This window comes from Streptomyces sp. NPDC096193 (assembly GCF_040302905.1).
Taxonomy (GTDB): Bacteria; Actinomycetota; Actinomycetes; order Streptomycetales; family Streptomycetaceae; genus Streptomyces.
Genome location: NZ_JBEOSJ010000005.1, coordinates 110,973 through 341,658, shown reverse-complemented (window position 1 = coordinate 341,658; position 230,686 = coordinate 110,973). Strand labels below are relative to the sequence as shown.

At 68.9% G+C, this 230,686-nt stretch carries 199 protein-coding genes, 3 tRNA genes and 8 pseudogenes (2 of these 210 only partly in view); 107 read left to right on the top strand and 103 right to left on the bottom strand.

From position 1 onward, the window contains the following. Positions 1-141, bottom strand: partial view of an ABC transporter permease gene (locus ABTX78_RS11540; protein WP_352206581.1) — the 5' portion only. The gene continues 762 nt to the left of window position 1, outside the view; 141 of the gene's 903 nt are visible here — the first part of the coding sequence; its start codon is at positions 139-141; the stop codon falls past the left edge of the window. Beyond that, entirely contained in the window at positions 138-1,103 is a 966-nt protein-coding gene (locus tag ABTX78_RS11535) for an ABC transporter ATP-binding protein (protein ID WP_313948946.1), read from the bottom strand. The genes ABTX78_RS11540 and ABTX78_RS11535 overlap by 4 nt, the downstream gene beginning before the upstream one ends. A 280-nt stretch (positions 1,104-1,383) precedes the next feature. Between ABTX78_RS11535 and ABTX78_RS11530 the strand changes: the two genes are divergently transcribed. The 5 genes from ABTX78_RS11530 (at position 1,384) to ABTX78_RS11510 (ending at position 6,725) form a co-directional block, all read left to right on the top strand. Further along, complete coding sequence (locus ABTX78_RS11530; RefSeq protein WP_352206580.1) at positions 1,384-2,226, top strand: M24 family metallopeptidase; 843 nt, start codon at positions 1,384-1,386, stop codon at positions 2,224-2,226. Further along, positions 2,223-3,992 (top strand): SDR family oxidoreductase, encoded by a 1,770-nt coding sequence (locus tag ABTX78_RS11525; protein WP_352206579.1) that lies wholly within the window; start codon positions 2,223-2,225, stop codon positions 3,990-3,992. The genes ABTX78_RS11530 and ABTX78_RS11525 overlap by 4 nt, the downstream gene beginning before the upstream one ends. Continuing rightward, positions 3,989-4,906, top strand: a complete 918-nt coding sequence (locus ABTX78_RS11520) for a metal-dependent hydrolase (protein WP_352206578.1) — start codon at positions 3,989-3,991, stop codon at positions 4,904-4,906. Before ABTX78_RS11525 ends, ABTX78_RS11520 begins: the two co-directional genes overlap by 4 nt. A gap of 10 nt (positions 4,907-4,916) precedes the next feature. Then, positions 4,917-5,873 (top strand): MerR family transcriptional regulator, encoded by a 957-nt coding sequence (locus ABTX78_RS11515; RefSeq protein ID WP_502993851.1) that lies wholly within the window; start codon positions 4,917-4,919, stop codon positions 5,871-5,873. 300 nt (positions 5,874-6,173) lie between these two features. Then, the gene (locus ABTX78_RS11510) at positions 6,174-6,725 is read left to right on the top strand and encodes an RNA 2'-phosphotransferase (RefSeq protein ID WP_352206617.1); all 552 of its coding nucleotides are present in this window, start codon (positions 6,174-6,176) and stop codon (positions 6,723-6,725) included. 77 nt (positions 6,726-6,802) lie between these two features. Here the strand turns inward: ABTX78_RS11510 and ABTX78_RS11505 are convergent, their stop codons facing one another. Further along, the gene (locus ABTX78_RS11505; protein ID WP_352206576.1) at positions 6,803-7,702 is read right to left on the bottom strand and encodes an LLM class flavin-dependent oxidoreductase; all 900 of its coding nucleotides are present in this window, start codon (positions 7,700-7,702) and stop codon (positions 6,803-6,805) included. Between the two features lie 235 nt (positions 7,703-7,937). On the opposite strand from ABTX78_RS11505, the gene ABTX78_RS11500 reads away from it, so the two are divergent. Further along, positions 7,938-8,801 carry a Cof-type HAD-IIB family hydrolase gene (locus ABTX78_RS11500; RefSeq protein WP_352206575.1) on the top strand — a complete coding sequence of 288 codons (864 nt, stop codon included), beginning with the start codon at positions 7,938-7,940 and terminating at the stop codon, positions 8,799-8,801. Between the two features lie 52 nt (positions 8,802-8,853). On the opposite strand, the gene ABTX78_RS11495 is transcribed toward ABTX78_RS11500, so the two are convergent. The 6 genes from ABTX78_RS11495 to hisC form a co-directional block, all read right to left on the bottom strand. Then, a complete protein-coding gene (locus ABTX78_RS11495; protein WP_352206574.1) occupies positions 8,854-10,044 on the bottom strand; it encodes a M23 family metallopeptidase in 1,191 nt (396 codons plus the stop codon). Between the two features lie 317 nt (positions 10,045-10,361). Further along, entirely contained in the window at positions 10,362-12,077 is a 1,716-nt protein-coding gene (locus ABTX78_RS11490; RefSeq protein WP_352206573.1) for a sensor histidine kinase, read from the bottom strand. 52 nt (positions 12,078-12,129) lie between these two features. Further along, complete coding sequence (gene cydD / locus ABTX78_RS11485) at positions 12,130-15,660, bottom strand: thiol reductant ABC exporter subunit CydD (protein WP_352206572.1); 3,531 nt, start codon at positions 15,658-15,660, stop codon at positions 12,130-12,132. 15 nt (positions 15,661-15,675) lie between these two features. Continuing rightward, complete coding sequence (gene cydB, locus ABTX78_RS11480; RefSeq protein ID WP_352206571.1) at positions 15,676-16,677, bottom strand: cytochrome d ubiquinol oxidase subunit II; 1,002 nt, start codon at positions 16,675-16,677, stop codon at positions 15,676-15,678. Positions 16,678-16,698: 21 nt separating this feature from the next. Further along, complete coding sequence (locus tag ABTX78_RS11475; RefSeq protein ID WP_352206570.1) at positions 16,699-18,207, bottom strand: cytochrome ubiquinol oxidase subunit I; 1,509 nt, start codon at positions 18,205-18,207, stop codon at positions 16,699-16,701. Positions 18,208-18,444: 237 nt separating this feature from the next. Further along, a complete protein-coding gene (gene hisC, locus ABTX78_RS11470) occupies positions 18,445-19,524 on the bottom strand; it encodes a histidinol-phosphate transaminase (protein ID WP_352206569.1) in 1,080 nt (359 codons plus the stop codon). A gap of 355 nt (positions 19,525-19,879) precedes the next feature. On the opposite strand from hisC, the gene ABTX78_RS11465 reads away from it, so the two are divergent. The 3 genes from ABTX78_RS11465 to ABTX78_RS11455 all read left to right on the top strand — a co-directional run bounded on the left by ABTX78_RS11465 (position 19,880) and on the right by ABTX78_RS11455 (position 23,359). Further along, positions 19,880-20,992 (top strand): LacI family DNA-binding transcriptional regulator, encoded by a 1,113-nt coding sequence (locus ABTX78_RS11465; protein ID WP_352206568.1) that lies wholly within the window; start codon positions 19,880-19,882, stop codon positions 20,990-20,992. 174 nt (positions 20,993-21,166) lie between these two features. Beyond that, positions 21,167-22,381, top strand: a complete 1,215-nt coding sequence (locus tag ABTX78_RS11460) for a metallophosphoesterase (RefSeq protein ID WP_352206567.1) — start codon at positions 21,167-21,169, stop codon at positions 22,379-22,381. A 147-nt stretch (positions 22,382-22,528) separates the two neighbouring features. Next, positions 22,529-23,359, top strand: a complete 831-nt coding sequence (locus ABTX78_RS11455) for a hypothetical protein (protein WP_352206566.1) — start codon at positions 22,529-22,531, stop codon at positions 23,357-23,359. A gap of 99 nt (positions 23,360-23,458) precedes the next feature. Here the strand turns inward: ABTX78_RS11455 and thiC are convergent, their stop codons facing one another. Next, positions 23,459-25,225, bottom strand: coding sequence for a phosphomethylpyrimidine synthase ThiC (gene thiC / locus ABTX78_RS11450; protein ID WP_352206565.1), 1,767 nt, complete (start codon positions 25,223-25,225; stop codon positions 23,459-23,461). Positions 25,226-25,445: 220 nt separating this feature from the next. Here thiC and ABTX78_RS11445 point away from each other — a divergent pair, with 220 nt between their 5' ends. After that, on the top strand, positions 25,446-26,792 hold the full coding sequence (locus ABTX78_RS11445) for a YibE/F family protein (protein ID WP_352206564.1): 1,347 nt from the start codon (positions 25,446-25,448) through the stop codon (positions 26,790-26,792). Between the two features lie 15 nt (positions 26,793-26,807). Here ABTX78_RS11445 and ABTX78_RS11440 read toward each other — a convergent pair whose 3' ends face one another. The 4 genes from ABTX78_RS11440 to ABTX78_RS11425 all read right to left on the bottom strand — a co-directional run bounded on the left by ABTX78_RS11440 (position 26,808) and on the right by ABTX78_RS11425 (position 28,888). Then, complete coding sequence (locus ABTX78_RS11440; RefSeq protein ID WP_352206563.1) at positions 26,808-27,242, bottom strand: SsgA family sporulation/cell division regulator; 435 nt, start codon at positions 27,240-27,242, stop codon at positions 26,808-26,810. Between the two features lie 107 nt (positions 27,243-27,349). Continuing rightward, positions 27,350-28,120 (bottom strand): IclR family transcriptional regulator, encoded by a 771-nt coding sequence (locus ABTX78_RS11435; RefSeq protein ID WP_352206562.1) that lies wholly within the window; start codon positions 28,118-28,120, stop codon positions 27,350-27,352. A gap of 109 nt (positions 28,121-28,229) precedes the next feature. After that, a complete protein-coding gene (locus tag ABTX78_RS11430; RefSeq protein ID WP_352206616.1) occupies positions 28,230-28,442 on the bottom strand; it encodes a DUF5326 family protein in 213 nt (70 codons plus the stop codon). A 128-nt stretch (positions 28,443-28,570) separates the two neighbouring features. Continuing rightward, complete coding sequence (locus tag ABTX78_RS11425) at positions 28,571-28,888, bottom strand: cupin domain-containing protein (RefSeq protein ID WP_352206561.1); 318 nt, start codon at positions 28,886-28,888, stop codon at positions 28,571-28,573. Positions 28,889-28,939: 51 nt separating this feature from the next. Between ABTX78_RS11425 and ABTX78_RS11420 the strand changes: the two genes are divergently transcribed. The 4 genes from ABTX78_RS11420 to ABTX78_RS11405 all read left to right on the top strand — a co-directional run bounded on the left by ABTX78_RS11420 (position 28,940) and on the right by ABTX78_RS11405 (position 32,457). Next, positions 28,940-29,317 (top strand): phage holin family protein, encoded by a 378-nt coding sequence (locus tag ABTX78_RS11420; protein ID WP_352206560.1) that lies wholly within the window; start codon positions 28,940-28,942, stop codon positions 29,315-29,317. Between the two features lie 241 nt (positions 29,318-29,558). Further along, the gene (locus ABTX78_RS11415; protein WP_352206559.1) at positions 29,559-30,686 is read left to right on the top strand and encodes a cystathionine gamma-lyase; all 1,128 of its coding nucleotides are present in this window, start codon (positions 29,559-29,561) and stop codon (positions 30,684-30,686) included. A gap of 348 nt (positions 30,687-31,034) precedes the next feature. Beyond that, positions 31,035-31,925, top strand: a complete 891-nt coding sequence (locus tag ABTX78_RS11410; protein WP_352206558.1) for a LysR family transcriptional regulator — start codon at positions 31,035-31,037, stop codon at positions 31,923-31,925. Between the two features lie 52 nt (positions 31,926-31,977). After that, complete coding sequence (locus tag ABTX78_RS11405; protein WP_352206557.1) at positions 31,978-32,457, top strand: NUDIX domain-containing protein; 480 nt, start codon at positions 31,978-31,980, stop codon at positions 32,455-32,457. 121 nt (positions 32,458-32,578) lie between these two features. Here ABTX78_RS11405 and ABTX78_RS11400 read toward each other — a convergent pair whose 3' ends face one another. Continuing rightward, a complete protein-coding gene (locus ABTX78_RS11400; protein ID WP_352206556.1) occupies positions 32,579-34,306 on the bottom strand; it encodes a globin domain-containing protein in 1,728 nt (575 codons plus the stop codon). A 759-nt stretch (positions 34,307-35,065) separates the two neighbouring features. On the opposite strand from ABTX78_RS11400, the gene ABTX78_RS11395 reads away from it, so the two are divergent. The 5 genes from ABTX78_RS11395 (at position 35,066) to ABTX78_RS11375 (ending at position 38,682) form a co-directional block, all read left to right on the top strand. Continuing rightward, positions 35,066-35,611: a DUF2269 domain-containing protein gene (locus ABTX78_RS11395; RefSeq protein ID WP_352206555.1), complete on the top strand. Its 546-nt coding sequence runs from the start codon at positions 35,066-35,068 to the stop codon at positions 35,609-35,611. Between the two features lie 5 nt (positions 35,612-35,616). Further along, the gene (locus tag ABTX78_RS11390; RefSeq protein ID WP_352206554.1) at positions 35,617-36,474 is read left to right on the top strand and encodes a GNAT family N-acetyltransferase; all 858 of its coding nucleotides are present in this window, start codon (positions 35,617-35,619) and stop codon (positions 36,472-36,474) included. 98 nt (positions 36,475-36,572) lie between these two features. Then, positions 36,573-37,031: a MarR family winged helix-turn-helix transcriptional regulator gene (locus tag ABTX78_RS11385; RefSeq protein ID WP_352206553.1), complete on the top strand. Its 459-nt coding sequence runs from the start codon at positions 36,573-36,575 to the stop codon at positions 37,029-37,031. A 10-nt stretch (positions 37,032-37,041) separates the two neighbouring features. Then, positions 37,042-37,494: a GNAT family N-acetyltransferase gene (locus ABTX78_RS11380; RefSeq protein ID WP_352206552.1), complete on the top strand. Its 453-nt coding sequence runs from the start codon at positions 37,042-37,044 to the stop codon at positions 37,492-37,494. A gap of 24 nt (positions 37,495-37,518) precedes the next feature. Then, positions 37,519-38,682 (top strand): winged helix DNA-binding domain-containing protein, encoded by a 1,164-nt coding sequence (locus ABTX78_RS11375; RefSeq protein ID WP_352206551.1) that lies wholly within the window; start codon positions 37,519-37,521, stop codon positions 38,680-38,682. Positions 38,683-38,761: 79 nt separating this feature from the next. Here ABTX78_RS11375 and ABTX78_RS11370 read toward each other — a convergent pair whose 3' ends face one another. After that, positions 38,762-40,144 (bottom strand): serine hydrolase domain-containing protein, encoded by a 1,383-nt coding sequence (locus tag ABTX78_RS11370; protein ID WP_352206550.1) that lies wholly within the window; start codon positions 40,142-40,144, stop codon positions 38,762-38,764. A 422-nt stretch (positions 40,145-40,566) separates the two neighbouring features. Between ABTX78_RS11370 and ABTX78_RS11365 the strand changes: the two genes are divergently transcribed. After that, positions 40,567-41,250: a hypothetical protein gene (locus tag ABTX78_RS11365; RefSeq protein ID WP_352206549.1), complete on the top strand. Its 684-nt coding sequence runs from the start codon at positions 40,567-40,569 to the stop codon at positions 41,248-41,250. Between the two features lie 154 nt (positions 41,251-41,404). On the opposite strand, the gene dnaB is transcribed toward ABTX78_RS11365, so the two are convergent. Continuing rightward, positions 41,405-42,889, bottom strand: coding sequence for a replicative DNA helicase (gene dnaB, locus ABTX78_RS11360; RefSeq protein ID WP_502993846.1), 1,485 nt, complete (start codon positions 42,887-42,889; stop codon positions 41,405-41,407). 424 nt (positions 42,890-43,313) lie between these two features. On the opposite strand from dnaB, the gene ABTX78_RS11355 reads away from it, so the two are divergent. Next, the gene (locus ABTX78_RS11355; protein ID WP_352206548.1) at positions 43,314-44,651 is read left to right on the top strand and encodes an MATE family efflux transporter; all 1,338 of its coding nucleotides are present in this window, start codon (positions 43,314-43,316) and stop codon (positions 44,649-44,651) included. A 104-nt stretch (positions 44,652-44,755) separates the two neighbouring features. On the opposite strand, the gene rplI is transcribed toward ABTX78_RS11355, so the two are convergent. The 4 genes from rplI to rpsF form a co-directional block, all read right to left on the bottom strand. After that, positions 44,756-45,202: a 50S ribosomal protein L9 gene (gene rplI, locus ABTX78_RS11350; RefSeq protein ID WP_352206547.1), complete on the bottom strand. Its 447-nt coding sequence runs from the start codon at positions 45,200-45,202 to the stop codon at positions 44,756-44,758. A 17-nt stretch (positions 45,203-45,219) separates the two neighbouring features. Continuing rightward, the gene (gene rpsR, locus ABTX78_RS11345; RefSeq protein ID WP_003956534.1) at positions 45,220-45,456 is read right to left on the bottom strand and encodes a 30S ribosomal protein S18; all 237 of its coding nucleotides are present in this window, start codon (positions 45,454-45,456) and stop codon (positions 45,220-45,222) included. A 53-nt stretch (positions 45,457-45,509) separates the two neighbouring features. Further along, complete coding sequence (locus ABTX78_RS11340; RefSeq protein ID WP_352206546.1) at positions 45,510-46,109, bottom strand: single-stranded DNA-binding protein; 600 nt, start codon at positions 46,107-46,109, stop codon at positions 45,510-45,512. 74 nt (positions 46,110-46,183) lie between these two features. Beyond that, a complete protein-coding gene (rpsF, locus tag ABTX78_RS11335; protein WP_159689873.1) occupies positions 46,184-46,474 on the bottom strand; it encodes a 30S ribosomal protein S6 in 291 nt (96 codons plus the stop codon). A 259-nt stretch (positions 46,475-46,733) separates the two neighbouring features. On the opposite strand from rpsF, the gene ABTX78_RS11330 reads away from it, so the two are divergent. The 3 genes from ABTX78_RS11330 (at position 46,734) to ABTX78_RS11320 (ending at position 49,525) form a co-directional block, all read left to right on the top strand. Continuing rightward, entirely contained in the window at positions 46,734-47,057 is a 324-nt protein-coding gene (locus ABTX78_RS11330) for a hypothetical protein (protein WP_352206545.1), read from the top strand. 232 nt (positions 47,058-47,289) lie between these two features. Then, on the top strand, positions 47,290-48,408 hold the full coding sequence (locus ABTX78_RS11325; RefSeq protein WP_313945333.1) for a lipid II:glycine glycyltransferase FemX: 1,119 nt from the start codon (positions 47,290-47,292) through the stop codon (positions 48,406-48,408). Positions 48,409-48,493: 85 nt separating this feature from the next. Next, entirely contained in the window at positions 48,494-49,525 is a 1,032-nt protein-coding gene (locus ABTX78_RS11320) for an alanine racemase (protein ID WP_352206544.1), read from the top strand. Between the two features lie 63 nt (positions 49,526-49,588). On the opposite strand, the gene ABTX78_RS11315 is transcribed toward ABTX78_RS11320, so the two are convergent. From ABTX78_RS11315 to ABTX78_RS11305, 3 genes are all read right to left on the bottom strand, one after another. Then, a complete protein-coding gene (locus ABTX78_RS11315; protein WP_352206543.1) occupies positions 49,589-51,094 on the bottom strand; it encodes a glycosyltransferase family 87 protein in 1,506 nt (501 codons plus the stop codon). 113 nt (positions 51,095-51,207) lie between these two features. Continuing rightward, entirely contained in the window at positions 51,208-53,496 is a 2,289-nt protein-coding gene (locus tag ABTX78_RS11310; RefSeq protein ID WP_352206542.1) for a transglycosylase domain-containing protein, read from the bottom strand. A 95-nt stretch (positions 53,497-53,591) separates the two neighbouring features. Beyond that, entirely contained in the window at positions 53,592-53,768 is a 177-nt protein-coding gene (locus ABTX78_RS11305) for a hypothetical protein (protein WP_352206541.1), read from the bottom strand. A 510-nt stretch (positions 53,769-54,278) separates the two neighbouring features. On the opposite strand from ABTX78_RS11305, the gene ABTX78_RS11300 reads away from it, so the two are divergent. The 3 genes from ABTX78_RS11300 (at position 54,279) to ABTX78_RS11290 (ending at position 57,506) form a co-directional block, all read left to right on the top strand. Next, the gene (locus ABTX78_RS11300; protein WP_352206540.1) at positions 54,279-54,995 is read left to right on the top strand and encodes a PadR family transcriptional regulator; all 717 of its coding nucleotides are present in this window, start codon (positions 54,279-54,281) and stop codon (positions 54,993-54,995) included. Between the two features lie 59 nt (positions 54,996-55,054). Beyond that, positions 55,055-56,137 (top strand): inositol-3-phosphate synthase, encoded by a 1,083-nt coding sequence (locus ABTX78_RS11295; protein ID WP_352206539.1) that lies wholly within the window; start codon positions 55,055-55,057, stop codon positions 56,135-56,137. A 76-nt stretch (positions 56,138-56,213) separates the two neighbouring features. Beyond that, positions 56,214-57,506: an MFS transporter gene (locus ABTX78_RS11290; protein WP_352206538.1), complete on the top strand. Its 1,293-nt coding sequence runs from the start codon at positions 56,214-56,216 to the stop codon at positions 57,504-57,506. A gap of 105 nt (positions 57,507-57,611) precedes the next feature. Here the strand turns inward: ABTX78_RS11290 and ABTX78_RS11285 are convergent, their stop codons facing one another. Beyond that, positions 57,612-59,054 (bottom strand): CCA tRNA nucleotidyltransferase, encoded by a 1,443-nt coding sequence (locus ABTX78_RS11285; protein ID WP_352206537.1) that lies wholly within the window; start codon positions 59,052-59,054, stop codon positions 57,612-57,614. Positions 59,055-59,303: 249 nt separating this feature from the next. Here ABTX78_RS11285 and ABTX78_RS11280 point away from each other — a divergent pair, with 249 nt between their 5' ends. The 7 genes from ABTX78_RS11280 (at position 59,304) to trxA (ending at position 69,020) form a co-directional block, all read left to right on the top strand. Next, a complete protein-coding gene (locus tag ABTX78_RS11280; RefSeq protein WP_352206536.1) occupies positions 59,304-61,694 on the top strand; it encodes a DUF6049 family protein in 2,391 nt (796 codons plus the stop codon). A 45-nt stretch (positions 61,695-61,739) separates the two neighbouring features. Beyond that, positions 61,740-63,893: a murein biosynthesis integral membrane protein MurJ gene (gene murJ, locus ABTX78_RS11275; protein ID WP_352206535.1), complete on the top strand. Its 2,154-nt coding sequence runs from the start codon at positions 61,740-61,742 to the stop codon at positions 63,891-63,893. A 119-nt stretch (positions 63,894-64,012) separates the two neighbouring features. Further along, a complete protein-coding gene (locus tag ABTX78_RS11270; protein WP_352206534.1) occupies positions 64,013-65,734 on the top strand; it encodes a protein kinase family protein in 1,722 nt (573 codons plus the stop codon). 190 nt (positions 65,735-65,924) lie between these two features. After that, entirely contained in the window at positions 65,925-66,641 is a 717-nt protein-coding gene (gene sigM, locus ABTX78_RS11265; RefSeq protein WP_502993845.1) for an RNA polymerase sigma factor SigM, read from the top strand. Beyond that, positions 66,638-67,543, top strand: coding sequence for an anti-sigma factor family protein (locus tag ABTX78_RS11260; RefSeq protein ID WP_352206532.1), 906 nt, complete (start codon positions 66,638-66,640; stop codon positions 67,541-67,543). Before sigM ends, ABTX78_RS11260 begins: the two co-directional genes overlap by 4 nt. 123 nt (positions 67,544-67,666) lie before the next feature. Next, a complete protein-coding gene (gene trxB, locus ABTX78_RS11255) occupies positions 67,667-68,641 on the top strand; it encodes a thioredoxin-disulfide reductase (RefSeq protein WP_352206531.1) in 975 nt (324 codons plus the stop codon). A gap of 46 nt (positions 68,642-68,687) precedes the next feature. Continuing rightward, complete coding sequence (gene trxA / locus ABTX78_RS11250; RefSeq protein ID WP_352206530.1) at positions 68,688-69,020, top strand: thioredoxin; 333 nt, start codon at positions 68,688-68,690, stop codon at positions 69,018-69,020. Positions 69,021-69,107: 87 nt separating this feature from the next. Here the strand turns inward: trxA and ABTX78_RS11245 are convergent, their stop codons facing one another. From ABTX78_RS11245 to rpmH, 9 genes are all read right to left on the bottom strand, one after another. Further along, positions 69,108-69,725, bottom strand: coding sequence for a GNAT family N-acetyltransferase (locus ABTX78_RS11245; protein ID WP_313945317.1), 618 nt, complete (start codon positions 69,723-69,725; stop codon positions 69,108-69,110). Between the two features lie 307 nt (positions 69,726-70,032). After that, positions 70,033-71,130 (bottom strand): ParB/RepB/Spo0J family partition protein, encoded by a 1,098-nt coding sequence (locus tag ABTX78_RS11240; RefSeq protein WP_352206529.1) that lies wholly within the window; start codon positions 71,128-71,130, stop codon positions 70,033-70,035. Then, positions 71,127-72,203 carry a ParA family protein gene (locus tag ABTX78_RS11235; RefSeq protein WP_352206614.1) on the bottom strand — a complete coding sequence of 359 codons (1,077 nt, stop codon included), beginning with the start codon at positions 72,201-72,203 and terminating at the stop codon, positions 71,127-71,129. The genes ABTX78_RS11240 and ABTX78_RS11235 overlap by 4 nt, the downstream gene beginning before the upstream one ends. A gap of 304 nt (positions 72,204-72,507) precedes the next feature. After that, on the bottom strand, positions 72,508-73,224 hold the full coding sequence (gene rsmG, locus ABTX78_RS11230; RefSeq protein WP_352206528.1) for a 16S rRNA (guanine(527)-N(7))-methyltransferase RsmG: 717 nt from the start codon (positions 73,222-73,224) through the stop codon (positions 72,508-72,510). Between the two features lie 114 nt (positions 73,225-73,338). Beyond that, positions 73,339-73,851 (bottom strand): Jag family protein, encoded by a 513-nt coding sequence (locus ABTX78_RS11225; protein WP_352206527.1) that lies wholly within the window; start codon positions 73,849-73,851, stop codon positions 73,339-73,341. A gap of 18 nt (positions 73,852-73,869) precedes the next feature. Then, positions 73,870-75,132, bottom strand: a complete 1,263-nt coding sequence (gene yidC / locus ABTX78_RS11220; RefSeq protein WP_352206526.1) for a membrane protein insertase YidC — start codon at positions 75,130-75,132, stop codon at positions 73,870-73,872. Positions 75,133-75,135: 3 nt separating this feature from the next. Then, positions 75,136-75,495 carry a membrane protein insertion efficiency factor YidD gene (gene yidD, locus ABTX78_RS11215; protein WP_352206525.1) on the bottom strand — a complete coding sequence of 120 codons (360 nt, stop codon included), beginning with the start codon at positions 75,493-75,495 and terminating at the stop codon, positions 75,136-75,138. Then, on the bottom strand, positions 75,492-75,863 hold the full coding sequence (gene rnpA, locus ABTX78_RS11210; protein WP_352206524.1) for a ribonuclease P protein component: 372 nt from the start codon (positions 75,861-75,863) through the stop codon (positions 75,492-75,494). The genes yidD and rnpA overlap by 4 nt, the downstream gene beginning before the upstream one ends. 18 nt (positions 75,864-75,881) lie before the next feature. Next, complete coding sequence (gene rpmH, locus ABTX78_RS11205; protein ID WP_010985740.1) at positions 75,882-76,019, bottom strand: 50S ribosomal protein L34; 138 nt, start codon at positions 76,017-76,019, stop codon at positions 75,882-75,884. A 359-nt stretch (positions 76,020-76,378) separates the two neighbouring features. On the opposite strand from rpmH, the gene dnaA reads away from it, so the two are divergent. The 9 genes from dnaA to ABTX78_RS11160 all read left to right on the top strand — a co-directional run bounded on the left by dnaA (position 76,379) and on the right by ABTX78_RS11160 (position 88,986). After that, on the top strand, positions 76,379-78,193 hold the full coding sequence (gene dnaA, locus ABTX78_RS11200; protein WP_352206523.1) for a chromosomal replication initiator protein DnaA: 1,815 nt from the start codon (positions 76,379-76,381) through the stop codon (positions 78,191-78,193). 839 nt (positions 78,194-79,032) lie between these two features. Continuing rightward, complete coding sequence (dnaN, locus tag ABTX78_RS11195; RefSeq protein WP_352206522.1) at positions 79,033-80,163, top strand: DNA polymerase III subunit beta; 1,131 nt, start codon at positions 79,033-79,035, stop codon at positions 80,161-80,163. Positions 80,164-80,282: 119 nt separating this feature from the next. After that, the gene (gnd, locus tag ABTX78_RS11190) at positions 80,283-81,161 is read left to right on the top strand and encodes a phosphogluconate dehydrogenase (NAD(+)-dependent, decarboxylating) (RefSeq protein ID WP_352206521.1); all 879 of its coding nucleotides are present in this window, start codon (positions 80,283-80,285) and stop codon (positions 81,159-81,161) included. A 30-nt stretch (positions 81,162-81,191) separates the two neighbouring features. Then, on the top strand, positions 81,192-82,355 hold the full coding sequence (gene recF / locus ABTX78_RS11185; RefSeq protein ID WP_352206520.1) for a DNA replication/repair protein RecF: 1,164 nt from the start codon (positions 81,192-81,194) through the stop codon (positions 82,353-82,355). Next, on the top strand, positions 82,352-82,897 hold the full coding sequence (locus ABTX78_RS11180; RefSeq protein WP_352206519.1) for a DciA family protein: 546 nt from the start codon (positions 82,352-82,354) through the stop codon (positions 82,895-82,897). The genes recF and ABTX78_RS11180 overlap by 4 nt, the downstream gene beginning before the upstream one ends. 576 nt (positions 82,898-83,473) lie before the next feature. Continuing rightward, positions 83,474-85,537, top strand: a complete 2,064-nt coding sequence (gyrB, locus tag ABTX78_RS11175) for a DNA topoisomerase (ATP-hydrolyzing) subunit B (protein ID WP_352206518.1) — start codon at positions 83,474-83,476, stop codon at positions 85,535-85,537. Between the two features lie 40 nt (positions 85,538-85,577). After that, complete coding sequence (gene gyrA / locus ABTX78_RS11170; RefSeq protein WP_352206517.1) at positions 85,578-88,181, top strand: DNA gyrase subunit A; 2,604 nt, start codon at positions 85,578-85,580, stop codon at positions 88,179-88,181. A gap of 3 nt (positions 88,182-88,184) precedes the next feature. Further along, complete coding sequence (locus ABTX78_RS11165; protein WP_502993844.1) at positions 88,185-88,850, top strand: DUF3566 domain-containing protein; 666 nt, start codon at positions 88,185-88,187, stop codon at positions 88,848-88,850. A gap of 59 nt (positions 88,851-88,909) precedes the next feature. Further along, positions 88,910-88,986, top strand: a tRNA-Ile gene (locus ABTX78_RS11160). A 55-nt stretch (positions 88,987-89,041) separates the two neighbouring features. On the opposite strand, the gene ABTX78_RS11155 is transcribed toward ABTX78_RS11160, so the two are convergent. The 5 genes from ABTX78_RS11155 to ABTX78_RS11135 all read right to left on the bottom strand — a co-directional run bounded on the left by ABTX78_RS11155 (position 89,042) and on the right by ABTX78_RS11135 (position 92,460). Then, positions 89,042-90,199, bottom strand: a complete 1,158-nt coding sequence (locus tag ABTX78_RS11155; protein ID WP_352206516.1) for a tyrosine-type recombinase/integrase — start codon at positions 90,197-90,199, stop codon at positions 89,042-89,044. Continuing rightward, entirely contained in the window at positions 90,199-90,378 is a 180-nt protein-coding gene (locus ABTX78_RS11150; RefSeq protein WP_352206515.1) for a helix-turn-helix domain-containing protein, read from the bottom strand. Before ABTX78_RS11150 ends, ABTX78_RS11155 begins: the two co-directional genes overlap by 1 nt. A 2-nt stretch (positions 90,379-90,380) precedes the next feature. After that, positions 90,381-91,775, bottom strand: a complete 1,395-nt coding sequence (gene repSA, locus ABTX78_RS11145; protein WP_352206514.1) for a replication initiator protein RepSA — start codon at positions 91,773-91,775, stop codon at positions 90,381-90,383. A 26-nt stretch (positions 91,776-91,801) separates the two neighbouring features. Then, positions 91,802-92,113, bottom strand: a complete 312-nt coding sequence (locus ABTX78_RS11140; RefSeq protein ID WP_352206513.1) for an XRE family transcriptional regulator — start codon at positions 92,111-92,113, stop codon at positions 91,802-91,804. Positions 92,114-92,208: 95 nt separating this feature from the next. Next, entirely contained in the window at positions 92,209-92,460 is a 252-nt protein-coding gene (locus ABTX78_RS11135) for a hypothetical protein (RefSeq protein WP_352206512.1), read from the bottom strand. Between the two features lie 174 nt (positions 92,461-92,634). Between ABTX78_RS11135 and ABTX78_RS11130 the strand changes: the two genes are divergently transcribed. The 5 genes from ABTX78_RS11130 to ABTX78_RS11110 all read left to right on the top strand — a co-directional run bounded on the left by ABTX78_RS11130 (position 92,635) and on the right by ABTX78_RS11110 (position 97,465). After that, positions 92,635-93,372, top strand: coding sequence for a GntR family transcriptional regulator (locus ABTX78_RS11130; RefSeq protein WP_352206511.1), 738 nt, complete (start codon positions 92,635-92,637; stop codon positions 93,370-93,372). Between the two features lie 549 nt (positions 93,373-93,921). Next, on the top strand, positions 93,922-94,464 hold the full coding sequence (locus tag ABTX78_RS11125; RefSeq protein WP_352206510.1) for a GNAT family N-acetyltransferase: 543 nt from the start codon (positions 93,922-93,924) through the stop codon (positions 94,462-94,464). A gap of 359 nt (positions 94,465-94,823) precedes the next feature. Further along, on the top strand, positions 94,824-95,189 hold the full coding sequence (locus ABTX78_RS11120; protein ID WP_352206509.1) for an amphi-Trp domain-containing protein: 366 nt from the start codon (positions 94,824-94,826) through the stop codon (positions 95,187-95,189). Positions 95,190-95,438: 249 nt separating this feature from the next. Then, positions 95,439-95,573, top strand: coding sequence for a DLW-39 family protein (locus ABTX78_RS11115; protein WP_003958712.1), 135 nt, complete (start codon positions 95,439-95,441; stop codon positions 95,571-95,573). A gap of 416 nt (positions 95,574-95,989) precedes the next feature. Beyond that, on the top strand, positions 95,990-97,465 hold the full coding sequence (locus tag ABTX78_RS11110; RefSeq protein ID WP_352206612.1) for a hypothetical protein: 1,476 nt from the start codon (positions 95,990-95,992) through the stop codon (positions 97,463-97,465). A gap of 50 nt (positions 97,466-97,515) precedes the next feature. On the opposite strand, the gene ABTX78_RS11105 is transcribed toward ABTX78_RS11110, so the two are convergent. Both ABTX78_RS11105 and ABTX78_RS11100 read right to left on the bottom strand, forming a co-directional pair. Then, complete coding sequence (locus tag ABTX78_RS11105) at positions 97,516-98,886, bottom strand: serine/threonine-protein kinase (protein WP_352206508.1); 1,371 nt, start codon at positions 98,884-98,886, stop codon at positions 97,516-97,518. Between the two features lie 45 nt (positions 98,887-98,931). Continuing rightward, positions 98,932-99,480 carry a helix-turn-helix domain-containing protein gene (locus ABTX78_RS11100; RefSeq protein ID WP_352206507.1) on the bottom strand — a complete coding sequence of 183 codons (549 nt, stop codon included), beginning with the start codon at positions 99,478-99,480 and terminating at the stop codon, positions 98,932-98,934. A gap of 142 nt (positions 99,481-99,622) precedes the next feature. Between ABTX78_RS11100 and ABTX78_RS11095 the strand changes: the two genes are divergently transcribed. Then, a tRNA-Ala gene (locus tag ABTX78_RS11095) sits at positions 99,623-99,695 on the top strand. Between the two features lie 367 nt (positions 99,696-100,062). On the opposite strand, the gene ABTX78_RS11090 is transcribed toward ABTX78_RS11095, so the two are convergent. The 4 genes and pseudogenes from ABTX78_RS11090 to ABTX78_RS11080 all read right to left on the bottom strand — a co-directional run. Then, entirely contained in the window at positions 100,063-100,248 is a 186-nt protein-coding gene (locus ABTX78_RS11090; protein WP_352206620.1) for a hypothetical protein, read from the bottom strand. Beyond that, a complete protein-coding gene (locus tag ABTX78_RS11085) occupies positions 100,245-100,598 on the bottom strand; it encodes a hypothetical protein (RefSeq protein WP_352206619.1) in 354 nt (117 codons plus the stop codon). Before ABTX78_RS11085 ends, ABTX78_RS11090 begins: the two co-directional genes overlap by 4 nt. A gap of 157 nt (positions 100,599-100,755) precedes the next feature. Next, a pseudogene (locus ABTX78_RS36135) lies at positions 100,756-100,881 on the bottom strand (phage tail protein); the annotation flags it as partial. A 37-nt stretch (positions 100,882-100,918) separates the two neighbouring features. Continuing rightward, positions 100,919-101,432: pseudogene (locus tag ABTX78_RS11080) on the bottom strand (putative baseplate assembly protein); the annotation flags it as partial. A gap of 554 nt (positions 101,433-101,986) precedes the next feature. Here ABTX78_RS11080 and ABTX78_RS11075 point away from each other — a divergent pair. After that, positions 101,987-102,355: a DUF6344 domain-containing protein gene (locus ABTX78_RS11075; protein ID WP_352206506.1), complete on the top strand. Its 369-nt coding sequence runs from the start codon at positions 101,987-101,989 to the stop codon at positions 102,353-102,355. Positions 102,356-102,569: 214 nt separating this feature from the next. On the opposite strand, the gene ABTX78_RS11070 is transcribed toward ABTX78_RS11075, so the two are convergent. Then, positions 102,570-103,247 carry a DUF5324 family protein gene (locus ABTX78_RS11070; RefSeq protein WP_352206505.1) on the bottom strand — a complete coding sequence of 226 codons (678 nt, stop codon included), beginning with the start codon at positions 103,245-103,247 and terminating at the stop codon, positions 102,570-102,572. A 275-nt stretch (positions 103,248-103,522) separates the two neighbouring features. Here ABTX78_RS11070 and ABTX78_RS11065 point away from each other — a divergent pair, with 275 nt between their 5' ends. Both ABTX78_RS11065 and ABTX78_RS11060 read left to right on the top strand, forming a co-directional pair. After that, positions 103,523-104,056: a peptidylprolyl isomerase gene (locus tag ABTX78_RS11065; RefSeq protein ID WP_352206504.1), complete on the top strand. Its 534-nt coding sequence runs from the start codon at positions 103,523-103,525 to the stop codon at positions 104,054-104,056. Positions 104,057-104,151: 95 nt separating this feature from the next. Beyond that, complete coding sequence (locus ABTX78_RS11060; protein ID WP_352206503.1) at positions 104,152-105,048, top strand: rhomboid family intramembrane serine protease; 897 nt, start codon at positions 104,152-104,154, stop codon at positions 105,046-105,048. A gap of 354 nt (positions 105,049-105,402) precedes the next feature. On the opposite strand, the gene crgA is transcribed toward ABTX78_RS11060, so the two are convergent. Beyond that, positions 105,403-105,660 carry a cell division protein CrgA gene (crgA, locus tag ABTX78_RS11055; RefSeq protein WP_352206502.1) on the bottom strand — a complete coding sequence of 86 codons (258 nt, stop codon included), beginning with the start codon at positions 105,658-105,660 and terminating at the stop codon, positions 105,403-105,405. A 141-nt stretch (positions 105,661-105,801) separates the two neighbouring features. Here crgA and ABTX78_RS11050 point away from each other — a divergent pair, with 141 nt between their 5' ends. The 6 genes from ABTX78_RS11050 (at position 105,802) to ABTX78_RS11025 (ending at position 110,185) form a co-directional block, all read left to right on the top strand. Continuing rightward, on the top strand, positions 105,802-106,569 hold the full coding sequence (locus ABTX78_RS11050) for a DUF881 domain-containing protein (RefSeq protein WP_352206501.1): 768 nt from the start codon (positions 105,802-105,804) through the stop codon (positions 106,567-106,569). Positions 106,570-106,584: 15 nt separating this feature from the next. Continuing rightward, positions 106,585-107,286: a class E sortase gene (locus ABTX78_RS11045; RefSeq protein ID WP_352206500.1), complete on the top strand. Its 702-nt coding sequence runs from the start codon at positions 106,585-106,587 to the stop codon at positions 107,284-107,286. A gap of 56 nt (positions 107,287-107,342) precedes the next feature. Beyond that, on the top strand, positions 107,343-107,516 hold the full coding sequence (locus ABTX78_RS11040; RefSeq protein WP_352206499.1) for a hypothetical protein: 174 nt from the start codon (positions 107,343-107,345) through the stop codon (positions 107,514-107,516). Then, a complete protein-coding gene (locus tag ABTX78_RS11035; RefSeq protein ID WP_352206498.1) occupies positions 107,513-108,151 on the top strand; it encodes an aminodeoxychorismate/anthranilate synthase component II in 639 nt (212 codons plus the stop codon). Before ABTX78_RS11040 ends, ABTX78_RS11035 begins: the two co-directional genes overlap by 4 nt. 110 nt (positions 108,152-108,261) lie before the next feature. Next, positions 108,262-109,488 (top strand): class E sortase, encoded by a 1,227-nt coding sequence (locus ABTX78_RS11030; protein ID WP_502993850.1) that lies wholly within the window; start codon positions 108,262-108,264, stop codon positions 109,486-109,488. Positions 109,489-109,513: 25 nt separating this feature from the next. Next, on the top strand, positions 109,514-110,185 hold the full coding sequence (locus ABTX78_RS11025; protein ID WP_352206496.1) for a class E sortase: 672 nt from the start codon (positions 109,514-109,516) through the stop codon (positions 110,183-110,185). 204 nt (positions 110,186-110,389) lie between these two features. Here ABTX78_RS11025 and pknB read toward each other — a convergent pair whose 3' ends face one another. The 6 genes from pknB to ABTX78_RS10995 form a co-directional block, all read right to left on the bottom strand. Then, positions 110,390-112,384 (bottom strand): Stk1 family PASTA domain-containing Ser/Thr kinase, encoded by a 1,995-nt coding sequence (gene pknB, locus ABTX78_RS11020; RefSeq protein WP_352206495.1) that lies wholly within the window; start codon positions 112,382-112,384, stop codon positions 110,390-110,392. Between the two features lie 168 nt (positions 112,385-112,552). After that, positions 112,553-114,013 (bottom strand): peptidoglycan D,D-transpeptidase FtsI family protein, encoded by a 1,461-nt coding sequence (locus ABTX78_RS11015; RefSeq protein ID WP_352206494.1) that lies wholly within the window; start codon positions 114,011-114,013, stop codon positions 112,553-112,555. Beyond that, the gene (locus tag ABTX78_RS11010; RefSeq protein WP_352206493.1) at positions 114,010-115,425 is read right to left on the bottom strand and encodes an FtsW/RodA/SpoVE family cell cycle protein; all 1,416 of its coding nucleotides are present in this window, start codon (positions 115,423-115,425) and stop codon (positions 114,010-114,012) included. Before ABTX78_RS11010 ends, ABTX78_RS11015 begins: the two co-directional genes overlap by 4 nt. A 23-nt stretch (positions 115,426-115,448) precedes the next feature. After that, complete coding sequence (locus ABTX78_RS11005; protein ID WP_352206492.1) at positions 115,449-116,945, bottom strand: Stp1/IreP family PP2C-type Ser/Thr phosphatase; 1,497 nt, start codon at positions 116,943-116,945, stop codon at positions 115,449-115,451. A gap of 135 nt (positions 116,946-117,080) precedes the next feature. Continuing rightward, positions 117,081-117,596 (bottom strand): FHA domain-containing protein FhaB/FipA, encoded by a 516-nt coding sequence (locus tag ABTX78_RS11000; RefSeq protein WP_352206491.1) that lies wholly within the window; start codon positions 117,594-117,596, stop codon positions 117,081-117,083. A gap of 10 nt (positions 117,597-117,606) precedes the next feature. Further along, on the bottom strand, positions 117,607-118,461 hold the full coding sequence (locus ABTX78_RS10995; protein ID WP_352206490.1) for an FHA domain-containing protein: 855 nt from the start codon (positions 118,459-118,461) through the stop codon (positions 117,607-117,609). 316 nt (positions 118,462-118,777) lie between these two features. Between ABTX78_RS10995 and ABTX78_RS10990 the strand changes: the two genes are divergently transcribed. Continuing rightward, positions 118,778-118,861, top strand: a tRNA-Leu gene (locus ABTX78_RS10990). Positions 118,862-119,061: 200 nt separating this feature from the next. Here ABTX78_RS10990 and ABTX78_RS10985 read toward each other — a convergent pair. From ABTX78_RS10985 to ABTX78_RS10975, 3 genes are read right to left on the bottom strand one after another with little or no spacing between them, the layout of a single operon-like run. Further along, a complete protein-coding gene (locus tag ABTX78_RS10985) occupies positions 119,062-120,387 on the bottom strand; it encodes a hypothetical protein (RefSeq protein ID WP_352206489.1) in 1,326 nt (441 codons plus the stop codon). 11 nt (positions 120,388-120,398) lie between these two features. Continuing rightward, a complete protein-coding gene (locus ABTX78_RS10980; RefSeq protein WP_352206488.1) occupies positions 120,399-120,872 on the bottom strand; it encodes a hypothetical protein in 474 nt (157 codons plus the stop codon). Next, on the bottom strand, positions 120,872-121,714 hold the full coding sequence (locus ABTX78_RS10975) for a hypothetical protein (RefSeq protein WP_352206487.1): 843 nt from the start codon (positions 121,712-121,714) through the stop codon (positions 120,872-120,874). Before ABTX78_RS10975 ends, ABTX78_RS10980 begins: the two co-directional genes overlap by 1 nt. Before the next feature lie 261 nt (positions 121,715-121,975). On the opposite strand from ABTX78_RS10975, the gene ABTX78_RS10970 reads away from it, so the two are divergent. Further along, positions 121,976-122,200, top strand: coding sequence for a helix-turn-helix domain-containing protein (locus ABTX78_RS10970; RefSeq protein ID WP_352206486.1), 225 nt, complete (start codon positions 121,976-121,978; stop codon positions 122,198-122,200). 268 nt (positions 122,201-122,468) lie between these two features. Here the strand turns inward: ABTX78_RS10970 and ABTX78_RS10965 are convergent, their stop codons facing one another. Further along, entirely contained in the window at positions 122,469-122,906 is a 438-nt protein-coding gene (locus ABTX78_RS10965) for a hypothetical protein (protein ID WP_352206485.1), read from the bottom strand. Between the two features lie 893 nt (positions 122,907-123,799). On the opposite strand from ABTX78_RS10965, the pseudogene ABTX78_RS10960 reads away from it, so the two are divergent. Next, positions 123,800-124,138: pseudogene (locus ABTX78_RS10960) on the top strand (permease); the annotation flags it as partial. 226 nt (positions 124,139-124,364) lie between these two features. Further along, positions 124,365-125,174 (top strand): annotated as a pseudogene (locus ABTX78_RS10955) (transposase); the annotation flags it as partial. Positions 125,175-125,225: 51 nt separating this feature from the next. Here ABTX78_RS10955 and ABTX78_RS10950 read toward each other — a convergent pair. Beyond that, on the bottom strand, positions 125,226-125,537 hold the full coding sequence (locus ABTX78_RS10950; RefSeq protein ID WP_352206484.1) for a hypothetical protein: 312 nt from the start codon (positions 125,535-125,537) through the stop codon (positions 125,226-125,228). Positions 125,538-125,593: 56 nt separating this feature from the next. Between ABTX78_RS10950 and ABTX78_RS10945 the strand changes: the two genes are divergently transcribed. Next, positions 125,594-125,764 carry a leucine zipper domain-containing protein gene (locus tag ABTX78_RS10945; protein WP_352206483.1) on the top strand — a complete coding sequence of 57 codons (171 nt, stop codon included), beginning with the start codon at positions 125,594-125,596 and terminating at the stop codon, positions 125,762-125,764. Positions 125,765-125,926: 162 nt separating this feature from the next. Here the strand turns inward: ABTX78_RS10945 and ABTX78_RS10940 are convergent, their stop codons facing one another. Together ABTX78_RS10940 and ABTX78_RS10935 are read right to left on the bottom strand one after the other, a co-directional pair. Further along, positions 125,927-126,457 carry a hypothetical protein gene (locus ABTX78_RS10940; RefSeq protein WP_352206618.1) on the bottom strand — a complete coding sequence of 177 codons (531 nt, stop codon included), beginning with the start codon at positions 126,455-126,457 and terminating at the stop codon, positions 125,927-125,929. 90 nt (positions 126,458-126,547) lie between these two features. Continuing rightward, a pseudogene (locus tag ABTX78_RS10935) lies at positions 126,548-127,014 on the bottom strand (TniQ family protein); the annotation flags it as partial. 382 nt (positions 127,015-127,396) lie between these two features. Between ABTX78_RS10935 and ABTX78_RS10930 the strand changes: the two are divergent. Beyond that, positions 127,397-127,636: a hypothetical protein gene (locus tag ABTX78_RS10930; protein ID WP_352206482.1), complete on the top strand. Its 240-nt coding sequence runs from the start codon at positions 127,397-127,399 to the stop codon at positions 127,634-127,636. A gap of 53 nt (positions 127,637-127,689) precedes the next feature. Here the strand turns inward: ABTX78_RS10930 and ABTX78_RS10925 are convergent, their stop codons facing one another. From ABTX78_RS10925 to ABTX78_RS10915, 3 genes are read right to left on the bottom strand one after another with little or no spacing between them, the layout of a single operon-like run. After that, entirely contained in the window at positions 127,690-128,733 is a 1,044-nt protein-coding gene (locus ABTX78_RS10925) for a hypothetical protein (protein WP_352206481.1), read from the bottom strand. Next, entirely contained in the window at positions 128,727-129,749 is a 1,023-nt protein-coding gene (locus ABTX78_RS10920; protein WP_352206480.1) for a glycosyltransferase, read from the bottom strand. The genes ABTX78_RS10925 and ABTX78_RS10920 overlap by 7 nt, the downstream gene beginning before the upstream one ends. Then, positions 129,750-130,223 (bottom strand): hypothetical protein, encoded by a 474-nt coding sequence (locus ABTX78_RS10915; RefSeq protein ID WP_502993849.1) that lies wholly within the window; start codon positions 130,221-130,223, stop codon positions 129,750-129,752. It lies immediately after the preceding gene. A gap of 499 nt (positions 130,224-130,722) precedes the next feature. Between ABTX78_RS10915 and ABTX78_RS10910 the strand changes: the two genes are divergently transcribed. The 5 genes from ABTX78_RS10910 (at position 130,723) to ABTX78_RS10890 (ending at position 137,509) form a co-directional block, all read left to right on the top strand. Further along, positions 130,723-132,582 carry a hypothetical protein gene (locus tag ABTX78_RS10910; RefSeq protein WP_352206478.1) on the top strand — a complete coding sequence of 620 codons (1,860 nt, stop codon included), beginning with the start codon at positions 130,723-130,725 and terminating at the stop codon, positions 132,580-132,582. Further along, positions 132,582-134,732, top strand: coding sequence for a DNA phosphorothioation system restriction enzyme (locus tag ABTX78_RS10905; RefSeq protein WP_352206477.1), 2,151 nt, complete (start codon positions 132,582-132,584; stop codon positions 134,730-134,732). Before ABTX78_RS10910 ends, ABTX78_RS10905 begins: the two co-directional genes overlap by 1 nt. Before the next feature lie 61 nt (positions 134,733-134,793). Further along, on the top strand, positions 134,794-134,979 hold the full coding sequence (locus tag ABTX78_RS10900; RefSeq protein WP_352206476.1) for a hypothetical protein: 186 nt from the start codon (positions 134,794-134,796) through the stop codon (positions 134,977-134,979). Beyond that, positions 134,976-137,036, top strand: a complete 2,061-nt coding sequence (locus tag ABTX78_RS10895; RefSeq protein ID WP_352206475.1) for an AAA family ATPase — start codon at positions 134,976-134,978, stop codon at positions 137,034-137,036. Before ABTX78_RS10900 ends, ABTX78_RS10895 begins: the two co-directional genes overlap by 4 nt. Then, a complete protein-coding gene (locus tag ABTX78_RS10890) occupies positions 137,036-137,509 on the top strand; it encodes a DNA phosphorothioation-associated protein 4 (RefSeq protein WP_352206474.1) in 474 nt (157 codons plus the stop codon). Before ABTX78_RS10895 ends, ABTX78_RS10890 begins: the two co-directional genes overlap by 1 nt. An 83-nt stretch (positions 137,510-137,592) precedes the next feature. Here ABTX78_RS10890 and ABTX78_RS10885 read toward each other — a convergent pair whose 3' ends face one another. The 5 genes from ABTX78_RS10885 to dndB all read right to left on the bottom strand — a co-directional run bounded on the left by ABTX78_RS10885 (position 137,593) and on the right by dndB (position 144,562). Continuing rightward, positions 137,593-139,308, bottom strand: a complete 1,716-nt coding sequence (locus ABTX78_RS10885; protein ID WP_352206473.1) for a DUF262 domain-containing protein — start codon at positions 139,306-139,308, stop codon at positions 137,593-137,595. 141 nt (positions 139,309-139,449) lie between these two features. After that, positions 139,450-139,830, bottom strand: coding sequence for a DNA sulfur modification protein DndE (gene dndE, locus ABTX78_RS10880; RefSeq protein ID WP_352206472.1), 381 nt, complete (start codon positions 139,828-139,830; stop codon positions 139,450-139,452). Continuing rightward, positions 139,820-141,850 carry a DNA sulfur modification protein DndD gene (gene dndD / locus ABTX78_RS10875; RefSeq protein WP_352206471.1) on the bottom strand — a complete coding sequence of 677 codons (2,031 nt, stop codon included), beginning with the start codon at positions 141,848-141,850 and terminating at the stop codon, positions 139,820-139,822. Before dndD ends, dndE begins: the two co-directional genes overlap by 11 nt. Next, a complete protein-coding gene (gene dndC, locus ABTX78_RS10870) occupies positions 141,837-143,423 on the bottom strand; it encodes a DNA phosphorothioation system sulfurtransferase DndC (protein ID WP_352206470.1) in 1,587 nt (528 codons plus the stop codon). Before dndC ends, dndD begins: the two co-directional genes overlap by 14 nt. Beyond that, positions 143,420-144,562, bottom strand: a complete 1,143-nt coding sequence (dndB, locus tag ABTX78_RS10865; protein WP_352206469.1) for a DNA sulfur modification protein DndB — start codon at positions 144,560-144,562, stop codon at positions 143,420-143,422. The genes dndC and dndB overlap by 4 nt, the downstream gene beginning before the upstream one ends. A 260-nt stretch (positions 144,563-144,822) precedes the next feature. On the opposite strand from dndB, the gene dndA reads away from it, so the two are divergent. Further along, positions 144,823-145,962 carry a cysteine desulfurase DndA gene (gene dndA / locus ABTX78_RS10860; protein ID WP_502993843.1) on the top strand — a complete coding sequence of 380 codons (1,140 nt, stop codon included), beginning with the start codon at positions 144,823-144,825 and terminating at the stop codon, positions 145,960-145,962. A 16-nt stretch (positions 145,963-145,978) separates the two neighbouring features. Here dndA and ABTX78_RS10855 read toward each other — a convergent pair whose 3' ends face one another. After that, positions 145,979-147,415, bottom strand: a complete 1,437-nt coding sequence (locus ABTX78_RS10855) for a DNA phosphorothioation-associated putative methyltransferase (protein ID WP_352206467.1) — start codon at positions 147,413-147,415, stop codon at positions 145,979-145,981. A 2,084-nt stretch (positions 147,416-149,499) separates the two neighbouring features. Here ABTX78_RS10855 and ABTX78_RS10850 point away from each other — a divergent pair. Next, positions 149,500-151,221, top strand: coding sequence for a sensor histidine kinase (locus ABTX78_RS10850; protein WP_352206611.1), 1,722 nt, complete (start codon positions 149,500-149,502; stop codon positions 151,219-151,221). A 247-nt stretch (positions 151,222-151,468) separates the two neighbouring features. Further along, on the top strand, positions 151,469-152,134 hold the full coding sequence (locus ABTX78_RS10845) for a response regulator transcription factor (RefSeq protein WP_352206466.1): 666 nt from the start codon (positions 151,469-151,471) through the stop codon (positions 152,132-152,134). 286 nt (positions 152,135-152,420) lie between these two features. Here ABTX78_RS10845 and ABTX78_RS10840 read toward each other — a convergent pair whose 3' ends face one another. Next, positions 152,421-153,035, bottom strand: coding sequence for an FMN-dependent NADH-azoreductase (locus ABTX78_RS10840; RefSeq protein ID WP_352206465.1), 615 nt, complete (start codon positions 153,033-153,035; stop codon positions 152,421-152,423). Between the two features lie 104 nt (positions 153,036-153,139). Between ABTX78_RS10840 and ABTX78_RS10835 the strand changes: the two genes are divergently transcribed. Beyond that, positions 153,140-153,493: a winged helix-turn-helix transcriptional regulator gene (locus ABTX78_RS10835; RefSeq protein ID WP_352206464.1), complete on the top strand. Its 354-nt coding sequence runs from the start codon at positions 153,140-153,142 to the stop codon at positions 153,491-153,493. Between the two features lie 50 nt (positions 153,494-153,543). Here the strand turns inward: ABTX78_RS10835 and ABTX78_RS10830 are convergent, their stop codons facing one another. Then, the gene (locus ABTX78_RS10830) at positions 153,544-153,987 is read right to left on the bottom strand and encodes a MarR family winged helix-turn-helix transcriptional regulator (protein WP_352206463.1); all 444 of its coding nucleotides are present in this window, start codon (positions 153,985-153,987) and stop codon (positions 153,544-153,546) included. Between the two features lie 247 nt (positions 153,988-154,234). Between ABTX78_RS10830 and ABTX78_RS10825 the strand changes: the two genes are divergently transcribed. From ABTX78_RS10825 to ABTX78_RS10815, 3 genes are all read left to right on the top strand, one after another. Then, positions 154,235-155,713, top strand: a complete 1,479-nt coding sequence (locus ABTX78_RS10825) for a DUF2252 domain-containing protein (protein WP_352206610.1) — start codon at positions 154,235-154,237, stop codon at positions 155,711-155,713. A 33-nt stretch (positions 155,714-155,746) separates the two neighbouring features. Next, the gene (locus ABTX78_RS10820; RefSeq protein ID WP_352206462.1) at positions 155,747-156,577 is read left to right on the top strand and encodes a hypothetical protein; all 831 of its coding nucleotides are present in this window, start codon (positions 155,747-155,749) and stop codon (positions 156,575-156,577) included. 74 nt (positions 156,578-156,651) lie between these two features. Then, a complete protein-coding gene (locus ABTX78_RS10815; RefSeq protein ID WP_352206461.1) occupies positions 156,652-156,996 on the top strand; it encodes a rhodanese-like domain-containing protein in 345 nt (114 codons plus the stop codon). A 65-nt stretch (positions 156,997-157,061) separates the two neighbouring features. Here the strand turns inward: ABTX78_RS10815 and ABTX78_RS10810 are convergent, their stop codons facing one another. The 6 genes from ABTX78_RS10810 to paaA all read right to left on the bottom strand — a co-directional run bounded on the left by ABTX78_RS10810 (position 157,062) and on the right by paaA (position 162,101). Then, a complete protein-coding gene (locus tag ABTX78_RS10810; protein WP_352206460.1) occupies positions 157,062-158,243 on the bottom strand; it encodes an acyl-CoA dehydrogenase family protein in 1,182 nt (393 codons plus the stop codon). A 243-nt stretch (positions 158,244-158,486) separates the two neighbouring features. Continuing rightward, positions 158,487-159,542, bottom strand: coding sequence for a 2Fe-2S iron-sulfur cluster-binding protein (locus tag ABTX78_RS10805; RefSeq protein WP_352206459.1), 1,056 nt, complete (start codon positions 159,540-159,542; stop codon positions 158,487-158,489). Beyond that, on the bottom strand, positions 159,543-160,142 hold the full coding sequence (paaD, locus tag ABTX78_RS10800; RefSeq protein ID WP_352206458.1) for a 1,2-phenylacetyl-CoA epoxidase subunit PaaD: 600 nt from the start codon (positions 160,140-160,142) through the stop codon (positions 159,543-159,545). Beyond that, complete coding sequence (paaC, locus tag ABTX78_RS10795) at positions 160,136-160,852, bottom strand: 1,2-phenylacetyl-CoA epoxidase subunit PaaC (protein ID WP_352206457.1); 717 nt, start codon at positions 160,850-160,852, stop codon at positions 160,136-160,138. Before paaC ends, paaD begins: the two co-directional genes overlap by 7 nt. Further along, complete coding sequence (paaB, locus tag ABTX78_RS10790) at positions 160,849-161,139, bottom strand: 1,2-phenylacetyl-CoA epoxidase subunit PaaB (protein WP_352206456.1); 291 nt, start codon at positions 161,137-161,139, stop codon at positions 160,849-160,851. The genes paaC and paaB overlap by 4 nt, the downstream gene beginning before the upstream one ends. Next, positions 161,136-162,101, bottom strand: coding sequence for a 1,2-phenylacetyl-CoA epoxidase subunit PaaA (gene paaA, locus ABTX78_RS10785; RefSeq protein ID WP_352206455.1), 966 nt, complete (start codon positions 162,099-162,101; stop codon positions 161,136-161,138). The genes paaB and paaA overlap by 4 nt, the downstream gene beginning before the upstream one ends. Before the next feature lie 113 nt (positions 162,102-162,214). Between paaA and ABTX78_RS10780 the strand changes: the two genes are divergently transcribed. Genes ABTX78_RS10780 through ABTX78_RS10770 form a run of 3 tightly spaced genes read left to right on the top strand, consistent with a single transcriptional unit; the run spans position 162,215 to position 165,212 of the window. Beyond that, the gene (locus ABTX78_RS10780; RefSeq protein ID WP_352206454.1) at positions 162,215-163,291 is read left to right on the top strand and encodes a DUF5819 family protein; all 1,077 of its coding nucleotides are present in this window, start codon (positions 162,215-162,217) and stop codon (positions 163,289-163,291) included. Next, entirely contained in the window at positions 163,288-164,541 is a 1,254-nt protein-coding gene (locus tag ABTX78_RS10775; protein ID WP_352206453.1) for an HTTM domain-containing protein, read from the top strand. Before ABTX78_RS10780 ends, ABTX78_RS10775 begins: the two co-directional genes overlap by 4 nt. Then, positions 164,538-165,212 carry a TrmH family RNA methyltransferase gene (locus ABTX78_RS10770; protein WP_352206452.1) on the top strand — a complete coding sequence of 225 codons (675 nt, stop codon included), beginning with the start codon at positions 164,538-164,540 and terminating at the stop codon, positions 165,210-165,212. The genes ABTX78_RS10775 and ABTX78_RS10770 overlap by 4 nt, the downstream gene beginning before the upstream one ends. A gap of 95 nt (positions 165,213-165,307) precedes the next feature. Here the strand turns inward: ABTX78_RS10770 and paaN are convergent, their stop codons facing one another. Beyond that, positions 165,308-166,969 (bottom strand): phenylacetic acid degradation protein PaaN, encoded by a 1,662-nt coding sequence (paaN, locus tag ABTX78_RS10765; protein ID WP_352206451.1) that lies wholly within the window; start codon positions 166,967-166,969, stop codon positions 165,308-165,310. A gap of 123 nt (positions 166,970-167,092) precedes the next feature. Between paaN and ABTX78_RS10760 the strand changes: the two genes are divergently transcribed. Then, complete coding sequence (locus ABTX78_RS10760) at positions 167,093-168,610, top strand: 3-hydroxyacyl-CoA dehydrogenase (RefSeq protein ID WP_352206450.1); 1,518 nt, start codon at positions 167,093-167,095, stop codon at positions 168,608-168,610. Continuing rightward, positions 168,607-169,209 carry a TetR/AcrR family transcriptional regulator gene (locus tag ABTX78_RS10755; RefSeq protein WP_352206449.1) on the top strand — a complete coding sequence of 201 codons (603 nt, stop codon included), beginning with the start codon at positions 168,607-168,609 and terminating at the stop codon, positions 169,207-169,209. The genes ABTX78_RS10760 and ABTX78_RS10755 overlap by 4 nt, the downstream gene beginning before the upstream one ends. Positions 169,210-169,384: 175 nt before the next feature. On the opposite strand, the gene ABTX78_RS10750 is transcribed toward ABTX78_RS10755, so the two are convergent. Continuing rightward, positions 169,385-169,903 carry an Lrp/AsnC family transcriptional regulator gene (locus ABTX78_RS10750; RefSeq protein WP_502993848.1) on the bottom strand — a complete coding sequence of 173 codons (519 nt, stop codon included), beginning with the start codon at positions 169,901-169,903 and terminating at the stop codon, positions 169,385-169,387. Between the two features lie 204 nt (positions 169,904-170,107). Between ABTX78_RS10750 and pdhA (ABTX78_RS10745) the strand changes: the two genes are divergently transcribed. The 7 genes from pdhA (ABTX78_RS10745) to ABTX78_RS10715 all read left to right on the top strand — a co-directional run bounded on the left by pdhA (ABTX78_RS10745) (position 170,108) and on the right by ABTX78_RS10715 (position 178,314). Beyond that, on the top strand, positions 170,108-171,244 hold the full coding sequence (pdhA, locus tag ABTX78_RS10745) for a pyruvate dehydrogenase (acetyl-transferring) E1 component subunit alpha (protein ID WP_352206609.1): 1,137 nt from the start codon (positions 170,108-170,110) through the stop codon (positions 171,242-171,244). Then, positions 171,241-172,245, top strand: coding sequence for an alpha-ketoacid dehydrogenase subunit beta (locus ABTX78_RS10740; RefSeq protein ID WP_352206447.1), 1,005 nt, complete (start codon positions 171,241-171,243; stop codon positions 172,243-172,245). Before pdhA (ABTX78_RS10745) ends, ABTX78_RS10740 begins: the two co-directional genes overlap by 4 nt. Next, complete coding sequence (locus tag ABTX78_RS10735; protein ID WP_352206446.1) at positions 172,245-173,792, top strand: dihydrolipoamide acetyltransferase family protein; 1,548 nt, start codon at positions 172,245-172,247, stop codon at positions 173,790-173,792. The genes ABTX78_RS10740 and ABTX78_RS10735 overlap by 1 nt, the downstream gene beginning before the upstream one ends. A 190-nt stretch (positions 173,793-173,982) precedes the next feature. Beyond that, positions 173,983-174,864, top strand: a complete 882-nt coding sequence (locus ABTX78_RS10730; protein WP_352206445.1) for an NTP transferase domain-containing protein — start codon at positions 173,983-173,985, stop codon at positions 174,862-174,864. Further along, positions 174,861-176,231 (top strand): molybdopterin molybdotransferase MoeA, encoded by a 1,371-nt coding sequence (locus ABTX78_RS10725; RefSeq protein WP_352206444.1) that lies wholly within the window; start codon positions 174,861-174,863, stop codon positions 176,229-176,231. Before ABTX78_RS10730 ends, ABTX78_RS10725 begins: the two co-directional genes overlap by 4 nt. Next, positions 176,183-177,307, top strand: coding sequence for a potassium channel family protein (locus ABTX78_RS10720; RefSeq protein WP_352206443.1), 1,125 nt, complete (start codon positions 176,183-176,185; stop codon positions 177,305-177,307). The genes ABTX78_RS10725 and ABTX78_RS10720 overlap by 49 nt, the downstream gene beginning before the upstream one ends. A 26-nt stretch (positions 177,308-177,333) precedes the next feature. Further along, the gene (locus ABTX78_RS10715) at positions 177,334-178,314 is read left to right on the top strand and encodes an NAD(P)H-quinone oxidoreductase (RefSeq protein ID WP_352206442.1); all 981 of its coding nucleotides are present in this window, start codon (positions 177,334-177,336) and stop codon (positions 178,312-178,314) included. A 277-nt stretch (positions 178,315-178,591) separates the two neighbouring features. Here ABTX78_RS10715 and ABTX78_RS10710 read toward each other — a convergent pair whose 3' ends face one another. The 6 genes from ABTX78_RS10710 to ABTX78_RS10685 all read right to left on the bottom strand — a co-directional run bounded on the left by ABTX78_RS10710 (position 178,592) and on the right by ABTX78_RS10685 (position 186,332). Next, complete coding sequence (locus ABTX78_RS10710) at positions 178,592-179,134, bottom strand: bacterial proteasome activator family protein (RefSeq protein ID WP_352206441.1); 543 nt, start codon at positions 179,132-179,134, stop codon at positions 178,592-178,594. 140 nt (positions 179,135-179,274) lie between these two features. Next, positions 179,275-182,136 (bottom strand): ABC transporter permease, encoded by a 2,862-nt coding sequence (locus tag ABTX78_RS10705; RefSeq protein WP_352206440.1) that lies wholly within the window; start codon positions 182,134-182,136, stop codon positions 179,275-179,277. Further along, positions 182,133-182,909 (bottom strand): ABC transporter ATP-binding protein, encoded by a 777-nt coding sequence (locus ABTX78_RS10700; protein WP_352206608.1) that lies wholly within the window; start codon positions 182,907-182,909, stop codon positions 182,133-182,135. The genes ABTX78_RS10705 and ABTX78_RS10700 overlap by 4 nt, the downstream gene beginning before the upstream one ends. A gap of 213 nt (positions 182,910-183,122) precedes the next feature. Beyond that, the gene (locus tag ABTX78_RS10695) at positions 183,123-183,791 is read right to left on the bottom strand and encodes a PadR family transcriptional regulator (RefSeq protein WP_352206439.1); all 669 of its coding nucleotides are present in this window, start codon (positions 183,789-183,791) and stop codon (positions 183,123-183,125) included. An 85-nt stretch (positions 183,792-183,876) separates the two neighbouring features. After that, positions 183,877-184,479: a hypothetical protein gene (locus tag ABTX78_RS10690; RefSeq protein ID WP_352206438.1), complete on the bottom strand. Its 603-nt coding sequence runs from the start codon at positions 184,477-184,479 to the stop codon at positions 183,877-183,879. A 233-nt stretch (positions 184,480-184,712) separates the two neighbouring features. Beyond that, entirely contained in the window at positions 184,713-186,332 is a 1,620-nt protein-coding gene (locus ABTX78_RS10685) for a protein kinase domain-containing protein (protein WP_352206437.1), read from the bottom strand. A gap of 351 nt (positions 186,333-186,683) precedes the next feature. On the opposite strand from ABTX78_RS10685, the gene ABTX78_RS10680 reads away from it, so the two are divergent. Continuing rightward, on the top strand, positions 186,684-188,219 hold the full coding sequence (locus ABTX78_RS10680; RefSeq protein WP_352206436.1) for a protein kinase domain-containing protein: 1,536 nt from the start codon (positions 186,684-186,686) through the stop codon (positions 188,217-188,219). Positions 188,220-188,302: 83 nt separating this feature from the next. On the opposite strand, the gene ABTX78_RS10675 is transcribed toward ABTX78_RS10680, so the two are convergent. From ABTX78_RS10675 to ABTX78_RS10665, 3 genes are all read right to left on the bottom strand, one after another. After that, a complete protein-coding gene (locus tag ABTX78_RS10675) occupies positions 188,303-189,310 on the bottom strand; it encodes a phosphotransferase (protein WP_352206435.1) in 1,008 nt (335 codons plus the stop codon). Between the two features lie 15 nt (positions 189,311-189,325). Further along, a complete protein-coding gene (locus ABTX78_RS10670; protein ID WP_352206434.1) occupies positions 189,326-189,742 on the bottom strand; it encodes a pyridoxamine 5'-phosphate oxidase family protein in 417 nt (138 codons plus the stop codon). A 119-nt stretch (positions 189,743-189,861) separates the two neighbouring features. Further along, the gene (locus ABTX78_RS10665) at positions 189,862-190,527 is read right to left on the bottom strand and encodes a response regulator (protein ID WP_352206433.1); all 666 of its coding nucleotides are present in this window, start codon (positions 190,525-190,527) and stop codon (positions 189,862-189,864) included. A 327-nt stretch (positions 190,528-190,854) separates the two neighbouring features. Between ABTX78_RS10665 and pdhA (ABTX78_RS10660) the strand changes: the two genes are divergently transcribed. From pdhA (ABTX78_RS10660) to ABTX78_RS10650, 3 genes are read left to right on the top strand one after another with little or no spacing between them, the layout of a single operon-like run. After that, the gene (gene pdhA / locus ABTX78_RS10660; RefSeq protein ID WP_352206432.1) at positions 190,855-192,012 is read left to right on the top strand and encodes a pyruvate dehydrogenase (acetyl-transferring) E1 component subunit alpha; all 1,158 of its coding nucleotides are present in this window, start codon (positions 190,855-190,857) and stop codon (positions 192,010-192,012) included. Positions 192,013-192,014: 2 nt separating this feature from the next. Continuing rightward, a complete protein-coding gene (locus tag ABTX78_RS10655) occupies positions 192,015-192,995 on the top strand; it encodes an alpha-ketoacid dehydrogenase subunit beta (RefSeq protein ID WP_352206431.1) in 981 nt (326 codons plus the stop codon). Positions 192,996-193,009: 14 nt separating this feature from the next. Further along, positions 193,010-194,476, top strand: a complete 1,467-nt coding sequence (locus ABTX78_RS10650) for a dihydrolipoamide acetyltransferase family protein (protein ID WP_352206430.1) — start codon at positions 193,010-193,012, stop codon at positions 194,474-194,476. Positions 194,477-194,566: 90 nt separating this feature from the next. Here ABTX78_RS10650 and ABTX78_RS10645 read toward each other — a convergent pair whose 3' ends face one another. Continuing rightward, complete coding sequence (locus tag ABTX78_RS10645; protein ID WP_352206607.1) at positions 194,567-195,490, bottom strand: D-alanyl-D-alanine carboxypeptidase family protein; 924 nt, start codon at positions 195,488-195,490, stop codon at positions 194,567-194,569. Between the two features lie 236 nt (positions 195,491-195,726). On the opposite strand from ABTX78_RS10645, the gene ABTX78_RS10640 reads away from it, so the two are divergent. Continuing rightward, on the top strand, positions 195,727-196,368 hold the full coding sequence (locus tag ABTX78_RS10640) for a GntR family transcriptional regulator (RefSeq protein ID WP_352206429.1): 642 nt from the start codon (positions 195,727-195,729) through the stop codon (positions 196,366-196,368). Continuing rightward, positions 196,365-197,663 carry an MFS transporter gene (locus tag ABTX78_RS10635; protein WP_352206428.1) on the top strand — a complete coding sequence of 433 codons (1,299 nt, stop codon included), beginning with the start codon at positions 196,365-196,367 and terminating at the stop codon, positions 197,661-197,663. Before ABTX78_RS10640 ends, ABTX78_RS10635 begins: the two co-directional genes overlap by 4 nt. A gap of 155 nt (positions 197,664-197,818) precedes the next feature. On the opposite strand, the gene ABTX78_RS10630 is transcribed toward ABTX78_RS10635, so the two are convergent. After that, positions 197,819-198,643: a maleylpyruvate isomerase family mycothiol-dependent enzyme gene (locus ABTX78_RS10630; RefSeq protein WP_352206427.1), complete on the bottom strand. Its 825-nt coding sequence runs from the start codon at positions 198,641-198,643 to the stop codon at positions 197,819-197,821. Positions 198,644-198,809: 166 nt separating this feature from the next. Here ABTX78_RS10630 and ABTX78_RS10625 point away from each other — a divergent pair, with 166 nt between their 5' ends. Beyond that, entirely contained in the window at positions 198,810-199,610 is an 801-nt protein-coding gene (locus ABTX78_RS10625) for a carbon-nitrogen family hydrolase (protein WP_352206426.1), read from the top strand. A 271-nt stretch (positions 199,611-199,881) separates the two neighbouring features. On the opposite strand, the gene ABTX78_RS10620 is transcribed toward ABTX78_RS10625, so the two are convergent. Next, on the bottom strand, positions 199,882-200,376 hold the full coding sequence (locus ABTX78_RS10620; RefSeq protein ID WP_352206425.1) for an LURP-one-related/scramblase family protein: 495 nt from the start codon (positions 200,374-200,376) through the stop codon (positions 199,882-199,884). 155 nt (positions 200,377-200,531) lie between these two features. Here ABTX78_RS10620 and ABTX78_RS10615 point away from each other — a divergent pair, with 155 nt between their 5' ends. Further along, positions 200,532-202,349: an NHL domain-containing thioredoxin family protein gene (locus tag ABTX78_RS10615; RefSeq protein WP_352206424.1), complete on the top strand. Its 1,818-nt coding sequence runs from the start codon at positions 200,532-200,534 to the stop codon at positions 202,347-202,349. Between the two features lie 249 nt (positions 202,350-202,598). Here ABTX78_RS10615 and ABTX78_RS10610 read toward each other — a convergent pair whose 3' ends face one another. Further along, on the bottom strand, positions 202,599-203,897 hold the full coding sequence (locus ABTX78_RS10610; protein ID WP_352206423.1) for a M18 family aminopeptidase: 1,299 nt from the start codon (positions 203,895-203,897) through the stop codon (positions 202,599-202,601). A gap of 89 nt (positions 203,898-203,986) precedes the next feature. Next, entirely contained in the window at positions 203,987-205,813 is a 1,827-nt protein-coding gene (locus tag ABTX78_RS10605; protein WP_352206422.1) for an acyl-CoA dehydrogenase, read from the bottom strand. Positions 205,814-205,957: 144 nt separating this feature from the next. Here ABTX78_RS10605 and ABTX78_RS10600 point away from each other — a divergent pair, with 144 nt between their 5' ends. The 3 genes and pseudogenes from ABTX78_RS10600 to ABTX78_RS10590 all read left to right on the top strand — a co-directional run. Beyond that, positions 205,958-206,416: an SseB family protein gene (locus ABTX78_RS10600; protein ID WP_313945228.1), complete on the top strand. Its 459-nt coding sequence runs from the start codon at positions 205,958-205,960 to the stop codon at positions 206,414-206,416. Positions 206,417-206,524: 108 nt separating this feature from the next. After that, positions 206,525-207,481, top strand: coding sequence for a pirin family protein (locus ABTX78_RS10595; protein WP_352206421.1), 957 nt, complete (start codon positions 206,525-206,527; stop codon positions 207,479-207,481). A gap of 137 nt (positions 207,482-207,618) precedes the next feature. Next, positions 207,619-207,975, top strand: a pseudogene (locus tag ABTX78_RS10590) (AI-2E family transporter); the annotation flags it as partial. Here ABTX78_RS10590 and ABTX78_RS10585 read toward each other — a convergent pair. Further along, complete coding sequence (locus ABTX78_RS10585; RefSeq protein ID WP_352206420.1) at positions 207,915-210,026, bottom strand: ATP-binding SpoIIE family protein phosphatase; 2,112 nt, start codon at positions 210,024-210,026, stop codon at positions 207,915-207,917. The pseudogene ABTX78_RS10590 and the gene ABTX78_RS10585 overlap by 61 nt on opposite strands. Positions 210,027-210,250: 224 nt before the next feature. Here ABTX78_RS10585 and aspS point away from each other — a divergent pair, with 224 nt between their 5' ends. From aspS to ABTX78_RS10565, 4 genes and pseudogenes are all read left to right on the top strand, one after another. Next, the gene (aspS, locus tag ABTX78_RS10580; protein ID WP_352206419.1) at positions 210,251-212,023 is read left to right on the top strand and encodes an aspartate--tRNA ligase; all 1,773 of its coding nucleotides are present in this window, start codon (positions 210,251-210,253) and stop codon (positions 212,021-212,023) included. Between the two features lie 197 nt (positions 212,024-212,220). Beyond that, positions 212,221-212,741: pseudogene (locus tag ABTX78_RS10575) on the top strand (SigE family RNA polymerase sigma factor). Continuing rightward, positions 212,719-213,546: a hypothetical protein gene (locus ABTX78_RS10570; protein ID WP_352206418.1), complete on the top strand. Its 828-nt coding sequence runs from the start codon at positions 212,719-212,721 to the stop codon at positions 213,544-213,546. Before ABTX78_RS10575 ends, ABTX78_RS10570 begins: the two are co-directional and overlap by 23 nt. Then, a complete protein-coding gene (locus tag ABTX78_RS10565) occupies positions 213,543-214,319 on the top strand; it encodes a L,D-transpeptidase family protein (protein ID WP_352206417.1) in 777 nt (258 codons plus the stop codon). The genes ABTX78_RS10570 and ABTX78_RS10565 overlap by 4 nt, the downstream gene beginning before the upstream one ends. A 74-nt stretch (positions 214,320-214,393) precedes the next feature. Here ABTX78_RS10565 and metG read toward each other — a convergent pair whose 3' ends face one another. Continuing rightward, complete coding sequence (gene metG / locus ABTX78_RS10560; protein WP_352206416.1) at positions 214,394-216,007, bottom strand: methionine--tRNA ligase; 1,614 nt, start codon at positions 216,005-216,007, stop codon at positions 214,394-214,396. A 305-nt stretch (positions 216,008-216,312) separates the two neighbouring features. Here metG and ABTX78_RS10555 point away from each other — a divergent pair. Beyond that, positions 216,313-216,646, top strand: a pseudogene (locus tag ABTX78_RS10555) (ATP-binding protein); the annotation flags it as partial. Here the strand turns inward: ABTX78_RS10555 and ABTX78_RS10550 are convergent. Next, positions 216,532-218,406, bottom strand: a complete 1,875-nt coding sequence (locus tag ABTX78_RS10550) for a VWA domain-containing protein (protein WP_352206415.1) — start codon at positions 218,404-218,406, stop codon at positions 216,532-216,534. The pseudogene ABTX78_RS10555 and the gene ABTX78_RS10550 overlap by 115 nt on opposite strands. A gap of 298 nt (positions 218,407-218,704) precedes the next feature. On the opposite strand from ABTX78_RS10550, the gene ABTX78_RS10545 reads away from it, so the two are divergent. Continuing rightward, positions 218,705-220,756, top strand: coding sequence for a PhoX family protein (locus ABTX78_RS10545; protein ID WP_352206414.1), 2,052 nt, complete (start codon positions 218,705-218,707; stop codon positions 220,754-220,756). A gap of 21 nt (positions 220,757-220,777) precedes the next feature. On the opposite strand, the gene ABTX78_RS10540 is transcribed toward ABTX78_RS10545, so the two are convergent. Further along, a complete protein-coding gene (locus ABTX78_RS10540) occupies positions 220,778-221,746 on the bottom strand; it encodes a hypothetical protein (protein WP_352206413.1) in 969 nt (322 codons plus the stop codon). Between the two features lie 5 nt (positions 221,747-221,751). Beyond that, positions 221,752-223,227, bottom strand: a complete 1,476-nt coding sequence (locus tag ABTX78_RS10535) for an APC family permease (protein ID WP_352206412.1) — start codon at positions 223,225-223,227, stop codon at positions 221,752-221,754. 364 nt (positions 223,228-223,591) lie between these two features. Here ABTX78_RS10535 and ABTX78_RS10530 point away from each other — a divergent pair, with 364 nt between their 5' ends. Next, on the top strand, positions 223,592-223,975 hold the full coding sequence (locus ABTX78_RS10530) for an RNA-binding S4 domain-containing protein (protein ID WP_352206411.1): 384 nt from the start codon (positions 223,592-223,594) through the stop codon (positions 223,973-223,975). 92 nt (positions 223,976-224,067) lie between these two features. Here the strand turns inward: ABTX78_RS10530 and ABTX78_RS10525 are convergent, their stop codons facing one another. The 4 genes from ABTX78_RS10525 to ABTX78_RS10510 form a co-directional block, all read right to left on the bottom strand. After that, positions 224,068-226,011, bottom strand: coding sequence for an FUSC family protein (locus ABTX78_RS10525; RefSeq protein WP_352206410.1), 1,944 nt, complete (start codon positions 226,009-226,011; stop codon positions 224,068-224,070). Positions 226,012-226,103: 92 nt separating this feature from the next. Beyond that, on the bottom strand, positions 226,104-227,045 hold the full coding sequence (locus tag ABTX78_RS10520) for an NADP-dependent oxidoreductase (RefSeq protein ID WP_352206409.1): 942 nt from the start codon (positions 227,043-227,045) through the stop codon (positions 226,104-226,106). A gap of 70 nt (positions 227,046-227,115) precedes the next feature. Next, positions 227,116-228,135, bottom strand: a complete 1,020-nt coding sequence (locus tag ABTX78_RS10515) for an endonuclease/exonuclease/phosphatase family protein (protein WP_352206408.1) — start codon at positions 228,133-228,135, stop codon at positions 227,116-227,118. A gap of 207 nt (positions 228,136-228,342) precedes the next feature. Continuing rightward, positions 228,343-229,125: a TetR/AcrR family transcriptional regulator C-terminal domain-containing protein gene (locus ABTX78_RS10510; RefSeq protein ID WP_352206407.1), complete on the bottom strand. Its 783-nt coding sequence runs from the start codon at positions 229,123-229,125 to the stop codon at positions 228,343-228,345. Positions 229,126-229,302: 177 nt separating this feature from the next. Here ABTX78_RS10510 and ABTX78_RS10505 point away from each other — a divergent pair, with 177 nt between their 5' ends. Continuing rightward, positions 229,303-230,112: an MBL fold metallo-hydrolase gene (locus tag ABTX78_RS10505; protein ID WP_352206406.1), complete on the top strand. Its 810-nt coding sequence runs from the start codon at positions 229,303-229,305 to the stop codon at positions 230,110-230,112. On the opposite strand, the gene ABTX78_RS10500 is transcribed toward ABTX78_RS10505, so the two are convergent. Next, positions 230,081-230,686, bottom strand: the 3' portion of a protein-coding gene (locus ABTX78_RS10500; RefSeq protein WP_352206405.1) for an ATP-grasp domain-containing protein. It continues 141 nt past the right edge of the window; only the last 606 of its 747 coding nucleotides appear in the window; the start codon falls outside the window, past its right edge; it ends in the stop codon at positions 230,081-230,083. The two genes, ABTX78_RS10505 and ABTX78_RS10500, sit on opposite strands and share 32 nt — an antisense overlap.

Here is a 230,686-nt window from a genome sequence, read left to right as displayed (position 1 = left end):
GCCGTAGGCGCCGCGCAGCGACTGCGAGTAGAGCGAGCGGCGTGCGTAAGCACGGCCGAGGCGCTGGCCCTCGTAGTTCCGGTAGCCGATGTTGTGGATACGGGTGGTCTCGGGGACCGTTCCGGACAGCTCCGTGCTCATCGGGCCTGCACCTCCATCGCCTGTGCCGCTGCCTCCGGGCGGAAGACCTCCGCGATGTGGTGGCGTCGCTGTTCCATCCGTACGAGGCCGAGGCCGAGGCCCGCGACGGTGTCGCGCACGACGTCGTACGTCTCCTCACCCGTGGCCTCGATCAGCAGGATGTGGCCGGCTCCCGGCAGACCCTCCTCCACGCCCGCGTGCAGGGTGATCCCGGCGGCCGCCAGCGCCTCGCGGAGCGTCGCGGTCCCGTCGGGGTGCTTGTCCGTGTCGGTGACCTCGACCGCGAGGGTCGTGGTCGTCTGGGTGAAGTCGCTGGTGGAGCTGGACCGCAGGAGCGCGCCGCCGTCGATGACGACGACGTGGTCACACGTGCGCTCGAGTTCACCGAGGAGGTGCGAGGTGACCAGGACCGAGATCCCGAAGTCGGTGTAGACGCGCCGGATGAGGCCGAGCATCTCGTCACGGCCCACCGGATCGAGGCCGTTGGTCGGCTCGTCCAGCAGGACCAGCTTGGGGTCGTGGACCAGGGCCTGCGCGAGTTTCACCCGCTGTTTCATGCCGGTCGAGTAGCCGCCGATGGGGCGGTACCGCTCCTCGTAGAGGCCGACATGCCGCAGGGTGTCCGCGGTGCGCTCGCGGGCGGCCGTCGCCGGCAGCCCGGACATGCGCGCCATGTGGACGACGAACTCGGTGGCCGAGACGTCGGGCGGCAGGCAGTCGTGCTCAGGCATGTAGCCCACCTGCTCACGGATGGCGCCGCCGCTGGTGGCGACGTCGAGGCCGAGCACCGCGGCCCGGCCTTCCGTGGCGGGGGACAGACCCAGCAGAATCTTGATCAACGTGGACTTGCCGGCTCCGTTGGCGCCCACCAGGCCGGTCACACCGGGTCCGATGTCCAAGGAGAGCCGGTCAAGAGCGGTCACCCGTGGGAACCGCTTGCTCAGGCTTTCGGTCGCGATCACAGTCACAGTTCGAAGGTAGTGGTGCACGACACATCGGGCGTCAACCCTGGCGGCTGTATCCGTGTCCGACTCCAGAGGTACGGACCCGTAGGGGCATGCGACCAGAGTGCCCCTCGGCCGTCGGGGGCGGGGCGGCCGGAGTCCCCACGGCCGCCGGAGGGGCACCGCTGCGTTTTCCACAGGCCGCGGCACGGGTCTTGACGTAGCCGCCAGGCATTGTCACATTCATCAGTGTCAAGTTACGGGCACGTACTGCATCCGACACGGGACGGACAGTGGCATGACCTCAGCAGTGGCAGGCGAACTCACCGCGGAGCTGCGGGGGTTCAGAGACGTGCAGCGGCTCGCCTACGACTGTGCCGAGGCGGTGGCGGCGCAGCTCAAGCCGGGTGTGACCGAGCGGGAGGCCGCCCGCATGCAGCGCGAGTGGCTGCGGGAGCGCGGGGTGCGGGACTGGTTCCACCTGCCGTTCGCCTGGTTCGGCGACCGCACGGCCTTCGTCGGCTTCCGGGTGCCCCTGCAGTTCTTCCCCACGAACCGCGTGCTCGAGGCGGGCATGCCTTTCATCCTCGACATGGCACCGGTGCACAAGGGCTTCACCGCGGACGTGGGCTATTCGGGCTGTCTGGGCCCGAGCCCGCTGCACAGCAAACTGCTCGCCGACCTCCAGGCACACCGCGAGCTGATTCTCCGCGAGGTGCGGGAGCGGCGATCGCTGCGCGAGATCTACGAGGACGTGGAGCGCCTCATGGTCCGCCAGGGGTACGCCAACCGGCACCGCGCCTATCCCTTCGGCGTGATCGCCCACAAGATCGACCGGGTGAAGGACCGGCGCTGGTCACCGAGCCTCTTCGGCTTCGGCACCCAGTCGCTGAAGGGCCTCGCGAGCGACGCGTTGCACGGACATCGCGACGGCTGGTCGCCGCTGTGGAGCCCGTACACGTTCTCCGACCACCCGCCCCGTCCGGGGCTCTGGGCGGTCGAACCGCACCTCGGATTCCGGGGCACGGGCGCGAAGTTCGAGGAGATCCTGGTGGTCACCGACTCCCGGGACCCCGAGCAGAGCGCGTTCTGGCTGGACGACGATCTGCCGCATGTGCGGCGCTGGGCGGAGGACGCGTGAGTCTCGAAGGGGCGCGGGAGCGCTGGGTGCGTACGGGAGGAATCGAGCTGTGCGTCGCCGAACTGGGCGACGCCGACCGGCCGACGGTCCTCCTCGTGCACGGATACCCGGACAGCAAGGAAGTGTGGTCCGAGGTCGCCGGACGGCTGGCCGACCGCTTCCATGTGGTGCTGTACGACGTGCGGGGGCACGGCCGCTCGACCGCACCCACCCCGCTGCGCGGCGGCTTCACGCTGGAGAAGCTGACGGACGACTTCCTCGCCGTCGCCGACGCCGTGAGCCCCGGCCGTCCCGTGCATCTCGTCGGACACGACTGGGGCTCCGTGCAGGGCTGGGAGTTCGTGACGCTGGAACGCACGGAGGGGCGCATCGCCTCCTTCACCTCGATGTCCGGACCGTCGCTGGACCACTTCGGGCACTGGATCAAGCAGCGGATGAGCCGGCCCACCCCCCGCAGGGTCGGCCAGCTCCTCGGCCAGGGCGCCAAGTCCTGGTACGTGTACATGCTGCATACGCCGGTGCTCCCGGAGCTCGCCTGGCGCGGGCCGCTCGGCAGGCAGTGGCCGAAGATCCTCCGGCGGATGGACAAGCCGGCCCGCGGCGACTACCCGACACCCTCGCTCCCCCAGGACGCGGCCCACGGTGCGTGGCTGTACCGCGACAACGTCCGTGCCCGGCTGCGCCGACCGCGAGCCGACGCCTACGCCCATGCGCCCGTGCAACTCATCACGCCGACCGGCGACTTCTTCCTGTCGGAGCGGCTCTACGACGATCTGGGCACCTGGGCACCGCGGTTGACGCGCCGGACGCTGCCCGCCAGGCACTGGATCCCCCGCACCCGGCCTGACCAACTGGCTTCCTGGATCGGTGAGTTCGTGACCCGGCACGAGGACAGCCCCGCCGGCTCGGCGGCGCCGGTGACCACGGCCCGGGGCGCCCACGCCGAGCGGTTCGGCGGACAGCTCGTCCTGGTGACGGGCGCGGCCGGCGGCATCGGACGGGCGACCGCCTTCGCGTTCGCCGAGGCCGGGGCCCGGGTCGTGGCCGTGGACCGGGACGCGGAGGGCGCGGCGAGGACTGCGGAGCTGTCCCGGCTCATCGGGGCGCCCGAGGCCTGGGCCGAGGCGGTGGACGTCAGCGACGAGGAGGCCATGGAGAAGCTCGCCGACCGGGTCGCCACCGAGTACGGCGTGGTCGACGTCCTGGTCAACAACGCGGGGATCGGTCTGTCCGGCTCCTTCCTCCAGACCACGTCCGCGGACTGGAAGAAGGTCCTCGACGTCAATCTGTGGGGCGTCATCCACGGCTGCCGGCTGTTCGGCCGGCAGATGGCGGAGCGCGGACAGGGCGGCCACATCGTCAACACCGCTTCGGCCGCGGCCTATCAGCCCTCCAAGGCGCTGCCGGCGTACAGCACCTCCAAGGCGGCCGTGCTGATGCTCAGCGAATGTCTGCGGGCGGAACTCGCGGGCCGGGGGATCGGGGTCTCGGCGATCTGCCCGGGTTTCGTCAACACCAACATCACCTCCACCGCGCGCTTCGCCGGCGTCGACGAGGCCGAGGAGCAGCGGCGCCGGAAGAAGTCCGCCCGGCTCTACGGTCTGCGCAACTACCCGCCGGAGAAGGTCGCCGACGCCATCCTGCGCGCCGTCGTGCGGAACCAGGCGGTGGTGCCGGTGACGCCCGAGGCCCGTGGCCTTCGCCTCATGTCCCGTTTCACGCCGAGGACACTGCGCGCGATCGCCCGGCTGGAGCCGCCGCTGTGAGCACCGAGGAGCAGGCCGGTCACTACGCCATCACCCCGCGGCGGGTCTCGTTCGACTGGGACGGGACCCCGCTGCACTGGATCCCGGACGAGCCCGTCGCCACCCATGTGATCAACGTGCTGCATCTGCTGCTGCCCGCCGGGGAGCGGTGGTTCGTCAAGGTCTTCAAGGAAGCCCTGCCGATGGTGTCGGACCCGGTGCTGCTGAAGGACGTCAAGGGTTTCATGGGGCAGGAGGCCACCCACAGCGTGCAGCACTCCCATGTGCTGGACCATCTCGCGGCCCAGCGGCTCGCCACGGAGGGCTTCACCCGGCACGTCGACTTCCTCTTCGAGAAGCTCCTCGGCGAGACACCGCCGCTCCACGCACCCGTGCCGCCCCGGGAATGGCTGCGGTTCCGGCTCTCGATCATCGCGGCGATCGAGCAGTTCACCGCGGTGCTGGGCGACTGGGTGCTGCGCGCCGAAGGGCTCGACCGTGCGGGCGCCGACGAGGTCATGCTCGACCTGCTGCGCTGGCACGGCGCCGAGGAGGTCGAGCACCGGTCCGTCGCCTTCGACATGTACCAGCACTGCGGAGGCTCGGGGCTGCCGCGCTACGCACGCCGTATCGAGGGCATGGTCGTCACCACCCCGGTGCTGCTGTGGCTCTGGGCATGGGGCACGGCGTATCTCATCCGTCACGACCCCGAGTTGGCGGGACGGCTGCGCTACTCCCTGCGCGAGCACAACCGCGCGGTGGCCAAGGGGCTGCTGCCCACCTGGCGCGAGCTGGGCGCCGCGATACCCCGCTACGTCCGGCGGTCGTACCATCCCTCGCAGGAAGGTTCGCTGCGCAGGGCCGTCGACTATCTCGCGACCTCGCCGGCGGCCCGCGCCGCGGCGGGGGCGGTGGGCCGCGCCGCCCTGTCGTAGGCGGTCTGTCATCGAGGGAGCGGGCGTGTCCGAGCAGCCAGTGGCCGAGTACCGGATCGAGGATCTCGCACACCGCAGCGGCGCCACAGTCCGTACGATCCGCGCCTACCAGGACCGCGGACTGCTGCCCAGACCCGAACGTCGCGGCCGGTCCAACGTCTACGGCTCCGCCCATCTGGCGCGGCTGCGGCAGATCGCCGACCTGCTCGACCGCGGCTACACCCTGGCGTCGATCAAGGAGTTGCTGGAGGCCTGGGACGCGGGCCGGGGGCTCGGCGGAGTGCTCGGTCTGGTCGCCGAGGTGCAGGGTCCGTGGACGGACGAGGAGGCGGCCCGGATCACCCGGGACGAGCTGGACGCCAAGTTCGGGGGGAAGCCGGACGATGCCGCGGTCGCCGAGGCGGTGGAGCTCGGGGTGCTGGAGGCCGTGCCGGGGCGGGACGACGAGTTCCTGGTGCCCAGCCCCCAGGAGCTGGCTGTGGCCGCCGGGTTGCACGCCGCCGGTGTTCCGCTCCGGGCAATCTCCGGTCATCTGCGGGAACTTCGCGGCCAGGTGGAGCACATCGCCTCGCGCTTCCTGGAGTTCACCACCGAGCACGTCTTCGCCCGCTATCTCGGACACCGTCCGCCCACCGACGCGGACGCGGCCGAAGCGGCCTCGCTGGTGCGACGGCTCCGTCCGCTCGCGCAGCAGACGGTGGATGCCGAACTGGCGCGGGCCATGCGGACGTTCGCCACCCAGCACCTGCAACTGCATCTGACGTCGGAGCTTCCCCTTCCGGTGTCCTCCGAGGCACGGACCGTGGCGCTGCCGACGGAGACGATCCGGGCTGTACAGGCTCTGGTTGGCGCGGAGAAGGCGGCTGCGTTCATCACCGCGGCGACCGAACGGGAGCTTCAGGCAAGGACCTTGGATGCTCTGGCATCAAGAACCGGTGATGTCGAGGGACTTGGTCAAAGCACGTAAAGCGCACAGGGGTTGTCCACAGAATCGCCAATTGCCCTGTGGATAACCACAGTTGGCTGTGGATCAAACATTCGGAGCGATTTTTCTGGGTGGCAGCGAGGGTGATCGGCCGGGCACGCTGACCGCATGAACGAAAGACCCGACAACCGTTCCGACGAGCAACCCGAAGGACGATCCGACAAGAAACCCGACGGACGATCCGACAACCGACTCTCCGAGCGCGGCCGGCCGGTTACCGAGCCGGAGCCGTCCGGCGCCGGGCACGGAACGGAGCCCGACCGGGGTGGCGCCGGGCACGGAGTGGAGCCCGACGAGCGGCGCACCGTGAAAGTCTCGAAGTACCTCTCGAAGCATCTGCGGCATCAGCCGGAGCGGATCGGCATCACGCTCGACGAGAACGGCTGGGTGCCGGTGGACGAGCTGATGCGCGCCGCGGCCGCGCATCACTTCCCCTTCACCCGCGCCGAGCTGGACCATGTCGTCGCCGTCAACGACAAACGACGCTTCACCATCGACGGCACACGCATCCGCGCCAACCAGGGCCACACGGTCGAGGTCGACCTGGACCTGCCCCCGGCCGAACCTCCGGCGTACCTCTACCACGGCACGGTCGCCGCGCATCTGGGCGCGATCCGCGCCGAGGGCCTGCTTCCCATGCGACGCCACCATGTGCACCTGTCGCCGGACCGCGAGACGGCCACGCGCGTCGGTGCGCGCCGCGGCCGCCCCGTCGTCCTGTCCGTGGACTCCGGAGCGATGCATCGCGCGGGCCATGTCTTCCGTGTCAGCGCGAACGGCGTGTGGCTGGCGGAGGCGGTCCCGACCGAGTTCCTGCGATTCCCCGGCGCGTAGGTCCTGCGCTGCGTCCGGGGTGCGTGGGCGCCGGGCCGTCCTCTGCGCGTCGGCGCCGCAGCCTCAGCACCCCAGCCTCAGAGCCCCAGCTGTGCCGGCCCCTCGGTCGCGATCTGCTCGAAGACCGCCTGGTCCGCGGCGAAGTCCGAGTCCGGGATCGGCGCATGGATCGCGATCTCCGTGAAGCCCAGCTCGAAGTGCTTGCCCGCGAAGTCCACGAAGGCGTCGAGCGAGGTCATCGGCGTCCCGCGGTCCGGTGTGAAGCCGGTGAGCAGGATCTTGTCCAGGTCCGCCACGTCTCGGCCCGCTTCCGCGCACGCCTTGCCGAGCTTGTCGATCTGTCCGCGGATCGCCTCGCGGGACTGCGCCGGGGTGCCCGTCTCGAAGATCTTCGGGTCGCCCGTGGTCACCCACGCCTGTCCGTACTGTGCCGCGAGCTTCAGCCCGCGCGGCCCGGTCGCCGCCACCGCGAACGGGAGCCGCGGCCGCTGCACGCAGCCAGGGATGTTGCGGGCCTCGACCGCCGAGTAGAAGGTCCCGTCGTAGGTGACGGAGTCCTCGGTCAGCAGTCGGTCCAGCAGCGGTACGAACTCGGCGAAGCGGTTGGCCCTCTCCCGCGGGGTCCAGGCCTCCTGCCCGAGCGCCGTCGCGTCGAAGCCCGTGCCACCTGCGCCGATACCGAGCGTGACCCGCCCTCCGGAGATGTCGTCCAGGGAGATCAGCTCCTTGGCGAGGGTCACCGGGTGCCGGAAGTTCGGCGAGGTGACCAGGGTGCCGAGGCGCAGCCGCTCGGTGGCGGCGGCAGCGGCGGTCAGCGTCGGGACCGCGCCGTACCAGGGGCCGTCGCGGAAAGTGCGCCACGACAGGTGGTCGTAGGTGTAGGCGGTGTGGAAGCCGAGCTGCTCGGCTCGCAGCCACTCGTCACGGCCGCCGTCGTGCCAGGGACGGACGGGAAGGATCACGGTGCTCAAACGCATGCGTTCGAGCGTACGTGGCCCGCGGGACTCCTCCGCCCCGGACCCGGGAACTGCTCCGCCCGGACCCTGGAACTGGTCCGTCCCGAACCCGGGCGTCCTTCGCCCGCCCGGAATCGCCCCCGGCCCGTCCGTAAGACGCGCGGCCCCTCCCGGAGAAGCCCCCGGTCAGGCCCTGACGTACTCAGATGTGCGCCCTGTCGCACGCACGTGCGCGGGCGTACGGGAGAATGGATCGGTGACCTCAGCTACCGATTCCATCCCGCCGCACGTCGTCCCCCGGCTGATCGCCACCGACCTGGACGGCACGCTCCTGCACGACGACAAGTCCGTCTCGGAACGCACCATCGCCGCCCTCGCGGCAGCCGAGGAGGCCGGGGTAGAGGTCTTCTTCGTCACGGGCCGCCCGGCCCGATGGATGGACGTGGTCAGTGACCACGTCCACGGTCATGGCCTGGCCATATGCGCCAACGGCGCCGCCGTCGTCGATCTGCACGCGGGCGGGAAGGTGCTGGAGGTCCGGCCCCTGGAGCGGGACATCGCCCTCGATGTCGTACGCACCCTGCGGGACGCCGCCCCCGGGACCTCCTTCGCGGTCGAGACGACGGTCGGCATCCACTACGAGCCGGAGTACCCGCCGTTCTTCCTCGACCCCGGCGCGACCGTCGCGCCCGCCGAGAAGCTGCTCCACGAGGAGGAGCCCGGCTCCGCCGCCCCGGTGATCAAGCTGCTCGCACACCACCCCGACCTGACACCCGACGGGTTCCTCACCCTGGCGCGTACGGCCGCGGGCGATCGTGCGTCCTTCACCCGTTCCAGCCAGTCCGCGCTGCTGGAGATCAGCGGCCTGGGGGTGAGCAAGGCCAGCACCCTGGCGCTGTGCTGCGCCAAGCGCGGGATCTCCTCCGACCAGGTCGTGGCCTTCGGCGACATGCCGAACGATGTGGAGATGCTCAGCTGGGCAGGGACGTCGTACGCGATGGGCAACGCCCATCCGGACGTGATCGCCGCGGCCTCGGGGCGGACCGTCGCCAACAACGAGGACGGGGTGGCGGTCGTCATCGAGCGCATCCTGCAGAACCTCCCGCCCGAGGGTGTCTGAGCTCGTCCCGGGCGAGGGCGTCGGCATCTTCCCATTGCGGCTCTGAGGGGCGTCACAGCCCGACCCCCCGCTCCGCCAGCCACGGCACGGGATCGACCCCCGACCCCAGATGAGGCGTGAGCCGAACCTCGAAGTGCAGGTGCGGCCCCGTCGAGTTGCCCGTGGTGCCCGCCTGCCCGATCCACTGCCCGGTGCGCACCTGCTGTCCCTGGTCCACGGCCAGGGACGCCAGGTGGGCGTACTGCGTGTAGTAGCCGCCCGGGTGCTTGACGATGATCTCGATGCCGAAGGCGCCTCCGCAGGAGACGGACAGCACTCGGCCCGCCCCCACCGAGCGCACCGGCGCCCCGATGCCCACCGCGAAGTCCTGGCCCGTGTGCCCGCTCACCCAGTGCGACCCGCCACTCCCGAAGCCGGCGGACAGCGCGTAGTCCTCCACCGGCGGCACCCACGCCGTCGCCGGTGGCGTGTCCTCGTCGACGGGTACGGCACCCGCGCAGGTGCCGGCGGCCACGCTCCGGTCCGCCTCGCCCTGAAGCTTCCACTGCGCTGTCTCCAGCTTGGCCGTGATGCCCTGCTTGACCGCCGCCAGCCGGGCCCTGCGGACGTCGAGGTCGCGCCAGGCCGCCCGGGCCCGCCGCTCGGCCGCGCTCAGCCGCCGCTCAGCGAGACGTGCCCGGTCGAGCAGCCGGCCCACGGCCTCCTCCGCCTGGTGAGCGATACGACGCCCGCGCAGCAACTCGTCGGGGGTCTTCGACAGGAGCAGCCCGGCGGTGAAGGTGAGCGATCCGCCGGTCCGGTACTGCGCCCGGGCGACCACGCCCAAGTCGTCGCGGAGCAGGTTCATCTCGCCCCGCTGGTGATCGAGCTGGTCCTGAAGCCTGCCGGCCGCGGCGCGCTGCGCATCGGCGGCGCGCCGGCCCTGCTCGTATCCCGCGGTGGCACGCGCCACCTCCGCGTACAGCCGGGCCACTTCCGCGCTGACGCTGATGTCCGGGCCGTCGACGGGCGGCGCGACCGGCTCCGGGCCGTCGGCGGGCGGGGCGGCCGGCTCCGGAGCGGCGGGCGCCACGAGGGCCGGGGCCGGGGGACCCGGGACCGGCGGATCCATCGTGGGAGCCGGGACGGTGGGCACGGGCATCGGATCCGCCGGTGCGCCCGCGGCGGGGGACGGGGGCGTCGCGAGAAGGGCACACAGCACCACCGGGACGAGCAGCAGCCGGTCGCGGGGTCTCAGGCACATGTCCGGATCGTCACCCGGCGGGCGCACGATTTCCGGTACCGCCGAGGTGTCGTACGGCCACCTGGCCCAGGATCCGGCCCGTTGCGCGGGACGCCCGCGGACAGGCGGTGGAACCGACGGACAGGTGCACGACGCCCACCCGACGCCGCACGGCCGGTCGCCTCGGCCGCACGGGCGTGGCCGCACGGGCGTGGCCGCACAGCCGTGGCGGCACAGCCGTGGCCGCGCGCGGTCGCCTCAGCCGCACAGGCGTGGCCGCACAGCCTCAGCCGCACAAGCGTGGCGCACAGCCCGTGGCTGCCGAGCGCAGCCCCGGACTACAGCGGCGCCTCCCAGGACACCGTCGTCCCCCGCCCGTTCTCACCGATCCCCGGGCCGCTGTGGCTCGTTCCGCCGAGCGCCTCGGCACGGCGGGCAAGGTTGCGCAGCCCGCTGCGCCGCCCACCCGCCGACATGCCCACCCCGTCGTCGGCGACGGTCAGCCGTACGCCGGCGGAGCCGTCGTCCAGTGTCACGGTCGCGTCGACGACGACATCGATACGGGTCGCCTCCGCGTGCCGGAAGGCGTTCGACAGCGCCTCGCGCAGCGCCGCGATCAGGTTTTTGCCGGTGAGCTCGCCGACGACCGAGTCCACCGGCCCACGAAATCGGTGTCCCGGCCTGAACCCGAGTGGGACGGCCGCCATGTTGATCTCCCGCAGTACCCGGGTCCGCAGCCCGGACGGCGTCTCGGCGGGACCCTGCTGCAAAGCGAAGATGGCGGTGCGGATCTCTTGGATGGTCACGTCCAGTTCGTCGACCGCCCTGCCCACGCCTTCCTGCACCGCGGGCACGACCGACCGGCGCTGGGCGCTCTCCAGCATCATCCCGGTGGCGAACAACCGCTGGATCACCAGATCGTGCAGGTCACGGGCGATCCGGTCGCGGTCCTCGTACACCGCGAGCCGCTCCCGGTCCCGCTGGGCCTCCGCCATCATCAGCGCGAGCGCGGCCTGCGAGGCGAACTGTGCGGCGAGCGTCCGTTCCGCCTCGCTGAACGGCCGGGCCCCGCGTGCCCGGGGAGTGGCGAGCGCCCCGAGCACCCGTCCCCCGCTGCGCAGCGGCAGCAGCATGCTGGGCCCGAAGCGCCCCGTCATCCGGGTGAGCAGGCGCGGATCGGTGGCCGCGTCCGCGACGAAGACCGCCTCGCCGGCCAGCAGTTGGGCCACGACCGGGCTCTCCGGCGGAAGGACGATGCCGAGGGATGTCGCGGGGCGGTCGGAGGCCACGGCGACGATCTCCAGACCGCCTTCGTCGGCCGGCAGCAGCACGATCCCGGCGGCCGCCTCGGCGAGCCTGCGGGCCTGTTCGGCGACGACGGCCAGCGCGTCGTCGGCATCACCCCCGGAGAGCAGGGCGGTGGTCACGGCGACCGAACCGTCGATCCAGCGCTCCCGCTGGCGTGCAGCTTCGTAGAGGCGGGCGTTCCCGATGGCGATTCCCGCCTCGGTGGCGAGCACGCGCACCACGTGGAGGTCCTCGTCGTTGAAGTCGGCTCCGTCCCTCTTCTCCGTCAGATAGAGATTGCCGAAGATCTCGCCCTGGACGCGGATGGGAACGCCGAGGAAGGAACGCATCGGCGGATGTCCCGGCGGCAGTCCGGTAGAGCGCGGATCGGACGTGAGATCGGTGAGGCGTACGGGGGCGGGCCCGTGGATCAACGCGCCGAGGAGGCCGTGCCGGCCGCCCGGCGGACGCCCGATGCGCTGCGCCGCCTCCTGGTCGGCGCCGTAGGTCACGAAGTCGGAGAGTCCCTCCCCCTCCTCGTCGACGACGCCGATGGCGGCGTAACGGGCGTCGGCCAGTTCGGCGGCGGTCTTGCAGATCTGGTCGAGTGTGGAGTGCAGTTCGAGTCCGGTGCCGACGGACCGCATGGCCTCCAGCAGCTGCGGGACCCGGGCCGTGAGCTCGGTGGACAGGCCCTTGAGGCTGCGGGTCGCCTGTGTCGCGGCTTCGGCGGGGTCCCTCGATGCCTGCGGCTCGGACTCGGTCATGGCCTTGAGCGTAATGAGCCCCGTTTGCGAGGGAAAGTCGCCTCTGCCCGGATCAGACGCCCGCCGCCGCCACCCGGGCACCGAGCAGATCCGCCACCCGCTCCCGCTCCACCATCCGGCGCAGTGGACCGTCCACCGCCGCGATCTCGGCGTACGGGCCGCGCTGCACCACCCGGCCGTCCTCCAGGACCACGACCTCGTCCACGGCGTCGAGCCCTTGGAGCCGATGCGTGATCAGCACTGTGGCCGCTCCCCGTAGCGTGCGGTCCTCGGTCGCCGCCAGAAGGTCCGCCGTCAGCGCGTCGGCGGTCGCCAGGTCGAGATGCTCGGCGGGCTCGTCCAGTACGAGGACGGGGAAGTCGGCGAGCAGCGCGCGGGCCAGGGCGAGACGCTGGCGCTGACCACCGGAGAGCTGGGCGCCGTGCTCGCCGACGAGGGTGTCCATTCCGCCGGGCAGGGCGTCCACCCAGTCCAGCAGGCGGGCCTCGGAAAGCGCGTTCCGGAGTTCCTCCTCCGTCGCCCCGGTGCGCGCCAGCCTGAGGTTCTCCCGTACGGAGCTGTCGAAGAGGTGGGCGTCCTGCGCGCACAGTCCGACGAACCGCCGCACGGTGTCACCGTCGAGTGCGGTCGCGTCCACACCACCGATCGTGTACGTCCCCGCCTCCGCGTCCAGGAAGCGGAGCAGGACCTGCGCCAGGGTGGTCTTGCCCGAGCCCGACGTTCCGACCACGGCGACCCGTGTCCCGGCGGTGATCGTGAGATCGAGGCCGGCGATCGCGTCCCGGCCCTGACCGGCGTGCCGCGCCCGCAGCCCGCGCACGTCGAGCGGGAACGCGGATCCGGGCGCCGGTGCCGGGTGCTCCGGTTCGCGCACGGGGGCCGCTGCGTCCAGCACCTCGTACACGCGCTCGGCGCTGCGCTTCACCCGCTGCCGGTACTGCACGGCGAGCGGCAGCCCGGTCACGGCCTCGAAGGCGGCGAGCGGAGTGAGGACCACGACGGCGAGCGACACCCCGTCGAGGCGTCCCTCGCGTACCGCCTGCACCCCGGCGAACGCGGCACACACCACGGTCAGTCCGCAGGCCAGCGCGGAGAGCCCGGTGCCGAGCGCGGTGGCCGCGGCTCCCCGTGAGGCGATCAGAGTCAGCCGCCGGTCGGCCGCGCGCGTCCCGTCGGCGCGGCCCTTCAGGGCTCCGGCGACGGTCAGTTCGGCCGTACCACGCAGCAGGTCGGCGACCCGGGTGGAGAGTTCGCCGCGGGCGGGGGCGAGTTGCCGCTCGGCCCGCCGTGCGACCCGGCCGCTGATCAGGGGCACGAGGACGCCGGCGACGAGCAGACCGACGGCAAGCACCGCTCCCGCCTCGGGGAGCAGCCAGGCGGTGAAGCCGACCGAACCGGCGCCGACGATGAGGGCGACACCGGCCGGCAGCAGCCAGCGGAGCCAGTAGTCCTGCAGGGCGTCGACGTCGGAGACGAGCCGGGACAGCAGGTCACCGCGCCGGCTCTGCCGCAGGCCGGCCGGCGCGATGCGCTCCAGGCGCCGGTAGACGGCGACGCGCAGTTCCGCGAGCATCCGCAGCACGGCGTCGTGGGAGACGAGTCGCTCGGCGTACCGGAAGACCGCACGGCCGATGCCGAAGGCACGGGTCGCCGTGACGGCCACCATCAGATACAGGACCGGTGGCTGTTCCGAAGCGCGGGAGATGAGCCAGCCGGACACGGCCATGAGCCCGACGGCGGATCCCAGCGCGAGACTGCCGAGGAGCAGGGCCAGCCAGAACCGGCCGCGCAGGTTCCCTGCTGCCCTGCGCACCCGGGCGAGCGGGACGCCACCCGCTGCGGGCTCGCCGGTCACGGAATCAGCGAGCCGGTAGGGATCGGCACCCGATCCCCCTTCCGCGGCCGCACGCATGGGGAGGGAGGACGGTTCGGACCTGGCCCCGTCCGGGGTGCGGCGGGTGAGCGTGACCACGCGATCGGCCACCGAAAGAAGTGCCGGCCGGTGGACGACCAGGACGACGGTGCGTCCCTCGGCGAGCCGTCGTACCGCGTCGACGATCGCTTCCTCGGTCTCGCCGTCCAGGGCCGCGGTCGGTTCGTCGAGCAGCAGTACCGGCCGGTCCGCGAGAAACGCCCGGGCCAGCGCGAGCCGCTGCCGCTGCCCCGCCGAGAGTCCCGCGCCGTCCTCCCCGAGCAGGGTCGCCGCGCCCTCGGGCAGCGCGCTGACGAAGTCGTACGCCCCGGCGTCCCGCAGCGCGGCCGTCACCGCCGCGTCATCGGCGTCCGGCCTGGCCAGGCGCACGTTCTCCGCGATCGTGCCCGCGAAGAGATGGGGACGCTGCGGCACCCACGCGATCTTCTCGCGCCAACGGTCCGCGGCGAGTTCCCGCAGATCCACACCACCGATGCGCACCCGGCCCTGAGCCGGTTCGACGAATCCCAGCAGGACGTCGAGCAACGTCGACTTCCCGATGCCGCTCGGCCCCACCAGGGCGACGGTCTCACCGCTCTCCACGACGAGCGATGCCGCGTCCAGGGACGCCTCGCTGCGCCCGGTATGCCGGACGGTCACTTCGTCGAGCTCGATCCGCAGGGTGCCCGGCACCTCCGTGTGACCGGCCGGTCGCGGCTCGGTCTCCAGGACGCGGAAGATCTCCTCCGCGGCGGAGAGCCCTTCGGCCGCCGCGTGGTACTGCGCCCCCACCTGCCGGATCGGCAGATAGGCCTCGGGCGCCAGGATCAGGATGACCAGTCCGGTGTACAGATCCAGGTCCCCGTGCACGAGGCGCATGCCGATCCCGACGGCCACGAGCGCCACCGAGAGGGTGGAGAGCAGCTCCAGTGCGAAGGAGGAGATGAAGGCGATCCGCAGGGTCCCCAGGGTGGCCCGCCGGTACTCGGCGGTGATGGAACGGATCGACTCGGCCTGCGCCTTCGCCCGCCCGAAGACCTTCAGGGTCGGCAGACCGGCCACGACATCGAGGAAGTGGCCCGACAGCCTGGACAGCAGCCGCCACTGACGATCCATCCGCGTCTGGGTCGCCCAGCCGATGAGCACCATGAACAGCGGAATCAGGGGGAGCGTCACGACGATGACGGCCGCCGAGACCCAGTCCTCGGTCACGATGCGCGCCAGCACGGCCACCGGGACCACGACGGCGAGTCCGAGCTGGGGCAGATAGCGGGAGAAGTAGTCGTCGAGCGCGTCGACTCCGCGGGTGGCGAGGGCGACGAGCGACCCGGTCCGCTGGCCGCTCAGCCAGCCGGGACCGAGTTCAGTGGCCCGTGCCAGCAGCCGGCCCCTGAGCTCCGACTTCACGGCCGCACTCGCCCGGTGGGCGGCGAGTTCCGTCAACCAGGAGACGAGGCCCCGGCCTGCGGCGACCGCCGCGAGCAGCACCAGCGGAGTCATGAGGCCGGAAGCCGACATGCCGTCCTGGAAGGAACCCACCACCACATCGGCGATGAGCATCGCCTGGGCGACGACCAGCGCCGCCCCGGCCAGGCCGAGGAGCACCACCGCGATCAGAAAGCGACGAGTGGCCCGGGTGTAGCGGAGCAGACGCGGGTCGATCGGTTTCACGTGAAACATCCCCCACTAGTGGGAATCGGCGAGGTGCTGCGTACCGATGCGCTTGCGGAACACCCAGTACGTCCAGCCCTGGTAGAGCAGCACCATCGGTGTGGCGATGCCGGCGCACCAGGTCATGATCTTCAAGGTGTACGGGCTCGACGAGGCGTTGGTGACCGTCAGGCTCCAGTCCTCCTGGAGCGAGGACGGCATGACGTTCGGGAACAGCGTGAGGAAGAGCATCGCGATCGCGGCCACGATGGTCACACCGGACCACGCGAACGACCACCCCTCGCGTCCCCGAGTGATCGCCACGATGGCGGCGACCAGCGCCACCACCGCGACGATCATCGCGACCAGGCTGGTGCCGTCCCCACGCGAGACCTGGGTCCAGCCCAGGAAACCGAGCGCCAGCGCGGCCGTGACCAGGCCGAGCTTGAGAGCCAACGACCGGGCCCGGACCCGAATGTCCCCCACGGTCTTGAGTGCCGTGAAAACCGCGCCGTGGAACGTGAACAGCGTCAGCGTCACCAGCCCGCCGAGGATCGCGTACGGGTTGAGCAGGTCGAAGAGGGTGCCGACGTACTCCTTGTTGCCGTCGATCTTCACCCCGCGCACGATGTTGCCGAAGGCCACACCCCAGAGCAGGGCCGGCAGCAGCGAGGTCCAGAAGATCGCGTGCTCCCAGTTGGTCTGCCAGCGCGCCTCATCACGCTTGTGCCGGTATTCGAAGGCGACCCCGCGCACGATCAGACAGACCAGGATGAGCAACAGCGGCAGATAGAAGCCGGAGAAGAGGGTGGCGTACCACTCGGGGAAGGCGGCGAAGGTGGCTCCGCCCGCGGACAGCAGCCACACCTCGTTGCCGTCCCAGACCGGCCCGATGGTGTTGATGAGCACGCGCCGCTCGGCCCGGTTCCTGGCCAGCAGCTTGGTCAGGACGCCGACTCCGAAGTCGAAGCCCTCGAGGAAGAAGTAGCCGGTCCACAGGACGGCGATGAGTACGAACCAGACGTCGTGAAGTTCCATGCCTCAGCAGCTCCTCAGGGCTCAGTACGAGAAGGCCATCGGCCGGTCGGCGTCCTGGTCGTCGCCGCCGATCTTGGTGGGCGGATTGAGGTCGGCCTCGGTGAGCTCGGGCGGTCCTGCCTTCACGTACTTCACCAGGAGCCTGACCTCGATGACCGCGAGGATCGCGTAGAGCGTCGTGAACGCGATCATCGAGGTGAGCACCTCGCCCTGCGATACGCCGGGGGAGACCGCGTCCCGCGTGCGCAGCACCCCGTAGACGACCCACGGCTGCCGGCCCATCTCGGTGAAGATCCAGCCCCAGGAGCTGGCGATCAGCGGGAACGCCATGGTCCACAGCGCCACGATCCAGTACAGGTTCGTGAACCGCGGGTTCAGCGCCTTGTTCTTGAAGAGCACCAGATGGGGCACCTCGTCCTCACCGGTCCGCAGCCCCGGCGACAGCAGGAACTTCTTCCTGGTGAGCCAGAGGCCGATCGTCCCGATGGCCAGGGACGCCATGCCGAAGCCGATCATCCAGCGGAAGCCCCAGTAGGCGACCGGGATGTTGGGCCGGTAGTCCCCCGGCCCGAACTTCTCCTGCTGGGCCTTGTTGACGTCGTTGATGCCGGGGACGAACGAGGTGAAGTCGTCGTTGGCGAGGAAGGACAGCAGTCCCGGAATCTCGATGGCGACCTTGTTGTGCCCCTTCTCCACGTCGCCGTAGGCGAAGACCGAGAAGGGTGCGGGTGCCTCGCCCTCCCACAGGGCCTCGGCGGCGGCCATCTTCATCGGCTGCTGCTTGTACATGACCTTGCCGAGCAGGTCACCGCTGACCGCGGTGAGCAGTCCGGAGATCATGATCGTGATCAGGCCGAGCCGCAGCGAGGTCCGCATCACCGGGATGTGCTTCTTGCGTGCCAGATGGAAGGCCGCGATGCCGGCCATGAACGCGCCACCGACGAGGAAGGCCGCCGTGATGGTGTGGAAGAACTGGGTGAGGGCGGTGTTCTGGGTCAGCACCAGCCAGAAGTCGGTGAGCTCCGCCCGTCCGCGCTCCTCGTTGATCCGGTAACCGACTGGGTGCTGCATCCAGGAGTTGGCGGCCAGGATGAAGTAGGCGGAGAGGATCGTGCCGATCGAGACCATCCACATGCAGGCCAGGTGGATCTTCTTCGGCAGCTTGTCCCAGCCGAAGATCCACAGACCGATGAACGTGGACTCGAAGAAGAACGCGATCAGCGCCTCGAAAGCGAGGGGCGCACCGAAGACATCGCCGACGAAGCGCGAGTAGTCGGACCAGTTCATGCCGAACTGGAACTCCTGGACGATGCCCGTCACGACACCCATGGCGATGTTGATCAGGAACAGCTTGCCCCAGAACTTCGTGGCCCTGAGGTACTTCTCCTTCTGCGTCCGGACCCAGGCGGTCTCCAGGCCCGCGGTGAGCGCGGCCAGCGAGATCGTCAGGGGGACGAAGAGGAAGTGGTAGACGGTGGTGATGCCGAACTGCCAGCGCGCCAACGTTTCCGGCGCCAGAGCAAGCTCCACGACGTCATCTCCTTACAGCATCGGCAGGGTCGAGCGGCCTTTTGCCCCGTTAATCCCGCCGATCATGGGAAGAACGGGACTAGCTTGTGAACGCGTTCACATTCACAAGCATTATGGCGCATGCTTCGCTCGTACTGGCGACCGGGGGGTACCCCTTTCGGAAAGAACCCCCATGAGCACCGGGCTCATGGGGGTTCTGCCGCTCCGAAGCGGCGACGCTCGGGGAGCGCGCAGGCGCTACATCTGCGCGCGGAACGCCTCCGCGGTGTGCAGGAAGATGTCGTTGGCCTCGGACTCCCCGATCGTGACCCGCACACCCTCGCCCGGGAAGGGCCGCACCACGACACCGGCCTGTTCGCACGCCGCCGCGAAGTCGGCCGTGCGCTCGCCGAGCCGCAGCCAGACGAAGTTCGCCTGGGTCTCGGGGACGGTCCAGCCCTGCTTGACCAGGCCCTCGTACACCCGCAGCCGCTCGCACACCAGCAAGCCGACCCGGCCGAGCAGCTCGTCCTCGGCGCGCAGTGAGGCAACGGCCGCGTCCTGCGCCAGCTGCGTCACGCCGAAGGGCACCGCCGTCTTGCGCAGCGCCGCGGCCACCGGCTCCTGGGCGACCGCGAAGCCGACCCGCAGCCCCGCCAGCCCGTAGGCCTTGGAGAACGTCCGCAGCACCGCCACATTGGGGCGCTCGCGGTAGATGTCGATGCCGTCGTGCACCTCGGGGTCGCGGATGAACTCGCGGTACGCCTCGTCCAGCACCACCAGGACGTCCGACGGCACCCGGTCGAGGAACCGCTCGAGCTCGGCCCGGCGGACCACCGTGCCGGTCGGGTTGTTGGGGTTGCAGACGAAGATCAGCCGCGTCCGGTCGGTGACCGCGCCGGCCATCGCGTCCAGGTCGTGCACCTCACCGCTGGTCAGCGGCACCTCCACCGGCGTCGCCCCGCTGATTCGGGTGATGATCGGGTACGCCTCGAAAGACCGCCAGGCATAGATGACCTCGTCGCCGGGGCCCGAGGTGGACTGCAGCAGCGACTGGGCGACACCCACCGAACCGGTGCCGGTCGCCAGATGCGACAGGGGCACCCCGAAACGGTCGGACAGCTCGTTCATCAGGCCGGTGCAGGCCATGTCCGGGTACCGGTTGAAGTGGTGGGCCGCGCCGGTCACGCGCTCCATCACCCCCGGAAGCGGCGGATACGGGTTCTCGTTGGACGACAGCTTGTACGCGACAGGGCCGCCGGCCGCCGCGGGCCTGCCCGGCTTGTACGTGGGAATGCCGTCCAGCTCGGCGCGCAGCTTGGGGCTCGTCTCGCTCACCGCAGGTCCTCCTCGAGGAGTCCGTTCACATCGGAACCAATACTCCTCACCCTATGAGGATTCGCGGCCGCTGCGAATGGACGCCGGGAAAGTGGGGGAGCGCGCACTTTCCCGGCGTGCGCCTGTGGCTCACTCCGTAGCGCGCATCACCCGTAGTGGTGAGTTGAGACCTCTTCGAAACATGAGCCATTCGGCAGGCCGATGCCACCGGACACCCGAGACGCTGGCGCCGGACCCGTCAACTTCCTTGGTTTCCAAGGGAGTTGGTAGTTTATGATCTTGCAGAAACGTGCCTGTCAACTCAGGCATATGCGACCGGCTCAACCGCCCGCACGAGCCCTACTATCGGCTCGCCATGACAGCAGCAGGGAAGCACCAGGTGAGCCGGACGGACACATCCCGCCGGAGCAGCCGGCAAGGTCGTGCAGGCATTCGAGACGTTGCCGCCGCAGCCGGTGTCTCCATCACGACTGTCTCCGACGCGCTCAACGGCAAGGGCCGGCTCCCGGACGCCACCCGCCGGCACGTCCGCGAGGTCGCAGACCGGCTGGGCTACCGCCCCTCCGCGGCGGCACGCACGCTCCGCACCGGGAAATCAGGCCTCATCGGCCTGACCGTCACGACGTACGGGGATGAACCTTTCACCTTCACGGAGTTCGCGTACTTCGCCGAGATGGCCAGAGCCGCGACCTCCGCGGCACTCGCCCGCGGCTATGCCCTCGTGATCCTTCCGGCGACATCCCGCCACGACGTGTGGTCGAACGTCGCCCTGGACGGCACGGTGGTCATCGACCCCTCCGACCACGACCCGGTGGTCACCGAACTCGTCCGCCAGGGCCTGCCCGTGGTCTCCGACGGCCGCCCGGCGGGCACCCTCCCGGTCACCGCCTGGGTCGACAACGACCACGAAGCCGCCGTACTCGATCTGCTCGACCACCTCGCCGACGCCGGCGCCCGCCGTATCGGGCTGCTCACCGGCACCACCACGGACACCTACACGCGCCTGTCCACGACCGCGTACCTCAACTGGTGCGAGCGGGTCGGCCAGGACCCGGTCTACGAGTCCTATCCCGCGCACGACCCGTGCGCCGGCGCGGTCGCCGCCGACCGGCTGCTCGCGAGGCCGGACCGGCCCGACGCCGTCTACGGACTGTTCGACCCCAACGGCACCGATCTGCTCGCCGCCGCCCGGCGGTACGGACTGCGCGTCCCCGAGGATCTCCTGCTGGTCTGCTGCAGCGAGTCGACGGTGTACGCCACGACCGAGCCGCCCATCACCACCCTCTCGCTGAAACCGCGCAGGATCGGCACGGCGGTCGTCCAACTCCTCATCGACGCCATCGAGGGAATCAACGAGGACCGTCCGGTCGAGCAGGTGATACCGACCGAACTGATCGTCCGGACGTCCTCCCAGCGACGAAATCCGCGAACGACGGTGAGCGCGCCGCGTTCCCCTTCACCGGACTAGACCTTCCGAATGGGGACGAAACGACCGGCATGCCAGGGGTGCGGGCGGATTCACCACCCCTGGTGCGTCACAGAGCGCGGACCTCATTCCTATGATGGGCGCACGACACCGCGGACCACCCCGACCAGGCTGGGCCGAGAGGTGAACGGCGGCGCGACGGTGGTGGAGGGGTCGATGACTCAGGGGGCCGGTCAGGGACCCGTGGTGCGTACGGAGACATTGCGTGATTTCCGTGTCCCGCCCTATGCACAGGTGCCGGTGCAGTCACCGTCGCCCCAAGGACAGGGGCAGCGTCCGGAGATGCCCGACGAGGCGCCTTTGGGGGCCCACGCTCAACACCCCTACGTGCCGGCTCAAGGCCAGGAGCCCATGAGCCGAGCCCACGAGGAACGGCGGGCCCCGCAGTCCGCAGCGCCCTCCTCGCACCCCGGCAACGCGGTGCCCGAGGACGAGATGCCGGACGGGTACACCCCCACCGCGCGCGATCTCCCGGTGATCAGGTCAGGCGGGCCGGGCGACACCGTGCAGGTGCATGTCGACCCGGAAGAAGCCGACGCGTCCGAGGACGGCCTCGGTCCGCTCTATGTCGTCGGCGACGTCCACGGCTATCTCGACGAACTCGTCGCCGCCCTCACCGCGCAGGGTCTCATCGACACCGAGGGCAACTGGTCCGCGGGCAACGCCCGTCTGTGGTTCCTCGGCGACTTCACCGACCGCGGTCCCGACGGGATCGGCGTCATCGACCTCGTCATGCGGCTGTCCGCCGAGGCCGCGGCCGCCGGCGGCTACTGCAAGGCCCTGATGGGCAACCACGAGCTGCTGCTCCTCGGCGCCAAGCGGTTCGGCGACACCCCCGTCAACTCCGGTGCGGGCACCGCCACCTTCCAGGCGGCCTGGCTGCTCAACGGCGGGCAGAAGTCCGACATGGACCGGCTGCAGGACGTCCATCTCCAGTGGATGGCCCGCCTCGACGCGGTCGTGGAGGAGGACGGGCACCTTCTCCTGCACTCCGACACGACGGCGTACCTCGACTACGGCTCCACCATCGAGGACGTCAACGACACCGTCCACGCGATCATCACCCGCAATGACGCCGACGAGTGCTGGGACGTGTTCCGCAAGTTCACCAAGCGCTTCGCGTTCCGCGACGGCGGCGGCCCCGAGGCGGTGCGCGAACTCCTGTCCACATACGGGGGCACGCGCGTCGTGCACGGTCACAGCCCCATTCCGTATCTGCTCGGCGAAGTGGGCACCGAGGACGGCGAGGACGGTGCCCGCCCGGTCGTCGAGGGCCCGCATGTGTACGCCGACGGGCTCGCGATCGCGATGGACGGCGGCGTGACCATGGCCGGAAAGCTGCTTGTCGTGCAACTTCCGCTGCCCAACTGAGCAGAGTACGACAGGCGATTTACTGAAACCCCCTGTCACCCCGTGCCGTAACCGCTCTACCATCGGCTTATCCGTAGCAGGCTCTCCTCCGTTTCCGCCCAACTGCCCGGTTCGCCCGGTCAATCCGGCCCTACGGAGCATCGGGGGATGCACATGAACAGCGCTCCGCACCTGCTGACCGAGGATCGCGCCGAGTACGAGCGCATCCTCGACGACGCGCTGCGCAACGCCCGTGACCGTCCGGACCTCGCTGCCGTGGGGCAGCGACTGAACACCGAACAGCTGCGCACGATGGCCCTCAACGCGACGGCGCTCATCACCACTGCCGCCGCGGCCGAGTACGAGCACTACACAAAGATCCGCGAGGAGACGCGCGCCCCCAAGGCCGCCACGTCCGTGCGCAATTCCGTGCTGGCGCCGGTCACCGGCGAGGTCACCGCCGAGAGCGGTGCGGGTTTCGCCGCCGTCATCGCCGTGCTCGCTCCGGTGCTCGCCGGCACGGCCGCGCTGATATTCCTGCTCGTCGGCTACATCCTGAAGGCGCTCAGCCCGTCGGCCTCGTTCGCGCAGACCCTGATCTCGGCGGGCTGGTTCTTCGGGGCTCTCACGGCGGTCGCGATCCTGGTGGCCGCGGTGGCCCTGCTGCTCACCGCGCTGCGCAACGGCGCGACGCAGGTGCCCGCCGAAGAAGTGACGGGTGAACTCCCCGACGAGGTGGCACGTGCCAAGGACGCCTGGCGGCACGCCCTGCTCGAACGGGGCCTGCTGCCCTTCCTGCGGGCGGCGCTGGCGGACCCCAGCGCCGACCCGACGTCGAGCAAGCCACCGCGACCGGTGAGCCGTATCCCCAAGGTCGGCTACAGCGGTCCGGACTACTCGAGCCCCAGCGAGGGCTCGACGGCGGGCCAGCGCCCCACGTTCACCAGCCCGGACTTCACCAGCCCGGACTTCGGCGGACCCGAGCACCAGCCGGAGTGATGCCCGAGGCGCGCCCCCGCGACCACGGGAGCGCGCCTCGGACACCCTGGACGTACGACCTCGCGGACGAAAGAACCGCGGGTCAAAGAGCCGCTGGGCTCACTCGGCGATCGGCAGGTACACCCGGTTACCCGCGGCGGCGAACTCCTTGGACTTCTCCGCCATCCCGTCCTCGATCTCCTGCTGCGAGTCACCGTGCCGGCGCCTGATGTCCTGCGAGATCTTCATGCTGCAGAACTTCGGCCCGCACATGGAGCAGAAGTGCGCGGTCTTCGCCGGCTCGGCGGGGAGTGTCTCGTCGTGGAACTCCCGTGCCGTGTCCGGGTCGAGAGCCAGATTGAACTGGTCCTCCCACCGGAACTCGAAGCGCGCGTCCGACAGTGCGTCGTCCCACTCCTGCGCGCCCGGGTGGCCCTTGGCCAGGTCCGCGGCATGAGCGGCGATCTTGTAGGTGATGACACCGGTCTTCACATCGTCCCGGTTCGGCAGGCCCAGGTGCTCCTTGGGCGTGACGTAGCAGAGCATCGCCGTGCCCCACCAGGCGATCATCGCCGCTCCGATCCCGGAGGTGATGTGGTCGTACGCGGGAGCGACGTCCGTCGTGAGCGGGCCGAGCGTGTAGAACGGCGCCTCCTCGCAGATCTCCTGCTGGAGGTCGATGTTCTCCTTGATCTTGTGCATCGGGACGTGACCGGGTCCCTCGATCATCGTCTGCACATGGAACCGCTTGGCGATCGTGTTGAGTTCACCGAGGGTGCGCAGCTCGGCGAACTGCGCCTCGTCGTTGGCGTCCGCGATCGAGCCGGGCCGCAGCCCGTCGCCGAGGGAGTACGTCACGTCGTACGCCGCGAGGATCTCGCACAGTTCCTCGAAGTTCTCGTAGAGGAACGACTCCTTGTGGTGTGCCAGGCACCAGGCGGCCATGATCGAGCCACCGCGCGAGACGATGCCCGTCTTGCGGCGGGCGGTGAGCGGGACGTACCGCAGCAGCACGCCCGCGTGGACCGTCATGTAGTCGACGCCCTGCTCGGCCTGCTCGATGACCGTGTCCTTGTAGATCTCCCAGCTCAGCTCCTCGGCCTTGCCGTCCACCTTTTCGAGAGCCTGGTAGAGCGGCACGGTGCCGATCGGCACGGGGGAATTGCGCAGCACCCATTCGCGGGTGGTGTGGATGTTCCGGCCGGTCGAGAGGTCCATGACCGTGTCCGCGCCCCACTTGGTGGCCCAGGTCATCTTCTCGACCTCCTCCTCGATGGAGGAGGTGACCGCGGAGTTGCCGATGTTGGCGTTGACCTTCACCAGGAACCGCTTGCCGATGATCATCGGCTCGATCTCCGGGTGATTGACGTTCGCCGGCAGGACCGCCCGGCCCGCCGCGATCTCCTCGCGCACGACCTCGGCGGGCACGTTCTCGCGGATCGCGACGTACTCCATCTCCGGGGTGATCTCGCCCCGGCGCGCGTACGCGAGTTGCGTCACCGCCTGCCCGTCCCGGCCCCGGCGGGGCTGTCGCGGGCGGCCGGGGAAGACCGCGTCGAGATTGCGCAGCCCGCCGCGCGGCGAGGTGTGCTTGATCCCGTCGTCCTCGGGGCGGACGGGACGGCCCGCGTACTCCTCGGTGTCACCGCGTCCGATGATCCAGTTCTCCCGCAGCGGCGCCAGGCCGCGGCGGACATCGGTTTCGACGGTGGGGTCGGTGTACGGCCCGGACGTGTCGTACAGCGTGACGTCCGTGCCATTGGTGAGGTGCACCTGACGGACGGGCACCTGGAGGTCGGGGCGCGAGCCCTCGACGTATCCCTTGTGCCAACCCGGCGTGCGCTCCGTCTGGTCGGCGGCAGGCGTGTGTGCATCCTGAACGGTCATGAGACCTACTCCCTACGCCGGCATTACCCGGTAACAGGTTCGGCGGTCGACGCAGCGGCTTCCGTCCGACGGTGTTTCACGTGAAACACCACGAAGACGAAGGTCAGCGCCCTCTCAGCCCGGTGCTCCGAGCTCCCGCGTGTGCAAAGGTGCCTCCACGCTAGCGTCATGTCTGGCGCGCTGAACAGAGGCCCCCATCCGTTCTTGCGATGATCTGTGGGTGACCTCATCGCCGCCCGACCCGCATCAGACGCCCGAGCCGCACGGCCACTCGCACTCCCATGGCCCCGCCGCACCCGTCTCCCAACACCTCCGCAAGGTCATCGCGGCCGTGCTGATCCCCTTCGCCACCGCGGTGGTCGTGGGGCTTCTCGTGCTCTGGCCAGGTGGCACACCCGGCCACGAACGCACCGGAGTGGGCTTCGACCGTCAGACCGAGTCGGGCAAGGTGGTCTCGGTCGAGAAGGTCGACTGCAAGGACGTGAACGCCGGACAGGTGCCGCCGACCGCGGATCCCACCACACCCGAGGGGCGTGAGGCGGCCAATGCCCAGCAGGGCGACTGCGGGAAGGCGACCGTCGAGGTCACCTCCGGCAAGAACAAGGGCCGGACCTTCGTCGAGATCGTCCAGCCGGACGCTCCACGGCAGTTGAAGAAGGGCCAGGGCGTCGTGGTGGCGTATGCCCCCGACGCACCGCGCGATCTCCAGTACTCGGTGACGGACGTGGACCGCGGATTCCCGATGGCGCTGCTGGCCGGCATCTTCGCGCTGGTGGTGGTTCTGGTCGGACGCATGCGCGGGGTGATGGCGCTGCTGGCGCTCGTCATCTCGTTCGCGATCCTGACGGTGTTCATCCTCCCCGCGATCCTCCAGGGCTCCAATCCGCTGATCGTCGCCGTGGTCGGAGCGAGCGCCATCATGCTGATCGCGCTCTACATGTGCCACGGACTGACAGCGCGTACCTCGGTCGCGGTGCTGGGCACGCTGATCTCCCTGCTGCTCATCGGTCTGCTCGGTTCGCTGTTCATCGGCTGGGCGAGCCTGAGCGGCAATACCGACGACAACACCGGTCTGATCCACGGCCTGTTCCCGAATATCGACATGAGCGGTCTGTTGCTGGCCGGCGTCATCATCGGCTCGCTCGGCGTCCTCGACGATGTGACGGTGACCCAGACGTCCGCCGTATGGGAACTGCATCAGGCCGACCCGGACATGGGCGCGAAGGGGTTGTACCGGGCGGGCATCCGTATCGGAAGGGATCACATCGCATCCGTCGTCAACACCCTTGTCCTGGCCTACGCGGGCGCCGCGCTGCCGCTGCTCCTGCTGTTCTCCATCGCACAGAGCAGCGTCGGAACCGTCGCCAACAGCGAGCTGGTGGCGGAGGAGATCGTGCGGACCCTCATCGGATCGATCGGTCTGGTCGCGTCGGTACCGGTGACGACCGTTCTGGCGGCGCTGGTGGTCTCGGCGGACCGGCCGGGGCTGCCCGGAAGGGAGGGCCATGTCCCCGCCCGCAGCACGGCGCCGGGGCGGGGCGGCAAGGGCCGCCGTCGCAAGAAGTGAGGCGGCCGCGGCGGCTCAGCCCGCGTTCTCCTCGGCGAGGATGCCGTCGAGCGCCTTCTCCAGGCATTGCCTGAAGTCGCCGTACCGGTGCTCCTGGCCCAGCGGTACGAGCTTGTCGGTGCGGTCCAGGAAAGCCACGACAGGCGCCGCCCCGACCTGGAACAGGGCACGGTCACTGCCCACTTGGAGCCGGATGGCGAGGTCACAGAGGCCCGCCGGGCCGGTGGGCGAGATGTGCACATCGCCGTCCCCGCTCGGCCCGCTGATCCCGTCCAGCAGCAGCTCGCGTCCGAAGGCCCAGGTCACAGGTGCGTCGCCGGGCAGATGGAAGGTCATCCGCACGGCATAGGGATCCTGTGTCTCGTAGCGGAGCCCCACCGGGATCCGGAACGAGAGCTCCTCCGAGACGAAGAAACTCATCAGGACCTCGGCCTGGACCGACTCGCGCATCATGTACTCCGCAGTGAATGAGGCCTGCTGAAACGGCCAGAACGATCCCCTTGGCCTTCTTGCCACAATCGTGGTGTAAGCGCCAGAGGACCACAAGGAGTGATTGTTCAGATACTGATAGAGAACGCGAGCGCGCCGAGCAGACCGCCCATTCCCCTGCGCAGTTGCTCGATAGCCGGAAGCAGTCGATCTTCCTGGTGCAGGGGCAGCGAAATGGCCATCGTGGCCGCACCGGAACCGGCGGTGACCGGGATGGCGGCGCAGACCGTGCCGAGCGCGTACTCCTGTCGCTCCACGACCGGTTGCATCCTGCCCGTGGTGGCGAGCCGGTCCAGGAGCGTGCGGCGGTCGGGCACGGAGTAGGGAGTCACCGGCTGGATCGGATGCCGGTCCAGATGGTCACGGCGGGCGTTCTCGTCCAGCTGGCTCAGCAGACACTGCCCGATCGCGTGGGCATGGCCCGTCTCACGGAAATCCGCCCACTCCGCGACGGCGGGTGCGTAGGGGGTGTCGGAGACGGCGACGAGTTCGATCTCGCCCTCGCGGTAGAGCGCGAAGTAGACCGGGACGCCGATCGCGTCCCGCCAGTGCTGGAGTGCGTCCTCGAGCCTGCTGCGACGATTCTGCACGGACTCACCGAGCGCGAGCCGGCCGACCGCGTCACCGAGGACGAACACCCCCTTCTCGCGACGGAGATAGTCCTCGTGCGTCAGCGTACGCAGCAGGTGGTACGCGGTCGGCAGGGGAATGGCGGCCTCGCGCGCGAGCACCTTGGCGGGCGCCCCCTCGGGGTGGGACGCGGCGGCTTCCAGCAGCCTCAACGCCCGCTGCACCGAACCGATGAGCGTAGGGGTCGCGGCAGTCGTCGCCGTGGCCAATGGTCACCCCCGGGCTGGATGGGCTGCCACAGTAATGGCCGCCCCGCCGGGTGAACCCGGGGTTCGGCGGGCATTCCCCCGCCCGGGTTAACGCCCTGCCCCGCAGCGGCTACCAGTCGCCCCGAGAACTCGACGACGTCATGAACTTCCGTACGACAAAGATGAGTCCGGCGACGAGCGCGACGAAGACCAGAAGCTTGAAGAGCAGCCCGATCACAAAGCCGATCACGCTGGTGATCAGGCCACCGAAGACGAACAGAGCGATGACGGGCACCGCGACCCACTTCACCCACCACGGCATCCCCGCGAACACTTCCCGCACAGCCATCGCCCTTACCTCGCTTCTCGGAGTTCCTGCCTTCGATGCTAGGCGGACACATGGGGTGTGCGGGGGGCCGCGATCCCTTGAACTCCCCTGACCGGGCCCCTAGGGAGTCACCGGGTCCGGGGTCAGCTCTCAGGCGGAGAGAAGATCACCATCACCCGCAGGTCCTCGGTGATGTGGTGGAACTTGTGGGCCACTCCGGCAGGGACGTAGACGACACTGCCGCGACCGATCTGGGTCGTCTCCATGCCCACCGTGATGGCGGCACGTCCGCTGACGACGAGGTAGATCTCGTCCTGGTTGTGGGGCATCTGCGGGTCCAGGGAACCCGCGTCGAGCGCGTAGAGACCCGCCGACATGTTCCGCTCGCGAAGGAACTGCAGATATGCGCCGTCGTTCGCGGCACGCTCCGCCTCCAGCTCGTCCAGTCGGAATGCCTTCATCGTGCGTCCGCCCCTGCCGTCGTCCCGATCACGTCTGCCACGATCAGACACATGATGAATTTCGTAGTCAAGACGATCGCCAATGCGGGTGCCCTGGCCGTGGCCATCTGGCTGGTCGGGGACATCACCCTCACCGGGGACAGTACCGGCAGGAAGGTCCTGACCCTGATCCTGGTCGCCCTGCTGTTCGGTTTGGTGAACTTTGTGGTCAAGCCGGTGGTGCAGCTGCTGACACTGCCGCTGTTCATCCTCACTCTCGGCCTGATCACGCTGATCGTGAACGCCCTGATGCTGCTGCTCACCTCATGGCTCGCCGACGTGTTCGACCTGAACTTCCATGTCGAGGGCTTCTGGACGGCAGTCCTGGGCGGCCTGATCATCTCGGTGGTGTCGTGGGCGTTGAACGTCGCCCTGCCCGACAAGGACTGACCCGCGAGGGACCGACCCGAGAGGGACCGACCCGAGAGGGACCGACCCGCGAGCGACCGACCCGCGAGCGACCGACCTGAGAGGGACCGGCCCGGTGGGACCGACGGAGCCCTGCAGAGTCCAAGAGGGGTCCGACCTGCGGACCCGGCGACGGCCGGCCGGGCACGTGTCCGAAGATGGTGGTGGCGCCGGGCGAGGGCGGTCCGGCGCGGTACAGAACGCAAGGCGAGGAGTGGTCGGCATGAGCGGTGGCACTGGAGAAGGCACGCGGGCGGTACGGGCGGGTCTGCCCGACCCGGTGAAGTACGAGCCGACCCTGCCGGGCCCGGTCTTCGCGGCCCACTTCCATCTGCCGGGCGAGCCGACCGGGCCCTACACCTACGGCCGCGACGACAACCCCACCTGGACCCACTTGGAACGGGCGATCGGCGAGCTGGAGGCACCGGGCGAGGCGGTCGAGACCGTGACCTTCGCCTCGGGCATGGCCGCGATCTCCGCCGTGCTCTTCTCCCAGCTGAAGGCCGGTGACGCGGTCGTCCTGCCCGACGACGGCTATCAGGCACTCCCGCTGGTGCGCGAGCAGCTGGAGGCGTACGGCGTCGAGGTGCGGACCGCGCCGACCGGCGGTGACGCCCAGCTCGCCGTTCTGGAGGGCGCCCGGCTGCTGTGGATCGAGAGCCCGTCCAACCCGGGGCTCGATGTCTGCGACATCCGGCGGCTGGTGCGGGCGGCACACGGCGCCGGCGCCCTCGTCGCTGTCGACAACACGCTCGCGACACCGCTGGGGCAGCGGCCGCTGGATCTGGGTGCCGACTTCTCGGTGGCCAGCGACACCAAGGGGATGACCGGCCACGGCGACATCCTGCTGGGACATGTCACCTGCCGCGACACCGAGCGGGCCGCGAAGGTGCGGCGCTGGCGCAAGGTCGTCGGCGCGATCCCGGGCCCCATGGAGGCCTGGCTCGCGCACCGTTCGCTGGCCACGCTCCAGCTGAGGTCCGAGCGGCAGTGCGCGAACGCGATGGCGCTCGCGGAGGCGCTCGCGGGGCGGGAGGACGTCATCGGGCTGCGTTATCCGGGGCTGCCGACGGACCCCTCGCACAAGATCGCCTCGCAGCAGATGCGGCGGTTCGGCAGCGTGGTCTCCTTCGTCCTGCCCGATCGTGAGCACGCGGAGCGCTTCCTGGACGCGCTGCGGCTGGTCGACGACGCGACGAGCTTCGGCGGAGTGCGCTCGTCGGCGGAGCGGCGCGGGCGCTGGGGCGGGGACGAGGTGCCGGAGGGCTTCATCCGGCTTTCGGCGGGCGCCGAGGACGAAGACGATCTCGTCGCGGATGTGCTGCGGGCGCTGGACGAGGCAGCGCGATAGGGCCACGCCGAGCCGGCGGAACCCGGGCCCCAGGGGGCGCAAGGCGGGCGGTTCGATGGACCGGGGGCGCACGGCGCCTCCGCGTGGGCCGTCCGGGGGCGCGCACCGAGGTGTGCACGGAAGCCGGGGCGTACGCCCGGGTACGTCAGCCGCTGAGCGGCACATAGCTGAAAATGGCGGTCCGAGCCTCCCCCCTCATGGCTCGGACCGCCCCGGTTCGTTTCGCGAAGAACCGCGCCAACAAGGCTAGTTGACTCTGCGTCAGTGTCCAATCACAGTAGCGACAGCGACCTATCGACTTATTTATAGTTGTCCGGTCCGGGGCGTCGACTGTCGGGAGGGCTCGGCATGGATCTGGCCCTGCTGCGCACATTCGTCACGGTGCACCGGGCCGGTTCCTTCACCCGGGCGGCCGCCCTGCTGGGGCTCTCACAGCCCGCGGTGACCGGGCAGATACGCACCCTGGAACGCCAGCTGGGACGCCCGCTGTTCCTGCGTCAGGCGCGTGGCGTCACCCCCACCACCATCGGCGACGAGCTCGCCCACCGGGCCGCTCCACATCTCGACGCCCTCGTGGAGATCACGGAGACCGGTCTGGACGAGGAAGCGGGCGTCCGGACGCTGCATCTCGCGGGACTCCCCGAGTTCACCTCACTGAGGGCCCTGCCCGCCCTCACCCCGCTGGTATCCCAGGGCATGACGCTGAGGGCGTCCTTCGGGAACGCGGAGGAGACGTTGGAGGGACTGGCCGCAGGACACCATGATCTGGCGATCACCACCGCGCGGCCGCGCGGCGGACTGCTCAGCTCGACCCCGCTCTGCGACGAGGAGCACGTTCTGGTCGCGTCGCCGCGCTGGGCTGCCCGGCTGGGGCCCGAGGAGCTGCACGGCGGCCATGTGCTGCTGGAACAGCTCCCCGTGGTCGAGGTCCACGAATCGCTGCCGCTGGTCTCGCGCTACTGGTCCTCCGTCTTCGACTCCCGGCCGGCAGCCGCGGCCGCCGTCATCGCGCCGGATCTCCGGGCGGTCCTCGAAACCGCCGCGTCGGGCGCGGGGCTCGCCGTCCTGCCGCGCTACCTGTGCGAGCAGGACCTCCTCAGCGGTCGCCTGGTGGCGCTTCTCGACCCTCCGGTGCCCCCGTTGCGCACGTATTTCCTCGCCGTCCGTACCGGCACACTCGCCCTTCCGCACATAGCGCGGGCGCACGAGTGGCTGCTGCGCGCTGCGGTCGACTGGTGACAACCCGGGGACCAGGAGTTTCAGAACGGGCGCCGCGGGCCATTTTCTAGCCATGACCGAACGGCCAGTGGTCAAGCGCACCGCACGCGCCATCCTGCTCGACGGCGAGAATCTCGTCCTGATCAAGCGCACCAAGCCAGGCGTGGATCCGTACTGGCTGACGCCGGGCGGCGGGGTCGAACCCGAAGACGCCACCGTCGTGGACGCGCTCCACCGCGAGGTGGACGAGGAACTCGGAGCCAAGATCACCGACGTGGTGCCGTGTTTCGTCGACACCGTCGAGCACATCGCGGACGGCGGAGTCACCGGTGTGAAGGTGCAGCACTTCTTCGTCTGCCGGCTGGAGTCCATGGACCCCTCGCGGCGGCACGGCCCCGAGGTGGAAGACCCCTGCGGGGAGTACGAGATCGTACGGGTGCCCTTCAGTCGCGTGGGTATCGCGGCCGTCCACCTCGTGCCCTTGTCGCTGCGGCACTACCTGGACGGCAATATCGAGGGCGTCCGGGCGATGCACGCGCCTGACCTGGGCTGACGCCGATTCGGTGACCTGGGCAGACGCGGACCGGTCGGCGGCACCGCTCGTCGGTGGCCACTGCCCGGTCACGTGTGCGCTCTCCGGTGCTCCGGGACCCGCTCCGGCGGTCGCCGGTTCCTCAGTCGCCGGCCGCGACGAGCTCTTCGAGAGAGTCGTGGCGGATCCGGTCGACCGGGATGCCGATGCCGCGCAGCGCGTGCACGCCGCTGCGAATCATCCCGGGCGGCCCGGACAGAAAGGCGCTGTACTCGTACCAGGGGCCGAACTCCCTGACCGCGTCCGGGAAGTGCGACCGGTCGTCCACGACAGGCCGGACGGACAGCCAGGGGTGCTTCTGCTGCAACCGCAGCATGGTGTCGATGTCGTACAGGTCGAAATTGGTCCGCGCCCCGTAGAAGACCTCGACGTTCCGACGCGTCCCGTGTTCGGCGACGTCCTCGACCAGGGCCTTGATGGGCGCGATTCCCGTGCCGCCACCGAGACAGAGCAGACCGTTGTCGGTGGTGTGGTCGACGGTCATCGACCCGGCGGGCGGGCCGAGCCGCAGCACATCGCCCGGCCGCGCGTGATGAACGAGAGCGTTGGAGACCCAGCCGGCCGGGACGGCCTTCACATGGAAAGTGAGCAGACCGTCCGAGCGCGGGGCCCCGGCGAAGGAGTAGTGCCGCCAGATCCGCGGCCACCAGGGCGTCTCCAGGCTGGTGTACTGCCCGGCCACAAAGGCGTAGGGCTGGTCCGGACGGACGGTGATGATCGCTATATCGGGCGTCCGCAGATCATGCGAGACGACCTCGGCGTGCCACCACGCAGGCGCGAGACGCTCGTTCTGGGCCGCCGCGTCGATCATGATCTGCGAGATCGTCGTGTATGTCCGCACCCAGGCGGCCTCGGTCTCCTCGTCCCAGGTGGACGTGGCATACCGAGTCAGCGCACCGATCAGGGCCTCACCGACGGCCGGGTAGTGGGCGGCCTGCGTGCCGTACTTCCGGTGCCCGCGGCCCAGGTGCTGGAGGTAGTCGGTGAGCACCTCGGCGTTGTCCATGTGCTCGGCCGCGGTGAGCAGCGCTTTCAGCAGCCGGTCGCGCTGGGAGTCCATGGCGGCCGGGAAGAGCCCGCGCAGTTCGGGGTGCCGGACGAAGAGCAGGGCGTAGAAGTACGACGTGACCTTGTCCGCGACGGGAGCGACCTCCGCCATCGTCCGGCGGATGAGGATCGCGTCGGGGGAGGCGTTGTCGGCAGGTGCGGCGGGCGCCCGGTGGTCCGCGAAGGGATCGTCGTATGCCGGGGCTTGTTCGCCCTGGGCCCCAGGAGCGGCCTGGGCTTCGTGCGCGGGAGCCTGATGGCCCGCCGGGGGCTCAGCGCCCTGGGTTTCGCGCGGATGGCCGGCCAGGTGCAGCCGCATCGGTGTCTCACGGGGGTGGCCCGCCTCGTGCTGCTGCGTCCGGCCCTGCGGGGCGTCGTGCTGCGGGTGCCCGCCCTGCGGGGCGTCGTGCCTCGGGTGGCTGCCCTGCGCCGCGTCGTGCTGCGGGTCCTGGTCGTGCCGCGCCTCAGAGAGCGGGGCTCTGTGAGGGAGGTCGTCGTCAGCCGCGGCAATCTGCTCCGCGGGAAGAGGCTCGGACTCTGTCGCTGAAGGCGGTGGGGCGGTACGGGAGGCACCCGACCCCACCGGGCGTATGGACGCCACCGGCCGCTTGGGGACGGCGGTCCGTTCCCGGCCGCTGCCCTCCGGCGCGTCACCGGATGCGGTGCGGCCCTGGTCCGGCTGCTTGCGCGGCGTGAACCAGCCACCCTTGTCGTTTTCGCCTGAAGTGCCGTAGTCGGCCGACGTGGTGGTCGGAGCGTCCATTGTCTGCCTCGCCTCGAACATCTCTCGGTCGGTCCCCGCACTTCCGGTGATTCGGAACGTGCCTCATTCCCCGCTTCTGCCCCAGGACTATGTCCAGACCACATTAACCATGAGCCCCGGCTGATTCGGGACGAGCGGGCTCGGAATGTGACGTTGACCGCAGCACCCGTCGTCGCAGCATGTCAGTCGGCGCTCCGGCAACGGACAAAGAGCGGAAAGTCCGGGCATCCACACCCGCTTACCCGTTAGGCTCCCATGCCACCCATGTCTGTTCACCGGGCACCGCCGGGCCGCTGCCATCAGCCGTATCGCCCGCGGAAACGCACCAGTTCATAGGCCTCGCGCAGATTGCCCCCCGCATCGATGTGTGGCCGCGCCCGAGAGACGGCGGCCGGCGTGCACAGCGCCCACGGTGGGCACCGACGCACAATCTCTGCGTCGGACATGGAATCACCGCATGCGACACATGCGTCCAGACCCATCTCGGACTCTGCACAGGGCCGGTCCGCGATCTTCACGTATACGGCCGAGCAGAGAATAGCGGCGGTCATCCTGGGTGAGTCAACGGTGTCCCCCACATGCGGCCGCCGTCGTCTTCTGGGCGCCATGGGAACGTCATCCGTGCGCCATCGGAAAGACACAGCCGGAAGAGTCTGCCCGCGCGGTCGGTCGCCGAGCGTCATGTACGCCGAGGCTAGTACCGGGGATTACTCCCGCTGTCAGACGTCATACATCGCCCTGCCCGGCACTGTGTTTCACGTGAAACCACTCAAGCGCCCCGCTCGCCGGGCCATCCTCGTCGTCCATGTCGCCGCAGCCGCCGGCTGGCTCGGGCTCACGCTCGGCCTGCTCGCGCTTGCCGTCTCGGCCAATGTCACCGAATCCGCCGCCATGATCGAGGCCGCGGCCCGATCGATGAAGGTCTTCACCGACTGGCTGGTGCTTCCCGTGGCCCTGCTGACCCTTCTCAGCGGACTAGTTTTGTCGCTCGGCACCAAATGGGGCCTGGCACGGCATCGTTGGGTCTACACGAAGTTCTGGCTGACCCTGGTCACCATCGCGGCGTCGGCCTTCGCCCTCCGTCCAGGTGTCGACGACGCCGTCGAGACCCTCTCGTCGGGCGCCGCCCTGCCCGATCCCCTCGGCCTGATGATGGGACCGATCGTCTCCTTCAGCGCCTATGTCTTCATGACCGTCATCTCCGTCCTGAAGCCCTGGGGACTCACCCGCCGTGGCCGTCGCCTGCGCAGCGCGAGCACTTCCGCGAAAGCACTGGACGAGCGATCACTGCGTCAGACAGCCTGATCCTCATGTCGACACCGCTCCCGGAGCTCACCATCCGCCGTCTCACCAGGGACGACCTCGTTGCCTGCGCCGATCTTTCCGAGGACCGCGGATGGCCACGCGAGGAACACAAGTGGGGCCTGCTGCTGGCGGCGGGGACGGGGTACGGAATCGATGACCCAGCAGGGAAGGGACTGGCCTCGGCGTCCGTCGTCACGTCGTACGGCCCCGGGCTGTCCGCCATCGGCATGGTCCTGGTCGCGCAGCGGTACGAACGCCGGGGCATCGGGCGCCGCATGATGCAACACCTGGTGCGGGACGCCGGGACGACCCCGCTCACCCTGCATGCCACCCCCAGCGGCCGACCGCTGTACGAGCAGCTGGGCTTCGTCGACGTCGGCCGCGCGGAGATGATCCGAGGCCGCTTCCGGCCGGACCCGACCGCCGCCACGGCCGTGACCACCCGCCCGGCAACCGCCGAGGACCTCCCCCGGATCGTCCGACTGGACACCGAGGTATTCGGACTGGACCGCACCCACATGATCGCGCGCCTGCCGGCCTTTGCGGACCAGCTCCGCGTGGCCGAGGACGATGGCGTACTGACCGGCTACGCCGCGGCCTGGCCGAACATGGAGACACATGTCATCGGTCCACTGATCGCCCGTGACACGGACACGGCCAAGGCACTGATCACCTCGCTCGCTCCAGCCACGGACCGGCCTTTCCGGACGGACATCGATGTACGGCACGAGGAACTGCTGGCCTGGCTGAAGGAGCGCGGCCTCGAACCGATCGCCTTCAACGCTGTCATGACCTACGGCATCGACGCTCTCCCCGGCGACTGGACGCGCCGTTTCGCCCCGCTGTCGGTGGCCGCAGGGTAGAACTCCCAGGTCGGAGCGCAGATGATTGCAAACGCGGAATATTGCGCGTGTCGTCTATCCTTGATGAAGTAGCCGCTCGGGCTGGAGGAGGAAGACAGATGACCGCGACCGATCCCGCGCTCACCGCGCTCTCCCAGAGCTGGTGCGCTCTTTCGCTGCTCCACGGGAGGATCGAGGCCCACATCGAGCGGGCACTCGAGAGCAAGCACGGGCTGAGCATGCGCGAGTACTCGCTCCTCGACGTCCTGAGCCGCCAGCACAGCGGCCCCGGCGGGCACCTCCAGATGAAGCAGGTGGCTGACGCCGTCGTGCTCAGCCAGAGCGCCACGACCCGCCTGGTCACCCGTCTCGAGGACCGCGGGCTGCTGACGCGGTATCTCTGCGACACCGACCGGCGCGGCATCTACACGGACGTGACCGAGGCGGGCCTCACCCTGCTTGCCGAGGCCCGCCCCACCAACGACTCGGCGCTGCGCGAGGCTCTCGACGAGGCCGCCAAGGTTCCGGAGCTCGCTCCCCTGGTCCGCACCGTCGAGGAACTTCGGGTCCCCGCGTAGTCTGCCGATCATGAGCGATCTGGACATACGCCCCGCTGCACTCGACGACATCCCGGAGATCGTGGCGATGCTCGCCGACGACCCCCTGGGCGCTCAGCGCGAGTCGCCGGACGACCTGACGCCGTACCACGCGGCCTTCGAGCGCCTTGCCCGGGATCCGAACCAGATCCTCGTCGTGGCCGCACGCCAGGACCGCGTCGTCGGCACCCTCCAGCTCACCATCATCCCCGGCCTGTCACGGCGTGGCTCCACCCGGTCGATCATCGAGGGTGTCCGTATCCACGCCGACGAACGCGGCAGCGGCCTCGGTACGCGCCTCATCGAGTGGGCAATCGACGAGTCGCGCCGACAGGACTGCCGGCTCGTCCAGCTGACCTCGGACGCTTCCCGGACCGACGCCCGCCGCTTCTACGAGAGGCTGGGCTTCGAGGCGTCCCACGTCGGGTTCAAGCTCCAGCTCTGAACAGTCTCCGCCCAGGGAGTTCGCGTGCATCGGATCAGCGACGAGCAGCGCCGTATCCGGCTCGGCCGTCGGCATCGTCTGGCCCCCTCCACACGCGTGGACGACCCGGTGGCGGCAGCGGACGCAGTGGTCGCGCTGCACGCCACCGATGCCGCGACCGTCTTCCTTTCCGCCTGCGCCCGTCTTTCGACTCCGGGTACCGAGGCGGTCGAACGGGCTCTTTACGACGACGTGACGCTGGTCCGGCTGCTCTCCATGCGCCGCACATTGTTCGCCGTCTCCGCCGGACTCGCGCCGTACGTCGAGGCGTCCACGGCCCACGCCATCGCGGTCAAGGAGCGCAGCACCCTCCTCGCGCATCTGGAGGAGGACAGCAGCGGCCTGGACGCGCGATGGCTCGCCGAGGCGGAGAACGCCGTTCTTGCCGCTCTTGTCCGGGGTGGCCCCGCCACGGGCACCCAGCTCTCCGCCGACGTCCCGGCCCTCCGGACGAAGATCACCGTCTTCCCCGGCAAGAAGCACGAGACGGTGCAGGGCGTCGCGACGCGCGTCCTCAGAGTGCTCGCCGCCGACGGCCGCATTCGCCGCGACCGGCCCCGAGGCTCCTGGACCTCCAGTCAGTTCCGCTGGACCGCCGGCCGGACCTGGCCGGTGGTGGATGCGGATGAGGCCCGTGCCGAACTGACCCGCCGCTGGCTCCTCGCGTACGGCCCGGCCACCGAAGCGGACCTGAAGTGGTGGACGGGCTGGAGCCTCGGCCACGTGCGCAAGGCGCTGACCGCTGTCGCCGCCGAGGCGGTCGAGCTCGACAGCGGTGCGACCGCTCATGTTGCGCCCGGCGACATCGAGCCCGAACCCGAGCCGGAACCCTGGGCGGCGCTGCTGCCGGGACTCGACCCCAGCGCCATGGCCTGGGCCGACCGCGGCTTCCACATCGACACGGAGCACCGCGCGGCCCTCTTCGACCGGTCGGGCAACATCGGCCCGACAGTGTGGTGGAACGGCCGCGTCATCGGTGGCTGGGCTCAACGGCCGGACGGCGAGATCGTCTGGCGTCTGCTCACCGATGCCGGCCGTGCGGCCACCGCCGCCGTCGAAACGGAAGCCTCCCGGCTGGCGGGCTGGGTGGGCGATGCCCGGATCACTCCGCGGTTCCGTACGCCTCTGGAGCGCGAGTTGTCGGCCTAGCCCTTCAGCCAGGGCTGCGCACGTTTCACGTGAAACATCGGCTCGCACGCGCAGGCAGAGGCTCGCAAGGACCGCCGCCTCACAGCTTCAGTCCGCGCCAGCCCTCCGGGTCCACTCCACCCGGCACCCCGCCCTCCGGCTCGTAGGGCTCCCGGGTGAAGACGAACGAACCCAGGTCGAGATGCAGGACCGAACCGTCTTCCCGGCGCACCACACGCAGGGTCTCGCCGGCGTAGTAGCCGTTCTGGCCGGTCCACGTACCGTCCTCCTCCGCGGTGAACCGCGCTCCCCTGCCGGAGCCCTGCAGCGGCAGCAGCTCCAGACCGCGGTCGGCGAGCAGCCGCAGCCCGAAGGAGTAAGTCCCCCAGTACCAGGGCCCGGTCAGCGCCAAGAGGTCCTGATCGACCTCCGGCAGCGGCTTCCAGGGCTCGGGGATGCGCGGCTCAGCCTCGGACACGATGCCGATGAGATCGGCCGCGACAGACCCTGTGAGCGGTCCCGAGGTGGCATTGGCGAGCGCGACGGCCGCGACCCCGTCGTCGACACTCATCCACAGGCCCGCAACGAAGCCGGGCCGCGAGCCTGTGTGCCCCACGAGGGTGCGGCCGTCCTTCCGGACGATCTGCACACCCAGCCCGTAGGTGGCGTCCCAGTCCCCACTCTCCAGCGGCACGGACGGTGTCCTCATCTCCCGTACCGAGGACTCCCGCAGGACGCGCTCGTCGCCCTCGGCGAGAAAGACGGCGAACCGGCAGAGGTCGGTGACCGTAGACCAGAGCTGTCCCGCGGGCGCCATCAGCCCGAGGTCCTCGGACGGTTCCGGCAGCAGCACATCGGCCCACGGGTGCACGGCCCAACCGCCGGCGTGCGGAGCCTCGGGCTGCGTACTCGTACGGCTCAGACTCAGGGGCTCCAGAATCTCCCTCCGCAGCACGTCCTCCCAGGAAGCACCGCGCATCGCCTCGACCAATGATCCGAGCAGCGTGTAGCCGGGATTGGAGTAGTGGTGGCGCCGCCCGACAGGGTGCATACGCGCCCCCTCACCCAGGACATCGCCGAGCTCCGGCCGCTGAGACCCCGGTGTCCGCTCCCACCACGGGGCCGGAGCCTCAGCGCTCAACCCGGCGCTGTGACCCAGGAGTTGGGCAATCGTCACGTCCCCCACGCCGGTACCGGACAGATGCTTCTCCAGCGGATCACTCAGATCGAGCAGCCCCTCGTCCCGCAGCCTCATCACCAGAACGGCGGTGAACGTCTTGGTGATCGAGCCGATGCGGTACTGGGTGTCGGCGTCCGGACCGTGGCCGTCGACGGAGGTGCGGGACCCCGTCCACACCAGATGGCCCTCACGCGCCACCCCGGCAACGAACGAGGGCGCGCGCCCTTCGGCTTGGGCGACCGCGATGCGGTGCAGCAGAGCCCGCTTGGTGGCGGGGAGGAACTCGGTAAAGGGTGAGGTCATGGGGCAGGTCTACCGGCGGCGCCGCGCCACGTCGACTGCATTCCCGGCATTTCGCGACGCGCGGACGAGACGACCGCGGGCCCCGGCATGCTCCGCGACGGCCACGGCCCCAGGGACACCGGGGGTTCTCGCGGTGAGGGTCCTACCTAGGCACCGTGACCCGCGGGAACCATGCGCTGTCTCACGCCGTGTTCATAGTCGGTCCGTCTCACGGTCATATCCCAATGCTCGAACTGGCCACCGGGAACAGGCTGCTGACCTTCCCCATGGACACCGAAGGGGCCTGGGCGAGTGGCCGCGTGACTGGATTCATCACCCGAACCGGCAGCCGCCCCGCCCGCAAGGTGGGGACTGTTCGTCGGGTGACGGGTGAGACGGACCGGGCCGGCCTGGGCACGCGACTACCACTTGGAGCACGTCGGATGAGCAGCAACGTACTGACCATGTACGCCCAGCCGAGACGAGTCGACAGCCAGGGTCAGGCGAAGGTCACGGGCATGGTCAGTTTCTCCGACGCATCGGGGCCGGCACCGTCAGCCGTGTACGTGGAGCGCGAACTGCCTCCGGGAGGCACGCCCGCTTACCTTGCGGCCCGGGGCGGCGGAGCCCGTTCCTTCGCCCTGTGGGCCGACGATCAGCGCCGGGAGCGGGTGGCCACCCTGGTGACCCTGTCGGCCGGCGGCGGCGTCGCGAGGTTTCAGGTGCTCGGCGCGCACGGCGAGGTCATCGGCACGATCATGCGCGAGAAGGCGCTCCGCGGCAGGGGCCTGCGCACCCGCTGGACCGTGCACCAGCTCGGCGGCTCCGAAGCGGTGGGCTTCAAGGGGAGGATCGTATGGTGGTGGCTGTGGTGGCTCTTGCTGCCCGTGATGACGGCGATCCTCGTGTTCAGCGTCTTCGACAGCGTCCCTGGCAACGAGGGCGGCTTCGCACGCGCCCCCCGGCGCATCCGGTGGCGCGCGAACGGGCAGATCCCGCTGGAGTTCAGGTCAAAGGGCGACAAACTGCATGTACACGCACCGGGTGTGGACTGGCGGCTCGGGGCGGCATTGATCGCCCTGCTGCGCAGCTTCAACTCAGGCGCGTGGGACTCGGTGAAGCAGTGACCACGGGGAGGACACTCCTGCTGCCGGTCTCGCCGACGCGGCACACGAGGCAGAGCCGCACACCACAGGGTGACAGGCACGGTGCCCGCAGCATCACCGTCGCGACGGCCGCCCTGAGATTCGGCCACGGGATGTGAGACCCCACAGACACGACCTAGGTCTGCGCCATGTCCACAAAACGGGAGTAGTGACCCTGGAACGCCACCGTGATCGTGGCCGTAGGGCCGTTACGGTGCTTGGCGACGATCAGGTCCGCCTCACCCGCTCGCGGGGACTCCTTCTCGTACGCATCCTCACGGTGCAGCAGGATCACCATGTCCGCGTCCTGCTCGATGGAGCCGGACTCACGCAGGTCGGACACCATCGGCTTCTTGTCCGTCCGCTGCTCGGGACCACGGTTCAGCTGCGAGAGCGCGATCACCGGCAACTCCAGCTCCTTGGCCAGCAGCTTGAGGTTTCGGGACATGTCCGAGACCTCCTGCTGCCGGCTCTCGGCACGCTTGGAGCCACCGGACTGCATCAGCTGGAGATAGTCGATGACGACGAGCTTCAGATCGTTGCGCTGCTTGAGCCGACGGCACTTCGCCCGGATCTCCATCATGGAGAGGTTCGGGGAGTCGTCGATGTACAGCGGTGCCTGGGAGACATCGGGCATGCGGCGGGCCAGCCGGGTCCAGTCCTCGTCGGTCATCGTCCCGGATCGCATATGGTGCAGCGCCACCCGCGCCTCGGCGGACAGCAGGCGCATCGCGATCTCGTTCCGTCCCATTTCGAGAGAGAAGATCACGCTCGGCAGATTGTTCTTGATGGAGCAGGCACGGGCGAAGTCCAGCGCCAGCGTGGACTTACCCATCGCGGGCCGGGCCGCGATGACAATCATCTGGCCCGGGTGCAGACCGTTCGTCAGGGAGTCGAAGTCCGTGAAGCCGGTGGGCACGCCGGTCATCTCACCGCTGCGTGACCCGATCGCCTCGATCTCGTCGAGAGCGCCCTCCATGATCTCGCCGAGCGGGAGGTAGTCCTCGCTGGTCCGCTGCTCGGTGACGGCGTAGATCTCCGCCTGGGCGGAGTTGACGATCTCGTCGACGTCACCGTCGGCCGCGTATCCCATCTGCGTGATCTTGGTGCCGGCCTCCACGAGCCGTCGCAGCACCGCACGCTCATGGACGATCTCCGCGTAGTACGAGGCGTTCGCCGCGGTCGGCACCGACTGGACGAGGGTGTGGAGATAGGGAGCTCCACCGACCCGGGTGATCTCGCCGCGCTTGACCAGTTCGGCCGCCACGGTGATCGGGTCGGCGGGTTCACCCTTGGCATAGAGGTCGAGGATCGCCGTGTAGACGGTCTCGTGGGCGGGCCGGTAGAAGTCGTGGCCCTTGATGATCTCCACGACATCGGCGATCGCGTCCTTGGAGAGGAGCATGCCGCCGAGCACGGACTGCTCGGCATCCAGGTCCTGGGGCGGCACCCGCTCGAACCCGGGAGAGCCTCCGTCCCACCCTCCGCTGTCCCTGCCGCGCTCGTGCTGATCGTCACGGCCACCACGGTGGTCGTTACGGCGCTGACGGGTAACGGGCAGACGATCGCCGGGGCTGCTGTCGGCCGCCCACGGGTCGTCCAAGGGCTCGGAAATGCTCACCCGGGCCACCTCCTCCCGTCCGCTCCGCGGACCTAGCCGTGCACCACTTTCTACGGCACGGCACTGACAAAACGAGTGGCCCCGCTCCGCTTCCGGCGCGTCGGGCGACGGTCCACGGTAGGCCCGGCGGCACCGTCAGCCAATCTGGTTATCCACAGGCCGTGTGGATGACCGACGAGATGCTGTGGAGAACCCCACAGAACCTGTGCACGGACCGGGGGACAGCACTGTGGACAAAGTCGGGCTCACCTCGCCACACCTGCCCTGAGCTGCTCTTTTTCCGTCCACCGCCTGTGGGGGAGAAAAACTTTCCCGACTGGGCCAAGATCACAACAAACGGCGCACAGCCGCGTCTCCACAGGAGAGCGACGTAAGGACCTCTGGCCAATTGCATCTCTTACCTGTGGAAGATTACATTGACCCCATGACTCAGGCCCTCAGGGATCCGAAGACGGTCCGGCGACGCCACGACCGAGAGATCGTCTCGCTCGCCGTTCCGGCCTTCGGCGCACTCGTCGCCGAGCCGCTCTTCGTCATCGTCGACAGCGCCATCGTCGGCCATCTCGGCACCCCGCAACTTGCCGGGCTCGGCGTTGCGGCGGCTCTCCTCATGACCGCCGTGAGCGTCTTCGTCTTCCTCGCGTACGCCACCACGGCGGCCGTCGCACGCCGCGTCGGCGCGGGCGACATGGCGTCCGCCATCCGCCAGGGCATGGACGGAATCTGGCTGGCGCTGCTTCTCGGTATTGCCGTGGTCGCCGTCACCCTGCCGGCCGCCCCCTGGCTCATCGACATCTTCGGAGCCTCCGACACGGCCGCCCCGTACGCCATCACGTATCTCCGCATATCCAGCCTCGGCATCCCCGCCATGCTGATCGTGCTGGCCGCGACCGGCGTTCTGCGTGGTCTTCAGGACACCCGCACTCCGCTGTATGTGGCGATCGGCGGCTTCGCCGCCAACGCCGCCCTCAACGTCGGCCTGGTCTACGGCGCGGGACTCGGCATCGCCGGATCGGCCTGGGGCACCGTCATCGCCCAATGCGGCATGGCCGTGGCTTATTTGATCGTGGTCGTTCGGGGGGCGCGGAAGCATGGTGCCTCGCTACGACCCGACACCGCAGGCATTCGAGCCAGCGCCCAGGCCGGTGTCCCTCTCCTGGTCCGTACGCTCTCGCTGCGCGCCGTCCTCCTGATCGCGACGGCGGTCGCGGCCCGCCTCGGTGACGCGGAGATCGCCGCTCACCAGATCGTGCTCTCTCTATGGAGTTTGATGGCCTTCGCCCTGGACGCGATCGCCATCGCAGGCCAGGCGATCATCGGCCGGTATCTCGGCGCCGGGGATGCCGACGGCGCACGTCAGGTGTGCCGCCGCATGGTGCAGTGGGGCATCGCCTCGGGCGTCGTACTGGGGCTGCTGATCGTCGCCACGCGCCCGCTCTTCCTCCCGCTGTTCACGGGTGACTCGGTTGTGCACGAAACCCTGCTGCCGGTCCTGCTGGTGGTCGCTCTCTCCCAGCCCATTGCCGGCGTGGTCTTCGTGCTCGACGGCGTCCTGATGGGAGCGGGTGACGGCCGCTATCTCGCCGGGGCGATGCTCGTGACCCTCACCGTCTTCGCACCCGTGGCCCTGCTCGTTCCCACTCTCGGCGGCGGGCTGACGGCCCTGTGGTGGGCTATGACGCTGATGATGGCGGTACGGATGCTGACGCTCTGGCACCGCACACGGTCGGGCCGCTGGATCGTCACGGGTGCAAGCCGCTGACGAACTCGGCCGATGTTTCACGTGAAACGCGCTGTTTCACGTGAAACGGCGAGAGGGCCGCACCGGAAGGTGCGGCCCTCTGCCGTACTGCATGAGTGCAGCGGTTACGCGGCAACGACCTCGATGCCGAGCTTCGCGGCAACCTCGGGGTGCAGACGCACAGACACCTGGTGCGAGCCCAGGGTCTTGATCGGCGTACCGAGCTCGACGCGACGCTTGTCCACGTCCGGGCCACCGGCGGACTTGATCGCCGAAGCGACATCCGCCGGGGTGACCGAGCCGAAGAGGCGGCCGGCGTCGCCGGAGCGAACAGCCAGACGCACCTTCACACCTTCGAGGCGGGCCTTGATCTCGTTGGCCTGCTCGATGGTCGCGATCTCGTGGATCTTGCGGGCGCGGCGGATCTGCGCCACGTCCTTCTCGCCACCCTTGGTCCAGCGGATCGCGAAACCACGCGGGACCAGGTAGTTGCGAGCGTAGCCGTCCTTGACGTCGACGACGTCGCCGGCGGTGCCGAGGCCGGAGACCTCGTGGGTAAGGATGATCTTCATGATTCGGTCACCCTTCCTTAGCGCGCGGTGGACGTGTAGGGCAGCAGTGCCATCTCACGGCTGTTCTTGACTGCCGTGGCGACGTCACGCTGGTGCTGCGTGCAGTTGCCGGTAACGCGGCGGGCACGGATCTTGCCGCGGTCGGAAATGAACTTCCGCAGCATGTTCGTGTCCTTGTAGTCCACGTAGACGGTCTTGTCCTTGCAGAATGCGCAGACCTTCTTCTTAGGCTTGCGCACAGGCGGCTTCGCCATGTGTTTCTCCTGTGTGATCAAGAAGTGGGGGTACGAGCTCCCCTGGGGAATCCCTAGAAGGGAGGCTCGTCCGAGTAGCCGCCGCCGGAAGAGCCGCCGGAGCTTCCGCCCCAGCTGCCGCCTCCACCGCCACCCTGCTGCTGGCCGCCGGCCGGCGCGCTGGTGGACCAGGGGTCGTCGGCGGGAGCACCGCCGCCACCCTGCTGGCCGCCGCTGGAGCCGCCGCCCCAGTTGCCGCCGCCGCCACCCTGCTGCTGACCGCCGCCGTAGCCGCCCTGGCCACCGCGACCGGTGGTCTTGGTGACCTTGGCCGTGGCGTTCTTCAGGCTGGGGCCGACTTCCTCGACGTCCAGCTCGTAGACCGTGCGCTTGACGCCCTCGCGGTCGTCGTAGGACCGCTGCTTGAGCCGGCCCTGCACGACGACGCGCATGCCGCGCTGGAGCGACTCGGCGACGTTCTCCGCCGCCTGACGCCAGACCGAGCAGGTGAGGAAGAGGCTCTCGCCGTCCTTCCACTCATTGGTCTGGCGGTCGAAGGTGCGGGGAGTGGACGCGACGCGGAACTTCGCGACCGCCGCACCGGACGGGGTGAAGCGCAGCTCGGGGTCGTCGACGAGATTGCCGACGACCGTGATGACGGTCTCGCCTGCCATGGGTGAACCTCTCGGCGGGGATTGCTTCTGGCTGCTTGCTGCTACTCGAACCCGATGACCTCTGAGCTAGACGCTCAGTGGGTCTCGGGGCGGAGGACCTTGGTCCGGAGGACCGACTCGTTCAGGTTCATCTGGCGGTCGAGCTCCTTGACGACCGCAGGCTCGGCCTGCAGGTCGATGACCGAGTAGATGCCCTCGGGCTTCTTCTTGATCTCGTAAGCGAGACGACGACGGCCCCAGGTGTCGACCTTCTCGACCTTTCCGTTGCCCTCACGGACGACGGAGAGGAAGTTCTCGATCAGCGGGGAGACAGCGCGCTCCTCGAGATCGGGGTCGAGGATGACCATCATTTCGTAGTGACGCATGTAGAACCCACCTCCTTTGGACTCAGCGGCCACGGTCGTTCCGTGGCAGGAGGGTCGTGATGCGTAAGCAACGGTATCCGCCACCACTGACAATCGCGGACGATCGGCGGCGGGCAGGGCAGACACCGGTGCAGACCATACAGACTACCTGCAGACGTGCTTCCGGTTGAAATCCGGTGGCCGGGGGACGCAATCTGTACACATCGGGTGTGCGCGGCGCTACGATGCGCCGCCTTCCGGCAACGCCAGGAGGTGCCTCATGGCACAGGCAATGCGACGTCACTCCAGTGAGTCCGCTGTTTCCCTCTTCGCCACGGACGGCAAGCCCCACCCCCTCCAGGACACCCTGGTCGCGGTGACGCTGGTGCTCGGCGTCCTCGCGTTCGTCACGGCGATGTTCCACAACCTCCATCTGCTCAGCTCGTGGGCCGGCCTCATCGGCCTCCTCACGGGTGCGTACGGGCAGTTCATCTCGGCGACGACCCGCGAGCGCTTCGCTCTGATCGTCGGAATGGGCGCATCAGGCATCGGCTTCTTCCTCGGTATGGCCCACGGCGGCCTCTTCGGTGGGGTCATCGGCTAGGCCGATCCGAGCGGCGACCTTCCGCCCCATACGACAGGCTCTGGCCCGTCCGGAGCAGTCGGCCCGGATTCATCGACGGCCCGCTCGGGCAGGGCAGCTCGGGCGGCAGGGCTCATGTCACAGGGACGCTGTTCCCTGCAGCCATTCGGGGCGCTCCCCCAGCGCAGTAGGCTTCGGCGCGAGAGCCGGAGCCCCTGACCCATGGGGACACACCTGCCGAGGAGCGCCCCGCATGAGCCTGACCCTGAGGACCATCAGCCGAGAGCAGCATCTGGCGTATATCCAGACACTGCCGTCGGCCAGTCATTGCCAGGTCCCGGCGTGGGCGGATGTGAAGACCGAATGGCGCTCGGAGAACCTGGGCTGGTTCGACAAGAGCGGCGAACTGGTCGGTGTCGGCCTGGTGTTGTACCGCCAGCTCCCCAAGATCAAGCGGTACCTCGCCTATCTGCCCGAGGGCCCGGTCATCAACTGGTACGCCCCGAACCTGGACGACTGGCTTCAGCCGATGCTCGCCCATCTCAAGCAGCAGGGCGCCTTCTCGGTGAAGATGGGTCCGCCGGTCGTCATCCGGCGCTGGGACGCCCCTGCCATCAAGTCGGGCATCCAGGACCCGGACGTGAAGCGGCTGCGCGACGTCGAGGCCTCCCACATCGAGCCGCGTGCCTTCGAAGTCGCCGACCGGCTGCGGAAGATGGGCTGGCAGCAGGGCGAGGACGGCGGTGCCGGCTTCGGTGACGTCCAGCCTCGCTACGTCTATCAGGTGCCCCTCGCGAACCGGTCCCTCGACGATGTCCTCAAGGGCTTCAACCAGCTCTGGCGCCGCAACATCAAGAAGGCCGAGAAGGCCGGCGTGGAGGTCGTCCAGGGCGGCTACGACGACCTCGAGGAATGGCAGCGGCTGTACGAGATCACGGCGGTGCGCGACCACTTCAGGCCCCGCCCGCTCTCGTACTTCCAGCGCATGTGGAAGGTGCTCAACTCCGAGGACCCCAACCGCATGCGGCTGTACTTCGCGCGGCACAACGGCGTGAACCTGTCGGCGGCGACGATGCTGGTCGTCGGCGGACACGTCTGGTACTCCTACGGCGCCTCCGACAACATCGGGCGCGAGGTCCGGCCCTCGAACGCGATGCAGTGGCGGATGCTGCGCGACGCGTACGCCATGGGTGCGACGGTCTACGACCTGCGCGGCATCAGCGACTCGCTGGACGAGACCGACCACCTCTTCGGTCTGATCCAGTTCAAGGTCGGCACCGGTGGCGAAGCCGTGGAGTACGTCGGCGAGTGGGACTTCCCCCTCAACAAGCTGCTGCACAAGGCACTGGACATGTACATGTCGCGCCGCTGACGTGCCCGTGGCCGACCCCGTAACCTCGTAGATCTCGTACATACCTCTGATACACCGCACACACCAGAAAGGTTCCGGGCCGGCCATGGCGCTCTCCCTCTACGTCGACACCGCGCGCTGGCGGGCGCACCAGAAGACCGTGATCGACCAGTTCCCCGGTCTCGTACCGGTCTGCAAGGGGAACGGCTACGGCTTCGGGCACGAGCGGCTCTCGGACGAGGCTTCCCGCTTCGGCTCCGACATGCTGGCCGTCGGGACGACGTACGAGGCGGCCCGGATCAAGGACTGGTTCAGCGGCGATCTCCTCGTCCTCACGCCCTTCCGCCGGGGTGAGGAGCCGGTGCCGCTGCCCGACCGCGTGATCCGCTCCGTCTCCTCGGTCGACGGCGTGCACGCCCTCGTCGGCGCCCGTGTCGTCATCGAGTGCATGAGCTCGATGAAGCGCCACGGCGTCTCCGAGCAGGACCTGGGACAGCTCCACTCCGCCATCGAGGACGTACGGCTGGAAGGCTTCGCCCTCCATCTGCCGCTGGACCGCACCGACGGCTCCGACGCGGTCGAAGAGGTCATCGGCTGGATGGACCGGCTGCGCGCCGCACGTCTGCCGCTGCACTCCATGTTCGTCAGCCATCTGCGGTCCGAGGAGCAGGCCCGGCTCCAGCAGCAGTTCCCGCAGACCCGTTTCCGCGCCCGTATCGGCACGCGGCTGTGGCTCGGCGACCACGACGCGACCGAGTACCGCGGCGCCGTCCTCGACGTGACCCGTGTGTCCAAGGGCGACCGGTTCGGCTACCGGCAGCAGAAGGCCGCGTCCGACGGCTGGCTCGTCGTCGTCGCCGGCGGCACCTCGCACGGCGTCGGCCTGGAGGCTCCGAAGGCGCTGCACGGTGTGATGCCTCGCGCCAAGGGCGTCGCCCGGGCAGGCCTGGCGACCGTCAACCGGAACCTTTCTCCGTTCGTGTGGGCGGGCAAGCAGCGATGGTTCGCCGAGCCCCCGCACATGCAGGTCTCGATCCTGTTCGTCCCCTCGGACGCGGACGAGCCGCGGGTCGGCGACGAACTGGTGGCGCACCTTCGCCACACCACGACCCAGTTCGACCGCCTGGTGGACCGCTGAGCCGGTCCTGAGGGCCGCCCGGGGGGTCTGCGACCCTCCGGGGCCCGTGACGGGTTCCGGCCCCTACGACTGGGCTCCGCCAGTCGTTCGCGGCCCCGTTCCCCACTCCACCTTCGGCCCCTCCATCGCGTGCGCCGCATGCCGCGCGGGGTGCGCCGCCTGCCCCACGACGAAGACGTCCTCCGCCCCGTCGAGCACACCGCCCGACGGGTCGTCCGAGCCGTCCTGCCGTACGCCGTCCCGCTCCGGCATCAGGATGTCCCGGACCACCACGGCGCACAGATAGAGCGTCCCCAGCACGTGCAGGGCGATCGCCACCTGGTACCCCTCGGGGGGCAGCCCCTGATGCTTGGTGCTGGTCGTGTAGGCGAGGTACATCCAGATCCCGAGGAAGTACATGACCTCGCAGGCCTGCCAGATCAGGAAGTCGCGCCAGCGCGGCCGGGCCAGCGCGGCGAGCGGGATCAGCCACAGGACGTACTGCGGCGAGTAGACCTTGTTGGTGAGGATGAACGCCGCGACGACCAGGAAGGCGAGCTGGGCCAGACGCGGTCGCCGGGGCGCTGCCAGCGCGAGCGCCGCGATCCCCGCGCAGGCCAGGAGCATGAGCAGCGTCGCGTAGGTGTTCACCTTCCCGACGTCGATGCCCTCGCCGGTGCGCTGGGTGATGATCAGCCAGAACGAACCGAAGTCGATCTGTCGTTCCTGGCTGAATGTGTAGAACTTCTTCCAGCCCTCGGGCGCCAGCACCATCACCGGCAGATTGACCACGAACCATGCGCCCGCCGCACCCAGCGCCGCCGTGGCGAACTCTCGCCACTTGCCGGCCCGCCAGCACAGCAGAAGCAGGGGTCCCAGCAGAAGTGCGGGATAGAGCTTGGCAGCGGTCGCCAGCCCGATGAGGATGCCGAAGGCCAGCGTCCGCCCGCGGGACCACATCAGCATCGCCGCCGCCGTGAGGGCGACGGCGAGCAGATCCCAGTTGATGGTCGCCGTCAGGGCGAACGCGGGCGCCAGGGCCAGCAGGAGTGCGTCCCACGGCCGGCGGCGGTGTGTGCGGGCCACACAGACAGCGATGACCGCCGTGCAGATCATGAGCATGCCTGCATTGATCATCCAGTAGGCCTGCTCCTGCTGCTGCAATGAGCCGTCGGCCAGATTCAGCCATGACGCCACCTGCATGAACAGGCCGGTCAGCACCGGATACTCCAGGTACTCCATGTCGCCGGCCAGCCGGTCGAAGTACGGAATGAGTCCCTCCGAGAAGCCGCGCCCCAGGAAGAGATGCGGAATGTCGGAGTAGCAGGCGTGCGTGTACTGCGAGCTGGTGCCCCGGAACCAGGCCCAGTTGTAGCAGGGCATCTTCTGCACCATGCCCAGCGCAAACATGCCGATGGCCACCACCGCCACGACCCGTACGGGCGTCAGATAACCGCTGCGGACACGCAGGGCCCAGCGGCCGGCCGGACCGCCGATCAGCTCGCTGCCGGACGCGGCGACGGAATCCCGCCGGGTGGGTCGGACGTCCGGCCTGTCCTCGTACACGCTCGTCTCTTCTGCGCTGGGCATGGTGCACATCCTGCCGTACGGGAACGGATAGGCCGCAGGGCCGCCGCATCGTTACGCACATGCTGTGCGTCCCGGCGCGACGGCCCTGCGATCACGGAGCTGCGGTGGCGGCGCTAGCCGCCCGGACCCCCGAAGAGGCTTCCGCTGTCGTTGCCGTTGTTGCCACCGTTCGCCGCCGGTGGCGACGAACTGCTCGTCGGGCCGCCGTCCGATCCTTCGTTGACGCCTCCGCCGTTGTCCGAACCACCGGGTTGACCGCCGGTGGCACCGCCCTGCGTACCGCAGGTGATGTCCTCCCACGGGTTGCAGGACTCCGAGGGGTCGGGACTCTCGCTGGGCGTCTCTGACGGGGTCTCGCTGGGCGTCTCGGACGGGGTCTCGCTCGGCGTCTCGGACGGCGTGGGGGACGGGCTCACGGCTCCGCCACCCCAGACGGCCTGTCCGAGCGGCTCCGGCTCCGGGAACTTCATGACCTTCTGGCCCTTGAGCGCTTCCTTCATGTATGCCTGCCAGATCTCCGACGGGAACGACGCACCGTGGATCTTCTTCTGGCCACCCGTTCCGAACATCTCGAGGAAGCCGCGCTTGGCGTTCTTCTCGTTGTCGTCCAGGCGGTACATGTCGATCGCGGTCGACAGCTGCGGGGTGTAGCCCACGAACCAGGCGGACTTGTTGCCGTCGGTCGTACCGGTCTTGCCGGCGACCTCACGGCCCGGCAACCGCGCGTTCCGGCCGGTGCCCTCCTCGTCCTCGACGACGTCCTTGAGCACGTCGGTCACGTTGTTGGCGACGGCCGGAGTGAACTTCCCGACGGGGTCGTCCTTGTGCTCGTAGATCGTCTTGCCCTTCTGCTTCACCTCCTTGACGGAGTACGGGGCGCGCTGCTCGCCCTCGGCCGCGAAGGTGGCATAGGCACCGGCCATACGGATGGCGCTGGGGGAGGAGATACCGATCGAGAACGAGGGAACGTCCGACTTGTTGAGCGAGGACTCGAGAAGGCCCGCGTCGATGGCGGACTGACGGACGACGGGGATACCGACGTCCATGCCGAGCTGCACGAAAGGCGAGTTCGCGGAGTGGATCATGGCTTCGCGCAGGGTGATGTTCTTGTACGACTCATCGCCGTCGTTGGTCTGCAGCCACTCCTTCCCCTCCTCGTTCTGCCACACCGTCCCGTCGTAGTTCTTGATCTTGAGCTTGTTCTGGCCGTTGTAGACGCTCTTGTCGGGGTCGACGATCGTGCGCTCGTCGCTGCCCTGGTCCGGGCCGGCCTGCGGGTTGCGCACACCGTCGCGCATCGCCGCCGCCAGGACGAACGGCTTGAAGGTCGATCCGACCTGGGCACCGGTCTCGTTGGCGTTGTTGGTGAAGTGCTTAGTCGCGTCCTCGCCGCCGTAGATGGCCACGATCGCACCGGTCCGCGGGTCGACCGACGCACCACCGAACTGGACGTGAGTGTCCGTTTCCGGCCGCTTGTCGGGCTTGATGTTGGCCTCGCGGACCTTCTTCACCGCGGCCTCGAGCTGATCGACCTTCTTCTGGTCGAAGGTGGTGTGGATCTCGTAGCCGCCGCGTGCCAGGTCGTTCGCGTCGATGTCTTCGTTGTTGTTGAGGAAGTTCGACTTGGCGAGATCGACCAGATAGCCGACCTGACCCCCGAGCTTCGCCCCCTTCGAGACAGACTCGGGCATGGGGAACTCGGGGTACTCGGCCCGCGCGGCGGGGGTCAGATGCTTGTCCTTGACCATCTCGTTCATGATCCATTGCCAGCGGTCCGTCGCGCGGGCCAGATTGGCCTTCGGCGTCGCCGCCGGGTCGATGTCCACGGAACCGGCCGGATCGAAGTACGTCGCACCCTTGAGCAGCGAGGCAAGGAAGGCGCACTCGCTGGGGTTCAGCTCCTTGGCGTCCTTGCCGTAGTACGTACGGGCCGCGGCCTGGATGCCGTAGGCACCACGCCCGTAGTACGAGGTGTTCAGATAGCCGGCCATGATGTCGGGCTTGTCCATGTCGGTGCCGACACGGATGGAGATGAACAGCTCCTTGGCCTTACGGCTCAGAGTCTGCGACTGGTCACCGAGCATCGCGTTCTTCACGTACTGCTGGGTGATGGTGGAGCCACCCTGGGTCTGGCCGCCCTTGGCCATGTTGACCACAGCCCGGCCGATACCCATGGGGTCGATCCCCGAGTCGGTCCGGAACGTCTTGTTCTCCGCCGAGATCACCGCGTCCTGCATGGCCTTCGGGATCTCGCCGATGTCGACGATCTGACGGTTGATCTCACCACCGGTGGCGGCCATCTGTGTGTTGTCGGCCCAGTAGTAGACGTTGTTCTGCGCCTCGGCCGTCTTGCTCGGGTCGGGGACCTCCACCATCGCGTAGGCAATGGTGGCCGCCGCCATGAGACTGCCGAGGAAGCCGATGCACAAACCGGTGACGAGCTTCCACGAAGGAACCCAGCGTCGCCATCCGTACTTGTTGTGGCGCGGATAGTCGATCAGGCGCTTCTTGCCCGGGCCTCCAGCGCCCCGGCCGGGCCCGTCATGGCCCCCGCCACCGCCGCCACCACGACGTCCACCACCGCGGCCGCCGTGCCCGGCGCCCGCGGCCTCGTCGACGCGCCGGCGGCTGCCACCACGCTGTGCGGCGCGGCGAGCCTCGGCCCGGCCACCATAAGTCTGCTCCTCACCGTAGGAAACGGAGGGAGATTCCGAGCCGGTGCCCCGGGGGGCTGCGCGGCGGCCAGTGGGCTGCTGGGCGGCGCGCCTGGCAGCCGCACGCCCGCCACCTTGCGGCTGCGGCGGTTTGCGACGGTGCTCGCTCATCGAACGACTACTCCTCGGGCAGGCGAGACGCCTGGAAGCGGCAGTTGAGTTCCGGTCCCCCCGAAATGGATACGGACCAGCTCCCGAAAGAGCTCATCCGCTGCGCATCCACGGCGAGGACGCACACAGGCGTCTCATGGTTCCCGGTGGTCTGCATGCCGCACAGACTACGCACGGTCAAAACCCACCTAGCAATGAAGTTCACCCCAAATCAGGCAAGTTGCCTGCTGCGAATTGATGATGTGACGCCGTTCACGATGACCCCCCTTGTCGCAGGAGGCACACGGGCCTATCGTGCTGATGTATCGAGTCGATACATCAGCACGACATAAACGACCGGGACGACGAAGGAGGCATCGGTGAGCAGGCGCTCCGGCATCCTTGAGTTCGCCGTCCTCGGTCTGCTCCGTGAAGCCCCGATGCATGGCTATGAGCTGCGCAAACGGCTCAATACGTCGCTCGGGATCTTCCGCGCCTTCAGTTACGGAACCCTCTACCCCTGCCTCAAGACGCTGGTCGCCAACGGCTGGTTGATCGAGGAACCGGGAAGTGCTCCCGAGGATGCTCTCGCCGCGTCACTCGCAGGGCGCCGCGCCAAGATCGTCTACCGGTTGACGGCAGAAGGTAAGGAGCACTTCGAGGAGCTGCTCTCGCACACCGGCCCGGACACCTGGGAGGACGAGCATTTCGCTGCTCGCTTCGCCTTCTTCGGGCAGACGGAGCGAGAGGTGCGGATGCGGGTGCTGGAAGGCCGTCGCAGCAGGCTGGAGGAGCGCCTGGAGAAGATGCGCGCCTCCCTCGCCCGCACACGGGAGCGCCTCGACGACTACACCCTTGAGCTTCAGCGGCACGGCATGGAGTCCGTGGAGCGCGAAGTGCGCTGGCTGAACGAGCTCATCGAGAGCGAGCGAGCGGGGCGGGGCCGGCAACAGCCCTCCTCCGAGAGCGCAGCTCAGCAGGACAACACATCTGGAGCGACGGGCGGCCTGCCCCGGTACGGGAGTGCCGAGTCGTCCAGGGGAACCTCCCCCGGGCCCTCCACCCCGCCGGATCCGTCCGACGACACCACCAAGTGAGACCCCGCGGTCCGCAGGGTTTCATCCGGAATACCGAGATCACACAGGGAGCAACCGGAATGGGTTCGGTTCGCGTAGCCATCGTCGGCGTGGGCAACTGCGCCGCCTCGCTGGTGCAGGGCGTCGAGTTCTACAAGGACGCCGACCCGGCCGGCAAGGTGCCGGGTCTGATGCACGTCCAGTTCGGCGACTACCACGTCCGGGACGTCGAGTTCGTGGCCGCCTTCGACGTGGACGCCAAGAAGGTCGGCCTCGACCTCTCGGACGCCATCGGCGCCAGCGAGAACAACACCATCAAGATCTGCGACGTGCCGAACTCGGGCGTCACCGTGCAGCGCGGTCACACGCTCGACGGTCTGGGCAAGTACTACCGCCAGACGATCGAGGAGTCCGCCGAGACCCCGGTGGACATCGTCCAGGCCCTCAAGGACAACCAGGTCGACGTCCTGGTCTGCTACCTCCCTGTCGGTTCCGAGGACGCTGCGAAGTACTACGCGCAGTGCGCCATCGACGCCAAGGTCGCGTTCGTCAACGCTCTCCCCGTCTTCATCGCCGGGACCAAGGAGTGGGCGGACAAGTTCACCGAGGCGGGCGTCCCGATCGTCGGCGACGACATCAAGTCCCAGGTCGGCGCCACCATCACGCACCGCGTGATGGCGAAGCTCTTCGAGGACCGGGGCGTCATCCTGGACCGCACGATGCAGCTGAACGTCGGCGGCAACATGGACTTCAAGAACATGCTCGAGCGTGATCGCCTGGAGTCCAAGAAGATCTCGAAGACGCAGGCCGTCACCTCGCAGATCCGTGACCGCGATATGGGCGAGGACAACGTCCACATCGGCCCGTCGGACTACGTGGCCTGGCTCGACGACCGCAAGTGGGCGTACGTCCGCCTCGAGGGCCGCGCCTTCGGCGAGGTCCCGCTGAACCTCGAGTACAAGCTCGAGGTCTGGGACTCCCCGAACTCCGCGGGCATCATCATCGACGCCGTGCGCGCCGCGAAGATCGCCAAGGACCGTGGCATCGGTGGCCCGATCCTCTCGGCGTCGTCGTACTTCATGAAGTCCCCGCCGGTTCAGTACTTCGACGACGAGGCCCGCGAGAACGTCGAGAAGTTCATCCAGGGCGAGGTCGAGCGCTAAGCGTTCAGCTGATCGTCCGCCGAGGGTCCCCGGGTCAACCGCCCGGGGACCCTCGGCGTGTGTGAGGCTTGATCACATGCCCGTCGTACGTGATCTGCGCGTACTCCTGCGCCTGACCCACTTCCGTCGACTCCTGACGGTCCGGCTGCTGTCCCAGGCGGCCGACGGCGTCTTCCAGGTCGCGCTCGCCACATACGTGGTCTTCTCCCCGGAGAAGCAGACCTCGCCCGCCGCCATCGCGTCGGCCATGGCCGTCCTGCTGCTTCCGTACTCCGTGATCGGGCCGTTCGCCGGCGTCCTGCTCGACCGCTGGCAGCGCCGCCAGGTCTTCCTCTACGGAAATCTCCTGCGGGCGCTGCTCGCGTCCTGCACCGCGTTGCTGATCCTCGCCTCCGTGCCCGACTGGCTGTTCTACGCCTCTGCTCTCTCGGTCACCGCGGTCAACCGCTTCGTCCTGGCCGGTCTCTCCGCCGCCCTGCCCCGGGTTGTCGACGCGGACCGGCTCGTCATGGCCAACTCCCTCTCACCCACCGCCGGTACGCTCGCGGCGACAGCAGGCGGAGGCCTCGCCTTTGCCGTACGACTGCTGTCCGACAACTCCGACGCCGTGGTGGTCCTGCTCGGCGCCGTGCTCTATCTGTGCTCAGCTCTCGCCGCACTCCGGATGGGCCGCCAACTGCTGGGACCGGACCAGGAGTTGCAACAGCGCCGACTGCTCTCCGCGATCGCCTCAACGGCACGCGGCTTGGCGAGCGGCGTACGGCACCTGGCGAGCCGGAAGCCCGCGATGCGGGTACTGATCGCGATGACCTTGATGCGGTTCTGCTACGGGGCACTGACGGTCATGGTCCTGATGCTGTGCCGGTACGCCTGGTACGAGGACGAGAAGGACGGCCTCGCTCTGCTCGGCCTCGCCATCGCCATCTCGGGCGCCGGCTTCTTCGCCGCGGCCGTGGTGACGCCATGGGCCGTCGAAAGACTCGGAACCCATGGCTGGCTCGTGGCCTGCGCCGGGACGGCCGCCGTCCTGGAGCCCGCTCTGGGACTGCCGTTCGCCCCCGTGCCGATACTGGTCGCGGCGTTCGTCCTGGGGCTCATCACTCAAGGCGCGAAGATCACGGCGGACACCGTGATCCAGACATCGGTGGACGATGCCTATCGCGGCCGCGTCTTCTCGCTCTACGACGTGCTGTTCAATGTGGCGTTCGTGGGTGCCGCCGCCGTCGCGGCACTGATGCTGCCCCCCGACGGCCGCTCGGTCCATCTGGCACTTCTCGTGTCGCTCATCTACGCGGCAATCGCCGCAGCGGTGGCCTGGTGGAGCCGGGTGGACGCGACACCAGAGGGCTCCGGTCCCCTGCGGCCCTAACGAAGGGGCGATGTTTCACGTGAAACATCGCCCCTCAGCGCACTGCCAGACTCGATGTTTCACGTGAAACATCGAGCCCTCCATCGTCGAGCTCGCGCAGGGAGCTCAGTCCTGCGTCGCCCACCATTCCTTCAGGGCCGCCACAGCGGCGTCCTCCTCCGTCGGGCCGTTCTCGAGCCGGAGCTCCAGCAGGAACGCATACGCCTTGCCGATCACCGGTCCGGGACCAACCCCCAGAACCTCCTGGATCTGGTTGCCGTTCAGGTCGGGCCTGATGGCGTCCAGCTCCTCCTGCTCCTTCAGCTGCTCGATCCGCTCTTCGAGCCCGTCGTAGGCCCGGGACAGCGCGGCAGCCTTGCGCTTATTACGGGTGGTGCAGTCGGAGCGGGTCAGCTTGTGGAGCCGGCTGAGCAGCGGTCCCGCATCCCGGACGTAGCGACGTACGGCCGAGTCGGTCCACTCGCCGGCGCCATAGCCGTGGAACCGCAGATGCAGCTCCACGAGTCGCGAGACATCCCTCACCATCTCGTTGGAGTACTTCAGCGCGGTCATCCGCTTCTTGGTCATCTTCGCGCCCACCACCTCGTGGTGGTGGAAGGAGACCCCGCCGTCCTTCTCGAAACGCCGCGTCCGGGGCTTCCCGATGTCATGGAGCAACGCGGCCAGCCGCAGGATCAGGTCCGGGCCGTCCTCCTCCAGATCGATGGCCTGTTCCAGAACCGTCAGGGAGTGCTCGTAGACATCCTTGTGCCGGTGGTGCTCATCGCTCTCCAGTCGCAGCGCGGGCAGCTCGGGCAGCACCCGCTCAGCCAGGCCGGAATCGACGAGCAGGCCCAGCCCCTTGCGGGGGTGGGCGGACAGGATGAGCTTGTTCAGCTCCTCCCTCACCCGCTCGGCGGAGACGATGTCGATGCGCTCGGCCATGCCCTTCATCGCGGTGACCACCTCGGGGGCCACTTCGAAGTCCAGCTGGGCGGCGAAGCGGGCGGCCCGCATCATGCGCAGCGGGTCGTCGGAGAAGGACTCCTCCGGCGTTCCCGGCGTACGCAGCACACGTGCGGCCAGATCGTCCAAGCCGTGGTGCGGGTCGATGAACTCCTTCTGCGGCAATGCGACGGCCATCGCGTTCACCGTGAAGTCGCGGCGAACCAGGTCGTCCTCGATGGAATCGCCGTAGGACACCTCGGGCTTGCGGGAGGTCCTGTCGTACGCCTCGGACCGGTAGGTCGTGACCTCGATCTGGTAGCCGTCCTTCTGGGACCCGACCGTGCCGAAGGCGATACCCACGTCCCATACCGAATCGGCCCAGGGGCGCATGATCTTCAGGACATCCTCGGGGCGGGCGTCCGTGGTGAAGTCCAGATCATTGCCGAGCCGCCCCAGCAACGCGTCCCGGACCGAGCCGCCGACAAGGGCAAGGCTGAACCCGGCATCCTGGAAGCGACGGGCGAGGTCATCGGCGACCGGCGCTACACGGAGTAGTTCCGTCACCGCACGGCGTTGCACCTGGCTCAGGGCGTTGGGGTTGTCTTCATTGGCGTTCGGCACAACAGAAGAGGGTACGTGCCCGCGCCGGGCTCGGTGCCCCTGTTTATCCGCCGCTCGCCCGGTCACCGTGCCGCTTCCCGGCCGTGGGCCGATGATCGGCTTCTCGCCGGGCTCCATGGAGTCCCCACAGTTCCTTGCGATCTTGTGAGGCACTCCGCGGCACTTCAGCACAGCGGACCTCGTTACCATGCGTGGACGCACTGAGCGACAACGACCGACGGCATCAGACGACGAGGGACGGACGAGCGCGTGACGGAGGCGGCAGACTTCCAGGGGATGACTTCTCCTGCCCGCCGGTGGTTGCGGCGCACAGCCTCCATGATCGCCGGCGCTCCGCTCGTGGCCGGGCTCCTCATCGGGCCGGCCGCTCCCTCGGCGCACGCCGCCGAGGACGCCACCGGCTCGAACATGGTGGATGTGTCCATCGACACGATGACGCCGACCGCCCCCGGACCGAACGACAAGATCACCATCTCCGGCACGGTCACCAATGAGGGCAAGCAGACGGTCACGGACGCCGAGATCGGCGTGCGGATCGGGCCGCAGCTCGACGGCAGAAATGCCATCGACCGCGCCGCCGGGCGGACCGGCTTCATCGCCGGTGCCGACGGCTCCCGCGTCGATGCCAAGTTCGCGGCGAAGCTGCCCAAGCTCGTCTCCGGTATCGGCCGGGAGTTCTCGCTCACCGTTCCCGTCAGTGAGCTGAACCTCGACGAGGACGGCGTCTATCAGCTCGGCGTGGCCCTTGAGGGCCGAACCCCCTCCGAGCCCTTCGATCAGGTGCGAGGCATCGAGCGGACCTTCCTGCCCTGGCAGCCGGAGGCCACCGAGAAGAAGACGCAGTTCACCTATCTCTGGCCGCTGATCTCATCGACCCACCTGACGTCGGAAACGGGCTCGGACGAGCAGCAGACGCCGGTCTTCGAGGACGAAGCGCTGGCCAAGGAGCTCGCGCCCGAGGGACGGCTCGGACAGCTCGTCAGCCTCGGCAGTGAACTCCCCGTCACCTGGGTCATCGACCCCGATCTCCTGGCCACCGTCGATGCGATGACCAGGAACTACCGGGTCAAGAGCGGCACCACCACGGTCGCGGGCAAGAACCAGGCCGTCGCCAAGCAGTGGCTGAACGCGGTGGAGGCGGCCGTTCAGGGGCGTAAGGTCATCGCGCTGCCGTTCGCGGATCCCGATCTCGCTTCACTGGCTCACCGCGGCAAGAACGTCTCGGGCTCCCTCAGTCACCTCCAGCCGGCCACCGTGGTCGCGGAGAAGACCGTCGAGACGATCGTCCACGTGAAGCCGTCCGTCGACTTCGCCTGGCCCGTCGACGGAGCGATCGATTCGTCGATCGTGGACGTCGCCACCTCGGCCGGCGCCGACAAGGTGATCGCCCGCAGCGACAGCTTGCGCGACGATCTGGCGTACACGCCCACGGCGGCGAGGCCCATCGGTGGCGGTACGACGGCCGTGGTGGCCGACGCACGCCTCTCCAAGGCCTTCGAGGGCAACATGCTGGACTCCGGCAGCTCCACGCTCGCGGTCCAGAAATTCCTCGCCCAGACGCTGGCCGTGACCCGCCAGGACCCGGACAACCAACGAAGCATCGTCGTCGCCCCGCAGCGCAGGCCGAGCGCCTCCCAGGCGCAGTCCATGGCTCGCGCGATCGCGGCCCTCGACGGTCAGCGCTGGACCGAGCCGCTCGACCTGGTCGCTGCGGCGGGCGTCAAGCCGGATGCCGACGCCACGACGAAGGTGCCGGCCACATCGCGGTACCCCGGACAGCTCCGGGAGCAGGAACTGCCGATCCGGGCGTTCGAGGACATCCGCACCACCCAGAGCGGGCTGGACAACTTCACGGTCATCCTGACGCTGGAGGACCGGGTGGCGGCCCCCTTCGGCAGGTCGATCGACCGGGAGATGTCCACTTCCTGGAGAGGGCTCTCCGGCGAGGCGCAGCTCTATCGCGACAGTGTGCGGAGCAATCTCCAGGTGCTCACCGAGCAGGTGAAGCTGATCGAGAAGTCGCAGGTCACACTGTCGGGACGGAGTGCGACCATTCCCGTCACCGTGCAGAACCGGCTGGTCCAGGGCATCGACGGCCTGGTCCTGCGGCTCAGCTCGGACAACGCCACCCGTCTGAGCCTCGACGACGACAACGCCATCGCCGAGCGGCCGATCGAGGTCGGGGGCGGGCACAGCCAGTCGGTGAAGTTCGACGCCGCGGCCAACGCGAACGGCCCGGTGAAGATGACGGCGCAGCTCTACACCGAGGACGGCAAGCCGTACGGCGAGAAGATGCAGTTCACGGTGAAGGTCTCGGAGATCACCCCCACCGTGATGCTCGTCATCGCCGGCGGTGTTCTGCTGCTGGTCCTCGCTGGTGTCCGCATGTACAGCCAGCGCAAGCGGTCGGCCTCGCAGGAGCCGATCGCCGCGGATGGTGAAGACTCCGACGGTGGGGACGGCGACGCCGGTTCCGCGAGTGCGGAACCCACGCCCGACGGCGGTGACGCACCGGACGAGCCCACAGGGCCCGAGGGTGACATTGCCGACCCGGATCCCGGGCAGGCGAGTGACCCGGCGCCGGACACCGGACGGGAAAGCGACAACCCGTCGAGTACGGGTGAGAAAGTGGACCGTTGAGCGATGTGGTGGCCGGTCGGCCGGGGACGATGAGGTGGGGTGGCAATGAACGCGCCGTACGACGGTGACCGCGGTCAGGGCGCGGGCGTGGACCCGGCAGGCCAGGTCCCGCCGCCACCCGCGCCCGACCCCTATGCGCAGGATCCGTACGTCCAGGAGGCTTACGACCGCGACCCCTACCGGGAGCAGGATCTGTCCGCCCAGGACCCCGTGTCCGAGGCGCTGTACGACCGTGCCTCCCACCCCCCGCCGCCTCCCGGCACCTACCAGCAGCCGCCGCCGCTGTACCAGCAGCCGCAGGCACCGCAGCACGCTCCCGACCCCCGAGTCTGGGCGCAGACCCCGCCGCCCGAGCCCGGCGCGGCGTCCCGTCTTCTGCCCTACGGTGACGACGCCAGGACGACCCAGTACACGGGCGTCGACGACCTGGTGACCCACGCAAGCGAGGAGGAGCAGAAGAACGACGCGTTCGCGCACCTCTTCCGCGACCAGGAGAGCTCCGGGCAGACCGCTCCGGCCCCCGAACCGCTGCCGGCGGCGCCCGCCCCCCCGAAGTCGGGTGGACGGGCAGGCAGCCTGCTGAAGTCCAGCGCCGTGATGGCCGCGGGCACGATCGTCTCGCGGCTCACGGGCTTCCTGCGGACCCTGGTGATGGCCGCGGCGATCGGTGTCGGCACCCTGAACGACTCCTACCAGGTCGCCAACGTCCTGCCGACGATGATCTACGTCCTGGTCGGCGGCGGTGCCCTCAACGCCGTGTTCATCCCCCAGCTCGTACGGGCCATGAAGAACGACGACGACGGGGGTGAGGCGTACGCCAACCGCCTTCTCACGCTCGTGGTCGTCCTGCTGGCGGGCGTCACCGCGGTCTGTCTCCTGGCGGCACCGCTGCTGGTCCGCATGCTGTCGGCGGAGATCGCCTCCGACCCGCAGCGGATGGAGGTCACGGTCACCTTCGCCCGCTACTGCCTGCCGACCATGTTCTTCATGGGACTGCATGTGGTGCTCGGGCAGATCCTGAACGCCCGCGGCCGCTTCGGCGCGATGATGTGGACCCCGGTCCTGAACAACATCGTCATCATCGTGACCTTCAGCGCCTTCATCTGGGCGTTCGGCAGCTTCACCGAGTCCGGTGTCAGCGGCTCCACCATCACCCCCGAGGGCGTCCGCCTGCTGGGGCTCGGCACCCTCCTCGGGCTCACCGTCCAGGCGCTCGCGATGATCCCCTACCTGCGGGACGCGGGCTTCAAGATGCGGCTGCGCTTCGACTGGCGCGGCCACGGGCTGGGCAAGGCCGTGGGGCTCGCCAAGTGGACCTTCTTCTTCGTCCTCGCCAACCAGCTGGGCATGATCGTGGTCACCCAGCTGGCCACCTGGGCCGGCTCGATCGCCGAAGAGGACAACTACACCGGCACCGGCATCACCGCCTACAACTACGCGCTGCTGCTCTGGCAGATGCCGCAGGCCATCATCACCGTGTCCGTGATGACCGCGGTCCTGCCCCGGATCTCTCGCTCCGCCCACGACGGCGACCCCGCCGCGGTGCGCGACGACATCTCGTACGGACTGCGCACCTCCGCCGTCGCGATCGTTCCCTGCGCCTTCGCCTTCGTCGCCCTGGGCGTACCGATGGCGACACTGCTCTACGCCGGATCCGGCTCGGAGGGAGCTCTCGGCATCGGCTACACGCTGATGGCGTTCGGTCTGGGCCTCATCCCGTACTCGGTGCAGTACGTCGTGCTCCGCGGTTTCTACGCCTACGAGGACACCCGGACCCCGTTCTACAACACGGTCATCGTCGCCCTCGTCAACGCGGCCGCCTCCGGAATCGCGTTCGTGGTTCTGCCCGCCCGGTGGGCGGTCGTCGGTATGGCCGCGTCCTACGGCCTCGCGTACATGGTCGGTGTGGGCATTGCCTGGCGGCGGCTCAAGAAGCGGCTCGGCGGCGATCTGGACGGCACCCGCGTCATGCGTACCTATGCCCGTCTCTGCATGGCGTCCGTGCCTGCCGCGGCCGCGGCGGGCGCTACCGCGTACGGCATCATTCAGCTCCTGGGCATCAGTGCCGGAGGCTCTCTGATCGCGCTGGTGGCCGGTGGTGTGGTGCTGCTGGGCGTCTTCTACCTGGCCGCGAAGCGCATGCGCATCGAGGAACTCAATTCCATGGTCGGAATGGTGCGAGGACGCCTCGGCCGCTAGTCGGACAGCGGTTCGCACAACCATCGTCAGCCGCCGCGTGTCGTGCATAGCGGCGGACTGTGGGCACAATTGGCATGGCTGTTGGTTATGCGCAACGGAATGGGGAGGCAGGAACGACGGTGGCGGAACGTAGCACGGCCGCCGTCGACGTGGCTGACAACAGCGGAGACGATCCGCTGTCCGCGCAGGCGGGGAAGGCCACGAACGACGGGGCGGCTGAAACCGAGGACACGGCGAAGAAGTCCGCGCCGGACACAGGCAGCGACGGGCAGGGCACCGAGCCCACCATCGCCACGCCCGAGTTGCACAGTGGCCACAAGCTCGCCAGACGCTATCGGCTCGAGGAGTGCGTCACCCGTCTGGACGGTTTCAGCAGCTGGCGTGCGGTCGACGAGAAGTTGCGCCGCGCCGTCGGTGTCCATCTGTTGCCCGCGGACCATCCCCGGGCCCGTTCCGTGCTCGCGGCAGCCCGTTCCTCGGCGCTGCTCGGCGACCCCCGCTTCGTACAGGTGCTGGACGCCGTCGAGGAGAACGACCTCGTCTACGTCGTCCATGAGTGGATTCCGGACGCGACAGAGCTCACCGCTCTGCTCGCCATGGGGCCCATGGAACCGCATGACGCCTATCAGCTCGTCGACCAGCTCTCCCAGGCCATGGCCGCGGCGCATCGTGAGGGCCTCGCGCATCTGAAGCTGACCCCCGGAGCGGTCCTGCGGAGCTCGACCGGGCAGTACCGCATCCGCGGCCTCGCGGTGAACGCCGCCCTGCGGGGGATCACCGCGGAGCGGCCGCAGCGCACCGACACCGAGGCGATCGGTGCTCTGCTCTACGCCGCCCTGACACAGCGCTGGCCGTACGAGAGCGACGCCTACGGACTCTCCGGACTGCCCAAGGACGTCGGCCTGGTCGCACCCGACCAGGTGCGGGCGGGGGTCCACCGCGGGCTCTCGGAACTCGCCATGCGCGCGCTGGTCAACGACGGCGCCACGGCTTCCCGCCAGGAGCCGCCGTGCACGACGCCTGACGAGCTCGCGAAGGCCGTCGCCGCGATGCCCCGCATCCGCCCGCCCGAGCCGTCCTTCACCGCCTCCCCCGACTATCAGCAGACGACTTACCAGCAGGGCTCCTACGGCCGTCCGGCCAATCACGGTGGGTCCGCTGCCCCGCAGCCGGTACCTGTCCCGCCGGCGCCGCTCGAGAGCCGCACGGGCCGGGTCCTCAAGTGGGGCGTGGCCGCCCTGCTGATCGCGGCACTGGGACTCGGCAGCTGGCAGATCGCGGACAAGTTGATCGACAAGGACAAGGGCTCGGGCAGCACTCAGACCAACCCCGGCGAGGGTGGCGACGACAAGGTGAAGGCCCCCGACAAGCCGCTGGAGATCCAGGACGCGTCGGAGTTCGTGCCGAGCGGGTCCGGGGGCGGCATACAGGAGGCGGACGCACCCAACGCCGTCGACGGCAAGCCCGATACCGCGTGGATCACACCGCGCTACGACGGCGCGGCGAACTTCGGCAATCTCCCGTTCCGTCGCCAGGGCAGCGGGATCATCGTCGACCTGGGCAAGGTGCAGGAGGTCGCCGGCATCGAGGTCGTCATGTATCGCAGCGGCCAGAAGGTCGAGGTCCTCGCCGCCGGTGAGGACGCGTCCGACCCCACGTCGCTCGAGGACTTCCCGGAACGTCTCACCGCCCTCGAGAAGGCGGGTAAGGACGTGAAGGCCACGCTCGACAAGCCGACCAGTGCTCGCTACGTGCTGGTCCGCGTCACCGAACTGGCGCCGGAAAGCTCATCGTCCTCCTTCCGGGGCGGCATCTCGGAGATCACGCTGCTCGGGCGCTGAACGGACCGGTCGTGGGGCAGCAGTGCCGGCCGACTGTGACGTGGCAAGCGATGTGGGAGCCGGGCCGGTACCCCTGGGGACGGGCCCGGCTCTATCCTCTTCATCTCTATGCCCTGCGTGACACGAATCGTGATAGACAGTCCGAGCCACGACCGAGCGTGACCACAGGCAGGGTGGTACCGGACAGAGGGTGGAGGCCGTGACGACTGGGGCGTCCAACTCACTCAGTGACTCGGAGCTGCTGGCCCGCCATGTCGGGGGCGACCCCGAGGCTTTCGGAGAGCTCGTACGCCGGCATCGTGACCGGCTCTGGGCGGTGGCCCTGCGCACCCTGGGAGACCGGGAGGAAGCCGCGGACGCTGTTCAGGACGCACTCGTGTCCGCCTTCCGGGCAGCACACACCTTCCGCGGCCAGTCCGCTGTCACCACGTGGCTCCACCGCATCACGGTGAATGCCTGTCTCGACCGGGCCCGCAAGGCTGCTTCCCGCAAGACGTCGCCAGTCGACGACACGGAGCGCCTGGAACAGCTCCTCGAACCCCATGAGTCCGCTGAAGCGCCCGCAGAACGCCAGGATCTGCACCGCGAGCTCTTGGCGGCGCTCGCGAAGCTGCCGGTCGATCAGCGGGCTGCTCTGGTGCTGGTCGATATGCAGGGCTATCCGGTGGCGGAGGCCGCCCGTGTCCTCGATGTGCCGACCGGCACAGTGAAAAGCCGATGCGCTCGGGGGAGAGCACGACTGCTGCCCATGCTCACCCATCTGCGCGCAGATGCCGGGGATAGCGATGAGTCCAACGAGGGAAGGAACCGGTCGCCAGGGAAATCCGTCCCACCGGAGTCGGGACTTAGGGATGCAGGGATGACAACCGACCCTGCTGCTGTGAAGGGCGGAGGTGGGCGCGCATGACATCCACGGCCGACATGACCCAGCACCCGGACGTCTCGGAGATCTCCGATCTCACGGAAGGCGTGCTGTCACCGTCTCGCAGCGCCGACCTGCGACAGCACCTGGACGACTGTGAGCTGTGTGCCGATGTGCACGCCTCTCTGGAAGAAATCCGCGAAACGCTCGGCACACTTCCCGGTCCCGTACGGATGCCCGCTGACATCGCGGGGCGCATCGATGCGGCGCTGGCCGCTGAGGCGCTTCTGGACTCCACAGCGCCGGACGAGCACGAGCATGTTTCACGTGAAACAACGACAGCAGCCCGCTCGCAGGAAACCCGCCCGAGCGAGCGCCCGGTGGGGCACGCCCGTGGCACCACCGGTCCCGGCCGCGCCCGGCAGGGACGGCGCCGCCGTACCGCTGTACTCGGCGCCATGGTCAGCGTGGCCGCTGTCGGGGTCAGTGTGCTGCTTCTGCAGACGATGTCGCCGGGAGGTGCCGGCGACGCCGGAGTATCCAAGGAGACCAGCGTCAGCTCTGCTGCCGGCGATGGCCGGGACTTCGCGGCCATGAACCTCAAGGGCCGGGTCCAGCACCTGGTGGCCGCCGCGCCCACCCTCAACCACACGAAGATCGACAAGAACGAGACTCTGGGCTCTGCGGACAGCGCTCCGACGCCCAACACCCGGAAGGGCGGCGCGGCACCAGTGCCGTCGTGCGTCCAGAAGGGAACGGGGCGGGCCGAGCCGCCGATCGCCGTCGAGCGGGGCGTGTACAAAGGTGACAACGCCTATCTCGTGGTGTTCCCGCATGTCTCCGACACCCAGCAGGTTCAGGCGTACGTCATTGACGCCGCCTGCGTGGACGTCGCTCCCGCTTCCACGGGAAAACTCCTTCTGACGAACACGTACCCTCGCCCCTGACGCGCCCACCGTGCGTGCGGCCATCCTGGGAATGCCAGCCCCTTAGGATCCGTTGGGTGGGATGAGAGTCATAGACCCGGCCCAGTAGGCAGTAGGCAGTCCGCAGAGACGAGGAAAAAAGCCGTGAGCGACGTCCGCAACGTGATCATCATTGGCTCTGGGCCGGCCGGTTACACGGCAGCCCTGTACACCGCGCGCGCATCGCTGCAGCCGCTGGTGTTCGAGGGTGCCGTCACCGCCGGTGGTGCGCTGATGAACACAACTGATGTGGAGAACTTCCCCGGCTTCCGCGACGGCATCATGGGCCCGGACCTGATGGACAACATGCGCGCTCAGGCCGAGCGGTTCGGTGCCGAGCTGGTCCCGGACGACATCGTCAACGTCGACCTCACGGGTGACATCAAGACCGTCACCGACACTGCCGGCACCGTCCACCGGGCGAAGGCCGTCATCGTCACAACAGGCTCACAGCACCGCAAGCTCGGTCTGCCGAACGAGGACGCGCTGTCCGGTCGGGGTGTCTCCTGGTGTGCGACCTGTGACGGGTTCTTCTTCAAGGGTCAGGACATCGCCGTGATCGGCGGCGGCGACACCGCCATGGAGGAGGCGACCTTCCTCTCCCGGTTCGCCAAGTCCGTCACCATCGTCCACCGCCGTGACACTCTGCGTGCCTCCAAGGCCATGCAGGACCGCGCCTTTGCCGACCCCAAGATCTCCTTCGCCTGGGACAGCGAGATCGCGCAGATCCACGGTGACCAGAAGCTCTCCGGTCTGACCTTGCGCAACACCAAGTCGGGCGAGACCTCTGAGCTTTCGGTGACCGGCCTGTTCATCGCCGTGGGCCACGACCCCCGGACGGAGCTCTTCAAGGGCCAGCTCGACCTGGACGACGAGGGCTACCTGAAGGTCGAAGCTCCGTCGACGCGGACCAACCTCACGGGCGTGTTCGGCGCCGGCGACGTCGTCGACCACACCTACCGCCAGGCCATCACGGCTGCCGGCACCGGCTGTTCGGCCGCTCTCGACGCCGAGCGCTACCTCGCGGCACTCGCCGACAGCGAGCAGCTCTCCGAGCCGGAGAAGACCCCCGCGGTCTGACCCTGAACCATCCTCCCCTCCACCCCGCAGAAGTAAGGAGGTCGCCGTGGCCGGCGCCCTGAAGAACGTTACCGACGACTCCTTCGAAGAGGACGTCCTCAAGAGCGACAAGCCCGTACTCGTGGACTTCTGGGCCGCCTGGTGCGGACCGTGCCGCCAGATCGCGCCGTCCCTCGAAGCGATCGCGGCCGAGCACGGCGACAAGATCGAGGTCGTCAAGCTGAACATCGACGAGAACCCCGCCACTGCTGCCAAGTACGGCGTCATGTCCATCCCGACGCTGAACGTGTACCAGAACGGTGAGGTCGCCAAGACCATCGTCGGGGCCAAGCCGAAGGCCGCGATCGTTCGCGACCTGGAGAACTTCATCACCGAGTAGCGCCGAGTCGTCACGGCGTCGATGTTTCACGTGAAACACGAATGGGCTCATCCCTCACCGGGATGAGCCCATCGTCGTAGGACGCGATCACAGAGGACGCAACGCCGGCTCCTTCTGGACCGCACCGAGGAGACGGTCGAGAGCGAGTTCCACGTCTTCCTTCCACGACAGCGTGGTCCTCAGCTCCAGTCTCAGCCTCGGGTTCGTCGGATGCGGTCGCACCGTCTTGAAGCCCACGGCGAGCAGATGGTCCGCCGGCAGTACGCAGGCGGGCTCCTTCCAGCGCGCGTCCCCGAAGGCTTCGATGGCGCGGAAGCCCCGTCGCAGCAAATCCTTGGCCACCGTCTGCACGATGACCCGGCCAAGACCCTGGCCCTGATAGCCAGGATTGATCCAAGCCGTCATCAGCTGGACGGCATCGGCCGAGACCGGACTCGTGGGGAACGCGGTGGAGCGGGGGACATAGGCCGGCGGCGCGTAGAGAACGAACCCCACCGGCACGTCGTCTACGTAGACCACGCGGCCGCAGGAGCCCCATTCGAGCAGCACCGCCGAGATCCAGGCTTCCTTCTCCAGCTCCGGCGTGCCCGCCTTTACTGCCGCTTCTCCGCTGACCGGATCAAGTTCCCAGAAGACGCACGCTCGGCATCGCTTGGGTAGGTCCGAAAGGTTGTCCAGCGTGAGGGGTACGAGCCGACGCCCCATGAAGGCTGTTCCTCGCTTCCTTCTCCGGCCGCGCTACGAGCGGCCGCCAGCGCGCTCCGTTCATGGAGCAGGCTGCTGATGAAGCCTCCTACTGCTCCCAGGCCCAGGCCTGCGGTGACCAGTTGGCTACGGCTAACCGTTCGCACGGTCCCTCGCCCTCCTCTGAGGTGGATCAAGGTGGATGCGCCTATACCAGAACGCATCGTATCCACCTGTTCCTGACATCGGTACCGCCAGATGGCAAAGGGCGGGCCGTGTCCGGTCAAACACCCGGACACGGCCCGCCCTTCAGGGGACCGAGGAAGCCTCAGGCCTCTTCGTCCTGCTCCGAGTCCTCGGTGAGGCCCTTCTCCAGGACTCGTCCCTCGCCCGGAGCGAGGGTGCCGAGGATGCGCTCCAGATCGTCTATCGAGGCGAACTCAACGACGATCTTTCCCTTCTTCTGACCCAGGTCGACCTTCACGCGGGTCTCGAAGCGGTCGGAGAGCCGGGAAGCCAGATCGGTGAGCGCCGGCGAGAGCCGGGTCCCCGCTCGCGGACTCTTCGGCTTGGCCGCACTCTTCGGGTTCGAGTTGATCAGCGTCACGATCTCCTCGACCGCACGCACCGACAGCCCCTCGGCCACGATGCGGTGGGCGAGGCGGTCCTGCTCGTCGGAGTCATCCACCGACAGCAACGCCCGTGCATGACCGGCCGAGAGAACGCCGGCAGCGACCCTGCGCTGAACGGGCGGCGACAGCCGCAGTAGCCGCAGCGTGTTCGACACCTGCGGACGGGACCGGCCGATCCGGTCCGCCAGCTGGTCGTGCGTGCAGTTGAAGTCCTTGAGCAGCTGGTCGTAGGCGGCAGCCTCTTCCAGCGGATTCAGCTGCGCACGGTGCAGGTTCTCCAGGAGCGCGTCCAGCAGAAGCTTCTCGTCGTCCGTGTGCCGGACGATCGCGGGGATCCGCTCGAGACCGGCCTCACGGCAGGCCCGCCAGCGGCGCTCGCCCATGATGAGCTCGTACCGCTCGGTTCCCAGCTGACGCACGACCACCGGCTGGAGGAGCCCGACCTCCTTGATGGAGGTAACGAGCTCCGCCAGGGCGTCTTCGTCGAAGACCTCACGAGGTTGACGCGGGTTCGGCGTGATTGCGTCGAGAGGCAGTTCGGCGAAGTGCGCGCTGAGCGACTCCTCGGGCTCCGCCGCAGCTTCCGGCTCCGGTGCGGGCATCGTCGCGTCGGGCGCGACGGCGGCCGATGGCAGCGTTGCCACCTTGGCGGCAGCCACACCCCGCTCCGCGGTCAGTACCGGACCTGCCCCCGGAGAGTTGGATGCCCCGCTGGGCGGCACCTGCTTCTCCTGGGGAGCGGCAGGGATCAGCGCACCGAGCCCACGCCCCAACCCTCTACGTCGCTCACTCACTGGATGCCCTCCGAGATGTTCTGCTGGCTGTTCTGGCCGCCCAGCTGGGCGTGCTGCGGGTCGTACTGGACACCGACACCGCGGAGTGCGATCTCACGAGCTGCTTCCAGATACGACAGGGAACCACTGGAACCCGGATCGTAGGTCAGCACCGTCTGTCCGTAACTCGGGGCCTCCGAGATGCGCACCGAGCGGGGGATGCTCGTCCGCAAGACCTCCTCACCGAAGTGACTACGGACCTCGTCCGCCACCTGGGAGGCAAGGCGGGTTCGGCCGTCGTACATGGTGAGGAGAATCGTCGACACATGCAGATCGGGGTTCAGATGCCCGCGGACAAGGTCCACGTTTCTCAGCAACTGCCCCAGGCCCTCCAGTGCGTAGTACTCGCACTGGATGGGGATGAGCACCTCCGCACCGGCCACCAGCGCATTGACGGTCAGCAGACCGAGCGAGGGCGGGCAGTCGATGAGGATGTAGTCCAGTGGCTGCTCATAGGCCTGGATAGCCCGCTGCAGTCGGCTCTCCCGCGCCACCAGCGACACCAACTCGATCTCCGCACCGGCGAGATCGATGGTGGCTGGGGCGCAGAAGAGGCCTTCGACGTCCGGGACGGGCTGGACCACGTCGGAGAGCGGCTTGCTCTCCACCAGGACGTCATAGATGGAGGGGACTTCGGCGTGATGGTCGATCCCCAACGCCGTGGAGGCGTTGCCCTGTGGATCCAGGTCGACCACCAGCACGCGCGCGCCGTGCAGCGCGAGCGAGGCAGCGAGGTTGACCGTGGTGGTGGTCTTCCCTACGCCGCCCTTCTGGTTGGCGACGACCATGACGCGTGTCTGGTCAGGTCGGGGCAGACCTTCACCGGCACGCCCCAGCGCCTCCACGGCCAGCTGGGCAGCTCGACCGATGGGGGTGTCGTCCATAGGGGGCGGTGTTTCACGTGAAACATCGTCCCCTGGCGACTCAGTACGGGGACCGGGGACCGGATCGGTCATCGGTCCCGCGATGTTGGCGTCGGACCGCAAGGATTCACTCTCCTCGACTTCAGACTCGCGATGAACAGAGCCTGCCATGCTTTCGGGGTCGTGAACCAGCGAGGCCCGTGGTTCTGTGGAGGAATCCACCTCTGTGGACATCCCCCTAGCCCTTACGAGGGGCGCACGGTTCCGAATCGGGGCGGCTGCTCGGCCGCGGCTGATGATTCCCTGCAGCAGTGAGCGACGTTTCACGTGAAACACGATGCACGCGCCACCGGACTACAACCGCACGACACTCCGAAATGCGTACGTATGGAAGCTTGTATGGAGCATCGCTCATAGACAGTACGGACTGGACACACATGGCGACGGGATCACGAGAGCGGGATCAGGCACGGGATCAGCGGCGCCGCCGGGTGCGACTGGTACGGGCGGCCTTCGCCCGCTTGGCCGCGAAACGCACCCCGCCGGGGCTCTCGCCGACCTCCACCCGCACCACGGTGGAGAGCGGATCGACGTGGCCCTCGCCGACATGTAGCACCGAGGTCTCCACGACGCCGAGCTTGCTCAGCGCCGCCCGCGCCCCCTGGAGCTCCTCCTCAGCGGTGTCGCCCTTGAGCGCCAGCATCTCCCCGTAGGGACGCAGCAGTGGGACTCCCCAGCCGGCCAGCCGGTCGAGCGGAGCCACAGCGCGCGCCGTCACCACATGGACGGGAGGCAGCGAGCCGAGGACCTCCTCGGCCCGCCCCCGCACCACGGTCACATGGTCGAGCCCCAGCAGCTCGACCACTTCCTGGAGGAAGTTCGTCCTTCGCAGCAGCGGTTCCAGGAGCGTGATCTTCAGATCGGGGCGCACCAGGGCGAGCGGGATACCCGGGAGTCCCGCTCCGGAGCCGACATCGCAGACCGTGACGTTCTCCGGCACCACCTCGGAGAGCACAGCGCAGTTCAGCAGGTGCCGCTCCCACAGCCGCGGCACCTCGCGCGGACCGATCAGGCCGCGCTTCACGCCGGCGTCCGCGAGCAGCTCCGCATAGCGCACGGCTTCCGGGAAGAAGTCGCCGAATACCGCCCGCGCTTCCTCAGGAGCCTGAGGAAGCTCTGCTGCCTCCGTCACGGGGACCGTCCTTCCGTACCGCACTGCCGCAATGTGGACCGTGGTGGCTGACTATCAGGCTGACAAAGATCGGCCCCGTCTGCGAAACAGACGGGGCCGAGGAAACGATGGTGGTCAGGCAGGGAGGACGACGACGAAGCGCTGCGGCTCCTCGCCCTCGGACTCGCTGCGCAGACCCGCGGCGGCCACCGCGTCGTGCACAACCTTGCGCTCGAAGGGTGTCATCGGGTCGAGCTTGACCGGCTCGCCGGAGCTCTTCACCTCGTCGGCAGCCTTGGCACCGAGCTCGGCGAGTTCGGTGCGCTTCCTGGCACGGAAGCCCGCGATGTCCAGCATCAGCCGGCTGCGGTCACCGGTCTCGCGGTGCACGGCGAGCCGGGTCAGCTCCTGGAGGGCTTCCAGGACCTCCCCGTCACGGCCGACGAGCTTCTGCAGATCCCGGCTGCTCGCGTCGCTGATGATCGACACCGCGGCCCGGTCGGCCTCGACGTCCATGTCGATGTCACCGTCGAGGTCGGCGATGTCGAGCAGACCCTCGAGGTAGTCGGCGGCGATCTCCCCTTCCTGCTCGAGGCGGGTCAGGGTGTCGCCACTGTCTACGGCAGCGGGGATGGTGCCTTCCGTCACGGATGGACTCCTTCTTGCTTACTTCTTGGACGACGGGTGCTTGGGCCGCTGCTGGCCCTTGCGCTGTCCGGACTTGGGCTGCTGACGCGCGGATCCGGAAGGGGACTTGCCGGCCGGGTTCGGCTTGGCGTCCTCCGGAGCGTTCTTCTCCAGGGAGGGCTTGGCCGGTGCGTCATCCGCGCTCTTGGCCGTACCCGCCTGGGCAGCGGCGGACGAGCGCTTGGCCTTGGTCTGCCGCTTGGGCTGCTGGCGCCGCTGGGCACCGGCGCCCTCCGCCTCGACCGCGGCAGCGTCGCTCTTGATCACCGTGCCGTCCGCCTGAGCCGCAAAGCCCGCCTTGGCCAGACCGGTGATGAACTTGCGCTCGTTGTCGTTGCGGTCAGTGCCCTTGGCGACGATGGCCTGGATGACGGTCCGCTTGCGGCGCGACTTCACCTCGCCCGAAGCGGTGACGCTCTTCAGCACACGCTGCAGGTAGTGGTCCTGAGCCTTGCTGCCGGGGGTGGGGTTCTGGTTGATGACGAACATCTGCTGGCCCATGGTCCACACGTTGGTGGTCAGCCAGTAGACGAGAACACCGACGGGGAAGTTGATGCCCATCACGGCGAAGATGACCGGGAAGATGTACATCAGCATCTTCTGCTGCTGCATGTACGGGGTCTTCACCGTCAGGTCGACGTTCTTCAGCATCAGCTGGCGCTGCGTGTAGAACTGGGACGCCGACATCAGCACGATCATGACCGCGGTGACGATCCGGACATCCGTCAGGGTCGCGTTGAGCGCATCGACCTTTTCGGGGCTGTCCATGAACTTCGCGGCGATCGGGGCACCGAAGATGTGGGCCTGCCGGGCACTGTCGACCAGGTTCTGGTTGAGAACGCCGATCTGGTCACCCGAGGCGATCTTGCTGAGCACGTGGTACAGCGCGAAGAAGAACGGCGACTGAGCCAGGATGGGAAGGCAGGAGGAGAGCGGGTTCGTACCCGTCTCCTTGTACAGCTTCATCATCTCTTCGGACTGACGCTGCTTGTCGCTCTTGTAGCGCTCCTGGATCGCCTTCATCTTGGGCTGGAGCGCCTGCATGTTCCGCGTCGCCTTGATCTGCTTCACGAACAGCGGGATCAGGCAGATCCGGATGAGGATCACCAGCGACACGATCGACAGCCCCCAGGCCCAGCCCGTGTCCGGGCCGAAGATCGCCCCGTAGAGACTGTGGAACTGGACGATGACCCACGAAACTGGCGTGGTGATGAAGCTGAAGATACTGGCAATCGTGTCCACTAATCAGGCTCCTTGAGCATTGGGCGAGGTCTCTGCGACCGGACTCGGAAGGTCGGTGGCCGACTCCCGGGACGGCGCATCAGCGGCGGATTGCCCGCCCTTGCTGCCGCGCAAGGCATCACGCAGCATTGCGTGCCACCGCGGACGCTTGCGTGGTGGCACATGGTCCACACCGCCCGGCGACCACGGGTTGCACCGCAGGATGCGCCAGGCGGTCAATGCTGTGCCCTTGATCGCACCGTGACGGTCGATGGCCGTGTAGCCGTAGTGCGAACACGACGGGTAGTACCTGCAGACGGGCCCCAGCATGGGGCTGATCGTCCACTGATACAGCTTGATCAGGGCCAGCAACGGGTACTTCATCGCGCGCCCCCTCCCAGCAACCGCTCGAAAGCGGCGTCCAGGTCTCGGGCCAGCTGTGCTTGGTCGGCGTCACCCGCGCCGGGCAGCGCCCGTACGACCACCAGGCTACCGGGGGGCAGCTCGGCGAGACGATCGCGCATCAGGTGCCTCAGACGACGCTTGACCTTGTTGCGTACGACCGCTCCGCCCACTGCCTTGCTCACGACGAAACCCGCACACGTCGGGGGAGCTGTCTCCCCCGTCGCGTGCGGGTCCGTGGCACCGCTGCGTAGATGGACGACGAGGAGCGGGCGTCCGGCCCGGCGTCCTCGGCGTACCGCGGTCGCGAAGTCCTCGCGCCGCCTCAGCCGATTCTCGGTAGGCAGCACGTCATGACCTGTAAGTGATCAGGCGGACAGGCTGGCGCGACCCTTGCCACGGCGAGACGCGAGAATCGCGCGGCCGGCACGGGTACGCATGCGCAGACGGAAGCCGTGGGTCTTGGCACGACGACGGTTGTTCGGCTGGAAGGTGCGCTTGCTCACTCGGGGGCTCCAGTTAAAGATCGTGGGTGGCGGGACATCGCCTGGCTGTCACCGTGCGCCCACGAGTAGCTCGCAATACGCCCGAGTGCACCGCTTCACGATCACAGACCGTGATCTTTGCCCATCGGAGGCAGGCGGCAGCAGCCATCGACAACTCGACCTGGTCACGGTACGCGCGGCTACGCCATCCGGTCAAACCAGCCCCGGGGCGGGCCCCACTGTGCACAGGCTGTGGACAACAACTTGAACCGCGCGGGTCGCCCTGACTACCTTGGCGGAACTCCTATTCCTTTCCTGCCTGTCTTCCTATCCCGTCCCGAGAACCACACATTCGTGGGACCTGCGAGAGAGCGTGCCTTGTGGCTGATGTACCTGCCGATCTTGCCGCAGTGTGGCCACGAGTGCTGGAACAGCTCCTCGCAGAGGGCCAGCAGGGCATCGAGTCCAAGGACAAGCAGTGGATCGAGCGCTGCCAGCCTCTCGCACTGGTCGCCGACACCGCACTGCTCGCCGTCCCCAATGAATGGGGCAAGCGTGTCCTCGAGGGCCGCCTCGCCCCACTGATCAGCGAGACGCTGAGCCGCGAGTGCGGACGCCCGATCCGGATCGCGATCACCGTCGACGACTCCGCGGGGGAGCCCCCGCCCCCGCCGTCGCAGTCGTCCGCGCCGCAGCAGTCGCAGGCACCCCTCTATCAGGGGCCGCGTCACGACGAGCCCCAGGACGACCGCTACCGGGGATACGGTCACCGGCCCTCCGACGACGGTCTGCCGGAGATTCGTCCGGCCTATCCGGAGTACCAGCAGCAGCGGCAGGAGCAGGAGTACCAGCAGCAGCGACAGGACTCCGACTATCAGCAGCAGCGGCACGAGCCCGGAGCCTGGCCGCGTACGCAGGAGGACCTGTCGTGGCAGCAGCCGCGGCTCGGCGGTTTCCAGGACCGCGACCCGTACGCCACCACCAGACCCCACCAGCCGCAGCGCGACTACCGGTCGCCGCAGCCGCCGGAGCGTCAGCAGTACGAGCAGCACCGGCCGGAGCGCCGTGAGATGGAGCCCCAGTCTCCGCACCGCGGTGTCTCCCAGGGAGCGCCCGGGCCGCTGGGTGCCCAGCCGTCGCCGGCGCCCGGGCCCGGCGAGCCGCATGCCCGGCTGAATCCGAAGTACCTCTTCGACACCTTCGTCATCGGAGCGTCGAACCGGTTCGCGCACGCGGCCGCCGTCGCGGTGGCCGAGGCCCCGGCGAAGGCGTACAACCCGCTCTTCATCTACGGGGAGTCGGGCCTCGGCAAGACACACCTGCTGCACGCCATCGGGCACTACGCGCGCAGCCTCTATCCGGGGACGCGGGTGCGGTACGTGAGCTCGGAGGAGTTCACCAACGAGTTCATCAACTCGATCCGCGACGGCAAGGGCGACACGTTCCGCAAGCGCTACCGCGATGTGGACATCCTGCTGGTCGACGACATCCAGTTCCTCGCGAGCAAGGAGTCGACGCAGGAGGAGTTCTTCCACACCTTCAACACGCTCCACAACGCGAACAAGCAGATCGTGCTCTCCTCGGACCGGCCGCCCAAGCAGCTGATGACGCTGGAGGACCGGCTGCGGAACCGTTTCGAATGGGGCCTGACGACGGATGTACAGCCGCCGGAGCTGGAGACGCGGATCGCGATCCTGCGGAAGAAGGCCGTCCAGGAGCAGCTCAACGCTCCGCCGGAGGTGCTGGAGTTCATCGCCTCCCGTATCTCACGCAACATCCGTGAGCTGGAGGGTGCGCTGATCCGGGTGACGGCCTTCGCCTCGCTCAACCGGCAGCCGGTAGACCTCGGACTCACCGAGATCGTGCTGAAGGACCTGATCCCCGGTGGCGAGGACTCGGCGCCGGAGATCACCGCGAGCGCCATCATGGCCGCCACCGCCGACTACTTCGGTCTCACGGTGGAGGACCTCTGCGGCTCCTCCCGCAGCCGGGTGCTCGTCACGGCCCGGCAGATCGCCATGTATCTGTGCCGGGAGCTCACCGATCTGTCGCTGCCGAAGATCGGCGCGCAGTTCGGCGGCCGTGACCACACCACCGTGATGCACGCCGACCGCAAGATCCGCGCCCTGATGGCCGAGCGGCGCTCGATCTACAACCAGGTCACCGAGCTCACCAACCGCATCAAGAACGGCTGACGCGGCCGCTCGACACCCCTTCGCAGCGCCCCGGGACCTCAGATCCCGGGGCGTTCCGCTGTGCGGCGCGCGGCCGCAGACCGGAGCGAGCGGTGCCGGCTGTTCGAATACGCGACCGGACGGAAGGGTTCTCCACAGATCTGGGGAAGATCTCCCGTCCACAGCCTGGGGACCGGGAAGTTGTCCAGACCGCGTCCACAGGTACGGTTGCCGAGACCTCATCACAGCAGGTCAGTGCCTTGTGGATTTGTGGCCAACCGCGCTCCACAGACTGTGGACACAGAAATCGTCCACAGGCCATGATCGACGTTGTCCACCGGCGACCCACAGGCTGCGCCGCGTTGCCCACAGCTTCTCCACACCGCTGTCCACTGTTCGGCAACGAAACACGCCCTCTCACCGTGTCGAGTGAAAGCCGTCACACCAGGGTGGCAGGTTGGCCTGTGGGGAACGTGGGTAAAGCTGGGGACAGCGCTGGGGAGAAGTCCCCTCCGGCTGTGCATCGGATGTGCAGAACTTTCCGGTGTCCACAGAAACCCCCGGTTGTCCACCGGTCCCGCCCACAGGCGCGGTGGACAAAAAAGTGGGTCTGACCTGGGAAAACGACGTTATCCACGGTTTCCACAGGCCCTACTACTACTCCCACTTAGAGTTACCGGGAAATTCGCTTCGAAGAAGGCCCTGTGCACAACTCGAGCCCGGAGCCCGGCGCACCGGTCGCCACGACTTGACCCCGACCCGCACCGACTGTCGGCGCCGTGCGTCAGACTGGTCCCCGGCAACACAGCCGACGACGAAGGCCAGCAAGGGCGAGCCAGCAACAGCAGGAGGCGGTTCCGGTGAAGATCCGGGTTGAGCGCGATGTACTCGCGGAGGCGGTGGCCTGGGTGGCCCGGAGCCTCCCGGCCCGTCCGCCGGCGCCCGTACTTGCCGGCCTTCTGCTGAAGGCCGAGGACGGCGCCCTCAGCTTCTCGAGCTTCGACTACGAGGTCTCGGCCAAGGTCTCCGTGGAGGCGGAGGTCGACGAGGGCGGCACCGTGCTCGTCTCCGGCCGCCTGCTCGCCGACATCTGCCGCGCCCTCCCCAACCGGCCGGTGGAGATTTCCACAGACGGTGTACGAGCGACCGTGGTCTGCGGCTCCTCGCGATTCACACTCCACACCCTGCCTGTGGAGGAGTACCCGGCGCTGCCGCAGATGCCTACCGCGACCGGCACCGTGCCCGGTGAGGTCTTCGCCTCCGCCGCCGCGCAGGTCGCCATCGCCGCCGGCCGCGACGACACCCTGCCCGTGCTCACCGGTGTGCGGATCGAGATCGAGGGCGACACCGTCACCCTGGCCTCCACCGACCGCTACCGCTTCGCGGTCCGCGAGTTCCTGTGGAAGCCGGAGAACCCGGACGCGTCCGCCGTCGCCCTGGTGCCCGCCAAGACGCTCCTGGACACCGCCAAGGCGCTCACCAGTGGCGACACGGTGACGCTCGCGCTCTCCAGCTCCGGCGCCGGCGAGGGCCTGATCGGTTTCGAGGGCGCCGGCCGGCGCACCACCACCCGCCTCCTCGAAGGCGATCTGCCGAAGTACCGGACGCTGTTCCCGACCGAGTTCAACTCCGTCGCGGTGATCGAGACCGCGCCCTTCGTCGAGGCCGTGAAGCGTGTGGCCCTGGTGGCCGAGCGCAACACTCCGGTCCGGCTCAGCTTCGAGCAGGGCGTGCTGATCCTGGAGGCCGGCTCCAGTGACGATGCACAGGCTGTGGAGCGTGTGGACGCGCAGCTGGAGGGCGACGACATCTCGATCGCCTTCAACCCGACCTTCCTGCTCGACGGTCTGAGCGCGATCGACTCGCCGGTCGCCCAGCTCTCGTTCACGACGTCCACGAAGCCCGCGCTGCTGAGCGGCAGGCCGGCTGTGGATGCCGAGGCGGACGAGGCGTACAAGTACCTGATCATGCCCGTACGGCTCTCCGGCTGAGCCCACAGGGCGCGGAGCCTTCCGTGGCCTGCTCACTCTCCGAGCAGGGCTGCCGGGCTGCTCCGGGCGTAGGCTCGGAGCCGGGTACGAATCGGCTTACAACGCTAAAGGAACTTCAGATGGAGCTCGGTCTCGTCGGCCTCGGCAAGATGGGCGGCAACATGCGCGAGCGCATTCGCCGCGCGGGCCACACCGTCCTCGGCTACGACCGCAACGCGGACCTCGCCGATGTCCACAGCCTGCAGGAACTTGTGGAGAAGCTGAAGGCCCCGCGGGTCGTGTGGGTCATGGTCCCCGCGGGCGCCGCGACCCAGTCGACGATCGACGAGCTGGCCGCGCTGCTGTCCCCCGGTGATGTCGTCGTGGACGGCGGCAACTCTCGCTGGACCGACGACGAGAAGCACGCGGTCGAGCTGGGCCTCAAGGACATCGGCTTCGTCGACTGCGGTGTCTCCGGCGGTGTCTGGGGCCTGGAGAATGGCTACGCGCTGATGTACGGCGGGACCGCCGAGAACGTGGCGAAGGTCCAGCCGATCTTCGACGCGCTCAAGCCCGAGGGCGACTTCGGCTCCGTCCACGCCGGCAAGGTCGGCGCCGGCCACTTCGCCAAGATGGTCCACAACGGCATCGAGTACGCCATGATGCAGGCCTACGCCGAGGGCTGGGAGCTGCTCGAGAAGGTCAACTCGGTCACCGATGTGCGTGAGGTCTTCCGCTCCTGGCAGGAGGGCACCGTCATCCGCTCGTGGCTGCTCGACCTGGCGGTCAACGCCCTCGACGAGGACGAGCACCTGGAGAAGCTGCGGGGTTATGCACAGGACAGCGGCGAGGGCCGGTGGACTGTGGAAGCCGCGATCGACAACGCGGTACCGCTGCCCGCGATCACCGCGGCGTTGTTCGCCCGGTTCGCCTCCCGCCAGGACGACTCCCCGCAGATGAAGATGATCGCCGCGCTGCGCAACCAGTTCGGCGGCCACGCGGTGGAGAACACGAAGTAAGTCCCAGCCGGGGGAGGTCGGCGCACATCCATGCACGTCACGCACTTGTCGCTGGCCGACTTCCGCTCGTACGCCCGGGTCGAGGTCCCGCTCGATCCGGGCGTCACCTCGTTCGTGGGGGCGAACGGGCAGGGCAAGACCAATCTCGTCGAGGCGGTCGGCTATCTCGCGACGCTGGCCAGCCACCGCGTCTCGTCGGACGCCCCCCTGGTGCGCATGGGCGCCGAGCGTGCGGTGATCCGTGCGGCCGTGACGCAGGGCGAGCGGTCCCAGCTGGTCGAGCTCGAACTCAACCCGGGGCGGGCGAACCGGGCGCGTATCAACAGGTCGTCGCAGGTCAGGCCGCGTGATGTGCTGGGGATCGTGCGCACGGTGCTGTTCGCGCCGGAGGACCTCGCGCTCGTGAAGGGTGACCCTGGCGAGCGGCGCCGGTTCCTGGACGAGCTCGTCACGGCGCGCTCGCCGCGGATGGCCGGGGTCCGCTCCGACTACGACCGTGTGCTCAAGCAGCGCAACACCCTGCTGAAGTCGGCGGCGATGGCGCGGCGGCACGGCGGACGCGGGATGGACCTGTCCACCCTGGACGTCTGGGACCAACATCTGGCGCGTGCGGGCTCGGAGTTGCTGGCGCAGCGCGCCGAACTGATCGCCGCTCTGCAGCCGCTCGCGGACAAGGCGTACGACGCGCTGGCCCCCGGCGGCGGGCCCTTGGCGCTGGAGTACCGTTCCTCCGCCGGTGCGGCGGAATCCGGAGCGGACGAACCCCCGGTCGCCGCCGCCGACGGGCCGAGCGGCCGGGACGAGCTGTACGCACAGCTGATCGCCGCGCTCGGCGAGGTGCGCAAGCAGGAGATCGAGCGGGGCGTGACGCTGGTCGGGCCGCACCGGGACGAGCTGGTGCTCAAGCTCGGGCAGCTGCCGGCCAAGGGGTACGCCAGCCACGGAGAGTCCTGGTCCTATGCGCTGGCGCTGCGGCTGGCCTCGTACGACCTGCTCCGCGCGGAGGGGAACGAGCCCGTGCTCGTCCTGGACGACGTTTTCGCCGAGCTGGATGTGAAGCGGCGCGAGCGCCTGGCGGAACTGGTGGCTCCTGGTGAGCAGGTCCTGGTGACGGCGGCCGTCGACGACGATGTGCCGGAGGTGCTGGCCGGGGCCCGGTACGCCGTCGCCGGCGGCGAGGTGGAACGCGTATGAGCGACGAGATTCCGACCGGTACCCCACAGGAACCCCAGACGTCCGGGGTCGACCTGGCGCGGGTAGCGCTGCGCGCCGCGAAGGAGCAGGCGCGGGCGCGGGGTGCGGCGGCGCAGGAGAAGCGGCAGGCCAGGCGGGGCGGCGGGCTGCGCTCCGGGGCACGCGCGGACGGCCGCGACCCCCTGCCGCTGGGCTCGGCCATCAACCGGCTGATCACCGAGCGCGGCTGGGAGACCCCGGCCGCGGTGGGCGGGGTGATGGGCCGCTGGCCGCAGATCGTGGGCGAGGACCTCGCGAACCACTGTGTGCCGCTTCGGTACGACGAGGACCCCGACGAGCGGGTGCTGACGGTGCAGTGCGACTCGACGGCCTGGGCGACGCAGCTGCGGCTGCTGGCGCCGCGCCTGGTGGCCCGCCTGAACGAGGACCTGGGACACGGCACGGTTCGGCTGATCAAGGTGCTGGGACCCGGAGGGCCGCGCAAGGGGTACGGACCGCTGCGGGCGCCGGGGAGCGTGGGCCCGGGGGACACGTACGGGTGAGCCCGGGCGGGTTTCTCGCAACCCGGCCCTTCGCCGCCGCCCGGAACCGTCACCTCCGTACGGCCACCGGGTGACCCGCCCCGGAACGGGGGGGAACCGGAGCCGGCGCTGCCGGGGTCCTCCGGACCGACGGCACCGGGAGCCACCGGGTCCGTCCTCGCGCCCTCCGGTGTCCTTCTTCGGCGCACATCCGCCGTCGCGGGATGTGCGTCACACCGGGTCCTGCCGACCGTTCCGGACCGAGGCCACCGCGTACCCGGATTGCGCCGCCCGGGCCCACGATCCCGCCCCAAGCGGACCCCTCACTTCCCCCCTGTATCACCCGCATCGCCCCGGGTGTCCCTCACCGTAGCCAGAGGTTGACAGCCCGAAGCTCTCAATGCCCGCGTGAGCCCTCTGGAGCCCCTGCCCGGATGTGGGGAGTCGGACGGCCGGTGTTGAGGGCGGCACATGCGGACTCAGCTACCGGCAAACCCCCATGAGTGTCGGCCGTACCGGTAGACTGGTGAGCAATCCCGCCTTCTCGCGGAACATGTCGAACGACGCAGCCGCTCCCGCCTGCCCGGAGAACGGCTTGTGCTGTGCCAGAAAGGGCGCTTCGTGGCCGATTCCGGCAACCCCAACGAGAACAATCCGTCCATCCCCGCCGGCGGACACGGCGAGGTCACCGCCTCGTACGACGCCAGCGCGATCACCGTCCTCGAGGGACTGGACGCGGTCCGCAAGCGCCCCGGCATGTACATCGGGTCCACCGGTGAGCGCGGTCTGCACCACATGGTGCAAGAGGTCGTCGACAACTCCGTCGACGAGGCCCTGGCCGGTCACGCGGACATGATCGACGTGACCATCCTGGCCGACGGCGGCGTGCGCGTCATCGACAACGGCCGCGGCATCCCGGTCGGCATCGTCCCGTCGGAGGGCAAGCCGGCCGTCGAGGTCGTGCTGACCGTCCTGCACGCGGGCGGCAAGTTCGGCGGCGGCGGTTACGCGGTCTCCGGCGGTCTGCACGGTGTGGGCGTGTCCGTCGTCAACGCCCTGTCCTCCAAGGTCTCCGTCGAGATCAAGACGGACGGCTACCGCTGGACCCAGGAGTACAAGCTCGGCGTGCCCACCGCGCCCCTCCAGCGCAACGAAGCGACCGACGAGACCGGCACGTCGGTGACGTTCTGGTCCGACCCCGACGTGTTCGAGACCACCGACTACTCCTTCGAGACGCTCTCCCGCCGCTTTCAGGAGATGGCCTTCCTCAACAAGGGCCTCACTCTGAAGCTGACGGACGAGCGCGACTCGGCCAAGGCCACCGCCGGTGCCGACACCGTCGAGGAGGCGGGCGAGGAGCCGGTCCGCACGGTCACGTACTTCTACGAGGGCGGCATCGTCGACTTCGTGAAGTACCTGAACTCGCGCAAGGGCGAGCTCATCCACCCCACGGTCATCGACGTCGAGGCCGAGGACAAGGAGCGGCTGCTCTCGGTCGAGATCGCGATGCAGTGGAACTCGCAGTACACCGAGGGTGTCTACTCCTTCGCGAACACGATCCACACGCACGAGGGCGGTACCCACGAAGAGGGCTTCCGGTCCGCCCTGACGGGCCTGGTCAACCGGTACGCGCGCGACAAGAAGCTGCTGCGCGAGAAGGACGACAACCTCTCCGGCGAGGACATCCGCGAGGGTCTGACAGCGATCATCTCGGTCAAGCTGGGCGAGCCGCAGTTCGAGGGGCAGACCAAGACCAAGCTCGGCAACACCGAGGCGAAGACCTTCGTCCAGAAGGTCGTGCACGAGCACCTCACGGACTGGTTCGACCGCAACCCGAACGAGGCCGCGGACATCATCCGCAAGTCCGTCCAGGCGCAGACGGCGCGCGTCGCGGCCCGCAAGGCCCGTGACCTCACCCGTCGCAAGGGCCTGCTGGAGTCCGCCTCGCTGCCGGGCAAGCTGAGCGACTGCCAGTCGAACGACCCCACCCAGTGCGAGATCTTCATCGTCGAGGGTGACTCCGCCGGCGGCTCGGCGAAGTCCGGCCGCAATCCGATGTACCAGGCGATCCTGCCGATCCGCGGCAAGATCCTGAACGTCGAGAAGGCGCGGATCGACAAGATCCTGCAGAACACCGAGGTCCAGGCGCTGATCTCGGCCTTCGGCACCGGAGTCCACGAGGACTTCGACATCGAGAAGCTCCGCTATCACAAGATCATCCTGATGGCGGACGCCGACGTCGACGGCCAGCACATCAACACCCTGCTGCTGACCTTCCTCTTCCGCTTCATGCGGCCGCTGGTCGAAGCCGGGCACGTGTACCTCTCGCGCCCTCCGCTGTACAAGATCAAGTGGGGCCGGGACGACTTCGAGTACGCGTACTCGGACCGTGAGCGCGACGCGCTGGTCGAGCTCGGCAAGCAGAGCGGCAAGCGGATCAAGGAAGACTCGATCCAGCGCTTCAAGGGTCTCGGCGAGATGAACGCCGAGGAGCTGCGCATCACGACCATGGACGTGGACCACCGCGTGCTCGGCCAGGTCACGCTGGACGACGCGGCGCAGGCCGACGATCTGTTCTCGGTGCTGATGGGAGAGGACGTCGAGGCACGGCGTTCCTTCATCCAGCGCAATGCCAAGGACGTTCGGTTCCTCGACATCTGAGTCGGTCTCAGCTGACCGCACGAAAGGACTTTGACCAGCAATGGCCGACGAGAACACCCCTGTGATGCCCGAAGAGGAACCCCCCGTTCCGGGTGTGGGGATGCGCGTGGAGCCCGTCGGGCTCGAGACCGAGATGCAGCGCTCCTACCTCGACTACGCGATGTCCGTCATCGTGTCGCGAGCGCTGCCCGACGTACGGGACGGTCTCAAGCCCGTCCACCGTCGTGTGCTGTACGCGATGTACGACGGCGGATACCGGCCCGAGAAGGGCTTCTACAAGTGCGCCCGCGTCGTCGGTGACGTCATGGGTACGTACCACCCGCACGGAGACTCCTCGATCTACGACGCCCTGGTCCGTCTGGCCCAGCCGTGGTCGATGCGCATGCCGCTGGTGGACTCCAACGGCAACTTCGGCTCCCCGGGCAACGACCCGGCCGCCGCCATGCGGTACACCGAGTGCCGGCTCAAGCCGCTGTCCATGGAGATGCTCCGGGACATCGACGAGGAGACCGTCGACTTCCAGGACAACTACGACGGCCGCAACCAGGAGCCGACGGTCCTGCCGGCACGGTTCCCGAACCTGATGGTCAACGGCTCGGCCGGTATCGCGGTCGGCATGGCGACCAACATCCCGCCGCACAACCTCCGCGAGGTCGCGGCCGGCGCGCAGTGGGCGCTGGAGCACCCCGACGCGACGCACGAGGAGCTGCTCGACGCGCTCATCGAGCGCATCAAGGGCCCGGACTTCCCGAGCGGTGCGCTGGTCGTGGGCCGCAAGGGCATCGAGGAGGCGTACCGCACCGGTCGCGGCTCCATCACGATGCGCGCGGTCGTCGACGTCGAGGAGATCCAGAACCGCCAGTGCCTGGTCGTCACGGAGCTTCCGTACCAGACCAACCCGGACAACCTCGCGCAGAAGATCGCCGACCTGGTGAAGGACGGCAAGATCGGCGGCATCGCGGACGTCCGCGACGAGACCTCCTCGCGGACCGGTCAGCGCCTGGTCATCGTGCTCAAGCGCGACGCCGTCGCCAAGGTCGTGCTGAACAACCTGTACAAGCACACCGACCTGCAGACGAACTTCGGCGCGAACATGCTGGCGCTGGTCGACGGCGTGCCGCGCACGCTGTCCCTGGACGCCTTCATCCGCCACTGGGTGACGCACCAGGTCGAGGTCATCGTCCGGCGCACGAAGTTCCGGCTGCGCAAGGCCGAGGAGCGGGCGCACATCCTGCGCGGTCTGCTCAAGGCTCTGGACGCGATCGACGAGGTCATCGCGCTCATCCGGCGCAGTGACACCGTCGAGATCGCACGCGGCGGCCTGATGGACCTCCTGGAGATCGACGAGATCCAGGCCAACGCCATCCTGGAGATGCAGCTGCGCCGACTGGCCGCCCTGGAGCGCCAGAAGATCGTGCAGGAGCACGACGAGCTGCAGGCGAAGATCAACGAGTACAACGCGATCCTCGCGTCGCCGGAGAAGCAGCGCCAGATCGTCAGCGACGAACTGGCCGTCCTGGTCGAGAAGTTCGGCGACGACCGGCGTTCCAAGCTGGTGCCCTTCGACGGTGACATGTCCATCGAGGACCTGATCGCCGAGGAGGACATCGTCGTCACCATCACGCGTGGCGGCTATGTGAAGCGCACGAAGACCGACGACTACCGCTCGCAGAAGCGGGGTGGCAAGGGCGTACGGGGCACGAAGCTCAAGGAAGACGACATCGTCGACCACTTCTTCGTCTCCACCACGCACCACTGGCTGCTCTTCTTCACGAACAAGGGCCGCGTCTACCGGGCCAAGGCGTACGAGCTCCCCGACGCCGGCCGGGATGCCCGCGGGCAGCACGTCGCCAACCTGCTCGCCTTCCAGCCGGACGAGCAGATCGCCGAGATCCTGGCGATCCGCGACTACAACGCCGCGCCCTACCTGGTGCTCGCCACCAAGGGCGGCCTGGTCAAGAAGACCCCGCTGAAGGACTACGACTCACCCCGCTCGGGCGGCGTCATCGCGATCAACCTGCGGGAGACGGACGACGGCAGCGACGACGAGCTGATCGGCGCCGAGCTGGTCTCGGCCGAGGACGACCTGCTGCTCATCAGCAGGAAGGCCCAGTCGATCCGGTTCACCGCGACGGACGACGCACTGCGCCCGATGGGCCGTGCGACCTCGGGCGTCAAGGGCATGAGTTTCCGTGAGGGGGACCAGCTCCTCTCGATGAATGTGGTGCGGCCCGGTACGTTCGTGTTCACTGCTACCGACGGTGGGTACGCGAAGCGGACCGCTGTCGACGAGTACCGCGTCCAGGGTCGCGGTGGCCTCGGTATCAAGGCCGCCAAGATCGTGGAGGACCGTGGTTCGCTCGTGGGCGCGCTGGTGGTCGAGGAGACAGATGAGATCCTCGCCATCACCCTTGGTGGCGGTGTGATTCGTACGCGAGTCAACGAAATCAGGGAGACGGGCCGTGACACCATGGGCGTCCAACTGATCAACCTGGGCAAGCGTGATGCCGTTGTCGGCATCGCTCGCAACGCCGAGGCTGGTCGTGAGGCCGAAGAGGTCGAAGGGACCGACGAAGCCGACGCCGGTGGGGCCGAGGCTGCTGTCGAGGGCACGGAGTCCTCGGCCGGGGAGCACGAGGAGTAGAGCGTGAGTGGAGCCACGGGCGCCGGTTCGGCCGCTGCCGGAGCTGCTGGAGCGAACGGTGCCCGTGGCCCTGCCGCGGACTCCCAAGGCGGGGGCACCCCCGCCGAAGGCAGGGGGATGACGGTGACGGACACCCGCGGGGCCCAGCCCCCGTACGAGACGTATGCGGGCGAGCAGCCGGCCCCTCAGCAGGCGGCACAGCCGTACCACCCGCCGCAGGCCTACCAGTCGCCCCAGGGCGGCGGCGGGACCCAGGCAGGCGTGCGCCTGCCGCGCACCGGGGCGCGGACGACTCCGCGGACCCGCAAGGCGCGGCTGCGCGTCGCCAAGGCCGACCCCTGGTCGGTGATGAAGGTCAGCTTCCTGCTTTCCATCGCGCTGGGCATCTGCACGGTGATCGCGTCCGCGGTGCTGTGGATGGTCATGGACGCGATGGGCGTCTTCTCGACGGTCGGCGGGACGATCAGCGAGGCCACCGGCTCGAACGAGAGCAACGGCTTCGACCTCCAGTCGTTCCTGTCGCTGCCGCGCGTCCTCATTTTCACGTCGGTCATCGCGGTAATCGATGTGGTGCTGGCCACAGCGCTGGCGACGCTCGGAGCCTTCATCTACAACCTCTCCGCGGGGTTCGTGGGCGGCGTCGAGCTCACGCTGGCGGAGGACGAGTAACCGATTTGGGAGCTGCGCCAGACGTGCGCTAATCTTCAGAAGTCAGCGCACAGCGCGGCGGGGCTATAGCTCAGTTGGTTAGAGCGCATCCCTGATAAGGATGAGGCCACAGGTTCAAATCCTGTTAGCCCCACCAGCCAAAAGACCCCCAGCCGATCATGGCTGGGGGTCTTTTGCATCAGTAGCTGACATCAGCCGATGAGCGGATCTTCCAAGAGGTCCGCGAGCAGAGCCGCAGCCTCGCGCCGATCGTTGTCCACAACGTGTGTGTAGATGTCCATGGTCATGCTGATCTGGCTGTGCCGGAGGATCGCCTGGGCCACCTTGGGATGCACCTTCAGGAAGGCAAGCAGCGTGCCGCAGGTGTGCCGAGCCAGCCGGACCGTGATGCGGCGCAGACCGGCCCGCTTGATCAGGGCGTCGAAGGTCCGTGAGAAGCCGCGAGGCTCGATCATTCCGCCGTGCCGTTCAGAGAAGATCAGGTCCTCGTTCGAGGCCTGCTGCCAGGCGTCACCGGCGATCTTCCGTTCCAGCTCTTGCAGGTGCCGCCGTTCCTCCAGCGCGTTCGCACAGAACTTCGGCACCGGCAGCACGGCCTGAGACGACTCGGTCTTGAGGTCTTTGAGCACCAGGCCGCTGTCATCCCGCTGGACCTGCTTGACCGGGGTGAACTGCTGACGGTCGAAGTCGATGTCCTGCCAGCGCAGGCCCAGGACCTCACTCCGCCGCAAGCCGAGCACCAGGACGAGGACGCAGGCCGCGTAGAGACGGTGCGCCCGCACAGCACGCAGGAACTCGATCGCCTCGCGGGCGGACCAAGGCTTTCCCTCCCCCTTGGTCACCTTTGGCATGTCGACCAGCTCGGCGACGTTACGCGTCAGCAGCTCTTCCAGCCGGGCCCGGTTGAGCGCGTTCCGGAGGACCCGCAGTACCTCGAAGCGGGTTGCGGCCGGCACACCCTCGCGATGCTCCAACGTCGTCATGAACGTGCGGACCTGAGCAGGCGTGAGCCGAACCATCGACTTCTTTCCGAGGTGCGGCATCAGGTAGAGCCGGACCTTGGACTCGTACTTCGCGTAGGTGTTGTACTCCCGGCTGGGCTTCACGATGTGCTGCAGCCAGTAGGCCAGCCACTCCCCGACCGTCCAGCTACGGGACGGGATCGGGACACCGTTGCGCTCGTGGTCCTGGAGCTTGCCGAGCTTCTCAGCTGCTTCGTCGTACGTCGAGCCGTACACGAACTTCCGCACTCGGTGCCCGTCCGTGTTGGTCACGTAGGCAGCCCCTTGATACCGGCCGTCCTTGCGCTTGGTGATGGTTCCCCCACCGTTGGGGCGACGTTTCGCCATCAGGCAGCCTCCTCAAGACGGGACGCGAGGAAGGAACGCAGGCCGTCCGCAGGGATACGGCGACAACGTCCGATGGTCAGGGAGGGAAGACGATGCGTCCGGATCAGGTCGTAGACCGCCGTACGGCCGACCTTGAGCCGGGCCATGACTTCCGGCACGGTCAGCAGCTCGTCAGTCATCGTCACCACTCCCCGTCGTCGTATTGGAGGCTCGCGAGGGCTTCGCGGGCGGTGTCGCGGTTTTGCTTGAGGTCTTGGGCGATGGAGGCTGCGAGCCAGGATTCGCCCGGGGTGTGGCCTTGTCCGGCGTACTCCCAGTGCGCGATCACGAGAGTGGTGTCTTCGGTGGCGTCGTCGTCCTGGTCGTGGTCGGGCAGGCCCTTCTCCCGGCGTTCTTGCTGGGCACGCCAGTCGGCCCGGGCACCGCGTAGCGCTCCGAGGGTGGTGGAGTAGTGGGGTGTCTTGGTGGAGAAGTGGCCGCGGAAGCCGAGCATGTGGGACCAGTGCGCGAGGAGGCGTTCCGGGTAGTGCGGATCGAGGTCCCAGCAGGCTTCGATCAGGCGCCGGGTGTGGTCGGGCAGGCCGGGGTGGAAGTCGAGTTCTCCGAGTTCGCCGATGCGGCGGTCGAGGGTGCCGGTGGTCTCGGCTGCCTTGGTGGCGTACTTCGCGACGTAGGCACCCACGGCCCGTTCACTCAGGTCGGCCTGGTCCTCCAGGACGCCGATGGGCTGCACGTCGATCTGCGTTCCCCAGTGCAGAATCCGGGAGGGGAGAGGGCCGGCCGCTGCGAGCGGGACCGTGGCCCGTGCGGCAGCGGCCCGGATCGCGTCGGTGAGGAGCTGCACCGTGGCCCAGGCCGGGGGCGGGGTGTCGGGGCCGTCCGGTCCGTCGATGCGGATGACCGCGTGGAAGTGGACCGCGCCGCGCTTTTGGAACTCGGCGACCTTCCCGAACGAGACCCGTGCCTGTTCCTTGCACGCTGCCTGGGTGAGTCCGGCGCGGGCGGCGACCTCGCGGCGCAGGTAGATGGTGAACCGCTGCCACAGAGCTCCCGCGTGGTTGTTCCACAGCACCGCCCCGGCGTAGTCGTAGCGGCCGGGATCCAGCGCGGTCCCGAGCGCGGGATCGTCCTCGAGGTGGGCGGCGCCGCAACGGCAGCGGCCCGCAGTGGGGCGGTTGTGGACCGGGCCGAACGAGGGCGCTGTGAGGGTAGCGAAGACGCGGGGACGCTCGGCCACCGTGTCGGGGATGCCCTTGCCGCCGACCAGCCCGGCCATGATCAGGTGATAGGTGTCCCCGGCGTAGGTCCAGGCACAGGACGGGCAGCGCGAAGCACGGCGGTTGCCGCAAGCGATCCGCAGACGCCCGCCCGGCTCACTGCTGGTGGAGTACTCGAAGAACTCCCCCGTGCGGGTGTCGACCGTGCGGGAGTGGCCGGACAGGTGGATCGGCTGAGCACAGCCACCCGTACGCCGGACCTGTTCCTGCCAGCGCTCGAAACGAGAAGAACTGGCGACCCGCAGCATGTCGACCAACGTCATCGGGGCAACGCCCACGGCGGCCGCAGTGTCAGCCACGGCCGCCGAAGACAGGACAGGCGCAGTCACGCAGCCACCTCCCCGAGCCGTCCGGTCAGGTCCTCGATCACCGATTCCAGAGCGGCCACCCGCTCGGTCAGCGTCGACGCGGCGGCGGGGCGCGTGAAGCCGAGCTCATCGGGAGTGGCACGGAAGATCGCGCAGAGCAGGACCTGATACGTCTGGCCCGGCCGATGCGTGTCGTTCTCCCACCGGGAGATGAAGACCTTGAGCGACTTCTCGGCCGCGATGTCCCAGCCCCAGTGCTCGGCCAGGAGCAGCAGCGCCCGCACCACCTTGATCTGCGACCAGCCCCGAGCCAGCCGGGCACGACCCAAAGGCGTGTCCGGAGCCCGCAACGCAGGCGGCTGAACGGGGCGACTGGACGGCTGCACCGGAGCGGGACCGGCGACGAGAGGGACGATCGAGGCGTTCACGCGGCCACCGCCCCAGCCAACGCGAGCGACTTGCCGGTCTCCCAGTCGAACGGCGTAGCCACCGGGCAGCGTTCCAGGCCTCGAGCGTTGTGGACCAGGACGCCGACACCGTTGACCTTGAGCCAGTCCGCACCGCCAGCGATGCCACAGGCGTGGCACGGCGACGGAACGACATGAGCGTCCTCGGTGCGGGACAGCGGAGCCGATAAGAGTGCGGGGTGGTGTGTGACGTAGAGCGTCGCGGGCATGATGGAAGCTCCCTTCGAGGGAGCCGGGGACGGCGATTCTGCTTGGCGGTAGGCCGCCGCCCCCGGCGAACGTGTACTAGCTCACGTTATATATACGTGTGCTAGTACGCAATCACAAGGGCTTTGCGGGGTACTCTTCTCTGTGTGCTAGCTGACGAGCTCGGAGGAGGAGAAATGACACCGCGAGTCCAACGGGCCGCGCCGCCGTTCATGCAGATCGCGGATCACTTCCGACAGCTGATCGTCGATGGCGCCCTGCCACAGGACACCAAGCTGCCGTCCATCGCTGAGATCGCCGAAGAGTGGGGCGTAGCCACCGCCACGGCAGCGAAGGGTGTGAAGCAGCTCCAGGCCGAGGGGTACGTGCGGTCCTCGACGCAGGGCACGTTCGTGGACCTCGGACGGAAGCTGACGAGCGGCTCGGACCGCCTCCAGCTCCAGCGGGCGACGGGTAGCGGCTTCCGCCCCGGCGAGCGCGTTGAGATCGTGAGCGCTGGTCTGGTGCCCGCGCCAGCCGGTGTCGCCGAGGCTCTCGGGCTGGACGAGGGTGCACAGGTCGTCCGTCGCCAGCGGCGGTACTTGGACGACGAGGGTGTCGTCACCCTGTCCACGTCCTGGCTGCCGGGTGAGCTGGCCGAGAGCGCCCCCGAGCTGGCAGTACCGGAGACGCTGCCGAAGATGACGTTCGGTCTGATCGAGGACCGGACCGGGCGGCGTGCTGTGCGGAGGCGTGACGTGGTGTGCGTGCAGCCTGTGCCCGAAGACGCAGCTGCCCTGCTCGATGTCGAGGCGGGCACTCTCGCCCTGACCATGAGCAACTACTACTGGGACCAGCACGGCTCTGTGACGGAGTACGCCACCGACTTCATGGGGGCGGGACGCCAGCTCACGGCGGAGTACGACCTGAACTAGTCCAGTTCCAGTGGGCCTGTTACAGGTTTCTCTACCTCGATCAAGGCCCGCGCACGGCGCGGGCGCGCGCCGCCTCTGCGGCGCGGCCTGCCTCCTGTCTTCGCCCCGGCTGGCCGCGCCCGGCGGCGCGCTGCGTGCAGCGGGCAAGGGCGGGACGTCATCCGCGGGCACAAGATGATGCCTCCGGCGGGGGATCGGCCGGCACCGGGATGGAGGGGGCGCCGTTCCCGACTGCGGGTCCGTACTGGCGTGCGCGGGGAGCTCCCATCCCGTCCGCCATCGACCCAGGCAGAGCCGAGCAGACGCGGCCCCTGGCGTCCAGGTCGTTCGTACAGTGGCGCGCTCCACCTGGACGCCAGGAACCACGCCCGCTCCACGGTGTGTGGGTCGACGGCGGACGGGATGGGAGCTGGGGCGGGTGGGGGGCTGATGAAAGGCCGAGTGCACCACCACGGCCGGGGTGTGAGAGTCCCCGGAAAATACTGGTGAGCCTTTGCCTGCCCCCGGTTATCCTGCCTCGTCCTGAACAGGCCAGGGAGGTCCCCCAGCATGAGCAGCATCACGTCGTCCTTTCCCGAGCGGATCGAGCTCTCGGGGGAGGGTCTCGTCCTCCGCGACTGGACGGAGGCGGACCTGGCCGCGATGCCGGAGCTATTTGACCACCCCGACATCGCGTACTGGACACCGATGGCCTCCCCCTTCGACAAAGCGGCCGCCCGCGCACGGCTGGACCGGGACCGGCAGCTGCGGGCGGACGGAACGACGATCCTGCTCGCCATCACCGTCGACGGCGGCGCTCCGCTCGGCGAGGTGATGCTGCGGCGTGCCTCCGAGGGCACGGAGCTCGGCTACGCGATCGGCCCGGCGCACCGCGGCCAGGGGCTGGCGGCGCGGGCGGTACGGCTGATGGCCGCGTACGCCTTCGAGCAGCTGGGCGCGAGGCAGGTGATCCTGGAGCTGGAGGCCGAGAACGCCGCCAGCGTCGCCGTAGCCACCAAGGCGGGCTTCAGACTGCTCGACGTGCCGCTGATCACGGGTGAGGAGAAGGGGCGACCCTACGCCCTACAGACGTGGGGTCTGGACCGCCCCTGACCCTCTGCCTCCACCAGGCTGCCAAGGGGACAAAGGCGGCTGACATCAATGGCTGACACCAACAGGCACGAACAACAGCAGTCGAGGCCGAACCTCGGCGCACAGCAACGCCAGGCACAGGCAGGGTTGGCCTGCGTCGGCGGCCCCGCGTGATCGACCTGATAAGGATGAGGCCACAGGTTCAAATCCTGTTAGCCCCACCAGCGAGAAGACCCCCAGCCGATCACGGTTGGGGGTTTTCCGCATTCGGTGGGTGCGGCCTCGGCCGTTCCGGTCTCTCGCCGGTTGTGAAGATGTCCGATCCGGTGCTTGGCATCAGAATTGGGGTTACCCCCTGGTTCCGCCGGATCGGAGACGCCATGACGGACCTGAAGTTCGAGCAGAAGCGCTCGCTGTCCCGTCTGGAGGCGGCCGATCAGCTCACGGCGCTCGCGGAGGCACTGAGGCAGGGCGGGGACGTCTCACTGGAACTCGGGTCGGGGACGGTGAGTCTCAGGATTCCCGACGACCTTCGCAGCGAGATCGAGGTCGAGATCGGTGACGGAGAGATCGAGCTGGAGATCGAGTTCACCTGGCCGATCTCGCACGGAAAGGCCGCGCCCTCGACGGCCGCGACGAGCACAGCGGCGACTGCCAAGAGGCGCGGGAGTACGCCCCCCGAGGCCGCGCGGAGCAGCACCAGCAGGCGCAGGAGCGCGAAGCGGTCCGCCGCAAAGGCGTCCTGAGGCGCCCGCGGGGCCGGCCGCGAGTTCTCCGTCCCGTCCGCCGGCGGTGGTGTTTCGCCGGTACGACAACTAGGCCGGTGGTTTCGGCAAACGGTGATGACGCCGATGAGTAGGAGCGGATCGATCGCTTTGTCCGGGGCTCCAGTTGGGCCCTGCGCGGGACGTACGCAGGTCACCGATCGGTATCGGTCGGTGTGTATAGTCGGGCGCCAGAAGTCCTCATACGTCAAGGAAAGACGAGGTCGCGCGGTGAAGAAGCTTCTCCTGGTCGCACTGGCCGCCATCGGCGGGCTCCTCGTGTACCGCCAGATCCAGGCGGATCGCGCCGAGCAGGATCTGTGGACGGAGGCGACTGACTCCGTGCCCGCAGGTTCGGGTGTGTGAGACGCAACAGTCTTGGTTGAAGCCCCGGTCGCTCGAAGCGGCCGGGGCTTCGTGCTGTCCGGGTGCCGGACCCGGGTGCCGGGTGCGGCGTGAGGCTTCCTCCCGTAAGTTCACTCAAGCAAACTAGTTGCTTGCTCAAGCAAAGTCGATGGGTGTCGCGGGGGAGCGCGCGCGGCCGGCAACGAGGCGGACGACATGGGCCATTCGTCGCCCGCCGCAGACAGCGGAGCGGGCGACGGGGCAGGATGGTCCCCCCGCGGTGATCGCCGCGGTTGCGGGGCGGGGTGGCCGTCATGATCGCGGTCCGCTGCTCGTCCGTACGCGACACGGGCCGGGCATGCCACCGACACGACCAGTACACCGAGGAGAAGCGCGTGAAGAGGCAGCGCGGCAGCGGCCGGGTGACGCCGGCGGCCATGGCCGCCCTGGCGGCAATGTGCGTGGTGGCGGCACTGCCGACGCAGGCTCTGGCAGCCGGGGAGCCCCATCCGTACGTCTTCGACAGCGAGGCCAAGACGGTCAAGGGGGCGGCGGTCAACAGCGACGGGCCGGCGTTGACGGCCGGATCGGCCTATCGGGACTCGATCAAGCCGGGCGAGAAGCGCTACTACCGCGTCGATCTGGACGCTCGGACGAACGCCTACATCTCCGCGGTGGCGGTACCCGGGCTCAAGACCGAGGTCGCCTCCCCGGACAAGGTCTCCGTGAGCATCGAGGACCGCTCGGGAACCAAGTGCGGCAGCGGCGACGCCCAGTTCGGCTCTGCCGCGTACGCCAGGCCGATCGCCGCGTACGCGGACCGGATGATCGACAAGGACAGCAGCAGCTGCCAGGAGGCCGGCGCCTACTACGTCCTCATCGAGCGGGACGGCGACGCGGCGTCCGCCCCCGAACCCTGGGACGTGGAGATCCGTTTCGCCACCGAGCCCGGCCTGAAGGCGGCCGGTGCGACGGCGGCGCCCGAGAACTGGCCCTCAGCCTCTCCCCCGCCCCCGGCGGGCAGCCCGCAGAAGCGCGCCGGCGGCACGAGCTTCTCCGACGCCACCGGCATCACCGAGGGCGAGTGGCAGGACGAGATCCTCCCGGGCCGGACGCGGTTCTACCGGGTGCCGCTCGACTGGGGCCAGCAGATCTTCGCCAGCGCCGACCTGGGCACCAGCCCGACGGCCTCCGACACCACCCAGAGCGTGTCCAGCGCCCTGTCGGTGTCCCTGCACAACCCAGCTCGCGGTCTCGTCGACGAGACCGCGAGCGTGTACTACGACGGGAAGCAGAAGTCGGTCGCGCTCGACCCGGTGCCGCCGGTGGCGTACGAGAATCGCTTCGACTCGACCGACTCCACGAACGCCATGCGGTTCGCGGGCTGGTACTACCTCGCGGTGACGCTGAGTCCCGAGGTCGGCGCGGAGTACGGGAGCACGGCGCTCTCGCTGACGCTCCGGGTCAACGTCACGGGACAGGCGAAGGCCGCTCCCCCCTACGACGGTGCCGCGGGCGACTTCCAGGTCACCGAGGACGACCAGGCGGCCGCGGACAGCGGGAAGAGCGGCTCGGGCGAGGACGGCGGCGACCCGCTGCAACTGGTGGCCGCGGTCCTGATCGGTACCGGCACGGTGCTGCTGCTCGGACTGGCGGTGTGGCTGCTGCTGAAGCGCCGGCGGGCTTCCGGCGCACCTGCGGGCCCAAGCGCTGGTGCCCCGGCGGTGCCGGGGCAGGGGCCGGCGACGCTCCCGGATCAGGGGCACGTGCCGGGCGGTCACGCGCAGGGTGGTCAGGTGCCCGGGCAGGCCTCGGGCGGCCAGGTGCCCGGTGGGCACGGGCAGGGCGGCCAGGTGCCCGGGCAGGCTCCGGGGGCGCAGCAGGGGCAGTTCGGGCCGCCACCGAGCTGGTAACCCGGCGGGAAGCCCCCACGGCCACCGGCCACGAGAGCCCGCCTGGGGGCTCAGGCCTGGGTCAACGCCCAGATGCCCACGGCGAAACAGAGCAGCGCGACGATCAGCATCGGGACCGCGACCTTCGGGGGCGGTCCCGTTCGCTGTGTGCCCGCCCTCGAAACCGGCGCGTGCGGGAACGGAACCTGAGGGCTCTGAGCGGTGTAAGCACGAGTGAGAGGCGATTCGTAGCGCATCGGGGCCGTCGGAGCGGTCCCGGAGTGCGCGGGCTGCTCCGGCGCGGGGTGGCCCGGAGGGGAGGCGTGGTGCGCAGTGGGGGGAGCAGGTGTTGGGGCCGGCTGTGGGGCTGCCGGGACGGGGGGCGGAGTGGCCGGCTGCACGGGATGGTCCACGTACGGCGGGACCGCGGGCGGCTGCCGGGGTGGAGGAGTGAATGGGAAGCCGCCCGTCCGCGACGGCGGGTGGGCCGGCTGTACGGGGGGCTGCGGCGGCTCGGCGGCCGGTGCCGTGTACCCGGCCGGCGCGCTCTGCGGGAACGGCTGCTCGGGGCCGCAGGGGCCGAAACCCGGGGGCAGAGGCCCCAGTTGGTCGAAGACCTCGACCGGTTCGTCGTCGGGCCCGGGTTCAGGAAGCACGTCGACGGCCGCGGTGAGCGCCTTGCGCGCTCCTGTGGCCGTACGGAAGCGCGCATCGGGGTCCGGCTGCAGCAGACCCGCCAGGACCTGCCACAGTGGCTCGGGTATGCCCGCCGGGGCGCCCGGGGTGCCGTGGTGCGTGAAATGCTCCACCAGCGCACGGGAGTCGGGCTTCTGCCCCTGGAGCAGATAGAGCGCGACCAGGCCGACCGCGAAGAGGTCCGCGGTGAACTCCGGCTCCGCGCCCAGCATCTGCTCGGGAGCGAAGTACCCGGGCGTGCCCACCACATGGTTGGTCTCCGTCAGCCGGGGCTCGCCCTTGCGCATGGAGATGCCGAAGTCCGAAAGACGCAGATGCGGCCGCTTGGTCCCGGTCGCCTCCAGCAGGATGTTCGCCGGCTTGATGTCGCGGTGCACGACCCCCTCCGCGTGCACCGCGGCCAGTCCGGACAGCAGCTGGTCGAGCAGCGTGCACACGAAGGCGGGTGGCAGCGGGCCGTAGTCCCCGATGAGATGCGCCAGCGATCCGCCGCTCACCAGGTCCATGGTGAACAGCACCTTGTCGTCGTCCGCCGCCCAGCTCGCGGGAGCGAGGACATGGGGGTGATCGATCCGCAGCGCCTGCTCGCGGACGAAGCGCAGCAGGGTGTGCGCGTCGCTCTGCTGCAGCACCTTGGCTGCCACATAACGACGGCGCCGGTGGTCCCAGGCGCGCCAGACCGCACCGACACCACCGCGCCCGATCGGGTCGATCAGCTCGTACCGACCAGCGAAGACCTCACCCATGGCGCTGCGCCCGCTCCCGTTCCCTCGTGAGGCGTCCGCCCCGCGTCAGTTCTGGTGCGATTCGTAGTGGGCGACGGCGTCCGCGGTACGCCCGGCGCCGTACACCCGGAGGAACTCTGCCAGCTCCGGGTGGCTCGGGGCGAGGGAGTCGGCGGCATCGATGATGTCGCCGGCGGCGGCCACGGAGCGCAGCAGCGACTGGATCTCACGGACGACCCGGCGCACTGTCGGAGCCCCGGAGCTGTTCGTGCTCTGGCTCGTTCCGGTGAGGACGGACCCGCCCTGCGACTTCTTGATCTCTTCCATCCGCTCGGTGGCTTCGACCGCGCTGACGCTGCCGTCGGCGACAAGACTCGCCAACTCCTGCAGCGCCTGGACGCGTTGGACCACCGCGGGATTGCCGATCTTGGCCCGCTGACCGCTCATCAGCTGCGACAGCATGGGAGCCGACAACCCGAGCACGGCTGCGAGCCGGGCCTGGTTGAGGCCCAGGTCGTCGATCAGCCGGCGGAAGAGCGCCCCCAACGGCTCCCCGTACCAGCTGCGCTGCAGCTCCCTGGCTCTTGCGGTCGTTTCCTGCTGAGCGGCGTCCATGGCGTCTCCCCATCGCTTTCCCCAAAGCGGGCTTCGCTGCTGCGAACCACGTCGTGCATCTTACGGAGAGTGGTCGCCCACCGGGAGCCCCAAACCCTTTTGCAGGAACCCGGGGGTGACCCGGTATTGTGGTCCGCGACCAGGGGCCTTAGCTCAGTTGGTAGAGCGCTGTCTTTGCATGGCAGATGTCAGGGGTTCGACTCCCCTAGGCTCCACACCCCGAAAACCCCTCTGACCTGCGGAGACGTCGGCCAGAGGGGTTCTTTGGGTCTGCGTCGACTGCGTGTCGTGACGCCTCCCACGCAACGTGCTCTTCACGGCTTCGAACGTGAGCGAGAGAACAAGGACGGAACGGCCGGTCGCACCGCCCTGTGGTGGGCCGCGGCGGCGCACGAGGTCCGGGTCCACGCCGGGGCCGGTCGGACCCTGGAGCATCCCGGTGAGGTCGCCGGTGGCGTCCTGTTCGCTGCCGCAGCGCCGGTCCAGGACGGAGGACACCTCCAGGCCGTCACCGAGCGCCTGCCTCGGCTGCCACCGCGACGTACCACCCCAGCACCAGCCGACCGAGCACTGCCGGCCGAGTCAGCCTCGCTGGAAGAACTCCACCTCCGCCAGGGCCAGATGGCGGCCCGGGAGCAGGCCGACGGCCGAGCGCAGCACCAGGCGTACCTTCCGCACGTTGCTGTACCCGGTGGGGATCGTCTGGTCGCCCGGTTTGTCGCTGAGGGTCAGCTCCTTCTTGTGCGTGGTGCCGTCCTGCGCCGTCACCTCCAGGTCCATCTGGAGCGCGCGTGCCTGGAGGGCGTACCGCTGCGGCTCCTTGGACGCGCCGTTGGTGATATCACGTCGACCAACCGGAACGGCTTGCGGAAGGTGTACGTCACCGAGGCGCCCGTCACGGGCGCGCCCCAGTAGCGATTGCTCAGCCCGTCCGTGGTGTCCTTCGGCGGGTGCCCCGGCACCGAGGCGCTCGCCTCGGTGCTCATGGGCGTCACGGGCTTGGCCTTGCCCAGTTTGTCCCTGGTGTCCTCGATCAGGGCACGTCCGGCCGGCATCAGCAGAAAGCCGCCCGCGCACAGCGCCAGCACTACGGCCAGGACCACCAGGAACCGCGTCACCCCGCCCGAACTCGCCCGCACCCGGCGGCGGAACGGCCACACGGTCCGCCGCCACGGCAGCGGGTCGGGCTTCGCAGCGGGCTTCAGCTCCGCCGCACAGCGCCGACAGAACCGGCGGCCCGGCTGATTGGCCGTACCGCAGGCGGGACAGGGCACACGGGGCGAGGACGGTGTCGAGGCCGGCGGTGAACCGCTGCGCGAAGTCGTCGTCGGCATAGAGGGCGGGCAGTTGCTCACCGATCGGGTACCGGCTCGGCAGACCGGGCGCGGCGGCACGGCTCATGACCCCACCCCCGGCTGGGCGGCCGTGTCGGTCAGGCTCATCGCCGTGCCTCCGGTTCGAGCGCCGTCACGACCACTTGGTGCTGGTAGGAGAAGACCAGCGCGCCCGCGGCCACGTCGATGCGGTCCGCGGGTGCGCCGCGGCGGCCGGTGATCGGGTCGGCGGGGAAGAGGCGGATCTCTTCCACGAGGGCGTTGCCGGTGGCGTTCTGCAGGATGCCGAAGACCTCGCCGTACTGGACCGGGCGACCGAAGGGCCAGCCGGTGCCGTCCGGGCCGCCGTGCGGGGGGTTGAGGTGGTGGAACAGGGCGTCGAGGGCGGCCTCGCGGACCCGGTCGGTGTCCCCCGGTGCCGCCGCGAGGCGGGCCACGACGGTGACGCCCTGGTAGACCGGCGGTTCCACGACGAGGCGGGGTGCCGATCAGGCGTCGCTCGTCGAGGCTCGCGGTGATCGCCCGGAGAACCTGGTCGGAGGGGATGAGCTGCTCGAAGCGGAGCCGGTCGTCGCCCTCGTCGGCCACCGCGTCCGGCACCACGAGGACGCGTACCGACGCACCGACCGGCCGGTTCCTGCGGTTCGTTCCGGGCTACGGCCCGCCGGCGACCGGCGTACGACTGCGCCGCCGACCGGTGCCGTCGTCGTCGGTGCCGCGGCGACCAGGTGCCTCACCCTGACGCCGGGCGTGCAGGCGATGGTGGTGACCGGCTTGGTCATCGGGGCCGCCGGTGTCTTCCCGCTCACGCAAGTCGACCAGGGCCGGCCTCCGCCTGCCGTCGGGCGTAGTTCTCCATGGTGACGTCGCTGCCGCCGGCGGCGATCGCGGCACCGAGGTGGTACTCCGAACGTGCCGGTCCTGTACCGCGCGCTCTCCTGGTCGGCGTCACCGCCGCGACCGTGACCAGGGCGGAGCCAGGACGCACGAAGAGCGCCCCGGCCTGTTCCCGTAGGCGGGGCGCTCTTTTTGGCTTTCCGGGGCCGCTCTGGGCCGTACGGGTGGTGTTGATCAGAAGAACCGCCTATGTCCTGCGTCGGTCCTTCGCAACTCGAGATGCGTACACATCATGAGAAAGGTATGTAGATCGCCCAACCCGAAAGCGAGGGGTCATGGCCGCCATCAAGGTCAGGAATCTGTGGACCGCATTCTTCACCGCGCTCGTCGCGCTGCTTGCCTCGGTGGGTCTCACCACCGTCGCGTCGGCCGCGCAGCAGCCGGCCGTTCAGACGCCGAAGCGTGCCGACCTGCCGCGTCAGACGCGTACGGAGGCCGTCCGAGCGACGGTGCCGGCGCAGAGTACGCGCTGGAGCCCGACCATGCGCGACAGGTCACTGCCGCCCACGATCAAGCAGCGCATCAGCGCCGAGGCGCACGGTTCGTCTCCCGCCACCCGGCACCTGCCCTCCGTGGAGAGCGAGGACGCCGCGACCGAGCCGGGCTCGGACGCACTCGCGGACCGTGCGCTCACCTCGGTATGAGGCGCCGGGAGCACTCACCTCTCCCGGCACCACAGCGCACGTCCGTACCACAGCAGCACAGCGCACGTCCCGTTCCACAGCACCACAGCGCATGTTCTGAGGCACCACAGCGCAGGTTCCGTCCTGCGGAAGCGCCTGCGGCACCACAGCGCATGACACCGCAAGCACTGCTCACGCCCCCCGCATCACCACCGGCCACACGGGCGGTGACCGATCAGCGGCCCTCGTCGCGATCGGCAGCCTCCGCCTCGGCCTGCTTCGCCTGGACCTCGGGATCGAGCGCTTCCGGACTGCCGTCGACGGACGTCAGCGGATCGCGGTCGGCGAGTTCCGTCGCAGCGGGCGGCTCGACCAGCCAGTCGGGGTTGGCCTGCTTGTCCCACCACTTCCAGGCGGCCACAGCGCCGCCGGCCAGAACACCGATGATCGCGAGACCCTTGGCAAGACGCGCGGCCTTCGAGCGCCGCTCGTGCTTCCTCACCAACTTCTGAATGTCCTTCGCCGTCACCTGACCGCGCAGAGCGGCCAGCGCGGCAGCGGAGCGAGCCGCAGCCTCTTCCCGTACGGGCTGAGCGGCGGCAACGGCGTGTTCGACGCGCGGAACTGTGTAGTCCGCCGCCTGACGTGCTGCCCTACGAGCGGTGGTCGCGGCCCGGTGCGCTGCGACGTCCACCTTTGGCGGCACATGCGGCGCGAGACGGGTGTCGTACTGAACACGGGCCTTCTTGGCGGCCTTGGAGACCTTGGGCGCGAGCCGTACGCGGGCTTCCTGCGCATAAAGCGCGGCCTGGTCCTTGGCAGTACCGGCGTAGGGCGCCACCACGTCCGCGGCGTGCAGCACGCTTTCCTTCGCCGTACCGGTCGCGGCGCGCACGCTGTCCATGCGGGTCACGGGGATCCTCCTCCTCGGTGGCGTTCTGGGGCCTGGGGATTTCCCCAGTTCGGCACAGTTTCGCCTTTCCGTCTGAATGGAAATCATGCCCGCAGACCTCATGCTCGGCATGTGGGGCCGGGCATCCGGGTCATGTTTGTGAGCTTCCGCTCGACGATGTCACGAATCGCCCCGTACCGCGCCGCTTCGGCGAGGACTACGCCGCTTTTCTCCGTGGGCGGTGCTTCCGTGCGAGGATCGGTGGACGTCAGACGAGACTTACGGAAGGCAGGATCGTGGCCGAGCAGCTTTACGCCACCCTGAAGACCAATCAAGGCGACATCGAGATCCGGCTCCTGCCGAACCACGCGCCCAAGACGGTCAAGAACTTTGTCGAACTCGCTCAGGGCGAGCGCGAGTGGACCCACCCGGCGACCGGCAAGAAGTCCACCGACAGGCTGTACGACGGCACGGTCTTCCACCGCGTCATCAGCGGCTTCATGATCCAGGGCGGCGACCCCCTGGGCAACGGCACCGGTGGCCCGGGCTACGAGTTCGGCGACGAGTTCCACCCGGACCTCGCCTTCGACAAGCCGTACCTGCTGGCCATGGCGAACGCCGGCCCGGGCACCAACGGCTCGCAGTTCTTCATCACGGTGTCACCCACCACGTGGCTGACCCGTAAGCACACCATCTTCGGCGAGGTCAGCACCGAGGCGGGCAAGAAGGTCGTGGACGCGATCGTCGGCACCCAGACCAATCCGCGGACCGACCGCCCGCTCAAGGACGTCGTGATCGAGTCCGTCGTCGTCGAGACCCGCGAGGGCTGATTCCCACGGGCCTCGTCCCCAGGGGAACCATTGCGCCCCGTCCGTCCGTAAGGATGGACGGGGCGGTGTTTTGATCGAGGGAGATTGAGGATCCCATGGACCAGGTGCCAGGCACTCCGAAGGAGCCGCAGGACGCCCACGGCCTGCCCGGCTGCTACCGGCATCCCGGCCGCGAGACGGGCATCAGCTGCGTGCGCTGCGAGCGGCCGATCTGCCCCGAGTGCATGGTCGACGCGTCCGTGGGGTTCCAGTGCCCCGACTGTGTGCGCACCGGCTCCGGCACCGGGCACGCCCCGACGGCGAACCAGCCGCGGACCATCGCGGGCGGCAGCATCCGCTCCGACGCCTTCCTGATCACCAAGATCCTCGTGGCCGTCAACGCCGCCGTGTACGTGGTGGTGCTCGCCCTCGGCGACCGCTTCCTCGATGAGACGCTGCTGATCGGATACGCGTACAACCCCCAGCTCAACGAGGTCGTCGGCGTCGCGGACGGTGAGTGGTACCGCCTGATCACCTCGGTGTTCCTGCACGAAGAGGTGCCCCACATCCTCTTCAACCTGGTGGGGCTGTGGTTCCTCGGCAGAATCGTCGAGCCGGAGCTCGGCCGCTCCCGTTTCCTCGCGGTCTATCTCGTCTCGGGGCTCGGCGGCAGCGCGCTCGCCTATCTGCTCGCCGCCCCGAACCAGGGGTCGCTGGGTGCCTCGGGTGCCATCTACGGCCTGATCGGCGCGTTCGCCGTGCTCGCGCGCCGCAAGAACCTCGACATGCGGCCGGTCATCGCGATCCTGGTGATCAGCCTGATTTTCACCTTCGGCCGCGAGGGAATCTCCTGGGAGGGGCACATCGGCGGTCTGGTGGCCGGCGCCCTCGTCACGCTCGGACTCGTCTTCGCTCCGCGCCGGCACCGGACCCTGGTGCAGTTCGCGTGCTGCGCGGGTGTCCTGCTGGTGATCGTGGTGGCCGTGTTCGCCCGGACCGCGTCCCTGACCTGAGCCCCCGGGCAGTCATCCGGGCCCGGCGGCAGCCTGTCGATCCCGGACCGAGCGGCTGCCTGCTCAGCTGAGCGCAACCTTTCCCCAAAGTTGTCCACAGCGTGTGGCGGATCTTGTGCACGCCGTGTGGGATACGTGTGCCCCTTGTCGCTGAACTGGGTTTTCCCAGCAGAGGCAAGGGGCGGAACGCTTCACCGGGATGGCTCATGCAGTCACACCGGCGTCAACACTTTGAAGGTTATCCACAGATCGTCAGACCTTTTCCCCACTGTGGACAACGCTGTGGATAACCTTGGGGCAGGGCTTGACGTCCCGCCCCGGGAGCCGAAACGGCGCCGGGAGCTTGCGGCAGAGCTACTTCCACTGGGTGGAGACACCGAAGCCGGCGGCGATGAAGCCGAAGCCCGCGACGATGTTCCAGTTGCCGAAGCTCTTGATCGGAAGGTCGCCCTCGGTCACATAGAAGAGGACGATCCAGGCGAGTCCGATCAGGAACAACGCGAGCATCACGGGTGCTACCCAGTTGCGGCTCGTCAGCTTGATGCTGGTCGCCTGCTTCGTCGCGGGCGGCGGCGTGAACTCGGCCTTCTTGCGGATACGTGACTTCGGCACGAGGGACTCTCCTGTCGATGCGCTGCGTGACCGCGCAGGGAACTGTGGCTGGCGCCGGGGCTGGAGCGAAGGGGGACCACTGCCGCCCCCGGGCGTCCGTTAGCGTAGTGCTTCCGCGGCGCCTGAGGAGATAAGGGTACGTTGAGCAATTCCGCCGACTCCCCGCAAGGCCCGGTTCACCGCTTCAACTGGCGGGTGGGCCGGGTGTTGACAGCTGCCGTTTTCGCTCTCGCCGGGCTGATCTTCGTGACAAGTTTCAATACGGCCAAGGGTACCGATCTGCGGACCGACGGCTCCCTGCTGAAGCTGTCCGATCTGATCCAGCAGCGCAGCACCAAGAACGGTGATCTCACCGAGTCCACGGCCGCGCTCCGCGGCGACGTCGATGCTCTCGCCCAGCGCGACGACGGGTCCACCGAGGCCGAGGACCAGAAGCTCGGAGCCCTGGAAGAGGTCGCGGGCACCCGGAAGCTGACCGGTCAGGCGCTGACCGTCACCCTCAACGACGCTCCGCCCAACGCCCAGGCCGCACCCGGCTATCCCGAGCCGCAGGCGAACGACCTGGTGATCCACCAGCAGGATCTCCAGGCCGTCGTCAACGCCCTGTGGAAGGGCGGCGCCAAGGGCATCCAGGTCATGGACCAGCGCCTCATCTCCACCAGCGCCGTCCGCTGTGTGGGAAACACCCTCATCCTCCAGGGCCGCGTCTACTCCCCGCCGTACCAGATCACCGCCGTGGGTGACCGGAGCGCGCTCCAGAAGGCCCTCGACGACTCCGTCGCCGTGCAGAACTATCAGCTGTACGTGAAGGCCTACGGTCTCGGCTGGAAAGTGGACGAGCGCGAGGCGGTGACTCTCCCCGGCTACTCGGGCACAGTGGATCTCCACTACGCGAAGCCCGTGCAGTAGCGCCTGGGGGGTTCGGTGTCGGTACGGCTGATCGTCAGGACCTTCAGCGAACTGTGCATCACCGCCGGCACCTTGATCGTGCTCTTCGTCGCGTACGTCGTGTTCTGGACGGGCGTCAAGGCGGCCGACGCCTCCGACGGTCAGATCGGACGGCTTCAGGACGAGTGGGCCCACGGCGCGGTGGCGAGCCCGGCACCGGCGACCGGCGGCACGACCGCAACCGCCCCCGCTCCGCCGGCGGAGTACCGGGACGGCAAGCCCTTCGCCGTCATGTACATCCCCCGTTTCGGCGGCGGTTGGGACTGGCCGGTCCTCGAAGGCACCCGTACGGGGACGCTCGAGAAGGGTCTCGGGCACTACGCCACCACGGCCCGGCTCGGCGGCACCGGCAATTTCTCGGTCGCGGGTCACCGCCGTACGTACGGCGATCCGTTCAAGGACTTCCCCCGGCTGCGCCCCGGTGACGCGGTCGTGCTGACCGACGGCACGACGTGGTTCACGTACCGCATCGACAGGAAGCCGTACCGCACCGTCCCCGGTGACATCGGGGTGATCGACCCCGTTCCGCGGAAGTCGGGGTTCGAGGGTCCCGGGCGCTATCTGACCCTCACGACGTGCGATCCGGAATGGGGCAGCAGCCACCGGCTGATCGCCTGGGCGCACCTCGACGCCACCCAGCCTGTGACGGACGGCAAACCGGAAGCTTTGCGCAGCTGACCCATGCGCCCCTGCCGCCCTTTAGTCTGGTGCGGTACCGAACGGAAAGGGACGGCATGTACGGCTGGATCTGGCGGCATCTGCCGGGCAACGCATGGGTGCGGGCTCTCCTCTCGCTCCTGCTCGCCCTCGCGGTTGTCTACGTGCTGTTCCAGTACGTTTTCCCGTGGGCGGAACCGCTGCTTCCGTTCAACGATGTGACGGTCGACGGAGCGGGGGCGGCCCGATGAGCGCACGCATCCTCGTCGTCGACAACTACGACAGCTTCGTGTTCAACCTCGTCCAGTACCTGTACCAGCTCGGTGCGGAGTGCGAGGTCGTCCGGAACGACGCGGTCGGACTCGAACACGTGCAGGACGGCTTCGACGGGGTGCTGCTCTCCCCCGGTCCCGGCGCCCCCGAGCAGGCCGGTGTGTGCATCGAGATGGTGCGGCACTGCGCGACCACCGGCGTTCCTGTCTTCGGTGTCTGCCTCGGCATGCAGTCGATGGCCGTGGCGTACGGCGGAGTGGTGGACCGTGCCCCCGAGTTGCTGCACGGCAAGACCTCGCCGGTGGCGCACCAGGGCAAGGGTGTCTTCGCCGGGCTGCCCTCGCCGTTCACCGCGACCCGCTACCACTCGCTGGCCGCGGAACCGGCGGATCTGCCCGAGGAGCTGGAGGTCACCGCGCGGACCGCGGACGGCATCATCATGGGGCTGCGCCACCGTGAACTGGCCGTCGAAGGCGTGCAGTTCCACCCCGAGTCGGTCCTCACCGAGCACGGGCACCTGATGCTGGCCAACTGGCTGGAACAGTGCGGCGACATCGGCGCGGTCGAGCGTTCGGCGGGGCTCGCGCCGGTGGTGGGCAAGGCCGTGGCGTGAGTGCCGGGCGTCCGGGGGACGAGTACGACCCCCTGACGGACCCGACCCCTCCGGAGGAGTGGGAGCGGGCCCGCGCCCACTCGCGGGAGCAGGCCGACGCCCAGGCCTACCTGCCGTCCCAGGCGTACGCCCCGGGCCAGCAGCAGCCGCAGGCCGCCTATCCCCAGGCACCCGCCGCACCGCAGCCGTACTCGCGCACGCCCTCTCCGGGCCCCCAGGGCTACCCGCAGCAACAGTCCGCGCCCCGGACGTACGAGGGGCTCCAGCAGGCTCCGGAGTACGGTCAGTACCCTTCGAGCGCGGCGGAGGCCTACGCCGAGACCTACCGGCAGGACTGGTACGGGCAGCAGGAGACGGTTCCGGCGCCCGGGCCGGCGCCCGCGGCGCGGCCGGCGCCGGTGATACCCGAGTCCGAGCCCGGCCGCTTCCCCCGACCGTTTCCCGGTTCGGGCAGTGTGCCGGGACGCGAGGAGGACGACGCGACGGTCGGCCTGCTGACGTCGGACACCCGGCGTGCCGAGGAAGCTCCCGCCGGGCCCGGGCGTGCCGAGCGCCGCAGAGCGGCCAAGGGCCGGGGCCGCAGGCGCCCAGAGGCGCCGGAGAGCTCCGCGGCGCCCGGCAGACCCCTGTCGCGCGTGGAGGCCCGCAGAGCGGCCCGTGCGGCGAAGGACAGCCCCGCCGTGGTGGCCAGCCGGGCCATCGGCGAGCTGTTCATCAGCTTTGGCGTGCTGCTGCTGCTGTTCGTCACCTATCAGCTGTGGTGGACCAACATCCGAGCCGGGCAACTGGCCGGCCGGGAGACGAGCAAGATCCAGGAGGGCTTCGCCAACGGCCGTCAGCCGGGCGCCTTCGAGCCCGGGCAGGGCTTCGCGATCATGTACATCCCGAAGCTGGACGTGGTCGTCCCCATCGCCGAGGGCATCAACAAGAACAAGGTCCTGGACCGCGGCATGGTCGGCCACTACGGCGAGGGCAAGCTCAAGACGGCGATGCCGTCGGACAAGGCGGGCAACTTCGCCGTCGCGGGCCACCGCAACACCCATGGCGAGCCGTTCCGTTACATCAACCGCCTCCAGCCCGGCGACCCGATCGTCGTCGAGACGCAGGACGCCTACTACACGTACACGATGGCGAACATCCTTCCCCAGACCTCGCCTTCGAACATCGGCGTCATCGCGCCGGTGCCGGCCGGATCCGGCTTCACAGGGCCCGGCAGGTACATCACGCTCACGACGTGCACGCCGGAATTCACGAGTACGTATCGAATGATCGTGTGGGGCAAGATGGTCGAGGAACGGCCGCGCAGCAAGGGCAAACCGGACGCGCTCGTAGGCTGACGACTTCTAGACGGGAACAGGTGCAGTGTCACGTGCGCGCAGCCGGATCGCCGGCGTCATCAGTGTCCTCGGCGAGCTGCTGATCACTGCGGGCGTGGTGCTGGGCCTCTTCGTCGTCTACTCGCTGTGGTGGACGAACGTCCTCGCCGACCGCGAGGCCTCCCGCCAGGGCGACCAGATGCGCGACGGATGGGCCGGACCGGGGGCGCTCGACACCAAGGACGGCATCGGCTTCCTGCACGTGCCCGCGATGTCGAAGGGCGAGGTGCTGGTGAAGCAGGGCACCGACGCCAAGGCCCTCAACGACGGGGTCGCCGGCTACTACACCGCCCCGATCAAGTCGGCGCTCCCCTGGGATCCGCAGGGCAACTTCACGCTCGCCGCGCACCGCGACGGCCACGGCGCGAAGTTCCACAACATCCACAAGGTGAAGGAGGGCGACCCGGTCGTCTTCGAGACCCGGGACACCTGGTACGTCTACAAGGTCTTCAAGAAGCTCCCCGAGACCTCGAAGTACAACGTCAATGTGCTGCAGCCGGTCCCGAAGGAGTCGGGCAAGTCGAAGCCGGGCCGCTACATCACGCTGACGACGTGCACGCCCGTCTACACCTCGGACTACCGTTACATCGTGTGGGGCGAGTTGGTGCGCGAGGAGAAGGTCGACAAGGACCGCACGCCGCCGGACGAGCTGCGCTGAAACGAATCCGCGCCGTCGGTGCGCACAGCGGCACCGCAGGGTTGCGCCCGGCTCCGCGCACGAGCAGCCGCCCTCACCCCTATCGGTGCCTGCGGCGGCCGGCCCGGTCCACCGCATCCGCGCCCACGCACCCCGGCCCACGCACGCAGAAGCCCCGGCACCCTTCGAGGGTGACCAGGGCTTCTGTCCGTGTTGCGGCTCGGATCAGTCGCCGTCTCCGCCGCCGATGAATCCGCCGTTGCCGCCGCCGTTGTTGTTGCCGCCGTTCCCGCCGTTACCACCGATCGTCGTGAGAGTGATCGCGGCGGCCGGGTCGGCCTGCGTTCCGGGCTGCGGGTCCAGCGAGGTCACGATGGCGTTGTCGTCGCCCGGGCTGCCGGGTGCGAGCGCGAGGTTCGTGAAGCCGTTCTGGGCCAGGATCTGCTTGGCCTCGCCGAGCCTCTTGGCCCTCACCTCGGGAACCGGCTTCCCGGTCGGCTGCGGCCCCTTGGAGACCTGCAGCGTGATCGTCGCGCCCTTGGACGCCTTGCCCGTCGGCGACTGGTTCACGACCGTGTTCGCGGGCTGCTGCGAGTCCACGTCCTGCCGTTCGACCTTGAATTCGAGGGTCTCCAGCTGGTTCTTGGCACTGTCGAACTGCTGGCCCTGCACCGGCGGAATGTTCACCAGCGCTTCCTTGGCCACCTTCAGGTTCACGGTCGTGCCCTTCTCGGCCAGGCTGTTGCCCCGCGGGTCCTGGGAGATGACCGTGCCGGGGTCCTGCTCGGAGGACTCGACTTCCTCGACCTTGAACTTGAATCCCTTGCGCTGGAGAGCCTCCTGCGCGTTCGACTGGGACTTCTCGGTGACGTCCGGGACCTCGATCTTCGGTGCGCCCTCGGAGAGGACGTACTGGACCGTCTCGCCCTGCTGCATGGTGACGCCTTCACCCGGCGTCTGGCTGCAGATCGTGTTCTTGGGCTGATCGCAGCGGTCCGTGCCGGACTGGCTGATCTCGACGCCCGAGTTCGTCGCGAGCGTCGTTGCCTCCTGCACCGTCTTGCCCACGAGCGAGGGAGCCGGCACGTCGCCGTTGCCCCCGTCGCCGCCGCCGAAGACGGAGCGGCCGATGAGCACCGCGCCGACCAGCACCAGGATGCCGGCGACCACCAGCAGGATCGTCGACGTGTTGGACTTCTTCTGCTGGCGCCGGCGGCCCGGGCGGTCGTCGTAGCCGCCGAAGCCGCCGTCGTCCGGGTTCATGGGCGGCAGCATCGAGGTCTGGCCCGCCGGGTCGGCCTGGCGCAGCGCCGTGGTGGCCTGGTCGTCCGAGCCGTATCCGTAGCCGACCGCACCCATCGCCGCCGTCGCCGCCACGGGCTGTCCGTCCAGACAGGCCTCGATGTCCGCGCGCATCTCGTCGGCGGACTGGTAGCGGTAATCGGGGTCCTTGACCAGGGCCCGCAGGACGATGGCGTCCATCTCGGGCGTGATCTCGGGGTCGAAGTTGCTGGGCGGCTGCGGCTCCTCGCGTACGTGCTGGTACGCGACGGCCACCGGGGAGTCGCCCACGAAGGGCGGCCGCACGGTGAGGAGCTCGTAGAGCAGACAGCCGGTGGAGTAGAGGTCGGAGCGTGCGTCGACCTGCTCGCCCTTGGCCTGCTCGGGCGAGAGGTACTGGGCGGTGCCGATGACGGCGGCGGTCTGCGTCATCGTCATCCCGGAGTCGCCCATGGCGCGGGCGATGCCGAAGTCCATGACCTTGACCTGGCCGGTGCGCGTCAGCATGACGTTCGCCGGCTTGATGTCGCGGTGGACGATGCCGTTGCGGTGGGAGTACTCCAGGGCCTGGAGGATGCCGATGGTCATCTCCAGGGTGCGCTCGGGCAGCAGCTTGCGTCCCGAGTGCAGCAGCTCCCTGAGCGTGGAGCCGTCGACGTACTCCATGACGATGTACGGGATCGAGACCCCGTCGACGTAGTCCTCGCCCGTGTCGTACACCGCGACGATCGCCGGGTGGTTGAGCGAGGCGGCCGACTGGGCCTCACGGCGGAACCGGGCCTGGAAGGACGGGTCGCGGGCGAGGTCGGCCCGCAGCGTCTTCACGGCGACGGTGCGGCCGAGCCGGGTGTCGTGGGCGAGGTACACCTCTGCCATGCCACCGCGGCCGAGCACCGAGCCCAGTTCGTACCGGCCGCCGAGGCGACGCGGCTCTTCCATAACTGTTCCAGCCCTCTCCGTCAGTCCCGACCGCACCAGCGTGTGGTCCGGCGGTGTGCTGTTCGCGCATACGCTACCGGCCGCTCCCCACCCGATCGGCCCGCGACCGTCAGCTGATACCCGACCGGTATCGCAATGTGCTGGTATGGGGGGCGCACGTGATCCGCATCACTTCTTGCTGTCCAGCACCGCCTGCATCACTTCCTTGGCGATCGGGGCCGCCAGGCCGCCACCCGAGATGTCGTCGCGCTGAGCATCGCTGTCCTCCACGACGACGGCCACGGCGACCGGCGAGCCGTCCGCGTTCTTGGCGTACGAGATGAACCAGGCGTACGGGTTCTTGCTGTTGTTCTCGCCGTGCTGGGCGGTACCCGTCTTGCCACCGACCTTGACACCGTCGATCTTGGCCTTCTCGCCGGTGCCACTGTCGACCACGTTCTCCATCATCTTCTGAAGGAGCTGCGCGTTCTTCTGCGAGAGCGGACGGCTCATCTCCTGCGGCTCGGTCTTGGAGATCACATCGAGGTTCGGCGCCTCGAGCTGGTCGATCATGTACGGCTTCATCAGCTTGCCGTCGTTGGCGATCGCCGCGGTGACCATGGCCATCTGGAGGGGAGTGGCGGCGGTGTTGAACTGGCCGATGGAGGAGAGCGCGTTGCCCGGCTTGTCCATGTTCTTGTCGTAGACGGACGCCGCCGCGCGGACCGGGGTGTCGATCTCGGCGTTGTTGAAGCCGAACTTCTGCGCCATCTCGACCATCTTGTCCCGGCCGACCGTGTCACCGAGCTTGGCGAAGACGGTGTTGCAGGAGACCCGCAGCGCCTCGTTCAGGCTGGCGTTCTTGCAGCCCGTGTGCGAGTTGGGGAGCTTCGTGCGGGTGTCGGGCAGGGTGTACGGCTCGGGGGTGTCCGTGGCCGCGCCGATGTCGTCCACCGCGCCGTACTCCAGCGCGGCCGCCGCGGTGAGCACCTTGAAGGTCGATCCGGGCGGGTAGACCTCGCGCAGCGCGCGGTTGAGCTTCGGCTTGTCCTTGTCCTTCTCCAGCGCGTTCCACGCCTTCGCGTCCGCGTTCCGGTAGCCGGCGAAGGAGGCCGGGTCGTAGGACGGAGTGGAGGCCAGAGCCAGGATCTTGCCGGTCTGCGGGTCGATCGCCGCGACGGCGCCCTTCTTGTTGCCCAGTCCCTCGAAGGCGGCCTTCTGCGCGGCGCCGTTGAGGGTCGTGACGACGTTGCCGCCCTTCTTCGTGTCGCCGGTGAACATCGCCATCGTGCGGTCGAAGAAGAGCTGGTCGGAGTTGCCCGTGAGGATGCCGTCCTCGAGCTTCTCGATCTGGTTGGCGTCGAAGGCCTGCGAGGCGTACCCGGTCACCGGCGCCCACATGGGGCCGTTGACGTAGGTGCGCTTGTACTTGAAGTCGGTGTCGTTCGTCTCGACCGAGCCGGTGATGGGCTTGCCGTCGACGATGATGTTGCCGCGCTCGCTGGCGTACCGCTCGATCGTGATGCGGCGGTTCTTGCTGTTCGTGTTGAGGTCCTCGGCCTCGGCGTACTGGAGCCAGTTGATGCGCACGAGGAGGGCCAGGACAAGAAGGCCGCAGAAGATCGCGATCCGGCGCAGGGGCTTGTTCACGGTCGGACCACCTGGGTCATCTCGGCATCGGGGGACGGGGCGGGAGCCGGCGCGGGACGCCGCGCGGTGTCGCTGATACGGATCAGGATGCCGATCAGCGCCCAGTTGGCGATCACGGACGAACCGCCGTAGGCCACGAACGGCATGGTCATACCGGTCAGCGGGATGAGGCCCATCACACCGCCGGCGACGACGAAGACCTGGATGGCGAAGGCTCCGGAGAGGCCGATCGCCAGAAGCTTGCCGAAGGGGTCGCGGGCGGCGAGGGCGGTACGTACGCCGCGTTCCACGATGAGGCCGTAGATGAGCAGGAACGCCATCATTCCGGCGAGGCCCAGCTCCTCACCGAAGGAGGAGACGATGAAGTCGGAGTTGGCGGCGAAGCCGATGAGGTCCGAGTCGCCCTGGCCGAGGCCGGTTCCGAGCGTGCCGCCGGAGCCGAAGGACATCAACGCCTGGCCGATCTGCTCGCTCTGCTCCCAGGTCTTCTCCGCGAAGGGGTTGAGCCAGAACTCCACACGCTGCTGGACGTGCGGCTCGAAGGAAGCGACGCCCACCGCGCCGACCGCCGACATCAGCAGGCCGAAGACGATCCAGCTGGTGCGTTCGGTGGCCACGTACAGCATGATCACGAAGAGGCCGAAGAACAGCAGCGAGGTGCCGAGGTCGGTCTCGAAGACCAGGATGAGGATGGACATCGCCCAGACCATCAGGATCGGCCCGAGGTCCCGTCCGCGCGGCAGGTACAGGCCCATGAACCGGCGGCTCGCCAGTGCCAGGGCGTCACGCTTCACCATCAGGTAGCCGGAGAAGAAGACCGCGATGATGATCTTCGCGAACTCACCGGGCTGGATGGAGAAAGGACCGACGCTGATCCAGATCTTGGCGCCGTTCACCGCCGGGAAGAACATCGGCAGGATCAGCAGGACCAGCGCCGCCGCCATGGAGATGTACGTGTAGCGCTGGAGGATGCGGTGGTCCTTGAGCAGCATCAGCACGGCGACGAAGAGTGCGATGCCGATCGCCGAATACATCAGCTGCTTGGGGGCGTCCGGGCTGAAGGTGCCCGGTCCGAAGCGGGCCTCGATGCGCTGGATCAGCCGCGGGGACTGGTCGAGACGCCAGATCATGACCAGTCCGAGGCCGTTGAGCAGGGTGGCCAGCGGAAGCAGCAGCGGGTCGGAGTACTTGGCGAACTTGCGCACGACCACGTGCGCCACACCGGCCAGCAGACCCAGTCCGAGCCCGTAACCGAGCACGCCGGCGGGCAGCTTGCCGTCGAGGGCGAGTCCCACGTTGATGTACGCGAACACCGGAATGACGACGGCGAAGGCGAGCAGCATCAGCTCGGTGTTGCGGCGGCTCGGTGCTTCGATCGCGCCGATCGTGGTGGTGTTTGTGACAACGCTCATGGTGGAGAGGGCCCCCTTGGCCGTTACTGCTTCCCGCAGTTCGCGGCCAGCTTCTGCTCCTCTTCCGAGAGGGTGGGGCCCGGAGTGGGAGTAGGTGCGGTCGGCTTGGTCTTGGCGTTCTGGGTAGTGGGCTTGCCGGTGGTGCCACCGGCCTCGCCCTCACCGGGCGGCGGCGTGCTCGCACGGTCGGCGGCCTCGCGGCGCTGCTCCTCCTTCTTGCAGGCGGAGGCCTGAGCGGCGAGTTCGTCGATCTTCGAGCGGGCCCGGCCGAGGCTGTCCTGCGTGATCGTGCCCTCGACCTGCTTGCGCTGGTACTCCGGCAGGTACTTGAGTTCGATCTCGGGGTGGTCCTTCTCCACCTTGGAGAGCGAGACCCACGCCAGGTCCTGGCTGATGCCCTGGTAGAGCGCGACGTGCTCGTCGTTGGAGCCGACGTAGTACTGGGTCTGTGTCCAGCGGTAGCCGCCGTACAGACCGCCGCCGACGACCGCCAGCGCGAGCACGATGAAGAACGAGCGCTTCAGCCACTTGCGGCCGCCGCGCGGCTTGACGAAGTCGTCGTCGCCGTAGGCGCCGAAGCTGTCCTCGGACGGCAGCCCGCTGTACCCCGCCCCGCCGCCGCTTCCGGGCGGTCCGAAGCTGCCGTTGGACTGCGGCGGCACGGGACGGCCGAGGCCCGCCGCGCGGCCGGCAGGCGTCTGCATGGCGCCGCCGTCGTTCATCTGCAGCTGGTTCTCGGCGACCGCGCCGACGACGACCGGGGTGTCGTTGAGCTGCCCGGCCAGAGTGTCGTTGGTGTCGGTGTCGAGGACGTCCGCCACGATGCAGGTGATGTTGTCCGGGCCGCCGCCGCGCAGAGCGAGCTGGATGAGGTCCTGGACGGTCTCCTGCGGGCCCTGGTAACTGGCGAGCGTCTCTTCCATCGTCTGGTGCGAGACGACGCCGGAGAGGCCGTCGGAGCAGATCAGATAGCGGTCGCCGGCGCGCACCTCACGGATCGAGAGATCGGGCTCGACATGGTCGCCGCTGCCCAGCGCGCGCATCAGCAGGGAGCGCTGCGGGTGGGTGGTCGCCTCTTCCTCGGTGATCCGGCCCTCGTCGACCAGGCGCTGCACCCAGGTGTGGTCCTGCGTGATCTGGGTCAGCACGCCGTCGCGGAGCAGGTACGCACGGGAGTCGCCGACGTGCACGAGACCGAGCCGCTGGCCGGTCCACAGCAGTGCGGTGAGCGTGGTGCCCATGCCTTCGAGCTGAGGGTCCTCCTCGACCATCAGCCGCAGCTGCTCGTTGGCGCGCTGCACGGCCGTACCGAGCGAGGTGAGGATGTCCGAGCCGGGTACGTCGTCGTCGAGCGTGACGAGCGTGGAGATCACCTCCGAGGAGGCGACCTCGCCGGCGGCCTGGCCGCCCATGCCGTCGGCGATGGCCAGCAGGCGTGGGCCGGCGTAGCCGGAGTCCTCGTTCCCCTCCCGGATCATGCCTTTGTGCGATCCGGCGGCGAAGCGCAGTGACAGACTCATGCGCACCTCGCCCGTCGGCTCGGGGTACAGCCGGTCTCGAGCCACACTGCCCACCCTCCGGTCGGGAGCCCGTCCCGGTCCGCTGTCGGGACCGCTGCGGCTCGCTCGCTCCGCTCGCGCGCTGTCATTGTCCTACTACTTCCGCAGCTCGATGACGGTCTTGCCGATGCGGATCGGCGCGCCCAGCGGAATCGGGGTCGGCGTGGTGAGTCGGGTCCGGTCGAGATACGTGCCGTTGGTGGACCCGAGATCCTCGACGATCCACTGGCCGTCACGGTCCGGGTAGATCCTGGCATGCCGGCTGGAGGCGTAGTCGTCGTCCAGCACGATCGTTGAATCGTGGGCCCTGCCCAGCGAGATGGTCTGGCCCTGCAGTGCCACGGTGGTACCCGTCAGGGTCCCCTCGGACACGACCAGCTTGGTCGGCGCTCCGCGCCGCTGGCGGCTGTTCGTCTGCTGGCGCTGCGGCGGTGGCGCAGCACTCTGGCGCGCCTGCTGCTGGGGACGGGCGTCGGCATTGCGGCGTGAGCCGCGCTGCGTGACGCGCGTACCGAACAGGTCGCTGCGAATGACCTGGACGGCCACGATGACGAACAGCCACAGAACAGCCAGGAAACCTAGCCGCATGACCGTCAGGGTCAGCTCTGACATTGCCCCCGCTTCACCCTTCGGCTTGCCGGTAAACGATGGTGGTGCTGCCCACGACGATCCGCGAGCCGTCGCGGAGCGTAGCGCGGGTGGTGTGCTGCCCGTCTACCACGATGCCGTTGGTAGACCCGAGATCCTGGATCGTCGAGGGCGTTCCGGTCCGGATCTCACAGTGCCGGCGCGATACGCCGGGGTCGTCGATCCGCACATCGGCGTCGGTGCTGCGACCCAGCACCAGCGTCGGGCGGGAGATCTGATGGCGGGTGCCGTTGATCTCGATCCAACGTCTGACTTGGGTGCCCGGCAGCGGGCCCGCGGCCCCTGCCGGACGGCGGTCCGCCGTGGGAGCGGGTCCGGGACGGCCGCCGCCCGGGGGCGGTGCGGCCGGCATCGGAGGTGCTCCGGCCGGAGGGTAGCCGTACCCGCCGCGGGCGCCGCCCTGCTGGGCGACGGGAGAGGGCCCGGCCGGCGCCCGGTCGGGCACCTGTGACGTACTCGACGCGAGCGTACGGCTGCGCACGCGGTACAGACCGGTGTCGAGGTCGTCCGCCTTCTCCAGATGCACCTTGATCGTGCCCATGAAGGTGTAGCGCTGCTGCTTGGCGTAGTCGCGGACCAGGCCAGCGAGCTCGTCGCCGAGCTGGCCGGAGTACGGGCTCAGGCGCTCGAAGTCGCCGGGGCTGAGCTCCACGATGAAGTCGTTGGGGACGACCGTCCGCTCACGGTTCCAGATCGTCGCGTTGTTGTCGCACTCACGCTGGAGCGCGCCCGCGATCTCGACAGGCTGGACCTCGGACTTGAACACCTTGGCGAAGGTGCCGTTGACCAGACCTTCGAGTCGCTGCTCGAACTTCTTCAGGACTCCCATGAGGCACCTCCTCCGTCGTTGCCGTCCTGGTACTGCTTACTGATCGTATCCACGCGTCGGGAAATCGGCTGGTTCCCCTTGTCTGCCCCGTCGATGAGTGTCACCTCTCACACGGATCGTAGAGGCGGCCTCCTGACAGTGTCCCGCACCCGGGGTGTGCCGAGGAGGAGTGGGGGCGGCCGCTCTCCGTTCCCTGTTCCCCGGTCGGCTGCCCCAAACAAACGGATGTGAAGGCACCCTGTCCAGCGTGCTAATCTTCTGCATGTCGCCAGGGGGACGCACCGAGCCGGTGAGACCCCGAACGGCAACACCCAATGCGCGGGTGGCGGAATAGGCAGACGCGCTGGATTCAGGTTCCAGTGCCCGAAAGGGCGTGGGGGTTCAACTCCCCCCTCGCGCACAGAGAGAAACCGACGAAACGGGTTCTCGCCAGAGACGAAAGTCCTGGTGGGGCCCGTTTCTCGTTGTCCGGACGGGCGTCGACCTCATTTGGGATGCCGCTGAGGGCGTTTTTACGTGAAAGGGCCCACACCATGGCATTCGTCACGATGCGGGCCTGATCTTCTGTTGATCTTCAGCTGGTGTGTCTCGCGCTGATCGCTAGGAGGTCGGTGCGAGGTAGCCGGTGGGGGTCCACCTGCCCAGCGGCTTGGTTCTGCGCCGGTGATGGGTGCGCTTGCGTGGGCGCTGCCCGTTGAGGGCGAGTGTCTCCACCCATTCCTTGATCTTCCGGCGGTTGGCGTGTGCCAGTTGGAAGGCCAGGAGGATCGTCTGGGCAGCGATGCCGCGGATACGCCGGGAGCCGGCCGCCTCGATGCCCTCGCCAAGGGGGTTCTTCGCGTAGCCGTTGAAGCCCTCGACGCTGTTCCGGAGCCGGAAGTAGACCTTCTGCCATTCCTCGTCCCCGTACTCGAGCGCCTGCCAGTGCTTGGCACCGGAGGTTGGGGCGAGGGTGACGCTGCGCTGGCGGCAGACCTTGAGGGGGCCCGCGGGGCTCGGCTCGGGGTCCACCAGGGGCAGGTGGATACCGCGGCCGAGGGTGCGCGGCTTGATGGGGCACTGGGCTTTCCCGGCCTCTGCCGGGCACATCATGCGCTGGTAGCCGTCGGCGTCCTCGTGCTCCTTGGGCATGAGGCGGTATGGCTTGCGGGCTTCAATGCGCTGGAGCCAGGTTTCCCGGTCGATGCGCTCGTCGCACAGGTCTTTGGTGGCATCGATGAGGGGCTGCGGCATGGAGGGGCAGTACCAGGTGCCCTCGACCATGATCGCGCCGTGTGCCCCGGCCTGTTGGCCGAGCTGGTCGACCCGGTAGTCGTAGACAGGCTTGTAGCCGAGAGCGCGGACGGGCAGCTGCCACTGGCTGGGCTCGGAATTGTTGTAGGCGAGGTCCCCAGCAAGGTAACCGGGTTTGTAGCCGCGTTCCCGCAGCCTGCTGAGGATCTTGAGCCCGTTGTAGGCGGGTCGCTGGCCGGGCTTGTCCAGGGCGACGCCGAGTACGAGAGCGGGCAGGACATCGGGGTTGGGGGTGTTGTCCTCGAGGAGTACGCCGTCATGGCGGGCGTCCCTGGTGACGGCGAAGGCCGCGTCGTAGCCGAAGAGGTATTTTGCCTTCTTTTTGAGCAAGGGCTTCTTCCGCTGCCCTTTCATCGGCTTGGGTCCCTTCTTGCCTTTGCCGGCAGGGCGCATGGCCTCGGCTACGGGGACGGTGTCCGGGTCGCGATGGTCACCTTCGCGGACGTACCAGCCAGCGTCAGGGTCGGTCGAGAGCTCGGGGCCGTTGCTCTTGCGGCCGCGCGCGAAGGTGCGGATCGGGGTGGCGTCCACGGCCAGTGAGCCGTCGGACAGCTCGTTCATCAGGCCCCTCAGCGGGCGTACTGATGCATCCAGGACGAACTCCGTGAACAGCGCGAGCCTGTGCTCCCGCACGGCCATGAGCTCTAGGTCCGCCTCTGAGGCAAGGCGCTGTGCCTCTTCTCGGGAGAGTCGCTTGTTGGCTGGGAGTGGAGAGGGTCTACGGCTGCACGCATCGCGTGGAATAGGCGCCGCACCACGGCGTAGCCCGCCTCGAAGCCCTGGTCGTGGTCCGGATAATCGGGCACGGTCAGGCGCTGGCGCATCTGTGGGCTGAGACGGAAGAACAGGATGTCCGTGACGAGCTCCAAGACGACTTTCCCTCCAGTGATCTGGGTGCTCAGGTACAGGCCGATCAGCAGCGTGCGCAGAGTGAGTTTCCGGGGGCGGCCGCGGTCCAGGTGCACGAACTCCTGAAGCAGAGCGACGAGGCTGCTGTTGTCCACGTCTTCGATCGCCGGCTCGACCTCCTCGTCATTGAGGAGCTTGCGCTCGGCGCGCATGGCGAGCAGCCGCTCGTGTCGGTCCTTGACCGTGCCCGCGGAGGTGTCGGCGCCCATCAGTCGCCTCGCAGGAGTGCAGCGGCTTCGTCGGCCGGAATGCCGCTGAGGAACGGAAGGATGCGGGAGAGGCCATGGAGGGAGTCGACGCCTGCCGCCGCGACGATCACAGTGATCGGGACGCGGGACTCAAAGAGGTCGACCAGCCAGGTGGAGCGCAGCCTTCCCATGAGCAGCCGAGGGCTGCCCGGGCTGGGTTTGGTCCGGGCGAGGAAGTTCGTGACCGTGTTGGTGCCGCGGCTGTGGCAGTTCGGACGGAACAGATAGCTCGCGGCCCCCGGCGTCTCCGAGCGCTCGGCGGATGAGGCCAGGACAGCTTCCCAGGGGCGGCGGCAAAGGATCTCACGTCGCCTGGAGCCTCGGGTCTTGACGACGACTGGGCCGCGCATGCGTGGGGAGTGTCGGATGTCGTGTGCGCGCAGGGGGATGACTTCCGGTGAGTCCAGCCCGACACCGGCGCCCAGGGCGAGGAGAGTTTTGCAGCCCCAGCGGAGTTCGTCTGTGGGCTGCCCGCCAGCCCAGCCCCACAGGTCCGCGAGCTCTCGTTGGCTGTAGGGCCTGTTCGGGCTGGACGCGGACAGCTCTGCGGGCTTACCTGTCCGGCACTCGCCGCTGATTACGAGTTCACGCAGGCGCAGGAGCCTGGAGCGATAGTTCCCGCGGGTCGACTCCTTGACCTGGGGGCAGCCGACGGCGATGAACCGCTCGATCACCTCGCGCGACAGCCACACGTCAGCAGACCCGGGCAGCCCCTCGCCGTCGCAGAAGAGTGCCAACTGGGCCAGCGCTCCCAGGAGTTCACGGGCCTTCAGGGTCGTCAGAGGATCGGCCTTCAGGACCACACGGCGCACCTCATCGCCGACGCGGCTCCACCCCGCGGGGGACCGGTTCGGTCGATATGAGTTGATCCGTTGAGTCATCACATGTCGCCAGACCAGCACCCCAGCAGGCGGGGTGCTATTCGAATAACATGTATCTGTAGTGGCGACTGCGTGCGACCGGGGAGGACCGGATGGGTCAGACTTCACCTCATGCCTCAAGGAGATGCCCGCCGACTGCCGCCGCGCGCTTACTGCGCCGGCGGTGTGTGGCCTGAGGCGGTCGTGGAGGAGCATCACGGGGCGCGGGTCGCCCAGGCCATGGCTGCCAGGCTCAAGGTCGCGCTTGACGACAAGGGCTGGTCGGTCGCCCAGCTGTCGCGGATCAGCGGCGTCGCCCGCTACACGATTGCCAAGGCGATCGCTGGGGATGCCTGGCCCGATCTTCTGACCATCGCCAACCTGGAAAAGGCGCTGGACTGTGATCTCTGGCCGGGGCGCGACGTGTGACGCGGAGCATGGTCGCAGGGCAGAGGCGTCAAATGAGAAGCGTGTGCCAAAGGGCCGTTCGAAGCTGAACAAAAGGCCGGTCATCCCTTCGGGCGAAGGGCCGGTCCATTTTCGTCGTACGCTACCGGCGGCGCTTGGCCGCTCGTAAAATGCAACGTGACGAACTGATCCGGCGCTGTGGAAGGTATCGGTGGGGTTCGTCGCCGTTGGCCGTCACCTTGGCCTCGACTCCTTGGTGACGGCCTCCTGATTTTCTGGAGACCTGCTGTTATTGCACGAACTGGTAGAAGGCGTTTGGCAGCTTAGTGAGCGATCCCGCCCTTGCCAGTTCGTCCATGGCAACGCGGACGCTCTTGGTTTTGGGTACCTCGTCGAGCGCGTGCGCTACGTCGGACACCTTCCAGTGCCGGTGTGGATCTTGGCCGAGGAGAGCCAGGATCCGCATCTTGCGCGTGGGGGCCTGAGGGGTGGCCGTGTCTGTGCCCTCGGCGTCTGTCGGCCGGGCCTCGGGCTGGCGCTGCTCCGGAATGCCCGCGTCGCGCCAGCCGGCGAGGGTGTCCTTGACCTTCAGGAGCTGGCGCATTTGCCTCGCCACCTGACGCAGCTTGTAAAGCTCCTGGTTCAATTCGGCCTCCTTCTTCTCCAGAGCCTCTAGGTATTTTTCTGGATCGCTAGACAGTTCGGGCCACTCAAGAGTCTCGATCATTGTCACGACCCTACCTATGAGAGGGCACAAATAGCCCCTCCTGCAAGGGGTGCTTCACTCGAAGTAGCGACAAGATAAATTACCCAAAGCCTGCGTGTGCGAAGCCGGTCGAAAATTACCGTTTTGGAGATAGGTAGGCCTATCAGGAGTGGCAAATCGTTTCGCTGCATCCAGGGTTGTGTATAAGGGGTAGCTAGATTTACCAGTCGCCAGATCAGTTCAGACCTGGATAGGGGAAGCTGGTTTAGCTGGTAAGTCCTGTGCTGGATTTTCTTGAACAGCCGGGGTCTGTGCGGTAATGCCCGGATCCTTGTGCAGCCCCCATGCTTGGCAGTCCTGTTCCCGACCTTGGCTTTGCAGGCAACCCGGGTTGTGCCGAGAGGTAGGCAGGGGTCAGCTCTTACGCAGGGAAGGGCCTGGCTCTACTGCGCCTGCTGCCCAGTCATCTCCCTACCCGTGGGAGGGGAGGCGCTTGTTCGTAGACGCCAGTCCGTTCTGAGCTGGACCGGTAAGACTCGACCGGCAAGGGCTGCACGGCTTGCGCCGACAGCAAATGTGCCACGGCTGCACAGGGCTGCTGCAGGAAGTTGTGCCGGACAGGTGCTGCTTGCCAGCCGGATGTGCCTGCCTGCTCTGCAAGACAGGCTTACCCCTGCCTCCGTGACGCCCTTGACGGGTCCGCACTACTGCGCAAGTTGCTCCAGGCCGAAGGGCAGGGCTACCGCAGTCTTGGTGGATAAGGGTAGGCCACCCGCACCTGCGGGATTCGGAGGGGTTGGCTTTGCAAGGCCAGGCAGGGGCGGTTGCCAGAGTGAGTCGTTGTGCCGGAACCGGCGTACTGGGTGGAGGGGAACCGACCCACGAAGCCCTGCCCTACCAGAGGTACGTCGCCCGTGACCACCCCCAAAGCGGCCCCGACTCGGGTTGACGACCGCGAGGCGGACGATCCGCAGGGTTGGCAGTTCAACTCATCCCTCGTCCTCACCATGCTGCTGCTTCTGGTGGTTGTGCTGCAAGGGCCGATCCGTCGGGCGTTGGCTGCGCCGGTGATGCAGAGCTGGATGACCGTGTTCGTCGCGGTGTTCGTCCAGTCCCTGCCCTTCCTTGTCCTCGGCCTGCTGCTGTCGGCGATCACCGCGGTGTTCGTCCCACCATCGTTTTTCGCCTGCGCGCTGCCGAGACAGCCCTCCCTGGCGGTGCCGTTCGCCGGGATGGCCGGGGCGGTCCCCCCATTACCGTTTTGGTGGCTCCGCAATGGGGCTACCGGCCTCCGGGTCCGGCATGGCTTCCCCCCTTGTTGCGGTTGATGATCCGGGGGGTGGTGTCACCGGGCTCGGAGGCACTGACTGACCGCTGATTAGGGGCTTGACCACCGACTCTTCGCAGGTCGGGAGGCTCTTCGTAATGTGAATGTGGCGATCGGTGCCGTCGGTGAGGCCGGGCAGGGCACGACCGGAGGCCCGCGCGATGCCCCACACGCTGCGGGCCATCGACCTCGAAGACGAGACCATCGCCGAGCTGGAGATGATCGTCGGATTCGACGACGACCTGGCCGGCGAGGCCACCAGGGTCGCGAACCGGCTCCACGGCCTGCTGACCCAGATCCATCCGCCGCTGGAACGCGTGCTGGGGCCGCGGTTGCAGCACCCGGCCGTCCTCAATCTGCTGGAACGGTTCGGTTCACCAGCCGAGATCCGCGAGGCCGGCAGGCGCCGCCTGGTCACGCTGCTGCGGCCGAAGGCCCCGCGGATGGCAGAGCGGCTGGTCGAGGACATCTTCACCGCGCTGGGCGAGCAGACCGTGGTCGTGCCCGGCACCGAGGCAGCCTCACTGATCGTCCCGAGCCTGGCCAGCTCCCTGGCCGCCGTCCTTGACCAGCGCAAACTGCTGGCCGGACGGATCGAGGAACTGCTGGAGGCTCACCCTCTTTCGAGGGTCCTGATCTCGATGCCGGAGGTCGGCATCAGGACCGGAGCCAGGATCCTCATCGACGTCGGTGACGGCAGCAACTTCCCCTCCGCCGCCCACCTCGCCGCCTACGCCGGTCTTGCCCCGGCGACCCGGAACTCGGGCTCTTCGATTCGTGGCGAACAGCCTTCCAGGAGGGGAAACAAGCAGCTCAAGCGGGCTTTCTTCCTCTCGGCGTTCGCCGCCTTAGCCGACCCTGCTTCTCGCCCTTCTCTGCCTGGCCCGGCGACGAGCCGACGTCCTTTCGCGATGCTCAGAGACGGAACCTTCTACGAACCTCGGACAACCGGAACGAGGTGAGGGCAACCAGCCTGCCTGCGAACCGAGATCGCGCAGGCCATGACGGCAGCCCTACATGTCGTGAACCTCCACGGAGAACCCCTTCGCGAGGACGGAGTTCAGGTGCTCCGCATGCGCACCCAGCCATTGGCGCGCGTCAGAGAACTTCGCCGTCAGTTCAACGATCACGTAGTCCTCGGCGCCATCAGTCGACCCACCACAGACGCAGCAACGGAGACGCGCACTCACCACACCCGTCCACTCCGACCCGTCCCCGCCCGCTGCCACTGTCTCATCATCAAAATGCACGAGCCCATCGTTCCAGACGCCCTGGGTGTATTGACCTGCAACGTTGTTGACACGTAGCCGTCGGTAGTTGATCAAGGAGGGACCTCCGGGCGTAGTGGAGATAGCCGTCTTCACACACCTCGGAGGTCCTGGTGGCCCACGCTAATGCCCGGCTGACCGTTCACGGCAGATGCCTGCTGGTGCGCCGCGGCGTCACTGGCGTTCCTGCTGTTCGCCCCAGGATCAACCCGATCGTGCTGACCGCCCTCGACGCGGCCGATTTTCACGCCCTGCCGTACGCAGCCCGCGTGGGGGCGCAGTGAGCCGGCAATGCTGAACGGCAGGGCGGTCTTGCCGCAGCCCCGGGGCCCAGGGCGGCGGCCAGGAACTGTGAGGCCCCGCGACGCGAGCCGCGACGAGGCCGGTAGCGATCGCGGATTCCTCGGCTGACAACCGTGAGCTTCCGGCCACGAAGTCGCCTTCGATCAGTAACGTCGATATGCGCCGACAGTGATCACTCCTAGGCGCACGAGTTCGTCGACGTACGGATTCGGGCGGAGCGCCGATCCGTAAGCCCACTCCATGACCTCCAGCCGCCATGGTGTTTCTCGGTAGTCGAGGGTTCTCATGTCCTCGATTCTCCTGGCCACTTCGGAGGTCGACGTGTTGGAGCCCAGTAGCCGATTTGCAACGGAGGCTGCCGCGGCAACTCTCAGGGGATTGGTCCACGGGGCGCGTTCCTGCGTCAGGCCCAGCCCGCAGCGTGACCGGAGATGGCACAGGAGTGCCGGGTCTTCGCCTCGACGGCGCATCATGGCCGGGGTCACGAGCATGATCATCACGGCAGTGAGGGAAGCGAACTGCCTCTCGCCGACCGTCGGACGCCCGTCGAGCCAGGAGTTGATCCTCTCCTGATGGAGGAGCACAGAATCATCGGTGACCGGGAGGGGCCTGTGTAGGGCGATCGGGTACTCGCACCTCTCGTCGTATCCGTACGTGTGCCCCCGCTCGTCCACCTTGGCATCGCATACCCGCGGAAGCGTGGAGTGCCGGCCGTAATGGACCGAGGAGAGGCATCGAATGCATTCGGTGGCCAGGAAGAGGCGATGCTCGAGGCAAGCGAAGGTCCACGGCAGCATCCAGCGCAGTGGCCAGCGGAAGTCATTCTTGCGCAGGCATGGGGCGCACCAGCGTGCTCGGTGATCCGAAAGCCAGGCCGATGAGCTCCACGCGCGACGGCTGCTGCGTCTGTCCACGGGAGGGGGAGGTGGGGGAGGGCGTTGCCTGCGTAGCGAGCGAGTGTCATTTCATGGAGGACAGGTTCGTTCACCCCCGTCCTTCTGTGCACTCTGCGCGCCACTGGCTCGGACAACCGTGTCTGGGCCATGGACAGCGCACCGTCCCGGTGGAGGTGAAGGTCTCGAAGCAGCGCTGCAGTCTCAACCTCGCGGTGCTTGGCCAGGGCGTTGACCCAGCTGGCCAGCGACTCGCCGTCGAGTGGCTGCAAGAAGGCATCCGTCACGCGCGGCCCGGGGACGGCCGCGCGTCGAGTCCGTGAAGGGGTTGCTCCCATGCAGCAGATCTTGGATGCGCCGCCGCTGTCGAATTTCGGATCGGCGCCATACCACCGAAGTGAGTGACGGTCGCAATGCCGCCGTTTACGTACGGCTGCGCGCCTCGTGCCACCCGTATGGCACCGACGGGGTGCGATTCGAATAACTTATCCGCAGGGTGGACCTATGACGACCGCCCGGCGCCCCGGACCGTACAACTTCGTATTCCCGGTCATCCTGGACCCGCTGACGGGACGAATCCTGCTGATGCGGCGCCGGGAGCCGGCGGGCCCCTGCTGGACCGTACCGAAAGTGCCCATGTGGGCCGGCGCGACGTATCGCCGTGCCGCGATGCGATATCTGCGTTGCCGACGGCAACTGCCCCCGGTTCGTATCGCTCCAGTGGTTGGGCGGTTGTTCGCCGTCGACGACGTGGAGAAACGCGGTTACGTAGTACTCGTACTGCCCGCCGACGGCAGCTGGAAGGACAGGCCCGGCCGGATGCTGGGGCCCGAAGCCCGCTGGTGGGCCGTGTCCGAGCTCAGGTCGGAGCGGGCTGCGGTCGAGCCGGCCCAGATGCTCGATCTCGTGGACGGGTACTGGGAGGGGTGGCTGCCCGACGGCGAGGTGTCGCTGGTGTAGGCGAGAGGCGTGCCAGCTCACCAGACCAAGGTCTATCAGTCGAAACCCGACCGTCAATCCGAGCGGGTGCCTACATGATGCGCAGAGGCCGGCACGGTTGCCGAATGTCTTTGACCGCGACCTGGGCCGACTGTGGTTGCTGAATGTGGTCTTCCAATTGTGAGACCACATGCCACCAAGATGACGGCAGACGGCTGAAGGTGCCCCAATACGCGTGGTAGTTCCGCACAGCGGCGCTGAGGCCCCAGGGCGGCCGCGGAGGAGGGTATGCGCTCTGCGATCCGGCGCGTGACGTTTCCCGCCCCGCGGGGCGCGGGGGTGATGCCGTGGCTGAGGAGGAGGGTCACCGTGCGGATGGCATCAAGGACCGTCGGGGGCGCGGCTCGAGCGAGGGAGCCGAAGACCTGCTCGTGCCAGGGGCGGCGAGAGCGGGCCCAGGCGAGGCGTTCGAGTGCTGTGCCCAGGTCGACGGCCATGTAGGTCGGGTCGTCGGCGTTCCACAGCAGGACGATGTCCCCGAGCGGGAAGCCGGCGTGGTCGTAGCGGAGGGTTATGCCTTCGACCTGGCGGCGGCGCCAGACGCCGAGGTGGCCGTGCACGGTGATGTGGCGGGCATGGAGACCGAGGCGGGAGAGGACCGTCAGCCATTCGTCGAGGGTCGTGCCGAAGGAACCCGCGTCCGGGATCGGTTGGATGCGCGACGCGTTCACGAACGACGTCAGGAAGCCGTCGAGCAGGTTGCCGTGCCGGTCGCGTCCTCCGGTCAGTCGGACCACCGGCTGAGGGAGGAATCCCTGCCGATACGGGACGGGGCGGCGGTGCTTGAGGTACGGGTCCAGGGCCTGGACGGCGGAGATGGTCAGCTCCGTCTCCCGGCCCCAGCGGAGCGGTAGGCACGGCGCGCGGGGAACGCCTACATCCGCGAAGGCTTCTTCCAGTGCGGCGAGCAGCTCGGGCCAAGGCAGCTGCCGAGCCGGGGGGCGGTAGGGAGTGCCGCGTTGGGGATGCTGGATGGTGAGGTGATCGCCGGCGAGTGTGAACTCCCAGCGGGGTCCCAGAGCGTTGCGGAGAATGCCGGGGATGGCCGCGGTCAGCACGGGCGCTCGGCGAGGGCCTCGAAGTGACGCCGGGGGTCGAAGCGGTGTCGTCCGATTGCCTGTACTTCGGCGTGGTCGAGTTCTTCGGCCTGCCGGATGGCAGTGGCGAGCGCCCGGGCCGCAGCCTCGTCGTCGACGGCAGGATCGACGACCGTCACGACGCCGCTGCGGTCGCACAGGGCCGCGTGGGCGCAGGTGCCTTCGCGCCAGGTGAGGGCGGCGACGGGGGTGCCGGCAGGGAGGGACTCTCCGAAGACGGCGGCGCCCGCCTCCACGTAGCCGCGGGCGTAGGTGTAGACGAAGACGCCAGCGTTGCCGAAGGCGGCGCTCTTCTCCCGGCCGCCGAGCTCGCCGGCCCATTCAACATGGTCTGCTGCAAGGATCCGGGCGTGCTTGCGGGCGTAGGTGTCGGAGAAGACCGGGCCGACGATGCGTATGCGACGCCCGAGGATCTGTGCCGCTCGTACCGCGATGTGCGGGGCCTTGTCCTCGTCTATGCGCCCGAGCCAGACCAGGTCTCTACCTGGCACGGAAGGGGGCTCGTCCTCGTCGAGGCCGCGGTGGACGGCCAGCTCCGGGATGGGCTGTTGGACGGTATACCGCTCCACCATCTCGGGGGAATAGCAGTACAGCCGCGTACGGACGCCGTCGAAGGCGTCGGCGGCGTGCTGGAAGCCGGGGTGGTGCTGGAAGGTGGCGACGTCGCAGTCCAGCAGCTCCCGGATGCGGCGCCAGGTCGGCAGTGTGGGGTACTCGTGGCCGACGATCAGCAGGTCGTAGCTCGCGGCCTGCAGTTCCCGTGCGGTGAGGGAGCCCGGCTCCAGGTCTTCCAGGCGCAGCGGTCTACGGGTCCACTTCGGGGCGAGGTCCTCGCGCCAGAGCGGACCGAGGAGGTGTGCGTCGGCGCCTGCGGCACGGGCGCCTTCCGCGACCGCCCAGAGCCACCGTTCGATCCCGCCGTATCCGGCCGGGGGGAATGCGTAACTGCCGGGGAAGTCGCAGACGCCGACTAACACCTATGCCTCCGAGGGCGTTCCGTCCGCCTTGATCCGGCGGAAACCGAGGTACTTGACGAGGGGTTCGGGCAACAGGACCGCAGTGGTCTCGGGCGCGAGCGCCGTCCGTGCGTCGTCCTCGGTCACGTCGTCCGCGGCCGGTCTCGGCTCGGGGACGGTCTTGGGAGATGGGGAGGTGGACGTCGACTGGTCGATCTCGTCGAAGTAGTCCTTGACGACTCGCTGCACGCAGCGCAGCTGCCGCCGTAGGAGCACCTCCCCCGATTCCTCGGGACGCGCCTCGGACCACGTCTTCGCCAGGGGGCTCCACCACGGCAGGACCACCAGCTCCTTCTCGGAGTCGTACACAACCCGTCGGCCGATGTGCCAGGGGCGGGGCTCCCCTCCGGGTTCCTCCGGTGCGTCGACGCGCGAGTAGACCAGCGACTCGTTGCCCAGCCCGCCGTAGGCCGCGGCACGTGCCTCCGCGTCGATCCGGTTGGCTATGCCGTCCTTGCCGCTCGCCGATGCCGTAGCGGCCGAGGTCCTCTCCGCGGACTACGCCTACCTGCGCTCGGAGGTCGGCGAGTCGGCGGACTGCGCCGACCTCGCAGCCCGACACCAGCGCCTCGGCTCCATAGCGGCTGTGGCTGTCGACGTCCTCCGAGCGCGCAAGACCACCCTCGTCGCCCATCCCCCAACCGGTCACTGTCCAGGATCGCCACGGTGAACAACGCGGAGAAAGCGAAGGCGATCGAGCGGCAGATCTCGTCCATCGAAGATCGGGGAACCGAGGGGGGCTCTATGTCGTCCCCTGTACCGTTAATGCGGGCACGCCGTCGCTGAAGTCTCAAGAGGGGGTCACAGCGCAGGGGTGCGCCGGAGGAAATGCAATGACGCCCTTGCATCCGGCAGTAGCCACCTTCCCGCCGCATGTTGTGAGCCACTGCCTCCAGCACGGAGATCACCGCACCCACACCGACAGCTGAGGGCTATGAAGGCATTCCACCGTTGGTACGAGGGGCTCAGCAGCGTCAGCCGGGACATCGTCCTGCGGTACTTCTGCGCAGATGTTCCGGTTCCGCTGGAGCAGTTGGCCCAGAGGCATGCCCTCGACCGGGAGACCATAAGGCAGCGCCGGAGCCATCTCGCGTACAGCTTCAACCGCAGTCTCGAAGACGGTTCGATCCTGCGCAACGAGATAGCCCAGGCAGAACTCGATCTTCAGAAGCCCTGCGTCATCAGCTCACTCCTGCACCGCCACCCCTGGCTCGGCGAGAGTGTGGGGGATGGGCTTAGCGTCCTGCGCCTGTTTACCGGCATGCGCTGGCAGGACACCACTACAGACCCGACCGGTCAGTGGATCTACGGAGCTGACCTGCTCCAATGTGTGGATGCCACGGTGCGAGCACTCGATCTTGGCTCCGCCGAGGTCATCAGCCTGCCAGCGGCCCTCTGCCTTCTCGACGTGCACGAAGTTCCGGTACCCGAGGAGCCCGACAGCCTGCGTGCTTGGCTTGTCCACTGCGGTTTCGAGTCTGATGGCCACCAAGTCTCGCTGTCCGCACATGAATCCGAAGAGCCAGCTGCTCCTGCTCTTGAAGTTCCTGATGACCTCCCTCGGCTCATTCAGCGACTTACTGAGCTCCTCCAAGTAAACGAAAATCCCATCGTGAATATCACTCTCGGTGATGTAGTCCGGGCGGCGGATGGATTTGATGGCGAGCTGGGCGAGGTCTCTCGCCAGCTTCGGGATGCGATGTTCGTGATTGGTGGGATGTGGGTCGTACCTGGTAGAGGTGCTGTTTGTGGTGGGCAGACGGTAGTAGGGACGGAGGGTGATCCGAACCTGAAGCTCATTACGGAGAGTGTTGGCCGTGCGCATGTCGGTGAAGGCGAGGCCGCCAAGCCGATAACAAGGAGTGATGGTTTTGACCTCTCTGCTGATCCCCAGGTCTCCAATCAGCATGAAGAAGTGGACCCATGCACTCCGGCAGAGGATCCAATCCACAGTGAGTCCGGGGCGTACGCGACTCCCGCAGACCGCATTGCGAAGCTACTCGAGAGCAGGCCCGAGGGCTTGAGCAGCTCACTCATCAAGCATGCCCTGGGGGCGGCAGTCTCCCAGGAGCAGGTGATAAAGGCGCTCTTCGGAGACGACCGGTTCGCCATTACGCACCAAGGTGCCTGGTACCTACAGGGCGACGTCGACGAGGCTTCTTCGCCCGCCGGTACCCCAGAGCATCCCCTATTCGTCATCACCGGAGACGCTTCTGGTGCCACTCCCTCGACCGGGGGAGCTATCGCCAACACACAGGCCGCCGTCGACGGGGCCGGTACGCGCGGTGTCTCGCAGCGCGAGTACGACCGTCTCGACAAGATCGAGTCCGCGCTTCGCGAGGCAGACCAGTCGCTGAGCATCGAAGAGTTGAAGGATCGGACGGGGATCACGCTCGGCTACCACTATCTGAAGCAGCAGATCGAGGCGGACCCGCGCTTCAGTCGGAGCCAGAAGAACCAGTGGGCCCTGACCGAGTGGGGTATGCCGGTGTATAAACCGATCAAGGAATTGATCTCGGACTTGGTCGATGCCCACGGCGGTGCCGTCGCTGCCGACGAGGTCGTGCGTGTCCTCTGCCGTGACTTCGAGATCAAGGAGTCGAGCCTGAGGCAGTCCATGTCCTCGCCGCCCTTCACCGCACGCGGCGGCACGGTCCGTCGCCTCGGGGAAGACTCCGCTGCACAGGAGACGGCCATCCCCGCCGCCCGGACCTCCGAACCGGAGCAATCCGGACAGTCGGACGACGAGGCTCCCGACGTGGACGACCTCATGGGCAGAATGGGACTGATCTGATGGCAGACGTGCCTCCTCTGCGCGACTGTGGGGTGGAGTCCGACTACCGCAGCGACCGCAGCAACTTGGTCGAAGACTTCTACCTGCCCGCCCTGGGCGCCTCCACCAACTACGACCGGGCCGTGGGCTACTTCGCCGCGTCCGTGATCGCCACACTCGGACAAGGTATCGACGAGTTCGGCGCGCGCGGCGGCATCATGCGGATCATCGCGTCCCCCTACCTCGAGCCGGCGGACATCAAGGACATCGAAGACGGCTACGAGCTGCGCGAAATCCTGCAGCGCGCTGTCCTGCGAGATCTCGAGCAGGCTGTGGAAGATCAGCGTGCTGCGCGCGGACTTGGCAAGCTCGGGCGTCTGGTCGCCCAGGGACGGGTCGATTTCAAGCTGGCGTACGTCGAAGAGCGCGGCCGCGTCGGCATGTACCACGAGAAGATCGGCGTCTTCCGGGATGGACGCGACATCGTCGCCTTCAAGGGGAGCGCGAACGAGACCCGTTCGGGGCTCGTCGGCAACTTCGAGGCGATCGAGGTCTACCGCAGCTGGGATTCGCGCGACGCCGATCGTGCCGCGCGGATAAGCAAGGACTTCGAGGACCTGTGGCACGACCGCACTCTGATGCTGCGCGTCGTGTCCTTCACCGAGGCCGCCAAAGTGGTCGTCGAGCGAAGCGCACTGGCGACGGCAGGCCGGTACGACTTGGACGAACTCCCCTCCGACGGAGCACCCATCGCCACCGCCCCCCAGCCGCCAGCCGGGTCGCTCGCGATCCCGCAGAGCCTGGCGGTGCGCGACTACCAGAAGGAGGCCGTGCAGAACTGGTTCCGCAACCAAGGCCGCGGCATCCTGCGTATGGCCACCGGCACCGGGAAGACTCTGACCGCTCTCTCTGCGGCCGCTCAGCTCGGTTCGTTTCTGCGCAAGAACGACGACAATGCCCCTCTACTCACCATCGTCGTGGCCCCGTACCAGCACCTGGTTGACCAGTGGGCCAAGGACATTCAGTGGTTCGGCGTGACGCCGCTCCGCGCGTACGAATCGGCGAGCAAGTGGTCTCCGCGCGCCCACAACCTGCTGCAGAACCTTGCCCTCGGAGGCACGCGCGGCGGCGTCATCGTGACCACCAACGCCACGTTCGGCGGCGACTCCTTCCAGAGCCTGCTTGACACCTACGGGGGACAACTTCTCCTCATCGCGGACGAGGCCCACAACCTCGGCGCCCGGCACCTCCGCACCCAGCTTCCGGAGAAGGCCCAGTATCGACTCGGTCTCTCCGCCACCCCAGAGCGCTGGTTCGACGAAGAGGGCACTGACGCGCTCACCGATTACTTCGGCGAAATCGTCTTTGAAATGGGCATCGGCGAGGCCATCCGCCGTAGTGCCCTGTGCCGATACACCTACACGCCCATCCTCGTCGAGCTAGACGACGAAGAGGCAGAACTCTACGCGGAGACCAGCGCCAAGATCGCTCGGCTGATCGCGGCAGGCACAGACCTGAGGGAAACCGCTGACGGAGACAGCCCGCTCGGCCGACTGCTGAAGAAGCGCGCGGACATCATCGGCCACGCCCGGGGGAAGATGGAGATCCTGCGTACGGAGATCGAGAAGCGGCGGGAGACCAGCCACCAGCTGATCTACTGCGCGGAGGGCAAGCACCCAATCCTGTACGAGCACGGCACCGATGGACCGCGCCAGATCGACCAAGTGATGGACGTGGTCGGCAACGAACTCCACATGACAGCCGCCCGCTATACCTCCGAGACGAAGCGGTCCGCGCGGCAGGACATCCTGCGCCGCTTCGAGCGCAACGAGCTACAGGTCATCTCGTCCATGCGCTGCCTGGACGAGGGTGTAGACGTCCCCGCCTCGCGCACCGCCTACCTCCTGGCCAGCTCGTCCAACCCCCGCCAGTTCATCCAGCGCCGCGGCCGCGTCCTGCGTAAGGCCCCCGGCAAGGAGCGCGCGGACATCATCGACTTCGTCGTCGTGCCGCCTGCGGGTGGCGAGGCGATCCAGTACGAGACCGAGCGCAGCCTGCTGCGCCGTGAACTCGCGAGAGTCGAGGAGTTCGCCTACCTCGCCAAAAACGAAGCGGTCACACTCGACGTGCTGCGCCCCGTGCGCGAGCGCTACGGCCTCTTCGACACCTGAGACCCCACAGCAAGATTCCCCCCAGTCATCCCCATCCTCCACTTCAAATCAGGAGTAACCCGTGAGCGACGAAGCAGTCGATCAGCCCTCCTCACGGACAGTGCGCGATGTGCTGAGCGAGCTGTCGCCGGCTGCCAAGATCCTCGTACAGAGGGTCATCGACCTGGAGAACGAGAACATCCACATCCGGGAAACGACGAAGGTGGTCCCGGGCATTGTGGACGCCGTGAGGGAGTTGACCAAGTGAAGCTGCTCAAGCTGACCCTGAAGAACTTCCGCGCCTTCTACGGCGAGCAGGACCTCGACCTGTCCGTCGAGGACGGCAAGCCGGCCGTGATCATCTTCGGTAACAACGGTGCCGGCAAAACCACCCTGCTCAACGCGTTTGCGTGGGTTCTGTACGGAACCTTCTCCGACGACGTCGAGCAGCAGCACCGCGTGATCCATGACAAGAAGTGGGCAGACACCCCCTTCGGGGAGGCGGTCACGGCGTCGGTCCGGCTCGACTTCGAGCACGAGGGCATCCGGTTCTCCGCGACTCGCGACGTCACCGTCAACAAGCAGAAGGCAGAGCAGCAGGAAGTCACGCCTGCCCTGACCGTCACTGAGATCGGCCCGGACGGCGAGGCCAAATCTGTTGCGAACGGCCAGGACCGGATCGAGAAGATCCTTCCGAAGGGCCTGCGCCAGTTTTTCTTCTTCAACGGCGAGCGCATGGAGAAGATGTTTTCCGGCGACGACAACAACGAAGAAGTCAAGAAGGCCATTAAGACCCTCCTCGACCTGGAAACGATTGAGCGCGCCATCGAGGACCTTCCGAGGGCTGCCAAGAAGCTTGCCCGGGAGATCGACTCCAAGGGCGACAACCGGCTGAAGCAGCTCACGGATCATATGGAGGCCCTGGAGACACGCCAGAAAGTCGAAGTGGAAGGGATGCTGCGCCTATCGGAAGACATCAGCGCCTACCAGCGGGAGATTAAGGCCATCGGCCAGGCGCTGCGCCAGAACGAGCAGGCGGAGCCGCTGCAGAAGGACCGCGAGCGGTTGACCCGTCGCATCGACCAGGCGCGGGAGCATCTCGCGGACCACAAGGGTCGCAAGCGAGAGCTGCTGTCGAAGCGCGGCTTCCTGGCACTCACCGCTGGACTCGATGGCAAGGTGATCGAACTCGCCGATCGGATGCGTGAGCGTCGGCAGTTGCCCGCAGGCATTCAGCGCACCTTCATCGAGGAAATCCTCGAGGAGCATCTGTGCATGTGCGGACGCAGCGTCGAGGAGGGGACACCTGAGTACGAGGAGCTAGACAGGCGCAAGTACAACGCCGGCCTTGAGGATGTTCAGCACCGCTGGATGCACGTCAGCGGTGAGGTTCGCAGCATGGGTGACAACCGTCAGGAGCTTTTTGCCCAGCTCACCTTGAACGCGTCTGACATTCAGAAGGCGGACGATGACATCAGCCAGTTGGAAGCGGAGCGTTCCGAGGTCGACCGCAAACTGGAAGGCGTGAATGTCCAGGACGTGCAGCGCCTGGTCGAGCGCCGCAAGGAGATGACCAACAAGGAGACCGAGGCCCGCGTCGCGCACAAGGAAGCGGAGAACCGGGTCGCTTCGATCAAGCAGGAACTGGAGAGCGTCGCCCGCCAGTACAAGAATGCAGACGCGAAGAACAAAGAGTCCCGTAGGATCCAGCACCAGGTCAACTTGGTCAACGAGGTGCGTGACGCACTGATTGAGATCCTCACCATTAAGACGGAAGAGGTCCGTGACCAGCTAGACAAAAAGGTCAAGGAAGTTTTCTCCCGGATCTTTATCAAGAGCTATATCCCCGAGCTGAACGACGACTTCGAGCTGGACCTGCGCACGCCGAGCGGGGTGGCCATCCGCTCCACCGGCGAGAACCAGATCCTCGGGCTCAGCTTCGTGGGCGCCGTCTCCGAGGTCGCCAGGAACATCAATGCCCGGAAGAACCACACGGACGAAGCGGCGCTCGAAAGCAGCGGCAGCGGCGTCTACCCGGTTGTCATGGACGCACCCTTCGGCAGCCTCGACCTCACCTACCAGGAAGAGATCTCCAAGGCACTGCCAGCACTGACGTCGCAGATCATCACCCTGCTCTCGCAGTCGCAGGCCCGCGGCAACGTCATGGCGAACCTGCAGCAAGCGGCCAACCGCATGTACGTGCTGCGCTCCTACACACCGAACAGGGCGGCTGACGAAGAGACCATCGAGATCAACAACCGTGCCGTGCCGTACGTCTCCTACGGCGACTTCGAGCACACCGTCCTGGAGAAGGTGACCGTCTGATGGCCTCTACGGACCGCTTCCGCCGCCCTCACTCCTATGAGCAGCTGCTGGCCAAGCTCACCGACAAGAAGACCGGGCCGTTTGCGACCCTGGTTGATGCGATGATGTTCGCCGCGGTGCTCGGGCGCCGCAAGGGCGAACGCAAGTCCTTCGAGCAGTCTGATGAGCCGATTCGCCTTGCCCTCATGGAGGGGCGGCTCTACGGCGACATCCTCCTCGACATGCTTGCAGCAGTTGAACATGAGGACGACCCGAAGATCCTCGGTGATGAGCGCCAGGCTGACCGAGTCCTCATCTTCGAGGAGTACGCAAACGGTGGCCTCGCGTTTCTGCAGACGGTGATAAGCCGTCAGTCGAGCCAGGACCTGGACACCATCGTCTCGAACCTCGTCCTAGAGGGCCTTCGCAACCATCCGGAGGAGAAGAAGGACGACGTCGGCGAGATTCTGGCGAGTGCTTCCCTGGACTGGTAAGGACACGAAATCTGGACCGGCACCTGATGCAGAAGCAGAGGTGCCGGTCCAGAACTTCACAGGGAAGGCGGTGTTCAGCCCTGTCAACGAGGCCAGGTCCGGACTGCCAGGGTCGCCAGTCGCTCCTGCCGGGACTGGATGGCCTCCGGAGTCCACTCAGGGCACTTGCCGACCTCGTGAGTTAGCGCGAACTGGGAAGCCTTGAGCACTTCAGCCTTATCCTTGAAGGGCTTGTTCCCGAGGGACGAATTGGCGCTGACCTGCAGCAAGACCATGTTGCCGATGCGATAGATCCAGCTGTCCGCGTCCTCCTGATTGCCGCTCACCAAGATGAACTCCGACCAGTCCCCGATCACCGCGTTCTGCGGGTAGACGTGCTCGAGATTGATCTCGGTGGGATTGTCGTTGGGGATGAACTCTGGCTGTGCCTCGTTCTTCTGGGTTCTCTCCAGAGCGCCCAGATAGTACCGGGCTATCTTGGTTGCCTCGGTACGCCCCAGGGCGGTGAGGGCGAACTGCGCCTTAAAGTCGGTGTCGGAGGCGATGAGATCGTTCACGCGGGTACGGATCTCGGCGATATCCGTGATGGCGCCCTTGCGAATTTCCACCGCAATCTGCGAGTAGACGTCCTCGTAGCGTCCTCGGTTGATCGTTCCCATGATCATTCCGCGCACGGACCAGCTAATCAGAGCCTTGAGCAACTTCTCGATCTGAGCCGGCGGGAGGTGCTCGACGGCAGCGAGCAGCAGGATCTTGTTGGGGACGAGGTTGAACAGGACGAGCGTACCGAGGGCTGGCTTGCGCCCCGGGCACTTCTCCTGCCAGATCTCGTGATTCAGGTCGGACAGCGCAGCGTAGATACGGGCGCCAGTCAGGAGTCTCTCGGAGAACGTCAGAGCGTCCTGGCTCTGAACTACCTGCTTCCGCATCTCGGCGTACAGGTCGCGCTCGGTGACCTTGCCGACCTTTGAGCTCCAGTAGTGGCGCAGGAACTTAGTGAACTTGTCATCGGCGGCGGACAGGGACAGGGCGCCGATGCTCTTGTGCCAATTGTTCCGCACCGAGTCCAGGTGCACCTTGGCTGCGCCGAAGAGATGGTTCTTCAGAAGGTCCGCAGTGGTCAGATCGGCGCCTCGGTTGTTGAGCGTCTCGAAGATGACGTACGCGTCCGCCTCGGAGGGGGTCTCAACCACAGCGAGCTGTGCGTGGTGCTGGATGTACTTGACCCACTTCTTGAGCTCGTTCGTGGCCGACTGGCCGTGGCGGTCGGCGAGATCCGAGAGCTGCTTACGGAAGTAGCGGTACGCCTTGATGATGTCGGAGTCACTACGCTTTTTCGCTGCGAGCGGCAATCCTGTGCCAGCGACGATCCCGTGGTACGGGGGATGGTCGTCCTCGTTGAGCTTGAGGTGTGGCTCGGTGTCCTCCGCATCCCACGCTTGACTGGCCAGGAAGTCGGCCTCGATCCGATGCGCCTGCGTGTGCCCGAGTTCCTTCAAGGTCTCTCGGATGGCAGCGATCAGCAGGGAAGACGTGACGAGCCGCTGCTGTCCGTCGATGATCTTCTTGCGGTCGTCGGGGCCGTCCTGGGTCAGGACGATGGTGCCGAGGAAGTATTCCTCGTCCGTCCCTGCCTGGATCGCACGGCTCAGATCGGTCCAGTAGTCCTGGACCTCCTGGTCCACCTTCCAGCAGTACGAGCGCTGGAACTGGGGGACTACCAGCCGATTGTTACGCAGGATCTCGCCTATGCCGAGGAGGTTGAGCTGGAGGGAAGTGCCGCTGTGACCCGATGCCATGCGGAACAGTCTAGGTTGCGATAGGTCAGATGACCTGCTAATTCTGAATGATCGTCACTTCTCGGATTGAGGTCATGGCCGATCGAGTAGGCCAGCCCCTCAAAGCGAGTGACTGGCCCCTCGGCGGACGGCAGCAGTGCCCTAAGCCGCTGCGACGGATCCGATCAACCCCTCGATCGTCGTCATCTCTTTGTGCGCTCCGAGATAGCCGATCCCCCGCGCCAGGTGGATGTTGAGCGTCTTGGAGACGTTCTCGTCCGTCGGCTCCAGGCCGTCGGTGACGCAGCGCTGCTTGAGGAGGGCCAGGTAGAGGTCGCCGTGCTGACCGGCGAAGGTCTTCCAGGACATCTCGACGTTGGAGTCGGTGACGACGTCTCTGACCAGGGGCGTGGAGGCGTCTGCCAGGGAGAGGGCCAGGGCCCAGCGGCACAGGACATTCCACTGGGAGATGCCAGTGGTGCGCTTGAGGCGCACCAGACGGTCCTTGCTCGGGGTGGCGAGGCGGACGTTCTCAAGCGACATTCTGGGCTCCTGTATTCCACCAGTAGCCCTCGACGACGTTCGTGGTGAACTCTGTGTCGTCGTGGACAAGGGTATACGTGTGGGCGACGGACTTCTTCAAGCGACCCAATAGGTACTCGTCGATCTCCTCGTCGGTCGACAAGAGGAGCACCTGGCGGCTTGCATTGGGGAAGTACCGGTCCACAAGATGTTCACGATGGCGGCTGTCGAGACGGCCCAGAGGGGTGTCGATGACGTTGGGCAGGCGATTGCCGGCAACCTTCATCAAACCCCAGAGCAACGAGACCGCGAGAAGCTGACGCTCACCAGCGCTGAGGCGCCCCGGATCGATCCTCTCGCCCTCGGCGTCGGTCAAGGTCAGAGTGAACTTGCTGGTGTCGATACGGATGTCCTGGACCAGACCCTGCTTACGCATCAGGTCCTTGAAGCTCTGGAGCATCGCGACTTCGAGTCGGCTGGTGTGCCGCTGAAGCAGAGCTCCGCGGAAGCGTTCCAGGGTGGCGCGTGCCCTCTCCGAGTACGTCTTGATCCGTTCGACTTCCTCGGCTTTGACCTTGGTGCGAACGAATTCCTTGTGGGCGCGCTTAAGAGACTCTGTGACGCTGTCGCGCCGACGCTTCAGCTCGTCGAGTTGGGCAGCGTGTCGCTCATAAGCTGCCTCTTCCCTGGCTACTGCTTGAAGCTGTTCTTCTCGCTCACGCTGCAGTGCCTCTACTTTGCTCTGTTCCGGGACAGCAGCGAGCTGCCGATCAAGTTGATCCAGATGCTCAGCCGTCTCGGCGGCTTGCTTCAACAGATCTGCGCCATGGGCCCTGTCTCGTACGAGGACTTCGTCCAAGACCGCAAGCTGCGCTAGCGCATCGTGCGGAAGGTTGAATCTGACTTCCAAGTCGGCCAATTTGGAACGCTCGACTCGGTCAGCCTCGAGCTTGTCCACGATTTCCTTGCGGGCTGCGGCAGGCAGGAGGTCTAGAACCCACTGGTCTCGCTCAGTCAGGATTTCGAGTACTTGGCTCACCCCAGCAGCAGTCTGCTCGCTTTCAGCTTGCTTCCTGACCTTCTTGAGCTGATCTCTCAACATCAGGAGCGGAAGCGGACCAGCGGCAACTTGAGCCAGGCCCGCACGCAGTTCAGCGAGCTGTGCCGAAACTTGCTTGTGCTCGGTCTCAAGCTCCACACGGCGCTCGAAGAGGCTTCCGCCTGCATCGGCGAAGGCACGCTCCAGGGAATCGAGCCTTCTCTTTGCCTGGCCAAGCTCAACGGTGCGGCGATTCGCCAGTTCCTGGTGGGCAGTCCCATGCTGGGCGAGGACAGTCTCACGCTCACGCTCCAGCGTATGGATGTCGTCCATGAGGTGCTGTTCCTCGTCGGACAACTTCTGCCGGCGTTGGAGAGCTACGAGGTCAGTGCGGAGCTGCTGGACAGTGCTGACCCCGAGCAGGGCGTGCACTGCGGATTCGATGACGGAAGAGGCCCGCTCCGGATCGGCCAATGACTCGATCTTCTCGCCGTCGAAGAAGGCGAGGGAGGCGACCTCCAGGGGCAGGAGGTCCTCGATGTGGTCTGCCCAGCCCTCGCTTAGAAGCCGGCTGAACTTTCCCTCTGGCTCTACGCCCCGACCTGGCTTCAGCTTGTCGCCAAACTGTTCATCGACGAAGACGCTCAGGAACTCATTGACAGACTTCCCGCTCGTGCGCCAGTTTCGAATGACTCGGTAGTAGTGCTCCCGACCATCCACGGTGACGGTGAACTCAAGAGTGATTGCTGAGCCACGCGAAGGATCTGCTTGACGGTTGATGCTCTCACGAAGGTACGTCTCGTAGGGCTTGTTCGCACGACCGCTACAGCGTGCGCGCGCACCGTAGAGCACCAGTTGAATGGCGTCGAGCAGTGTCGTCTTACCGCACCCATTGAGGCCGCCGATCAAGATAATCGGCTTGTTCTTCTTGGGAGTGAGGTCGAGCGACTGCTTGCCGCGATAGGCCCCGAATTCCTCGAGGGTGATCTTACGCAGGAGCATCGAGGGTGATCTCTTCGTCGAGGGTTAGGTTCTTTTCGAAATCGTCACGCAATTTCTGCCGGCGCTGGGCGAAGTCAACGGCATCGGCGTGGTCTTCGTAGTACCCCTTCTGCACTGCTTCCTCCAGCGCCTTGAAGAGCCCTGCACGGCGCGTCATTGTGCGGTACTTGCGTTCCACTGAGAGCAGTTCGCGGACCATGTTGTAGTGAAGCTCGTCGCCTTCGCAGAGTTCCTTGAGGATCTCCATCTCGTCGGCACCCATGACTAGTTGCTCGTCGAGAGGCCCACCAGGGAATTCTTCGTCCGTAGCTTCCCTGTAGATCTGAGGGAGTGAGTCCTCGACTTCATGCTTGTCGAACACCCAGATACGGCGGATCTCATGTAGTTCATCGAGTGTGATCAGCTCGATGTTGCGGACATGCTCTGGGGTGTTCTCGTTCGTCCGGATCCACGTCTGCGCGGAGAGTAGATCTCGGAGCCACGCCTCGCGGAACTTCTGAAGGTACGGGCCGTGGATGGCGCCGTCGTTGAACAGCATGACCTTGCCGTTCATGCGGCGGAAGTCACGAGCCGGCTTGTCCGGGCGGGGGTAGGGCACCTTCTTACCAGGCGGGAGGTCGGGGTCGTTTGCATCTTCGATGAAGCCAAAGGGTGAGTCCAGTTTGTCGCGTAGATCGAGCAGCGGCAGCATCCACTCCTTCTCGTCATCGTTCTGGATCATTGCGGACATAGACTTGTCCTGCTCGACCAGGGTGCAGGTCCAGCAGCCGAAACGGCTGGAGCCGCATGACGGGGTGGTGGAGTCGACGACGAGTGGGCATTCGCCATCAGCCGAGGCGCCTTGGTACATCGTGAGCAGGTCATGGTTGTTGTACCCCCAGGGATTGGGGACCTGCATCAGGAATTCCCAAACATCGTCATTGGTCCAGTCTTCGACTGGGCTGTAGACCAGCGAGTTGGGGAGATTGGCGTTTGGTGAGAGGCGGTCGCGTACCCGGCGCTTCTCATGCTTCTCCATCGCGCGAGCCCGCGCCTGGCTCTCCGCCTTGCGGATGCCGAGGACCATGATGGCTTCGCCATGTGCCGCAACAACGTTACGGATGAAGGAGTTCGACGGCTTGATCTTCAACCGCTCCGTGCACCAGCGGAACTTGGGGCGAGGGGCAGGGTAGCCGCGGCCGATCAAGTTGACCCAGAAGGTGTCCTTGATTTCGGGAGTCAGACGGTGTGGCTCGATCGGGAGGTTCTGCTCTGCGGCAGCCTTGGCCATGGTCTCCAAGGACGTGGTCACCCAGGCGGCGACTACTGGGTTCTCAACCAGAGTGTCCGTGCTGATGACGTGGACCGGCTTGGTCCGCTGCTCGGCCGGCAGTTCCTTGAGCGCGGACCAGACGAGCTGAAGTACAGCGGTGGAGTCCTTGCCCCCGCTGTAACCGATGACCCAGGGCACCTCATCTGCCGTGTACAACTCACGTACTTCATTGGTCAGCTCGGCGGTGACCTCGCTGAGCGCGCGTCCGTCGAAAGGCTTGCGCCGCACCGGCGTAATGGGGATATTGAGAGGGATGGTCATGCGCCGCCTCGCAGATAGGCGTCTTCCACTCGCTGCTCTTCGGGGCTAAGGGCGAGTCCGAGATGGTGACGCAGGTAGTTCACGGTCAATGTGACGTTCTGGTGGCTCTTTGAGACGCGTCCGCCAACAATGGCACGTCCTTCCCAATCGGCGTTCGCGCGGGACCAATTCACCTTCTTAAGTGGAGTGAGCCTCTTCTTCCATTTAGTGACGGCGGTAGATTCACGGAAGAGGGAATTTCCGATCCGCCCGAGCCCGTGCAAGGCAATTCCGTGGCTGTGGATATAGTCGCGGCGCATCTCTTGAGCAGGGAGTTCGCGATTCCGTACCATCGCCCATTCGGGAAGACTTTGATCAATTGCCTCCCAGTAGGACTGGGCGAGCTTGGTGGCTTCGTCGGGCTTCAGGTCCAGGCCCTGCAGTAGCGCATGAGTCCCGTAGTACAAAGCACTCAAAGTGAACATCTTCGAGGATCGCGCGGAGAGGTTGCTCTTCTCCATCTCGACGTACCCATTGAAGACGGGAGAGAGGGAAGCCAGTGCTCGTGCTGTCTTCGCTTCTTCGTCGCGGTGGTCATACAGCACACCGATAGAGCGAGCGGGGCGGACCGCATGTCGATTGAGATCGGCGAACATCTGCTGGGAGCGCGCCAGTCCAGCGTCGTGGAAGAAGACCACAGCGATCGTCTCGTCACCGAGGTCGGGATTCTCCTTGAGGGCCTGCTCGATCGCGGCGCGGCGATGCTGGCCGTCATTGATCAAGAATCTGGAATCCATGGGGATGCGAAGCTGCCCCGTGCGCATGCCGGGACCCTCGGCTGAGTGACCTTCGAAGGACATATCGCCGTCGACGGACGCGGTCAGGGCGCTGAAGACGTAGTCATCCGGGTTGTCCAGGATGTACTTCGTCAGGGCGGGCAGACGCCCCTTGTTGAGGACGCGTTGGGCGCGCAGTTCGGCGGACAGGTCGTCCTCATCGAAGATGAAGATCTTCGGGATCAGGCGCATGGGACACATCGAGGTGTAGAACTCGCGTCCCGCCTGGACCCCGCGGATGGCGGGGAAGGTGTACTCGAACCCGACCGATGTCCTGGGAGCGACGACTTTGGCCCCTACTTGGGCCGTTACTTGGGTCTCCACCCCCGCAACTCTAACGTAAGTACGTCACTCAGTTGACGTACTCGTCAAGGTTTCTGACGTGTATTGAGGGTGTAGATGACGTACGAGTCCCATCTGTGCGGCGTGCGAGCGCGCCGAGCTGAGGTGTCGCTGAGGATGACGCGGCGTACTGCGTGTGTTGACGTGTGTGGGTTCTCCATGCCCGGCGGGGGGAGACGCGTGTACGTTAACGACTTGACGTACATGTCGATCCGGGATCAGGTCAAGGCAGGGTGAGTGCTGTGGTGGTGTATCTGGATGTGGCGGCGACAACGCGCGTGGAGCCGCGGGTTGCTGCGATGGTGCTCCACTGGATGACCGAGGACTTCGGCAATGCTGGCAGTCGCACCCACGAGTACGGGGCACGTGCGAAGAAGGGCGTCCACGAGGCGCGCGCGTTCATCGCTAGGACGGTCGGAGCCAAGACTGAAGAGGTGATCTTCACGAGCGGTGCCACCGAGTCCAACAACATCGCCCTGCTCGGGCTCGCCGCGCATGGGCAGAAGTCCGGGCGGCGACACATTATTACCTCTGCGATTGAACACAAAGCGGTCATTGAGCCCTTGCTGCACTTGCAAAGTAGGGGGTTCGAGGTGGAATTCCTTAAGCCGGGGCCCAGTGGTCGCCTTTCAATGGAATCCGTGCTGGAGAGGCTGCGGGACGACACGCTGCTCGTATCACTGATGCATGTGAACAACGAGACGGGTGTCATTCAGCCGGTGGCTGAGCTTGCGCATGAATTGCGCAAGACGCAGACGTTCCTCCACGTCGATGCCGCTCAGGGGTATGGGAAGGTCCCTGAGGATCTGAAGGCGCCCGTCGACCTGATGAGTATCAGTGGACACAAGATCGGTGCTCCCAAGGGGATCGGCGCCCTTGTCGTCCGCCGTCGTGGGTGGGACAAGATCCCGCTCGAGCCGATCATGTTCGGTGGAGGTCAGGAGCGGAAACTACGGCCAGGCACCCTGCCAGTACCTCTGATCATGGGCCTCTACGAAGCTGCGAAGATCTTCCAGGAGGGGCGGGAGCGCTGGGAGCGCGAGGCGACAGACATGCGGGAGCGCATGCTTGCTGCGCTCGGGAAGACACGCTTTCGTATCAACGGCGACGAGGGGCACTCCGTGCCGCACATCCTCAACGTAACCTTTGACGGGCTCAACGCCGAAGCGCTGATCGTCAGGCTCAAGGACCAGGTCGCCATCGCAACCGGGTCGGCGTGCACCAGTGCCTCGTACACCCCAAGTCATGTCCTCATGGCGATGGGGCTGCCCGAGGACGTGGCGACAAACGGGCTGCGATTTTCCTGGTTTCCTGGCCAGGTCACGGACTTCGGCCCGGAGGAGCTGGCGGAGACCATTGCACGCATGCAGCCGGAGGGCTAGCTGAAACGGCCGGCGGTCAGCTTTCCATGCGGCGCACCAGACGATGGCCGCGCAGTTCACGGCCACAGCGGATGAGCTCGGCTTCCCAGCCGTTCTCGGTCCCGATCATGTGCGGGTGTGCGTAGAGGCCAGCCTTCAGCTCAGCTTCTGTCAGACGCTGGTACCGGGGAGCATCGGGGTCGTCCTGCGTCAGGAACTCGTGCTTGCGGTGGAGCAAAGGGCGGTTCGCCGAGTTCGCGTATGACATGTGCGAGGTCTCGAGTGTCTGGAGATCGATGTGGTACGAGGAGAGAAGTCGCGGATGCGGGTTCTTGTCGAAATCCGGGTAGTCGAGCCAACTGACCCCTCGGCCCTGGTGCTTGAGCTTGGCGATCGTCCACTCCTGAGGGCGTCCGGCGGCGATCGAGGCACAGTGCTCGTACAGGCGCAGGATGGTCGGCATGTCGTCGACGGCCCGGCGATGCACGTAGAGGGCAGTGGGAGTCAACTTTCCGACGTCTGAGGCGTTCATCGCGCCGCGCACGTACGTGTCGTCCCGGAGCTTGAGGAGAAGCCGGTCGGAGCGCTGACAGGCTTCCTTGTACGAGGAGAAGAAGGCCCGGACGTCCAGTTGTACGCTGAACGGGAGGCTGCTGAACGGACCGCGGCCGTTGAAGAGTTCAACGGCGAGGAATAGCAGCGTGTTGAGGGTAGTGCGCTTGCCTCCTTCGATGACCTTTGCGGGATCGGCGGAGTCGCGGACCAGCCGCCTCAGCTCGCCGGGCTTCAGATGCGCCAGGAGCTCTGCCACGTTGTGCGGCATCTCTTCCACCCTTGGCGGGCGGCCCCGGCGCTCGACATGGTCAATGAGTGCAGTGATCGCTGAGGCGGTGTCTTCAGAGGCGAGCCACTCGGCATCCGGAACGATCCGGTGCGCGAGGCAGCTCAGGCGCGCGGCATCGTCCTTGAAGGCGTAGACGACGCCCGGAGCAGCGGATACGCAGCGAGTTCCAGTGACCTCTTCTACATAGTTCCGGAGTTCGCTGGCGCCGAACAAGTGCTGGAAGGTCTGTCGGCTGGTGAGAAGGCCGTCGCTGAACGCTTCGCCCTGAACCTTGGACTTCTCCCAGGTGAGTCGGGCGGAGACAATGAGGACGGTGTTGGCCAACTCCCATGCCTGCAACAGAGTGTGGCGACGTTCTGCGGGGTCCTCGATGACGTTCAGGACGTAGGTGAGGAGCACAGTGTCGGCCGACTGCGGCTTCGATTCTGAGCGGTAGTACGGGTCCCATCCCGTAATCCTGCAGTCCAGTCGCTCGAGGGAGCGCACGTCGTCGCCCCGCCCGCAGCCGTAGTCGAGGACTGTCCGCCCGGGGGCGAGCTGCCTGTCTGCGAGGGCCTGACGTGCGGGGACGGAGAGTACGGCTCGTGCGATCGCGGTGAGGCGGCGTTCGCTGTTCCAGGTGGGCTGCATGATGTCCTCGCCAGTGCGGGGAGTTGGACGGTCGCAGGGTAGTGGTCAGGCGGACTGGCGCGGAGGGCGATCGCCTGATGACCAGCCGACCGTGTAGGGACTCAGATGTCATCCGCTTATCGATCTGGGGCCTGGCCTGGTCGAACAGGGTTCCTAATGGGGTAGTCGCGTGAGGCCCGACGCATGACTGCAGGGACTCTTGGTAGTTCGGGGGCGCGAACCAAACCTCTTACCAGAGGCCCTGTTGTCGCAGACTTTCGCGCTCGCGTACCTGGAGTCCAACTCGTCCTCCCTGTCGTGTGACTGCCTCGCGCACAGGTGCGGCAATGCGGCAGACCGGCCGGACCTTACCCGGTGCTACGGCTCCGACATGACGGAGGCGGAGTGGCAGGTCGTCCGGATGGTGCTGCTGGTTCCGGCCCTGGTTGGAGGGGCGGGGCGGGCGGCCGGAGGCTACTGCCGCTGCGTGATGCTGATGCGTTCGCGTCGTCTGATGCGTGACTACGAGACGCTGCCCGCATACACGAGGCCACGGTGCTGTGGTCGATGACCATGCTGCTGTGCACTTCGCCAACGAGTGTTCCACGATCGGCACCCCGAAGGGCTGGCCCAGGCGCGCGAAGTCGTCTGCCTGATCAGTCGACGACACAAACACGAGGCGGCGACGTCTGGCATCGAGGTGCAGACTGTCGCCAAGCTGTTTGTTCTTCACCGAATCAGGAAGCTATGTCTCGTGAGTCCGGAGACCGGGCCTCCGCGCCGAGACTCAACGCGCCAATGTCACGACGATCCAGTGCCACGACTGTCCCTGGTGCTCGGTGTCGACTTCGTCGAGGATCGACCAGCCCGCCATCCATCGCCCTCCACCGTGGTATTTAGCCCTACAGGAGCACGTGCAGTAGGGCAGCCTCGCGTTCTTGCAGCTCGATGTGCAGGCTTCACGGGGATTGAATTCCCGACCGACCACGATGCGTTGGTTTCTGGCCAGCAACTGCCCGGTCAGGTGAAGGAAGCGTCGGTTAGGGACCGTCCAGCATCCTCGGTGCCCATTCCACTCGGGCGGGCTCCCGGCATAGTCAATGATCCGCGCTTCATGCTCCCAATTGGTGCGCCGTGGAAGCCAGATACCCACTGGGCCAGTGGCCGGAAGTGCGATCGACGGTAAGTGCTGACCGTCCCACGTAGGGAGCCACACCGGCGGCTCAAGGAAGGATGGTGCTGGGGCTGTAAAGCGCTTCGCGCGGAATGCGCGGCCCGGTACTGTTGATCGTTTGCTTCTGGTTGCGAGCGCTTCGGAGGCCGGCATTCCGGAGGCGTAGCACTGGAACGGGCTATCGCGGCGATGATGCGGGACGAAACAGCCAGCTTTGTCGATAGCGACAGCCTGCCGACAGGTCGCGCATATGGCGTTGGCGCTCAAATGGGGGCCTCTCGTGTCCTCAGCGGGCAACCTACGCCTTACGGAGCGTACCGACACCGACATCGCCTTGTGGCCCTATCCCGCAGACTCGAGCATGGTTCGCTGCCGATTTCCCTTGGTCGATATGGCTGGGCACGTTTGAGGGGCGGGCGCTTCGGGACGCTGAGTGCCGGCGGATCGTCGGCAATGAGTGCAGCGTCGTCCGTCTTCGAGCCAGAGGAGTGGAAGCTCCGGTCAGCCCCGCGGGCAGGGCCGGGGGAAATGATCTTCGAGATCGCGGGAAACGACCTGTGAGAGCTGGCGCAAGGCGCCTGATCAGAGCATTTCGTCGGTTCCCCACAGAACAGATGGAAGCCCCGTAGGTCATCGACCTACGGGGCTTCTTCGCGTCCCGGACTGCTGCCTGGACTGCCGTGCTCGGCTCCCTGCTCGGCGGCTCGCTGCGCGATCGGCTTCGTGGTCGAGGGCGGTCGGCGTCGTGATCGAGGGCGGGCCGGATCCGTGGTCGGAAGCCGCCGGCAGGTGTGGGATACGCGACTGTGCGACGTTCGTCGCTCCCGTCCGCGACCAAAGTGGGGCGTGGGCGTGGCGCGGGATTCTCTAGGGTGCCGTCGTGAACGCGTCGACGAAAATCCGGGCCGGTGTCCGGGCGGGTTGGTCCTGGATGGCCGCCCCCGAGCTGTGGTCGCCGCGGCGGACGGCCGGCGAGGTGGTCCTCGGGCTGGTGCTGGGCGTCATGGTGGCCGGTACCGAAGAGTTGATGGGCAGCGAGGGAGCACGGCTGCTCGCCGTCGATGCCGCGGCCACGCTGCTCTCGCTGCTGCGGCGCCGGATGCCCACACCCGTACTGCTCGTCACCGCGGTCCTCGCGCCGCTGGTGAGCGGCTTCGCGCCGCTGTTGCTGATCGTCGGCTGGTCGGCGGGACGCAGGATCGTCGGTGCCGGGCGGGTGATGGCGGCGTTCACCGTGGCGTACGCCCTCTTCATCGGCACCACGCTGCTGGACGGCTGGTCCCCGTCGGCGACTCTCACCCTGGTGCTGCTCTCCACGCTGTACTTCCTCGCGACGACGCTCGTGCCCGGACTCGCCAGCCGCTACTGGACCCAGCGGCGGACCCTGCTGCACGCGCTCCAGGAGCGCAACGCGCAATTGCTGCGCGAGCGGGCCATGGTCGCCGGACAGGCCCGGCTGATGGAGCGCCAGCGCATAGCCCAGGACATGCACGACAGCCTCGGACACCAGCTGGCGCTGATCTCGGTGCACACGGGGGCGCTGGAGGTGGATCCGCAGCTCACCCCGCAACAGCGGGAAGCGGTCGGCGTGCTGCGGAACGCGTCCGTGACCGCCATGCACGAGCTGCGCGAGGTCGTCGGCATCCTGCGGGACGGGGTCGAGGCTCCGTCGGCGCCGGTGGACGACTCGGGGCGCGTCACGCGGGGGACTGCCGGCATCGAGGGACTCGTCGAGGCCGCCAGGGCCGCGGGGAACGAGGTGCGGCTGCGTCGCGCAGGCGACGAGCGGCCGCTCGCGGCTGCGGCCGACCATGCCGCCTACCGCATAGCGCAGGAGGCGCTGACTAACGCGTACAAGCATGCTCCCGGCGCCCGGATCGACGTGGAGCTGCGCTACGAGCCGGACTCCCTCGTCGTGGAGATCGTCAGCGGGCCGGTGGACACGGCGGCCCGGGGCGCGGTCGTCAGCGGCGGGCAGGGGCTCACCGGGCTGCGTGAGCGGGCGAGGCTGGTGGGCGGGATCGTCCATGCCGGTCCGGCGAGCGGCGGCGGCTTCCGGGTGGCGGGGATGCTCCCGTACGGCGTGGTCGAGGCCACGCCGCTCCTCGCCGCCGAGGACGACTTCCATCAGCAGTCGTCGCGGGTTGTCTACGACGACGGGGTTCCGGTCATGGACTGGAGCGTCACCGAGCGGCTTCCCGTGGGCACCCGGCAGGTAGGGCACCGAAGCGGTCAATGGGCTTACCCCGGCGGGCAGTTGACCTTCCCGGGCGTCGAGGGACGGAGCAGGGTCGGCGGTATCGCCATAGGGTGCGGGATCACCCTGGCGGCCCTGTTGGTGCTCGGGGCCGCCGCGATCTTCGGCTTGTTCTTCCTCGTGGGCTCGATGGACGAGGGGATGATCGACCCGGCCGAGTACAGGAGCGTGCGGATCGGGGACGGCGAGGACGCGGTGCGGGACCGGCTGCCGCCCGGGGACTCGATCATGACCACGGGCCTGAGTGGGAAGGGCCCGAAGGAGCCCGAGGGCTCCGAGTGCCTGGTGCTCATGTCCTCGGAGGTGGGGGACACCATGGAGACCGAGCCGGTGTTCCGGTTCTGCTTCCGGGACGGCAAGCTGATCGAGAAGAAGGCGTACGAGGTCGGTCGGTAGGTTCGGGGCCTGCGACGCGCGCCGTGTGGCGTGGCCGGCAGGTGCCGGGTGGTGGATGCCCGTCGGTGGGTGCACGTCGCATGGGGCGGGGCCGGTAGGTGCCGGATGGTAGGTGCCCGGTGGTGGGTGCCGCTCGGTAGGTGTCGTGCGGTAGGTGTCGTGCGGCGGGTGTGAGTCGGTGGGCCGTGTTCGACGTCGGCCGGCGGATACGGGCGGGTGGGAAGTGGACGGGATGGGGCCGGCGGGGGTGCCCGGAGTGCCGATCCGGGTCGTCATCGCGGATGACGAGCCGCTGATCAGGGCGGGAATCCGGATGATTCTGACGTCGGACCCCGGCATCCAGGTCGTGGCCGAGGCGGCGAACGGACGCGAGGCCGTCGACATGACACGGGCGCACGGCGCCGACGTGGTGCTGCTCGACATCCAGATGCCTGTCATGGACGGCCTCACGGCGGTGGGGGAGTTGCGCAGGGCGGTCCCGGCGGCGCGGGTCATCGTGCTGACGACCTTCGGTGAACGGGACAACGTCCTGCGGACGTTGGAGTCCGGCGGTGCCGGATTTCTGCTGAAGGACACCGCGCCCGCGGAGCTGATCGGAGCCGTACGAGCCGCTGCCGCAGGTGACGCGTACCTCTCCCCCGGTGCGACGCGGCACGTGGTCGACCAGCTGGCGTCCGGGAGGGCGGTTGCGCGCAGCGAGGAGGCGCGAGCCCGGGTGGCTGGGCTGAGCACCCGGGAGCACGAGGTACTGGCGCTGCTGGGTGAGGGGCTGTCCAATGCGGACGCCGGGAAGCGGCTGCATATGAGTGAGGCCACGGTGAAGACCTACGTCAGCCGGATTCTCGCGAAACTGGAGTGCGAAAACCGGGTGCAGGCGGCGCTGCTGGCGCGGGATGCGGGGCTAGGCGGCTGAGCTGCCGGGTGCCAGGCGTGGGTCTGGGCGCGTGAGGTGTCGGACGACTGGTGCCGCTTGAGCTGTCGACGACTGATGGCCGTGTGAGCTGTTGGGCGACCGGTTGTTGCGTGCGGGATGGGGCCGGCGGGGGCGCTTCGGCGGGTGTTGCTGCGCGCTGTGCCCGCCGGGGTCGCTTGGGCGGGCACCGACGTTTCACGTGGAACATCCGCGCTGACCGTTTCACGTGAAACGTCCGATGAGCCCGACGTCCGGGCGCCCCGTCCCGGCCTTGTTCCGGGGCTGATCAGGCAGCGAAACGCGCGGCCAGCGTCTTGCCCTTCTCCGCGGCCTCGTCGAGCGCCTTGGTCTTCGACGCGTCGGCGAGCGGAATGAACTCCGTCATCTCCGGCTTGGAACGGGCCAGCGTCATTTCCGGAACGATGAAGTCGACCGTGGCGCCGAGCATGCCGGTGAACACCTTCTCCAGGTAGTTCTGCACGAACTCGAAGTCCTCGCGCGGTGTTCCGGGGGCGTACGAGCCACCGCGGCTGGCGACCACCGTGACCGGGGTGCCGGCCACCGGGCCGTCAGGGGTGCCGGCGTTGTGGCCCACGATGATCACGTGGTCCAGCCATGCCTTGAGGGTGGACGGGATCGTGAAGTTGTACATGGGCGCGCCGATGAGGACGGCGTCGGCCGACTCCAGTTCGGCGGCGAGTTCCGCGCGCAGTTCGTTCTCGATCCCGGCGGAGACGGCGGCGATGTCCAGGTGGGGCAGGGGAGTTGCGGCGAGGTCACGGTAGATGACCGTGCCGTCCGGGTGCTGCTCCTGCCAGGCCTGCACGAAGGCGGCGGTGATCTCGCGGGAGGCAGATCCCTGGGGGAAGAGAGCGGAGTCGAGGTGCAGCAGCGTGGCCATGAGGTTCTCCATAAAGGGGGCAGCTGAGAATCTGTGCGTACGTATGGATAGCATAGTAGCTTACTTTTCATAAGTGCCTAGTTTCCGCGCAGTAGTCTGGAGACATGGCGGAACACAGCGAAGAGGCTTGCAGGCGGGTCGACGGGGGGATCGCACGTGTCTTCGGGCTGTTCGGCAAGCGGTGGACCGGGCCGATCGTCTCCGTGCTGATGCAGCGCGCCGTGCACTTCGCGGAGCTGCGCCGGGCGATCCCTGGCATCAGCGAACGGATGCTCTCCGACCGGCTGGCCGAGCTGGCGGCCGCGGGGCTGGTCGTGCGGGAGGTCGACGAAGGACCGCCGCTGCGGGTGGCGTACCGGCTGACGGCGGCCGGAGCCGCGATGGAGCCCGCCCTCAAGGAACTCGGCCGCTGGGCCGACGAGCATCTGCCGGGGGATCGAGAAGCGGGGACCTGCTAGTCGCGTTTCGGGGTGCCCTGTTCTGCGGTCCTGTCCCCCGGCCGTGCGGATCAGTGCTGCCGCGGCCCCTCGGCGGCGGAGTTGTAGCGCAGGAGGTAGTCGGCGAAACGGTCGAGATCCTCGGCCGGCCAGTCGGCCAGACGCTCCTGGTAGGCGGCCTGGCGGCTGGCGTGCGTGGAGGCGAGCGCGGCGGATCCCGCGGCGGTGGGGTGCAGGACCTGGACGCGGTGGTCCGCCGGATCTGCTCTGCGCTCGATCAGACCGAGTTTCTCCAGTGCCGAAACCTGCCTGCTGACCGTCGACTTGTCGAGCATGTAGTGCGACGCGAGGTCGGTCGCCCGGCAGCCCTGTTGATCATGGATGTGCGACAGCAAGGTGTACGAGACGAACGGCAGCTCGGGATGGAGACGGGCGGCCGCCGCGCGCGCCCGTCGGGCGAAGGCCGTCAGCTCGCGCTGAATGGTGTCGATGGAGCTGTCCCGTGCGCGTGACATGCCGCCCTCCTCGCCTTCAGTTGCACGGTACAACGCGCGATGCGCCGGACGGCCGCCTCGCCGGACCACGGGACGCCCGGGCAGCGGCCCGGGTGGTGATCGTCGCAGGCTGTGGAGTCTTTCCGGGGTTATCCACAGGGGCAGACGTCCGTCGGTACGCGGCGGTACGGTCAATGGCAGTTGATGTTGTGCAGGTTCGGGACGACGGGGGCAGGACGCCATGGGCGACGCAGAGACGGTGCAGCGGATGGACACCAGCGGACTGGGGCCGGAGTCGGCGGGGACGTCCAGCGCCAAGGGCGGAGGCCGCATCCCGGTGGTGCCCGGCTTCGCCCGGCGCAAGGGCGGTCAGGGCGTCACCGGTGTCGCACCGGCCACGCGGTCGCCCAAGCAGGAGGGCAAGGCGCTGCGTGATCGGGTCCCTCGCTCCTCGCACGACTCGCTGGTGCTGGCGGTGGACCGGCCGGACGCGGTCGCTGCCGTCGAGGAGTCCAGCCGGGGCCGGGTTCCGGGGCTGACGCCGATACGGGTGGGGCGGATGGCCGCATCACCGTTCGCCTTTCTTCGCGGCTCCGCCGGGCTGATGGCTCACGACCTCGTGGGCACCCCGGTCACCGGAGTGAGCGCCCAGCTGTGCGGCGACGCCCACGCGGCGAACTTCGGCATCTACGGCGACGCCCGCGGGAACCTGGTCATGGACCTCAACGACTTCGACGAGACCGTCGTCGGCCCCTGGGAGTGGGACCTCAAGCGGCTCGCCGTCTCGCTGGTGCTGGCGGCGCGCGTCGCCGGAGCCGACGAGGACGTCTGTCGTGCTGCCGCCTTCGACACCGTGGGCGCCTACCGGCGCACCATGCGCCTGCTGGCGCGCCTGCCCGTGCTGGACGCCTGGAACGCCATCGCGGACGAGGAGCTCGTCTCCCACACGGACGCACGCGACCTCGTCGGCACCCTGGAGCGCGTCTCGGAGAAGGCGCGGAAGAACACCAGCGCGCGGTTCGCGGCCAAAGCGACGGAAGGGGTGTCCGAGGATGGCGGCGAGACCTGTCGCTTCGTGGACGCGCCTCCGGTGCTGCGGCGGGTGCCCGACGCGGAGGCCGCAGCGGTCGCCGCGTCACTGGAGGAGTACCTCGGCACGGTGTCGGAGGACCGCCTGCCGCTGCTCGCGCGCTACGAGATCCACGATGTCGCCTTCCGTGTGGTGGGCACGGGAAGTGTCGGCACCCGTTCGTACGTGGTGCTGCTCCTCGACCACCGCGGTGAGGCGCTGGTGCTCCAGGTGAAGGAGGCCCGGCCCTCGGCGTTGCTGCCGTGTCTGGAGGCCGCCGGCTTCGAGGTGCCGGAGGTGGAGCACGAGGGCCGTCGGGTGGTCTTCGGACAGAAGCGTATGCAGGTGGTCAGCGACATCCTGCTGGGGTGGACGACGGTCGACGGACGGCCTTTCCAGGTACGGCAGTTCAGGAACCGCAAGGGCAGCGTGGACCCCACCGCGCTCACCGCCGACCAGTTCGACGACTACGGGCGGATGACCGGCGCGCTGCTGGCCCGGGCCCACTCCCACAGCGCCGACCCGAGGCTCCTCGCCGGCTACTGCGGCAAGAACGAGGAGCTGGACGAGGCCGTGGCCGGCTTCGCGATGCTCTACGCCGACCGCACCGAAGCGGATCACGAGGAGCTGCTGGCGGCGATCAAGAGCGGACGGATAGCCGCTGAGCTGGGCGTGTGACAGCGGGCTGCACCGCGCCCGTAGGCTGGCCGGGTGACCAAGGATGCACCCGGCGGCCGAACGGCCCGGAGCGACGAAGAGCAGCACGTGCCACCGAGGCCGGAGGCGCGGCTGGAAAAGGCCGTGTACGCGGCCGAGCAGGCGCTGATCGAGTTCGAGATCGCTCTGGAGACGTTCCGGGTGGAAGTGGAGAACTTCTCCCGGCTGCATCACCAGAAGCTGGGCCCGATGTATGCGCGCCTCGACGAGCTGGACGCCCAGATCGCCGAGGCCAAGGCCGCGGCGAGCGGTGACCCGGAGGATCTGCGCAAGGCGCAGGAGGCCCGGGCGATGGTCATGCCGATGCCCGGCATCGACGAGCTCTTCCACGACTGGATGGACTCCGACGGCCTCTCCCCCGAGGCCGCCGCGATGCTCAACGATCAGCCCGTCCGGGCGCCGAAGCGGGTGCGGCCGAGCGAGGAGGCCCGCAAGCTCTACCGCGAGCTGGCACGCAAGGCACACCCGGACCTGGCGCAGGAGGAGACGGAGCGTGCCCGGCGGGAGGAGTTCATCACCCGCGTGAACGCCGCCTACGCGCTGGGGGACGTGGGCCGGCTGCGCGAGCTCGCCGACGAGTGGGCGGCCGGGCCCGTGCCCGAGGCCCGGCTCAGCGAGAGCGAGGAGCTCTACGCCCGGCTGGAATGGCTCTCACAGCGCAAGGAGCTCCTTGCCGCCGTGGCCCATGAGCTGGAGGAGAGCGCGATCGGCGCCATGCTCCGGATGGCTCCCGAGGACCCGGACCGGCTGCTGGAGGAGATCGCCGAGCAGCTGCTCGCACAGGTCGCCGAGCGCGAACGGGAACTGGCCGGGTTGGTGGAGTAGGTTTTTCGAGGCTGTCCATATTCCGATTCCGGCCGCGACCTCCCGCCGCGTACGTACGAGAGAAGGCATGACTCATGAATTTCGCCCCGCTGCCGTCGGTGGACGTCGCGACCGTGCCGGCCGACGGCCTGGTGCTGGACGTCCGGGAGGACGACGAGTGGGCGGCCGGGCATGTCGAAGGCGCGCTGCATGTGCCGATAAGCGACTTCGTCTCGCGGTTCGGCGAGGTGACCGAGGCCGTCAGCGAGGGACACCGGGCGTATGTGATGTGCCGGGTCGGCGGCCGGTCGGCGCAGGTCACCCAGTACCTGGTGCAGCAGGGGATCGATGCGGTGAACGTCGAGGGCGGGATGCTCGCCTGGGACGGCGCCGGGCGCCCGATGGTCACGGACAACGGATCGCCGGCGTTCGTCCTCTGAAGCTCCTCTGCTGAGCCCTGGCCTGCCTCTGGGGGTGCGGGGCCAGGCGCTCGTCTGCTGTGGGTCTAGCCGAGGGGATGGGCGGCCAGCAGGTCGCCCAGGGCCTCCTCATGGGCCGCTGCGGGGCCGAGGGAGAGTTCGAGCTGCTTGGCCCAGGCGTGATAGCGGTGCAGCGGGTAGTCGGTGTCGGCGCCGAAGCCGCCGTGGAGATGCTGAGCGGTCTGGACGACCCGGCGCACCCCCTCCGAGGCCCAGATCTTCGCCACGGCGACATCGCCGGCCACGGGCAGCGGACCGCCGACACCGGCGCTGCCCCGGGCGGGCGTGAGCCGCCAGGCCGCCTGCCACAGCGTCACCTCTATCGCCCGCAGGTCGATGTACCGGTCGGCCGCCTGCACGGCGACGGCCTGGAAGGTGGCGACGGGGAAGCCGAACTGTTCCCGTTTGCCGGTGTAGGCGCTCGTCATGGCCAGTACGCCCTCGCCGAGACCGAGCGACAGCGCGCATGTGCCGGTGGTCAGCAGGTGGCGCAGCCACTCCCAGGCACCTTCGGCATCGATCAGCTCGGAAGCGTCGACCCGTACGGAATCCAGCGTGATCTCGGCGAACCGCTCGCCGCTGGTGGAGATCTGCTCGGCCGGCACCATGCCGTCGCGGGTCCGGGGGATCAGCGCCAGGACTGCCTGCCCGTCGGGTGTGTGCGCCGGTACGGCGATGCGGTCGGCCGAGTGCGCCCAGGGGACACCTGACTGCACACCGTCGAGCAGCCAACCGCCTCCCCGGCCGGTGTCCCGACCGGCCTCCAGGCCGATGTCCCGCCGCGCCGTGACAGCGAGTTCGGCCGGGTCGTGTCCCGTACGGCCGTTGGCTCCCACGGTGATGACCAGTTCACCGCGGCCGACCCGAGGGAGGATCTCGTCCCTCAACCTGGCGCTGCCGTAACGCTCCACGGCCATGGCGACCGCGCTCGTCTCCAGCAGAGGTACCCGGGCCAGCACCCTGGCCGACTCGCGCAGCACCAGACAGAGGGCGATGGGGTCGAGACCTGCTCCGCCGTACTCCGGTGACACCACCAGACTCAGCAGGTCGGCGTCCGCGAGCTTGGCCCACAGCGGCCGGTCGAAGTCGTCGGCCACCGCGCCCGCGGTGAGCGCGGGGCTCGGCACGCCGTCGGGCGCGACACCCGAGAACACCGCTTTCGCAGCCTCGACGGCCGCCTGCTGCTCCTCGGTGAAGGTGAAGTCCACTGCCCTGTCCTCCCACACGCCGGCGGTGCATGAGCCGCTTACCAGGTTCAGTTCCGCAGTTCACATCTGACGGGTCGTCAAGATAGAACAGGTTCCTGAAAATGAACACAGCTCGGCAACGCGGGCGATGTCGGGTCCCCGGCGTTACGGGTCACCGGCGGGACGGGGCCCCGGTACTACGGGTCACCGGCGGGGCGGGTTTCCGGTGCTACGGGTCACCGGCGGGGCGGGTTTCCGATGGGGTCAGCGGTCGAAGTCGAGCTCCACTTCCGCTGTGGCCGGATGGGACTGGCAGGCCAGGACATAACCCGCCTCGGTCTCCTCGGGCTCCAGCGCGAAGTTGCGGTCCATCCGGACCTCACCCGAGACCAGGAAGGCACGACAGGTGCCGCAGACACCGCCCTTGCACGCATACGGGGCGTCCGCACGGCTGCGCAGCACGGTCTCCAGCAGCGATTCCCCGTCCTGCACGGGCCACTTGCCGGACCGGCCGTCCAGGGTCGCCGTCAGCGAGGCGTGCGCGGGAGCGCTCATCGGCTCGGCGGTGGGCGCCGAGCCGTCGTCCACATGGAAGATCTCTTGGTGGATACGGCTCCGGTCGACACCGAGCTGACGCAGTGCCCGCTCGGCGCCCAGGACCAGGCCGAAGGGGCCGCACAGGAACCAGCCCTCCACATCCGCCACCGGGAGCAGGGACGGCAACAGGGCGGTCAGCCGTTCCCGGTCGAGCCGTCCGGACGGCAGACCCGACTGCTGCTCCTCCCGGGACAGGGTGGTGACCAGCTGGAAGCGGTCGGGGAAACGGTCCTTGAGGTCCGCCACCTCGTCCAGGAACATCGTCGACGCCACGGTCCGGTCGCTGCGGATCAGACAGAACCGGGCTTCCGGCTCCCGGGCCAGCAGCGTGGCCGCCATCGACAGCACCGGAGTGATGCCGCTGCCGCCGACGACCGCGGCGAAGTATCCGGGCCGCGGTTCGAGCAGGAAGCGGCCCATCGGGGGCATCACCTCCACCGTGTCGCCCACGGCGAGCTCCTTGAGCGCGTACGTCGAGAAGTCACCTCCGTCGACCAGGCGGATGCCCACACGCAGCACCGGATCGGTGCCGGGGGGAGAGGCGACGGCGCAGATCGAGTACGTACGGCGGATTTCCTCGTCCCCCACCAGCCGGCGCAGCGCCAGATGCTGGCCGGGGGTGTGGCGGAAGGTCTCGCACAGCTCGGGCGGCACCTGGAAGGTGACCGCGACCGAGTCGTCCGTGAGCTGTTCGACCTCGCTGACCCGGAGCGGATGGAACATCTACAACTCCTTGAAGTGGTCGAACGGTTCACGGCAGTCGACGCAGCGGCGCAGCGCCTTGCACGCGGTGGAGGAGAACCTGCTCAGCAGCTCGGTGTCGGTGGATCCGCAGTGCGGGCAACGCACCGAGAGGGTGAGCGGGATCGGGCCCTCAGCAGGCTGTGGCCGCGGCGGCGCTATCCCGAACTCGGCCAGCTTGCGCCGGCCCTCCGCGCTGATGTCGTTCGTCGACCAGGCCGGGGAGAGGACCTTGACGACCGAGACCTCGGCGACGCCGTGATCGTGCAGCACCTGCTCGATGTCCGTCGTCATGGCCTCGATCGCCGGGCAGCCGGTGTACGTCGGGGTGAGTTCCACCTCGACGCGCCCCGGGCCGAGGATCTGGACCCCGCGCAGGACACCGAGCTCCTCCAGCGTGACCACGGGAAGCTCCGGGTCGGGCACGGAGCCGGCCAGCCTGCGCAGCTCGGCCTCGAGCCGGCTGTCGTCACCGGCCTTCGGCTCGCTCGCCGTCCGGTGGGCGGCAGCGGGCCGGGCTGACGTGGCGGCCCGGTCGGCGTCGGTGCGGCGGTCCGCGGTGAGGTGGGCGCCGGTCACCATGACGCCCCCGGGTGGCTGCGGTGCAGATGCTGCATCTCGGCGAGCATCCGGCCGAACGACTCCGTGTGCAGTCCCTGACGCCCTGCGCCCGCCGCCCATGCGCCGACCCTCGGCCCCTCGGGCACGGTGAGCGTCGCGCGGGTGAGGACGTCCGTCACCGTCTCCAGCCAGCGCGCCTCCAGCGCCTGCTGGTCGACGTCCAGTCCTTCGACCGGCTCGAACATCTCGCCCGTGAACTTCCACAGCGACTGACAGGCCCGCTGCATGCGCTCGTGGCTTTCCTCGGTACCGTCACCGAGCCGCAGCGTCCACTGCTCGGCATGGTCCTGGTGGTACTCGACTTCCTTGACGGCCTTCGCCGCGAGCCCTGCGAACTCGCCGTCCCCGGCAGCGAGCTGCCCGTACAGCAGCCGCTGGTAGACGGAGAAGTAGAGCTGGCGGGCGATGGTGTGGGCGAAGTCGCCGTTCGGCTGCTCCACCAGCTGGAGGTTGCGGAAAGCCCGCTCCTCGCGCAGATAGGCCAGGTCGTCCTCGTCGCCGACGAGGGACAGCAGGACGCGCGCCTGGCCCAAAAGGTCCAGCGCGATGTTCGCGAGGGCGACGTCCTCCTCCAGCACGGGTGCGTGGCCCGCCCACTCCCCCAGCCGGTGCGATAGCACGAGCGCGTCGTCGCCGAGGGCGAGTGCCGCGGCGTTCGCCGTGGTGGTCACAGGTGCTTCACCCCGTCCGGGATCTCGTAGAAGGTCGGGTGGCGGTACGGCTTGTCGGCGGACGGCTCGAAGAAGGGGTCCTTCTCGTCCGGCGAGGACGCCGTGATCGCTGTGGAGGGCACGACCCAGATGGACACGCCTTCGTTCCGCCGGGTGTAGAGATCCCGGGCGTTACGGAGGGCCATCTCGGCGTCCGGGGCGTGCAGGCTGCCCGCGTGGGTGTGGGAGAGGCCGCGGCGGGAGCGTACGAAGACCTCCCACAGGGGCCAGCCGGTCGAACCGCTCATGCCGTCGCCTCCTGGGGCTTCGCCTGCTGTGACTGATGCTTCTCGGCGTACGCGGCGGCCGCATCCCGGACCCAGGCGCCCTCTTCGTGCGCCTGGCGACGCTGGGTGAGCCGCTCTTCGTTGCAGGGGCCGTTGCCCTTGAGGACGTTCTGGAACTCGGTCCAGTCGATCGCGCCGAAGTCGTGGTGCCCGCGCTCCTCGTTCCAGCGCAGATCGGGGTCCGGGAGGCTCAGGCCCAGTGTCTCGGCCTGCGGAACGCAGATGTCCACGAAGCGCTGGCGCAGCTCGTCGTTCGAATGGCGCTTGATCTTCCAGGCCATGGACTGCGCCGAGTGCGACGACTCGTCGTCCGGCGGGCCGAACATCATCAGCGACGGCCACCACCAACGGTTCACGGCGTCCTGCGCCATGTCGTGCTGCGCCGGTGTCCCCTGCGACAGGGTGAGCAGCAGCTCGAACCCCTGGCGCTGGTGGAAGGACTCCTCCTTGCAGATCCGGACCATCGCGCGGGCGTACGGACCGTAGGAGCAGCGGCACAGCGGCACCTGGTTGGTGATCGCGGCGCCGTCCACCAGCCAGCCGATCGCGCCGACATCGGCCCAGGTCAGCGTCGGGTAGTTGAAGATCGACGAATACCTCTGACGGCCGGCGTGGAGCTTGTCGAGGAGCTCGTCGCGGCTGGTCCCCAGCGTCTCGGCGGCGCTGTAGAGGTAGAGCCCGTGGCCGGCCTCGTCCTGCACCTTGGCCATCAGGATCGCCTTGCGCCGCAGGGAGGGCGCTCGGGTGATCCAGTTCGCCTCGGGCTGCATGCCGATGATTTCGGAGTGGGCGTGCTGGGCCATCTGGCGGACCAGCGTCGCCCGGTAGGCCTCGGGCATCCAGTCGCGCGGCTCGATGCGCTCGTCGGCAGCCACGGCAGCGTCGAATACCGCCTCGTAGCCATCCGCAGTCACTGCCGTCATCCGGGCCCCCTACCGACCGATCGTTCGGTTCATTGACTTCAATGGTGAGTCGACGGGCCTTAAGGTGTCAACCCTGTGGATGACCGAGTGCGCCGAAGGGGACCGGGGGCGGGATGGACTCCTACAACGACGAGGACGCCGAAGGCGCCGCAAGCAGGGGCTCCGCGGTGCCGCCGGAGCGCGCCTTCCGGCCGGTGAGGCAGGCCGCGCAGGCGTCGGACGGGTCCCAGCGCGCTTCGGAGGGGGCCGGGGACCGTTTGCCGGACCAGGACCAGGACCAGGGCCAGGACCAGGACCAGGGCCAGGGCCCGCTCCCCGCTTCCGAGGACGGTCCGTCGCCGACCTCCCGGGGTGAGACCCCGCAGGCCGCGGAGTCCGCGGCAGCCGCCGTGCCCGGGCCCCGGAGCGGGACCCCGCACGAGGACCCCTTCCCGCCGGACGCGGCCCCGGACCCGTGCCCGGGGGCGGACCCGGCCCCGGACCCGGACGGGGACCCGGCCTCCGTGCGGCTCGATCCCGACGCCCCCACCCGCGGTATCGCGGCGCTCTCGCTGCCCTACCAGGTCGCCGTGGCCGTCTCGCTCGCCCTCATAGCCGTGCTCGCCGGCGTCCATGTGGCGATGGTGTTTCTGCACGTCGCCCCGTCCAACACGGCGAGCAAGGAGTACGGCAAGGCGATCGACGCCTGGATCTATCCGGAGTTCGAGCAGAACTGGAAGCTCTTCGCCCCCAATCCGCTCCAGCAGAACGTCGCCGTCCAGGTGAAGGCCGAGGTCACCACCCCCGACGGCGACCGCAGGAGCACCGGCTGGATCGATCTGAGCGCCGAGGACGGCGACGCGATCCGCGGCAACCTTCTCCCCAGCCACACCCAGCAGAACGCGCTGCGCAGGGCCTGGGACTTCTACATCAACTCGCACGACGACAAGAACCGTTCCAGCGGCCTGCGCGGCCGGCTGTCCGAGAGCTACGTTCGCCGGCTGGTGATGGCCCGCCTCGAACGGCACGACGTCGGCGGAGAGGTCGAGCGCATCCAGCTCAGGTCGTCGACCAGCGCGGTCAAGGCTCCGGACTGGAGCAACGAGAAGATCGATCTCCGCCCGCAGTTCCGGGTCCTGCCGTGGTGGACCGTCACCGCGGCCGATCTGCCCGGGGGAGTCGACAACGGTCGTACGGAGGCGGACCGGTGAGCGACGCTTCCGAGCGCGGGAACGGCGGATTCGTCCAGCGCGTCACCGCCACGGCTTTCGGGCCGTACCAGACGGCCGTCGTGCGGATCGGATTCGCCGCCACCTGGCTGCTGTTCCTGCTGCGCGAGCTGCCCAACCGCCACGAGATGTACGGACCCCAGGGGCCGTGGAGCTGGGAGATGGGCCGCCGGCTCATCTCCGGCAACGACGCCTTCACGGCGCTCATGTGGTCGGACAGCACTCTCTGGTTCGAAGTCGTCTATGCCGTGGCCGTACTGTCCAGCGCCCTGCTGATGGTGGGCTGGCGGACCCGCACCATGTCCGCGCTGTTCATGATCGGCGTCCTGTCGCTCCAGAACCGTTCGATCTTCATGGGCGACGGCGGCGACAACGTGATCCATCTGATGGCCATCTACCTGGTCGTGACGCGCTGCGGTCAGGTCTGGTCCCTGGACGCGCGCCGCGCCGCCCGTGCCACGGAGCGGGAATCGGGGTCGCGGGAGTCCGGGGTACCGGAGGCCGGGGCGCGGATGCCCGAGGCGCCGATGCCCGCGGTGCAGCAGACCGACCGGGTCGGCCCGCTTCTGTGGACCGTGCTGGGAACCGGCCTGGTCATCGCTACCTTCTTGAACGAGACCGGCTGGTTCATCCTGCTGCTGCTCTGGGTGCTGTGGGTGGGCCAGGGGCTCTGGTGGATGGCGAACCGGCGAGCCCCGCGGGGTGAGCCGCGCATTCTGCTGGACGCTCTCGCCAATTTTGCCCACAACGCCGGGCTTGTGGTGATCATGGCCGAGGTCTGTCTGATCTACGCCACCGCCGGCTGGTACAAGATCCAGGGCTCGCGCTGGCAGGACGGCACCGCGCTCTACTACCCGCTCAAGCTCGACTACTTCACCCCGTGGCCCGCGCTGTCCGATCTGCTGGCCTCGGGCGGACTGATGGTGATGGTGCTGACGTACGGCACGGTCGTCGTGCAGGTCGCCTTCCCCTTCACGCTCTTCAACCGGCGCGTCAAGAACGTCCTGCTCGCGGCCATGATGCTGGAGCACGCCGGCATCGCCTTGCTGCTCGGACTGCCGTTCTTCTCGCTGGCGATGATCGCCGCCGACGCCGTCTTCCTGCCGACCGCGTTCCTGGTCTGGCTCGGCGCGCGGGTCGTCCGGGGCCGGGACCGCCTGTTCTCGCGGGCGCCCGCCGTACCGGAGCAGCGGCAGGAGAGTCCGGAGCAGCCCCGTACGCTCGTCGGGTGAGCACCACCCGAGATGCGATCCACGACGATCACGATCCGCTGCAGTACGACGAGGGCTTCGGGCCCGAGGTCGGCGTCGGCCCCCATCCGCTGCCGTGGCCGGAGGGCGAGCACTACGACGCCGACCTCCTGGCCAACGGCGACCGCCGCAATGTGGTCGACCCGTACCGGTACTGGACGCGTGAGGCGATCGTCGCCGACCTGGACACACGGCGGCACGGCTTCCATGTGGCCGTGGAGAACTGGGGCCACGACTTCAACATCGGCTCGGTGGTACGGACCGCCAACGCCTTCCTGGCGCGCGAGATCCACATCGTGGGCAGGCGGCGCTGGAATCGGCGCGGTGCCATGGTCACCGACCGGTATCAGCATGTGCGGCACCACCCGGACACGGCATCGCTGACCGCGTGGGCCGCCGCTGAGGAACTCCCGATCATCGGCATCGACAACCTGCCGGGTGCGGTGCCGCTGGAGAGGACCGAGCTGCCGCGCCGCTGTGTGCTGCTCTTCGGGCAGGAGGGCCCGGGTCTCACCGAACAGGCTCGCGAGCACGCGTCGATGGTGTGCTCCATCGCCCAGTTCGGCTCGACGCGGTCGATCAACGCGGGAGCGGCCGCGGCGATCGCCATGCACGCCTGGGTACAGCGGCACGCGCAGATCCCGTCGCCCTAGGAGGACGAGCCATTCTCCGGCCCCCCACGCCCGCTGACCGGTGCCTCCCGTGCCGCGGACCCCGGTCGGCCGGGGCCCGCGGCACGGAGCTTTTCTCAGGCCTGGCGGCGGACCTCCACCACCCGGAAGCGGTTGGATACGAAGGCGCCGTCGCACAGGGCCGCGTTCGCCGCGGGGTTGCCGCCCGAGCCGTGGAAGTCCGAGAAGGCCGCCGTCTGGTTGACGTAGACCCCGCCCGTCAGGTTCAGCGAGAGCTGCGCCGACTCGTCCAGGCAGACGTCCTCGATCGCGCGCTCCGTCTCCGGTGAGGTGGTGTAGGCACCCACCGTCATCGCGCCCTGGTCGCGGACCGTGCGCCGCAGCAGCTCCAGCGAGTCCGCGGTCGAGTCCAGGGCGACCGCGAACGACACCGGGCCGAAGCACTCGGTCAGATAGACCGCCTCGGTGTCCGGCTTGGCACCGTCGAGCTTGACGATCACCGGCGTGCGCACGACGGCGTCCGGGAACTCCGGATTGGTGATCTTCCGCGAGGGAAGCGCCACTTCACCGAGACCCGCCGCGCCGTCCAGGCGGCCCTTCACATCGGGATTGACGAGCGCGCCCAGCAGGGCGTTCGCCCGGGCGTCGTCGCCGAGCAGTCCGCCCACCGAGGCCGCCAGGTCGCCGACCACCTCGTCGTACGACTTGTGGCCGGCGTCTGTCGCGATGCCGTCGCGCGGAATCAGGAAGTTCTGTGGGGTGGTGCACATCTGGCCGCTGTAGAGGGACAGCGAGAAGGCCAGGTTGGACAGCATCCCCTTGTAGTTGTCCGTCGAGTCGACGACGACGGTGTTGACGCCGGCCTTCTCGGTGTAGACCTGCGCCTGACGGGCGTTGGCCTCCAGCCAGTCACCGAACGCGGTCGAACCCGTGTAGTCGATGATCTTGATCTCGGGACGCACGGCCAGCGTCTTGGCGATGCCTTCCCCGGGACGCTCGACGGCCAGAGCCACCAGGTTCGGGTCGAAGCCCGCCTCGGCGAGCACCTCGCGCGCCACGCGCACGGTGAGCGCCAGCGGGAGGACGGCGCGGGGGTGCGGCTTGACCAGGACGGGGTTGCCGGTGGCGAGCGACGCGAAAAGGCCCGGATAGCCGTTCCACGTCGGGAAGGTGTTGCAGCCGATCAGCAGGGAGATGCCGCGGCCGGCCGTGGTGAAGGTCTTCCGCAGCTCCAGCGGGTCCCGCTTGCCCTGGGGCTTGGACCAGTCGGCGGCCGCGGGGGTGCGGATCTGCTCGGCGTAGGCGTACGCCACGGCTTCCATGCCGCGGTCCTGGGCGTGCGGGCCGCCCGCCTGGAACGCCATCATGAACGCCTGCCCGCTGGTGTGCATCACCGCGTGCGCGAACTCATGGGTGCGGGCGCTGATGCGCGAGAGGATCTCCAGGCAGACCAGGGCGCGCGTCTCCGGGCCGGCCTCACGCCAGCCTGCCATCCCCGCACGCATGGCGGGGAGCAGGACGTCCAGGTCGGGATGCGGGTACTCGATGCCCAACTCCGGGCCGTAAGGCGAGACCTCGCCACCCGTCCAGTCGTCGGTGCCCGGCTGGTCCAGGTCGAACCTGGTGCCGCGCAGGGCTTCGAAAGCCGCGAGTCCCTCGGCCGGCGCGCTCTCGCCGTACGCCTTCGGGTGCTCGGGGTGCGGGGACCAGTAGGCGCGGGTGCGGATCGCCTCGAGGGCCTGGTCGAGCGTCGGCCGGTGGGTCTCGGTCAGCTGCATGACGGACCAACTCCTCGTCGAGCTGGGCAGGGATGGAATGACAGAGTTAGAGTAACCGAACGATCGGTCGGTACAAGGGGGCCTGTCAAACCTGTGGACAACGCATCGGGGAGGATCCCTTCCATGACCGCCATCGATCAGAGCCGTACCGTCGCCGTGGTCGGCACCGGCACCATGGGGCAGGGCATCGCCCAGGTCGCCCTTGTGGCGGGCCATCCGGTGCTGCTGCACGACGCCGCGCCGGGGCGGGCGGACGAGGCCGCCGAGGCGATCGGTGCGCGTCTGGACCGGCTGGTCGAAAAAGGCCGGATGACAGCGGTCGAGCGGGACGCCGCACGGGCGCGTCTGCATCCGGTGGCGGACCTCGCCGAGTTTGCCGACGCGGCGCTCGTCGTCGAGGCGATCGTCGAGCTGCTGCCGGTGAAGCAGCAGCTGTTCGTCGCCCTGGAGAAGATCGTCGCGGACGACTGCCTCCTCGCGACGAACACCTCGTCCCTCTCCGTCACCGCGGTGGCGGGCGCCCTGAAGAACCCCGGCCGGTTCGTCGGTCTGCACTTCTTCAACCCCGCGCCCCTGCTCCCCCTCGTCGAGGTGGTCAGCGGCTTCGCCACGGAGAACGCGGCCGCCACGCGCGCGTACGCGACGGCGAAGGCCTGGGGGAAGACCCCCGTGCGCTGCGCCGACACCCCGGGCTTCATCGTCAACCGCATCGCCCGGCCCTTCTACGCCGAGGCCTTCGCGGTCTACGAGGAGCAGGCCGCCGACCCGGCCACGATCGACGCGGTGCTGCGCGAGTGCGGCGGTTTCAGAATGGGTCCTTTCGAGCTCACCGACCTGATCGGCCAGGACGTCAACGAGGCCGTGACCCGCTCCGTGTGGGACTCCTTCTTCCAGAGCCCCAAGTTCGTCCCGTCGCTCGCCCAGCGCCGGCTGGTCGAATCGGGGCGCCACGGCCGCAAGAGCGGACGCGGCTGGTACTCGTACGCGGACGGGGCGACCCGGCCCGAACCGCACACCGCTCCGGCCACCGAGCCGCCGTCGGAGATCACGGTCGAGGGCGACCTCGGTCCCGCACGGGAGCTGGTCGCCCTGCTGCGCGAGGCGGGCATCACCGTCCGTGAGACGGAGGAGGACCGCGGGACCCGGATTCTGCTGCCCAGCGGCGGCCAGCTGGTGCTGGCCGACGGCCAGACCTCGGCGGAGTTCCGCGACGTCGTCTACTTCGACCTGGCCCTCGACTACCGCGCCGCGACCCGGATGGCGCTGGCCGCGTCCGAGGTCACCGAGTGGGAGACGCTGCGGCAGTCCATCGGCCTGTTCCAGGCGCTCGGCAAGAGCGTCAGCGTCATCCGGGACGTTCCCGGGATGATCGTGGCCCGCACGGTCGCGATGCTCGTGGACCTCGCCGCCGATGCCGTGGCCAAGAAGGTCGCGACCGCCGAGGACATCGACACCGCGATGCGGCTGGGTGTCAACTACCCGCTGGGGCCCGTCGAGTGGGGCCGCCGCCTCGGCCGGTCCTGGGCGCACGAGCTGCTGGACGAGCTCCACGCGCGCGTGCCCACCGGGCGCTACGGGCCCTCCCTGGGGCTCTACCGGCAGTCGTACATCCGCACCGAGAAGGACGAGGCAGGCGCATGACGACGGCCAGGCGGGACACGTACACGCCCGAGACGCTGCTGACGGTTGCCGTGCGGATCTTCAACGAGCGCGGCTACGACGGCACCTCGATGGAGCACCTCTCCCAGGCCGCCGGTATCTCCAAATCCTCGATCTACCACCACGTCGCCGGCAAGGAGGAGCTGCTGCGCCGGGCCGTGAGCCGGGCGATCGACGCGCTCTTCGCGATCCTGGACGAGCCGGGAGGCCTGCGCGGGCGCGCCATCGAGCGGGTGGAGTACGTCACCCGGCGCACGGTGGAGGTGTTGGTGGCAGAGCTGCCCTATGTGACGCTGCTGCTGCGCGTCCGGGGCAACACCAAGACCGAGCGGTGGGCGATGGAACGCCGCCGCGAGTTCGACCAGCGGGTCGCCGATCTGCTGAAGGCGGCGGCGGCCGACGGGGATCTGCGCGCCGACGTGGACATACGACTCGCCACGAGGCTGCTGTTCGGCATGGTGAACTCGCTGGTGGAGTGGTACCGGCCGCACGCGAGCGGGGGCTACGACGGGGACCAGGTCGCCGAGACTGTCGTGCGGCTCGCCTTCGACGGCCTGCGGACGGACTCCGCCGAGGGCTGACCGGAGCCCCCTCCACACCTGCGTACGCGCCCGGGCTCCCGGGATGCCGAACCCCGTTCACTCGGCCCGTCCGTCGCGCCACCGCACCGCGCCGTCCGTCCGGGGCCGGACTCCACCGGCAGGTCCACTCGCACGGCCCAGGGCTCCGGCGTCCGCGCCGCAACCGCTCGTCCGATCACAGCGGTTCGATGTCGGGGGCCCCCGCAGGACCCGGCCCCGGGTCGAGGTCCGTTTCCTCGAAGACCAGCAGCGTGCGCGTGGAGAGCACCTCCGGGATGGCCTGGAGCCGCGTCAGGACCAACTCCCGCAAGGTGCGGTTGTCCGGGGTGTGCACCAGGAGCAGGACGTCGAAATCGCCGCTCACCAAAGCGATGTGCGCGGCGCCCGGCAGCGCCTGGAGCTGCTCGCGCACGGTCCGCCAGGAGTTCTGCACGATCTTGAGGGTGATATAGGCGGAAGCGCCCTGACCTGCGCGTTCGTGGTTGACCCGGGCGCTGAATCCGCGGATGACGCCGTCGTCGATGAGCCGGTTGATCCGCGCGTATGCATTGGCGCGTGACACATGGACGCGCTCGGCCACGGAACGTATCGAGGCGCGGCCCTCCGTCTGGAGGATGCGCAGGATGTCGCGGTCGATGGCGTCGAGCGGGCGAGCCGGAGGGCCCGTGTCCGCACGGTCCCCGCCGTCGGCCATTTGTTCAGCTGCCATATCCCCCCGCCTCCCTGGCATGGACGACCTGTCTCCATCACAGGCTGTGGAGAACCGTTTGTCCACAGGCTGGAGGTGCCTGTAGCCAAAATGCGTCCACGACCGAACAATCGGTAGGTGAGGCGGGCCACACCCCGGCCGCTTCGTCGTCGCTCCCAGGAGGAGGTGCTCGCTGTGCGAAAGAGCAGCATGACGGTCCAGGAGCTGCCCGGCGCCGTCGCGTACCGGCCCACGCCGCCCCCGGCATGGAAGCCCCGTACGGACCCCGCGCCGCTGCTCCCGGACCCGGAGCCGTACCGCGTGCTCGGTACGGACGCCGCGGCCGGCACCGACCCCGAGCTGCTGCTGAAGCTGTACGCCCAGCTGGTGCGCGGCCGCAGGTACAACGTGCAGGCGACCGCCCTCACCAAGCAGGGCAGGCTCGCCGTCTACCCCTCCAGCACCGGGCAGGAGGCGAGCGAGGTGGCGGCCGCGCTGGCCCTGGAGGAGCGCGACTGGCTCTTCCCCAGCTACCGCGACACGCTCGCCGCCGTGGCGCGCGGCCTGGACCCCGTGCAGGCGCTGACCCTGCTGCGTGGCGACTGGCACACCGGATACGACCCGCACGAGCACCGCATAGCGCCCCTGAGCACCCCCCTCGCCACCCAGCTGCCCCACGCCGTCGGACTGGCGCATGCCGCCCGGCTCAAGGGGGACGACGTCGTCGCGCTCGCCATGGTCGGCGACGGCGGCACCAGCGAGGGCGACTTCCACGAGGCGCTGAACTTCGCCGCCGTCTGGCAGGCCCCTGTCGTCTTCCTCGTGCAGAACAACGGATTCGCGATCTCCGTGCCGCTGGCCAAGCAGACCGCCGCCCCCTCGCTCGCCCACAAGGCCGTGGGGTACGGCATGCCGGGCCGGCTGGTCGACGGGAACGACGCCGCCGCGATGCACGAGGTCGTCGGTGACGCGGTCGACCGGGCCCGCCGCGGGGGTGGGCCCACGCTCATCGAGGCCGTCACCTATCGCATAGACGCCCACACCAACGCCGACGACGCGACGCGCTACCGCGGCGACGCCGAGGTCGAGGCCTGGCGGGCGCACGACCCGATCCGGTTGCTGGAGCGTGAGTTGACGGAGCGAGGGCTGCTGGACGACGAGGCCAGGGAGAGCGTCGCGGCCTCCGCCGAAACGATGGCGGCGGACCTGCGCGAGCGGATGAACGCCGACCCGGTGCTCCAGCCGATGGACCTCTTCGAGCATGTCTACGCCGAGCAGACCAGCCAGCTGCGTGAGCAGGCCGCGCAGCTGCGCGCCGAGCTCGACGCCGAGGGAGAAGCACGATGACCACGGCCGCGGTGAAGCCCGCCACCATGGCGCAGGCCCTGCAGCGCGCCATGCGCGACGCGATGGCGCAGGACCCGACCGTCCATGTGATGGGGGAGGACGTCGGCACGCTCGGCGGAGTCTTCCGGGTGACGGACGGACTCGCCAAGGAGTTCGGCGAGGACCGGTGCACCGACACACCGCTGGCAGAGGCGGGCATTCTCGGCGCCGCGGTCGGTATGGCGATGTACGGGCTGCGCCCCGTCGTGGAGATGCAGTTCGACGCCTTCGCGTATCCCGCGTTCGAGCAGCTGATCAGCCATGTCTCGCGGATGCGCAACCGCACCAAGGGCGCCATGCCGCTGCCCATCACCGTGCGCGTGCCGTACGGCGGCGGGATCGGCGGCGTCGAGCACCACAGTGACTCGTCCGAGGCGTACTACATGGCGACCCCCGGGCTCCATGTCGTCACGCCCGCGACGGTCGACGATGCGTACGGCCTGCTCAGGGCCGCGATCGCGTCGGACGACCCGGTGGTGTTCCTGGAGCCGAAGCGGCTGTACTGGTCGAAGTCGCAGTGGTCGCCGGAGGCGCCCACCACCGTCGAGCCGATAGGCCGCGCCGTGGTCAGGCGTCAGGGACGCAGCGCCACGCTCATCACCTACGGGCCCTCCCTGCCGGTCTGCATGGAGGCGGCGGAGGCCGCCGCGGCCGAGGGCTGGGACCTCGAGGTCGTCGATCTGCGGTCCCTCGTGCCCTTCGACGACGAGACCGTCTGTGCGTCCGTGCGGCGTACGGGACGGGCGGTCGTCGTCCACGAGTCCACAGGCTTCGGCGGTCCCGGAGGGGAGATCGCCGCGCGGGTGACGGAGCGCTGCTTCCACCATCTGGAGGCTCCGGTGCTCAGGGTGGCCGGGTTCGACATCCCCTATCCGCCTCCGATGCTGGAGCGGCACCATCTGCCGGGAGTGGACCGGGTGCTGGACGCGGTCGCGCGACTGCAGTGGGAGGCGGGGAGCTGATGGCACAGGTGCTGGAGTTCAAGCTGCCGGACCTCGGCGAGGGACTGACCGAGGCGGAGATCGTGCGCTGGCTGGTCGACGTGGGAGATGTCGTCGCGATCGACCAGCCCGTGGTCGAGGTCGAGACGGCGAAGGCCATGGTCGAGGTGCCGTGTCCGTACGGCGGTGTGGTCACCGCGCGGTACGGCGAGGAGGGCACCGAACTGCCGGTCGGCGCACCGCTGCTGACGGTGGCGGTCGGCGCCTCGTCGGCGGTGGACGGCACGGAAGCCGGCTCGGCGGCCGAGCCTGTGGCGGCGTCGTCGGCGGAGGCCTCGGGTGAGGCGTCCGGCAATGTGCTGGTGGGGTACGGGACGGGTGCGCCGGCGGCTCGCCGCCGCCGGATACGGCCTGCTGTCCCGGATGCCGCAGCCGCCGCAGCCGCCGCGCCCGCCGCGCCCGCCGCTCCTGCCGCGCCCGCCGCTCCTGCCGCGCCCGCCGCTCCTGCCGCGCCCGCCGCTCCTGCCGAGCGAGCTTCCGCACCGTCGGTCCCCGAGGCGTCCGCGTACGTCGGGCCCGCACCCGCCCCCGCCCTCGCTGCTCAGCCCGCCGTCGCGGGTCACGCGGGACTCAACGGCGGTGCGGCCGTCCGGGACGGCGCGAACGGGCCCGTGCCCGTCATCTCGCCGCTCGTGCGCCGGCTCGCCCGGGACAACGGCCTGGATCTGCGCCAGTTGACGGGCTCCGGTCCGGACGGCCTGATCCTGCGGTCGGACGTCGAGCGCGCCATGGCCGTGGCCGCGGCTTCGCCCGTGCCCGCCCCGGCCACCACCGCCCCCGTCGCCGCCATCCCTGCGGCTGTGGCACAGACCGGGACGCGCGGTGAACGGATACCGCTGCGTGGTGTTCGCGGCGCCGTGGCGGACAAGCTGTCCCGCAGCCGCCGCGAAATACCCGAGGCCACCTGCTGGGTGGATGCGGACGCGACCGAGCTGATGGCCGCCCGTGCCGCGATGAACGCCGCGGGCGGACCGAAGATCTCGCTCATCGCGCTGCTCGCCCGGATCTGCACGGCCGCGCTGGCCCGCCACCCGGAGCTCAACTCCACGGTGGACATGGAGGCCAGGGAGATCGTCCGGCTGCCCGAGGTCCACCTCGGGTTCGCGGCACAGACCGAGCGCGGTCTGGTCGTTCCCGTGGTGCGGGACGCCCAGAGCCGTTCGGCCGAGTCGCTGAGCGCGGAGTTCGCGCGGCTCACCGAGGTGGCGAGGCAGGGAGCGCTCACACCGGGGGACCTGACGGGCGGGACGTTCACGCTGAACAACTACGGGGTGTTCGGCGTCGACGGCTCCACGCCGATCATCAACCACCCGGAGGCGGCGATGCTCGGGGTCGGCCGGATCGTGCCCAAGCCGTGGGTGCACGAGGGGGAACTGGCCGTGCGCCAGGTCGTCCAGCTCTCGCTCACCTTCGACCACCGGGTGTGCGACGGCGGTACCGCCGGAGGCTTCCTGCGGTACGTGGCCGACTGCGTCGAGCATCCCTCGGTGCTGCTGCGCACTCTGTAGGCGCACAGCACGGCCGGGCCGGGAAACAGCTCAGCACCGCGCAAAGCGGCAGAAAGCAGAGCGCCGAGGAGCGGCAGCAGCCGAGCATCAGCCGACCAGCAGAGGAGCGGACGCAGAAAGCACGAGGGCGGGATCAAGAGAGATCCACTGAGGGGTCCCCGGCCGGGCCGTCGCGGACCATACTTCAGGCATGACCGCGTATGACGCCATCGTGCTGGCCGGGGGAGCCGCCAAGAGGCTGGGCGGAGCCGACAAGCCGGCGCTGAGTGTCGGCGGACGGCCGCTCCTCGACCGCGTGCTCACAGCCTGCCGCGACGCCGGGCGGACCGTGGTCGTCGGAGGCCGCAGGGCCACCGCCCGTCCTGTCGTCTGGGCACGGGAGGACCCCCCGGGCGGCGGACCGCTCGCCGCGCTCGACGCCGGAGTGCGGCAGACCGCCGCCGATGCGGTCCTCGTCCTCTCGGCCGATCTGCCGTTCCTGGGGGAGTCCACCGTGCGCCGGCTGATCGGCACCCTCGGCAGCAGCGGGCGGGAGGCGGCGCTGCTCACCGACCCCGACGGGCGTGACCAGCCGCTCGTCGCCGCCTACCGTACGGAGCCGCTGCGCCGCGAACTCGCGCTGCTCGCCACCGAATACGGGAGCCTGACCGGGCTGCCGTTGCGTCTGCTGACGCAGGAACTCGACCTCGCCCGGATCCACGCGGAGCCGTTCGCCTCCTTCGACTGCGACACCTGGGAGGACATCTCCGCGGCCAGGGCCCGCATCAGGGAGCATGGGAACGTGCTGGACGAATGGATCACCGCAGTCAAGGATGAACTGGGCATCGAGCTCGACGTCGACACCGGCGCCCTGCTCGACCTCGCCCGTGATGCCGCGCACGGCGTCGCCCGCCCCGCCGCTCCCCTCACCACGTTTCTGGTGGGGTATGCGGCGGCGAAAGCGGGTGACGGCGGGCCGGAAGCGGTCGCGGAGGCTTCCCGGAAGGCCGCCGCTCTCGCCAGACGCTGGGAGGCGGAGGCCCAGCAGTCGGTGCCCGAGTCCGCCGGGCCGGACCAGGCCGACGCCGGATGAACGGTCGCAAGGGCGAGGTCGGCGCCGAGCCCGAGTCCGACGGAGTCGAGGAGGCCCTGGCGCTGCTCAGCCCCCAGTCGCGCCAGGAACACACCCCCACCGGCAGCCGGCCCGCGGCGCCCGAAACCGGCGGGCACCGTGCGACGGCGTGGCCGGCGGCCCGGGCTCTCGCCGCGCGTATCGGGCGCAACGCACCCGCTCGCACCCGGAAGGTCCCGTTGGGACAGGCCGTCGGCCAGGTGCTGGCGGAGCCGCTGACCGCGTTGTGCGATCTGCCGTCCTTCGACACCTCGGCCATGGACGGCTGGGCGGTGGCGGGCCCCGGCCCCTGGCGGATCCACGACGACGGTTCGGTCCTCGCGGGCCGTGACGACGCTCCCGAGCTGGAGGACGGCTCGGCCGTACGGATCGCCACCGGCGCCCGTATCCCTGCCGACGCCACCGCGGTGATCCGCACCGAGCACGCCCGCACCGACGCGGACGGCCGACTGCTGCACGCCGAGCGGGCCGTGACGCAAGGTCAGGACATCCGTCCCCGCGGACAGGAGTGCCGATCCGGCGACCAGCTCCTGCCCACCGGCTCCCTGGTCTCCCCCGCCGTGCTGGGTCTCGCTGCCGCCGCGGGCTACGACGAGCTGCTCACCGTTCCCCGGCCGCGCGTCGAGGTCCTTGTCCTCGGTGACGAACTGCTCACCGAAGGACTCCCCCACGACGGCCTGATCCGTGACGCGCTCGGGCCGATGATCGGTCCCTGGCTGCGGGCCCTCGGGGTCGAGGTCGTCGCCACCCGCGCGCTCGGCGACGACGCCGACGCGCTCTACCGGGCCGTCACGACGTCGGACGCCGATCTCGTCATCACCACCGGCGGTACGGCCGCGGGGCCGGTCGACCATGTCCATCCCGTTCTGCGGAAGGTGGGCGCCGAGCTGCTGGTCGACGGCGTGGCCGTACGTCCGGGGCATCCGATGCTGCTGGCAGTCCTCCCTCCCGCCAAGAAGCTCCCCGTGCGGCATCTCGTGGGTCTGCCGGGCAATCCCCTGGCGGCGGTGTCCGGGCTCCTCACCCTTGCCGAACCTCTGCTGCGGGGGCTCGCGGGGACAGCGGCCACGGCGGGTTATCTCGCGCCCGTCCGTGATGAGGTCCATGGGCATCCGTACGACACACGGCTGGTGCCCTTCGTGCACCGGGGTGAGGAACTGGTGCCGCTGCACTACAACGGGCCGGCCATGCTGCGGGGCATCGCTGCGGCCGATGGGCTCGCCGTGGTGCCGCCCGGCGGCGCACGGCCGGGGGACGAGCTGGAGGTTCTCGACCTGCCGTGGACCCCGGGGACTCCCTCGACCGTCGACGGCGGGTGTTTCACGTGAAACTGCCCGGCCACGACGCCATGGCCCGGCGGGCGGAGGAGTTTCTCGTCACCAGCCGGGTGAAGCTCCCCCGCCAGGTCGTCGATCGCCCGCTGCGTCAGGTCGCCAAACGGCTGCTGATGGCTCTCGGGGTCCTCGCCATCACGGTGCTGCTGGTGTGGATGGATCGCGCCGGGTATCACGACAACTCGGACGACTCGGTCGACTTCCTCGACTCCGTCTACTACGCGACGGTCACGCTCTCCACCACGGGCTACGGCGACATCGTCCCGTACAGCACCGGCGCCCGGCTGACGAACGTACTGCTGATCACGCCGCTGCGCGTGCTCTTTCTGATCATCCTGGTCGGCACCACCCTTGAGGTCCTCACCGAACGGACCCGGGAGGAGTGGCGGCTGAACCGCTGGAGGCTTCGCTTGCGCGATCACACGGTCATCATCGGCTTCGGAACGAAGGGCCGTTCGGCGCTCCAGACGCTGACGGCGACCGGCGTGAAGCAGGAACAGATCGTCGTCGTCGACCCCAGCGAGAAGGTGATCGAGACGGCCAACGCCGAGGGCTACGTGGGAGTGATCGGCGACGCCACCCGCAGCGACGTGCTGCTGCGGGCCGAGGTGCAACGGGCTCACCAGATCGTCATCGCGACCCAGCGGGACGACACGGCGGTGCTGGTGGCGCTGACGGCACGACAGCTGAACCGGAAGGCGAAGATCGTCGCGGCGGTGCGCGAGGAGGAGAACGCGCCGCTGCTGCGGCAGTCCGGTGCCGACGCCGTCATCACCAGCGCCAGCGCGGCGGGACGCCTGCTGGGCCTTTCCGTGCTCAGTCCCAGTGCGGGCGCGGTGATGGAGGACCTCATCCAGCAGGGCTCCGGGCTCGATCTGATCGAACGGCCGGTGATAAAGGCCGAGGTCGGCCTCAACGTCCGTGAGACGAAAGACCTGGTGGTGAGCGTGCTGCGCGGACACCGGCTGTTGGGGTACGACGATCCTGCCGCCAGTCCGCTGCAGTTGACGGACCGGGTGATCACTATCGTGCGGGCCGACGAAGGCTCACCGCTCAACAGCGTTGAATAGGCCCGCACGGGGGTAGCCTCGCCGCCATGCATGCGATCACGATTCCCGAACCCGGCGGTCCCGAGGCGCTTGTGTGGGCCGAGGCGCCCGATCCCGTACCAGGCGAGGGCGAGGTCCTCGTCGAGGTCGCCGCGAGCGCCGTAAACCGCGCCGATCTTTTGCAGCGGCAGGGCTTCTACAACCCTCCGCCGGGCGCCTCCCCCTATCCCGGCCTGGAGTGCTCCGGCACCATCGCGGCGCTCGGACCCGGGGTTTCCGGCTGGTCCGTCGGCCAAGAGGTGTGTGCGCTGCTCGCGGGCGGCGGCTACGCCGAGAAGGTCGCCGTACCGGCAGGCCAGCTGCTGCCCGTCCCCCAGGGGGTGGACCTGGTGACGGCGGCGGCGCTGCCCGAGGTGACCGCGACGGTCTGGTCGAACGTCTTCATGATCGCGCACCTGCGTCCGGGCGAGACGCTGCTGATCCACGGAGGTGCGAGCGGCATCGGCACCATGGCGATCCAGCTCGCCAAGGCGGTCGGCGCGACGGTGGCGGTCACAGCCGGTGGGCCCGAGAAGCTGGCGCGCTGCGCCGAACTCGGCGCGGACATCCTGCTCGACTACCGGCAGCAGGACTTTGTGGAAGAGTTGCGGAAGGCGACGGACGGGGCGGGCGCGGACGTCATCCTCGACATCGTCGGCGCGAAGTATCTCGACCGGAACGTGCAGGCGCTCGCGGTCAACGGCCGGCTCGCGGTGATCGGGCTCCAGGGCGGCGTCAAGGGGGAGTTGAATCTGTCGACGCTCCTGGGCAAGCGCGCCGCGGTGACGGCGACCTCGCTGCGGGGCCGTCCGCTCGGCGAGAAGGCGGCGATCATCGCAGCCGTACGTGAGCACGTCTGGCCGTTGATCGAGAACGGGCGGATCCGTCCGGTGGTCGACCGGCAGATCCCGCTCGCCGATGCGGCGGAAGGGCACCGCGTGCTGGAGTCCGGCGGGAACGTCGGGAAGGTGCTGCTGGTCGCGCGCTGATCCCGCACCCGGCACTGCACCCCGCGCACCCCGCACCCGCGCCCTTCGCCGCGCCTCGCTGCGTCCCGTCGCGCCGCCGGTCACCGGTACACCACGCGGCGCCCTGGGCCCCCGGTCGCCCGACAAGGCACAGCGGGCCGGTCAAACGCTGTTCTCCAGCGTCTGACCGGCCCGCCGGCCGGAGTCCGTGTCAGAGGATCCACACCGGAGGTTCCTCACAGAACCTCCGTGTCGGTACGTCCGTGTCAGTACGCCCGTGTCAGTACGTCCGTCCGTGTCAGAGGTACGGGCCCGAGCGAAGCGCTCCGTGCGGCGGGTTTTCCTCGTCCTCGTGGGAGGCGCCCGGCGGAAGCGCACGGCGCATCTGTTCCAGCTGGGCGCGCGCCGCCATCTGCTGGGCGAACAGCGCCGTCTGGATACCGTGGAAAAGACCCTCGAGCCAGCCCACCAACTGAGCCTGCGCAATTCGCAGTTCGGCTTCGGAGGGGATCGCCTCGTCGGTGAACGGGAGCGAAAGGCGTTCCAGTTCCTCGACGAGTTCGGGCGCGAGCCCGTCCTCCAGCTCCTTGACCGAACCGGCGTGGATCTCCTTGAGCCGTACACGGCTCGCCTCGTCCAGAGGTGCCGCCCTTACCTCCTCCAGCAGCTGCTTGATCATGCTGCCGATACGCATGACCTTCGCCGGCTGTTCCACCATCTCGGTCAACGGGACCTCCCGTGACTCATCGTCTCCGCCACTGCCGCCGAGCGCCATTCCGTCCTGTCCCACGACAAGAACGTGGGGGCTCTCCTGCGACCGTTCATTCCTCGGCATCTCCATGCCGCCATTCTCTCGCACATGTGCGTCATCACACGGTGTGCCCCCGTACGAGAGTGATCCACCCTCGTACGGGGGCACAAAAGCGCAGGCAGTGCGATCAGGAGCCGCTCACGAGCCGATCAGGACGCGATCCGGGCCGATCAGGTCGCCTCGCGGCGTGACAGGGCGCCACGGGAGCGGGTCACCAGTGCCGCCAGCAGGGCCGCGCCCACGGGGACCGCGACCAGCAGCGCCGCCAGGGTCGCCCAGGGCACGAGGATCGGCACGTACGGAATCGAGTCACTGCCGGCGTAACCCTGGTCGAGGGCATCCTCGTACCACTTCACTTCCTGGCGCTTCTCGGTGAGCCGCAGCCCGATCGCCGGGAGCACTCCGGCCGCCGAACCGAGCACCACACCCATCGCGGCGACCACCCCGCACTGGAACCCGCTGAGCGTCCTGCGCACGCGGGGCGGGGCGCCGACAGCGGCCAGCGTCTTCAGGTCGGCCTCGGCGTCCGCCTGGGCGAGACCCGTGGCGATCCCGGCCGCGCCGATGGTGATCAGACCGGCGAAGACGGTCAGTGCCAGCAGGATGATGCTGCTCTCGCTGGTGTAGCCCTCCTCGACGTGCAGATTGACCTCGGAGCCGGTCTTGTCGAGCTCGGCGTCCAACTGCTGGCGCTGCTCACTGCTCGGCATCTTGTCGGTGGAGTAGTAGGCGCCGAACGGAACCGTCTGCACTCCCGCGGCCTTGGCGGCGGCGGGCGACATGATCATCGAGACCCCGTAGGACTTCTGCTCGGCGTCGGCCAGGTAGCCGACGAAGGTCTTGACCTCGCCGGGGGCCTCCTTGCCCTTCTCCTGGGCCTCGTCGGCCGCCTGGGTATCGGTGATCAGCCGGATGCCGATGCGGCCCTTGGTGTCCACATTGCGCTTGTCGAACGAGACGATCTGTCCCGCGGCCAGTGCCTTCTCGGCCCCGGGGTCCTCGATGCCGAGGACCTTCATCAGCTTGCCGTCGCCGACGAGCAGCCCGCCGTCGGTGTAACTGACGCCGTTGCCGTCCTGGCAGCGCCAGTCCTTGGCCAGCTTGCGCCGCTCGGCCTTGCTGAACTTGGCCGACGGGTCGTCGTTCGGATGGGCCGGATCCGTGCGCCACAGCGGGCACTGGTTGGCGAGAGGCACGATCACCTCGTACCGCCCGCAGCCCTCGCCGCCGTCGTACATCGAGCAGCCTGCCTTGCCGACCGAGACCCGGTCCACGTCCGCACGGACATCGACGGGGAGCATCTTCTGCACTGAGGCGCGTACGGAGGGCACGTCACGCCCGCCGTCCTCGTCGATCATCACGGAGACCGCGCCGTGCGGCAGCCGTGCCTCGTAGTCGGCCTTGCTCTGGGCGTCCGTGCTCGCGGCGTACGTCGCCACCGCGACCGTGCCGGCGACGGCGGCCAGCACCGCGGCGACCGCGGGAGCCGTACGGCCCCGGTTGCGCACCGCGTCACGCAGGGCCAGACGCGGGGACAGCGGCAGGATGCGTCCCGTCCGGCCGAACAGGCCGACCAGGGCGGGAGTCAGGGCGACGATGCCCAGTTCGGCGAGGGCGCTGCCGCCCGCCACGACGATGAACTGTTCGGTCATCGTGGATCCGTAGAGCGCGATGGCCGCGCCGAGAGTGACCGCCACGAGACCGATCACCGGCAGCACCCGGCTGCTCTTGCGGACACCGCGACGGCCGGTGAGCGATGCCAGCACCGACTGGCGGGAGGAGGTGATGGCCGGCACCAGTGCGGCCATCACACCGGTGAACACCGCGAGCAGTCCGATGCCGAGGAGTTCCAGCGGCCGGATGTCGAAGCTGCCGAAGCGTGCGCCCATGTAGTTCTCGAGAACTGGCCGCAGCGCGAAGGTGAGCAGCAGTCCGAGGATCGTGCCGACGACGGCCGCGGCGATGCCGATGACCAGCCCGCCGGAGAGGACGATGGCCCGGATATGGCGTCGGTCACCGCCGTTGGCTCCCACCAGACCGAGCTGTCGGCGCGAGCGCCGGGCGCCGACGGCGAAGGCCGGGCCGGCCAGCAGACAGATCTCCAGCATGGCCAGACCGACGACGGTTCCCGCCGCGGCGAGGGTGGCGGCCTTGGCGGCCGTGCTCTGCTCGAAGTTGCCCCAGCCGTCCTCCTGGAACAGCGGAACCTCGGAATCGGCCGGCGGTTCGAGGGCGACGGCACGGGACTCGACCTTCACGCCCTTGGCGTTGGCCGCCTTGACCATGTTCCACGTGAAACCACCAGAGACCTTCACCAGGTACGTGGTGGAAGCCGACGAGGTCGGCAGGCCCGCCCTCTCGAGTGCCTTGTCCAGGGGCGTGAGCAGCGCCCCGGGGAGCGCGTTGACCTGATCGGTGTCCAGCGCGTCCGGGAGTTCGTAGGCGCCCACGATCGTGTACTCGCGGTCGAGGCCGCGGGCGGTGACCTTGGAACCCACCTTCAGGTCGCTGTTCTCCAGGAAGTGCGTGGTCGCCGCGACCTCGTCGTCCTTCTTCGGGAACCGGCCGTCGGTGACGGTCAGCATCCCCGTGACCATGGAATCGGACGCCTTGATCTCGCGGACCTCGGTGTTCAGCAGACCGTGGGCCGTGCGCAGTTTGGCCCGGCCGATGGTGTCGGGCAGCGACGTCGAGCCCGCGGGCAGCGCCTTGCTGATATCGCCCTTCCCCTCCGGGTAGGGCCGGTTGTCGAAGTTGCCCACCGGCATGTAGTTGTCGCCGTCGGGGGACTGCATGAGGGGCGCCCCGCCCATACCGGGGTCGTCCAGCCGTGCGTCGGCGGTACCGAGCTTGCGCTCCATGGTCTGCGTGGTGGAGAGCTCCGCGCTGCGCAGAGTCAGGTCCGCGGCGCTCACACCGAGGATGGGCAGGGCGATCATCGCGAGGACGAGGAAGCTGCGTCCCTTGTAGCGCCAGGCGTCACGGCGGGCGATACGGACCGCGGCGCGCCAGGAGTGGTACGAGCTGTTCACAGTTCGGCCGCCTGGCCCGAGAGCAGCGAGTCGGCCTGGCTGCGGATGGTCTGGTCGACGACGGCGCCGTCACGCAGGAAGACCACACGGTCCGCCCAGGCGGCGAAGCGCGGCTCGTGCGTGACGAGGATGCCGGCCGCGCCGGCGTCGCAGCGCGCGCGCAGCAGCGCGAGCACGGACTCGCCGGTCTCGGAGTCCAGGGCGCCGGTCGGCTCGTCGGCGAGGACGAGCCGGCGCTCGCCGACCAGGGCGCGGGCGATGGCGACGCGCTGCTGCTGGCCGCCTGACATCTCGTCGGGGAAACGGTTGGCGAGATGTCCGAGGTCCATCTCCTCCAGTGCGGCGACGGCCTCGTTGCGGGCCTTGCGGGCGGACATGCCGTCCAGTTCGCGCGGCAGGGAGACGTTCTCGGCGGCGGTTAGCGCCGGGATCAGGTTGTAGTCCTGGAAGACGTATCCGATGCTGCGGCGGCGAAGCGCGGCGAGTGTCTTGCGGTTGGCGGTGGTGATGTCGGTGTTCTCGACGATCACCCGTCCCGAGGTGGGGGTGTCGAGCCCGCCCGCGATGGTCAGCAGCGTGGACTTGCCGGAGCCGGACGGGCCCATGACGGCGACGAGTTCGCCCGGGAAGACGTCGAGGTTGATGCCGCGCAGGGCATGGACCTCGGTGGCGCCGCTTCCGTGGACACGGGTCAGCTCCTGCAGCTGCAGGACAGGCTGCTGTGACTGCCGTGTCTGCTGTGGTTGCTGCGACGCGTGTGACTGCTGTGACATGCGATCGGACATGGGAGGATCCCCCTTGGACGGACGGGTGAGCGGAAGTCTGACGGGCGTGAGGCCCGGAGGGGCCCGAGCGCGGTGCTCGGACAGTGGGGTCCGGAGCGGTGCTCGGACTGTGGGTCCGGAGCGAGGTGCTCGGACGTGGGATCGGGGCCCGGGAACTGCCCGGCGGCCGGGCGGAGTCGGCCCCGGCCGGGGGGCCTGTCGCTAGGCCGTGGACTGCCCGGAGCGATCGGGCTGCGGGGACTGCGAGGCGTGTGCCGACTGCGTGGATTGCGCCTGCTGTCCGAGCAGCGAGCCAGCCGTCGGGCGTGAGGCTCCCCGCTCGGCCTGGGCGGAGAGCCTGATGAGCCGTACTTCGCAGTGGTCGAGCCAGCGCGCCTCGGCCTCGGTCTGGAAGATCAGCTGTTCCAGGACGAGCAACCAGGCCACGTCGTCGCGCTCCTGCGAGCCGCCGCTCTCGATGGCGGCCAGCGCCTGGGCCTTGAGCCGGGTGTAGTCCTGCATCGCCTTCACGGTGTGATGGCGTTGGGACTGGATGACGGCACGGATGTCGACGCCCGGAGCACCGATCGCCATGGCGAGCTTGATGGCGAGCTCGTCCCGCGGCGGGTTGCTCCGGTCCACCGGAGTCTCGAACCAGCTCGTGAGCTCGGTGTGCCCGGCCTCGGTGATGACGTACAGCGCGTGGCCGGCGTCATCCGCGCCGCTCTGGGCGACCATGCCGTCGCGTTCCAGGCGGTTGAGGGTCGTATAGACCTGACCCACGTTCAGCGGCCAGGTGGAACCGGTGCGGGACTCGAACTCCGTGCGGAGCTGTGAGCCGTACCGCGGACCGTGTTCCAGGAGGGCGAGGAGCCCGTGACGGATGGACATACTCGGTATGTATACCGGGTATGCCGGTGCGCGCCAACCATCGGGAGGCGGAGCCGTCGCCTCCGTCGTAAGGAGGACAGGTGCCTCAGCGACGCCTCATCCGTACGGCCAGGAAGCCGATTCCGAGGCCCATGAGAGCCATCCCGATGCCGAGCGACAGTGGCGAGATCTGACGGGCGACGGCCTCGGGGGCGGCCTGTTCCTGCTGTTGACGTGCGGCGGCGGGTGCGAACGGGGTCGAGGGAGGCACCGGCTGCTCGGCGTCCTCCTCGTGCTCCTCGTTCTCCTCGTGCTCCTCGTGCTCCTCGTGCTCCTCCTCCGTCCTGGGTTCCTCCTCCTCCGTGAGACGGGGGCGCGGCGGATGGTGATGCTTGCGGGAAGGGGGCGCCGGTGCGGACGGAGACGCCGAAACGGACGCGGAACGCGTGGCGGAGGCGGTGCCGGACGGGGTGTGCGAGGGCTTGGCGGAGCCGGAGGGCGTGCTCGGGCTCACGCTCACCGGGGGCAGCGGCCGCCCCGGCCGGGGCCGGCCCTCGCCGGCGGGCCTGCCCGCGAGGGAGGACGACGCCGTCGGTTTGCCGGAGGGGGCGGCTTCGGGGGTCTCGGACTCGTCCGCGTGCGCCGGATGGGCGACCAGCAGCAACGAGGCGACCGCGATGGCGCACCGCGTGCGGAGCCTTGGAGTCACCGGGTGACCCCCTCCCGTGCCGAACCGCTGTGTTGATGGACTCAGCGTCACATGACGTACCAAGGACGGCATCTCGGGCACCGGCCGTCCGGGTCATCGGCCCCGGCACCACGAACGGCCCGGCACGCGTGATGCGTACCGGGCCGTGCCGGAAGAGACATGTCACAGGAGACGTGTCGAAAGCAAGGAAGCGAAGGAGACGAAGGAACAGAAGGAACAGAGGAACGAAGGCGTCAGCCGGACTTGCCCGTGGAGATCGTCAGCTCGAACTCCTGGCTACCCGGCAGGATGGCAGCGCCCTGGCTCGGGTACTGCTCGACCACGGCGTCCTTGGGCCACTGGGGGTTGTCCTCGGTCTTGACGACCCACGTCCAGCCGGCGGCCCGCAGACAGTCCTTGACGGACAGTACGTCCTTCCAGCGCAGGTCCGGGGCCACGACCTTCTTGGGGTCCTGGCCGTCCTCCGTCGCCCCGGAGCACTTGGTGGCCTCGATGGTCCGCGTCCGGTCCGGGGCGAGCTCACCGCCCTGCTGCTGCGACGAGCTCGAACTCGGGTCCCCGCCCGCGTTGTCGTTCTTCCCGTCGTCCTTCATCGAGATGACCGCGATCAGACCGCCGATCGCGAGCAGTGCGACCGCGATCGCACCGATGATCACCGGCATGTTCCGCTTGCCGCCGCTGCCGCCGCCCGGGCCGGTCGTGGCCGTGTGCGGGGACATCGTGTACGGAGGCGGCGTCGAGGCCAGGGGTCCCGCCGTCTGGTACGCCGGAGCCGGAGTCTGCGGATAGCCGTAATGCGGAGCCGGGGTCGGGACGGGCGCCGGGGTCGGCGGGCCGTACGGGTTCGGCTGGTACGGCGTCTGCACGCTCTGCGGCGGCGGCGCCGACTGGTCCAGCGGCGGGAAGACGGCCGAGCCGACACCCGAGCCGCTCGCGGCCGGGGCGCCACCGACGATCACTGGGGCGCCCGTCTGCCCGGCACCCATCACCCGTGCGCACTCGTCGCGCATCGCGGCCGCGCTCGGGAACCGCTCGTTCGGGTTCTTCTTCAGCGCGCGGGCGACAACGGCGTCCATCGCGGGGGTGACGGAGCGGTTGATCGAGGACGGAGCGACCGGCTCCTCCTGGACATGCGCGTACGCGATCGCCAGCGGGGAGTCGGCGTCGAACGGGAGCCGTCCGGTGAGCAGCTGGAAGAGCATGATGCCGACGGAGTACAGATCGGAACGGGCATCCACGGCGCGTCCCAGCGCCTGCTCCGGCGACAGGTACTGCGGCGTGCCGACGACCATGCCCGTCTGCGTCATCGAGGTGACGCCCGACTGCATGGCGCGCGCGATGCCGAAGTCCATCACCTTGACGACGCCGCGCTTGGTCATCATCACGTTGCCGGGCTTGATGTCCCGGTGGACCAGGCCCATTTCGTGGCTGGTCTCCAGTGCGGCCAGCACATCGGCCGTCACCTTGAGCGCCTTCTCGGCCGGCATCGCTCCGTGCTGCTGGACGTCCGCCTGCAGCACGGATCCGAGGGGCCGGCCCTCGACGTACTCCATGACGATGTACGGCATCAGCGAGCCGTCGAGCTCGTCCTCGCCGGTGTCGAAGACGGAGACGATGTTGGGGTGCGACAGCTTGGCGACGGCCTGGGCCTCGCGGCGGAAGCGCTCACGGAAGGACTGCTCGCGTCCGAGTTCGGTGTGCAGCGTCTTGATGGCGACCTGGCGGTCCAGCGCCGAGTCGTACGCCAGATAGACGGAGGCCATACCGCCCTCGCCGAGCAGGTCGCGGAGCTGATACCGGCCACCCGCCACGGACCCACCCGCATAGCGGCCCTGCGCGCCGTCCTGGCTCATGACTGTGCTTCCCCCTCGGCGCGAACACCTGACGGCCCGCGATGGCCCGCGTCGCCGCGTGATCCGTGATGCATGACGTGATCCCTATTACGGGGCAAGTCTGCCCGAGGGGTCCGACACGTCAAGCCGGGTGCCCGTTCCGTGACCGTACGCACAAGAAGAGTCTCGGACTCGTTACAGGAAAAGCATGGAATTTGCGCCGCCGGACCGGCAGCGGGTTTGATGGCCGGTCCATCTCGAGCAGGCGCGTCTCGCAGAGGCTGTAGCGTGAGGCGGCACAAGCACCCTGAGGACGACAGCGATTCCCGCACGCACCCCCAAGCACGCGGACAGACACGACGGCGAGGAATGATGGCACCCGAACCCGAAGCAGGCGGCGGCGTGCCGGATGCGGCGGACTCCTGGGGCACCGGCGGACTGGTCGGTGACGGCCGGTACCGGCTGACGCACCGCCTCGGCCGCGGCGGCATGGCCGAAGTCTACGCGGCGGAGGACGTACGGCTCGGTCGGACCGTCGCGGTGAAACTGCTGCGCGCCGACCTTGCCGAGGACCCTGTCTCCAAGGCCCGCTTCACCCGCGAGGCACAGTCGGTCGCGGGCCTCAACCACCATGCGATCGTGGCGGTCTACGACTCCGGTGAGGACGTCGTGGGCGGCCAGTCCGTGCCGTACATCGTCATGGAGCTGGTCGAGGGCCGCACGATCCGCGATCTGCTGCTGAACGCCGAGGCCCCGCCGCCCGAGCAGGCCCTGATCATCGTCTCCGGCGTCCTCGAAGCACTCGCGTACTCCCACCAGCACGGCATCGTGCACCGCGACATCAAGCCCGCGAACGTCATCATCACCAACTCGGGTGCGGTGAAGGTGATGGACTTCGGCATCGCGCGCGCCCTGCACGGGGCGTCGACGACGATGACGCAGACCGGCATGGTGATGGGCACACCCCAGTACCTGTCCCCCGAGCAGGCGCTGGGCAAGGCCGTCGACCACCGGTCCGACCTCTACGCGACGGGCTGTCTGCTCTACGAACTCCTCGCGCTGCGGCCCCCCTTCACGGGTGAGACCCCGCTTTCGGTGGTCTACCAGCACGTCCAGGACATCCCGGCCCCGCCGTCCGAGGTCTCGGACGTGGTGCCGCCGGAGCTCGACGGCATGGTGATGCGCTCGCTCGCGAAGGACCCGGACGACCGGTTCCAGAGCGCGGAGGAAATGCGCGGCCTGGTGCAGTACTCGCTGCAGATGCTCCAGCAGCAGGGCAGCCACAACGGCAGCTGGAACACCGGGCCGGTCATGCTGAACGACGGCGGGCCGACGCCCGCCATGGGCACCACCGGGCCGACCGCCGTGCACCACCCCGTGCACGGCGACACCTCGCAGGGTCCGCTGCTGCCCCCGCCCAACCCGAACGACGGTGCGTACGACGGTCATCGGCCGGGCGGCCGCAAGGGCCGCAGCAAGGCATGGCTGCTGGCCGTGCTCGCCGTGGTCGCCGTCGCGGCCGGCATCGCCTTCGCCCTGAACAAGGCGGGCGACCCGGGCAGCACGCCCTCCGACAAGACGTCGGTCTCCGAGACACCCACGACGCCGGACGAGACGCCGACGCCGACCGAGGAGGAGACCCAGCCGACGGAGGAGCCGGACACCAGCACCGGCGGCAACCAGGAGCCTTCGAAGGAGCCGACCTACACCCGGCCGGTCACGCCGAGCGACCCGCAGACGACGGCGGGCCCCACCGACCAGCCCACGGATCAGCCGACCGAGCCGACGGACCAGCCCACGGATGAGCCGACCGAGCCGACGGACCAGCCCACGGATCCGCCGACGGGCGGCACCAGCGAGGGTGCCAACGGTGATCCGGGCGACCCGGGCGGCACCGAGGGCGACTGACGTCCGGCCGGGTGCTCCGGGGCACCCGGGCTCGGCGCGGAAACCGGGTGCAGGGCACCGGGGCTCGGCGCCGGGGCCGCCGTCTAGGCCGTGAAAGCGTCCCGGACCGCCTCGTACTCGCTCGTCCACCAGACCGCCAGGGCCGACACCGCGGGAAACTGCGGGTCGGCCCTTCGGTCGTTCAGCTGGTAGCGCCAGCGCAGTATCCAGAAGTCGTTGAGCCGTTCCCACCACACGCGGTGCACCGCCGCCGCGAGCTCCGCCGCGTCCGCGCCGGCGGCCCGGCGGTAGGCCCGGGCGTACGCGCGCACCTTCGGCAGCTCCAGTTCGCCCGCCGGCTGGACGAAGAAGATCGCCGCCGCCCGTACGGCCTCCTCGGCGCGCGGCTGCACGCCCAGCCGGTCCCAGTCGACGATCGCCGCGGGCTCCGCGCCCCGGTAGAGCAGGTTCAGCGGGTGGAAGTCGCCGTGCACCCAGCCGCCCGCGGAGCCCGGCGGCGGTCTGTGCCCGGCATGGCGCTCCAGCAGCGCCCGGCGCTCCACGAGCCGGTGCTCGGCGAGGGCGTCGAAGGCGTCGTGGGGGCGGGCGGCCCGTGCCAGGGCCAGCAGTTCGTCGATGAGCGCGAAGGTCTCCTCGGGGTCGGCGCTCTCGTACTCGCCGAGTTCTGTGTGGTCGACCTCCATGACCTGGTCGAGGCAGGTGTGGACGAGGCCCAGGAGGGAGCCGAGCCGACGGGACTGGGCCGTCGTGAGGTGGGCGCCGTCGCGGTGGCGCCCGTCGACCCAGGGGTGCAGGGCGTAACAGCGGCCGCCGATCACCGCGACCGTGCCGCCTTCGGTGTCCTCGACGGGCGGGGCGACCGGGACGCCGAGCGCCTGGAGCCGCTTGGTCGCTTGGTGCTGACGGGCGATGGCCTCGTGGTCGCCGTCGAGGTGGTGCTTGAGGAAATAGGCGCCGCGGGTGGTGGACAGCCGGTAACCGCGGTTGAGGAGGCCCAGGGTGACCGGCTCGCAGGACAGTGGTTCGCCCGGGTCCTCGTAGCGGCGCAGAAGCGGGCCGAGGGGTGGGGCGGTTGCAGATGAGCGCGGCACCCGCCAGATGTTAGATCACGCAGCGTGTCGGGTGGGACGCTCTTCGAGATAGTCCATCGTGTGCACGGTCACGAACCGGGGTTCGATCCGCAGATAGACAGGATCGAACGCCTCGCCGTTCATGTGGTGCGGCTGCTCCCCGAAGAGCCGCAGCTCCTCCTCGGACGGTTGGACCACCTCCGCCGTACCGCTGAACTGCACGGACCAGCGGACCGCCGCACCGGAGTTGAGGTTGTCCGCGCCGTAGGCCACCACGCTGCCGCTGGACGCGCTGTGGTAGCCGAAACCACGGTGTATCCGCAGGACCACGCTGCCGTCCACCACGATGTGGCGGGCCGGCGCGACGAACGGCATGGCCCGCATGCTCGTCGCCAGCCGGCCGTACGGCACACGGCCGAGCAGTTCGACCGCGCGGGTTTCCTCGGTGGACATGACTCCACTCTCCGTGACGGACGCCCTGCCCGACAGGGCCCGCTGCCCTCAACCCGCAGGGACGAAGGTCCCGGCGGCGGTGGCCGGAACGGGTCGGCCCGGACGGGTGAGCCGGGACGTCAGCGGTACTCGCGCTCCGCCTGCATCCGGGCCACGTAGGCGGCGGCCTGCGAACGCCGCTCCATGCCCAGTTTGGACAGCAGACTCGAGACGTAGTTCTTGATGGTCTTCTCGGCGAGGTGCAGCCGCTCGCCGATGACGCGGTTGGTCAGCCCCTCGCCGATCAGGTCCAGGATCCTGCGTTCCTGCTCGGTCAGGGCCGCCAGCTTCTCGTCGTTCTTCGGGCTGTCGCCGCCGCGCAGCCGCTCCAGCACCCGGGCGGTCGCCACGGGGTCGAGCAGCGACCGGCCGGCGGCCACGTCCCGTACCGCCGTCAACAGCTCGTTGCCGCGGATCGCCTTCAGCACATATCCCGACGCGCCGGCCATGATCGCGTCGAAAAGTGCCTCGTCGTCGGAGAACGAGGTGAGCATCAAACATTTGATGTGCTCATCGGCGGAACGGACCTCGCGGCACACCTCGACACCGCTGCCGTCGGGCAGCCGAACATCGAGAACGGCGACATCCGGGCTGGTCGCGGGGATTCTGACCAGGGCGTCTGCCGCCGTGCCCGCCTCTCCGACGACCTCGATGTCCTCTTCGCCGGCGAGCAGTTCGTGGACTCCGCGGCGCACGACCTCATGATCGTCGAGAAGGAATACGGTGATTTTTCCGTCTTCGGGCACGAAAGCAGTCTCACACATCTACTCTTCCCGTGCCCGGGGTGCCCGGGATAACGTGCCCGTGTTCCGGCGGCCTGCAAGGCTGTGACCAGTGGTTGTTCCCGTATTTCGCGATTTACTTGGATATCCAAGCAAAATCGCAGGTCAAATGGGGTTTCGCAGTAATGCGGCCCACTGGGTAACGTGCCTTTGGCAGGGCGCTCGCCGGGGCACCTGTCACGCCTGTTCCCGGCTGCGTCGCACCCACCCCGTGCACGGGTACGGGAATCAGGCGAGCCGCACTGGTTTACCCGGCGAACCCGGGGGCCGGACCGACGGAGGAGCACGCACGTGACCGTGGAGAGCACTGCCGCGCGCAAACCGCGACGCAGCAGCAAGCGCGTCAGCGCCGCGAAGAAGCCACAGGGCTCGGAGCCCCAGCTCGTACAGCTGCTGACGCCCGAGGGCGAGCGGATCGAGCACCCCGAGTACAGCATCGATCTCACGCCCGAGGAGCTGCGCGGCCTGTACCGCGACATGGTTCTGACGCGCCGCTTCGACGCCGAGGCCACCTCGCTGCAGAGGCAGGGAGAGCTCGGGCTGTGGGCATCACTGCTGGGCCAGGAGGCCGCACAGATCGGATCGGGCCGCGCGCTGCGCGACGACGACTACGTCTTCCCGACCTACCGTGAGCACGGCGTCGCCTGGTGCCGTGGTGTCGACCCCACCAACCTGCTCGGCATGTTCCGCGGTGTGAACCACGGCGGGTGGGACCCGAACACCAACAACTTCCACCTGTACACGATCGTCATCGGCTCGCAGACGCTGCACGCCACCGGCTACGCGATGGGCGTGGCCAAGGACGGTGCCGACTCGGCCGTGATCGCGTACTTCGGTGACGGCGCATCCAGCCAGGGCGACGTCGCGGAATCGTTCACCTTCTCCGCGGTCTACAACGCTCCCGTGGTGTTCTTCTGCCAGAACAACCAGTGGGCCATCTCCGAGCCGACCGAGAAGCAGACCCGGGTGCCGCTCTACCAGCGCGCCCAGGGCTTCGGCTTCCCCGGCATCCGGGTCGACGGCAACGACGTGCTCGCCTGCCTGGCCGTGACCCGGTCCGCGCTGGAGCGCGCCCGCCGCGGCGAGGGCCCGACGCTGGTCGAGGCGTTCACCTACCGCATGGGCGCGCACACCACCTCGGACGACCCGACGAAGTACCGGGCCGACGAGGAGCGCCAGGCGTGGGAGGCGAAGGACCCGATCCTGCGGCTCCGCACGTACCTGGAGAACGCCGTTCTCGACAAGGACGAGGCCGAGGCCTTCTTCACCTCCCTGGAGGAGGAGAGCGAGACGCTCGGCAAGCGGGTCCGCGAGGCGGTGCGGGCCATGCCCGACCCCGACGACCTGGCGATCTTCGAGAATGTCTACGCAGACGGGCACGCCCTCGTCGACGAGGAGCGCGCTCAGTTCCTCGCGTACCAGGCGTCCTTCGCCGAGGAGGGCAACTGATCATGGCCGCCACCAAACTTCCCCTCGCCAAGGCGATCAACGAATCGCTGCGCAAGGCCCTGGAGACCGACCCCAAGGTCCTGATCATGGGTGAGGACGTCGGCAAGCTCGGCGGCGTCTTCCGGGTCACCGACGGGCTGCAGAAGGACTTCGGCGAGGAGCGGGTGATCGACACCCCGCTCGCCGAGTCCGGCATCGTCGGTACGGCGATCGGTCTCGCACTGCGCGGATACCGGCCCGTCGTGGAGATCCAGTTCGACGGCTTCGTCTTCCCGGCGTACGACCAGATCGTCACGCAGCTCGCGAAGATGCACGCCCGCGCGCTCGGCAAGATCAAGATGCCGGTCGTCATCCGCATCCCGTACGGCGGCGGCATCGGCGCGGTCGAGCACCACTCCGAGTCCCCCGAGGCGCTCTTCGCCCATGTGGCCGGCCTCAAGGTGATCTCGCCGTCGAACTCCTCCGACGCGTACTGGATGATGCAGCAGGCCATCCAGAGCGACGACCCGGTCATCTTCTTCGAGCCCAAGCGCCGCTACTGGGACAAGAGCGAGGTCGACACCGAGGCGATCCCCGGCCCGCTCCACACCGCCCGTGTCCTGCGGACCGGCACCGACCTCACGCTGGCCGCGTACGGCCCGATGGTGAAGGTCTGCGCCGAGGCCGCTGCCGCCGCCGAGGAGGAGGGCAAGTCCGTCGAGGTCCTGGACCTGCGATCGATGTCGCCCATCGACTTCGACACCATCCAGACGTCGGTCGAGAAGACCCGCCGGCTGGTCGTGGTGCACGAGGCCCCCGTCTTCTACGGCTCCGGCGCGGAGATCGCCGCTCGCATCACCGAGCGGTGCTTCTACCACCTGGAGGCGCCGGTGCTCAGGGTCGGCGGGTTCCATGCGCCGTATCCGCCGGCGCGGCTCGAGGAGGAGTACCTTCCGGGTCTTGACCGGGTGCTGGACGCCGTCGACCGCTCGCTCGCGTACTGAGGAGTGCCGTGACCATGACTCAAGACACTTCGCTCCGCTTCCGCGAGTTCAAGATGCCCGACGTGGGCGAGGGACTCACCGAGGCGGAGATCCTCAAGTGGTACGTGCAGCCCGGCGACACGGTCACCGACGGCCAGGTGGTGTGCGAGGTCGAGACGGCCAAGGCGGCCGTCGAGCTGCCCATCCCGTACGACGGGATCGTGCACGCCCTGCGCTTCGAGGAGGGCACGACGGTCGACGTCGGCACCTCGATCATCACGATCGACGTGGCGCCGGGCGGCGGTGACGCGGCCCCGGACGAGCAGCCCGAGGCACAGACGGAGGCGGCACCGGTCGCGCCCGTCGCCGAGGAGGAGGCTCCCAAGGGACGCCAGCCGGTCCTCGTCGGGTACGGCGTCGCCGAGACCTCCTCCAAGCGCCGCCCGCGCAAGCCGGGCGCGGGGCAGGGGGTGCCGGCTCAGCCCGCCGCCGAGGGCGCGGGCTCGCACCGGCCGCAGGCCGCGGCGCCGCAGAGCCCCGCCGCCGCGATCCAGGCCGAGATGAACGGGCACGGCGGCACCGCCGCACCGGCCCGCCCGCTGGCCAAGCCCCCGGTCCGCAAGCTCGCCAAGGACCTGGGCATCGACCTGGCGACGGTCACCCCGACCGGGCCGGACGGCATCATCACCCGCGAGGACGTCCACGCGGCGGCCGCCCCGGCGGCCGCGCCCGCGCAGGCCCCGGCTCCGGCCCCCGAGCCCGTGGCCGCCGCCGCGGTGCCCGCGCCGGTCGCGGCCGGTGCGCGGGAGACGCGTGTCCCGATCAAGGGGGTGCGCAAGGCCACCGCGGCCGCGATGGTCGGCAGCGCGTTCACCGCGCCGCACGTCACCGAGTTCATTACGCTCGACGTGACGCGGACCATGAAGCTCGTCGACGAACTCAAGGCCGACAAGGACATGGCCGGGCTGCGGGTCAACCCGCTGCTGCTGATCGCCAAGGCGCTGCTGGTCGCGATCAAGCGCAACCCCGGGGTCAACGCCGCCTGGGACGAGGCCAACCAGGAGATCGTCCAGAAGCACTACGTGAATCTGGGCATCGCCGCGGCCACCCCGCGCGGACTGATCGTGCCGAACATCAAGGACGCGCACGACAAGACCCTGCCCGAACTGGCGCAGGCGCTCGGCGAGCTGGTCGCCACCGCCCGCGAGGGAAAGACCACGCCGGCGGCGATGCAGGGCGGCACGGTGACCATCACCAACGTCGGCGTCTTCGGCGTCGACACCGGTACGCCGATCCTCAACCCGGGCGAGTCCGCGATCCTGGCGGTCGGTGCGATCAAGCTCCAGCCGTGGGTCCACAAGGGCAAGGTCAAGCCCCGTCAGGTCACCACGCTCGCGCTCTCCTTCGACCACCGGCTGGTCGACGGCGAGCTGGGCTCCAAGGTGCTCGCGGATGTCGCGGCGGTCCTGGAGAACCCGAAGCGGCTGATCACCTGGGCCTGACCGGCCCGGCCCTGACCGGTGCTGAACGACGAGGTCCCGTGACGCCCGGCGTCACGGGACCTCGTTCGGTTCACCGGTGAATTTGGTGCATCAGTCGCGCTGCGCGCCGGCCGGGAGCGAGCGCACCTTCATCGTCGTGGCGGTACTGGAGCCGAAGCCGAAGTCCAGCAGCTTCGCCGCGTCCTTGGTGCGCTCGGTGACGCTGGAGCTGCCGAGGACGACGCCGACGTAGGTCTTGGTGCCGCGGGTGGCGGCGAAGACGAGGCAGTAGCCGGCAGCCGTGCCGGTGCCGGTCTTCACGCCGATGGCTCCGCTGTACGAGCCGAGCAGGGTGTTGGTGTTGTACCAGGTGTACGTGCGGGTGCCGCCGGTGCTCGTCGTCGCGGTGGTCTTGTACGACGTCGCCTTGACCACCTCACGGAAGACGGAGCTGCTCACCGCGTGGCGGGCGAGCTTCGCCAGGTCCCACGGGGTGGTGTAGTTGTCGCCCCTGGCGGAGATGCCGTCGAACGAGTCGAACTTGGTGTTCACCAGGCCCAGTTGCCTGGCCTTGGCGTTCATCTTGCCGATGAACGAGCTGGTGCGGGCGGCGGTCGTCGTCCCGGTGCCGAAGGTGTCGGCGATCGCGTACGCGGCGTCGCAGCCGGACGGCAGCATCATGGCGGAGAGCAGCTGGCGGACCGTCAGCTTGTCGCCGGTGCGCAGGTCCGCGGTGCTCGCGCCCTGCCTGACAACGTAGTCGCGGTACACCTGCTTGACGGTGACCTTCTTGTTGAGGTCCACGCCCTTGATCGTGAGAACCGTGATGGCGGTCACGAGCTTCGTGGTGCTCGCCATCTGGCGGCGGGTGTTGTTGGCCTTGCCGTAGATCGGCTTGGCGTCGAGCTGGTCGAGCAGGAAACCGCCCTTGGCGGTGATGGACGGGATCGGCTGCGCGGCCTGCGCGGGTGCGGCGAGAGGTGAAGCCGTCAGCAGCAGACCGCTCGCGAGAGCGAGCGTGGCTGCTCTGCGCAGGCCTTTGTGGCTCGATATCACAGAAAACTCTCCGAGTTCGCAAATGCGTCTGAACAAGGCCGAAAGGGACATGGCGAAAAGGGGGTCCCGTTACGAGACTCGTGACCGTGCCCGAAGGATGTAGTCCTGTGCGCATCTTGTCGGACATTTCTGTTCCTGCTCGCCCGTCCCGGCCGCCCGTCCTGCATCGTGGACATGGCTTTCTGATGCACCTGTCTTGTATCTAAGCTGTGCGCATGCCTGCCGCAGCCCCCGCCGCCGACCGCGTCTACACCCACGTCAAGCAGGCAGTCCTGGACCGCCGTTACGAGGGCGGGACCCTTCTCACCGAGGGTGAACTGGCCGATGCCGTAGGGGTGTCCCGCACGCCCGTCCGTGAGGCCCTCCTCAAGCTGGAGGTCGAGGGGCTGATCAAGCTCTATCCGAAGAAGGGCGCCCTCGTCCTCGCCGTCTCCGCGCAGGAGATCGCCGACGTCGTGGAGACCCGGCTGCTCGTCGAGGAGCACGCCGCCCGCAAGGCCGTGCCCGCCCCGCCACAGCTGCTCGCCCGTCTTGAGGAGCTCCTGGAGCAGCAGAAACGGCAGGTCCAGGAGGGCGACTTGGCGGCGGTCGCCGTCACCGACCGGTGCTTCCACGCCGAGATCGTCCGCAGCGGGGGCAACGAGATCCTGTCCCGCATCTACGACCAACTCCGCGACCGGCAGCTGCGGATGGGCGTCGCCGTGATGCACTCCCACCCCGACCGGATCACCAAGAACGTCGCCGAGCACAGCGAGATCCTGGACGCCCTGCGCGCCGGCGACCCGGACCTGGCCGCCGCTCTCGTCCACCGGCACGTCGGCTGGTTCAGCAACCTGGCGCGGGGCGAGGTCCGATGACGACCCACGCCGCGCTGCCGGGAGACCCTCCGGGCGGCCGACGCGCCGCCGCCGTCTGGGGCATCGGCGTCGCCGTCTACTTCGTCGCCGTCATCTTCCGGACCTCCCTCGGCGTCGCCGGCCTCGACGCCGCCGACCGCTTCGACGTCAACGCCTCGGCGCTGTCCACCTTCTCCATACTCCAACTGCTGGTCTACGCCGGCATGCAGATACCCGTCGGCCTGATGGTCGACCGGCTCGGCACCAAGAAGGTCCTGACCCTCGGCGTCGTGCTGTTCACCGTCGGACAGCTCGGCTTCGCGCTGGCCCCCTCGTACGGCACGGCGCTCGCCGCCCGCGCCCTGCTCGGCTGCGGCGACGCGATGACCTTCATCAGCGTGCTGCGGCTCGGCAGCCGCTGGTTCCCCGCCCGGCGCGGGCCGCTCATCGGGCAGGTCGCCGCCCTCTTCGGGATGGCCGGCAACCTCGTCTCCACCCTCGTCATCGCCCGCATGCTGCACGGCATGGGCTGGACCGCCACCTTCGCGGGCAGCGCCGGGGCCGGTGTGCTGGTCCTCGTCCTGATGCTGGTCTTCCTCAAGGACCACCCGAAGGGCCACGAGCCGCCGCCCGCCCAGCACGCGGGAGCCGCGTTCGTCCGCAAGCAGATCGCCCTGTCCTGGAGTGAGCCCGGCACCCGGCTCGGTATGTGGGTGCACTTCACCACCCAGTTCCCCGCCATGGTGTTCCTGCTGCTGTGGGGGATGCCCTTCCTCGTCGAGGCCCAGGGGCTGTCCCGGGAGACGGCGGGCTCGCTGCTGACCCTGGTCGTGCTCTCCAACATGGCGGTGGGGCTGGTGTACGGGCAGATCATCGCCCGCCACCACGCGGCGCGCGCTCCGCTCGCGCTCGGCACGGTCGGCGCGACCGCGCTTCTGTGGGCCGCCACGCTCGTCCATCCCGCCGACCACGCCCCGATGTGGCTGCTGATCACGTTGTGCGCCGTGCTCGGCGCCTGCGGGCCCGCGTCGATGATCGGCTTCGACTTCGCCCGGCCGGCCAATCCGCCCCAGCGGCAGGGCACGGCGTCCGGGATCGTCAACATGGGCGGCTTCGTGGCGTCGATGACGACGCTGCTGGCCGTGGGCGTGCTGCTGGACGCGACCGGCGACAACTACCGGATCGCGTTCTCCTCGGTGTTCGTGCTGGAGGCGCTCGGGGTCACGCAGATCCTGCGGCTGCGGGCCCGTACGGCGCGCCGGGAACGGGAGCGGCTGGTGGCGAGCCGGGTGGAGGCGGTGCACGTCCCGGCATAGGGGCCGCGTCGGGACGCACCGCCCCGGGGCGCGCTGCGCCGGCTCACACTCGCGCCGGGCCGCACTGCCCCGGTCCGCGTGCCCGGGCGGACCGGCGCGCGGCGGCCGGCGGGGGGTCTCCGGGGGCCGTCGACCTCAGCCGCACCGCGTGAGCGTCAGGGCGTGACCGCGAACTCCCGCAGGATCGCCGTGGCCAGGTCCTGGTCGCCGTCCACCTTCACCCGGTCCACCGCCGCCGTCGCCCGCATACGTCCGCACGCCAGCCGGTGGTACGTCTCCCAGTCCATGGCCAGGGTCACGACGGGCCCGAGCGACGGTGCGCCGTCGACCGTTCCGCGTCCGTCCGCGTCCACGCGGACCGTACGCAAGAACTCGACCGGACCGTGGACATCGAAGACGACCGCCGAGTTCGGCGGTGCGCCCGCGTCCTTGGCGACCGTCTTCGGGAGCGCCTCCAGCAGGCAGTCCCGGGTGATGTAGGCGCCGGGGGAGTCCTCGTTGCCCGGCCGGCCGATGGCGGCCCGCAGATCCTGTTCGTGCACCCAGAGATCGAACGCGCGCATCCGCATGGCGAGTTCGAGCGTCTGCTCGGCGCCCAGCGGCGCGCGGACCACCGCGTCGGGGCCGCGGGTCTCGTTGCGCAGCTGGCGGGCGCGCCGAATCATCGTGTATTCGAGCTCGGAGGTCATCTCCGGGGCCGTGTGGTGCCGCCGCACATCGACCTGCATCTCCATATAGCGCGCGAAGTCGCTCTTCACGTGGTAAAGATCACGCGGCAGTGTGTGGATCGGCCGGGGATCGCCGAGCATCTCGCACTCCATGCCGATGACGTGCGAGACCACGTCACGCACCGACCAGGCGGGGCACGGCGTCGGACGGTTCCACTCACCCTCGACGAGCGGCTGCACCAGCTCGGCTATCGATTCAAGGGAGTGGGTCGAGGCGTCGGCGTAGGTCTGGAGGCTGGGATGGACGGTCACGGGACCCCTCGGCGGTTCTGCGGTACGCGGGCTGGGCTGCTGCTGACTGCTGGGCTGCGTGGGAGGCTCGGCAGTTAAGTTACGCTGCCGAGCGTCACCCCGGCAGTGCTTTCGTGTGACGATCGTAGGCCCGCCCCGAGGGCTCGAATGCCAGGACGGTGGTAGTGTGCGCGCCTCTCTCATCCAGATCGCAGCAGACTCGGACGAAACGGTCAATTCTCGTAGGCTGCGCGCGGCTTCACTCGTTCGTGAGCAGCGCGGCGCGGATCTGGTGGTCCTGCCCGAGTTGTGGCCGGTCGGAGCGTTCGCGTACCAGTCGTTCGAGGACGAGGCCGAGACACCGGAGGGGCCGACGTACGAGGTGATGGCCGGGGCCGCGAGCGACGCGGGCGTCTGGCTGCACGCGGGTTCGATCGTCGAACGCGACCCCGGCGGCACGCTCTACAACACCTCCCTCGTCATCTCCCCCACGGGCGAACTCGCCGGTACCTACCGCAAGATCCACCGCTTCGGCTTCGACAAGGGCGAGGCGGTGATGATGGGCGCGGGCGCGAACCTGGCGACGGTCGCGCTGCCCGATCTGACCATCGGCCTCGCCACCTGTTACGACCTGCGCTTCCCCGAGCTCTTCCGGGGCCTGGTGGACGCGGGAGCCGACCTGTTCGTCGTCCCCGCGGGCTGGCCCGCCCGCCGCCGCGGCCACTGGACCCTGCTGGCGCGCGCCCGCGCGGTCGAGAATCAGGCGTACGTCCTCGCCTGCGGTACCGCGGGCACCCATGCGGGCGTCGAGCAGGCGGGGCACAGCATCGTGGTCGACCCGTGGGGCGAGGTGCTCGCCGAGGCGGGGCCGGACGAGGAGATCCTGACCGTCGACCTCGACCCCGTGAAGGTGGAGGCGACGCGGGATCAGTTCCCGGTGCTGAAGGACCGGCGCCTGGGCATGGCGACGCCCGACATCCTGCGCTGAGCCGCTGAGCCGCCGATCTGCTGAGCGCTGAGCCGCCGAGCCGCTGCCCGGCTGAGCCGTCGGGCCCGTCCCGTCCGGGGGCGGGCCTTCGCCTGCTGGGAGTTATCCCTCCCCCGCCGCGGCGGGAACGACGGCGGGCGGCTCGCGCCCTGGCTCCCGCCGAACACCATCACCCGCGACGATCGCCCATCGGTGTCCCGCCCCGGCCCCGTCGCCCTGGTGATCCGGCAGGCCGTGCCCCGCACCACCCCCCGGGGCGGGGCACGGCCGCTCAGTCCTCTTCGCGCTCCTTCTCCGCCATCCGGATCACGCACACGGCCACGGCGATCATCAGCGCGGCGTCCGCGTCCTCCCGGACCACGTTGACGGCGTACGTCTCCCGCACGTGGAACCACTGACGCGAGATGTGCGCCAGCAGCTCACCCTCGTACTCGACGACGAACTCCCGGTCGAGGATGCGTCCGCTGACATCGAGCTCGGTGCCTTCGGCGAGGGTGACGCGGTAGTGATTGCGCAGCAGCGACAGCCGCTTCCTGCGGATGGTGGCGAGGGTGCGGTCGTCGCGCTCGATGGTCATCGTGTCCCGCAGGCTGATCAGCTTCTTGCGGAGCGTGACCAGGATCATGCCGTTCGGGTCCTTGAGCTCCAGGGTGTCCCGGAGGCGCAGCGCCTTGCCGTCCACGAGGAAGGCGTGTCGGCCGTGCTCGTCCTCGATCCAGTAGTCGTCGCCGATCGCGAGGATTTTGTCGCGCACAAGATATTTCATACGGAATGCGTACCCCGGGCGGCGACGCCGGATGGGGTGACGGCCGCACGTGCACGCGTTCGGGCGTCCGGGCCGGCTCCATCCTCGCCGGGGCTGCCGTCCGCCCTGCCTGGGCCCGCAATCCGGCACTCACGCCCAGGTGGCAAGCTTGAACCATGAACGATGCCGCCCCGGCGCCCACCCCCGCGCCCCGCAAGCGTGCCCGTGTCCGTGCCCCTGAACTGGTCGGCAAGGGCGGCTGGCTCAACACCGGTGACAAGCAGTACGCACTCGCGGACCTCCGCGGAAAGATCGTTCTGCTCGATTTTTGGACGTTTTGTTGCATCAACTGCCTCCATGTCCTCGATGAGCTCCGCGATCTCGAGGAGAAGCACCGCGACACCGTTGTGATCATCGGGGTCCACTCGCCCAAGTTCGTCCACGAGGCCGAGCACCAGGCCGTCGTCGACGCCGTCGAGCGGTACCAGGTGCACCACCCCGTCCTGGACGACCCCGAGCTCGCCACCTGGAAGCAGTACGCCGTCCGCGCCTGGCCCACGCTCGTCGTGATCGACCCCGAGGGGTACGTCGTCGCGCAGCACGCCGGTGAGGGGCATGCGCACGCCATCAGCAGGCTCGTCGAGGAGCTGGAGGCGGAGCACGAGGCCAAGGGGACCCTGCGGCGCGGGGACGGACCTTATGTGGCGCCCGAGCCCGTCGCCACCGATCTGCGCTTCCCGGGCAAGGCCGTGCTGCTGCCGTCCGGGAATCTCCTCGTGTCCGACTCCACCCGCCATCAGCTCGTCGAGCTGGAGCCCGACGGGGAGAGCGTCGTGCGGCGGATCGGGGACGGGATCCTCAATGAGCCGCAGGGGCTCGCCCTGCTGCCCGACGGGCGGGTCGCCGTCGCCGACACCGTGAACCACACGGTCCGTGCGTACGACCCGGAGACCGGCGCGTTCGAGACGCTCGCCGGGACCGGCCGGCAGTGGTGGCAGGGCTCGCCGACCGGCGGTCCCGCGCTGGAGGTGGCGCTGTCGTCGCCGTGGGACGTGGCCTGGTGGGGCGGGAAGCTGTGGATCGCCATGGCCGGTGTCCACCAGCTGTGGACGTACGACCCGGAGACCGGGACGGTCGAGGCCGCGGCGGGCACCACCAACGAAGGCCTTGTCGACGGGCCGGCCGCCGAGGCCTGGTTCGCGCAGCCGTCCGGGCTCGCCGCCACCGAGGAGCGGCTGTGGATCGCCGACTCCGAGACGTCCGCGCTGCGCTGGATCGGCCCTGATCTCGTGGTGCACACGGCGGTCGGCACCGGCCTCTTCGACTTCGGGCACCGGGACGGACCGGCGGAACAGGCCCTGCTCCAGCACCCGTTGGGTGTCACCGCCCTGCCGGACGGGTCGGTCGCCGTCAGCGACACGTACAACCACGCGCTGCGCCGGTACGACCCGTTGAGCGGCGAGGTTCGCACGCTGGCGACCGATCTGCGGGAGCCCTCCGGGGCCGTTCTCGTCGGTGACGACATCGTCGTGGTGGAGTCGGCCCGGCACCGGCTGACCCGGCTGCGGCTGCCGGACGAGGCGGTACGGGTCGAGGCCGTCGCGCACCGTACGCAGCGGGCGGCGACCGAGGTCGCCGGTGGCGCGCTGCGGCTGGACGTGGTCTTCCAGGCCCCGGCAGGCCAGAAGCTGGACACCCGGTACGGGCCGTCCACCCGGCTGCTCGTCTCCTCGACGCCGCCCGAGTTGCTGGTGGCCGGCGAGGGCGCCGGCACCGAGCTGTCGCGTGATCTGGAGATCGATCCGGCGGTGGGCGAGGGCGTGCTGCACATCTCGGCGATGGCGGCGTCCTGCGACGATCCGGCCGGGGGGATCGAGGGCGAGTACCCCGCCTGCCATGTGCACCAGCAGGACTGGGGCGTCCCGGTGAAGGTGACGGCGGACGGGGCGGCCCGGCTGCCACTCGTCCTCGCGGGGATGGACGAGGGCCGCTAGACCGCCGGGCCGCGGTGGGGCTCAGTGGAACAGGCCCTGCCGCGAGGCCGGCCCCGCCGTCTCACCTCTTGGCCGGTGCGGTCGTACTGCCGGACGCGACTGCTTTGGAGGAAGCCGGATTCGTACGCCTCGTCCTCGGCCCGCGGCGGCCGGTCGTGGTGCCGCGAGCACCCAGGCGGTGGGCGGTGCCGTCCGAGCCCTGTCCCGGACGTTTCGCGATCGCCGAACGCGCCGCCGGGACGCGGGAGTTCAGCCCTCCAGGAACGACGCGAGGGCGTTCGCCAGCAGGTAGGGGTCGTCGGAGCCGCACAGTTCCCGCGCACTGTGCATGGACAGGATCGGCACACCGACGTCGACGGTCTGGATGCCGTGGCGGGCCGCCGTGATGGGGCCGATCGTGGTGCCGCAGGGCATCGCGTTGTTCGACACGAACGTCTGCCAGGGCACGCCGGCCTTCTCGCAGGCCGCGGCGAATACCGCGCGGCCGCTGCCGTCGGTGGCGTAGCGCTGGTTCACGTTCACCTTGAGGATGGGGCCGCCGTTCGCGCGCGGGTGGTGCGTGGGGTCGTGGCGCTCCGCGTAGTTGGGGTGCAGGGCGTGGCCGGTGTCGGAGGACAGGCACACGGAGCCGGCGAAGGCGCGGGCCTTGTCCTCGTAGCTGCCGCCGCGGGCGAAGACCGAGCGTTCCAGGACCGTGCCGAGCAACGGGCCGTCGGCGCCGGTGTCGGACTGGGAGCCACTCTCCTCGTGGTCGAAGGCGGCGAGCACGGGGATGTACGGCAGGCCGGGCGACGTGGAGACGGCGGCGAGCGCGGCGGTGACCGCGTGCACGGACAGCAGGTTGTCCATGCGCGGTCCGGCGAGCAGTTCGCGGTCGCGGCCGAGGTAGGCGGGCCGCTCCACGGAGTGCACCATGAGGTCCCAGCCGGTGACGTCGCCCTCGGTGAGACCGCTCTCTTCTTCGAGGAAGCGGATGAGATCGCCCTCGTGGACGTCGCCGAGGCCCCAGATCGGCTGCATGTGGCGCTGCTTGTCGAGCTTGAGGCCGTCGGTGTGCACGGAGCGGTCGAGGTGGATCGCCAGTTGCGGCACGCGCAGCAGCGGCCGGTCGATGTTCACCAGGCGGTGGGAGCCGTCGCGCAGGCTCAGCCGGCCGGCGATCCCGAGGTCGCGGTCGAGCCAGCTGTTGAGGAGCGGGCCGCCGTAGACCTCCACGGCGACCTGCCGCCAGCCGTGCGTACCGGTGTCGGGCAGCGGCTTGACCCGCAGGTTCGGGGAGTCGGTGTGGGCGCCGACGATCCGGAAGGGGGTGTGCGCACTCGCTCCTTCGGGCACGAACCAGGCGATGATCGCGCCGCCGCGGAGCACGAACCGGCCGCCGGTGGTCCCGTCCCAGGCGTCGGTCTCCTGCACCTGGCGGAAGCCGGCCTTCTCCAGCCGTTCGGCCGCGGTCGCCACCGCGTGGTACGGCGTCGGCGAGGCCGCCAGGAAGGCCATGAGGTCGTCGGTGTGTCCGCGGTCGAAGCGGGCGGGGGCGCTGCTGCTCATGGAGCCACCTTAACGAGGGGGCCGCGACGGGCGGAAAGGGAAAGCGGCCCGCCCCCCGAGGGGGAGCGGGCCGCACGAAGCGTGGTCGGTCAGAACGACGCCTCGTCAAGGTCCATCAGCGAGAGGTCAACGGTCTCCGCGAGGGCGCGCTCGGAGGAGACGCCCGGCAGGACGTTGGCCGCGAAGAACTTCGCGGCCGCGATCTTGCCGCGGTAGAACGCCACGTCCTTGGCGGACGCGGTCTCCAGCTTCTCGGCGGCGACGGCCGCGCCGCGCAGCAGCAGGTAGCCGACGACGACGTCGCCGGAGGCCATCAGCAGCCGCGTGGTGTTGAGGCCGACCTTGTAGATGTTCCTGACGTCCTCACCGGTGGCGATGAGGTCGTTCGTCATGGTGCCGACGATCGCCTCGAGGTCCACCGCCGCCTTGGCGAGCGCGTCGCGGGCCGGGGCCAGCTCCTCGCCGCCGGTGCCGACCGCGAGGAACTTCTTGATCTCCTCGGAGAGGGCGTTCAGCGCCTGGCCCTGGTCGCGGACGATCTTCCGGAAGAAGTAGTCCTGGCCCTGGATGGCGGTGGTGCCCTCGTAGAGGGTGTCGATCTTGGCGTCCCGGATGTACTGCTCGACCGGGTACTCCTGGAGGTAGCCGGAGCCGCCGAAGGTCTGGAGCGACTGGGCGAGCTGCTCGTAGGACTTCTCGGAGCCGTAGCCCTTGACGATCGGCAGCAGCAGGTCGTTGAGGGCGACGAGGGCGGCGGTGTCCTCGCCGGCGGTCTCCTTGGCGGCGATCTCGTCCTGGATGGAGGCAGTGTAGAGGACCATGGCGCGCATGCCCTCGGCGTACGCCTTCTGCGTCATCAGCGAGCGGCGCACGTCGGGGTGGTGCGTGATGGTGACCTTGGGCGCGGTCTTGTCCGCGAAGTTCACCAGGTCCTGGCCCTGGACGCGCTCCTTGGCGTACTCCAGGGCGTTCAGGTAGCCGGTGGAGAGGGTGGCGATGGCCTTCGTGCCGACCATCATCCGGGCGAACTCGATGATCATGAACATCTGGCGGATGCCGTCGTGCTTGTCGCCGATCAGCCAGCCCTTGGCGGGGTGCTGGTCGCCGAACGTGATCTCGCACGTGTTGGACGCCTTGAGGCCCATCTTGTGCTCGACGTTCGTGGCGTACACGCCGTTGCGCTCGCCCAGCTCGCCGGTCTCCCAGTCGAAGTGGAACTTCGGGACCAGGAAGAGGGACAGGCCCTTGGTGCCCGGTCCGGCGCCCTCGGGGCGGGCCAGCACGTAGTGGAGGATGTTCTCCTCCATGTCGTGCTCACCGGAGGTGATGAAGCGCTTCACGCCCTCGATGTGCCAGGAGCCGTCCTCCTGCTCGACGGCCTTGGTGCGGCCGGCGCCCACGTCCGAGCCGGCGTCCGGCTCGGTGAGGACCATGGTGGATCCCCAGCGCTTCTCGACGGCGATCTCGGCGACCTTCTTCTGCGCCTCGTTGCCCTCGGTGTAGAGGATGCCGGCGAAGGCCGGGCCCGAGGAGTACATCCATATGGCCGGGTTCGAGCCCAGCAGCAGTTCCGCGTACGACCAGATCAGGGAGCGGGGCGCCGTGGTGCCGCCGATCTCCTCGGGCAGGCCGAGGCGCCAGTACTCGGAGTCCATGAAGGCCTGGTAGCTCTTCTTGAAGGACGCCGGTACGGGCGCGGTGTTGGTCTCGGGGTCGAAAACCGGGGGGTTGCGGTCGGCGTCCGCGAAGGATTCCGCCAGCTCGTTCTCGGCGAGCCGGGCGACCTCCTCCAGGATGCTCTTGGCGGTGTCGACGTCCATCTCCGCGAACGGACCCGTGCCGTACAGCTTGTCGCGCCCGAGGACCTCGAAGAGGTTGAACTCGATGTCGCGGAGATTCGACTTGTAGTGCCCCATGGCGACGGCTCCGTAAGGATCGGGAGAAGGTGCCGGACGGCGGACTTCGCGTCCACGTACCAGTAAGTAGCTACGATGATGCTACCCGTCGGTAATAAGATGCAACCCCTCTTGGGTGAACTGTGACTCGTTACTCTTGCGGGCATGTACGGCTATGACCAGAACCCGGGCGCTCAGCAGCAGTACGCCCCCCAGCAGCCATACGGGGGACAGCCGCACGGGCAACCGCTGTACCCCGAGCCGTCGCCGCCGTCCCTCGCCGACGCCGTACGGGCCTTCACCACGGCTTCCCTGTCCGCGGAGGACTTCCAGCAGATCTTCGCGACCTCCAAGGTCTACTGCCCGCGGGGCGACAATCCGGGGTTCCTGGCGCTGCACAACACCCAGCAGCCGGTCATTCCGATGTTCACCTCCCTCAAGGAGCTGCGCCGGTACGCGGGCAAGGAGTCCAAGTACTTCGTGATCACCGGCGCCGAGGTCATCGACCTGCTGCCGACGGGATACGGCTTCGTCCTCGACATGGAGGGCGAGCACCGCATGGTCTTCGACGCGAAGGCCGTCGAGCAGATGGTCGACTTCGCGATGCGGCGGATGTACGGCTGACGATGCGGCTCAGCGGGCGCCCGGGAGGAATACCTCCCGGGCGTTTCTGGTTCCGGGTGGCAGAAAGTTCAGCATTCAACTAAAGTGGTCGTACAAGGAGGTAGTCCCATGCCTGCAGTGACTGTCGAGAACCCGCTCACCCTGCCGCGTGTGTCCGCGTCCGCGGACGCCGTGCCGCGGCCCGTCCTCACGGTGACCACCGCACCCACTGGCTTCGAGGGGGAGGGTTTCCCGGTGCGCCGCGCGTTCGCCGGGATCAACTACCGCTACCTCGACCCGTTCATCATGATGGACCAGATGGGCGAGGTGGACTACGCGCCGGGCGAGCCCAAGGGAACGCCCTGGCACCCGCACCGCGGCTTCGAGACCGTCACCTATCTGATCGACGGAACGTTCATCCACCAGGACAGCAACGGCGGCGGCGGAACCATCCAGGACGGCGACACCCAGTGGATGACCGCGGGCTCCGGTCTGCTGCACATCGAGGCGCCGCCGGAGTCGCTCGTCATGTCCGGCGGGCTCTTCCACGGGCTGCAGCTCTGGGTGAACCTGCCCGCCGCCGACAAGATGATGGACCCCCGCTACCAGGACATCCGCGGCGGCCAGGTCCAGCTGCTCAGCACGCCCGACGGCGGTGCGCTGCTGCGCGTCATCGCGGGTGAGCTCGACGGTCACGAGGGCCCCGGCATCACGCACACGCCGATCACGATGATCCACGCGACGCTGCGTCCCGGCGCGCAGCTCACGCTGCCGTGGCGCGAGGAGTTCAATGGCCTCGCCTACGTCCTGGCCGGACGCGGCACGGTCGGCACCGACCGCCGGCCGGTCCGCACCGGACAGACCGCGGTCTTCGGCGAGGGCGGTTCGCTGACCGTGCGGGCGGACGAGACCCAGGACTCGAACACCCCGGACCTCGAGATCGTGCTGCTGGGCGGCCGTCCGATCCGCGAGCCCATGGCGCACTACGGGCCCTTCGTGATGAACACGCAGGCCGAACTCCAGCAGGCCGTCGAGGACTTCCAGAAGGGCCGCCTGGGCACCGTCCCGGCCGTCCACGGGATGTAAGGGCGATCCTCCCGACCCCGCGGGCGGTGTGCTTCCCGCACACCGCCCGGCGGGGTCGTTGTCGTTCGCTCGCCCCTCCGCTGTCGGCCGACGGGGCGTCATCCGCCCTGCGGTGAACGGCGGGAGGCGGCCGTCCGGCTGTGATCGACGCGCTGTGCATCACCGGCGGACTGCTGATCCTGCCCGTGCCGGGGGTGATGGACTCGGCGCGTGTCGTGATCGCCCTGTAGGCGCTCGGGGTGGTGCCGGCCGTCCGGGTGCTGGAGGGCCCTGTGCTCCAGCCCGGCATCCGGAGCCGTACGGTGCGGATGCACCCGGCCGTCGTCATGACGGCGATCACCGCCGGAGCGGGGGTGGCCGGCATCCCCGGGATGCCGCTCGCCGTGCCGGTCACGGCCGCCGCGTTCAGGGTGACCGGCGAGTCGCGCACCCGCTACGCGGCCTCGGGCTCCGGCCCGTCCGGCGGCACCTCGCCGGACGCCGGGGACTCGTAGAGCTCGAACCAGATCGACTTCCCCTCGCCCCGCGGGTCCACCCCCCACGCGTCCGCGAGCATCTCCATCAGAAGCAGGCCCCGCCCGGAGGAGGCCAGCTCGCCGGGGCGGCGCTTGTGCGGCAGTTCGTCACTGGAGTCGGTGACCTCCACCCGCAGCCGCCTGGCGCTGTTCCGGCCCACGACCTCCGCGAGAAGCAGGGCGTTCCCGTCCGTGTGGACGAGCACATTGGTCACCATCTCCGAGACCATCAGAACGGCGGAGTCGACCTGCTCCGCGTTCGCCCAGTCGTGCAGCATCTCCCGCAACTGCCGCCGGGCCACCGCGATCCGCTCGGGCTCCGCCTGCGCCACGCTCATCGCGGTGCGCCGCGCGGCCTCGCGGTCGGGCGATCCGTCGCGGGAGATCAGCAGGACGGCGATGTCGTCCTCGCGCCGGTCGGCGAGCGGGCCGGTGGTGTAGTGGGAACCGGGGCCGTGGACCGCCTGGACCAGCTGGTCGGCGAGCTCCTCCAGCGACCCGCTCTCGTCGCCCTCCAGGACCGCGCGCAGCCGGGCCCACCCGGTGTCCAGATCGTGCCCGCCGGTCTCGATGAGTCCGTCGGTGCAGATCATCATCGTCTCGCCGGCATCCAGCGTGAAGCTGGTCGTCGGGTAGTACGTGTCCAAATCGATGCCCAGCGGCAGCCCGCCGTCGGTGGGCCGCATCAGCACCGTGCCGTCGGCCATCCTGACGGCCGGTTCCGGGTGGCCGGCGCGAGCGATCTCGATGCGCCCGGTCGCCGGATCGGCCTCCAGATAGAGGCAGGTGGCGAACCGCGGGCTGCTGTGATCGCCCTCGTCGTAGGTGTCGGTGATGCCGTGCAGAAAGCGGGAGGCCCGGGAGAGCACCGCGTCCGGCCGGTGGCCCTCGGAGGCGTAGGCGCGCAGGGCGATCCGCAGCTGGCCCATCAGCCCGGCGGCGCGCACGTCGTGCCCCTGGACGTCGCCGATCACCAGCGCCATCCGGCCCGACGGCAGCGGGATCATGTCGTACCAGTCGCCGCCGACCTGGAGGCCGCCGCCGGTGGGCACGTACCGGGCGGCCACCGACATTCCGGGGATCGCGGGCCCGAGCACCGGCATCATCGAGCGCTGGAGGCCCAGCGACAGCTCGCGCTCCGAGTCGGCGACACCGGCGCGGGCGAGCGCCTGCGCCAGCATCCGGGCGACGGTGGTCAGCACGGACCGCTCGTCGGGGGTGAAGGCCACCCGGTGCTTGAACGCCGCCATCCAGGCGCCGATCGTGCTCCCGGCCACGATCAGCGGCAGGAAGGCCCATGACTGGCGGCCGAAGCCCTCGGCGAGCGGCCAGGTGGCGGGGTAGCGCCGGCGGTACTCGTCCGGTGTGGGCAGATACACGGCCCGGCCGGTGCGCACCACCTCGGCCGCCGGGTAGTCCGTGTCCACCGACATGTCGAGGAAGGGGTGGTCGTCGTCCGTCCGGTGGCCGTGGTGGCCGATGATCGTGAGGCGTTCGCCCGCGACACCGAAGACCGCGAGACCGTCCGGCGAGAAGCCCGGCATGGACAGGGACGCGGCGACCCGCAGGACCTCGGCGGTGGAGCGGGCCTCGGCCAGCGCGCGCCCCGCGTCCAGCAGGAACGCCTCGCGGGAGCGTCGCCAGTCGCCGGTGATGGCGGTCTGCGCCGCGGTGCCCTCCGTCGGCTCGGCGACCTCCTGGAGCATGCCGATCAGCAGGTAGCCGCCCTCCTGGGCGAGGGGCCTGGAGCGGCTGCGGACGGTACGCAGCACCCTGCCGTCCTCGTCGACGATCCGCAGCCGGCCCTCGGCGAGCGTGCCCTCGGCGATGGCGAGGCTGACGACGCCGTTGATCTCGTTCCAGTCGACGGGGTGGAACCGGGAGCGCACGACACCCTCGGGATACGTACCGGATTCGGCGGGCAGCTCGAGCAGCCGGGCGGCTCCCGCGTCGAGGGTGACGGTCCCGGATGCGTTGTCCCACCGCCACAGGCCGGTCGCGATCGCGGCCAGGACGTCCTCGGTGCGCATTGCCTCACTTTATTCCGATCTTCAGTCCGACGACTTCCCGGGGGGCGGAAGCCGGTCGGCCGACGAGCCGCGGGGAGGAGGCCGGTCGGTCGATGATCTACGGCGGCGGCGGAGTCCGAGGGGAGTCCAAGCGGGACATGTATATGCCAATGAGGCGAAGGGGGGCCGGGCGGTAACCTTGACGGGCCCGGCCACCCCCAATCGCTAAGACTGGATGAACGACGATGCATCGGTACAGGTCCCACACCTGCGGCGAGCTCCGCGCCTCTGACGTCGGAGCCGACGTCCGGCTGAGCGGCTGGCTGCACAATCGCCGAGACCTGGGTGGCATCCTCTTCATCGATCTGCGCGACCACTACGGCATCACGCAGCTCGTCGCCCGCCCCGGCACCCCGGCCAACGAGGCGCTGTCGAAGCTCACCAAGGAGACCGTCGTCCGTGTCGACGGCAAGGTCTCCGCGCGCGGCGCCGACAACGTCAACCCCGACCTGCCGACCGGTGAGGTCGAGATCGAGGTCTCCGAGGTGGAGGTGCTGGGCGCGGCCCAGCAGATCCCGTTCACGATCAACGCCGACGACGGCGTCAACGAGGAGCGGCGCCTCGAGTACCGCTTCCTCGACCTGCGCCGCGAGCGCATGCACCGCAACATCATGCTGCGCTCCGCCGTCATCGCCTCGATCCGCCAGAAGATGGTGGCCCTCGGCTTCAACGAGATGGCGACCCCGATCCTGACCGCGACCTCCCCCGAGGGCGCACGGGACTTCGTGGTGCCCTCCCGGCTGCACCCCGGCCGGTTCTACGCGCTGCCGCAGGCGCCGCAGCAGTTCAAGCAGCTGCTGATGGTCTCCGGCTTCGACCGCTACTTCCAGATCGCGCCCTGCTTCCGCGACGAGGACGCCCGCGCCGACCGCTCGCCGGGCGAGTTCTACCAGCTCGACCTGGAGATGAGCTTCGTCGAGCAGGAGGACGTCTTCCAGCCGATCGAGAAGCTGATGACCGAACTCTTCGAGGAGTTCGGCGGCGGCCGGCACGTCACCTCCCCATTCCCGCGCATCCCCTTCCGCGAGTCGATGCTGAAGTACGGCAACGACAAGCCCGACCTGCGCGCGCAGCTCGAACTGGTCGACATCACCGACGTCTTCGCGGGCTCGGACTTCAAGGCCTTCGCCGGCAAGCACGTGCGCGCCCTGCCGGTGCCGGACGTCGCCGGCCAGTCGCGGAAGTTCTTCGACGGCCTCGGCGAGTACGCGGTCGAGCACGGCGCCAAGGGCCTCGCCTGGGTCCGCGTGGCCGAGGACGGCTCCCTGTCCGGCCCGATCGCCAAGTTCCTCACCGAGGACGACGTCAAGGTCCTCACCGAGCGCCTCGGCCTGGAGGCCGGCCACGCCGTCTTCTTCGGCGCCGGCGACTTCGACGAGGTCTCCAAGATCATGGGCGCGGTCCGCGTCGAGGCCGCCAAGCGCGCCGGCCACTTCGTGGAGAACGTCTTCCGGTTCTGCTGGATCGTCGACTTCCCGATGTACGAGAAGGACGAGGAGACCGGCAAGGTCGACTTCTCCCACAACCCCTTCTCGATGCCGCAGGGCGGCATGAAGGACCTGGAGGAGAAGGACCCGCTCGACATCCTCGCCTGGCAGTACGACATCGTCTGCAACGGCATCGAGCTCTCCTCCGGCGCCATCCGGAACCACGAGCCCGAGGTCATGCTGAAGGCCTTCGAGATCGCCGGTTACGACCGCGAGACCGTGGAGCACGAGTTCAAGGGCATGCTGAAGGCCTTCCGCCTCGGCGCCCCGCCGCACGGCGGTATCGCCCCGGGTGTCGACCGCATCGTGATGCTGCTGGCCGACGAGCCCAACATCCGCGAGACGATCGCCTTCCCGCTCAACGGCAACGCGCAGGACCTGATGATGGGCGCGCCGACCGAGCTGGACGAGTCGCGGCTGCGCGAACTGCACCTCCAGATCCGCAAGCCGGCCGTCAAGCCCGGCGAGTAGCCGTACACGCAGCGCTGAAGCGAAGGCCCCGCACCGGGTGATCGGTGCGGGGCCTTCGCCGTCCCGGGCACCGCCGGGCGCTGCGGGGAGAGCTGCTCGCAGGACGTTTCGACGAGCGGCACTCCCGGGCAACCCGATCGGCACCCCGGCGCGTTCCTCTGACGTGGACGACCGAATGCAAGGACGGTGGCGGTGCGATGGGCTCCGAGAGCGACGACGGCGACTTCGAGGAATTCGTCGCCGCCCGCGGCCCGCGGCTGCTGCGTATGGCCTGGCTGCTGACCGGCGACGCCCATCTCGCCGAGGACCTGCTGCAGACCGTGCTCGCCAAGGTGTGGCCGCGCTGGCACCGAATCGCGGCGGACCATCCGGAGGCGTACATACGCAAGGCACTGGTGCACACCCATGCCTCCTGGTGGCGCCGGCGCCGGCGGGGCGAGGTGCCGCACGGGGTGATGCCCGACACGGCGGCGCAGTGGGACGCGTACGCGGGGGTCGACCTGGAGCAGTCGCTCGCCGCGGCCGCCTGCTGCCGGTGCGCCAGCGGGCGGTGGTGGTCCTGCGCTACTTCGAGGATCTGAGCGTCGAGGACACCGCGGCCACGCTCGGCTGCGCCCCCGGCACCGTCAAGAGCCAGTCCGCGAAGGCGCTGCGCACCCTGCGGGTGCTGCTGCCCGCCGCTGTCGTGAAAGGCGGTGAGCGTCGTGCCCGACCGTGAGGGCGACCAGGCCGAGTACGCCGAGCAGGAACTTCGTGTCCTGCTGGAGCGGGTGACACCCAAGCTGCCCGCGCCCGAAGGACGGCTCCAGCAGGTACGCGAACGCATGGCCCGCCGCCGGCGCGTGCGGCGGACCGGGGGCGCCACCGCGGTCGCGGTGACCGCCGTCGTACTCGCCGGGACACTGGCGCCCAACCTCCTGCGCGACGAGGGCGCCCGGCAGGCGACACCCGCCGCACCGATGCCCTCGGGGCGGGCGACGGAGACCGCTGTGACCTTTCCCGAGCTCTCCGCGCTGACCCTGCGGCTCCCCGAGCGGTGGCGGGCGCTGGCGGTTCCCGAGGCGCGCGAGTCCAAGGTGGCGGCGCACGGCTTCGCCGGCAACCAGTTGCTGCCCGGCGCGGCCGACCGTGCCTGCCCGGACAAGGTCGTCCGGGGCTGCCTGCCGCTGGAGGTTCTGCGGCCCGGTGGCGTGTTGCTCACCCTGACGATGCAGCGCAGCCCCGGCCTCGGGACCAAGGCCGGACAGCCGGCGGAGCTGTACGACACGGTCACCGTGATGCCCGCCTGCCGGAAGATCGGCGGTCGGACGTCGTACAGCACACTGGTCGGCGGCGTACCGGACCCCGACGCAGGCGTGCTGGTCACCCTCTGCGTCGCCACCGGCACACCCCGAGGAACGGTGGACGAAGCCCGGCGGATCGTGGCCGGCATGCGGTTCGGCGGTGTGACGGCCTCCCCCGCACCGACACCGACGCCCTTCGGCGCCCCGCCCGCGACACAGCAGCCGAAGGAGCCGGAATGAAAGGCCCGTGCATGCCCCTGCGGACCGGAGTGATCCCGGCAGTGGCGCTGGCGGCCTCTCTGGTGCTCACCGGCTGTGGTGCGGGCGTCACCACGGGGGCACAACCCTCCGCGGACACCTCCGAGGTCGCCGGCACCAAGGGCGGCGGGGCGAGGGCGGCCGAGCCGCTGAACGCGCGGCCCGAGGAGATACCCGGGATCGGGCCGGACACCCGCGCCCGGATCGGCACGGCGTCCCGTCAGGCACTCGTGGTCACCGGCGGCACCCGCGACGCCAACCGCGCCGTCGCCACCCTCTACGAGCGCGACGGTGACCGTGGCTGGGAGACCGTCGCCGGCCCCTGGCCGGCCCACAACGCGCTGCGCGGCTGGACCGACGACCACCGCCAGAACGATCTGCGGTCGCCGATCGGCGTCTTCGGTCTCACGGACGCGGGTGGCCGGCTGCCGGACCCGGGCACGGCGCTGCCCTACGACCGGGGGCCGGCGTTCACCGCGCACGGCACGAATGTCGACGGTGAGCCGCTGACCGGGGCGTTCGACTACGTGGTGGCGATCAACTACAACCGCAGGCCCGGCACGACCCCGCTGGACTGGACCCGCCCGCTCGGCTCGTCCAAGGGCGGCGGGATCTGGATCCATGTGGATCACGGGGGAGCGACGCAGGGGTGCGTGTCGCTTCCGCGCGGACGGATGAAGGAGCTCCTCAAACAGCTCGACCCCGCCCGGCGTCCGGTCGTGGTGATGGGACCCGCCGAGTCCCTGGCCCGCTGAAGACGCGGGAAGGACGGAACGCGCCGAGCCCCGGCGGTGCCGGGGCTCGGCGGTGTCGATGCGGTGGAACGGCGTTACGCCGGCTTCTCCTCCAGGCGCGGGAACAGCACCGCGCCCTTTGTGACCGTCGCGCCGACCGGCAGCCTGCCCCACTCGCCCGCGTGCTGGACACGCTGGTCCGCGAGAGCGCCGAGACCGGGCTGCGCGCCCAGCGAGTCCCACAGCGCCTGCGACGTCTCCGGCATCACCGGGTTCAGCAGGACGGCGACCGCCCGCAGCGACTCCGCCGCCGTGTAGAGGATCGTCGCGAGACGTGCCTGGCCCTCGGGCGAGGTGTCCTTGGCGACCTTCCAGGGCTCCTGCTCGGTGATGTAGCCGTTGACCTGCTTGACGAACTCGAAGACCGACAGGATGCCGCCCTGGAAGTCCAGCTCGTCACCGATCTTCCGATCGGCTTCGGCGACCGCCCGGGCCAGACCCTCCTGGACCGCCTTCTCCGCCTCGCCGGACGCCGTGGCCTCCGGCAGCGCCCCGCCGAAGTACTTGCCGACCATCGCCGCGACACGGGACGCGAGGTTGCCGTAGTCGTTGGCGAGCTCACTGGTGTACCGGGCGGTGAAGTCCTCCCAGGAGAACGAGCCGTCCTGGCCGAACGCGATCGCGCGCAGGAAGTACCAGCGGTACGCGTCCACGCCGAAGTGCGAGGTCAGGTCCTGCGGCTTGATGCCGGTCAGGTTCGACTTCGACATCTTCTCGCCGCCGACCATCAGCCAGCCGTTGGCCGCGACCCTGCCGGGCACCGGCAGGCCGTTCGCCATCAGCATCGCGGGCCAGATGATCGCGTGGAACCGCAGGATGTCCTTGCCGACCAAGTGCACGTCGGCCGGGAAGGTGTCCTCGAACTTCGCCGGGTTCTCGTTGTAGCCGACCGCGGTCGCGTAGTTGAGGAGCGCGTCGATCCACACGTAGATCACGTGCTTGTCGTCCCACGGCACCTTCACGCCCCAGTCGAACGTCGACCGGGAGATCGACAGGTCCTGGAGGCCCTGCTTGACGAAGTTCATGACTTCGTTGCGGGCCGACTCGGGCTGGATGAAGCCGGGGTCGGCCTCGTAGAGCTCCAGCAGCTTCGGACCGTACTCGCTGAGCTTGAAGAAGTAGTTCTCCTCCTTGAGGAGCTCCACCGGCGTCTTGTGGATCGAGCAGAGCTTCTGCCCGGCGTACTCGCCCTCGCCGTCGATCAGGTCGCCGGGGAGCTTGTACTCCTCGCAACCCACGCAGTACGGGCCCTCGTAGCCGCCCTTGTAGATCTCGCCCTTGTCGTACAGGTCCTGCACGAACTCCTGCACACGGTCCGTGTGCCGCCTCTCCGTCGTCCGGATGAAGTCGTCGTTCGCGATGTTCAGGTGCTCCCAGAGAGGCTTCCAGGCCTCTTCCACGAGCTTGTCGCACCACTCCTGGGGCGTGACGCCGTTCGCCTCGGCAGTGCGCATGATCTTCTGACCGTGCTCGTCCGTGCCGGTGAGGTACCACACCTTCTCACCGCGCTGGCGGTGCCAGCGGGTGAGCACGTCGCCTGCGACGGTCGTATAGGCGTGGCCCAGGTGAGGAGCGTCGTTGACGTAGTAGATGGGGGTCGTGACGTAGTACGCCTTCGCCCCCTGCTTCTCGGATCCAGTGGCCGCCATGGTCGAAATCCTAACGGCCCCCGGAAGGTCACTTCACCGGGATAATCCCCGGCCACCGGCACGGAGACGTCCGCGAAACATCCTGTGCCGTAAAAAGGCTCGGCCCGGGAGGGGAGGCGGCACGGACTGTGCAGGGGGAAGACAACATGCGTGTACTGGTGGCCGAGGACGAACAGGTTCTGGCAGAACCGGTCGCCACAGGGCCGCGGCGACCGGATTCGCCGTCGACACCCATAACACCGGGGACGTGGCCCTCGCCTGTCGCGGACTGCACGACTACGACGGTGTCCGTTCGTGTGTTCACCGTCGTCAACACCGGTCCGGTCGTCCCCGCGGATGAGATCGCGGCGCTGTTCGAGCCGTTCCGGCGGGGGCGGGGCGGGACCGGACGGGTTCCGGGGCGGGCGGGCCCGGGCTCTCGATCGTCCGCACGGTCGCGCGGGCGCACGGCGGCACGGCGGCACGGTGACGGCCGAGCCCGGGCCCGAGGGCGGGTCGGCCGTCACCGTGATGCTGCCCGTCGGTCAGGGCTTCCAGGTCTTCAGCAGACCGGCGAACACCTCGGCGTCCGGAAGGTCGCGCGGGGCCGGGCCCGCGTGGAAGAACCCGGCGTTGTCGACGGAGAGCTTGCGGAGGTAGTCGAACGCCTTCGCGTCGTGCTCGCCGAAGGCGACGAACTGCCAGAACACCTTCTTGTCGGCCGCCGCGGCCAGCGCGTCGGTGGCGGCGGTCTTGGACTCGGGAGCGCCGTCCGTCTGGAAGATCACGAACGCGGGGGTGTCGGTGCCGGCCTTGGCGTGCAGGGCGAGCACCTCCTCGACGGCGAGGTGGTAGTTGGTCCGCCCCATGCGCCCGAGGGAGTTGTGCAGTTCGTCGATGCGGCCCTCGTACGAGTCGAGGGTCAGTTCCCCGGTCCCGTCGATCTCGGTCGAGAAGAAGACGACCCCGACACCGGCGTCCGCGTCCAGCTCGGCGGCGAGAGCGAGAGCCTGCTCACCGAGGTGCTGGGCGCTGCCGTCCTTGAAGTACGGCCGCATGGAACCGGACCGGTCGAGGACGAGATAGACGCGGGCGCGGGCGGAGGAGAGCCCGGCGTCGGCGAGGGCGGCGCGGGCGGCCTCGCGATGGGCGACGAGGGAGGCGGTGGCCTCGGTGGCCCCGGCTGCCGCCTTGGCAGGCGCGGGGGCGGCTTCGGGCTCGGGCGCCGGGGCGGCCTTGGTGGTGGCGCGCTTGGCGGGTGCGGACTTCTTGGCCGTGGCTGCCTTGGCCGCCGTGGCGGCGGGCTTGTCGGCGGCGTCGGCGTCGGCGTCCGCCGTGGCGGGAGCGGCAGCGGCCTTGGCCGGGGCCTTCTTCGCCGGAGCCTTCTTGGCGGCGACCTTCCGGGGCTTGGCCGCGGGGGTCTCTGCCTTCGCCTCGGCGGCGAGCTGCTCGGCCGTGTCCGCGGCGACCGGGGGCTCCGGGGTGGCCGAGTCTGCTGTGGCCGGTGCCTCCTCGACCTTGGGCTTCGCCGTGGGGGCCTTTGACTTGGCGCCGGCGGCGGCCTCTTCGGCAGCTTCCGGCTTCGCTTCGGAGGTCTCCGGCGTGGTGGGCGCCGGGGTTTCCCCGGCCTTCGTCTCGATGGCCGGCTCGGCCACGAGGGCTTCCTGCTTCGCGGGGGCCTTGGTGGCGGCCGGCTTGGCGGGCGCCGGGGTCTTCTCGGTCTTCGAAGCGGCGGTGGGTTTGGCAGCGGGGGTTGCCGTCTTCGCCGGGCTCTCCGCCTTGGGCTTCGCCGTGGGGGCCTTTGACTTGGCGCCGGCGGCGGCCTCTTCGGCAGCTTCCGGCTTCGCTTCGGAGGTCTCCGGCGTGACGGGCGCCGGGGTTTCCCCGGCCTTCGTCTCGACGGCCGGCTCGGCCACGAGGGCCTCCGACTCGGCGACGGCCGCGGCCTCTTCGGCTGCCTCCGGCTTCGCGGGGCTGTCGGCCTCCGGCTTCGCCTCACCCTTCGCGGTGGCCGACTCCGCGGGCGCCGGGGCGTCAACGGGCACGGCCGCCGACGGCGCGGGCTCCTCGGTCCCGGCCGCCTCCGCAGGCGCCGGTGCCTCCTCGGACACAGCCGCGGACGCGGCCGCGGGCGCCGCGGACTCCGGCTTCGCCGGGGACGGCTCCGGTTCCGGTTCCGTCCTCGCCTGGTGCGGGACCGACTTCTTCCGGCCCTTGGGGGCCGGGTCGTCGAACGCCGCCGAAACCAGGTCCGCCGCTCTGTCCGCCGGAGTCGGCGCCGGCACCGTCGCCGAGGACGGCGCGGTCGTCGTGGCGGTCTCCGTGCGTTCCGACTGGGGCGGGACGGATGCTGCCGCCGACTCGGTGGGCTCCGACCGGTCGCGACCGAATACCTTGCGCAGCAAGCTCCGAATGCCCATGTGCGAGGCCTTTCGCATGAGTTGAGTGCGATGAATGTCCGCACATGGGCCGGGGTGTCCAAGGTGTGTCCTGGCCAGGGCGGACACGTAAGGTTAGCCGCCGTCCCGCCGGGAGCCCGGCAGGGGCGGGGGACCCGGTGCCGGGCCGTTCGCGCACGCCCGTCCGATCGCACAAGCGGCTCCGGATTCATCCGCTGTTCACCTCGTAGCTGCCGCCTTGCACATGACCGCCCCTAATGTCGCAGTCGGATCTTTATCCGACACACTGTCGGCGCGGGGTGCGCCGTAGGAGGACGAAGTGCGCAAACTGCTGCCGTTGTTGAACACCAAGCCGCACGCCGGCGGACGTTCCGCCCTCACCTGCCGTTACCGCTGCGGTGACGCCTGTTTCCACGAAGTGCCGAACACCAGCGACAACGAGTACGTCGGCGACGTCATAGCGAGCGCCCTTTCGAGACGATCGATGATGCGGGCCGCCGCCGTGGTGACGGTCGCCGCTGCCGCCGGTACCGGTGCCGTCATCGGGCTGGACGAGCAGGCCACCGCGGCGCCCGCCGGCACCCCGGGCTCCGGTGGCAGGCCCGATGGTGCGCGCGGTCTGCGCTTCGCCCCCGTCGCTCCCAACAAGGACGACAAGGTCACCGTCCCGGCCGGCCACTCCCAGAACGTCGTCATCCGGTGGGGAGAGCCGATCCTCCGCGGGGCCCCTTCCTTCAACCCGGACAAGCAGACCGCCAAGGCGCAGGCCGGCCAGTTCGGTTACAACAACGACTTCCTGAGCCTGCTGCCGCTGGACGAGCGCAACCGTCAGATCCTCGTCGCGAACCACGAGTACACCGACGAGATCCTGATGTTCCGCGGCTACGACCCGGCCAACCCGACCCGTGAGCAGGTCGAGATCGCCTGGGCCGCGCACGGTCTGTCGGTCGTCGTCGTCGAGGGCGAGCGGAAGTCGGGCCGGCTCACCCCCGTCACCCGCCACCACCTCAACCGCCGTCTGCACACCACCAGCGAGTTCAAGGTCACCGGACCGGCGGCGGGCAGCGCGCTGCTGAAGACGTCGGTGGACCCCTCGGGCACCAAGGTGCTGGGCACCCTCAACAACTGCGCCGGTGGCACCACCCCGTGGGGCACCACGCTGCACGGCGAGGAGAACTTCAACCAGTACTTCGCCAACGGCTCCAGCGACACCGACAAGCGCTACGGCGTCGGCACCGCCGCCACCGAGCGCAAGTGGGAGCGGTTCGACAAGCGCTTCGACCTCAAGCAGGAGCCGAACGAGGTCCACCGCTTCGGCTGGGTCGTCGAGCTCGACCCGTACGACCCCGACTTCACGCCCCGCAAGCGCACCGCGCTCGGCCGCTTCAAGCACGAGGCCGCCCAGCCGCGGCTGACCGCCGACGGCCGTCCGGTGGTCTACATGGGCGACGACGAGCGCTTCGACTACTTCTACAAGTTCGTCTCGTCGAAGCAGATGAAGAAGGGCAACTCCCGCGCCGCGCGTGAGCACAACCGCACGCTGCTGGACGAGGGAACCCTCTACGTCGCCAAGCTGACCGGGGACTCCCCCGCGTCGCAGATCGACGGCACCGGCAAGCTCCCGAACGACGGTGAGTTCGACGGCAGCGGCCAGTGGATCCCGCTCGCCACCGGCAACACCTCGCACGTCGAGGGCATGACCGCCGACGAGGTCTACATCTTCACCCGCCTCGCGGGCGACAAGGTCGGCGCCACCAAGATGGACCGCCCCGAGGACGTCGAGCCGTCCCCGCGCACCGGCCGTGTCTACGTAGCCCTGACGAACAACACCGACCGCGGCAAGGCCGGCAAGGCGGGCGCCGACGAGGCCAACCCGCGCAACGCCAACAAGCACGGCCAGATCCTGGAGCTCGCCGAGAACTGGGACGACCCGGCGGGCGACGGGTTCGCCTGGCGGCTGTTCCTGGTCGCGGGCGACCCGGAGGACCCGGCCACGTACTTCGCGGGCTTCCCGAAGGACAAGGTCAGCCCGATCTCCTGCCCGGACAACGTGGCGTTCGACCCGCACGGCAACCTGTGGATCTCCACGGACGGCAACCAGCTCGGCTCCCACGACGGCCTGTTCGGCGTCGCGACCCAGGGCGAGCGCCGTGGTGAGCTCAAGCAGTTCCTGACCGTGCCGATCGGCGCGGAAACCTGCGGTCCGATCATCCAGGACCGCCGGGTGCTCGTGGCGGTGCAGCACCCGGGCGAGGTCGACGGCGCGTCGGTCGAGAAGCCGGCGAGCGCGTGGCCGGACGGACCGGGCAAGATCGTCCGCCCGTCGGTCGTGGCCGTGTGGCGCAAGGACGGCGGCGACATCGGCGTCTGATCCGGGACTCCGGCAGTGTGATCACGAGGTGGCACGCACCTGTGCGTGCCACCTCGTGTACTCCTCGGCCGCGTCACCGGTGTACTGCCACGGCACCCGCGCAGCCCGCCCCTCCAGCAGCGCGAACAGCTGCCGTGCCTCCTCTGCCGTCCCGGCGTAGCAGGCCGCGTGGGCCAGCTGGTTGAGTGCGCCGACCTCCTCGGGGGCGGCGGGCCCCGGTGGCCGGGCGAGTATCCAGCGCTCCCAGGTGCGCCGTACCTCAGCCACCGCGAGCTCGTGGTGCCAGTGACGGCCGAAGTCCTTCACGGGCACGCGTCCCGTGGCCTCCTCGGTGAGATGGCGGTACTCCTCGACCCGGGCGATCTGCACCAGGACGGGCAGCGGTGATCCGGGCGGCGCCGCACCCGCCACGTCCCTGGCGAAGTCGTACATGGCGCCGTGCGTCCCGTGCCAGCGCGCCGACCAGTAGCGCAGCAACTGGGTGTGCCCCTCGATGTTGTCCGGGTCGCGGCGGCGCAACTCGTCGAACCAGCGCCGCAGTTCACGCCGCGAGACCCCGGTGCCGTACAACCGCGCGGTCGTCAGCAGCGACACCCACGGCATGGGGTCGGCGGGATGCGCGTCGGCCGCGGCCAGACAGGCCAGCACCGCCGCGTCGAGCCGTGCCCGGTCGAGCCCGGTGCGCCGGCCCGCCTCGATCGCGCGGTGGAAGACACGGACGACCTCGGTCGCCGCCCGCAGCACCGCCGCGTCCGCGCTGTGCGGCTCGGCGGCACTCCAGGCCTCGACGGCGGCCCGGCCGGCCGCCGCGTGCGACAGCAGCCGCAGCCGGTGCGTCCGCAGGGCCCAGTTGTCACCCGTGTCCCGCAGCAGGTCCCGTACCCCCTGCCAGCGTCCGATCACGATGTCGTGCAGGGCATCGGCCAGCGGCCGGTCTCCGAAGGCGGGGTCGAAGTCCGGCACGAAACGACGGCGGGGAGGCTGCGGCACGTCCCTCAGAACTCCGTGGCCAGTGACCTGTTGGCGTAGTCGGTGTCGTGGGAGGAGGTGTCCGTGCGGCCGTGGTCCGCCGCCAGGGCCAGCTTCGCGTCGAGGCGGGCGGGGCGGTAGTACGAACTCCCCCGGCGCCAGTAGTGGACCATCGGCACCAGCCCGGCCGCGAGGCCGCCGACGCCGATCGCGACCGACGCCGCGCTCAGCTCGCCCAGCGCCTCGACGAGCACCCACAGCATGAACAGCGCCCCGAGCAGCGGCCAGACGCCGCCGAGCACGAAGTCCCGTACGGAAGTGAGCAGGGTGCGCCGATAGGCGACGACCGCGGCGATCCCGGCGAGTCCGTAGTAGAAGGCGATCTGCACACCGATCGCGGCGACGGCCGCCTGGAGGACGTCGCCGACCGAGCCGAGCGCTGTCGACGCGGCGAACATCACGAGCGCCACCGTCCCGACGACGGCGACCGCGACCCACGGGGTGTTCCACTTCCGGTGGACCGTGCCGAGCACGGCGGGCATGGTGCGGTCGCGGCCCATCGCGAACAGCGATCGGGTCACCTGGATCAGCGTGGTCTCCAGGGTGGCGACGGTCGACAACAGCACGGCCACGACGAGCAGTTCGCCGCCGACGCCGGGCCAGATCGCGTCACCGAGCACCGCCAGTACGCCCGCTCCGCCGGCCCGGATGTCCTCGGCGGTGAGGATGACGTTCACCGCGATGGTGAACGCCTCGAAGAGGAGGAAGACCACGCCCACGCCGATGAGCGCGGCGAGCCCGGCGGTGCGGCGGCTGTCGCGCGTTTCCTCGCTGAGATTGCTGGTGACGTCCCAGCCCCAGTAGTAGAACGCGGCGATCAGCGCCCCGGACGCGAAGCCGGCCGGACCGTCGAAGTGCGAGAAGCCCAGCCACGACCAGTCGAACGCGGCCGCGGCGCCGCTGTGCAGCACCGCGGCGACGATGAAGAACACCAGGATCGCCAGCTCCACACCGGACAGCAGCAGTTGTGTCCGCACGGTGAGCCGGGCCCCGCCGAGGACGACCAGCAGCATCGCCAGGAACCAGGCCGCGCCGACGGCCGTGGCGAGGACCCTGTTCTCCGCGAGCGCGGGGTCGACGAGCGAGAGCGTCATCGCGCCGGCCGGCAGGGAGCCCGCGACCATGAAGATCGTCGTGGAGACCACCAGCGCCCAGCCGGACAGAAAGCCCAGGAACGGGTGGAGCGTGCGGCCCACCCAGGAGTAGCTGGCGCCCGCGTTGACGTCGATCCGGCCGAGCCTGCCGAACGCGAGCACGATGCCGAGCATCGGGATCGCGCAGTACAGCAGGGCCGCGGGGCCGGCGAGACCGACGGTCGCGACGAGGACGGAGGTGGTGGCGGCGATCGAGTACGCCGGTGCGCTGCCGGCCACGGCCATCACGACGGTGTCGAGAGTCCCGAGGGCGTTGGACCGAAGCCCTCTGCCGGAATGGTTGCGCATGCGATTCACCGAAGGCCCTTGTGCCGTACGACATATGTCGACAGGTCAGAAACGTTCCCGCCCGGAGTGAAGACCTCCGCGAAAGAAGGACGAGCGCATCGTAGTCGGACGGACGCGCTGCGGTGACGGGGTGGGGCCTCCCCTCACCCCGAAGGGGGTGTGGTGACGCCATGGGCGTGTCCCGCATGCCCTGCGGGCCTGTCCGGGGCGGAGCCGGCGACGGGTCCGCGCCTCGGAGTGACCCTGCCCGGGACCGACCCGCACGCCCCGCGGGCCTGTCCTCGTCCGCCCGAGGGGCTGAAGGTGAACGGGGCACTGGAAATCCTGCCGGTGCGGGCGGCGCGGGAGTCGTAGAGTCGAGGGCATGGATGCTGAGGGGACCGTGCGGGTCGACGTCTGGATCTGGTCCGTACGGCTGACGAAGACCCGCTCCCAGGCGGCCGCGGCCTGCAAGGCGGGCCACGTCCGCGTCAACGGCGAGCGGGTCAAGCCCGCGCACGGCCTGCGCGTGGGCGACCAGCTGCGGCTGTTCCACGCGGGCCGGGAGCGGCTGGTCGTCGTCTCCACGATCCTGCGCAAGCGCGTCGGCGCACCGGTGGCGGTCCAGGCGTACGTGGACAACAGCCCGCCGCCCCCGCCGCGGGAGTTCACGGCGCCGGTGGCCATCCGCGACCGCGGGACCGGCCGCCCGACGAAGCGGGACCGCCGGGAACTGGAACGGCTTCAGGGCGGTCTGCCGAAGCCGTAGCGCTGCGGCGTCGGGCCGGTCCGGCGTACGGGGACACGCGCCGGCGGGGTCCGGGCGCGGACGGTGCTCCGGGACGCCGTCCCGCAAGGACGCTACGTCCCGCGTGCCGGGGACGCGATCGCCCTCGCCGCCATCACCTCCTGGCGCAGTGGCGCCAGCACACCGTCCTCGCCGCCGTTCAGCTCCGTCCGTACCTCCACCAGCACCTCGCTGCTGCGGATGCCCTCCGCCAGGCCCCGCAGCTCCCGCTCCACGTCCGCCAGCTCGTCGGGCGGCGGCGGGCTCGCGCCGTGGTCGACGCGGACCCGGGCGGCCGTCGTCGCGTCCACGATGCGTTCCACGGCCACCACCAGCGGCCACCACGCGGCAGCCCGCGTCCCCGTCGGCGGCGGTTCGGTCAGCGCACGCTGGAACTCCGACCGCACGGCCGACAGGTCGCGGTAGATCCGCCGGCGCTGCCGCAGCCGCTCCGCCCGGTCACCGGCCGCGTCGAACGCCCCCGCCACATACCGCGCCGTCTCGTCCACCGCCTCCGCGAGCCGGTCGCCGACGCGGGTGTGCCAGCTCTCCGGCCACAGCAGATAGCCGGCCACCAGCGCGATGGCGCAGCCGATGAGGCTGTCCACGAGCCGGGGCAGCACCAGGCCGAAACCCTGGTGGTTGAGGATGTCCGAGAACAGCAGGATGACGGGGGTGATGGCCGCGGTCTGGAAGGCGTACCCCTTCGCCGAGAACACCGGGATCAGCGCGGCGAGCACCACGATCACCGGTACGTCCCACCATCCGCGCGGCACCTCGGAGAGCACGGCCGCGGCGACCACCAGCCCTGCCGCCGTGCCGAGCGCCCGCAGCACCGCACGCGAGAAGACCGACCCGAAGTCCGGCTTCATCACGAAGGTGACGGTGACCGCGACCCAGTACGAACGCGTCACGGGCACCAGCGCCACCAGCGACTGCGCGAGACCGATGCACAGGGCGAGCCGCAGCCCGTAGCGCCAGGACGATGCGGACAGCAGCACACTGCGGGCCGCGCGCCGGAAACGGATGCGCAGCGCCGCGGGCCGCCCGAGCCGGTCGTCGACGTTGTACGGGTCGGGGTCGGACTCGTGCACCACTGCCACCGCATGCCGCAGAGCCGCCTCGACGGCCCGGTCCGCCGGACCCTGCGGCTCGGGCAGGACCAGCTCGGGCGGGTCGTTGCGTCTCTCGGCGACCGCCTCACCCAGGTCCCGCACCGCTTCCGAGATCTCCGGCCGCCGTGAGGCCCGGCCGTGCAGATGGGCCGCGGCCGCCGCCTCCACCAGCGGGACGAGCACGTTGAGCTGGGCCAGCAGCCGCACCATCCCACCACTCCGCCCGTGGTCACGGGCCCGGCGGGCGAGGATCAGGTCGTAGGAGGTGTTCAGAGAGTGGGTCACGTCCTGGCGCCGGTCCGCGTACTCCGCCGTGCCCGCCGCGGCCAGCAGATCGGCCACGCTGCGATAGGTGTCCGCGACCGCGGCCCGTTCCGGCAGCCGTCGGCGAAACGGCCAGCCCAGGAGTGTCAGGAGGAGGACGAACAGCCCGCCGACCGTCAGCAGCAGCGGTGCCACCCACCAGGGCCGGGGCATCGGCAGACCCGCTCCGACCACCGCGTTGAGCAGGAGCAGCAGCCCGGAGACGGAGGCGACCGCGCCGATCGACGAGATCATTCCGGAGATCAGCGCGACGAGGGTCAGCACGGCCACCGAAAGCCAGCTCTGCCCGTACACCAGGGTGCCGAGCGTGACCCCGACCGCGCCGAACAGCTGCGGGACGGCGATGTTGAAGATCCGCATGCGGTACGCGGACGCGGTGTCACCGATGACCCCGGCCAGCGCGCCCATCGACGCCAGCGCGCCGTAGGTCGGCCTGCCCACGGCGAGTCCGACGGCGAGGGGCGTGGCGAGTGCCACCCCCGCCCGCGCCACGGCCGCCCACGGCACGGGCGCGGACTGCGGCCGCAGCGCGTTGAGCAGCCACTCGGGTGGGGACAGCCGTCCCGCTCGGGTCTTCATGGTCAAGACATGCCTCATGAGGGCCTACGGGAGCAAGTCCCTCCGCTGCGGAGGGGCACGTGCTCGGCTCCGCAGGACCGGGCCCCGACGTCTCAGAGGGCGAAGACCGTCCTGCCCCGTGCCCCGCCCGTTCCGGACCGCACCAGGGCGTCCGGGGCCCGTTCCAGGGGGAGTTCGACGGCCGACGGGATCTGGAGCTCGCCGTCGGCGGCGGCCGCGGCCAGGGTGTCGAGCAGATTCGTCGACGGGCGCTGGAGGAAGTCGACGCCCTCGACGCCGGCCGGGAGGCGCGCGCCGGCGGCGACGCCGCGCGTCGTGACGGCCGTGCCGCCCGCGCGCACGAGGGCCGCGTTCGCCGCGAAGGCGGCCGGGGTGTCCGAGACGAGGTCGATCAGCGCGTCGACGCCGTCGGGAAGGATGTCGCGGACGGCCGCGGCGAGGTCCCGGGCCGTGGTGTCGAGCGTGGTGTCCGCCCCCAGTTCGGCCATCAGCCGCTCCCCGCCGCGCACGGCCGCGAGGACGCGTACGTCACGCGCGGCGGCCAGCTGGGTGAGGATGCTGCCTACCCCGCCCGCCGCGCCCACGACCAGCACCCATTGGCCGGCCGTCAGGCCGGCGGCGGCCAGCGTCTCGGCGGCGGTCATGCCCGCCGTCGGCAGCAGCGCCGCCGTACGGAACGACAGCCCGTCCGGGACGAACGCGATCGGCCCGTCCTGCGGCACCGTGACGTACTCGGCGAACGAGCCGGTCCCGAAGGGCGGCCGGGCCGTCTGGCCGAAGACCGCGTCACCCACCACGAAACGGCTGTCGCCCGGCCCGACGACATCGATGCGGCCCGCGAAGTCCCGGCCCAGGATCAGCGGGAAGACGTGTTCGGCCCGGCCGTCGAGCGCTCCGTCGGCGATCTGCCGGTCGACGGGATTGAGCGCCGCGTACTCGATCTTCACCAGCACCTCGCCCTCGGCGGGTTCCGGCTTCGGGACCTGGATCAGTTCGGGCTCGGCCTTGAACGCCTTGACCGCGACAGCGCGCATCCGGAACACCTCCCGACGGACGGCCCCCCGCGGATCACCACGACGCCCCCACTCTCACCCGGCGGGACGGTCAGCGCACGTCGTGCAGTTCCAGCCGGACGAGCAGCGAACGGTGGTCGGTGTCGTCCAGGTCCAGGAAGCGGGCCGTACGGACCGAGAAGTCCTCGCTGACCAGCACATGGTCGATCTGCGCGCCGAGCGGGGCGGGTACGGCCGCGGGCCACGACGGAGCCCGCGAGGCGCCGCCGAGGGTGGCGCCGTCACGCAGAGCGCCCGCGTCGAGGATGCGGCGGAACGCGGCGTGGTCCTGCGTCGCGTTGAAGTCCCCGGCCACGATCGCCGACGAGCCCTTCACCGCGTCGGCGTACGTCCGCAGCCGGCCGAGTTCCCTGCGCCAGTCGTCCACCCCGCCGGGCACGGGCGGTAGCGGATGCGCGAGCTGCACATGGATTTGCCGCTCACCGGCGACGGCCACCGACCCGGGCATGGCGAGCGTGCTCTCGATGCCCGGGGCGGCCTTCAGCGGAAGCCTGCTCAGGATCGCGGACCCGGAGGCCGACGCGCCCTCGACAACGTTGCGGTACGGGTAGTCGGCGGTGGAGACCTTCGCGGCGAGCGCGTCCGAGCAGCGGACGGCGCACTCCTGGACGAAGACCAGGTCGGGCTGCTCGCGACGGATCGCGGCCAGCAGGTCCGGGGTGGCGTTGCCGTACTCGACGTTCGAGGAGAGCACGGTGAGCCGGGCGACGACCGGCCCCTTCGGATGCTCGGTGAGCCCGGTGTCGTACGGCCTGACGAACCAGCCGGTGACCACGAGCACGGCGACCGCCCAGACCATGCCTGCCCGCAGCCGCGCGAGGGCCGCGAGCAACAGGGCGACCCCGGCGGGGATCAGCAGCCACGGCAGGAAGGCGAGCAGTTGGGGCACGGGGGTGACGGCGTCGGTGTCCGCGAGCCGGCAGGCCGCGGCGGCGGTGGGCAGGAGCAGCAGGAGCCCCACGAGCCGGCCGGCGGCACGACGGCGCCGCACGGGATACGACGGGGGACCCGGCGCGGCGGCAGGGGCGGCCGTGGATGTGGCGCTGTTCAAGACGTCCTCCGGGCGCGGGGTGCGCGGATGTGTGCCGACGTGTACCGGTGCGCTCCGCCGTGTGCCGACTCTGCCGGCGTACGGGTCGCTCCACTGTGAGGACGCCGGTCCGGGTGAGTTTGTTGCGGCTGTCGCGGAGGTGGTTTCGGGGGCGGGCGGGCGGTCGACTGATTGGTGCCGCCTTCTTGTCGAGGGCGTGCGTTCCGCCTAGGCGTCGGCGGGCCTTCCCGGGGCGTACGGGCGCAGAGCGTCGATGAGGCGCTCCAGGCCGAAGGTGAACTCGGCGTCGTGGTCGATCACCGCGAGCTTCTGTGCGAGCCTCGCCACCGCGGCGAATCCCGAGCCGGCGAGCAGTTCCTCGCGCTCCCTCACCCCCGATTCGTCCTCGCCCTGGAACGCCGGTGAGTGGAACTCCCGCATCAGCGAGCCGACCTGGAAGGCGACAAGCAGCCGCAGCGCGTGCACGGCGTTCGCCTCCTCGAAGCCGTGCTCCAGCAGCACCTCGAGCGAACAGTCGATGGTGGGCAGCACGCCCGGTGAGTTCAGCTGGCGGGTGAGGACCAGTTCACCGGCGCGCGGGTGCCGCAGGGAGGCGCGCCGGAAGGCGTGGGCGACCGAGCGGATGCCGTCCTCCCAGCTGTCGCGCGAGTGCCGGGTGATCTGCATGTCGGTGGTGATGTACTCGGTGACGCCATCGAGTACGTCGGCCTTGCCGCCGACGTGGTTGTACAGCGACATCGCCTGGACGCCGAGCGCGGCGGCGATACGGCGCATCGACAGCGCCTCGACGCCCTCGTCGTCGATGATCCGCAGAGCGGACTCGATGATCCGCTCACGGGACAGCGGCTCGCGAGCGGCACCACGAGCGGGGGACTGCCCGGTGTCGTGCGAGGTGGCGGGCGCCGGGTGGGGCGAGGCCGGGGGCGCGGTGGCAGGCGAGGCCGACGCCTCGCCCTCACACAGCTGTTGACCTGACGCTTCGCCACACATCCGGCCACTCCCCGGTTTCGCCCACATCCTTGACGGTTTACAGCGTAGGTGCTTCTCTCGGTGCCGACTTACGGTGTAAGTGGCGGTGCCGGTATTCCTGCGGCCCTGGGGTCGCGGAAGCAGTGCGCCGTCTTTGTTTCGCCTCGCTCTGTTCTCCCCGTGTCGCCGGAGGCACGCATGTCCTGGCCCACCGTCCATCACCTCGACTGCGCCCCGATGCACCCCCTCGGCGGCTCCCCGCTGGTCGCCCACTGCCTGCTCGTGGTCACCGGCAGCGGACTGCTCCTCGTCGACACCGGCTTCGGCACCGGCGACATCGCCAATCCGCGCCGGCTCGGCGCCGTCTTCCGGCGGACCGCCCGCCCCCGTCTCGAACCGGCCTTCACCGCGTTCCACCAGATCCGTGAGCTCGGGTACGACCCGCGCGACGTCCAGGACATCGTGCTCACGCATCTCGACCTCGACCACGCGGGCGGTCTCGCGGACTTCCCCGAGGCGCGGGTGCATGTGATGGCCGACGAGTACCGGGCGGCGATGCGGCGCGACTCCCGTCTGGATACGGCCCGTTACGTCACCGCGCAGTGGGGCCACGGGCCGCGCTGGATCATCCACGACACCGCCGACTCCACCTGGCACGGATTCGCCGCGAGCCCGGTGGTGCGCACGCCCGACGTCCTGATGATCCCGATGCCCGGGCACAGCCGCGGGCACTGCGCGGTGGCGGTGCAGCAGCCGGAGAGGTGGCTGCTGCACGCGGGCGACGCGTACTTCTTCCACGGCGAGATGGACCTCCGCCGGCCGCGCTGCCCACGCTCCCTGGCGCTCCATCAGCGCCTGATGGCCGACAACCACGACCAGCGGATGACCCAGCTGGACCGGCTGCGGGCGTTGCGGAGGGTGGACCCGCGGGTGATCCGGATCTTCTCCTCGCACGACGCGTACGAGTTCTCCCAGCTCACCTCAGAAAGGGTGCGTCCCTTGCGCTGACGAGCCGGCGCGGGCCGGACGCCCGCAGGACGACGTCGAGTACGCGGTCGGGGTCGGCGGCGTAGCTCTGCGCGAACCAGGCCATGTTGGCTTCGACGACGGCCCACCGGCCGCCGACCAGCTGCCCGATGTCGACGACGACGGGGCTGGGGAGGGTGAGGGCGCAGGCGTCCAGCACGTCCTGGCCGAAGCGTTCGGCGTCCGGAGTGAGCGGGGCGGGATCGAGGCGGCCGAAGACGGCATAACGGCTGCCGGTGAGGACGTGGCCGTCGAGGACGAAGAGCCGGTACTCGGCGGCGAACTCGACGACGTCGCTGACGAGTACGGGTGTCAGCGGCCCGATGCGCTCGCCGCTGAGGGGCAGGTCGCGCCCGCCGGCGTACACGGCGGCGGGCACGGACTTGTCGGACGGCGGCTTGACGAAGAGGGGTCCGTCGAGTCGGCGGGCGTGGTCGAGGGTGGTCAACTCGATGCGGCGGTGCGTGAGTTCGGGGTCGAGGGTGGTGAGCCAGTCGTCGGGCGGCTCGAGAAGCCCGACGTGGAGGCCGCGGGGGCGAAGGATCCGGTCGGCCAT

Excerpts from the sequence above, each read along its gene's own strand:
- ABTX78_RS11530 (WP_352206580.1), top strand. The coding sequence starts at position 1,384 with ATGACCTCAGCAGTGGCAGGCGAACTCACCGCGGAGCTGCGGGGGTTC.
- ABTX78_RS11505 (WP_352206576.1), bottom strand. The coding sequence starts at position 7,702 with ATGCGTTTGAGCACCGTGATCCTTCCCGTCCGTCCCTGGCACGACGGC.
- ABTX78_RS11495 (WP_352206574.1), bottom strand. The coding sequence starts at position 10,044 with ATGTGCCTGAGACCCCGCGACCGGCTGCTGCTCGTCCCGGTGGTGCTG.
- ABTX78_RS11490 (WP_352206573.1), bottom strand. The coding sequence starts at position 12,077 with ATGACCGAGTCCGAGCCGCAGGCATCGAGGGACCCCGCCGAAGCCGCG.
- cydB (WP_352206571.1), bottom strand. The coding sequence starts at position 16,677 with ATGGAACTTCACGACGTCTGGTTCGTACTCATCGCCGTCCTGTGGACC.
- ABTX78_RS11465 (WP_352206568.1), top strand. The coding sequence starts at position 19,880 with ATGACAGCAGCAGGGAAGCACCAGGTGAGCCGGACGGACACATCCCGC.
- ABTX78_RS11460 (WP_352206567.1), top strand. The coding sequence starts at position 21,167 with ATGACTCAGGGGGCCGGTCAGGGACCCGTGGTGCGTACGGAGACATTG.
- ABTX78_RS11455 (WP_352206566.1), top strand. The coding sequence starts at position 22,529 with ATGCACATGAACAGCGCTCCGCACCTGCTGACCGAGGATCGCGCCGAG.
- thiC (WP_352206565.1), bottom strand. The coding sequence starts at position 25,225 with ATGACCGTTCAGGATGCACACACGCCTGCCGCCGACCAGACGGAGCGC.
- ABTX78_RS11440 (WP_352206563.1), bottom strand. The coding sequence starts at position 27,242 with ATGCGCGAGTCGGTCCAGGCCGAGGTCCTGATGAGTTTCTTCGTCTCG.
- ABTX78_RS11425 (WP_352206561.1), bottom strand. The coding sequence starts at position 28,888 with ATGAAGGCATTCCGACTGGACGAGCTGGAGGCGGAGCGTGCCGCGAAC.
- ABTX78_RS11420 (WP_352206560.1), top strand. The coding sequence starts at position 28,940 with ATGATGAATTTCGTAGTCAAGACGATCGCCAATGCGGGTGCCCTGGCC.
- ABTX78_RS11415 (WP_352206559.1), top strand. The coding sequence starts at position 29,559 with ATGAGCGGTGGCACTGGAGAAGGCACGCGGGCGGTACGGGCGGGTCTG.
- ABTX78_RS11410 (WP_352206558.1), top strand. The coding sequence starts at position 31,035 with ATGGATCTGGCCCTGCTGCGCACATTCGTCACGGTGCACCGGGCCGGT.
- ABTX78_RS11405 (WP_352206557.1), top strand. The coding sequence starts at position 31,978 with ATGACCGAACGGCCAGTGGTCAAGCGCACCGCACGCGCCATCCTGCTC.
- ABTX78_RS11400 (WP_352206556.1), bottom strand. The coding sequence starts at position 34,306 with ATGGACGCTCCGACCACCACGTCGGCCGACTACGGCACTTCAGGCGAA.
- ABTX78_RS11390 (WP_352206554.1), top strand. The coding sequence starts at position 35,617 with ATGTCGACACCGCTCCCGGAGCTCACCATCCGCCGTCTCACCAGGGAC.
- ABTX78_RS11385 (WP_352206553.1), top strand. The coding sequence starts at position 36,573 with ATGACCGCGACCGATCCCGCGCTCACCGCGCTCTCCCAGAGCTGGTGC.
- ABTX78_RS11380 (WP_352206552.1), top strand. The coding sequence starts at position 37,042 with ATGAGCGATCTGGACATACGCCCCGCTGCACTCGACGACATCCCGGAG.
- ABTX78_RS11370 (WP_352206550.1), bottom strand. The coding sequence starts at position 40,144 with ATGACCTCACCCTTTACCGAGTTCCTCCCCGCCACCAAGCGGGCTCTG.
- ABTX78_RS11365 (WP_352206549.1), top strand. The coding sequence starts at position 40,567 with ATGAGCAGCAACGTACTGACCATGTACGCCCAGCCGAGACGAGTCGAC.
- ABTX78_RS11355 (WP_352206548.1), top strand. The coding sequence starts at position 43,314 with ATGACTCAGGCCCTCAGGGATCCGAAGACGGTCCGGCGACGCCACGAC.
- rplI (WP_352206547.1), bottom strand. The coding sequence starts at position 45,202 with ATGAAGATCATCCTTACCCACGAGGTCTCCGGCCTCGGCACCGCCGGC.
- rpsR (WP_003956534.1), bottom strand. The coding sequence starts at position 45,456 with ATGGCGAAGCCGCCTGTGCGCAAGCCTAAGAAGAAGGTCTGCGCATTC.
- ABTX78_RS11340 (WP_352206546.1), bottom strand. The coding sequence starts at position 46,109 with ATGGCAGGCGAGACCGTCATCACGGTCGTCGGCAATCTCGTCGACGAC.
- rpsF (WP_159689873.1), bottom strand. The coding sequence starts at position 46,474 with ATGCGTCACTACGAAATGATGGTCATCCTCGACCCCGATCTCGAGGAG.
- ABTX78_RS11330 (WP_352206545.1), top strand. The coding sequence starts at position 46,734 with ATGGCACAGGCAATGCGACGTCACTCCAGTGAGTCCGCTGTTTCCCTC.
- ABTX78_RS11325 (WP_313945333.1), top strand. The coding sequence starts at position 47,290 with ATGAGCCTGACCCTGAGGACCATCAGCCGAGAGCAGCATCTGGCGTAT.
- ABTX78_RS11320 (WP_352206544.1), top strand. The coding sequence starts at position 48,494 with ATGGCGCTCTCCCTCTACGTCGACACCGCGCGCTGGCGGGCGCACCAG.
- ABTX78_RS11315 (WP_352206543.1), bottom strand. The coding sequence starts at position 51,094 with ATGCCCAGCGCAGAAGAGACGAGCGTGTACGAGGACAGGCCGGACGTC.
- ABTX78_RS11310 (WP_352206542.1), bottom strand. The coding sequence starts at position 53,496 with ATGGCGGCGGCCACCATTGCCTACGCGATGGTGGAGGTCCCCGACCCG.
- ABTX78_RS11305 (WP_352206541.1), bottom strand. The coding sequence starts at position 53,768 with ATGGTGGCCGGGCCGAGGCTCGCCGCGCCGCACAGCGTGGTGGCAGCC.
- ABTX78_RS11295 (WP_352206539.1), top strand. The coding sequence starts at position 55,055 with ATGGGTTCGGTTCGCGTAGCCATCGTCGGCGTGGGCAACTGCGCCGCC.
- ABTX78_RS11290 (WP_352206538.1), top strand. The coding sequence starts at position 56,214 with ATGCCCGTCGTACGTGATCTGCGCGTACTCCTGCGCCTGACCCACTTC.
- murJ (WP_352206535.1), top strand. The coding sequence starts at position 61,740 with ATGAACGCGCCGTACGACGGTGACCGCGGTCAGGGCGCGGGCGTGGAC.
- ABTX78_RS11260 (WP_352206532.1), top strand. The coding sequence starts at position 66,638 with ATGACATCCACGGCCGACATGACCCAGCACCCGGACGTCTCGGAGATC.
- ABTX78_RS11245 (WP_313945317.1), bottom strand. The coding sequence starts at position 69,725 with ATGGGGCGTCGGCTCGTACCCCTCACGCTGGACAACCTTTCGGACCTA.
- ABTX78_RS11235 (WP_352206614.1), bottom strand. The coding sequence starts at position 72,203 with ATGGCAGGCTCTGTTCATCGCGAGTCTGAAGTCGAGGAGAGTGAATCC.
- yidD (WP_352206525.1), bottom strand. The coding sequence starts at position 75,495 with ATGAAGTACCCGTTGCTGGCCCTGATCAAGCTGTATCAGTGGACGATC.
- gnd (WP_352206521.1), top strand. The coding sequence starts at position 80,283 with ATGGAGCTCGGTCTCGTCGGCCTCGGCAAGATGGGCGGCAACATGCGC.
- recF (WP_352206520.1), top strand. The coding sequence starts at position 81,192 with ATGCACGTCACGCACTTGTCGCTGGCCGACTTCCGCTCGTACGCCCGG.
- ABTX78_RS11180 (WP_352206519.1), top strand. The coding sequence starts at position 82,352 with ATGAGCGACGAGATTCCGACCGGTACCCCACAGGAACCCCAGACGTCC.
- gyrA (WP_352206517.1), top strand. The coding sequence starts at position 85,578 with ATGGCCGACGAGAACACCCCTGTGATGCCCGAAGAGGAACCCCCCGTT.
- ABTX78_RS11155 (WP_352206516.1), bottom strand. The coding sequence starts at position 90,199 with ATGGCGAAACGTCGCCCCAACGGTGGGGGAACCATCACCAAGCGCAAG.
- ABTX78_RS11150 (WP_352206515.1), bottom strand. The coding sequence starts at position 90,378 with ATGACTGACGAGCTGCTGACCGTGCCGGAAGTCATGGCCCGGCTCAAG.
- ABTX78_RS11135 (WP_352206512.1), bottom strand. The coding sequence starts at position 92,460 with ATGCCCGCGACGCTCTACGTCACACACCACCCCGCACTCTTATCGGCT.
- ABTX78_RS11130 (WP_352206511.1), top strand. The coding sequence starts at position 92,635 with ATGACACCGCGAGTCCAACGGGCCGCGCCGCCGTTCATGCAGATCGCG.
- ABTX78_RS11125 (WP_352206510.1), top strand. The coding sequence starts at position 93,922 with ATGAGCAGCATCACGTCGTCCTTTCCCGAGCGGATCGAGCTCTCGGGG.
- ABTX78_RS11120 (WP_352206509.1), top strand. The coding sequence starts at position 94,824 with ATGACGGACCTGAAGTTCGAGCAGAAGCGCTCGCTGTCCCGTCTGGAG.
- ABTX78_RS11110 (WP_352206612.1), top strand. The coding sequence starts at position 95,990 with ATGGCCGCCCTGGCGGCAATGTGCGTGGTGGCGGCACTGCCGACGCAG.
- ABTX78_RS11105 (WP_352206508.1), bottom strand. The coding sequence starts at position 98,886 with ATGGGTGAGGTCTTCGCTGGTCGGTACGAGCTGATCGACCCGATCGGG.
- ABTX78_RS11100 (WP_352206507.1), bottom strand. The coding sequence starts at position 99,480 with ATGGACGCCGCTCAGCAGGAAACGACCGCAAGAGCCAGGGAGCTGCAG.
- ABTX78_RS11075 (WP_352206506.1), top strand. The coding sequence starts at position 101,987 with ATGGCCGCCATCAAGGTCAGGAATCTGTGGACCGCATTCTTCACCGCG.
- ABTX78_RS11060 (WP_352206503.1), top strand. The coding sequence starts at position 104,152 with ATGGACCAGGTGCCAGGCACTCCGAAGGAGCCGCAGGACGCCCACGGC.
- ABTX78_RS11040 (WP_352206499.1), top strand. The coding sequence starts at position 107,343 with ATGTACGGCTGGATCTGGCGGCATCTGCCGGGCAACGCATGGGTGCGG.
- ABTX78_RS11035 (WP_352206498.1), top strand. The coding sequence starts at position 107,513 with ATGAGCGCACGCATCCTCGTCGTCGACAACTACGACAGCTTCGTGTTC.
- pknB (WP_352206495.1), bottom strand. The coding sequence starts at position 112,384 with ATGGAAGAGCCGCGTCGCCTCGGCGGCCGGTACGAACTGGGCTCGGTG.
- ABTX78_RS11010 (WP_352206493.1), bottom strand. The coding sequence starts at position 115,425 with ATGAGCGTTGTCACAAACACCACCACGATCGGCGCGATCGAAGCACCG.
- ABTX78_RS11005 (WP_352206492.1), bottom strand. The coding sequence starts at position 116,945 with ATGAGTCTGTCACTGCGCTTCGCCGCCGGATCGCACAAAGGCATGATC.
- ABTX78_RS11000 (WP_352206491.1), bottom strand. The coding sequence starts at position 117,596 with ATGTCAGAGCTGACCCTGACGGTCATGCGGCTAGGTTTCCTGGCTGTT.
- ABTX78_RS10995 (WP_352206490.1), bottom strand. The coding sequence starts at position 118,461 with ATGGGAGTCCTGAAGAAGTTCGAGCAGCGACTCGAAGGTCTGGTCAAC.
- ABTX78_RS10980 (WP_352206488.1), bottom strand. The coding sequence starts at position 120,872 with ATGGGCGCCGACACCTCCGCGGGCACGGTCAAGGACCGACACGAGCGG.
- ABTX78_RS10965 (WP_352206485.1), bottom strand. The coding sequence starts at position 122,906 with ATGATCGAGACTCTTGAGTGGCCCGAACTGTCTAGCGATCCAGAAAAA.
- ABTX78_RS10910 (WP_352206478.1), top strand. The coding sequence starts at position 130,723 with ATGAAGGCATTCCACCGTTGGTACGAGGGGCTCAGCAGCGTCAGCCGG.
- ABTX78_RS10905 (WP_352206477.1), top strand. The coding sequence starts at position 132,582 with ATGGCAGACGTGCCTCCTCTGCGCGACTGTGGGGTGGAGTCCGACTAC.
- ABTX78_RS10890 (WP_352206474.1), top strand. The coding sequence starts at position 137,036 with ATGGCCTCTACGGACCGCTTCCGCCGCCCTCACTCCTATGAGCAGCTG.
- ABTX78_RS10885 (WP_352206473.1), bottom strand. The coding sequence starts at position 139,308 with ATGGCATCGGGTCACAGCGGCACTTCCCTCCAGCTCAACCTCCTCGGC.
- dndE (WP_352206472.1), bottom strand. The coding sequence starts at position 139,830 with ATGTCGCTTGAGAACGTCCGCCTCGCCACCCCGAGCAAGGACCGTCTG.
- dndD (WP_352206471.1), bottom strand. The coding sequence starts at position 141,850 with ATGCTCCTGCGTAAGATCACCCTCGAGGAATTCGGGGCCTATCGCGGC.
- dndC (WP_352206470.1), bottom strand. The coding sequence starts at position 143,423 with ATGACCATCCCTCTCAATATCCCCATTACGCCGGTGCGGCGCAAGCCT.
- ABTX78_RS10855 (WP_352206467.1), bottom strand. The coding sequence starts at position 147,415 with ATGCAGCCCACCTGGAACAGCGAACGCCGCCTCACCGCGATCGCACGA.
- ABTX78_RS10850 (WP_352206611.1), top strand. The coding sequence starts at position 149,500 with ATGGCCGCCCCCGAGCTGTGGTCGCCGCGGCGGACGGCCGGCGAGGTG.
- ABTX78_RS10840 (WP_352206465.1), bottom strand. The coding sequence starts at position 153,035 with ATGGCCACGCTGCTGCACCTCGACTCCGCTCTCTTCCCCCAGGGATCT.
- ABTX78_RS10835 (WP_352206464.1), top strand. The coding sequence starts at position 153,140 with ATGGCGGAACACAGCGAAGAGGCTTGCAGGCGGGTCGACGGGGGGATC.
- ABTX78_RS10830 (WP_352206463.1), bottom strand. The coding sequence starts at position 153,987 with ATGTCACGCGCACGGGACAGCTCCATCGACACCATTCAGCGCGAGCTG.
- ABTX78_RS10825 (WP_352206610.1), top strand. The coding sequence starts at position 154,235 with ATGGACACCAGCGGACTGGGGCCGGAGTCGGCGGGGACGTCCAGCGCC.
- ABTX78_RS10815 (WP_352206461.1), top strand. The coding sequence starts at position 156,652 with ATGAATTTCGCCCCGCTGCCGTCGGTGGACGTCGCGACCGTGCCGGCC.
- ABTX78_RS10805 (WP_352206459.1), bottom strand. The coding sequence starts at position 159,542 with ATGTTCCATCCGCTCCGGGTCAGCGAGGTCGAACAGCTCACGGACGAC.
- paaD (WP_352206458.1), bottom strand. The coding sequence starts at position 160,142 with ATGGTGACCGGCGCCCACCTCACCGCGGACCGCCGCACCGACGCCGAC.
- paaB (WP_352206456.1), bottom strand. The coding sequence starts at position 161,139 with ATGAGCGGTTCGACCGGCTGGCCCCTGTGGGAGGTCTTCGTACGCTCC.
- paaA (WP_352206455.1), bottom strand. The coding sequence starts at position 162,101 with ATGACGGCAGTGACTGCGGATGGCTACGAGGCGGTATTCGACGCTGCC.
- ABTX78_RS10780 (WP_352206454.1), top strand. The coding sequence starts at position 162,215 with ATGGACTCCTACAACGACGAGGACGCCGAAGGCGCCGCAAGCAGGGGC.
- paaN (WP_352206451.1), bottom strand. The coding sequence starts at position 166,969 with ATGCAGCTGACCGAGACCCACCGGCCGACGCTCGACCAGGCCCTCGAG.
- ABTX78_RS10760 (WP_352206450.1), top strand. The coding sequence starts at position 167,093 with ATGACCGCCATCGATCAGAGCCGTACCGTCGCCGTGGTCGGCACCGGC.
- ABTX78_RS10755 (WP_352206449.1), top strand. The coding sequence starts at position 168,607 with ATGACGACGGCCAGGCGGGACACGTACACGCCCGAGACGCTGCTGACG.
- ABTX78_RS10750 (WP_502993848.1), bottom strand. The coding sequence starts at position 169,903 with ATGGCCGACGGCGGGGACCGTGCGGACACGGGCCCTCCGGCTCGCCCG.
- pdhA (WP_352206609.1), top strand. The coding sequence starts at position 170,108 with ATGACGGTCCAGGAGCTGCCCGGCGCCGTCGCGTACCGGCCCACGCCG.
- ABTX78_RS10740 (WP_352206447.1), top strand. The coding sequence starts at position 171,241 with ATGACCACGGCCGCGGTGAAGCCCGCCACCATGGCGCAGGCCCTGCAG.
- ABTX78_RS10735 (WP_352206446.1), top strand. The coding sequence starts at position 172,245 with ATGGCACAGGTGCTGGAGTTCAAGCTGCCGGACCTCGGCGAGGGACTG.
- ABTX78_RS10730 (WP_352206445.1), top strand. The coding sequence starts at position 173,983 with ATGACCGCGTATGACGCCATCGTGCTGGCCGGGGGAGCCGCCAAGAGG.
- ABTX78_RS10725 (WP_352206444.1), top strand. The coding sequence starts at position 174,861 with ATGAACGGTCGCAAGGGCGAGGTCGGCGCCGAGCCCGAGTCCGACGGA.
- ABTX78_RS10715 (WP_352206442.1), top strand. The coding sequence starts at position 177,334 with ATGCATGCGATCACGATTCCCGAACCCGGCGGTCCCGAGGCGCTTGTG.
- ABTX78_RS10710 (WP_352206441.1), bottom strand. The coding sequence starts at position 179,134 with ATGGAGATGCCGAGGAATGAACGGTCGCAGGAGAGCCCCCACGTTCTT.
- ABTX78_RS10700 (WP_352206608.1), bottom strand. The coding sequence starts at position 182,909 with ATGTCACAGCAGTCACACGCGTCGCAGCAACCACAGCAGACACGGCAG.
- ABTX78_RS10695 (WP_352206439.1), bottom strand. The coding sequence starts at position 183,791 with ATGTCCATCCGTCACGGGCTCCTCGCCCTCCTGGAACACGGTCCGCGG.
- ABTX78_RS10685 (WP_352206437.1), bottom strand. The coding sequence starts at position 186,332 with ATGAGCCAGGACGGCGCGCAGGGCCGCTATGCGGGTGGGTCCGTGGCG.
- ABTX78_RS10680 (WP_352206436.1), top strand. The coding sequence starts at position 186,684 with ATGGCACCCGAACCCGAAGCAGGCGGCGGCGTGCCGGATGCGGCGGAC.
- ABTX78_RS10670 (WP_352206434.1), bottom strand. The coding sequence starts at position 189,742 with ATGTCCACCGAGGAAACCCGCGCGGTCGAACTGCTCGGCCGTGTGCCG.
- ABTX78_RS10655 (WP_352206431.1), top strand. The coding sequence starts at position 192,015 with ATGGCCGCCACCAAACTTCCCCTCGCCAAGGCGATCAACGAATCGCTG.
- ABTX78_RS10650 (WP_352206430.1), top strand. The coding sequence starts at position 193,010 with ATGACTCAAGACACTTCGCTCCGCTTCCGCGAGTTCAAGATGCCCGAC.
- ABTX78_RS10640 (WP_352206429.1), top strand. The coding sequence starts at position 195,727 with ATGCCTGCCGCAGCCCCCGCCGCCGACCGCGTCTACACCCACGTCAAG.
- ABTX78_RS10635 (WP_352206428.1), top strand. The coding sequence starts at position 196,365 with ATGACGACCCACGCCGCGCTGCCGGGAGACCCTCCGGGCGGCCGACGC.
- ABTX78_RS10620 (WP_352206425.1), bottom strand. The coding sequence starts at position 200,376 with ATGAAATATCTTGTGCGCGACAAAATCCTCGCGATCGGCGACGACTAC.
- ABTX78_RS10615 (WP_352206424.1), top strand. The coding sequence starts at position 200,532 with ATGAACGATGCCGCCCCGGCGCCCACCCCCGCGCCCCGCAAGCGTGCC.
- ABTX78_RS10610 (WP_352206423.1), bottom strand. The coding sequence starts at position 203,897 with ATGAGCAGCAGCGCCCCCGCCCGCTTCGACCGCGGACACACCGACGAC.
- ABTX78_RS10605 (WP_352206422.1), bottom strand. The coding sequence starts at position 205,813 with ATGGGGCACTACAAGTCGAATCTCCGCGACATCGAGTTCAACCTCTTC.
- ABTX78_RS10600 (WP_313945228.1), top strand. The coding sequence starts at position 205,958 with ATGTACGGCTATGACCAGAACCCGGGCGCTCAGCAGCAGTACGCCCCC.
- ABTX78_RS10595 (WP_352206421.1), top strand. The coding sequence starts at position 206,525 with ATGCCTGCAGTGACTGTCGAGAACCCGCTCACCCTGCCGCGTGTGTCC.
- ABTX78_RS10585 (WP_352206420.1), bottom strand. The coding sequence starts at position 210,026 with ATGCGCACCGAGGACGTCCTGGCCGCGATCGCGACCGGCCTGTGGCGG.
- aspS (WP_352206419.1), top strand. The coding sequence starts at position 210,251 with ATGCATCGGTACAGGTCCCACACCTGCGGCGAGCTCCGCGCCTCTGAC.
- ABTX78_RS10565 (WP_352206417.1), top strand. The coding sequence starts at position 213,543 with ATGAAAGGCCCGTGCATGCCCCTGCGGACCGGAGTGATCCCGGCAGTG.
- metG (WP_352206416.1), bottom strand. The coding sequence starts at position 216,007 with ATGGCGGCCACTGGATCCGAGAAGCAGGGGGCGAAGGCGTACTACGTC.
- ABTX78_RS10550 (WP_352206415.1), bottom strand. The coding sequence starts at position 218,406 with ATGGGCATTCGGAGCTTGCTGCGCAAGGTATTCGGTCGCGACCGGTCG.
- ABTX78_RS10535 (WP_352206412.1), bottom strand. The coding sequence starts at position 223,227 with ATGCGCAACCATTCCGGCAGAGGGCTTCGGTCCAACGCCCTCGGGACT.
- ABTX78_RS10530 (WP_352206411.1), top strand. The coding sequence starts at position 223,592 with ATGGATGCTGAGGGGACCGTGCGGGTCGACGTCTGGATCTGGTCCGTA.
- ABTX78_RS10525 (WP_352206410.1), bottom strand. The coding sequence starts at position 226,011 with ATGAAGACCCGAGCGGGACGGCTGTCCCCACCCGAGTGGCTGCTCAAC.
- ABTX78_RS10520 (WP_352206409.1), bottom strand. The coding sequence starts at position 227,045 with ATGCGCGCTGTCGCGGTCAAGGCGTTCAAGGCCGAGCCCGAACTGATC.
- ABTX78_RS10510 (WP_352206407.1), bottom strand. The coding sequence starts at position 229,125 with ATGTGTGGCGAAGCGTCAGGTCAACAGCTGTGTGAGGGCGAGGCGTCG.
- ABTX78_RS10505 (WP_352206406.1), top strand. The coding sequence starts at position 229,303 with ATGTCCTGGCCCACCGTCCATCACCTCGACTGCGCCCCGATGCACCCC.